This window comes from Prosthecobacter sp. GW821-HT29F12 (assembly GCF_058803405.1).
The window spans coordinates 3,436,880-3,667,565 of record NZ_CM179517.1 but is presented as its reverse complement, the minus strand read 5'-3'; the positions used below and the strand labels follow the sequence as shown (position 1 = coordinate 3,667,565).

The window sequence follows — 230,686 nt, the reverse complement described above, 5'->3', positions numbered from 1 at the left end:
GCGATGGACAGCAGGGAGATGAGAAGGGGACGCATGGCGGCGGATCAGGTTGGAAGGTCGAGTATGCGCGGATTGGATGCCCTGTCTTGCATGAATCTCGATTGCTTGCGGTTCTATCTTGTCCTCGGCATAGGTAATTTGGTAAAAGGGTGGGTAAATTTCTTTTATGAAAATCCGGTTTTTTTTCCTCGCCTTAGCCATGGCATGTTTCGGACAGACCACTCCGCCGGGGGCCGAGGCGGAGAAATATCACCTGATGCTTCTCAAGCGTCCTCAGGCTGGTCTGGTCTATGATCGGTTCTACTCGGCATGGATGGAGACTGGCACGGCGGACTCCCTGGCGGAATTTTTGCGCCAGCGCACCAGCACCACCGCCGATCTGCTCGTGCTGGCAATTTTTCACGACCAGCGTGGCAATGAAGCTGAAGCTCTGAAAGCTTACACTGCGGCCCTGGAGCGCGAGGGGACAAACGCACGGGCTTGGTTCCAACGGGCCAAACTCGAGGCGCGCATGATGAATTTCGAATCGGCCCTGAAATCGCTCACTGCTGCGGAAAAAGGCGGCGCGGATGGAGAACTGGGCCGTGAGATCGGCCAGATGCGCGGGCGCTGGCTGCTGCGCACGGGCAAGCCCGAAGCCGCCTTGCAGGCATGGCGGGATCTGGTGAAAGCTAACGCGGATGACGAAGATCTGGTGGAGGAGGTGGTCGAACTCCAGCTCGACGAAGGCCTCTTCGCTGAGGCGGAGGCGCAGATGCTGGCGTTGATTGCCAGCACCAAAGACCCCTACGCCAAAGCCGTGCGCCAGCTCCGACTGGCCGAAATCCAGCTGCGTGCCACCAAGAAGGACGCCGCTCTCGCCCTCCTGAACTCCACCCTGGCAGACACCGGCCAGGGCACCTGGATCGAAGGTGAAGTGCTCGCCCAAATCGAAACGATGTTTCGTCGAGATGAAAACCTCACCGGGCTGGTCAAGGAGCTGGAAAAGCTGCAGGCCGTCCATCCACAGCGCACCTCTCTGGAGCGGCAGCGCGCACGAGTTTTGGCAGAGCTGGGTGATAAAGACAATGCACTGGCCATCTACGCCGCCCTGTTGCAAAAAACACCGGGCCAGCGGGAGCTGCGCGAGAGCTACCTGGATTTGCTGGCGCGCTTTGAGCAGTTCAAGGAGGCCATCGCGCAAACCAACGTCCTGCTTGAGCAGTCACCCGATGACCGCGAACTCCTCATCCGTTTGGCAACACTGCAAGAGCGTGCAAAGGACAAAGCAGCGGCCAAAACCACGCTGGATAAATTTCTAGCCGCGAAAGACACCGCTGAGTTTGATCACCTCCGCGTGGCACGGCTCTATGAAAGCTGGGAGCGTGGTGACGATGCCGCCCTCACCTACGAGCACATGGTCGCCGCTTTTCCAGAAAGCAGTGCAGCCAAGGAAGCACAGGCCCATTACCTTCACCGCAGTGGCAAACGTGATGCGGCGCTCGCGATCTGGCGTGATCTCGCCAAAAATGGCGATCTTTCCCAGCTGATGGCCGTGGGGCAGGCGCTCATGGCACGCCTTGAGCCTCAGGCAGCTTTGGAAATATTGCAGGCGCGCCAGCCCGAGTTTGCAGGCGATGAGCGTTTCCTCGGGCTGCTGATTAACTCAGCGCTCAGCGCCAAGAAACCCGTGGAGGCCATTCCGTGGGCGCTCTCTCGCGTGCGGGCTGCCACAGACGTCAGCTTTATGGATGATGCACTGCGGCAGGCTGTGACATGTCTGAAGGCAGATGAGCCAAAGTTTGCCGAAACCTTGGCCGCTTTACAAAAGAGCACCCAGACTGTGCAGGAGCGAATCCTGCTGGCCACGCTTCTCGAAGAAAAGCAGGACCACCTGGGCGCGGAGAAAACCCTTCGCGAAATTCCATCGGACCATGCATTGGCAGCGCAGACACGGCTGCTTAAGCTGATGGAATCCCGCCAGGACTGGCTGCGCGCGACGCAGGAGGCGGAAAAACTCATGGCCATGCCCCAGGGCAGAAATTCCACCAACATTCAGCGCCTTGTGGACTTGTCCGAGCGCTCGGGAAAACCAGATCAGGCGCTCAAATGGGTGGCGGAATGGAAGACACTTTCTCCCGGCTCCGCTTCTCCTTGGCTGCGCGAGGCCAAGCTTCTTCAGCTCAGCGGCAAAGGACGCGAAGCTCTGAAGGTGCTTCAGGCCGCCATTCGTAAATTTGAAGACGATGAGTCCGTCGCGGACGCACTGGCCTCCGGCTACATCGAGCAAGGCCAGATGAGCGACGCAGAGCGGGTTTATCTCTCACTGTTTGAAAAGGAGGAAAAGCCGGAGGACAAAATGCGCTGGGTCGGCATCCTCGCGCGTCTGGCCGGCGAGCGCGGCCAGTTGAAGGCCCTCACGGATAAGTTCCTCGAACGGCAGCGCACCAATCGTGCAGATGCGGCACCATGGCTGGCCCTCGCGGAAATCTACCGGGTGGCAGGCAGCACCACGGAGCAGGAGCGTGCGCTGCGCGAGGCCATGCGTCTGCGGCCTGACGATGTCACTCTTGCCATGCAGGTCGCCCATATGGATTTGGAGATGGGCCAGTCGAAGCGCGCCATCGAAGAATTGCAGCGCGTCGCCGGTCGCTCCAAAGGTGGGCGCGTGCAGCAGATGATCGCATCGATCGAAATCGAATTCGGCGATGCAAACACCGGCTACCGCATGCTCTATGAGCTGGCCGGCGGCACGCAGATGGATGCCGATGACGCTATCACCCTGGCCAAAAGCATGACGGCCCATCAGGACTGGAAGCGCGTCATCAGCTTTCTTGAGCCGTTGCTGCGGCGCTTCCCCGAGGACTATCGGCTGGGCTATCTGCAGGCCGTGGCGTTTGAGGAGGAGGGTAAAGCGGACGCTGCCATGTCCCTGTTCATCCGACTCATGGGCCAGTCTCAGGAACTGCCTGCCTTAGCTGCCAAAAGCGCCAGCACTACGATCAAGTATCTGGAAGAAATGGCAAAGCACTACCCCAAGGGATATGCAGACTTGCTGCGTCTCACCAATGGCAGCAGCTATCAGGCTTATAATTATCGCTCGAACTCGATCCGCTTCTCAGGGCAGGGGGCCAGCAAGGCGGTGATGGTTCCCTCCAGCCTGGACGTCCTTCGTTCCATATCAGTGGCTCATGCAGTCACACTCATGAAGGGGGAAGTGGCGCAGAAAAAAGAGGCATGGATTGCTGAGGCCGCAACTGCGGGTGTCTCCGGAGTGCAATACCTCGACGCGCTGGACATAGATCAGTACTATCGCATACGCCAAAGCGCAGATGCCTTGGGAAAATATCCCGATGATGACGTGGTGCTGGCCTATGCCATCAGCAATGGTGAAAACCTCTCTTTTGAGGTCGCTGCGCGTGCATTTGAACGTTTTAAATCCAAATACCCAGATCTAGCCTTTCAGGCCGCCAGAAATGCAGTGATGGCAGACAGTGAAAAAGGCGTCCCTTTGCTCACCGCGGCGGTGGATGCAGTGGAAAAAATGTCGCCGGATGAGATGCGCAGCTCATACGTGGGAAGGTATTATTTGGCACACTTGATTGGGGGTGCTCAGAGCATGGAGCAGCGATCTCCATCTTATTCGCTGCCTGAGTCGCTGAGCCGCCGCATGCTTTCGCTTGTATTGCTTCACCTCGACCATGCCGACCCCAGCATGCCCGCCCGGGTTTACAGCACGGGCGTGCCCAATGCGGCCAACGCCTGCCGTACGCAGAAAGCATGGAAGGAGTTCGTCGCCCTCATGGAGCGCGAGGTGCGGATCTGGACTGAAGATGTTCCCACACGTCAGTCATGGGCGGCTTTCGCCACTCAGTTCAACCGCCGAACCCAGACTCCTGCCGGCGACATGCTCGCCCGCCTGCCTTTTCCGGGTGGGACGACGCTGCCCAATACTCTGGTGCTCTACTTCGGCCGCAGGGACATCTACAATCCGCGTGAGGATGACAAGCTCGAGCCGGAACTGGAGCAGTACGTCGGAGTGAAGCCCTTCATCGATGGCGTCAAGTCTCCGGCGCTGCGTGCCCTGCTGGCCTACAAGGCCGGTGAACGCGAGCGTGTGGAGCGGGAAGTCGCCCAGCTCCTTGCCGCACCGAATCCTTCTGTGGATGACCTCCTGCTCGCGGCCTCATGGTTCAGCATCGAGGACAAGTATGACCGTGTTGCCGAGCTGCTCGTCCGCGCTTCCAGCATGAACATTCCCGCCAGTGTCCGTCCGGCTTTTGACGCCGCCCTGGCGCATGCGGCTTTGAAGCTGAAACCACAGCCAGGCAGCCCACTGCTGGAGCCCGCGCAGATGGCCCTGCGCCGCCTTCGCAGCGCACGCGTGACTTCAGAGCAGAAGGACGAACTGCTCGCCGCTATGAAAAGCCTGCAGATGGGAGATGAGGCCGAGCAGTGGTCCCGCATCGCCATGGTGGCTTCGTCGTCGAGTCAGCGTTCTACCAGCTATGTCAGCAGCACCAGCATCGACACGAAAAAGCTGCTCACGTTGGTCTCCGGCAAGGATGAGGATGCCATCGTGAAGGAGGCCGTCATCCAGCTCAAACGTGCCCTGACGTATGCCAGCAACGGCAATCAAAGCTACGCCGCCAGCCGTGCCAAGGAGATCAAGCGCCTCTTGAGCAAGCCCGGCCTGTTTGAAAAAGTCCAGGCTGTCTTTGATCCCGGGGAAAATGCCACGGTGTCCAAAATGTACGATCAGGCGCAGTTCTTGATCCTCATCGATCACAAGCCCGACGCCATCAAGGTGCTGGAGAAAGTCGTGGAGATGAACCCCAAGCACTTCCAGGCGCGTCTGCACCTTTGCTCGCTGATCGCGGGCGCTGACTCCGCTCGGGCTGTGAAGATGATGAACGATGTCCCTCTTTCCGCCTACCAGCAGAGCGGCATCGGCAGCCTCATCGCCGAAGTCATCAGCCGGGATGACTCCCTGCCGTTTGAGGGCAGGATAAACATCGTCGATGCGCTGGCTGGTATGCTGGAAGCCGCACCGGCTGGGGCGGCGGTCAAAGGCCTGGATTGGATGATCGATCTGCCGGCCATGGTCGCAAACCAGACATATCGGTCTCCTCGTCTGGCGCATCTCTATGCCCGGCCGGGAGCCAGCCACGAGGATGAAGAAGGCTACCTCTCTTCCACATCACCCGAGGCGATGAAACGACGCGAAGTGCATGACCGCATGTGCCAGGCCCTCATGAAGCACCCCGCGCTTGCGGAAGAAGGCTTCCGCCGCTTTGCGTGTTTGACGATCCATGAGGGCAAAAAAATGGATGAACTGGCTGCCACAGCTCGTCGGCTGCTTGAGGCGGCCAGGTCGGCCCCTCGCATCCAGCGCGGCAGCATCACACGCCGCTACGGCTTTTATGAGGAGGTGACCGGCCTCTGGGCCCCCACGCCGGCGGAGTTCCTCATCTGGAAAGGCTGGAAGGAGAATCAGCTGGAACAGGCGCAAAAGGACATCATGCCTCTGGTTGTTGCCGCTCTGGACAGCACGCAGCAGAGCGTTCTGCGCGCGCAGCTGGCCGTATGGTCCTGCCCGCCCGAAGCCTTCGTGCACAATGCCAAAACCTACCTCACCACCGCCAGTCGCGGCGGTTCAAACTACGGGGATGAACCGCATCTGGTATGGCTGGTGGACCGCTGGGTGGAGCGCGGCATCGAAGGCCTGCCGCTGGATGAAATAATCGCTGGCAGCATGAAACAGAACCGTAATTTCAGCGAAGGCTACGCAATCTCCCACTATCTGGGGCTGCGCCAGCAACTGCGCCCCGAAGCCGGCATGGAGCCCTTCTTTGCCCGGATTATTTCCGGAGCCCTCGGCAATGATCAAAGCACCTGGGCCAAGACCATGAAAAGCACCATCGACACACGCTACGGGCGTGGCGGCTCTTATAACAACGCCGCCGCTTATTCGCTGCTGCGGGTCATGGACAGCATGATCCGAAAGCCCGCTACATTTGGCGCCGGATTGCAGATGGCTTCCCTGGTGGGGGCCACGAGCGATCCCAATTGGATGAGCAACAGCAGCTACAGCATGAACGCAGTGATGAAGTCCCCTCAGCATGCTTTTGCAGCACTCGGCACCATGGGCTGGCTGGGAGCTGCCGAGCATGTCAGCCTCCCTGAAGATCCCAACTGCCTGCAGGTGTTGTTCTTCAAAAAGCTGCGGGAAAATCGTGACACCATGCGTGACCTGCGTCCGAAATTTGCAGACATGAAGCAGCGCACCTTTGGGGTGGAGTTCTGTGAGGCCCTCCTGCAGGACGCTCCGGCAGGTCCGCTTTCCGCCATGTTGAAACGCCGTGCTGCGGATGTGGAGAAGATCCCGGTAAAGAGTGGTCCCGCTTTTATGGCCCTCCTCAAGTCGCAGATCATCGCGCTCAACCAGCCTGCCTCTGCGGACCCCGCTCTCGTGAAGGTTCTCGCTCCGTTCCTCGGCGCTGAACAAAAGAAGGCCATGGACGAGATCGATCGCTGGATCGCCACCGAGAGAGTTGAAGACGTGAATGCAACTGCCAGCAGCTATGCGGACAAGCTCAAAGACACTCTGAAAACTCTCATTCCGGGGGATGTCGACAAGGCTCAGAAGCTCTTTCTCCATGGCTGTGAATTGATGGAGGCCCGGGCCTCATCCCAGGCATGGAGCAGCTACGCAGGGGGCAACGGCTGGTTCACACGATCCAATATTCTGGACGAACTCAAGAAAGAGTGGCCCAAGCCGGAAACCATGGCCTTCGTCATGCGCCTCTTTCATGGGGATACCACAGGCAATCTGTCTCCGGACGGCTGGGCGGCCAACAGCGGCTATGGCCAGACCTTGATCGAAATCTGGCGCAACAACGGCGGCAATGCGGCCATGGGACGCGGGGTTGATGCCATGCTCAGCCGTGCAGCAGAGGTCATGCAGGACACGCCTCACACGCTTCTGCCTCTGGCCTTCCATGACTTCTATTTCAAGCTGCCGCAAAGTCAGCGCGTTCCCGCCATGAAGTATGCCGCCAAAATGCCTGCGACCCATCCTCACGCGGCGTTGGGTCGTGAACTCGATTACGCGGGCCGCTTCTTCCTCAGCACGGACAATCAGGCCCGTCAGAATGCCGCCGCCCAAAAAGCCATCGAGGAATTGGGAGGCATGCAGCCCGTGTGGGAGCATCACCGCGCGTTGCTGCGTGCGGACAAAGCCATCCCCCAGGTGCGTCAGGCCCTCGTGCATTTTCTCTCCTACTGGGCGCATGATGACATCGACCCGGAATGCGCGAAGCTGGGCGCCGCCGCCGCACTGGTGTCGATGAAGGAGAAGCGCTGCATCCACGGTTATCAATACGGCTGGATCATGCGCGCCTTCAATCTCCTGCCTGTCGATGCCGCATGGCAGGCCGCCGCGCAGGAGCACTGGGATGCATGGCTGGCTCGTCTCGCCAATGGCGGCATTAGCAAATACCAGCCCTGCGACTGGGTCATCAACAGCATGCTGCGCATGACCGCCCGGGCGAACAACGATGACTGGATGCGCGCCATGCTGCGCCAGCATCACCACACGCTCAGCAACGAGCAGTCCGGCATCGTCAGTCTCATGCTCGGCGGTCAGCCGCAGCTCGCCGCTGAGCATTTCAAGGCCGAGTGGCGCAGCTTCCTGATGGACCCTCAAAAAGAACTGCTCTGGAGCAAAGAGATCATCCAAAACCTGCCTGCCTTCAAAGCCGCCTGTGGCGACCCCGGCCTGGCTTTGCTGGGAGAGATCTACCTTTCCTACATCAAAGATCCCTCCAAGTCCGAACAGGCCGCCATTCAGGGCTTCAAGAATCGCGAAGACCGTTTCAAAGACCTCGCGAAACGCTTCAAGGAAACCAAGTTCACCGATGAAGAAATGCGCAAAGACTGCGTCGAGATCATCTGCAATTTCTACGATGCCGCAGACCTGATCCGCGATGCCGTCGATGAAGTCGCAGCCCAGACCAATATCGAGGCTCTCGCAGCCATGGATCAAACCTGGGAGCACTGGCGCCAGCTCAAGCCCCTGCAGTTCTCCTATGGTTGGAAAGCCGCGCATGGAGATGTGAAGCCCAACATCGCCGCCTATGATCGCGCTTTGGCCGCTCGCTACAGCCAGAGCTACTATCAGCGCTCGGCGGTCAAGGAAACCGGTTGGGGGCCGACATGGGTCGGCGGCTGGTTCTGGTCCCGCGAGTCCGAGGCAGGGCGCACCCCGGACGTCCGCCCCGTCTTGCCTTTCCTGAATTATATCATCACCAAAACCCCCACCGAACTGCGGGAAATGCATGTCGCCGACTGCGTGACGCAGAAATGGCTCATCCACCTCATCCTCAACGAGCCCGCTGCCTTTGACTCATGGCGCAAAGGTCTGAAGGAGGAGGACCGGCGCGATTTCAAAAAGCGCGTTCTGGACCGCTGGGAGATGTGGACCTGCATCCGCCAGTTCTCAGGCACGCAGAAAAAAATGCGCCTCACACCGGAGCAGCGCGCCCAGCTTGTCGTCGCAGTGGCCGGGGATGAATGGTGCGCCGCCATGTATCCCGCCGCTGGCCCTGGCATCCCCAATCTCATCAACGACATCGTGCAAAAAAGCACCGTCTTCAAACCGGACGAATTCGCTCCCGTGGCAGCCCAAATCGCCACCGCACTTCCCCGCATGGGGCGCACCGCCAGCGAGGCCGCAGACCTGCTGGCCGCGAACGGAAAAAACGACGCCGCAGCGCCGCTGTTCGCGCTCGCCTTTGAGCAGGCCCGCAAAGAAAACGAGAAGGACTACGGTCTCGCCGCAGGCTACGCTGTAAAGCAGGCAGAGATTCTTGAGCGCACCGGCAAAAAGCCGGAGGCGCTGCAAGTGCTTAAATCACTCGACGAGAAGCGCTTGGGGGGCGGCGTTAAAAAATCCGTTGAATCCGCCATCACGCGTCTTTCCAAATAGTCCCAAGCAAAGTCTTGTCCCGCACGTCCCTCTCTGGTAAAACCCTCAGCAATTCCGCACGCCATGCCTGCTCACGATCGAATCCTCGCGTTCCTGTCAGCTGTGAAAGCACGTCTAGATCTTGCCTGGCTCGTCCGGGCTTTCTGCGGCTCTCTCCTCGTCATCGGCTCCGCTCTTTGCCTGTGGTGCCTGGTTTGGGTGCTCCGCGGTTACGCTGTGCCCGCCAGCGGTTACATCGCGGCAGCAGTTGCTCTGCCCGTCATGGCTCTGGCCGCCTGGCTCCTCGGTCGTGCCACTCAGCGCAAAGCCGCCCGCATTGCCGATGAGCACTTCGATCTCAAAGACGCCATCAGTTCACATCTGGGTTTCAGTGATGAGCATCGCGAGGGCGAATTCATCGCACTGCAGGCCGAGGCCACTGCCGTGCGCGTGCAGGCACTTTCCCCTCGCAGCATTCCCGTGCAGTGGCCGCGGCGCATGCTCACCATCGCCGGTGTTCTGCTTCTGTCCTGCTTCGTCATGGGCTTCAAAAAAGATTCCCCCATCGTGGTCGAACGCCTCGCACTGGAAACAGAGACCCTGAACAAGAGCGAAGAGATCAACAAGGAGCTCGAAAAGGAAGTCGAGGAACTTCTCAAAACCGCCAGCGATGAGGAGAAGGAACTCCTGCATCCCGACGAATGGCGCAAGTGGGTCAAGGAACTGCGCGAGACCAAAGACCGTAAAGAAGCCATGCGCCAATACGCCGAACTTGAGCGCAAGATCACCGAGGCCGCCCAAAAACTCAGCCAGCGCGACACCGAGCAGCTTCTCGCCAAAGCTGCTCAGGAAATGAAACAGACTGCCGAGCTCAAGCCCATCTCCAAATCTCTCGAAGAACAAAACTACCGCCACGCCGCCGAGCAGCTGCGCCAGATGAAGCTCCAGGCAGATGTCCGTAAACCCGACGAAGCCCAGAAGGAACTCGCCAAACTCAAGTCCGCCTCCCAGCGCATGGCCGCCGCCGCGCGAAACTTCCAGCAGCGCACCGGTCAGCAGGGCAATCAAGGCAAAGGCAATCAGTCCCAGTCCAGCCAGAATCAGAACGCGCAGCAAAGCGGCCAAAACCAGCAGCAGTCCCAAGGCCAGCAGGGCAGCCAGGGGCAGCAGAGCATGGATCAGCAGATGACCGCCCTGGAGCAGTCCGTGCAAAACCTGGAACAACAACTCCAGCAACAGCAGCAGAACCCCAGTCAAAATCAAAGCCAGTGTCAGGCCTGCCAAAACAAAGCCAATCAAGCTTTGCAGAACCTCACGCAGAGCATGTGCCAGTCCTCCGCCAAGCGCGACATGATGAAGAAGCTCCTCTCGCTCGGCCAGTGCACCAGCAAGTGCCAGGGCTTCATGTGCGACAAAGAATGCCAGAGCCTAAGTCAGTGCATCAAACCCGGTGGCAAAAAAGCCGGTTCCGGTTCTGTTGAAAGCCGCCGCGCTGAAAGCGAAGCCACACAGGACAATGGCAACCGCGACCAGCTCACCGGCCAGAAAGGCAGCGGCCCCAGCAACACCAGCATCGAATCCGCCGACAGCGGCAGCGGCCGTGCCACCCGCACCGCAACTCTCCAGGAAAAAGCCTTCCAGCGTCAGGTCGAAAGTTTCATCCAGCGCGAAGACGTGCCCGCCGAAGTCAAAGAAGGCGTCAAAGAATACTTCAAAGGCATCCAGCAGGTCGGCAATGAACAAGCCGCACCGGCCGCGAAGTAAGCAGGTCACGGCTGCTTCAGACATTCACTCGTCATTGGCTCACCACCCACTCACCACACTCTACTCTCATGCCCGAAACTCCCGTTGCTGTTGTTCACTTCAAGGAAACGTTCGAGAAACTCAGAGCTGAAGTTGCCAAATTCATCGTCGGGCAGCAGGACATCATTGAGCAGGTGCTCAGTGCCGTCATCTGCGGTGGCCACGTCCTGCTCGAAGGCGTTCCCGGCCTCGGCAAAACCGCGCTGGTAAACACGCTGGCCAAAGCCCTGCACCTCAAATTCCAGCGCATCCAGTTCACGCCTGACCTTCTCCCCGCAGACATCGTCGGCACTCAAATCCTTGTCGAACGCGGCGGCCAGAAAGTCTTCGAGTTTCAGCAGGGCCCCGTCTTCTGCAACGTGCTGCTCGCCGATGAAATCAATCGCGCCACGCCCAAGACACAGTCCGCCCTCCTCGAAACCATGCAGGAAAAACGCGTCACCGTCGCCGGCACTTCGCACAATCTCGGCTCTCCGTTCTTCGTCCTCGCCACACAAAACCCTATCGAGCAGGACGGCACCTACCCGCTTCCCGAAGCCCAGCTCGACCGCTTCTTCTTCAAACTTTACGTGCCTGTTCCCAGCCACGGTGACTTCATCGAAATCCTCAACCGCACCGGCGGCAAATCCTCGCCAGAAATCAATGCCGTCGCCACCGGCGATGACATCCTGCAAATGGGCCAGGTCGTGCGCGAAGTGCCGGTCGAGGCCAGCGTGCAGGACTACCTCGTCAAGATCGTGCGCGCCACTCATCCCACCGATGTGAACGCAACGGACCGCGTGAAAAAATACGTGCGTCACGGCTCGTCACCCCGCGGTGCCCAGACCATCCTCGCCGCCGCCCGCGTGCGTGCTCTGCTCGATGGCCGCTACCACGTCGCCCGTGAAGACATCGCCAAAGCCGCCACTCCCGCTCTCCGTCATCGCATCCTGCTTTCCTTCGAAGGCGAGGCCGAAGGCGTGAAGACTGACGAAATCATCGCTGACGTGATCGAAAAGGTGAAGGCATGACCCTGACCGATCCAGCCTTCATCCGCCGCCTCGAATCCCTCTACTTGCTCGCACGCAAGATCCTGGGCGGTTCGTTGCAGTCGGATCGTCGCAGCACGAAAAAAGGCGCAGGCATCACCTTTGCCGACTACGCCCAGTATTCCCTCGGCGATGACTATCGCAGCATCGACTGGCGCGTTTACGCCAAGTTCGAGTCACTGCTCATCAAGCTCTTCGAACTGGAGGAAGACGCCACCATCTACCTCCTCATCGATTGCAGCCCTTCAATGGCCTCCAAGCACGAGTACGCCAGGCAGCTCGCCGCCGCTCTGGGTTACATCGCGCTCAACACCCTGGACCGTCTCGCCGTTTACGGCCTCGCAGACCGCCTGCAGCCCTTGTTCGAACCCTCTCGCGGCCGCAATCAAGTCATCCCGCTTTTGCGCTCGCTGGACGCTGCGCAAACCTTCGGCGGCAACACCGATCTCAACGCCTGCGCTCGCGAATTTGAAGCGCGCCACCGCCGCAAAGGCCTCGTCTGCGTCATCTCAGATTTCCTCCTGCCCGGCGGCTACGAGGAAGGCCTCAGCCGCCTGCAATGGCACAAGCACGAAGTCTTCTGCCTCCAAACCCTCGACGACAACGACCTCCGCTGTGAGTGGAAAGGGGACGTGACCCTCGAATGCGTCGAGACAGGTCGCAGCGAACGCGTCACCATCTCCCCGCGCGAGGCCAAACTCTACGAAGACGCCGTGGCCGAATGGAACCTCGGCCTGAAGCAAACCTGCGCCAAACGCGGCCTCGGCTTTCTCTCCACCAACACCGACGTGTCGTTTGAGTCCGTCATCACAGACCTGTTGCGTCGCGGAGGTCTCGTCACATGACCTTCCTTGCTCCGGCATTTCTATGGACCCTGGCGGCCCTCGCACCGCTGGCGGCCATCTATTTCCTCAAAGTACGCCCGCGCAAAAAACCGGTCACCGCCTTCTTTCTCTGGCAGAAGATTTTCACCGAAAAAAAAGCCTCCGCTTTGTTCAAGCGCTTGCGCGATGTCTTCTCCCTCCTCCTCATGGCCCTCGCCTTTGCCGCCATCGCCTTCGCCTTGGCGGAGCCAGATTTCGCCGGAGATGAACGCAAAGACCTCCTCATCGTCGTGGATCATTCCGCTTCCATGTCCGCCAAAGACGGCACCACCACGCGCCTCGAAAAAGCCAGGCAACGCGCCCGCGATCTCATCGCCGGCATGAACGGCACCCAGCGCGCCGCCGTCGCCTCTTTTGCCGAAGTCACGCGCATGCTCGAGCATCCCACTCGTCATCGCAAAGCCCTGCTGGAAGCCGTAAACTCCATCCAGCCCACCGAACTCCCATCCCGCGTTGAAGCCCTTCGCGCTCTGCAACCCGGCGACGAATGGATGAAGGACACTCGCGTCCTGCTCATCACCGACGGCTGCCTCGATGCGCCAGACCGCCTTCCTAACGTCGAAGTCTTGCGCATCACCGACACCGCAAAAAACATCGGCATCGCCCGTGCCGATCTTCGCAGCGTCCCCGGTGGCCCCGCCCGTCTCGGCCTCTTCATCCTGCCCGTCTCCTCCTTCACCGAGCCTGTGAAAACCGACATCACCCTCATGCATGTCGATTCCAACAAGCTGGTAAAAATCATCCCCGTGACCTTGCTTCCCGGTGAAAATCCTGCCATCACACTCACTCTCGATGATGCACCCACCGGCTCCTGGTCGGCCACGCTCGGAATGGAGGATGCTCTGGAGACCGACAACACCGCCTACCTCTACGTGCCACCCCGCCAGCCCGTCCCCGTCGGTGTGTTGGCAGATGATCCCTTCTTCTTCCAAAATGCCGTGAGCGCCTTTGAGCGCAGCGATCAGATGCTCGCCCTCGCAGAAGACACCAAGACCGCTCAGCTCATGCTCAGCAAAGGCAAGGTTCCCGCCGACATCAGCACTGTCGTGTTTCAACCCACCGGCGAATCTTTCGTATGGTCCAAAGTCGGCAACGAAATCGCCGCGCCCGTCCCCAAGGTCCTCGCAAAAGATCATCCACTGCTCCGCTATCTGGATGCCGAAACCATGACCTTCGCCGGTGCCCGCCAGATCACCGCCCCCACCGGCGCAGTCGTGCTCGTCGCTGACGAATCCGGCCCTCCCTTGATCTATCTCATGCGCCAGGGCGCTCAAACCGTCTGCGTCGTGAATCTCGATCCACTCGCCGCTCAGTTCTATCTCAGCGCCTGGTTCCCCGTCCTCATCCACAACGCCGCGGCGCATCTCACCCATCGCGAAGACATGCCGCCCGCCACGCTGCCCACCGGCTCCAGCGCACGCGTCCCCGGTCGCGCCGATCCCACTCCCTACGGCCCCATGTTGACCTCCGGCTTCCACGAAGCCGACTCCTGGACCTTCGCCACCTCCCTCGTCTCACCCGAAGAAAGCCTCCTCAAAAACGACACCCTCAAAGAAAGCGTCAAACCCATCGCCAGCGGCGAAGCCCCCAGCTACTGGCTCCTCGTCCTCGCCCTCGGCGTCCTCGTCGGCGAGTCCATCCTTTACGACAGGAGGAAGGTCGGATGAGCTTCACCACCTTCACCCCACTCCTCTGGCTCCTCCTGCTCCTCGTCGCAGGGTGGGGCTACTGGCGCTCCCTCGTTGACCGCCCCTCAGGCCTGAAGATCACCTCCTTCGCCCTCCGCGTCCTCGGCGTCATCCTCCTCGCTCTCGCCCTGTGCCAGCCGTATGCAGGCGAGGAGACAGACGAGGCACACGTCGTCTTCCTCGTGGACGTCTCTCAATCCGTCGATCTCGAATCCGCCAAAGACGCCCTCAAACAAATCGAGGCCGGCGTGAAAGTCCTGCGTCCTCAAGACACCCACTCCCTCTTCGCTATGGCCAACGGCCTTCGCGACAAGAAGCTCCCCGATTTCACCAAGATGCTCGACGACTGGACCAAGGGCGTCGCAGACGATGCCTTCCGCTCCCACACCCGCCTCGGTGATTCCTTGCTCGCCGCCCGCCTCGCCTTTCCCGCAGGCAAAGCCAAGCGCCTCATCATCTTCAGCGACGGCATCGACACCGAAAACGGCGTGGACGCAGCACTCGAACAACTCCACCATGAAGGCGTGGACGTAAAATTCGCCACCCTCAAAACCTTGAGCGAACCCGAAGCCGCTCTCGTCAGTCTCGAAAGCACTTCACCCTTCGCCTTCCATGGTGAAGTCCTGCGCCTCACCGCGCGTGTCATGGCCAATCAGCCCATGAACACCCGCGTCCGCCTCCTCAACAAAGGCGTCGCCGTGCAGGAGAAAACCGTCGCCCTCAAACCCGGCGTAGATGCCAAGGTCTGGTTCGACACCGAGATGACCACCCCCGGTCCCAGCGTATGGAGCGCCGAGATCATCCCCGAGCGCGATCACTTCCCCATCAACAATCAGGCCACCACCACCATCACCGTCCGTGGCAAGCCCCGCATCCTCGTCATCCATCAGGACGAGAAAAAAATGCGCCCTTTCATCCGCGCACTCAAGGAGCAGGATTTCGATGTCGATCTTCGCGGCAAACGCGGCCTCCCAGAAGGCATGGAAGACATGCTCTCCTTCGATGCCATCGTGCTCGCCAATATGTCCGCCACAGACATGACCCCACGTCAGATGAGCCTCCTTCGCAGTTACGTCTCCGACTTCGGCGGCGGCCTGGTAATGACCGGGAGCGAGAACAGCTTCGGCCTCGGTGGCTACTACAAATCCCCCGTCGAGGAGGTGCTGCCGCTCGTCTCGCGCTTCGAAAAAGAAAAAGAGAAACCCTCGCTCGCCATGGCCCTTGTCATCGACAAAAGCGGCTCCATGTCCGGCCTCCCACTTCAAATGGCCCGCCAGGCCGCCAAGAGCGCCGCCGAGCTCCTCGGCCCCCAGGATCAGATCGCCGTCGTGGCCTTTGATGGCGATGCCCAGATCGTCTGCGAGATGACCCCCGCCTCACAGCAGGGCACCATCCAGGCCGCCATCGACTCCATCGCCGAAGGCGGCGGCACCTTCATGTACACCGGCATGGTCGCCGCCAAGGACATGCTGGACCGCACCACCGCCAAAGTGAAGCACATGATCTGTCTCACCGATGGTCAGACGCAGGAGGCAGATCACATGGGCCTTGTGCAGCAGATGGTGGACAGCGGCATGACCGTCTCCACCGTCGGTCTTGGTGATGGCGCTGCACGTGAACTGCTCGCGCAAATCGCCGAAGCCGGCAAAGGTCGCTACTACGAGAGCAACGATCCCGCGACACTCCCGCAGATCTTCACCAAAGAGACTACGCAGGCCTCCAAAAGTGCCGTGCAGGAAGGCGTCTTCACGCACATCGGCATCACCGAGCATCCCATGCTCGCCGGCTACGAAGCCGAAGGCCTCCCCGTCGTGCTCGGTTACGTCATGACAGAAGCCAAGCCCGCAGCGCAGGTGCTCCTCGGCGCAGAGAACGGCGATCCCCTCCTCGCCGTGGGCCGCTTCGGTCTCGGCATCGGTCTCGCCTACACCGGCGATCTCACCGAAATCTGGGGCGGCGAATGGCTCGCCTGGGACGGCTGCGGCCGCTTCTGGGCCCAGGTCCTGCGCGGCGCTCTTCGCAAGGCAGATGTCGAAGGCATGGAATCCCGCGGCGAAATCCGTGACGGCGCATGGATCATGAAAATCGACCGCCGTGGCGACGATGGCGCTCCCGTTTCCGGCATCCATTGGGCCGCCCAGTCTCTCGATGAAAACGGCAACACCCAGGACGTCACCATCCGCGAAACCGGCCTCGGCCGCTACGAGGCCCGCATCCCCATCGGTACCCGCAAGCACCTCAGCCTCCGCATGCATGACCGCGATCACGACAAGCTCGAGGTAAAACACTACCACGCACCCTATCCCGCCGAATACCGCCTCAATGGCAAGACGCCCGAAAGCCTCGTCTCTCTCGCCAAATACGACACCGCCACCATCACCGCCGGACTCGCGCCCGCCAAACAGTTGCAGCCCGTCGGCCACTGGTTCGCCTGGAGCGCCCTCGGCATGCTGCTTGGCGGCATCCTCCTGCGGCGAATTTGAGTGGAGCACCGCCAAATCGTCGGCATAGGATCACGCTCCCATGAAAATCGTTCTCCTCGACGCCCACACCGCAAATCCTGGCGACCTCTCCTGGCAGCCCCTCGAAGCCATCGCTGCTTGCGAGGTGCATCCACGCACGCCGCTGGATCAAACCATCGCCCGCTGTGCCGGAGCCGAGATCGTCATCACCAACAAAGCCCCTCTCACCCGCGAAATCATCGCCGCGCTGCCAGATTTGAAATACATCGGCGTCACCGCCACCGGCTTCAATGTGGTCGATGTCGTCGCAGCCAAAGAACGCGGCATCGTCGTCACCAATGTCCCCGGCTACAGCACCCCCGCCGTCGCCCAGCACGTCATCGCCCTCATGCTGGAAATGACCAACCACGTCGGCCACGCATCAAAGAGCGTGGAGCAGGGCGGCTGGGTCAAATGCCCCGACTTCTGCTACTACGATCACCCCATCATCGAGCTCTCCGGCCGCACCCTCGGCATCATCGGTTACGGTGAAATCGGCAGCGCCGTCGCGCGCATCGCCGTCGCCTTCGGCATGAAGGTCCTCGCCTCCAAGCGCACCTGGAAAGAGCCCCCTCCCGCTGGTGTCGAAGCCGCAGAAATCGACGACATCTTCCGCCAGTCCGACGTCATCAGCCTCCATTGCCCCCTGACCGATGCCACCAAGCACCTCGTCGGCGAACGCACCCTCAGCCTCATGAAGCCCGAAGCCATGATCATCAACACCGGTCGCGGCCCCCTCGTCGATGAACCCGCCCTCGCCAAAGCCCTCAACGAAGGCCGCATCGCCGGTGCCGGACTCGACGTCCTCTCCGTCGAACCCGCCAAGGCCGACAACCCGCTGCTCACTGCCAAAAACTGCCTCATCACCCCCCACGTCGCCTGGGCCAGCCGCGAATCCCGCGCCCGCCTCATCGACATCACCGCCGCCAACCTGCAAGCCTTCCTCGCAGGCAAGCCAGTGAATGTGGTGAACGGGTAATATTTGGAAGACTCGCTAAAGAGGTCCGGCTTGATCTTCATTCTGGGTGCATACACATACTTCACATGAAAGATGTCGTTCTTCGCCTTCTGTTTCTGGTATTCGGCTTGTTCACTGCAAGCTGTTCTCGCGAACGTGAGATTTCAGGACAAATTTTCGTTGTCACTAAAGATCGTGACAACGTGAAAATGGGGCTGGTAGGGGTTCACGTAGTGACTAAAGCTCAGCTCGAACACATTTGCGTTGAGATATTGAGGGACTACAAGCAGACCCGTCAGGAGTATGAAAAAAGACTGGCTCTAGCCCATGCGGATCTTGATGGGCTGCATCAATTCGAGTCTGCCCTGAATGCGCTCGTGCCGCCTGGCCTCGCCGTGCCAGTGGCAGATCAGTTCAGAGCAGAGATGGAAAGCCGACGCAAGAAGCTGAGGGAGATCGCGGAAACCCAAGTTCCGCGAACTATATTGGATAATAAGGTTCGCCTTTTTGAGAAGCTTCCACCAATCGTCGCCAAGACTGATGCCGATGGTCGCTTCACTCTGAAGGCCGAGGAACAAGTCTGGCTATTGGCGCAGTCAGAGCGTACAGTTGGGAAAGATATAGAGACTTATTTCTGGGCTGATCTTGCCGATCCCGCAACGATGCAGAAGTCAAACGTTGTTCTGCTGTCTAATGATAACCTGATTAAAGAATCAGACGGGCTGGTGAGTTTTCTTTCAGCAGTCTCCGGTGAGTCATCGGCTCCTTTGCCGATGCCAATTATCCAAACAAGCCCAGATCTCACCCAATGGACCAGCGCTGCCATAGAAAAAATCCAGGCAGCCGTAACCGCAGCCAAAATTCGCAAGGAAGCAGATGCCAAGGCGCATGCGATGGCTAAAGAAGCCGACCTGCTGCGGCATATTGCAGAAATAAAACTCGTGGCGGAAAGCTTTGCTGCTACAGCCGAGGCCACTGCCGAAAGGTTAGGACCAGAGGTCATGTCCGCTTTCGAAAAGCGTTTTACTTGGAACGGGTCTGTCATGCGCCGAAGGGGGTTCAAGGATGATCAGATTCACGGTGCTCTCATTCAAGGTGGAACTGTAGTGGCGTGGGGAAACAATATAAATAGCCAGTGCGCTGTCCCATCGGCCTTGAGTGGCGTGGTGGCGATTGCGGCGGGAGATTCTCATAGTGTGGCATTGAAACATGACGGCACGGTGGTTGCATGGGGAAACAACGCTTTTGGAGAAAGTTCTGTGCCAGCGCATTTGAACGGCGTTGTAGCGATTGCGGCAGGCCAACATCACACTGCGGCACTCAAATTGGATGACAAAGTGGTTTCGTGGCCAAGCAACAGCGATGGTAACAACAAAAATCAGGCTGGGCTGAGCGGTGTAGTCATGATTGCGGCTGGTGACACTTGTACTATGCTTCTTAAGCAAGACGGCACTGTGATGGAGTGGGGAACAGATACTGTTGGTCAATGCACCGGGCCTGCGGGATTGAGTGATGTTGTGGCAATTGCCGCAGGAAGTTGGCATAACGTGGCCTTGAAGCAGAACGGCACTGTGGCGGTATGGGGTGGTAATACTTTTGGTCAATGTAAAGTCCCTGTGAACTTGAGCGACGTAGTTGCAGTAGCGGCAGGATGGCTGCATACGGTGGTCTTAAAGCAAAACGGAACGGTATTGGCATGGGGCGATAACAGGGATGGTCAATGTGACGTGCCGTTAGGCTTGAACAATGTGGTGGCAATTGCGGCAGGCAGAAGCCACACTGCGGCATTAAAGAAGGACGGCACAGTCGTGGCATGGGGCGCAAACGATAAAGGTCAATGCACTGTACCAGTAGGATTGAGTGGCGTGGTGGCGATTACGGCAGGCAGTAATCACACCATGGTCTTGAAGCTGGATTAGAAATTCGATCACCGTTACAAAACATTGACTATGAAATCTGAGCCAAAAGAACACCGACTATTTCATTACACTTCACAATTGGAGTATCTCTGTGGCATCCTTGCTCATGGCTTTTGGCCCCGTTACTGCGTTGAGGAGTTCGATTGGCTGCTTGGAGGCTTCACCTGCATGGCATTCCCAATGGTTTGCTTTTGTGACATTCCAATCCCTGCTGCGGGTGCTCACCGTGAACGCTACGGACACTATGCAGTAGCTGTACGTAAAGATCTGGCATCTGTCCATGACATCAATCCCGTGTGGTATATCCGAGAAGAATCTTCAATTAAGCAGCGGGTGGCAGCGCTTTTTGAACATCCGGTACGCACTACGCTCGATAGTATTCCTGTCGCAGTAAAACCAATGCTGCCATTCCTCAAATCTACGATCGGTGTCCAGCCTGATAAACAAGCGATTCGCCCAGGAAGGTTGGAGACTCTTTCATTCGAGGAGGAGCTAGAATGGAGACACACGCCGCTTGAACTCACTCACACCTGGAAATTTGGCTATAACAGAGTGGATGTGAGCGATGCGCATCATGAAGACTCGCGCTGTCATCGTCTCGAAATTGATCACACCGACATTGACTCCATATATGTTCCGACCTTGGCTGAGGTTGAGGTTTTGCTAGCGCAGTTTCCCGCGCTTGATGGGAAAATAACCGCATGGAAAGCTTGAATTTCGAGGCCGTTTAGACTGACGAGCGGCTTCACTCACTCACAGATTCTTGCTGCAATAAAGGCTGCCCAAGCATCAGCCGAAATCGATTCCCAGGATGGAGCTGATTCACTCACTTCCTGTCCGCCTTCCGTTCCTCAAGAGCCATCGGCTCATCATCCACTTATAAGCCGCACCGGCAGCAGCTCGCCAACCGGTGCGGAATCAGTCAATCAAACCTCTGAACTCACAGCGCCGCAATAATCGCCTCGCCAATCTCCTTCGTGTTCACCTTCTTCGTGCCAGGAGCACCGCTGAAGATGTCACCCGTGCGCAAACCACTGTCGATGACCTTCTTCACCGCCGACTCAATGCTCGCCGCCTCAGCTTCCAGCCCGAGAGAGAAGCGCAGCAGCAGCGCCACCGAAAGAATCTGCGCGATCGGATTCGCAATGCCCATGCCTGCAATGTCCGGGGCCGTACCACCGGAAGGCTCAAACAGACCAAAGTAGAGTCCATCACCCTTCGGCTTGCCCAGGCTCGCGCTCGCCAGCATGCCCAGCGAGCCAGCGATCATTGCCATCTCATCACTCAGGATGTCGCCAAACAGGTTTTCCGTCACCAGCACGTCAAAGCTCCGCGGGGCCTTGATCAGCTGCATCGCGGCGTTGTCCACATACAGGTGGGCCAGCGTCACATCCGGATATTCCTTGGCCACTTCCACCATCGTTTCGCGCCACAGCACGGAATTGGTCAGCACGTTGGCCTTGTCCACGCTGGTCACATGCTTGCGGCGCAGTTGCGCCGCTTTGAAGGCCACATGGCCGATCCGCACGATCTCGCTCTTCTTATAAACCATCGTGTCGATCACCTCGATGTCGCCATCTGGCAGCGTCGTGCGGCTCTTCGGCTGGCCAAAGTACATGCCACCGGTCAGTTCACGCACACAAAGCACATCAAATCCACCTTCCACCAAATCCGCGCGGATCGGCGAAGAAGACGTCAGGGCAGGGTAGCAGATCCCAGGGCGCAGGTTGGCAAAGAGACCAAAGTGCTTGCGCAGCGGCAGCAGCGCACCGCGCTCAGGCTGCTCATTCGGCGGCAGCTTCTCCCATTTCGGGCCACCGACAGAGCCAAACAGGATGGCGTCGCTCGCTTCACAGGCAGCGATGGTCTCCGCAGGCAGCGCCTTGCCCACCGCATCAATGGCGGCACCACCGACAAGCTGGTGGTTGTATTCAAAAGAGAGGCTGGAGCGGGCGGCGACGGCGTCGAGGACTTTGAGCGCCTCGGCCATGACTTCAGGGCCGATACCGTCTCCGGGGAGGACTGCGAGTTGATACGTGCGTGACATGGTTGATAGGGAAGGGGGGGCTTTTAGTGGATGCGAATCCCGCCGCTGGCAAGTGGCCTGAAAATACCTGCCGCCAAATTATGGAACCTCGACTACACTTCCTGCCCCCTCTCCTCCACCCTCCCAGCTCCGGCCAACCACCGTCAACAATCGTTAACCACTGTAAACAACCGTAAACTCCCCCGGCAAACCGCAAACTTCCCCATCTTCCCTCAAACTTCCTCTTGCCAAAAAGAGCGTTTATGGTTCCTTCGCGGCCCCACATCCCAGATTATCCCACCGCCTGACAAGTTGTCCGGCCATTCAAACGAACCATGAGCGAAGCAACCACCATCGATTCCACCTCCTTCAAGATCCACGAAAAAGACACCGGCAGCGCCGACGTCCAGGTGGCCCTCTTGACGAAGCGAATCAACGATCTGACGCAGCACCTTGGCACGCATCAGAAAGATCACTCCACACGTCGCGGTCTTCTTCAGATGGTCGCACGTCGTCGCAAGCTGCTTGATTACCTCAAGCTGACCGCCAACGAGCGCTACCAGAAGCTGCTCAAGAGCCTCAGTCTCCGCCGCTAACAGAATTTCACGAGGGGGTGATGTCACGAACATCGCCCCCTTTTTTCTGTTGCAGGCTTCTACACGCATGTCGGCACAGCCGATGTTCATGCTGCATGGTACGCATTGCCGTACCACCGTCGGGCTGAAGCCTGGATGATATTTTCACCCAAACCAAACAAACAACACTAGCCAACCTATGGCCATTCATACACAAAAAATCCAGCTCGGTGCTGGTACCCTCGAAATCGAAACCGGCAAGTTTGCCAAGCTTGCTGACGGCGCCGTTACCGTGCGTCTCGGCGATACCATCGTCCTCGTCACCGCTGTCTCCGCGACGAAAGTCAAAGAAGGCCAGGATTTCTTCCCCCTCTCCGTTGAGTACAAGGAAAAAGCCTCCGCTGCAGGCCGCTTCCCCGGCGGTTACTTCAAGCGCGAAGGCCGCCCTACGGAAAAGGAAATCCTCACCTGCCGTATGACGGACCGCCCATTGCGTCCGCTCTTCCCGAAAGGTTATTACTACGACACCCAGGTCGTCGCCATCCTCCTCAGCGCTGACGGCGAAAACGATCCGGACATCTGCGCCATGAACGGCGCCTCCGCCGCTCTTTGCGTGTCGGACATCCCGTTCGCAGGCCCGGTCGGTGCCGTCCGCATCGGCCGCATCAATGGTGAGTTCGTCGTGAACCCCACCCAGAGCCAGCGCCTCGAAAGCGACCTCGACCTCGTCTACGTCGGCAACAAGACCGAAGTCGTCATGATCGAAGGCGCCGCCAACGAACTCCCAGAAGCCGAGTTCGTCAAAGCCCTCCACTTCGCCCAGGCTGAAGTCGCCAAGCTCGTCGTCGCCCAGGAAGAACTCACCAAGCTCGCCGGTAAGGCCAAGCGCGAAGTTCCTCTCATGCTCGTCAAAGACGAACTCCTCGAAATCGCCTACGCAGTCGCTGGCGATCGCATCGAAGGCGCTCTCTACACCCCTTCCAAAGTGGCTCGCGGCAAAGCCGTCGGCGCTCTCAAGGACGAGGTCGCTGAAGCCATCAAGGCCAAGTTCCCGGAAGCCACCGGCTTCGAAGTCAGCCAGGCCTTCGACTACCTCCAGAAGAAAGCCTTCCGCATCTCCATCCTCGACAAGAAGAACCGTTGCGACGGCCGCGGCATCGATCAGCTCCGCCAGCTTTCCGGCGAAGCCTCCGTGCTTCCCCGCACTCACGGTTCCGCCAGCTTCACCCGTGGTGAAACGATGGCTCTCTCCATCGCCACCCTCGCTCCAGCAGACGAAGCCCAGGAAATGGACACCTACGCAGGTGGCCCGGAATCCAAGCGCTTCATCCTTCACTACAACTTCCCTCCGTTCTCCGTCGGTGAAACCGGCCGCTTCGGTGGTCAGAACCGTCGTGAAATCGGCCACGGTGCCCTCGCAGAGCGCTCCATCGAGCCTGTCATTCCAGCCAAGGAAGTCTTCCCTTACGCCATCCGCGTGAGCAGCGAAGTCATGGAGTCCAACGGCTCCACCTCCATGGCCTCCGTCTGCTCCGGCGTCATGGCCCTCCTCGATGCAGGCGTGCCTCTCAAGCGCCCGGTCGGCGGTATCAGCGTCGGTCTCGTCACCGAGTTCGAAGGCGACAACATGAAGCGCTACCTCACGATGCTCGACATCATCGGCAGCGAAGACCACTTCGGCGACATGGACTTCAAGCTTTGCGGTACCTCCGAAGGCGTCACCGGCTACCAGCTTGACCTCAAGCTCCCCGGCCTCCCTCTGAGCATCCTCGAAGAAGCCATCGTCAAGGCCAAGGAAGGCCGCACCCAGGTTCTCTCCGCCATGGCCCAGGCCATCGCTGAAGTGAAGCCTCTCAGCCCGTATGCCCCGCGCATCGAGATCATCAAGATCAACCCTGACAAGATCGGTGAGCTCATCGGCCCTGGCGGCAAGAACATCAAGGCCATCCAGGCCGAGTCCGGTGCTGAGATTAGCATCGAGGACGACGGCACGGTCTACGTCTATGCCAGCCGCAAGGAAGGCATCGAGCGCGCAGTCGAAATGATCAGCGGCACCTCCCAGGAAATTGAAGTCGGCAAGCTCTACACGGGCCGCGTCGTCAGCACCACAAACTTCGGTGCCTTCATGAACCTCGGTGGCAAGAAGGACGGCCTCATCCACATCAGCGAACTCGCCGACTTCCGCGTCAACAAGACCGAAGACGTCGTCAAGACCGGCGACATCGTCACCGCCAAGTGCATCGGCATCGACGACAAGGGCCGCATCAAGATGAGCCGCAAGGCCGCCATGAAGGAGAAGGACGCCGCCGCCGCCGCTGGCGACGCCGCCCCTGCCGAAGACGTGGGCTAAGCCTCATCCGCCAACAATCAAAACCACGAAGAGGCCGCAGCAATGCGGCCTCTTTTTTGTGCAGTCGTTACGTGGTGCTAACCGACGATGTCGAAGTCTGGCTAGCCTGCCGCGCCGCCTCAGCCGCTGCAGCGGCGGTCACCGAATGGCTGCTCATGCCCTGCTCGGAAACCATCGCAGCGACTCCCGTGCCAAAGCCCTTCATAGGATTGTACCAGAGCTGTTTTCCCGTGGCTGCATCCAGCCCATACATGTAGCCATCCACGGAGACGATCAGCATGCCACCATCCAGCAGCAGGCTCACATAGCTCGTGCCATTGGGGGCCTTCCATTCCCAGATTATCTCGCCGCTCTGACGTTGAAGCGCGGCCACACGACGATTGAATCCCACAAAAACAAGATCAGCGGTGTTCATGATGGCTTGGAGATTAATGGCACCGGCATCAGCTTGTCCAGCCTCCGGCAGCCGAGTGCGAAAACCGCGCCAATTTGGAATCAAAACACCTCCCGGCGATTGTGACGTCACGCTGATCAGCTTCCTCAATGCAGCCTGTCTCAGGGGGCAATGGCTGACGATAAAAGCAGGATTAGTCGAAGGAGTTGCAGCCAGCGCTTCGTTCTGGCAAAACATCCTGCTTCCAATCTGCTCCAACCATGACTTCCCGCCGTTCCTTCATCACCCAGTCCGCGCTCGCCTTCACCGCCCTGTCAGCCAGTCGCGTGCTCGGGGCCAATGACACCATCCGCATCGCTTCCATCGGCCTCGGTGGCCAGGGCTTGGGCAATGCCGGCCGCATGGCCAAGGTCACCGGCGTGGAAATCGCTTACCTCTGCGATCCCGACACGGCAGCTTTGGACAAAGCCAAGAAAGTCTTCCCAAACGCCAAGACCACTCAGGACCTCCGCAAAGTCATGGAGGACAAGAGCATCGATGCCGTCGTCGTCTCCACCGGCAATCACTGGCACGTCCTCGCCTCCATCTGGGCCATGCAGGCAGGCAAGGACGTGTACGTCGAGAAGCCCGTCTCTCACAACATCTGGGAAGGCCGCAAGCTCGTCGAAGCCGCACGCAAGTACAACCGCATCGTGCAGGGCGGCACCCAGCAGCGCAGCGATCCGTTGCAGGAGGAAATCAAAGCCTTCCTCGATGCCGAAACCATGGGGAAGATCAAATACGTGCGCTGCAATCACTACAGCATGCGTGCTTCCATCGGCAAACGTGCAGAGCCGCTCACACCACCCGCCACAGTGGACTATGACATCTGGCTTGGCCCTGCGAAAGATGAGCCCATCTACCGCGAAAAATTCCACTACGACTGGCATTGGAACTGGAACACCGGCAACGGCGAAATGGGCAACTGGGGCCCTCACATCCTCGACGACCTCCGCAATGTCGTCTTCCGTGACAAGGTCGCTCTGCCCAAGCGCGTCATTGCCGGCGGCGGCCGCTTTGCTTGGGATGATGCCGGCGAGACGCCCAACACCCACTTCGCCTACATGGACACCGGCAGCATCCCGGTCATCATCGACTTCCACAATCTCCCCCGCCAAAAAGGCATCAAAGCCCCCGATGTGTACCTGCGCCGCCGCACCGGCGCCTTCCTCATCATCGAATGCGAAGGCGGCTACTACACCGGCAGCCGCGGCGGTGGCACCGCCTTCGACTCTGAAGGCAAAAAGCTCCACATCTTCAAAGGCGACGGCGGCAAAACCCACGCCGCCAATTTCATCGACGCCATCCGCAGCCGTAAGCAGGAGGACCTGAAGGGTGAAGTCGAAAAAATCCACTTCTCCAGCGCCTGGTGCCACCTCGCCAACAACTCCTTCCGCCTCGGCCAGAAGTACAATCGCGAACAAGCCGAGGCTGCCGTGAAAGACTTCCAGCCTTGGAATGATGTCATCGCCGACTTCCACCAGCACCTCATCAAAAACGAACTCGATGCCTCCAAGCTCGACATCAAGATGGGCCCCATGCTCGAAATCGATGTCGCCAAGGAAACCTTCATCGGTGACACCGCCACCCCCGAAGCCCTCGCCCTCCTCACCCGTGAGTATCGCCCAGGCTTCGAAGTCCCGAAGGCCGTGTGATCCTCGGCTGTTTTTGAAGAGCTCTTTGCATACATAGATCTTCTGAAAAGCGCGCCATGACAGTGGCCGCTCCGCTTCACACCAGCACCAAAGGTGCTGCGGAACATAGCCCAGGGGCAGCCGAGCCTCAGCGAGGCGACCCTGGGTTTCCGCCATCAGATCCGGGAAGCAAATCCAGCACTCCGCCGCACTCCACGGCAACCAGCAGCGCTTGCAAGGCACTCCGCTTCACCACAGCAGCGGCCCCAGATGGCCCAGTCCATCCCCACATAAAAAAGAGCGTCAGGAGAAATCCCCTGACGCTCTCGCGTGATTCATGCTGAAGTGACGCTCACTTCGGCACCGCAGGCGCTGCCGGCGGCGTTGATGGAGCGGCAGGAGGCACTGGCGCTGCCGGGACTGCGGGAGCCGCAGGTGCCGGCGTCAGCGCTGCCTTAGCCTTCGCCGCCGCTTCTTCCACGGCCTTCGCTGCTTCAGCAGCTTTCTTTTCCGCAGCCTGTTTGAGGGCTGCGGCTTCTTTTTCTGCGGCCACCTTCAATTCGGCAGCCTTCTTTTCAGCCGCAGCTTTGGCCAGTTCCAAGTCCTTGGCTGCAGCGTCAGCGTTCGATTTGACGGCCTCCTTCACCGCCTCTGCCGCCTTCTTCGTATCCTCGGCGGCTTTGGTTCCTTCCGGGGTCTTTTTGCAGGATGTCATGCTGCCCGCGAGCAGCCCGATCAGTATGAGATGGGTGTGTTTCATAATATGGAAGCACACCGTCTGTGATGCCGCATGCATTACAAGTCGAATGCTGCAAAAGCCTAAATAGGAGCATTAATTCGCATCCAGCGTCAACTCCGTCAGGGCATTCGCTTTGACCTCCACTTCCTTTTCTGCTTTTTTACCACCTTCGCTGCGCACCACCAGCATCTTGCCTGCGGGGATGAAAAGCTTCGCCTCAGCATCATACGAGTAAGTGAGCTTTTTCCGGTTACCTTCGCCATCCTTCGGGCCGTAAATGTCCCAGCTGCCGGGCGTGCTCGAACTGAGTTTCAACGTTCCCGCATTGAGGTTCAGGGCCTTGGTGGCCATCTTGCCCGCCTGCACTTCCACTTCGGCCTGGGCCTTGGCAGCCCCGCGTGTCGCCACCACGAGATATTTGCCGGCGGTGAGGTGGAGTTTAGGCTGCGCATCGTAGCTGTAGCTCGCCTTGGGGCGTTCCCCTTCCGCATTGGCTTCGCCGAACACATCCCAGTTGATTCCCTCAGGCGCAGGGTCCGCTCCTTCGGTCATGACGGCACTCAGGGCCAGTGTGCCGGCATTGATGATGATCGGGATCTCCTTGAGCTTGCCCGCAGTAACTTCAATCTCCTGCTTCGCCTTGGCGCTGCCCCATTCCAGCTGCACCAAGTATTTCCCGGCAGGCAGGCTCACCACGGGCTGCGGATCATAGCTGTATCCAGCCTTGGTCCGGTTTCCTTCGGCATCAGCAGCACCAAAAATCTCCCACGTCACATCTTTGGAAAGCGCATCCGCACCCTCCGTGGTGAGTGCAGAGAGCTTGACCCTTCCAGCCCCCAGCGACACCACCTTTTCCACCGTGGCTCCGGCCTTGATCTCCACCATGACTTTGCCCTTCGCATTGCCCACCGCCACTTCCACCTGGTACTTGCCTGCGGGCAGTGAAAGGGTGGGCTGCGCGTCGTAGCTGTTCGCGATCTTGGGCCGGTTGCCCTCGGCATCGGCTTCGCCAAAAACATCCCAGGCCACATCCTTCGTCAATGCAGTGCCGCCTTCCTCCAGTATGACGGACAGCTTCAATTTGCCGCTGCCAATCAAGACCACAACCTCTTGCGTCTCTCCCGCTTTGACTTCGATCTCTTTTTGTCCCTTGGCGTTGCCATAAGTAGCCACGATCAGGCACGGGCCGGAGGGCAGGGTCATCTTGGGTTGGGCTTCGTAACTGAATCCCAGCTTCTTGCGCTGGCCCTCGGCGTCGGGTGGGGAGAAGAGGTCCCAGCTCACGTCTTTGGCGATGGGCGGCAGGCCTTCGGCGTTGATGGCGCTGAGTTTGAGATTGCCGCTGCCAAGAATGACCTTCACCTCCTGCGGTGTGCCTTCTTTCACAGTCACCTCCACACTGGCGCTGGCGTTGCCGCGCGTGGCGGTCAGCAGGTAGGTGCCCGGAGCCACCTGCAGAAAAGGCTTTGCCTCATAGCTGAAGGAAACCTTGGCGCGATTTCCCTCACTGTCCGCCGGGCCAAAAAGATCCCAGCTCACCTCACGCTCAAACGCCACTCCACCCTCTTTATCATAAGCCACCGCCTTCAATCCGGTCTCGGCAAAGACCACCTCCTTGGTCACCGTTTCACCTTCCTTCACCGACACATCGAGTTCGAGCGACTTCGCCCCCAGCTTCGCGCTCAGGGTGTACTTGCCCGCTTTCGGCAGCTCGGTGCTCCAGTGTCCGCCGCTCCCCGTGGCGATCGCGTTTTCACCGCCGCCCTCCGCAAAGACCTGAAAATTCACGCCTTCGATCAAGGCTCCCCCCGAGGACTTCTTCGCCTCCACCACCAGCGTGGTCACCGGCTTCGCCACCTGCTTCATCGCGGCTTCCAGCGAAGTCTTCAGCGACGCCGCATCCTTGGCCGCAAGGTACATGCCGCCGGTCTTTTTCGCCAGACACTCCAGCCCGGATGACTCACCCGGCTTGAGGTCAAAACCGATCACATGACAGGTGAAGTCGACCCCCAGTCGCTCCAGTTCCTCCGCAGCCATGCAGGGATCTTTGTCACAGGTCTCCACTCCGTCGCTGACTAGGATCACGGACACCTTGGCCTCCTCAAATTTTAAATACTTGGCCGCCTGGATCACCGCCGCTGTCAGGGGCGTCTTGCCTTTCGGCTCCAAACCGGCCACCGCTTTCAAGATCGCTGCCGAGCTCCTCGGCTGTGGCGGCACCAGCAGTTCAATGTCCTCGCAGTCGCCCTTTTTGCGGTGTCCGTAGGCCATCAGCCCCAGCTCCATGTTCGGATCAATCGTGCCCACAATGTCGCTCACCACTTTCTTCGCGATGTCGATCTTCACTCCTCCCGGCACTTGGCCGTACATGCTTCCCGATGCATCAAAGACGATGATCGCCCTCGAGGGAGTCGCCGGTTGCTGCGCCAAAACACCCGAAGTTCCGATGAGCAACGCCCATCCCGTCAACATACTCGTAAGGCAGCGATTCATGCGATGATCTCCTTGGTTTCGTGAAACAGACCCCAAGGAATCGCAGGCCGTTCACAAAATGCCGTCCCAAACTTAAAAAAAAACGGGGGCCTTCGCCGGCTCAAATCAAAGCCTGCAGCTGCTGCAATGCCTCGGCGTTGGCTGCAAAAGCCCCATGCTCCGTCACCAGACCAGTCACCAAGGCCGCTGGCGTCACGTCAAAGCCATCATTGCGCGCCTGAGTTCCAGCCGGGGTGATCAGCACCTCCTCACGCACCCCCGCCGCATTCAATCCGGGCATGTGCGTCACCTCGCGGGCGCTGCGCTGCTCGATGGGGATGTCTCGAATGCCGTCGGTGATCGTCCAGTCAATCGTGCTGACCGGTGTGGCCACGTAAAACGGCACATCATGCGCCTTCGCCGCCAGTGCCTTGAGGTAGGTGCCGATTTTGTTCGCCACATCTCCATGCGCCGTCACACGGTCCGTGCCCACGATCACCACATCCACCAGCCCGCGCTGTAGCAGGTGCCCGGCATTGTTGTCGACGATCAACGTATACGGCACCCCATGCTCTTTAAGTTCAAAGGCCGTCAGCGAGGCTCCCTGTCCACGCGGCCGCGTCTCGCTCACCCACACATGCACATTCATGCCCTCATCATGCGCCTGATAAATGGGAGAGATCGCCGTGCCCCAGTCCACCGTGGCCAGCCAGCCGGCGTTGCAGTGCGTCATCACATTCAGCGGCGCAGAGGCATCGGCCTTCTTCGCTTGAATCGCTCGAAACAATTCCAGCCCATGTTTGCCGATGGCGTGATTCGTCCGCACATCATCTTCACAGATGGCCAGCGCCTCATTCCACGCCGCTTCGGCGCGTTGTTCGATATCAAGCGGTGCCACGACACGCTTCACCCGGTCCAGCGCCCAGCGCAGATTGATCGCCGTGGGCCGCGTGGCATGCAGCACTTCATAGGCCCGTTGCAGCGCCGCATCCGTGGCATCGTCGCGCAGCGCAAAGTACAGGCCAAACGCAGCCGTCGCACCAATCAGCGGCGCACCACGCACCCGCATCACTTGGATGGCCTCGGCCGCATCTTCCATCGTCTGCAGATCACGCCATTCCACCTGGTGCGGCAGAAAGGTTTGATCAATGATGCGCGCGCTGCGTGACGCGTGATCGGCTTCAATGGAGCGGTGCGGCTGTCCGTGAATGTTCATGCAATGGAAATTTCGGCGAAGGAGGTGAGGGCAGGGTGATCATGCTGCGGCACCGGTTTGTTTCCAGGCCGGACCGCGAGCGCCGTGAACATGCCAGCGTTTCGCGCCGCATTCAATTCCTCCACCACATCGCTGATGAAGAGAATCTGCTCCGCCGGCAGGCCGCAATCCGCAGCGATCGCCTCGTAGCTGGCGCTTTCGCGTTTCGACCCTGTCGTGGTGTCGTAATAGCCTGCGAAGTGCGTGGTGAGATCCCCGCGCTTCGTGTGCGCAAAGAAAAGCTTCTGCGCCTGGATGCTGCCGGAGGAGTAGATGCGAATCTCCAGACCCTTCTGGCACCAGCCCGCCAGCGCCAGCGGCACATCATCAAAGATCCGGCTGCGCAGCTCGCCATTGCGAAATCCCTCTTCCCAGATCATGCCCTGCAGCTGCTTCAAACCGGTCACTTTGGCATCCGCTTCCATCAGCCGATGCACCGCCGCCTCCGCCTCGGCAGGTGAAGCAAAGGCTGGCACACCGGCATCACATGCCAGTTGGGCGATCAGCGCCGTCTTCCAGTGCATGATGAGATAAGTTCCCGCATGCTGCCGCGCGTACGGAAACATCACGTCGTGCACAAACGCCAGCGGCGAGACGGTGCCTTCGATGTCCAGCAGGATCAGTTTGCCTCCAAACGTGATCATGCGGCGATGGCCGCAGCCTGCTCAATACGGAAACCTTTGGCGACCATCGGATTGGGCCCGAAGCAAAGCGGCTGATACCCGCTGGCAATCGAATCACCCGTATACAGCGGCGTCCATCCAGCCTTTTCGCGGAAAAGGCGGATCGCACGAATGGTACGGTCGGCACACAGGTCAAACCAGTGCTTAGTGCCCGCAGGAACATTGATGAGATCACCCTCTTCGATCTCGATGGAAAACACCGGGTCCCCATTCTCGGGATTGATGTAGAAAATGCCGTGCCCTTTCACAATGAAGCGCACCTCATCCTCCGCATGGCGGTGCTCCTGGTTAAACTTGTTCAGCATCTCCTGCAGATTGGGCACATCCGGAGTCACGTTCACCACATCCGCCGTGATGTAGCCGCCGCTTTTCTTCAGGGCTTCCACCTCGGGTGCATACGCCGCCAGGATTTCCTCCTGCGTGGCATCGCGGTCGATGCGCCCCGCCACCGGCCAGCGTTCATAATGAATGCCATGGGGCAGAAGAAAACGGCGGATGCTGTCCGCATCGTCGATGACTCGGTCTGCGGAAGGAATGCGGAGGTAGGCCATGGGACAAGTGCTCCTCAAAACGAGCCGAAGAGCAAACGCTTCTGTGTGACGACTTCGAAGAGAAACTCCAGCACCTCGATCTGCCTCCGCGCCGCCGCGAGGTTCTCCCCCCAGGTGTAGAGGCCGTGGCCCGCCATCAGAAAGCCATGGCGCAGCGTGGTCGCAGGATCTTGCAGTCGTGCATCAATCACCGTCGCCAGCGCAGCAATGTCCTGCGTGTTGGGATAAATCTCGATCCACGCCTCACTCTCATGCGTGCCGATTCCCGCGAGTCCCTTCAGCATTTCATAGCCCGCAATCCGCAGCCTCCCGTCCTTCAGAAAATGCTCGCTCAGTACCGTGGCCGCCACCGAATGGGTGTGCAACACCGCGCCCGCGCCGTGTTTCGCCAGCACCGTGTGCAGCAGCGCCTCGGCGGAGGGCTTCGGAAAATCCCCCTCCAACGCCTGCGCATTTTCATCCACCATGACAAACTGGTCGGGCTGCAGTCGTCCTTTGTCGAAACCACTCCCAGTCATCAGCAGCGTCAGCGGTTCACGGTCAGTCACCACGCTGTAATTGCTGCTCGTCCCCAGCGACCATCCGCGATGATGAAAATCCCGCCCGCACTCGATGAGTTCACGGGTCAAAAATTCAATCGTCTCGATGGCGGTAGGCTGAGCTTTTTCAGCGGGCATGATTGAGTGGATGATTCGGACAGTGGCAGACATGTCAAATTCGCTCACGTAGCAGAATCTTCACATCCCACCTTGGGTGTGACGCACGAGCAGCGGCAAAACATCTCGCGGTCATGGAATCGGTGTCCTTGAAGTCGCTTCCGTCCTTTGGGTCCTTCAGAAGCGACACGGCGCTGTCGTTGGCTTTCATCCATAAACCCTGCATCCACCAGGCCGCCTTACTGCACGCTGGACTTCACGAACACCGTTGGTTATTTTTCCCTATGAGCACTCCCACGAATGGCGATCACGATCTGGACATAGCCAAGGTTAACCAGCGCGCGCAGGAGATCGAGAGCAAGCTGCCCAAGCTCAAGAAAGTCTTCGAGCAAACAAAGATCATGCTCAGCATGGTAAAGGATTACTGGGCGGGTTCCTATCGCGAGATCCCTTACTGGGCCATCAGCGCAGTCTCCCTGGCTTTGCTTTACGTGCTCAATCCTGCCGACGTCGTCCCAGACGTCATTGTCGGCGTCGGCTATCTCGACGATGCCACCATCGTCGCCTTCTGTTTGAAACTTGTGCAGCGCGAACTGGAGCGCTACCAAGAATGGCAGGCCGCCCAAGCCAAGGCCGGCAAAGTCGTGGATGTCTAGCAGACTGTCGGACATGGCTCCGCATTGACAGGACTGCGTATGTAGAGAGGCGAGGCTTTTGAAGCGGATCTCAGGGTCGAGAGCAGCGCGGAAGCGTTTTCTCCGCAGGCCGAACTTCACGAACTGGCCTCCTCAAGCATCCGCTTGAGGTGCTCTTAAAGCGTTGAAAATCAGGATGTTTTGCTTCTTAAATGCGAGTAATTACGATAAATGACTAAAGATAAAAGCTGAAAAAATTAGTACACAGGATGTCATGGTCAAAAAAAACGTTTACACAAACAGGTGTTGCGCCTAGTACGTTCGATTGTTGAGATTCAGGCAAAAGTAAGATTCGATCGATTCGTGTCAGTGATGAACCTAGTACTGAGAGCTGTTGAGATTCGATAATAATTCTCGTAAAAAGTATGAAACCAAATACACACCTAAAAATGGTACCTCAAAAGACCATCCTACACTGGGTCGGTAAATCCGACACCCTGCGAAAAATCGTTGGCAGCTCTGTGGCTGCTTTGTTTGCCTTCGGTAGCCTCGCTCCTTTCGTCCAAGCAGGGCAGACTTGGGATGGGGGAAACGCGACAGGCAACTGGGCTGACGCCGCTAACTGGAGCGGGGATGTTCTTCCAAATTTTGGTTCGGGAATCATCTTCGCGGGCACCACTCAGTTGTTAACGAATAACAACACGACAGCGGTTACCACGGGCATCACCTTCGACAACACTGCGGGTGCCTTCACACTGAATGGAAACGCGATCACCAACACGGGCAGCATTATTAACCAGAGCGCCGCCAATGAGACAATCGGCCTGAACGTCACTCTTGGGAACAGCCAGGTTTGGCAGACCACCGCGGCGGGTGCCTTGAACGTGAATGGTACGGTGGCTCTTGGCGCGAATACCCTCACGACCACGGCTGCTGCGGGTTCGATCACCATCGCGGGTGCTGTCAGTGGCGCTGGCGGGTTGATTCAAACCGCCGGCACTTTGGTATTAAATGGCGCCAACAGCTACGCAGGTGCGACCGCCATCAACGGTGGCAAGGTCATTCTGGGAAATGCAACAGCTCTTGGAACTACCGCCGCAGGTACATCTGTGGCAGCAGGTGCCACGCTCGACCTCAATGGCCAGACGATCTCAGAAAACCTCGACATCAACGGCTCCGGCACCGGCGGCGCGGGAGTCTTGGTCAACAACGCGGCAGCCACGGGTGCCACTGTGAATGGCACCGTCAATCTCAGCGGAAACTCCACCATCGGCGTCGCCAATGTGGCCGCCCCGATCACCATTGCCAACACCATCTCTGGTGGTGCCAGCACCCTGACGAAGGTAGGCTCAGGAATCCTCAACTTCACGGGTGCCACTGCAAACACCTACACCGGCCTGACCACCGTCAATGACGGCACCCTCGGCCTCGGCAAAACCGCAGGCGTGAATTCCATCGCAGGCAATCTGACCATTGGTGACTCCGTCGGCGCCGCCAACAGCGCGGTGACCCAGCTCAACGCGGCTGACCAGATCGCCAACACCTCCAATCTGGTCATCAACTCCGATGGTCGCTTCAATCGCAACGGCTTTAACGAGACGATCAACAATCTGACGCTCGCTGCCAACGGAGCCAATGTGGCTGGCGCCGGCACCCTCACGGTTGCGGACATCAGCATGACCGGCGGCTCGATTACCGGCGGCACCACCGTTCTTAATGGTAACATCACCGCCTCCCTCAATGGCGGCACCGCTGCCACCATTGGTGACGTCCTCAGCCTCGCTGCTGGCAACCACAATATCACCGTGAATCCTGGCGCGGTGAGTCCAAATCCGGACCTCAACATCACGGGCCAGATCACCGGCGCAGGTGGATTCACCAAGCTTGGCACCGGCATCGTGCAGACCACCGTTGCCAACAACTACACCGGCCAGGGCATCATCTCCAACGGCATCTTCGTCGTTGCTGCCGGCAACGCCACTCCGTTCGGCGTCGCCAACGCGGCCGCCAATGACACACTCATCAACAGCACAGGCACGGTCCTCCTCCGCAATGGCGCGACCACCGGATCTGAGAACATCACCATCGCCACCAACACTGGCTTCAACAACATGGGGGCCATCGCCACGGAGGCGGGCGGCACGGCAACAATCGGCGGCCAGCTCACCCTGGCTGCAAACTCGACCATGCAGACCAACGGCAACGGTGCCGTCCTGAACGTGGGCGCCGTCAACAAGACCGACTTCACCCTCACCCTCACCCACACGGGCGGCGGCACTGGCACCATCAATATGAATGGTGTCATCTCCGGCAACAACATTGGCTTCAATGACGACCTCGTCGTGAACGGCGTCACCGCCAACCTCAATGCGGCCAACACCTATCTTGGGCCAACGACCATCAACAGCATCAATGCTGGTGATGGAATCTTGAACGCCAACGTGGCCAATGCCCTTCCCACCGCCTTCGGCCGCACAGCGGTCGTCATGGACAGCGCGGGGGCCGGCGGCTCCATCCTCAACATCGGTGGCAGCGCCGGCTTCCCTGCCGGTGCCAGTCAGTCCATTGCCTCTCTTGTCAGCACCCAGGTGTCCTCCAAAGTCACTCTTGGCTCCAACACGCTGACCATCGGTTTTATTACCGGACTCGAGAACGGCACCGACAGCGCCGTCTTCGCAGGTGTGATCAGCGGCGCAGGTGCGCTTACCAAGGATGGCACCAGCCGTCAGATCCTGACGGGTGTGAACACCTACACCGGCTTCACCACCATCAATGGTGGCGTGCTTCAGATCGGCAACGCCAACGTGACCCCCGGTGTCAATTCCGCCCTCGGACCAAACCTCGTGTTTGTGAACGCTGGCAATCTGGACATCAACCTCACCAACGGCGGTGCGATCAACAACACCATCTTCACTGTTGCTGGCACCTCGGTGCGCGGCATCAGCAACGCCGGCATCACCAACACGGTGGCCGGCCCGATCCTTGGCACGGGTGGCTTTGACCAGCTCGGTGCTGGCACGACTGTCCTGACCAATACAAACCTCTACACCGGCCCCACGAATGTGAACGCAGGTGTCTTGCAGATTGGCAACGGCATCGGCGGCTCCATCGCCGCCGCCAGCGCTGTGACTGTGCTCGCAGGAGCCACGCTCAACATCGACCTCTCTGCCAACAGCACCTTTGGCAACAATGTGGCCAATGCAGGAACCATCAACGCCCTGGCCGCGAATATCAATACGGTGAGCGGAATCATCAGCGGTACTGGCGTGTTTAACCAGAATGGCACAGGCCGCACCATCATCACGGGAGCCAACACCTACACTGGCGCCACCACGGTGAACGCCGGCACCCTGCAGATTGGTGATGGCACCACGGCTGGAACATCGATCCTGACCTCCGGCACAGTCACGGTGAACGGCACAGCCACCTTGGCGGTTTTGCTTCCCAATGGAAGCGCGTTCAATAACAACGTGAACCTCAATGCTGGCTCGACCTTCAACACACTGGTTGCTGCTGGCGCAACCAACACCATCGGTGGCAACATCGTGGGCGCTGCAGGCACCAACATCCTCCAGAGCGGCGCGGGCACCGCGATCCTCACGGGCAACAACGCCGGTTTTGCCGGAACAACAACGATCGCGGCTGGCACGCTCCAGCTTGGCCTTGGTGGCGCCGGCGGCACCCTGGGCCTTGGCGCCATCGTCAACAATGGCATCCTCGTCCTCGATGGTGCAACTCAGACTTATGGCAACGTGATCAGTGGCACTGGCTCTCTGGTGAAGCAGCAGGCCGGCACCACCACCACTCTCAGCGGTAACAACACCTACAGTGGTGTCACGACCATTGCGGCAGGCACGGTGATCCTTGGCAACGTGAATGCTCTCGGCACCACGGTGGGCGGCACGTTCGTCGCCGACGGCGCAACCCTGAACCTCAACGGTCTCGCCATCGGTGCGGAATCAGTCCAGCTTGGAAGTGCGGGCGTGGTGGGTGCAACCCTCACCAACACCGCAGGTGCTGCCGCCAGCCTGCAGGGCGCCGTGATCCTTGCCAGCAATGCCATCATCAACACGGTCACTGCTGCGGATGACATCACCCTTTTTGGTGTGGTCAGTGGCAATAACTTCAGCCTCAACAAGACTGGCGCAGGCACCCTCATTCTTTCGGGAGTGAACACCTATGCCGGGGCTACCAACATCACAGGCGGCACCGTCCGGGTTGGCAATGCGTCCGCCTTGGGTTCCGTCGTTGCGGGCACCTTTGTGAACGCCGGCACTTCTTTGGATCTAAACGGCTTCAACATCGGCCTTGAGTCCCTCTCCCTCGCTGGCGCCGGCCCAGGTGATCTCGCAACGGTGGGTGCGCTGCAGAACAGCTCTCTTTCCGCCGCAGTGGCTGACGGTCCGGTGCTTCTCGCTGCCTCTGCTACGATCGGCACGCATGCCGGATCCATCACCCTGAACGGTGTGGTCTCCGGCGCTGTTGGCGCGGACCTCACCAAAGTTGGCGTGGGCACCCTGGTGCTCAACGGTGTTAACACTTATTCAGGCCTCACCAACATCAATGAGGGCATCCTCATCGCGGGCAGCAACAACGCTCTCGGTTCAGTCGTTGGCGGCACAACGGTGGCCAATGGCGCCGCTCTGCAGCTTGCCAATGGCGTCGCCATCGGCGCTGAGGCTCTCTTTATCAATGGTGCTGGAACAGGCGGCGCTCCTGGCGCCCTGACCCAGGCTCTCGGTGGCTCCTCCAGCTTCGCCGGCCTGATCACGGTCCAGACGGCTTCCACCATCAGCACCAACGGCGCAGGCACCCTGACGCTTACCGGTGGTATCGACAAGACCAATGTGATCCTCACCCTCAACGGTGGCGGCACCATCAACATCAACACCGTTGGCATCAGCGGCAATAATGACAACGCCTTCAATGACGACCTCATTGTTGATGCTGCCACGACGGTGAACCTGAACACCGCGAACACCTATGAAGGCCCGACCTTCATCCGCAACGGCTCCACGGTGAACGCCAACGCCGCCAACGCCCTGCCAACGCTCAACGGCCGCACCCGCATCGAAATGGATGCTGGCGTGGGCAACCTGGCTCTTGGAGCCAGCCAGTCCATCGCCTCGCTGAACTCGGTGAACGTGGGTTCCACGGTCAACCTCGGCGCCAACACGCTGACCATCGGCTTTGGCAGCGGCCAGAACACCGATGGCACGGCCGGTGCTAACTTCACCGGCGTCATCAGCGGCGTGGGTGGCAGCATCATCAAGGACGATCTCAGCACGCAGATCTTCTCCGGCAACAACACTTATACCGGAACGACCAGCGTCAACGCAGGCATCCTCATCGCAGGCAGCGCCAACGCCCTTGGTTCTGTCGCTGGTGGCACAACGGTGGCCAATGGCGCCTCCCTCCTGATCGCCAATGGTGTCGCTGTCGGTGCTGAGCCGCTCAACATCAATGGTGCTGGAACAGGCGGCGCTCCTGGTGCCCTGACCCAGGCTGCCGGTGGCTCCTCCAGCTTCGCTGGCCTGATCACGGTCCAGACGGCTTCCACCATCAGCACCAACGGCGCAGGCACCCTGACGCTTACCGGTGGTATCGACAAGACCAATGTGATCCTCACCCTCAACGGTGGCGGCACCATCACCATCAACACCGTTGGCATCAGCGGCAACAATGACAACGCCTTCAATGACGACCTCATTGTTGATGCTGCCACGACGGTGAACCTGAACACTGCGAACACCTATGAAGGCCCGACCTTCATCCGTAACGGCTCCACGGTGAACGCCAACGCCGCCAACGCCCTGCCAACGCTCAACGGCCGCACCCGCATCGAAATGGATGCTGGCGTGGGCAACCTGGCTCTTGGAGCCAGCCAGTCCATCGCCTCGCTGAACTCGGTGAACGCGGGCTCCACGGTCAACCTCGGCGCCAACACGCTGACCATCGGCTTTGGCAGCGGCCAGAACACCGATGGCACGGCCAATGCTAACTTCACCGGCGTCATCAGCGGCGTGGGTGGCAGCATCATCAAGGACGACACCAGCACGCAGATCTTCTCCGGCAACAACACTTATACCGGAACGACCAGCGTCAACGCAGGCATCCTCATCGCAGGCAGCACCAACGCCCTTGGTTCTGTCGCTGGTAGCACAACGGTCGCCAACGGCGCCTCCCTCCTGATCGCCAACGGTATCGCTGTCGGTGCTGAGCCGCTCAACATCAATGGTGCTGGCACAGCTGGCGCTCCTGGTGCTCTGACCCAGGCTCTCAACGGCTCCTCCAGCTTCGCCGGACTGATCACAGTCCAGACGGCTTCCACCATCAGCACCAACGGTGCAGGCACCCTGACGCTTACCGGTGGTATCGACAAGACCAATGTGAACCTCACCCTCAACGGTGGCGGCACCATCACCATCAACACCGCTGGCATCAGCGGCAACAATGACAACCTCTTCAATGACGACCTCATTGTCGATGGCGCCACGACGGTGAACCTCAACGTGGCCAACACCTATGAAGGCCCGACCTTCATCCGCAACGGCTCCACGGTGAACGCCAACGCCGCCAACGCCCTGCCAACGCTCAACGGCCGCACCCGCATCGAAATGGATGCTGGCGTGGGCAACCTGGTTCTTGGAGCCAGCCAGTCCACTGCCTCCATCACCTCCGTCGCGGGCCAGGCTTCCACCATCAATCTGAACGCGAACACGCTGACGATTGGTTTTGGCACCGGTCAGGACACCAATGGCACGGCCAGTGCTAACTTCACCGGCGTCATCAGCGGCACCGGCAGCATCATCAAGGACGAAACCAGCACTCAGGTCGTCTCTGGGATCAATACCTACACGGGTACCACCACCATCAACGGTGGAACGCTGGTGGTGAACGGAACTCACACCAACGCGGGCTCTTACAACATCGGCAACGGTGCCGGCGCTGTTGAAATTCTCGCAGGTGCCACCGTGAACAACGGCGGCCTCAACGGAATCGCACTCGTGGGTGCCAATAGCGTGAATGTTCTGGCTGGTGGTTCCATCAGCGTGGGAGATCCTACGGTTGCAAATGTCGCCTCACGCCTCAGCATCAGCAATCCCGGCAACGTGGCCATCACCATGGCCGCCGGCAGCACCCTGAACGTGGACCTCTTCACCGGTGCCGGCCTCGGCAACAATCAGGGCATCCTTGGCTCCTCCGACCGCCTGAACCTCACTGGCACGCTCGCCTCGGGCGTCAATGGTGGTGTTCTCGTGATTGGCAATCCGCTTGGCCTGACCGGTTTCCGCGGTGGCGACTCTTGGCTGCTGGTTAACATGGCCACTGCAAACGGCCCCGGAAACATCACTGGCACCATCGGTATCAATGCCAATGGCTTCAATGGCCTCAATGATGCCGCCCTTGGCCTCACGCCTACCCAGGTTGGTAATTTCAACCAAGTCTCCGGTGTCTACACCGTGATCGACACGATCACCGGTATCCAGATGTCAAACATCATGGGCCAGTCCGTCCTTTCGGCTGCTGGCAGCATGTTGAGTGACGTCAACGGCCGCCTGTTCTTCCTGCGCGCCGGCTGGGGCGAACGCGGCTATGACGGTAGCCTCAGTGCCTCCATGGAATCAGGCGAAGGAGACAAGGCACCGTCTCTCAGCCCAACGGTCGCCACCGATTCTGATGACTGGAAGGCATTCGTCAATGCGAACTACTCCAATGTCCACGTCTCTGCGCGTGGCCCTCAGCAGGCAGGTTTCAACTCTGACACTTGGACAGGTGGCGTGGGTTTTGAGCGCCAGGTCACCGACAACTTCACCGTTGGCTTCGCCGCCAACTGGCTGGAGTCTTATCAGGACTTCAGCGACGATGTCGGCAAGCTGAGGATGTCCGGCATCGCTCTCAGCGCTTATGGCTCGTATGTGAAGAAGGCATTCTGGGCTGACCTGCTCTACAGCTACGGCAACTTCGACATCGATACCGACCGTAACACAATCGGCTTCGGAGTCGCCAATGGCAATACGAATGCACAGACTCACGCGGTGCAGTTCAACACCGGATGGAACTTCCGTTTCCAGCGCAACACGCTGGTCACTGGGCCGTTCATTGGGGTGGACTACATGCATGCAACGGTTGATGGGTTCAGCGAGTCTAACGGTGGTCTCGCGGCCCTCCGCTACAACTCCCGCAACTATGATTCCCTGATCTCCCGTGTGGGTTGGACGCTCAGCAAGAAGGTTCAGACCGACTTCGCCATGATCACAGGACAGGTTCGCCTGAGCTATGAGCGGCAGAACATCAAGTATGACAATCAGACGAGCGTCAGCTTGATCAACCAGCCGTTCACGCCCAACTCTGCGCAACGGAACCTGGGCCAGGATTACATGGTTGCTGGTGCTGGCCTGAACTTCCAGTTCACTCCTAGGTTCGGCCTCCTGCTGAACTACCAAGGCCAGTTCTTCCGTCAAGCCGTGCAGGCCCACTACATCGGACTCCGCGCTTCATTTAGCTTCTGATCAAGGTTGGTTGAGTTACTCGGGGGGGCAGTGCCGCAAGGCACTGCCTCCTTTTTTATGTTCATTGCCAGCAGTTAAAATGGGATTCCCATGAATCCTGTTGCGGAGCAATTGCTGGAGCTCTAGGCGCGGCGCTGGAAGCAGGAGTCTTTTTACAAGGAGCTCCAATGCAGGTCAACCAGGGCACCCTGCTGGCAGGGCAGTGTACCGAGACGGCGGCGCAGCAGGTGGTCGCTATGATGATCGCCTGTTCGCTGCTGGCCGAGGAGCGTCTGGCCATTGCAGAAGCTTCGCCGGACAAGGCCGTGAGGCAATGCCGGGGCGATGCGCATCAGCTCGGCTCTGTGCCAGGAATACACGGCGACGCTGTTCATGGTGCTGCAGGCTTCGCAGGGGCCTTATGGAGGGAGTTGCTCAAGCCGAACTGGTCAGACGAGTGTGTGTGTCCAGATCGCAGAGGCGGCCCTGCCACCAGACGGTCAAGAATCTGCCAGCGCAAGGTCCGCCGACCCGTGGACAAATGACCACGCATGATGAACCTCTCTTCATCGTTCACCCCCAGACATTTTGCTGTCACGACGAATGCTTGGCGGCATTAGGCGGTGTTTGAAAACCCTCATCGGCCGTATTGAAGCCAGTCGATGACGGCAGCAAACTCGATGAGCGAGAGGAAATGTGCGGCGAGTTTGTCTCGCCGAGTGCTGGCACAAGCCCAGCGCTTCAGACGGCAGAAGTAGTTCTCAATGCGATAGCGCTGTCGGTAAAGTTTACGGCTGACCTTGCGCTGGATTCCACATCTGGCTCTGCGTGGAATGCAATGGGTTGCCCCGAGCAGTTGAAGCTGCTGACGTAGCTTGTCACTGTCGAAGCCTTTGTCGCCAACCACGCACAGCCCTGCAGGGTTTCCCAGCAGCGGCAGAACATGGTGCCCTTCATAGGCCTGTCCTGCGATGAGCAGCAGGTTCACTGCAAGCCCCCGCCCATCAGTAAGGGCCATGATCTTGGTATTGCGGCCTCCTCGCGTTTTGCCCATGGCCTGCTTGTCTGCGCCACCTGCAGGATTTGCAGCACACTGATGAACCACCACATGCGTGCCATCCACAAGCCTGATGCGGTTCCTGGTTTTGCGGGAGACCATGGTGAGCATGCGCTTCCAGAGACCTTCGCGCGCCCACTGCCGATGCCAGCCATAGATGGTGCGCCAAGGACCAAAACATTCGGGCAGGTCACGCCAAGGACCCGCGTTGCGCAGCCGGTAAAACAAGCCTTCAAGAACAAGATCCAGCGACGCTCGCGGACGGCCGCCAATGTTCAAAGCACCATTTTTTTGAGTCGCTTTTTGAGCGGCTCCCACCATGCAAAGCGTTGTGTTTTCATCGGTTTTCTCTCATGCCACAAATGCTTTCCTTGGGCAATCGAGGGTTTTCAAACACCGCCTAGAGCGATTTAAATAATTTCGTATCCGATAAATCCAAGACAGCCTACGCGGCTCTCCCTCTCCCCGCCCCTGATGCACGACGACACCGAATCCTTTTCGTCGGGGGAGAGGGCCGGGGTGAGGGGAATCGCTTTGTATCGTTGAATGGTATGAGCGAATCAGGCTATATAGTATAGCGATTTCCAAAACTGATTTCCGGATAGCGGAGCAAAAGGTGCTGTACAAAACGTGCGGCAGTGCTTTGAGGATGGTTGTTGAGAGCGCAAGAACTCAGACCTGATGTGGACAACGCCACGCTGGAGCAACTCCAGGCGGCGATGGAGGCCGCGCCCAACAAGCGCAGCTATATCAGGCTGGCCGCCATGCGCTGCCTGCTGCGAGGCATGGGCCGTATGGACGTCTGCGAAACCTTCTGCCGCAGCGAGCGCATGGTTCGGCTCTGGATCATCAAATACAACCATGGGGGCATCGACGCGCTCATCAGCAAACCCACGGGAGGCAGAAGACGCAAGATCGCCCTGCAACGGCTCGAAGAGGTGCTGGTGCCCGTGCTCAAAGACCCCGCCCAGGCGGCCATGGAGCACTGGACTGGCGTGAAGGTCCACGGCTGGCTGCTCGGGCGGCTCCAGGCCGAACTGAGCTACAGCACCGTGGTGCGCTATCTCCATGACCTGGACTTTCACCTGCGCGTGCCGCGTCCCTGGCCGCTGCCCCTGCTGGATGAACCCGAGCGTGAGGCGCAGCGCCAGAGCTTCCGCACGCAGATCGCCACACTGGCCGCAGACCCACAGGTCGAGCTTTGGTTCGGTGACGAGTGCGGCGTGGATGGCGATCCCCGGCCAAGACGCCGGTGGGTGCAGCCGGGCAGCAAGCCCAAGGTGCCGCATCTCGGCAAGCATATCCGCCGCAGCGTCGTAGGAGCCGTCTGTCCGCAGAGCGGCGAGTTCTTCAGCCTCATGTTTGATGGCGTCGATGGCGCTGTCTTCCAGTGCTGGCTTGACGAACTGGCGCGCAGCGTGCCAGCGAAACCGGATCTGCGCCGGGTGCTGGTGCTCGACAACGCCTCCTGGCACAAGGTCAAAACGCTCAACTGGCACCACTTCGAAGCGCTGTTCCTGCCGCCTTACAGCCCGGACTTCAACCCTATTGAGCGGCTGTGGCTGCGCCTGAAGGCCGACTTCTTTGCCGACTGGATCGCACGCAGCGGCGCGGAGCTCGAAGACCGTCTCTGCCACGCTCTCAACCACTTCATGTCATCGGCCTCTCAGACCGCCTCCATCTGCTCGATCCGGAAATGAGTTTTGCGATTTGCTATAACTGAATATGCTCTGGATTGAGGCGGTTCCGGAAAAAGCGCCGCAATCCCCCACGCCTTCCAGCACCACAAAAAACCGCCGTGCAGCAGTGCTGCACGGCGGTTCTAATTCAATCAGTTCTGTCAGCCCTGTTTACTTGGCAGGCGTGCCATAGACCTGAACTTCACAGTAGTGGTTCATGTCGTTGCTCGTGTTGCCATTGCTCCAGAGGCGCACATAGCGGGCCTTGATGCCCTTGGCATCAATGACGCGGCCATGGTTGGTTTCCACGTAGGCTGGATCGCTGCCCTTGCCCATCTGGGAGGAGTCGTCGTGGTCGGAGTTCCACAGGGTGGTCACGCCTTTCTTGAACTCAGGATCGTCGGACACCTGCACTTCCACGTCGATGTAGGCCTGGGCCTGCTTGTGGTAGTGCCACATGGCGATCTTGTAGATGTTCGACTCGGCGCCGAGATCGATCTGCACCCACTGTTTGCCGGGCATCAGTTCCACGAAGGAGCCGTCAGCACCGTCGGCGTCGCCGTCGGTCACGAGGCTGAGTTCACCGATGATCGGCGCACTGTCAGAACTGGTGACTGGCTTGCCTTTGGCAAGGTTGGTGGTGCCTTTCGGGACCATGATGGTTTTGACCACCTTGCTGGGGTCGGCCTTCTCAAGGTTCGGCAGTTCAGCAGGCACCGGGGTGCCGATGAACATGGGCTTCGGGAACTCGAGCGCGATCTCGACAAGATCACCAGCAGGAGCTGCTGGGGCGGCTGCTGCTGCGGCTTTCGTTTCTTCTTTCTTGCCGCAGGAGGCAAGGCTAAGGGCGAGCGCGAGGCCCGTCAGGATGTGGAGGGTATTTTTCATGGGGAACTTGGCTGGAGGTTGAGTGAATGTTGAATTTCCGCGGCAGATCACGCCTGGAAGTCTTCGGGCTTGAAGATGTACTTGCCGCCCGCGGCGGTGGCCTCGTAGGCCTTGAGCACCGTGACGCAGGACCGGAAGGCGGCTTCGACGTTGCAGGTCAGGTGCGCGGGGTCTTTGGCCTGCACAGCTTCGATGAAGTTCGCGATATGCGGCGTGTGCGGCTTGACCTTGAGCTTGCGGGCCAGCTCCCATTGGGAGAGGGCCTTGCTCTCGCGCACGTCGGCCACGCTGACGGCACCGTAGGACGGTGGTTTCGGCTTTTCCCAGTCACGGGGATGTTCCCAGAACTTGTTCTTCGCCTTGTCCGCCGCCTTCATGATCGGCGGGTTCTCACCCAGGGCGTATGACTCCCAGTCCTGGCCGGGTTCGGCGTAGAGCTGGTTGCCGTTCGTGTCGAGTTCGGAGATGATCGCCGTGCCACCGATGCCCATGTGCTTTTCATACGCACCTTGGGAACCCGTGGTGGTCAGCACCTGATAGTAGGCGCGCAGGGCACCGGCAGGGGTCTTGAATTCGTAGATGCACATCATGTTGTCAGGCAGTTCGAATTTCGGCCGGCCTTCCGTGCCATCGAAGTAATCCACGCCGCCTGAGGCGATGACCGACACCGGAGTGGACTCATACATCCAGTTGAACATGTCGATCTGATGCGCGCCGAGATCGGAGAGAGGACCACCGCCGTATTTCTTGAAGAAGCGCCAGTTGCGGAACTCCTCAAGGCTGCCGTAGCCGTTCTTCGTCAGCACATCCTGAGGAATCTCGTAGCCCTTCACCGCGCCCTGCGGGGCGCTGCCGGAGACACCGCGGTTCCACTGGGCGTAAGCATGGGTGATGCGGCCCAGCATCTTGCCGGGCTTGATCACGTTGTCGCGCAGGTTGATGTAGCGCGGATTGGAGTGGCGCTGATGGCCGATCTGGAAGATCCCGGGGTTCGCCTTGCCGGCGCGCACCATGTCGCGTGCTCCCTCGATCGTGTTGCTCATCATCTTCTCGCAATACACGTGCTTGCCTTTCTCAAGGCAGAGGCGCGAATACGGGGCGTGCATGAAGTCCGGCGTCGCGATGAAGACGGCCTCAATGGACGGCTCCTTGTCGAGCATCTCGTTGATGTCTTCGTAGATTTTGATCTCGCCTTCCACCTGGTGCTTGTTCTCACCGAGGAAGCCGCCACGCGTCTTCGCGATCGAGAACTTCCAGATGTCACACATGGCCACCCACTGGATGCCAGGAACGTCTTTGGAGGCCACGCGGAGCGCGTTGCCCTGCGCACCGCAGCCGACGAGCGCGCACTTGATCGTGCGGCCTTTTTCGGTCGCTTGCGCGATCGCGCTCTTGCTGGTGGCGAGATAGATTCCGCTGCTCGTCAGAGCACTGGTACGGAGGAAGCCGCGACGGTCCATGAAACGGGACAGTGGCGCTGGGGAAGGGGAGGGAGGCTGGGAATTCATAGGTGCAATCAGGCGTGTGGGTTCACTGCCAATGACGACGTGAAGTCGTGGTTATGCCTTCTTGCGGCCAAGGATGCCGTCGATCGAGAAGGTTTTTGCCTTCGAGGTCACCAGCGCGGCGGCCACGATCAGAATGGAAAGACCGATGTTGCTCACCACTTCCGTGTCATCCGGCAGGGCGGCAAGTCCCAGACCCAGGGAAAGGAAGACCAGACCGGCGGCCAGCAGGCCAAACTCAGTGCAAATGCCAATCGCCACCCAGATGCCGACGGGCACAAGAATGTAGCCGATCGTGGCTGCGAATGCGTCACATGCCCATTGTGGCATGAAGCTGTTGTCCGTCATCAGCTTGGCCAGCGGGCCGGTTTTCTTCGAATAATTGTCCAGACCAAAGCTCACCGTCGGGCCGTTGCCCCAGCGAAACTTGTCAAGACCTGCCATGAACAGGCGCATGCCGACCCAAAGACGGAGCAGAAGATGTGCAAAATCGTAACTGAGGCTGCCGCAGCATTTGGAGGAGGAAGAGTCGGACATGGATAGGGTCTGGGTGGCTGGTTGAAGTGAGGCATTGATTCTGAACCGGGGCCCTTGGAAATCCAGCAAAATTTAGGATGTACATACTTCGCAGACGTGAACGACCACAGTGGGTGGAAAAGCTGGATCGCGCTCCTTTCCGGCAAATGTAACAATTTCAGTGTTGCAGGGGGGGATTCCGTGGCTTCTCGCTCAGCGTGCTTGCCATTCCGAGCATCTCCGCTTAAAAAAGACTGCTTAATTCACTCTTACCGATTCCCATGAGCTCACTCTCGTCTCCCAAACTTCCGGCCCAAGGCATCCTCGAACCTCTTGGTGACGAGGATCGCGACATACTCAGCGGCTACGGCGAATTCCTGCCAGTGCAGCCCGGTCAGCACCTGATTGAGGAAGGCCAGCAGCAAAACAGCCTCTTCTTCGTCGTCTCCGGCAAGTTCCACGCCACCGCCATGCGCGGCGGCCACAAAGTTCTCCTCGGCTCCATCCAAAAAGGTGAAACCATCGGCGAAATCAACCTTCTCGACCCCAATGTCGCCAGCGCCAGCGTGACCGCTGTCGAGTTTTCCCAGGTCTGGCGCATCGACGGCGCCACCCTCGAAAGCTACATCAACGAATACCCGCGTGCCGCCGCCTGGCTGCTCATCGGTGTCGGCCGCACCATTTCTCACCGTCTCCGCGCGGTGAATGAGAAGATCGCCGCCTTCTACAGCGCCTAAGCCATGAAAGTGAGGCGGATTGTTTTGCGCACGATTGAATCGTGCGTTGCAGTCCGCCCTTCACGATGGAAAACTTCCACATGTCCGGCCTGCTGCCCTTTCCTCCTCACACTTGGCTGGAAGCCATCCAGGTCATTTTCCTCCTGTTTGCCGGTCATGCGGTGATGGACTATCCTTTGCAGGGCGAATTCCTCTCCACCTGCAAAAACCGCCACCTGCTCTACAAATTGCAGGATCCCTCCCGCCCGGTGCAGATCTGGCCTTGGTGCATGACTGCCCATTGCCTGATCCATGCCGCCGCCGTCTGGGCCATCACCGGCTGTTTCATTCTCGGCTCCATCGAGTTCGTCCTGCACTGGCTCATTGATTTCGCCAAATGCGAAAACAGAACCACTTTCGTTCAGGATCAGGCGCTGCACTTCATCTGCAAAATCGCCTACGTCGCCGCCGCGATGCTCTACTGAGGTTTCCAGTTCTCCGTTCGCAGTTCACGGTTCCCATGCTAACAACAGGGAACTAAAAACCGAGAACAGCGAAACTTCGTCATGCAGCGCACCGCCATCCTGAACGTCGTCGGCCTCACCACCAGGCTCATCGGCGAGCACACCCCGGCCATTCGCGCCTTCGTTGAGCGCAACCGCTCCACCCTCATCGAGCCCGTCCTCCCCGCCGTCACCTGCACGGCCCAGGCCACCTACCTCACCGGCAGGCTCGCTCGCGACCACGGCGTCGTCGCCAACGGCTGGTATGACCGCGACTACGCCGAGCACCGCTTCTGGAAGCAGCCCGAGCAGCTCATGCAGGGCGAAAAATTGTGGGAGGCCCTCCGCCGCGTCGATCCCCAGTTCACCTGCGCCAAGCTCTTCTGGTGGTTCAACATGTACTCCACCGCGGATATCTCCATCACCCCGCGCCCGCTCTACCCCGCCGATGGCCGCAAAGTCTTCGACATCCACACCCAGCCCATGCCGCTGCGGGACCGCATCAAAAAAGACCTCGGCCCCTTTCCCTTCCGCCACTTCTGGGGCCCCGGCTCCGACATCAAATCCTCCATCTGGATCGCCGAGAGCGCCAAATGGATCGAGGAAAAACACTGGCCCGGCCTCTCCCTCGTTTACCTCCCCCACCTCGACTACAATCTCCAGCGCGTTGGTATCGACATGGAGAAAATCCGTTTCGACCTGCGCCAGATCGACAACGTCGTCGGCGATCTCATCCGCTTCTACGAAACCCGGAACATCAAAGTCGTCCTCCTCTCCGAATACGGCATCACAGACGTCGAGCAGCCCGTCCACCTGAACCGCGTCTTCCGCGAGAAAGGCTGGCTCAATATCAAAGACGAACTCGGCCGCGAAACCCTCGATCTCGGCGGCTCCAAAGCCTTCGCCATCGCCGACCACCAGATCGCCCACATCTACCTCAACGATCCCAGCCTCCTCGCCAGCGTCCGCGCCACCCTCGAAGCCACCCCCGGCGTCGCCCAGGTCCTCGGCAAGATGGAAAAACACCTCGTCGGCCTCAACCACGAGCGCAGCGGCGATCTCATCGCCGTCGCCGACGCCAAAAGCTGGTTCACCTACTACTACTGGCAGGACGACCGCAAAGCCCCCGACTTTGCCCGCTGCGTCGACATCCACCGCAAGTGCGGCTACGACCCCGCCGAGCTCTTCCTCGATCCCGCCATCAAGTGGCCCAAGCTCAAGATCGCCGGCAAGCTTGCCAAAAAAGCCCTCGGCCAGCGCATGCTCATGGACGTCATCCCCCTCGACGCCACCCTCGTCAAAGGCTCCCATGGCCGCATCCCCGAAGACCGCGCCGACTGGCCCGTCCTCATCGGCGACTTCGATCAGCTCCCCCGCACCGGCATCCTCTCCGCCCACGAAGTCTGCAACCACCTCTTCCGCCTCTGCTCCAGCGGCCACGGCTACCCCGGCGTCTCCCGCTAGCTCAAAATCGTCCTCGTCCTCCTACTCGTCCTCGATCCTCCCGCTCCACCGGCACCCCTTGCTTGTGCCTCCCCCAAGCTCTTGGACATTCGTCATTCCGGCTTCGTCATTCGTCATTCTGCCGCCGCCTACCCTCCCGCCGTGATCTGCACCACCTCGATCACATCCCCATCGTTCACTCTCGCCCCATCAATCTCCCTCGGCAGCAGCGCCACCTGATTCTGCTCCACCACCACCGGCTTGCCACCGAGTCCAATGATCTCCAGCAGTGACCTCACCGTCTGCGGTCCATCCAGCTCACGCTTCTCTCCGTTCAAAGTGATCTTCATAACAAAAGTCGTCATTTAAGCCGCCAGGATCGAAGCATCCCAGTCCTTCCACACCGGATCAAGCCCCTGCAGCCGCAGCATCTCCGCCACACTCTGTGGTGATCTCTGATCCGCGATGCCAAACTGCCCTTCGGCACGATTCGACTCCGCCTTCGTCTCCACTTCCACGCGCTTGCCCTTCACCGTCAGGTGCAGGTCATCATTCCCAGCGCCCGTGTAGCCACCCGGCTCCGTATGGCTGCCCGCGCTCATCACCGTGATCCCCAGCGGTGCCAGCGCATCGCGCAGCGGCGCGGACTCACGCGTGCTCAAAATGATCCCCACCTCCGGGAAGATGATGCGGTAGGCGCAGATCGTCTGCACCAGCGCCCAGTCAGGGAAATCCGTCATCGGTGTAAAGCCACCCGCCGCCGGCCGCAGCCGCGGAAACGCCACCGTGAAGCTCGCCTTCCAGCAGTGCTTGTACAAATGCTCCAGATGCGCCGCCAGTCGCAGCGCCTCCAGCCGCCAGTCACTCAGGCCAAACAGCGCGCCAATGCCAATACGGCGAAACCCGCCCGCATAGCCACGCTCCGGACACGCCAGCCGCCAGTCAAAGTCCTTCTTCGGACCCGCCGTGTGCATGTCCTTGTAAATCTCACGGTCGTAGGTCTCCTGATACACCACCAGGCCCTCCGCGCCCGCCTTGACCATGCGCTCATACTCCGGCACCTCCATCGGCCCCACCTCGATGCCGATCGTCGGTACAAACTCACGAATCGCCCGGATGCATTCCTCCAAGTAGCCATCGCTCACAAATTTGGGATGCTCACCCGCCACCAGCAGGATGTTCCGAAAGCCCTGCGCCACCAGATGCTTCGCCTCCGTCACCACCTGCTCGATCGTCAGCGTCACACGCAGGATCGAATTGTTGTCGCGTGAAAATCCGCAGTAGCTGCAGTTGTTCACGCACTCATTCGAAACATACAGCGGCGCAAACAGCCTCATCGTCCGCCCAAAATTCCGCCGCGTGATCATCCGCGACTCCTTCGCCATCGCCTCAATCTGCGCCGGCCCCTTCGGCTCCAGCAGCGCCGCAAACCGCTCCATCAGCGGCGTTTTACGCGCCGGGAGGGCATCAAGCGTGGGAATGAAGGACGTCAGCATGGGTGGGGGGTGGATATAATACGCACCCGCCGCCCCATGCAACGCCGGGAACCACGCCGAAAGCCGAATTCAGCCCCCCCACAGGCGTCGGGGTCTCCCCACCCCGACTTCTCTCACCCCACATACTGCGTCATAAACACCTCATTCCCCTCCGCATCCCGAAACACCCCCAGCAAAATCGGCTCCCCCTCACGCTGCTGCGGCGACTGCAAAATCTTCGCCCCTGCTCCGGCGATCTTCTCTGCCATCACCAGCACGTCTTCATACTGAAAGCTCAGCCCCGTCGGATTCCGCGAGCCATCATGCCCGCCATGCAGCGCGATGATCGCATCCCCAAACCGCAGCTCCGTCCAGAAATCACTCACAAAGATCTCCTCCAGGCCGATCACATCGCGGTAAAACGCCACCGCCCGCTTCATGTCGGCGGCCATCAGCATAAACTTCACTTTCTCGGGTTTCATCGGCGGGAAGATTCGTTGTTGGGTTTCGCTGGGTCTGAGTCGGCCACCTGGCTGTAAAACCGGGCTTTGTCTTGGGCAAAGCCCACCTCAAATCGTTTGCTCAACATCATCATGCCACCCACAGCGATCATCCAGAACAGCCCTCCTCCCAAAATCACCCCCGGGGAAAACCACAGCATCCACGTGTTTTCGATGAACATCTGTGCGGGATCTTGGGCATCGTAATAAACGCCAACCTCATCACCACGCTTAAAATGATCGGACCGCGCCGCCCGCGATGACTGGGCCTTGTGCGCACTTCCCCCCGCATCACGAAACTCCACCACCGGGTAGTAGCTGATCACCTGCTTCGCCTGCGGCGATTCACTCGGGCTCCGCGTGCTCAGGATACCGACCACATCCACAATCACGCCCGTGGTTTTTTCAGAGCCGTAAAGAAACCTTGCCGTGCTGGCGGTCCATATCAGCCCGGCACCTGCAATCAGCGCACCAAAGACAAAAAACCCCCACAGAATTCCCTGCATCGTCCATTTTTCAGGGGCCAGTTCGAACATGAAGGCGATGTTAGTCCCCTCAGTGGGTACGGCAAGTGAAGAACAGCGGGCAAACAATTCGCCGCCTTCCCATTCTCCATTTCCCAGCCCCCTCGCTTGGCGCTTCCGCGTTTCAGGCTACACTCGGCACATGTTAAAAAACATTGTCATTCTCCTGCTCGCCTCGGCGCTGGCGGCTTCGCTCCTACTGCGGCGCGATGTCGGCTCTCACGCGGCACCTTCAGGGACAGCTGACCTTTCACCCTCTCGCCCTGCGCTTCCCCAGGTAAAGCCTCCTGCTGTCCTGCCTTCGCCCCAAGTCCCCACGGTCACACCCACAGAGAAAGGCCCACCTCAAGAAGCCCCCTCCACTCAGCCTCCCTCTCCTCTCAATCCCGTCGCCAAGTTGCTGCAGGAAGCCCGCGCCAATCCCGTGCTCACCGGCACCTCCATCGGCTTCTGCCTCATCGACAGCAAAGGCGCGGTCACCATGGATGAAAACGCCGGCACGGCCCTCATTCCGGCCTCCAGTTTCAAAACCCTCACCACCGCCACCGCTCTGGAAATCCTCGGGCCGGACTTCCACTTCACCACCGAACTCAAATCCACCGCACCCATCCAGGAGGGTGTCATCAAAGGCGATCTCGTCATCGTCGGCGGCGGCGATCCCATGCTGAAGCTCGACGATTTGAAAGCCTGGGCCGCCGATCTCAAACAGCGCGGCCTCGTTCGAATCACCGGCACCATTCGTGTCGATGCCAGCTTCTTCAGCGGCAGCCTCTACGGCGACTTCTGGAATTGGGGCGACATCGGCAACGGCTACGGCAGCGGCGTCGCCGGGCTGAATCTCAACCACAACCGCTACATCCTGATGTTTCAGGCAGGGCCCGAGGTGGGTTCTCCCGCCCAACTGCTCGGCATCAATCTCGAAGTCCCCGGCGCCATCTGGAAGAATGAAGTGACCACCGGCCCTGCCGATTCGGGCGATGGCGTCATGATTCACGGTGGCGAAAACACCACCGCCATCTACCTGCGCGGCACCGTTCCTTTGGGAGCCGCAAAATTCCAAGCCCGCGGTGCCGTGCCAGATCCCGCCCGTTTTGCCGCGCACCACTTCCGCACCGCACTTTTGGACGCCGGCATCCAGGTGGGCAGCCCAGCCACCGGCGCCGGCCCCGCCAAAAAAAGCGGCAGTGGCAATGGCCCTGTCAAAAGCAGTGGCAATGGAGTAGCCACCAGCATCGTCCCAGCCACCGCCAGTCATTCACTGCTCAAACACGACTCCCCGCCTCTGCTCGACATCATCAAAAGCATCCACAAAGTCTCCGACAATCAGGAGACGGAATGCGTCTTCCGCATGCTCGGCTTGAAGGCTGGCAAACCATCCGCTGAAGTGATCCGCGAACACTGGAAAACCCGCGGCCTCGAATTCGCCGGCCTCCGCATGGAAGACGGCAGCGGCCTCTCCCGCGCCGACTTCATTCGTCCCCTCGATCTCGCGCGCCTCCAGTTCCTCGCAGGCACCGGCCCGCAGGGGATCGCATACAAAGCCTCCCTCCTCTCCGAAAACGGCCTCACCTGGAAGATCGGTGCCATGTCCGGCATCCGCACCTACACCGGCTACGCCAAAACCAAATCCGGCGAGGAATACTGCTACGCCCTCATGGTCAATCACTACACCGATGGCAAAACCGTCTCCGAGCTTTGCCGCCTCGTGCTGGACGCGATGATGGGCCTCTAGCTCTCCATGGTTGGGCCATGCCAGCCACTGCTCAGGCAAAACAAAGTAGCCTTGTTCCTGCGGAACAAGGAACGCGCCGCTTCACCCCACCACACACTCATGGCCGTTCGCAAAACGAGCGCGCATGGGGTCTTCGGTTCACATTAGAAAGACAAAGAGGCAAAGACGGCAGAGATGGGATTCATTCTCTGCTCCCTCTGCATCTCTGCCCCTTTGCGGCAAAATCGAACGTCTCATCAACTTCGAAACCGCATGTCGTCGAGAGCTCCATCCGGCCCCGTCGCTCCCTACTTCAGCTCCTGAATCCGCAGATTCCGAAACTTATACGTCTGCCCCTTCTCCCCATGATGCTGAATGGCGATCACCCCGCTCGCATCTTTGTCATCCTCCACATCCGTGGTCAGCACCCCGTTCACGAAAATCTTCAGACTCTTCCCGCGGCACTCGATGCGGTACGTGTTCCAGTCATTGCGTTTGAAGGCATCGCCCGCCCGAGCGCGGAAGGCCGCTTCGCTTTCCTTGTTGCCCTTGATCGGACTCGCAAACCACATGCGCCGCCCTTCATCATACAAGCCGCCGCTCCACTTGCGGTTCGCATCTCCGTCCACTTCCGCCTGATAACCAAAGACCTTGTTCTTCTCCGCATGCGCCCGGAACATGAAGCCGCTGTTCGCCTGGCCCGGAGGCAGCAGAATGTCGCCTTCAAAAATGAAGTCACCGTACGTCTTCTCCGTCACCACAAAGAACTTCTTCTCGCCCGTCAGATGAATCTCCCCGTCCACAATGTCGATCTGGCCCCACTCATACGGGTTCTTCCAGCCCGTCAGCGTCTTGCCGTCAAAGAGTGACACAAAGTCAGCAGCGAAAGCAGGAATCGAGACGGCCAGGGCGAGTACGGCAAGGAGAAGGCGTGGTTTCATGGTGGGCCACGACCAAAGCCATCCTGTCTGGCAAAACAAGAACCTTTGCGTTTTATGTGAGCCGTGCCGAAGCGCGGAGCCATCGGCGCAGGTAGGGCAGACTGTCCCCAGTCCGCCGCCGCCAGAACCCATGCCCTCTTTGGAAGGAATCAGCTTTGTGGGCTTCCAGGTGGAAAACGAATTTCTGCTATCGCCCTGTTGAGACTTGCACAATAGACAGACATCCTTGCCTTGATGGCCAACGGCCTTCCGTCATACAGCGCAGGGGGCCGAGCTTTAGCGAGTGTTCCCCTGGTTCCTGGCATCAGAACCGGGAAGCAAACCTAGCACTCCGCCACACTTCAAGCCTGCCAGCAGCGTCTGCAATAAGCTCCGCCGCAAGTTTGCCGCATTCAGGTGCCGAGTCCACTTCCACAAGGAAGGCTCTTCTTGTCAGTCTATATTGCGCAAGGTGCAATAGACGCACCCTGCTTAACGAAACGCGGGTCAAACCAGTGTCAGCCTAACTGCCACCTTTCAGCTCACCCACCACTTTCGGCACCGCCATTTTGGTGGAGTTGCCAGAGCCGCCGGCCGCGCGGTTGTAACCGCCGCCGAGAGCCTTGTAGGCCTTCACAAACGCATTCAGCTGCTCCTGCTTCAGCTCCACCAGGTCCATCTTGGACTCAAGCGCATCTCGCTGGGTGAAGAGCACTTCGGTATAGTCCGCACGGGCATTGAAGAAGAGCTGGCCGGCGATGCTGATGGAGTCGTTGAGCGCCGCCACCTGCTGGGCCTTGAGATCGTAGCTCTGGCCGTAGTTTTTGATCTGGGCCAGCTGGTTCACCGTCTCGATGTAGGCTTTCAGCACCGTCTGCTGATAGGTGTAGATCGCGCCGATCTGCCGCGCACTCGCGCCGAGGAACGCCGCCTTGATCGCGCTTCGGTTGATCAGCGGAGCCATCACGTTGGCCGCAGCCGCATACATCACAGATGCCGGCGCATTGAACGCCGAGCTCAAGGTGAACGACTGCAGGCCCAGCGCTCCTGAGATGCTCAGAGAAGGGTAGAATCTGGCCGCTGCTGCCTTCACATCCAGTCCGGTGGCCGCCAGTTCCAGCTCTGCCCGGCGAACGTCCGGACGGTTCCTCAGGAGTTGAACAGGCAGTCCGGTGTTGATGCGGCTCAGCATCAGCTGGTCAAAGCCTTCGGACCTGCGTTTGACGGGTTGGGGGTATCGGCCCACCAGATAGTTGAGCTTGTTCTCCGTCACCGTGATCTGCTGCTTGATCTTGAAGAGTCGGCTCTGGTTTTTGAGCACTTCCGCTTCGAAACGGCGCACGGCGAGTTCCGTCACACGTGCGTTTGCCTTCTGCAGTTTCACGGCCTCAAGCGCATTCTTTTGAATCTCAATCGTGCGATTGAGGATGATCAGCTGATTGTCAAACGCCACCAGTTCATAGTAGGTCTGGGCAATCTCTGCCACAATGTTCGTGATCATGAAGTTCCGTCCTTCCTGGGTGCCCAGGTAGCGCAGGATCGCGGCATCACGTTCGTTGCGCAGCTTCCTCCAGATGTCCACTTCCCAGTCAAAGGTCCCTCCGAAGACGAAGTTGGGAGTGTTCGTGGGAATGGCTTTTCCTGCGGCGATCTCGTTTGCGGTGTTGTCCTCCGCAGCTCCGGCTGCCGTGTGGCGACCCACTTTGTCCAGACCTGCTGTGGTGCCTCCTGAGACAAACGGGAGAATAGCACCCTTGCGCGCACGCACTTCAGCCTTCGATGCCTCAATCTCCTGCAGCAGGATGTTCAGTTCCTGATTGTTCTGCAAAGCAGTGCTGATCAGGGAGGTCAGGTTCGGATCCTTGAAGTACTCCCTCCATCCGATCACGCCGGAGTTCTTCGTTCCTGCCGTGTCCGGAAAGTTGGCAGGCAAAGGCGGATCACTCGATGGCAACGGGCCACGATGGAGCACTGAAGAGCACCCCTGCACCAAGACGGTTAGACAAACGAAATTAAATGCTAGGAGTCTGTTCTTCAGGTTTTGCATGTTCATGATGGCCGTGGCCGTACTCTCCAAGTTCACTCAATGGCATGTCATCTTCATCTGGAAGAAGTTTGCCTCGAGCTGAGATCGTGCCGAAGATATAATAAAGTCCCGGAACGACAAGCAGTCCGATAACCGTTCCCAAAAACATCCCGCCCGCCGCCGAGGCACCAATCGTCTTGTTGGCGATGGCCCCCGCACCATGCGCCCTCAGCAGAGGAATCATCCCCGCGATGAAGGCAAAGGAGGTCATCAAAATCGGACGGAAACGCACCTTGGCGCCTTCAATGGCAGCCTCAAGGATGGTCAGCCCCTCGCCGTAACGCTGCTGGGCAAACTCGACGATCAGGATCGCGTTCTTTCCAAGAAGGCCCACAAGCATGATGAGACCCACCTGCGCATAAATGTCATTGCTCAGTCCCATCGCTCTCAGCATTGCAAAGGAACCCATCACCCCGACAGGCAGGGAAAGAATCACCGCCAGCGGCAGTGTGAAACTTTCATACTGTCCGACCAGCACCAGATAAACGAACAGCAGCACGACAACGAAAATGACAACGGCTTCATTGCCCCGCTGCGCTTCGTCGAACGAGAGGCCCGCCCAGGCGATGTCGTAGCCGCGTGGCAGCGATTTCGCCACCTCCTTGATGGCATCGATGGCTTCGCCGCTGCTGAAGCCGTCGGCGGGAGCACCTTGAATGCTCGGGGCCGGATAGGCGTTGTAACGCGTGATTTCGTTCAGCCCCAGTTTGGGAACGAGTGTCATGAAAGCTGAGTAGGGCACCATCTCGCCCTTCTCATTGGCCACATACAAGTCCTGCAGATCCTTCGGCAGCTTGCGGTAATCCGGATGGGCCTGAATATACAGCTTCCAGAACCGGTTGAACAAGATGAAGCCCTGTTCGTAAGTACTGCCCACCATGATGTCGAGATTGTCCATGGCCTTGCCAATGGAGACGCCCTTCTGCATGGCGATCTTGTTGTCGATGACGACCTCCAGCTGGGGATAGTTGGCGCTGAAGAAGGTGAACAAGCCGCGGATTTCTTTGCGCTTGGCCAGCTTCTCCATGAACTCTTCATTCACCTCCTGCAGCTTGTCATAGTCACCGGAGTTGGTTTTGTCCAAAAGACTGAGGGAGAAGCCGCCCGCCGCACCGTAGCCAGGAACCGCCGGCGGCTCGAAGAACTCAATGCGCACGCCCGAGATTTCTTTGCACCGCTCCTTGAGCTCCGCAATGATCTGCGGCGCTGTCAGATGGCGCTCCTCCCAGTTCTCCAGATTGATCAGACAGGTGCCCGAATTCGATCCGCGACCTTCCGTAAGCACTTCATAGCCTGCCAGCGTGGAGACTGATTGAATGCCCTCGATCTCCTTGGCGACTTTCATCAGCTCCCGTGATTTCGCATAGGTTCGCTCCAGAGTCGTGCCCGGAGGGGTCTGGAGAATCGCATAAATCATGCCTTGGTCCTCCGTCGGGATGAATCCGGCGGGCAGTGTCGCGTTGATGAAATAGATCATCGCTGACGCTCCTCCCAGAGCCGCGAATGTCAGCAACCGGCGGTGAACGATCCGCCTCAGCAGGGCGACATACACATTCGTGACCTTGTCGAACCAGTAGTTGAAGATTCCCAGGAGCCACGCAATCGGCCCCCGCGGCTTGTGATGATGATCCGTCTTCTTCAGGATCATCGCACACAGCACCGGCGTCAGCGTCAGCGCCATGACGCCGGAGAGAATAATGGCTGACGCCATGGTGATGGAGAACTGCCGGTAGAAGACCCCGACAGGACCTGACATGAATGTCACAGGTACGAACACCGCTGTCATCACCAGCGTAATGGCGATAACGGCGCCGGCGATTTCGTGGAGCACCATCTGTGTCGCCCTGTAGGGCGATAAAAACGTGCCATGCATCTTGGCATGCACGGCCTCCACCACCACGATGGGGTCGTCCACCACAATGCCGATGGCCAGCACCAGGGCGAAGAGCGTGATCAGGTTGATGTTCACGTCAAACATCTGCATGAGGAAGAAGGCGCCCACCAGGGAGACCGGGACCGCCAGTGTCGGGATGAGCGTGGAACGCCAGTCGCCAAGGAACACAAACACCACCAGCGCCACCAGCACGAAAGCTTCCACCAGCGTGTGCAGCACCTGATGGATGGAGGCGTCCACGAAGCTGGAGACGTCGTAGCTGATTTTATAGTCCATCCCAGGCGGGAATTGCTTCTCCTTGGCCTCTTCCAGCTTGGCCTTGAGCTCCTTGATCACTTCCGCAGCGTTGCTGCCATAACTCTGCTTGATCATGATCGCGGCGGATGGATCCCCGTCGAGGTCGGAATAAAGGTCGTAGAACTCGCTGCCCAGTTCCACTTCGGCCACGTCCTTCAGCTTGAGCAGTTCGCCGTTTTCAGTGGCTCGCAGGATGACATTCCCGTACTGCTCTGCCGTGTTAAATCGTCCTGAATAGACCAGCACATACTCCAGCGCTTGAGACGTTTTGCTGTCCGCTCGTCCTATTCGACCTGGCGAACCGATCATGCTTTGCTCTCGCAGAGCTTTCATCACCTCCTCGCTCGAGACGTTGTAGGCGCGCATGCGGTCTGGCTTCAGCCACACACGCATAGCATACTGACGTGTCCCGAGGATTTTGACGAATCCGACGCCGCGGGTGCGGAACAGTTCCGGGAACAGGTTGATGTACGCGTAGTTGAAGAGAAACTTCATGTCCGCGTTCTTGTCTTTGCTGTAGATGTTCACATACATCAACATGTTCGGCGCCAGGTTCCACACGATGATGCCTTCTCGCACCACCAGCGGCGGCAGTCGGAACGACACCGCATTCACACGGTTCAGCACGTTCACCGTCGCCTGATTGGGGTCGGAGCCCATGTGGAAGAACACCTGGATCACCGCCTCCCCGGAGCTCGCGGCGCTGGACACCATGTACTTCATGTTCTGCACCCCGTTGATCGACTGCTCCAGCGGAATGAGACAGGATTCTTCGAGAACTTTGGCGCTCGCTCCCGGGTAATCGAGCGTCACTGTCACCAGTACGGGCGCTACGTTGGGAAACTGTGAAATCGGCAGTGTTACGATTGAAAGACCACCCAAAAACAGAATGATCAGGGAAATCACGATGGCCAATGCTGGCCTCTTCAGGATATTGGTAAACATGGTCAGTTCTTTTATTCCGCCTTGAGCTTCAAATCTTTGAAGGCTTCTTCTGGTTTGATAAACTTGTACTCTCCTGCCTTCTCGCCGTCCTTGGCCTGCCGCATTCCTTCAAAGATGATCTTGTCTTCAGGCGAAACTCCTGAGCTGATAATGAAAAGGTCCTCCACCTCTTCGACCACGTGCACTCGCTCCTGCTTGATGATGTTGTCCTTTCCGACCACAAACACGTAATGATGGTCTAGGATCTCGAACGTCGATTTCTGTGGCACCAGCAACGCATCCTTGACCATTTTCTTCATGCGGATGTTGCCAGTCTCGCCATGGCGGAGCAGGCGGTCCGGATTCGGAAAATCCGCACGGAACGGAATGGTTCCCGTTTGGTTGTTAAACTCCGCTTCAATGACGTTGACTCTTCCTGGCTGATTGAAGATTTTGCCGTTCGCCATCAGCAGCTCCACTTTCTTTCGCTCGTCCGGTTGCTCTTCAGACATGTAGTCCAGATACTCCGCCTCAGGCACGTTGAAGTAGACCCACATCTCACTGTTGTCGGACAGGGTCGTCAGCAGATCCCCCTCATCCACCAGGCTGCCATTCCGCAGGTGCAGGCGGTCCATCAGCCCCGGAAAGGGGGCATTGATGTTGGTGAAGCCAAGATGCGCTTGGGCTAGGTTCACCACAGCCACCTTTTGCTCCCATTTGGCCTTGGAAATGGCCAGTTCTTTATCAGACACCACCTTGCTGTCGGTCAGCCTCTTGGTGTTTTCGTATTCCACCTTGGCCACTTGAGCCTCGGCCTCGGCGCTGGTCAGTTCTGCCTGGTACACCAGCGGCAGGATCTTGAACATCGGATCGCCCTCCTTGACGAGCTGGCCTTCCTTCACAAAGACGGATTGCAGATAGCCACGCTCCACCGCCCGGAGTTCAATGTTGCGGCAGGAGCGAATCTGACACACGTATTCTCGCGTTACCAGCGTATCCCTCTTGATGGGATTCGTCAGGATCAGCTGCGGCTCCTCTTCTTTCTCCTCGTGCTCAGCCTCCTTGGGGTGGCAGCCGCTAAACAGGAGGCTGGCCGCCAAGCCAGCATAGATAAGTGATTTCCGGGAAGCGAGATGCAGTAATTCCATTCTTGGTCGATACGAAGCCACAGACCCCGGTCTATTCATATACCCTCGACAAGGGGTTTTTGCACCCATCCCCGGCACCACTGGTCGCCGCTGTGTGGAAGGAAGGGCGCCACAAGATAAGACGTAAACGGCCGGTTGGAATGGGTTCATAAATGTTTTAAAATACTGATAAACAATGATGTAACGAGTTATTGGCTCCGGCTTTTTCCAGCGCCGATACTATCCCCCGTTAAGCCCGTCTATAACGGGCGATCTTTCCCCTTAAATCGCTATATTTATGAGCCTCGTTTGATGCCTTGGCCTCATGGCTTGCACGCTCCTTTCAGCGGATCGGCCTCTAGCCTTTGGCCCCCCGCCACACGCCCTCCGTCATCACAATCCTCGGCGCCTCGGGGATCCCTCGCTCATTCTGCTGGTACTGCGTCACCAGCAGATCCACCGCCGCCGCACCCAGAACATCCGCCTGCTGATCGATCCCGGCCACCTCCGCCATGTCCGCCCGCCAGCCCAGCGAGATATGATCCGGTCTGCGCGAGGAGGGCAGGGTGGCCAGCCAGTCTTTCACCAGATGACCTCCATCGATCACCACATCCGGCTTCGCCGTGCGCACCCACTGCAGAAAATCAGTGCGGCTCATCGATTTACGCAGCGCCAGCAGTTCTCCCGGCTTCGCCAGCGGGTGATGCGCCAGAAAACTCGCCGACCACGCTCGAAACATCCGCTCATTGATCGTGCTGCCGCAGTAAAAGCCGATGCGCTTATACCGCTGCTTCTTCAGCATCCGCAGCGCCGTCATCATGCCCAGATAGTGATGGTGATGCACACGGTGCAGCTGCGGCCGCGCATACCCCAGGCCGATCACCACGCTGCTGAATTTCTCCCACGCCATCGACACATGCCCGCGGCTGCGCGACACCAGCGGCGAAAGGATGAACCCCGGAATCCCGCGCGCCTCCAGAATGTCAGACAGCCGCCGCGCCGTCATCCCTCGCGCCGCCAGGTGAAACTCCTCCAGCTGAAAGCCCAGCTTCGCCGCCTGCCGGTGCGCCCCCAGCACCAGTTGCTGCGACCACGACGAACGCTCCATCTCCTGCGAACTCCGCTCCGCCCACACAAAAGCCAGCGTCAGCGGCGCCGCCACACGCCGCGTGCGCCGCATGTGCGTCATCAGCTTCGCGATCTCAGGATCAGGCCGGTAGCCGATCTCCTCCGCCGTCTGCACAATCCTCTCCCTCAAAGCCGCCTCCACATGCTTCCCTCCACGCAAGGCGCGCGAGACCGTCATCTTGGAAATGCCGAGCTTGAGGGCGATGTCGTTCAAAGAAGCGCGTGCCATCCAGCACTCTACACATGCTCACCCATTGAATCCAATGTCGGTGTTGCAGCCGCTGCGTTGCGTCGCTTCACTGCCATGGCCCGCATATTTAACCGGACGTCCGGCCACTCACAAACGTATACCCCGCGAAGAAATCAAAATCATGGAAATCCAACGAAACGGCTCACAACCCTCCGGCAAAGGCCCCGCCGATTGGTTCACTGGCACTGTGCGTATCGATCCACTTTTCCAGCCATCTTCACCCGCACGCGCCGCCGGAGCCTGTGTCACCTTCGAGCCCGGCGCCCGCACCGCATGGCACACGCACCCGCTTGGCCAGACCTTGATCGTCACCTCCGGCTGCGGCCGCGTGCAGCGCCTCGGCGGCCCCATCGCAGAAATCCGTCCCGGGGATGTCGTCTGGTTCCCGCCCGGAGAAAAGCATTGGCACGGCGCCTCGCCCACCACCGCCATGACCCATATCGCCATCCAGGAAAGCCTCGACGGCAAAGTCGTGGACTGGCTCGAACACGTCACCGACGAGCAGTATCAATTCTCTCAACCCAGCTCCTAACTCCCCTCCCGTCATGCCCACCGCCAAAGCCTACTCCGCCTCCAGCGCCACCTCCCCGCTCGCCCACACCAGCATCCCGCGCCGCGACCCCACCGACCGCGACATCGAAATCGAAATCCTCTTCTGCGGCGTCTGCCACTCAGACCTCCATCAGGTCCGCAACGAATGGAGCGCCATCCCCACCACCTACCCCTGCGTCCCCGGCCATGAAATCGTCGGCCGCGTCACCCAGGTCGGCTCCGCCGTGAAGAAACACAAACGCGGCGACATCGTCGGCGTCGGCTGCCTAGTCGACTCCGATCAAACCTGCCCGCAATGTGCGGCCAATCTTGAGCAGTTCTGCCCGCACGGCGTCTTCACCTACAATTCGCCCGACAAACACGGCACCGCCCCCGTCACCTACGGCGGCTACTCCTCCAGCATCGTGGTGGACGAGCACTTCGTCCTCAGCGTCCCCGGAAATCTCAGCCTCGCCGGAGTCGCCCCCTTGCTCTGCGCCGGCATCACCACCTACTCCCCCATGCGTCGCTGGGGCGATCTCAAAGGCAAAAAAGTCGGCGTCATCGGCCTCGGTGGCCTCGGCCACATGGGCGTGAAGTTCTCTCACGCCTTCGGTGCCCACACCGCCGTGCTCAGCACCTCGCCCAAAAAGAAGGACTCCGCCCTCGCCCTCGGTGCGGATGAAGTCATCATCTCCACCGACGCCACCGACATGCAAAAGCACGCCGGCAGCTTCGACTTCATCCTCGACACCGTCTCCGCCGATCACGACATCAACGCCTACCTCAACCTCCTCAAAATCGACGGCACCCTCACCCTCGTCGGCGCACCGGACAAGCCCCTCCCAGTCTCCGCCTTCGGCCTTCTCTTCGGTCGCAAACGCCTCGCCGGATCCCTCATCGGCGGCATCGCCGAAACCCAGGAAATGCTCGACTTCTGCGGCACCCACAACATCACCTCCGACGTCGAAATCATCCCCATCCAGCAGATCAACGAAGCCTACGACCGCCTCCTCAAAAGCGACGTCAAATACCGCTTCTCCATCGACATGGCCTCCCTCAAATCCGAGTAAGTGAAAGTGCGTGGCGTCCTATCAATTCAGGACGCCAAATCAGGCTCTCCCTCTCCCCGCCCCAGGCACACGCCAAAAACGCATCGTTACCTTCGGGGAGAGGGTTGGGGTGAGGGGGCCGACCAAAAGCTCTCGCCAGCATCAAAGCCCCCATTCGTCATTCCTCGTGTTACCGTAACAGAGACTCAATGATTGCATTACGGGCCATTTCCCGTTTAAAACAGCCCTCAACCATGAAATCCGCCCTCCTCGCCACCCTCCTCACCCTCGGCTCCGCCAGCGCTCAGCCGCTCTGGCTCGAAGCCGAATCCTTCTCCACTCCCGGTGGCTGGGTGCTCGACACACAGTTCATCGATGCCATGGGCTCCCCCTACCTCATGGCCCACGGCATGGGCAAGCCCGTCAAAGACGCCTCCACCGAAATTGACCTCCCCGCCGGCACCTACACCCTTTGGGCCCGCACCAAAAACTGGGTCGGCCCCTGGGACGCCAAAGGCGCCCCCGGCCGCTTCGAGATCAGCGTGAACGGCAAAAAGCTCGACCACGAATTCGGCGCCACCGGCAAAGACTGGCAGTGGGAAAAAGCCGTCCCCGTCAAAACCTCCGGCAAAACCACCCTCAGCCTCCACGACCTCACCGGCTTCGATGGCCGCGTGGACGCCATCATCCTCAGCCAAGACGACAGCTTCACCCCGCCCGCAGACCTCGCCGCCACCAACAAGCTCCGTCGCCAGCTCCTCGGCCTCCCCGACAAAGCCCCCGAGACCACTGAGTACGATCTCGTCGTCATCGGCGGCGGCTACTCCGGCATGGGCGCCGCCATCTCCGGCGCACGCCAGGGCCTCAAAGTCGCCTTCGTTCAAAACCGCCCCGTCCTCGGCGGCAACGGCTCCAGCGAAATCCAGGTCTGGGCCATGGGCGGCACCCGCCGCGGCCTCTACCCCCACCTCGGCGAGATCGTCGAAGAATTCGCCGACCGCGCCAGCAACAGCCCCGCCGCCACACCCCAGGAGTTCAACGACAAGCTCAAGGAAGACACCGTCAAGGCCGAAAAGACCATCGACCTCCACCTCAACACCCACGTCTACGGCGTCGAAATGACCGCCGACAAAAAGAACATCCGCAGCGTCATCGGCCTCGACACCAAGACCGGCAAGGAAACCCGCTTCGTCGGCAAGTTCTTCGTCGACTGCACCGGCCACGGCAGCGTCGGCGCACTCGCCGGAGCCGAGTTCATGATGGAAGAAAAAGGCCGCATGGGCATGAGCAACATGTGGGTCATGCAAAACCTCAAGAAGCCCGTCACCTGGCCCGCCACCCCCTGGGCACTTCCCCTCACGCTCGAAGACTTCCCCGAGCCCAAGCCCATGGCTCCCGTCGGCAAAAAGAATGCCGAAAACATGAAAGGCTACGATCTCGGCTACACCCCCGTCCCAGATCCCGAAGACTACGTCCACGGCGAATGGTTCTGGGAAAGCGGCTTCGACAAGCATCCCATCAACGACCTCGAACTCATTCGCGACCACAACTTCCGCGCCGTTTACGGCGCCGTCTCCGCCCTCAAAACCCTCAAGGCAGACAAATACGCCGACTTCGATCTCACCTGGCTCGCCTACATCGGCGGCCCCCGCGAATCCCGCCGCATCGTTGGAGATATGATCCTCAACGGCGAAGACATGGTCAAAGGCATCATCCATCCCGACGGCTGCGTCCCCACCACCTGGGACCAGGACCTGCACTATCCCAAAGAGCAGTACGCCAAAAACTTCCCCGACAATCCCTTCATCAGCCGCGCCGAATTCGGCAAGCACACCGACCGCAAAAACGGCTACCCCGTCCCCTACCGCTGCTTCTACAGCAAAGACATCGGCAATCTCTTCATGGCCGGCCGCACCATCTCCGTCGAGCGCCACGCCCTCGGCTCCACCCGCGTCATGCGCACCTGCGGCATGATGGGCGAAGTCGTCGGCAAAGCCGCCTGGATCTGCGTCCGCCACCACACCTCCCCTCGTGGCGTCTATGAGCAATACCTCGACATCCTCAAAGACCTCATGTCCCAGCCCGGAGCCATGCGCCGAGATGCCCTCGAAGGCTCCCTCTACCTCCCCGCCAACGCCAAAAAACTCCCCGACCTCCCACCTCCCGGCACCTCCGCCGACAGCATCGACCCCAAAAAACTCGAAGGCATCGTCATCGACGACACCGAAGCCGAGCTCACCGGCAAATGGGCCCACGGCGAAGGCCTCAAGCCCTACGTCGGCAAATACTACAGCTACAGCTCCGACCAAACCGCCAGCGCCCGCTTCGCCTTCAGCGTCAAGCAGACCGGCAGCTACGAAGTCCGCATCTACTTCCAGCCCCACGAAAACCGCGCCAAAACCGCCCCCGTCACCCTCCTCACCGCCGACGGCGAAAAGACAGTGACCGTCGATCAAACCAAAGCCCCCAAAGACCCTCAGGGCGCCTACTCCCTCGGCACCTACAAATTCACCGCCGGCGAAGAATCCGCCGTCATCTTCCGCACCGCCAACGCCCACGGCAATGTCCACCTCGACGCCGTTCAAATCCTCCCAGCCAAGTAGCCCAGTTGCGCCGCAACTGGAGTCTGATTCTGAATTCGCGATAATTCGCGGACATTCCTCCCCATTCGCGTTGACTGATCCCAGCCAAGTAGCCCAGTTGCGCCGCAACTGGAGTCTCGACCCCGGAGGGGTCCAAGAAGGTAGCCAGGGGTCAGCTCGCGCAGCGAGCGCCACCCCTGGAAAGCCACATTCCAATCCGGGAAGCAAACCCAGCACTTTCTTCACACGCCGCGCTCACCAGCAGCGTCTGCAACGCTCCACCGCCGCACATCACAGTCTCCCCAAGCCCCACGACTGCCCACTCCAAGGCTTGCACATCAACAGCCACCAAATATCCGCCGTCCTTTCAGTCTCTTCTGTCCTTTCTGTCCTTCCGTGTTGCCGTTGTACTCCATCCTCCACTCAGGCTTGCCCCACCCATTTTTTGCACCCATAATACCCCATGATCGCCACCTATGAATCCATCATGGATGCCGCCCTGCAGCTCACTCCCGGAGATCGTTGCCGGATTGCCGCAGGCCTGTGGGACTCCGTTGGCACACCTCCGCATGAACTTGAAGAAGACGACCTTGAGGCAGTCCTCAATCAACGCGAAGCAGAGCTCGACAAAGACCCCTCTCTGGAAATCAGCCATCAGCAATTCATGGCCCATTTTGCAGCCAGGCGTAAGGCGTGAATCTCTCCTATCACAAGGCCGTTCAGCACGAGGTCGATCAGGCTTGCGCTTGGTATGACGAGCGCAAAGAAAAGCTGGGAGATGAGTTCTTCCAAGAAGTCGAACGAACCTTGGGATTGATCGCCACAACTCCACAGGCATTCCCCCTGGCACCCTTTGGCCGCCGGAAAGCACACTTGAAGCGCTTCCCGTATGCCATCTGCTATCGCATCCTCGCAGATCGAGTGCGCATCCTCACCGTTCGTCACGACAAACGCCACCCCCTTTACGGCGCCCGGCGCAAATAAAGTAGACCAGTTGCGCCGCAACTGGGCATAAGTGATGCGGGCACTCCTGCCTGCAATCCGCCGGAGTCCACGGCTCCCGTTTCATCCCACCGATCCCCGGAGGAGCCGTAGTGAAGCGAAGACAGCCGAAGGCAAATCACAGCCGGTAGCCAGGGGCGAAGCTCGCGCAGCGAGCACCACCCCTGGAAAGCCGCATGCAATCCGGAAAGCAAACCCAGTTTGCCCTTCGTAGCTTTAGCGAAGAATGGGCGCCGTCTTCACACACCGCGCTCACCAGCATGCCTGCCCTTCGTAGCTTTAGCGAAGAATGGGCGTCTGCAACGAACCTCCGCCAGCAAATGGGCCCGCTCTTGCTCATTGTCCCTTGCTGCCAAGTCACTCAGGGGCTGAAATCTGCGTGACAGGCGGCAACTCGGCGCGTGGGAGAAGTGCCGCCTCCACCTCCAGCTCCACCGCCAGCGGTTCAATCGCCTTGAGAAACTCAGGCGGCGGGCAGTAACCATGCGCCTCGATGTAATGAAACACCCCCATTGGCAGCACGAAACGCACCCGCCGGTCCACCTGCGGCACGAAAAGCTCAATCCAAAACTCCCCGTGGAATTTGCCCTTCCCGCAGATCTCGCAGGCATGGTTTCCCATCAGACCATCCATGAAGGCATGATGGTCCGCATAGCGCCGCAGCACCGCCAGATAGCGCGGTTCCAGCTCACCCAGAGCCGGCACCGTGCAGCCCAGCCATCCCACCGAAAGACAGGCCATGTCCTTGTGCATCCATCCGCAGTAAGTCTCCGTGCTGAGGTCTTCGATGTAAGCCATGACGGTGGTTGATCAGTCGCCCAACACCCCGGCCTCAGCAACATCATCCGCATCATCTTCCGCACCACCGGAGCCAGCGGCAACGTCCACTTCGACGCCGCACAACTGCTGCCAGCCACGTAGCCCAGTTGCGCCGCAACTGGAGTCTCGACCCCGGAGGGGATCACAGCCGGTAGCCAGGGTAAGCTCGCGCAACGAGCGCCACCCCTGAAAAACCTAGCGCGCGAATATTCAAACTCACGTGCATCAAGGAGTTTGTTGATAAGGAGCTGAGGTTTACACGAACCTATAAATTTAAACCACAAGCCTCACGGAACTGCCAAGCGGTTATTGTGATGATCCATCCACCATGCCCGAAAACGTGCGGTAACAAATCGAATCGCCCCGGCATTATTGTCAAAAACATCATTTGGAGCAGCATCGCATACCAGTGATATCAATTCAGGCAATGTCCACAATTGCACCCCAATAGTGTTACAGAGACGTTTCCCATCCGCACTCACTCGATAGGTCGTAAGGAGCACCATTTGCACTGGGCTCATCATTTTTATTCCCTGTTCGCGCCACAAACCTGCTTGGCTTCTCTGGATTGTCCACCCGCCAATCAATTCCCGGATGTAGTGCGGCGAAAGTAAGGGGCGCTCAGTTGAACGAGTTTCGGGTGCCTTTGAAGAACCAAGAACAAAAGCATTTTCACCTGGTAAGGCTCTTATTTCTGGAAGGCTACCATGCGCAAATACAGGGTCCAACTCTATAAGAGCGCGCTTTCCTATGAAGTCGATGCCTTGATCACCCGACCCTCGCGTGGCTCGACTACTTACTGCCAATCCGTTCAGGATGGCCGCCCCGACAGCTTCCAAATGATGACCTTGAGTTAAATTAATCAGGGCATTGCGAATCTGGTTATGGCGTGCGATCCGATCAACAAACTGTGCCCCTTTACCCTTTTGACGCAAATAAGGTTGTAATCCTCCGATCTGGTCCACGCCCAATTGGTCCTTATAAACAACAAAACTGGGAAGCGAACATTCTCTATCCAGCATTATTGTTCGTTCTCCGGTGATGTGAGCGACCCATTCGGCTAAGGTTGCTCCAGCAAATCCAGTAGTGACTAAATCAGCTTGCTGGATAGCGTTTAATTGAAAATGAGTTGCTATGAAATCAGTAAGCCTCACAGGTTGCGAGTCTAAGAGAATCGCCCTCGCTGCAGTTTTGAGATTGTTTATTTGATTTGCGGTCGGCATCTCTATCTTTTACGTTTGCCGTCCAATAAGATTATGAGTTTGTCCGCTTGTGACTGTAACTCAATCAACAGATCTTTATTCTGCTTTGCATTGTGCGACAACTCGGACGCAGTTGTTCGCTTCAATGCCCGTATGTATGATTGAAGTCGTTTTACAAAAGCGCCTTCTTTTCGATCTTCAAATAACAGTTCAGCTGTGTCGAATTGCTTGTCTAGCAAAGCTCCTTCGATGTCGTCATCGTCCAACTTGAGCATTTCGCGCAGCTTACGAACAACTGATTCGGCAGACTCAGCAGGTGTTTCTGATTCCTCATTGATAATCGCGCTAATTGGCTTCTGAAGTTTGATAGTCAGATACAAAAAAAATGACTCTTCCGCCTCACGATTCTCGACCCTTTGATCTGCATTAGACCATTCCAGCCATCGCATAATTGAGCCTGCCCGGGCAGCTTCCGCGAAAGCATTGTATGTTACTGAATGGCTTGTTCCGCGCCGTTTCTCAAACTTTCTGTAGTCGCGGTAGAGCGTTTGCGCCTTAAGGTCGCGCCGAACCTCCGAAACGTCTCGACCAAACCGTTCAGCAACCTGTTCAACTGTCCATCCTTCATTGATCAGCCTCCATTGAAACTCATAACGACTTGCTGGCTCCCAACTCTTGGCACCCATCAAGTGGCGCATTCCGATATAGATTTCAGATGCTCGGCGGTATTCTGCAAGGCGTATTTCGTTGCCATCAATTGAAGGGCCTCGCAAGACAAAGCAAGGAAGAGTCTCGAGCGACTGCTTGACTGAAGGAGGAAGGCCACTAGCCTTACGATTGTGCTTGCTAAATATTGTTCTAACGGCTGTTAATCGACGGTTGCCCTCGAGCACAATGTAGTTTTCACCATCCAATGGAGCGACGATCAGTTGTTCGTGCTTCAAAAAACCATTGTACTCAATCGAGCGAACAAGTGAGCTAACATCAAAGAGAGGATTATCTCTCATAAGCCCCTCGACTTTCTCTTGGATACTCGCTTGGCCAATTAAACGTGCAGGAGTATCAAATAAACTCTGGGAACTCTCGAGGAGACGAAGGTTCTGTGGGTCAAGTACGAGTGCATCTGGCGCAATATCTAAGGGGTCGCCTTCTGGAAGTTGAAGCGGCGGCCCGGCTGCCGCGTTCGCTTTTGCGAGCTTCGGTTTCGCTGATTTCGGTTTTGGCATAATTTTGCAGCTAGTTTGAACGGCTACTTTTGGGCGTGCAAGCCTAATGCCTTGCAAAAGCGAGTTGTTTCGTGAGCCAAAGCGAATTGCAATTCATGTCCTCAGTAGGCACATGTAAGAAGCGAAACTGAAGTGAAAATAACAATATTCAAAAGCAAAGCCAAAAAGCTATCGGACGAAAAAACTGTAGGATTGTGGTGTGAAATTAGCCGTAAAACATTGGTTTACAGCTTGGTGTGCAATCGTTTTCCCACCTGAACCAAAAAATCTATTCATTCCTACGCCACCCCTCTCCGCCTGCTAAACAGCCCATACTTCGGGCTGAAAACATACGCGATCACAAAGAACACCCCCAGCACCACAATGATCGTCGCGCTCACGCTCCACCCCAGCGGATACGACAAAAAGAACGCCGCCACCGATCCCACAGCGCCAATAATGCCACCACCCCAAAACAGCGTACGCGCATTGTTCGTCAGCAGATAAACCGTCGCCGCAGGAGCCACCATCAGGCCCACGCTCAGAATGCACCCCACCGCCTGCAGTGATGAAATCAGCACCAGGATCGTCACCGCAAACGTCGCATAGTTTAAGAGCCGCACCGGCACACCCAGGCTCGCCGCAATGTTCGGTTCAAACAGATAGATGAGGAGCGGCCGTTGCAGCGCCGTCAGTGTGATCACCGCAATCGCGCTGATCCCAAACGCGATCCACAAATCCGAATCCGCCATGCCGACAATGCTGCCAAACAGCCACTCATCCAGCTTCTGCCGCATGTCCAAATTCTTCAAAATCAGCACCCCTCCCGCAAACGCCGTCGTGTACAGCACTCCCATCGCCGTGTCCTGATCCAGCCGCGAAGTCCGCGACAAAAAGATCGATCCCAGCCCCACAATCAGCGCCGCAAAAATCGCCCCCGCCAGCGCACTCCACTGCGTCAGCCCGCCGATCAGCACCGCCAGTGCAATCCCCGGCAGCAGCGAATGCGACAACGTCCCAATCTTGAGCGCATCCTTCCGCAGCACCACAAACGCACTCACAAACCCATTGGCAAAACCAATCATCAAACACGCCATCAGCGTGCGCTTGGCGATCGGTTCAGCGAGGAAATCAGTGAAGGTGGACATCGTGTTAGTTGGCGGTGATTTAACCCAGAGTCATCCGTGGCAATTCGCGGACATTCATATCATTCGCATCGGATCTGCTGCCTTGTCTCCCGACGCGGCTGGGCCGCTCGCCCAAAGCCGAAGCGGCGAAGCCGCGGATCGAAACATCAGCGCTCCCAGCAAAGAACTGCGCGCCGCACGGGAGTCCGGGCTGGGAGCGCTGGTTTTTAACCGGCTCTGGGAGCTCCGCCACACGAACACGCGCCGCATTTTCAATCATACCCGCATGCATCAGCACTTCCCTTTGGAGAGGCACCCTTTTGCAGCTTGGTGATGCGCGGCAGAATAATCGGACTGGTTTCAGGAGATTGGCATTCCTTTGCCCACCATTCGTTTGCCAATCAGACCGTTGGCTGATGCCACTCAGCCCCCGAAATCGCATCAGGCCTCGTTCCAGCTTCAAATTCCGGTCTCTGCGGTCTTCGAATCTCTGCGATGCAATGGATTGGTTCAGTCGATTCATAGGCTCAGTCAGTTCGTGGCAGGGCTGAGGCTCACATCCGGTTCGCTGTTGCCATACGCACTCGCAATATTCCCCGGCGTGAACACCTCACCCACCGGCCCAAACGCAATCTGATGTCGGCGAATCAGCAGCACATCATCAAAATTGCCCGTCACCGTTTGCAGATCGTGATGGCTCGCAATCAAGAGCCGCCCCTCAGCCGTCAGCTCTTTAAACAACCGGCTCAGATTCTCCTGCGCCGGCTTGTCCAGACCCGTGAACGGCTCATCCAGCAGCAGCACATGCGCTTCCTGCGCCAGCGCACGGGCAATGAACGCCCGCTGCTGCTGCCCACCCGAAAGCGCGCTGATCTGCCGGTCCTCCAAATCACACAGCTCCATGCTTTTCAGCGCCCGCTCAACGATCTCCGCATCATGCCGCGAATACTGCCGCCACCAGCCCAGGTTCGGATAGCGCCCCATCTCCACCAGACCACGCACCGTGATCGGAAAATTCCAGTCCACATCCCCCCGCTGCGGCAGATACGCGATCTCATGGCTGCTCCGCGTCAACGGTTTGCCACGCCATAAAATCTTGCCCCCGCCACCGGGAATCAGCCCCGCCAGCGACTTCAACAAAGTACTCTTGCCAGCACCATTGGGCCCAATCAGAGCCATGCTCCGACCACACTCCGTCGCAAAGTTGATCTTCTCCAGAGCCCGCACTTCCTGGTACTGCACGCTGAGATCCACCACCTCCAGCCGGTGATGAGGCGTATGCGCGCAACCTCCGCCCCAGCAGACGTGCTCCTTGGTATGGACATGGGGAACGGTGGCGCTCATTTCCATTCAAAGGTAAGTACTTCATCCAAACTCCCCGCCGAAGACCAGCGCGTCTCACTGCGAATCGCAAACCCATCCGGCTCAAACTCCAGCGTGATCGAAGTATCCGGCGTTCCTTTCGCCCACGTCGCGCTCAAAAAAACATCCACACCATCTTTGACCGAGGGCAGGGAGGTCTGCACTTCGATGGGCGATCCTGCAATCTCAGCCATCAATTCCTTGTCAGCAATCTTCACGCTCAGCGTCGTCGGCTTGTGCGCATAACGCAGCCTCAGCAAGGTCTTCACACGCTGCGTCTCCTCAACCTTCACCGCAGCAGTCTTCGTCTGACTCACCGTCCCAGTGAGATGACTCAGCGGCACCGCCAGCACGATGAACGTGAGGGCGAGCAGAAAGATCTGAATGGGCGGAAAACCTCTCATGATATCACCGCCTGTAAAAAAAGCTCCGGTTGGAAATCTCTGCGTTCATCGTGCGCTCTTGAACAACTTCCACATTTTCGCGGCTCTTCTGTGTACGTAGTTCGGGATCGTAGCCCGTTCTGGAGGCCCCGCTTCACCCCAGCTTTGAAACCAGCCAACGCACGTTTTGTAGTGCCGGCTTTAGCCGGAATCTGGAGGTGCTGTGGTGTGAATTTCATAACATGAGTGAGATGCCGGTCTGTCTTCCGTCGCTCGCCGTGCACCTCATTTCACCGGTGTAGCAGCAGGAGCCAGCGCAGCCACAATCGAGCGGACATTGTGAGCCAGCATCGTTTCAAACGTGTGCGCCACCTTGGCCGTGCCATCAGCAATCAGCGGCTCACCAATCTTCACCCCCGTGCTGCGCGCAATCTCCGCCAGCACCTTCGGATTCGCCTGATCTTCAGGAAAGATCGCCTTGATCCCATGCTCACGGATCTCCTCGATCGTCTCCGCCACATGCTTTGATGACGCATCATCACTCCGTCCGATGCCCAGCAGCGAAATCGGCTCAAACCCATACTCCTTGCAGAAATACCCAAAGGCCCCGTGCGCCGTCACCAGCAGCCGATCCTTCTTCCCCACCTTCGCGATCTCCTTCTGCGCCCAGCTCTTGAGCTCTCCGAAACGCTTGCTCGCCGCCTTCGCCCCCGCTGCATACGCGGCCGCATTCGCCGGATCAATCACACTCAGCTCATCCGCCACCACACGCGCCGCCCGCTTCATGTTCTCCGCGCTGTGCCACCAGTGCGGGTCCTCCGACCCGTGGTGATGATGATCATGCTCATCACCATCCTTCTCCGCATGCTCATGATGATGCTCCTCAAACGGGATCGACGGAATCTTGGCCCCAACCTCCACCAGCTTTACTCCAGCGCCCAAGCTGTCGCGCAGCTTGTCCAAAAAGCTCTCCAGCCCTTTGCCAGAAGCCAGCAGCAGCTTCGCCCCGCGCATCTCCGCCAGATCTTTGGGTGCCGGTTCAAAATGATGAACATCCGCCCCCGGCTTCAAAATCTCGACCACCTCCACATTCGCCCCACCCACCTGCTGCGCGAGATCGGCCAAGATGGGATGCAGCGTGGCGACTTTGGTGGCGCCAAAGCAAGGAAGTGCGGCAGCCAGAAAACCAAGGGTGCGGAGAAAAAGCTTCATAAAGAAAAACTAGGATACGAAATTGAAAATACAAATGATTTGCAATTGCAATCAGTTTGCATATAGACCGGGAATCATGCAACACACTTGCACTTTTCCACATCGTCTCCGCCTTGGACTCCTCTTCACCCTTTCCTACGGCGCCCTGATTGCGGAATCCGACACAAAAATCCAGCAGATGTCCACCCCCGACAACCATGTCGAAGACATCCCTCTGGACGAGATGGTCATCACAGCTCCCCTCCAGCGCCCTCTCTTCCAGCAGGCGCAGGCCGCCTCAATCCTGAGCGGCCAGAATCTGACTCTCGCCATCGAACCCAGCCTCGGCCAGACGCTGGCCCGCATGCCCGGCGTCAGCAGTTCCTACTTCGGCCCTGCCTCCAGCCGGCCCATCATTCGTGGTCTCGATGGAGACCGTGTCCGCATTCTGCAAAACGGCCTCAACACCATCGATGCCTCCGCCACCAGCGTGGATCACGCCGTGAGCTTTGACACTTCCAATCTGAAGTCCGTCGAAGTGGTGCGCGGTCCTGCAACTCTTCTCTACGGCTCGAACGCCATTGGTGGTGTCGTCAATTCAATCGATGGCCGCATCGTGGACGAGAAAATCGACGGCACAATTCGTGGTGCCTTGGGCGGACGCTACAGCTCCGTAGATAATGGTTATCTCTCCAGCGTCATGGTCGAAGGCGGTTACAAAGGGCTGGCCTTTCACGTCGAGGCTTTCACACGTGCTGCTGAAGATTTCCGCATTCCCGGCAATGCCCGAACAACCAACGAGCAGACCATCAATCCGCTGCCTCCGGGCGAGACTGAAACACGCAAGATCATGCCCAACAGCAATCTGCGTTCAGAAGGTGTGACCAGCGGTCTGAGCTACATCTGGGACAAAGGTTTCTTCGGCTTCGCCTGGACGGAATTCCACACCAACTACGGCTCTCCTGCCGAGCAGAATGTGGTCATCGACATGCATCAGCAGCGCTTGGATATGCGCGGTGCCTTCTACAAGCCGCTGCCACGCATCAAGGAGATCAACTACAAGATCGCCACCTCCCGCTACCAACACACTGAGTACGACGGCGGCATGCCCTCCACGCTCTTCAAGAACAATGGCTATGACGCTCGTATAGAGGTGAAGCATGAAAAGATCGCCGGGATGGAAGGCGTGGTCGGTTATCAGTCAGACCGCAGCGAGTTCAGCACTTCTGGAAGCGAAGCCTTTCTGCCATCGACGATCACGCAGGCGGATGCCGTGTTTCTCTATGAAGACATCAGCCGGGGGCCGCTGAGCTTCCAGTTTGGCGGACGCTACGACCACATCTCGGTGGAATCTCTCAACAGCGCCGCCTTTGGTCCCGCACTGGCGCGGCGGTTTGACAATCTCAGCAGTTCGGTGGGCATCGTCTTCACTCCGAACGATGAATACGCCGTGGCATTCACCATCAACCGTGCCGAGCGTGCTCCAACGTATCAGGAGCTGTTTGCCAATGGCACGCATGCAGCCACCGGTGCTTTCGAAATCGGCGATCCCAACCTCCAGCAGGAGAAGTCATTGGGCTTTGATCTCAATGTGCGGAAGCGCATCGGCTGGGTCACCGGCAGTGTTGGTGGCTATTACAATCGCTACAGCAACTTCATCGGCCAGTTTCCGACGGGTGTGGTGCATGTGGTCGGAGGTGAGAGCTACAACGAGCTGATTTATCAGGCCACGAATGCTGAATTCATCGGCTCTGAAATGGAGGCCACCTTCCACCTGCTGCATCCCATCACCTCCGAGCCACCCGAGCACCAGAACAACCTGCACCTGCAGCTGCGTGCTGATGTGGTGCGTGCGCGTGACACCAAAACGGGTCTGTCTCTGCCCCGCATTCCACCGTTCCACCTATCCAGCACTTTGAGCATGGAGCGCGGTGCTTTCGGTGCTCGTCTCGAAGGCATCTATGCCGCGCCGCAAAGCCGGCTGGCGATGAATGAAGCCCGGACCAACAGCTACTTTCTGGTCAATCTGACCCTGACCTACCGCATTGTTCAGGGGCCCACCACCCTCGATCTCTATGTCAAAGGCATGAATCTGACCAACGAAGATGCCCGTGAGCACACCTCCGTGCTCAAGGATCGCGTTCCGCTGCCGGGACGCGGTCTCGTGGCGGGTCTTAAGCTGACTTTCTGAGTCGGCGTAAGTAGCCGTCGGGTTAATAAATTATCAAAAATGATACGCTAAACGGTTCTTTTTTCCAAACATGAGATAATTTCCATAGTATTCGGTTGCCGCTAAACCTATATTGAGTATAATTTAGGGTATTCAGTAGACTTTAAAGCCATGGAAGCAACCAACACTCATTCCAAGATGCTAGACACGGGTGCCGTGTTCCAAGCACTCGAAGCACGGCGTGCATGGCGGGAAAATGAGCAGTTGTCCCCCCACTTTTGGGTTCTCGTCAGCGTATTGGGTGACTTGGTGATGGCCATCTTGGCGGCTTATCTGGCTTTCTGGCTTCGGTTCCATACGGTCCTCCGTGAAATCGGAAATTTCGACAGCATGTCGTTTCGTCAGTATGGCGGCCACATGGCGCTTGGAAGCCTGTCGCTCATCCTGGTGCTGGGCTGGCAGGAGATCTATCACAAGAATGTGCTGCTGCGCACCCGCTGGGTGTCGTCCAAGATTGCCAAGGGAGTGCTCGTCTGGACGGCCGGGTTCCTTGCCATCACGCTTGCGCTGAAGCTGGAGCCCAGCATCTCCCGTGTTTATGTGATGCTCAATGGAGCCACCGCGTTGCTGCTTCTTCTGGGCTGGCGCACGCTTTTCATCTCATGCCTGCGCGCTCCGGGCCGCATTGAGGCTTTGCAGCAGCGCACGTTGTTTGTGGGATGGAATGCTGAGGCAGTTTCCTTGTGGAAGACCATGAAGCGGGACCAGACCGGCTCCTTTGACATCATGGGCTGGGTCAGGACTGGCAGTGATGAGGATGGCTGTCCGGTGGACGAAGTCGTGCCATGCCTGGGGGATCTTCACGAAGTCGAGCACCTTGTCAGCACCCACGCCGTGGATATGGTCGTCGTTGCGGATCTGCATGGCCCACGTGAGCAGATGATCAGCCTCGCCAATCTGTGCGAACGTGAAATGATCCAGTTCAAGGTCATTCCTTCATATTTCAGAGTGTTCGTTTCCGGTCTCACCCTCGAAACCATCGCCGGCACTCCGGTGCTGGGAGTCACTCGGCTGCCTTTGGATGACACGCTCAATGTCATGACCAAGCGCATTGTGGATGTTGTGGGCGCCACGATTGGGCTCGTGCTGAGCGCCCCGATCATTGCCTTCTTCAGCGCCGCGGTGTGGCTGGAGTCACGTGGGTCGGTGTTCTATCACCAGCGCCGCTGGGGTTTCAATGGGGTGCCCTTCAGCATCATCAAGATCCGTTCCATGAAGATGAATGCGGAGTCTGCCAAGGGCGCGCAATGGTGCGTCAAAGACGATCCGCGCCGTCTCAAGGTGGGGGCCTTCATGCGCAAGTGGAACATCGATGAACTGCCGCAGTTCTGGAATGTGCTGAAGGGGGAGATGAGCCTCGTCGGCCCGCGGCCGGAGCGCCCTGAGCTCATTGCCGGCTTCAAGCATCAAATTCCTCATTACAATGCGCGCCATCACTCCAAACCCGGCATGACCGGCTGGGCGCAGGTGAATGGTCTCCGGGGCGACACGGATCTCGGTGAGCGCATTCAGTGCGACCTCTGGTATCTTGAAAACTGGAGCCTCTGGCTGGACTTCCAGATCATGCTACTGACCTTCTTCAAGCGTGACAACGCCTATTGAGGATTGAGCGACGATTGCGTGAAAGTGAGCGGCACCAGGTTTCGGCTTGTTCCTCAGTCTTAAGTCTTTAGGTTTCGGCTCAGTCATCGTCCCATGCCGCTCTTCACGGTTTTCACGCCCACCTTCAACCGCGCGCACACTCTTCACCGCGTGTTTGAAAGTTTGCAGGCGCAGACTTGCAGCGATTTTGAGTGGCTGGTGATCGATGATGGCTCCACGGATGACACGCCCGCTTTGATGGCCCGTTACCAAAGCGAAGCCGGCTTTTCCATTCGCTACCTGCGGGAGCCACACCGTGGCGCGCACCATGTGCACAATCTTGCCCTGCGGGAAGCGCGGGGGCAGCTCAGCATCAAGCTCGATTCCGACGACGGCTGCGTGCCAGAGGCACTTGCACGCCTGAAGCATCACTGGGAAAATATTCCTGCTGCCAGGCGTGAATCCTTTTCGGGAGTCACTGGCCTCTGTCGTGATCAAAACGGCCTGCTTGTGGGTTCACGTTTTCCGTCGGACCCTCTGGATTGCTCAGCTGCAGAACTCGAATACCGTCACAAGGTGCGTGGGGAGAAGTGGGGCTTTGTTCGGGTGGATGTGCTCCGCCAGTTTCCCTATCCCGAGGACGTGCCTGGCAACTTCATCCCTGAGTCCTACATCTGGTGCCAGGTGTCAAAGCGGTTTGTGACCCGCCACATCAATGAGGAGCTGCGCATTTATTGGACGGATGCGCCTTCGCTGGTTCATGGTCCCTCCAGTCCACGCACGAATGCCGAGGGGCATCGACTTATGTTCAAGATGGTGCTCGACCTGGAAAGCGGCTGGTTTTTCACCGCGCCGCTGCGGCTGCTGCGGGCAGCAGCGCAATACAGCCGTTTTGCCTTCCTGCGCGGCTTGGGTGTGGCAGAGCAGTTTCGCGGATTGAAATCCTTTGGCGGCCGTCTGCTGTGGCTGTCGGCGCTGCCGGTGGGGTTTGTCCTGTGGAGGCGTGATTGTGTGCGGTTTCCGCAGTCTTGAGGAGCTTAACTGCCGTGTGGTTTTATCCATGCACGGTTTCGCCGCGAATGAAGACCGGAAGCTGTCGTGAGGTGCGCTGCCAGCCAAAGCCGCCAGCCACCAAGGCCTGCAGCGCGTCGGCGAGCTGACGGCCGAATATCTCAGCGTCGGCACGGTAGCAGGAGATGCGTGGGGTGGCGAAGTCGAGCATGGGATCATCCGTGCGGGCAATGAGAGCGATGTCTTGCGGAATACGGATGCCCCTTTTCTGCAACCACGTCAGGGCGAGAAGTGCGTAGGAAGGACGGGCGACGATCAGGGCGTCCACCGAGTTCCGGTGCAGAAAGTTCGTGTCCATGGCGCGTATCAGCCCAGGCACCGAATCTTCATGTCGGATGATGGCAGAGCGCAGGCCTCCGCCGTGCGAGGTGATCGCGGATTGAAATTCGAGCTCGCTTTCCACGTCACCGGGGCGCGAGCCACAGGGCGTGAGCAGAGCGATGTGGCGGCGACCAGCCCGAACGAGAACCCCTACGGCATGACGACAGGCAGCGCCGTGGTCGATATCTACGGACGGCAGGGCGGTGGCAGCCTCGCAGGAGCCTGAGATGACACAGGGAATGCGGTGGCGCGCGAACCATTGATGGGTGCGTGGAGAAGTGTGGACGAGCAGCCATGCATCCGTCGGGTTCTGCGAGACGAGTTTTTCCAGTGCTCTCTCGGGGCGCGTGCTGCCGCAGGCGGCACTGACGTGGGTTTCAATGCGGAGTCCGGCTTTGTCGAGTCTCTGGCGCATGGCCTCAAAGATGCCGGTCTGGAAGGGAAGCCGTGCAGTGTCTAGCTCCGGAAGGAGCATGCAGATGCGTTTTTTCGCTGGTGCTGGAGGTTCGATTTTGGAGGAGTGCGCGATGATGCGCCGCCGCCTGCCGTGGGTGACTTCCACCAGCCCGTCTCTCTCAATCTGCTCCAAGGCCAGCCGGAGCGTTGGCCGGCTGACTCCGACCTGAGCGCAGAGCTCGCGCTCACCTGGCAGGTATTCCTGCCAGACCTGGTCTGCGAGCGCCTGACGCAGCCAGCGGACGGCCTGCACGATGAGGGATGTGGGAGCGCGGAGCGCGGCGGGAGCTTCTGCCGGAGGTTTCATCGAGAGGTAAGACTATTTTACCACTGACTTGATCTTTCGCTCAAGAATCCGCAGTCCATGGTTCGTTTCTGTTCGCAGCACCGACGGCCCATCACTCGTTAAACCGGGGGCCGGATGCGGCGGAAAGTCCTCTCCATTTTAGCTTCATGAATCTTCACTCATTCATTCACTGCTGGTCGCGGCGGCTACTGGTCCTTTCCTTCCTGGCCGGAGTCCTGTTCTCGGCAGAGGGTGCGGACGATGCTGTGGCGATCGGGTCACGACGTGAACTGTTTGTGGACCGCCTGCTGGTGGGAGAGTTGAAAAACACGGTGCTCAAGCTGCATGAGCCGCAGCTCATGCCGCCGGTGCCGCAGCCACGGCCGCATGGAAATTATGCCACGGTGCTGCGGGCGCCGGACAAGTTTCAATTTTACTACCGCGGCGACAAGGATCCCAAGGTGACGTGGAAAAACCAGGGCATCGAAGCTTATCACGATGGTGAGGTGACCCTCTATGCGGAGAGTGTGGACGGCATCCACTGGACGCTGCCGAAGCTGGGGCTGCATGAGCATCCCGCCTTCCCCGAAGGGAATATCATTCTCATGAACGAGTTCATGGTGAATCACAATTTCACGCCGTTCATTGACACGCGGCCCGGGGTGCCTGCGGAGCAGAAGTACAAGGCGCTGGGCGGTCTGGCCTATCAGTCGCATCAGCAGGCGGTGCGTGAGAAGCGTGGCGTCGGCGGCCTGAAAGCTTTTGTTTCACCCGATGGCATCCACTGGAAAAAGCTGCGTGAAGAGCCGGTGATTCCAGAGGCATGGGGCAAATACTTTGATTCGCAGAACTACGCGTTCTGGAGCGAAGCTGAGCAGTGCTACGTTTGTTATTTCCGCCGCTTCATTGGTGGATTGCGCGGCATCGCGCGCACGACCTCGCAGGATTTCATCCACTGGACGCCCTTCGTCGAGATGAAGGCGAATTTGCCGGGCGAGCATCTTTACACGGCATGCACGCAGCCCTACTTCAGGGCACCGCATCTTTATCTGGCCCTGCCCACACGATTCATGGAGAAACGTGGCGCGGCGACGGACATTCTCTTCATGAGCACACGCGGCGGAGAGACCTATGACCGCCTCTTCACACAGAGCCTGATCCGTCCTGGACTGAGCAAGGAGGGCTGGGCGAACCGCGCGAACTACGCAGCGATCGGGATTCATCAGACGGGGGACACGGAGCTGTCGCTGTTCCTCACCAACGGCAGGCGCTATACGCTGCGGCTGGATGGCTTTGTCTCGGTGAACGCTCCGCTGGAAGGCGGCGAGTTCATCACCAAGCCGCTGACCTTTGACGGCAATGAGCTGACGATCAACTATGCGACGAGTGCAGCAGGACAGATGCAGGTGGAAATTCAGGATGCGCAGGGCAAGCCCGTTCCTGGCTTCTCGCTGGCTGAATGTGATCCGATTTACGGTGACCACATCGACCGCGTTGTGACCTGGAAGAAGGAAAGTGATGTGGGCAGACTGAATGACACGGTGATCAAGCTGAGGTTTGTGATTTCCGATGCCGACCTTTTCTCCGTGAAGTTTCAGGAAGCCTCAGGTGCTTCAAACGCTGCTCTGAAAACTGGCGGTTAGGCATGAACATGCCGACTCCTCGCCCCCATGTTGGAAACGTGCCAAACGCGGCAGTTTCACTGAGTGGTATCCACATTATGCGGGAGGCGGTGCTCCATCGATCACTCCAAGTGGAAGGTGTAGCTGACCTGTCTGCCTGCCTTGGTGTGATGGCAGTGGCCTTGGGCGACGATGTATGCTTTTAGCCAAGTCCCATGCACGTCATGCAATTCTTTTCGGCTGCTTAAGCGCCTCGGTCAGAAAATGAATGCCCCGGCACGTGGAAGCGAGAACCGATGTCAGTCTCCGCCTCCCGGTTCGAAAAAACTAAGGCCGCGTCACCTTCACACGCATGAACCGGCTCTGGCCGCCGGTGCCGATGGGGAGGTTGTCGCGAACTCGGAGCGTAGTGCTGGTATCCACCTCGATCGTGGTGCCGGTGGTGGTCCAGCTGGCGGGATTGTTCAGGTCAGTGGTGATTTCCACAGTGTAGGTCACGTCGGTGGCGGCGGGATTGCGGGTGACGGTGAGGCGCAGATTGCCGGTGCTCATGTCCGTGGTGATCGGATGCCGGGAGGGAGTGAAGGGCTCCAGGTTGAGCGCGTACTTCATGAGGTTGGGGATGCCGTCGTGGGCGGGCGTGGCGGAGTCGGCACCGTTGCCGGTGTTGGCGCTGCTGCCGAATTTTGCCAGACGCCAGCTCTCGATGGGTGTGAGCGCGGGGGAGGTGATTTCGATGGTGGACACGCTCAACGCTGGCAGCGTGACCACCCAGTTTGCCAGATCCGCAGGCACCTCGCCCACAAACATGGGCGTGGTGGAGGTGCCCTGCAGGCGGTACACGCGGGCGGTGCCTGAGGCACTGATGCCATTAAATGCCACATCCTGGCTGGTGAAGGAGCGGTTGATGGCGACGATGACGTGGCGGTTTGCGTTCGTGCTGTCCTTGCTGATGTAGGACGAAACCTTGGCGGTGTCGCTGGAGGTGGTGGGGACGCAGACATCGCCGAAGGAGCCGAGGTTGCCGTCGTAGTCGCGGTACATTTTGAAGCCCGCGAGCAGGAAGGGATAGCTGCCGCTCATGGGCCAGAAGCTGGCGGCGTAGATGCCCTTCTGTCCGAAGATGCCGAGGTAGTCGCACTGGGCGATAGTGCCTGCGATGTGGTTGTCGCCGGAGGTGTTGTACTCGGTGATGGCCAGCTTGGTGCCGGGCCAGTCGGCATCGATCTTGTCCTGGATGCGGTTCAGGATGGCCAAGGGCGCGTTCAGGATGTCCCGCGTGATCCAGGAGTCCTCGCGGTAGGTGCTGTCCCACAGGCTGCGAGGATTCTGCACGATGGCGTCGATCTCCGCATTGCTGAGCGTCGTGCCGCGCAGGGCGCCGAGACCCTTGGTGGTGCCGGGCACCACGGCATCGACATACCAGTGCATGTCATACACGTCCACCAGGCGGCGGCCTGCCGTCTGCGAGGCGGCTTTCATCCCGAGCAGGAACTTGTCGGTGAACCACATCGTGGCAGGGAATCCGGGCTCGACCTGCCAGTTGTACATGCCCATGAAGCCGTAGTTCACCGGGCCGAAGATCATGGCGTTCGGCGCCACGTCTTTGATGGCGCTGGTGAGATCGATGGTCTTTTGAATGAAGGTGTCCGAATTCACCGGCGTGGGGGTGATCTCTGGATGGGTGCTGGACCACAGGTCGGGCTCGTTGTCGAGGCTGATGAAGGTGGGGGCCTGGGCATCGCCGTAGATGTCGCCGGTGAACTGACTGCGCAGCGCCCAGATGAACTCGTCCGCATACACATTGGCATCGATGGTGGAGGGTGTGGCGGTAAAGGCGGAGCCTTTGCGATAGATGAAGGATTTGAAGCGCGCGGTGAGGTGATTGGGATCGTTCAGATCCACCGGGCCGCTTTTGTCCGCGGCCACATAGCCGAGCATCGGCACGGTGATGAGCGTGGCCTGGCCATGAGCGCGCAGGTCCGCGACGGGAGCGCGCACGGCCTCGCCGGGCACGGTGCCGCCGCCGAGAAAGTCATCGCTCTGGTAGAAGTAATCGAAGCCTGCATTGGAGGCGTTGTTCTCCCAGTTGTAGGCCGTCCAGCGATTGCCGCCGTAGCGGCCGAAGGTGAGATTGCGCGGCGAGGTGGAGCGCTGCAGCAGGCGATTCCACGTGCCCTGCGAATCATAGCCCAGCACGTCATTGATGCCGTAGATCCATTTGGAAATGGGGCGCGTGTGCGCTGTGTCTGCCGTGATGGTGACCGTGGGCGCGGCGGCTGCGGTGGTGGTGAAACTGGTGCTGGCCGTGGTGCTGAAGCCGAAGGCATCCGTGATTGTCACCGTGACGCTGTACTGCGTGAGCGGCTCGATGAGATCAAGCACAAGGGACTGGCTGCTTTGCCGTGTGCTCAGCGTACGCGTTATCACCTGCCCGCCTGCTTTTTGATAGGTGATCACCGCCGTGCTCGGCCGCTCCGCCGTCCAGGCAATGGTGGCACGACTGCCCGTGATGTCCGTGACCCCGATGGATGAGAGCGTGGGCGGCGTGGTGGGTGCGGGCGGCACGGTGAAGGTGCCGGTGTACACGCCTTGGTTTGGCGCGGCGTTAGTATCCGTGCGGTGACTGGTGGCGATGATGCGGTATTGATACGTCGTGTTGGGCGTGAGCCCCGTGAGCACGGTGCCGTGGGACGTAAGGGGACTCGTGGCGGGGGCAAAGCCGGACCAGCCACTGGGCTCGCATTGGATGGTGGTTGCGTAATTGCCGATGCCGTAGTCCACCTGCGTGATGGCGGATTCATCCGTGGTGAAATTCAGCGTGTACTGCTGGTAGTCTTCGCTGAGGGAATTCGTGGTGAGCGTGATCGCCGGTGGCGTGGTGTCGGGTGCCCAGCCCGCCTTGATATCGGCGAGGCGGAAGTGCGTGGTCACCGCACCGGCATTGTTGTACAGCAGGAAGCCCGCAAAGGCCGGCCACTTCGGCTTCATCTGTTGCAGATCCAGCGTGACGTGGATCCACTGCCCGAACCTCTGCGCGGGCGTCATCTCCAGCCAGCCGGGGATCAAATCGGTGAGGTAGGGCGGATTGTCCGTGAGGCCGCCATCATCGAGATAGGCCATGAAGTTTTCATGCCCCACGGAGTCCGGCTCGAAGTAGATGTCGAACTCGAGGGTGCGGAATTCATTGAGGAATTTCCACTGGCTGTCCCAGCCCAGGCGGCGCTCGGCCAGGCCCACGGCTTCATACAGATTGGTGGGATCAAAGCGCACCTCGATCGCGTGGCCGCTGCGTCCTGGAGCGGTCGCGTTCATGTCCGTGAAGAGCGGACCATTCTGCTCCCAGGCGGAGCGCACCCAGTCGCCCACCAGCGCATTCTGGTAGGCCCACACATAGGTCAGCGTGGGCGGCGCAGGCGGTGTGTAGGTCGGCCCCGGCACGGTGTAGGTGCCCGTGGAAACGCCGCGATTGGGCAGCGCGGCGGGATCGGTGCGGTGATCCATCGCGATGATGCGGTATTGATACGTCGCGCCTGGGATCAAGTAGGGCAGCACGGCGGTGTGCGTGAGGTTTTGGTGCGTGCCCGCGTCAAAGCTGTCCCAGTTGCGCGAGTCATCGGACCAGGTGCGCATGTTGTAATTGCCGATGCCGTATTCAATCGCGCAGATGGTGGGCTCGTCGGTGGTGAAGTTCAGCGTCAGGCTGTGCGCCGTGGCATCATAAGTCGTTGTGCCTGTGGTCAGCACCGGAGCGGTGACATCGTCCGCCCAGCCCAGCTTCACATCGGCCAGCCGGTAATGCGGCGCGCCATTGCCCCAGCTCGCGATCAAGAGGCCCGCGAAGGCCTTCAGTCCCGGCTGCCACTGCGTCAGGTCCAGCGTGATGTGAAACCACTGCCCGTAGCGCTGCCCGCTCGTCATGCCAGCCCAGCCGGGGATGAGATCGATCAATCGCTGGTTGGTGGGCACGTCGTAGTTTCCCGTGGGCCAGAGCAGGATGTCCTCCACGCCCGTGGAATCCGGCTCGAAGTAGATGTCGAACTCGGCGGTGCGCATCTCGTTCATGTACTTCCACTGCTGGTCATTCCCTGGCTTCACATCCTGCAGTCCAAAGGCCCAGTAGGCATTCCCGGGAGCCGGGGTGACCTCGATGGCCGTGCCCGCGCGCCCCGGCGCGGTGCCCGCGAGATTCACATTCACCGGCCCAGCCAAATCCCAGACAAAATGCGACCACGTTCCCTGCAAAGTCCCGTCATACACCGGCAGGTAGTGCGGCTGCGCCGCGCAGGCGGATGAACCCAAAAACAATGGGGCCAGCACCGCCCCCAGCGCCAAACTCAAAACACGAACTATCGAGGAAGACAGCATAAGGACAAAAGACAAAATATGGAATGATCCAAAATGAGTCAACCATGCCGGTGAGACAACCCCGTTGAGGGACATGCCTGCGTTGGCCGATGATGTGCCATTTTGGGCGATGGCGGGGCCATCGCTTCATCATGGGTAGTCCGCAGCTCCTGGAGTGCTTTGTCTGTTTCCAGATGGTACCAAATCCAGCCCGTGGTCAAATGGCGGGCATGATTGAATGCGGTGCCATTCATTTCTCGCGCCTAACCCTGCACGCCGGAGGCTCGCTCTACCATATGCAGGTCGTGCGTTTGCCCATTTTACCGCCGCACCAGTGCGGGTTCGGGATACTCGAAGGTCTTGCCTTCGTAGTTGCGGATGACCACGCGCTGTTCGTCGCGGACGAGGACGTAGTCGGGATTGAGGGGGACTTTGCCGCCGCCGCCGGGGGCGTCGATGACGAATTGGGGGACCGCGTAGCCGGTGGTGTGGCCGCGGAGTTGCTCGATGATGTCGATGCCGTCGGCCACGCTGGTGCGGAGGTGGGAGCTGCCCTGGATCAGATCGCACTGGTACAGGTAGTAGGGGCGGACGCGGCACATGAGGAGCTTGTGGACGAGGCTCTTCATCACTTCGGCGTTGTCGTTCACGCCGCGGAGGAGGACGCTTTGATTGCCGAGGGGGACGCCGTGATTGGCGAGCATGGCGAGGCCGTCGCGCACTTCGGTGGTGAGTTCGCGTGGGTGATTGGTGTGGATGCTCAGCCACAGAGGGTGGTGCTTTTGCAGCATCTTGCAGAGTTCTGGCGTGATGCGCTGAGGCACAAAGATGGGCACGCGGCTGCCGATGCGGATGAATTCGATGTGCTTGATGGCGCGCAGGCGGGTGAGCAGCGCGTCGAGCTTGGCGTCGGAGAAGAGGAGGGGATCGCCGCCGGAGAGCAGCACGTCGCGCACTTCGGTGTGCTTTTCCAGATAGCGGAAGGCGGCTTCGAATTCGGTGTGCAGCTCCTGTTCGCCCACGCCGGAGACGACGCGGCTGCGGGTGCAGTAGCGGCAGTAGCTGGCGCAGCGGTCGGTCACCAGAAACAGCACGCGGTCAGGGTAGCGGTGCACCAGGCCCGGCACGGGCATGTGGCTGTCTTCGCCGCAGGGGTCGCTCATTTCATCGGGGTCTTCCCAGGTCTCTTCGATGCGGGGGATCACCTGCCGGCGGATGGGGCAGCCCGGGTCTTCGGCGTCGATGAGATTGAAATAATGGGGCGTGATGGCCATCGCCAGCTTGTTGCCGGAGAGCAGCACGCCAGCGCGTTCTTCCTCCGTGAGCGTCAGGTGTTCCTCAAGTTGTTTGAGGGTCGTGATCCGATTCTTGAGCTGCCAGGTGGCGCTGTTCCAGTCGGAGGGGGAGATGTTCTTGGCGGACCAATAACCTGGAGCGTAGGAGCGGAACTCCTTTTCAGGCAGCGGTGGGGTGTCGTGCATGTACTGCGGGGATCGGTGGGCGCTGAGGTTAGGCGCGGGTGGGTTGCAATGTCAAACGTCCCCTGCGGGAGTTTGGGTGCATTCCATGCAAATGCCTCGCGGCCTGCGCGCGGCAAGATGCCCGCATAGCATTGATTTTGAGAAGCGGGCAGCTTCCTCCTCACGCCTGATGATCCAGCCCAGGCCGAACTAGTCGAGGTGCGAAACCACGATATAGATACACAGGGCCAGTGCCGTGAGCAGAAAGAGGTGACTGGGATGCAGTTTCATGAATGACTCGTTTCAGGGGCTCCTCATTCTTGGAATTTAAGAGGATGCCTGATGCGGAGCAGCGTGCGTGCCAATGTAAGAAGGCGGCGGCAGGATGGACCAAGGTGAGCGCAAAGGTGTTTGCTGCGCAGCGACTACTCGGCCACACTCGGTGTGATGCCCGACATCGTCCTAGCCACGCTCAACGCCAAATACATTCACAGCTCTTTCGGGCTGCGCTACCTGCTGGCGAACTTGGGAACCTTGCGTGAGCGGGCCTGCATCGCGGAATTTCAGATCAATCAGGCGCCGCTGGAAATCGTGGAGGCGGTGCTGGCGCTGGAGCCGCGCATTGTGGGTTTCGGGGTGTACATCTGGAATGTGGTGGAGACGACGGAGGTGCTGGGGATGCTGCGGCGGTTACGGCCGGAGATCCGGATTGTGCTGGGCGGACCGGAGGTATCGTATGAATGGGACGGCCAACCCATCGTGGCGCTGGCGGATCATGTGATCACCGGCGAGGCGGATCTGAAGTTTGCCGAAGTTTGTGGTGTGCTGCTGGGTGAAGATGCGGCGGCGCAAGCGGCGCTGCCGAAGGTGATGCCTGCCGGACTGCCGACGCTGGAGAAGGTGGTCATGCCCTATGATCTCTACACGGAGTCGGATCTGGCGCATCGCATCCTCTATGTGGAGGCGTCGCGCGGGTGCCCGTTCACCTGTGAGTTCTGCTTGTCCTCGCTGGATGTGCCGGTGCGTGCCTTTGCCATCGATGCGTTTTTGCAGGCGATGCAGGGGCTGCTGGACCGGGGGGCGCTGACGTTTAAATTTGTAGATCGCACCTTCAATCTGCATCTGCCGACGAGCATGGCGATCCTGCGCTTTTTCCTGGACCGCTGGAGGGACGGGATGTTTCTGCATTTTGAGATGGTGCCGGACCGTCTGCCGGAGCAACTGCGCGACATCATCCGCGAGTTTCCTGCAGGCGCGGTGCAGTTTGAGGTGGGCATTCAAACCTTTGATGAGGCGACTTCGAAGAACATCAGCCGGCGGCAGAATCTGACGCGGCTGGAGGACAATCTGCGGTTTTTGCGCGAACAGACCGGCATCCATGTGCATGCCGACCTCATCGTGGGACTGCCGGGAGAGGACGTGGCGAGTTTTGGGCGTGGCTTTGACCGGTTGGTGAAGATGGGGCCGCAGGAGATTCAGGTGGGCATTTTGAAACGGCTGCGTGGTACGCCGATCGTGCGGCATGATGCGGAGTTTGAGATGAAGTACTCGCCGGTGCCTCCTTATGAGATGCTGGAGAACCGGGACATTCCTTTCGTTGAAATGCAGCGCATGCGGCGCTTTGCGCGCTACTGGGATCTGGTGGCGAACAGCGGAAACTTCACCGCGACGCTGGATCTCTTGTGGCAGCAGAATGAGTCGCCCTTTGTCGCCTTCATGGCCTTTGCCGAGAGCTTGTACAAGAAGCTGAAGCGCACCCATCAGATTGCGCTGCCGGTGCTGGCGCAGGCGCTGTTTGATTATCTGACGCAGGAGTGTGGGGTGCCGCGCGAACTCGCTGCCGCGACGATGATGCAGGACTGGAACCGGGTGCCGGGGCGTGAATCGTTACGGCTGAGCGGGGCGAAAGCTGCAGAGAGTGAAGCGCCGAAGCGCAGCACTGCGGGAAGCAGGCAGGCGCGGCATGTGGTGGCGGGGTAGAGCGGGGGGAATGGCCGGCTACTTCTTCAACGCGGCAAGTGCCGCGAGTGATGCCGCCGGCCAGTCGTGACCATAGGAGATGATCTTGCCCTGGCGGTCGATGACCACATAGGTGGGAACGCCACGGATGTCGTAATCGCGCCAGGAGGACGGGTCGTCTCCCTCAGTTGTAATGGGAAAAGTGTAATCGGGGTGCTTGGACAGAAATTCGGTGACTTCCTCAGCCGGGTAGCCGCAATGGGCGATGATTTCCAAGGGCTCATGCTGATGCTCCTGCCAGAAGGCGGCGACCTTCGGCAAGTTGGCCAGACAGGGGCCACACTGGAGGCCCCAGAAGTCGATGATGCGTACTTTGCCGCCTGCTTTGGCGGCGAGAGGTGCCGAGTTAATCCAGGTTTCGACACGCAGGGGCGGTGCCGTTTGGCCGATCAAATTCAGCGGCTCCTTGGGGAGGGAAAAGGGCGGTGATGGATGCTCCGGCAGCCGCAGTTGCAGCGTGGTGGTGCCGGTCTTGACCCGTCTGCCACATTCAAGGTCCTGTCCTTGCGCGTTGCGTGCCGAGGCCGTGACGTGAAACCAGCCTTTGACCAAGCCGGTGAGTTCGAAACGGCCTTGAGCATCGGTGTGGGTCTTGCGGCGGAGCAAGTCTGCAGTGATCTCGGCATCGGCCACGGGCTTGCCGGCATGATCCACTACGGTGCCATTTACTGTGCCGTCGGCATCAGGCATGACCAAGCGTATCTCTTTTGAGGGGACAGTGATGAACTGGTCGATCTCACGACTGAAATCTGCCGTTTCCTGAAACGCGCTGACATACACGCTTCCGGCTACCAGGGGGCCAATTTGGAAAGCGCCATGATCGTCGGTTTTGGTGTTGTTATGCCCACTGGGCTGGTTGTCGCCTGAGTAACGAACATCTGCGCCTTCGACGGGGCGTCCGGAGCTGTCCACCACCGTGCCTGTCACCATGTGTCCGGGCTCTGTCAGCGTGAAGGAAAGCTGCTTCGTCTGGTTCGGGAGCAGTTTCACTTCACGCAGCACTTCACGATTGTACCCGTCAGCGCTGCATGAAATGAACGGCTTCAGTGTTGTCCATAAACGAGGAATCACATAGCGGCCGTCGGCATCGGTGTCGGCTGTCTCCGGAACGAGGTCTGGGATGTCGTCGAAATTGTCCATCAAGCTCACGCGTAAACTCCAATCTGTCCACTGCACGCGCGCGCCTTGGATGGGAAAGCCGCTTTGATCCGTCACGCGGCCTTCGACACGGGCAAAACCGTCGCGTTTGAGCTGGAGGGTTACCGACTGGCCGCGTTTTGCGGGCGTGATTTCTGACATGGATCTGGCACCATCCCAGGCGATGGCGGCGACGCCTTTGGCCTCAGCGGGGACGAGGATCGTGAAGGAACCCTCTTTCGAGGTCTTGACCGGTTCGGGTCGCGACCAGGAGTGTTCGGTGGTGAGCATGACCGAAACGTTTGCGGCTGGAGTTCCGTCAGGACTCAACACATGACCGGTGACCATGTCCGAAGGTTTCACCGGCTGCAGTTTGAATTGAACCGTCTTGCGTTCGCCGCTTTTCACAGTCACCGGGATTTTGAGATGTGATCCGCTGGTGTGGTACTCCTTGGGTGGGACACGTTGCATGCGGTAGTTGACGGTGTGGCTGCCGGCAGGCAGGCGAAAGATGATCGGCTCCTCCACCTTTTTTCCCGTGTCTTCATCGAGGACTTCTCCGGTCACAATGGCGGCGCGCTCAAGGCGGATGTCACCTGCATCGGCCGTTTCTCCTTCTCGCACAGAAATATGTGACTCAGAGCCGATCCACTCGTCGCTGAGCGGTGGGCCGAGGCGGAGCCTGATCTTGTAGCTGGAAGGTGGGATCTGGGTCAGGAGGAAACTGCCGTCAGCTTTCGTCCTGACATCATCGCCATAGGCTGTTTTGTAAGGGCTCGTTTCGAGGATGGAAACCAGCACACCGCCTGCTGGCGCATTGTTGCCATCCACGATGCGTCCGCTCATCGAGCCGGGTTTCGTGAGTGTGATCTTGTGCTCTGCTCCATCGTTCTTTGGCAAGGCGGCTGCATAAATGATATGCTTGTCGTAAGGCTGGGCAAAGCGACTGTCGGCGTGATTGAGGTAGATTGCGGTATCCAACGGCAGGCGGGTGATGACACAGCGCCCGTCCTGATCGGTCGTCGCTTTCCACAGATTGCCAGGGAGCCTGGAGATGTTACCAAATCTAGGGAACTTTTCTCCACGTACGTGCTTGCCGGAAAAGCTGGTGACCCAGACTTCAAGGTTTGCTGCGGGCTGTCCGTCTGGCTGCAGAACCCTGACTTTCGCATCCGCCGAGGGGCCGAGGGTGATTTTAATCGGGGTGGACTGGCCAGATGGGTTGATCAAGTTAACAAGTGCCGTTCCAACTTGCTTGTCCGGTGACACGGCGAGCACCTGTGCGCCTAAAACCTTCCCATCGCCGAGTTGTTCGCACTGGCTGTGAAACCTGCCATGGGCGTCTGTGTGGCCTGAGGCCAGAATCGGATTTTCAATGGCGCGTGGGTTGGTGCATGAAACATAGATTTCCACGTCTGCGGCAGGCGTGCCGTCCGCACGAATTACCTCGCAATCGATCAGAACGGGTTTGGCAGCCTCATCAACGGCAAACAATACCGTGAGAGTCAGGCATAGCATCAGGATACCATAGTAAGTTGTTTTATTCATCTTGCGTCATTACATCAAGAGTCAGAGTCAAATGCAATGCCGGTTATAAGTGAAATATGGGGGCGGCGGGCCAGAATGATGAACAAACAATGGTCAGACGGCGGAAGTGATACTATGGAGTCAAGACACTCTATTGATGATCGCGGGCAACCAGCTCTTTACTCAACTCGACGACTACCCGCGCCTGAAAGTGGTGGGCAGTTTTGAGGAACTGGTCATGACGCCGATGCGTGATGGCATCAACGCCTTGTGCTGGCCGCGTATGCTGCCGGGGGATTTTGGCGAGATCGTGGAGAAGCTGGGGGTGGGGAAGGGGATCACGAGCATCGATGAGGAGCGTCTATTGGCGCTGGAACTGAGCGACGCGGGACGGGTGGCACGCGAGATTTTGCTGCAAGATCAGGAACTGCTGCGCGCCCGCGAGCTGCTGCCAAGCCTCGACTGCATCAACGGCTACGAAAATGAGATCGAGCCCGACCTGCTGCGCACGGATGTGCAGTCCTGGCATGTGGACAGCGCCACTGTGGAGGCGGACACTTATTTGTGCACCTACCTCGGAGCTGCCTCCGAAGGGCTGCGCAATGAGGAGGCGATACGGCGGGTGGATGTGCCTGAAATGCGTGCGGAACTGCGGCAGCTTTATGGCGGAGGTGATGACGTGGGCTTTCGCGAGTTCCTGAACGAAAATTATCTGGATCTGCATTACAAACCGCTGCCGCATGCCCTGCCGTTTTCTTTTGGACTGGGTCCTCTCTGGCGCATCGCCACCTTGTATCCGGAAAGTCCGGTGCCCCCGTGCATTCACCGTGCCCCGGCGACGCTACCCGGACAGCCGCCGCGGCTGCTGCTGATCAGCTGAAGGCTGGACGCAGTATTGCGTCCGGCGTGCAGCGGCGCTAGTCTGGGGGCCAACCAAGCCATGTTAACCCTGCTCCGAGAAATGCTGCACTCGCCAGTGCTGGACATCGTCCAGCGCCTGAAGCATTCCACGGGCATGACGGTGACGGAGCTCTGCACGGCGATGAAGATGAGCTACATGGGGGTGAAGCAGCACTGCGTGGAACTGGAAAAGGCGGGATTTCTGGACACCTGGCGCCGGCCCAAGGCGGCAGGGCGGCCCGAAAAACTGTACCGGCTCACGGCCAAAGCGGACGCTCTTTTCCTGAACTGCGGGCCGCCGCTGACGCTGGATCTGCTGGCAACGGCGGAGAAGGTCTATGGCGAAAGCGCCCCGCCGAAGCTGCTGTACACCTATTTCCAGTCCAAGGGGGAGGCGTGGGGTGCCAAAGTGGCCAAGGCAACGACTCTGGAAGAACGTGCCCGGCTGCTGGCAAAGCTGCGCAGCGCGGATGGATGCATGAGTGTCGTGGAGACGGATGCACAGGGGCGGCTTCTTCTGGTGGAGCATCACCGGCCGCTGCGGGAACTGGCGGCGCGCTACGGCATCGTGGATGAACTGGAGTGTGAATTGATCGAGCGGCTCATGGGCTGCGAGGTGCGTCGTTCGGTGGAAGAAGTGTCGGGTCTGGTACGTGTTACTTTTCACATCAAGACAACAGCGCATTCAGCATGACTTCAGGTAACGCAGGCAGGACAATGGCATGGATCAAGGCAGTGGCAGCAGCAGGCACGTGCCTGCTGGCATCGTGTGGCAGCAGCATCGCTCCGCTGCGGCCCGCCTGGCAGCAGGACCCGAATCTTTTTCATCAGGGCTTTCCTGCTTATCAGGAGCAAATGACGAAGACTCCGCACATGGTCGCACGGATTGTCTATTCCGCGCCGGAGCAGATTGCGCAAATGATGGAACGTCAGGGTGATGTGCCGGATGCGCAGCGCGGATTTGCGCGCATGGGGGATGGCACGGTGGATCTTGCGGTGCAGGACGTGGCTACGGGACAGTGGATTGAATCCTATCTTTGCGGTGGCATTTTGTTTGTGGCGGGACTGCCCCAGCAGGCATACCGCATCGTGTTAAAAAATCGCACGCCGATGCCGCTGCAGATCGGCGTGGGGATCGATGGCAAGGACGCCGAGACAGGTGGTGTGGCATCTCTCGGGCGTGGCAACCTGCGCGTGGAAAAGAGCGGCACACTGGTGATGGATCACACGCCGCGTGGTCCGCTGTTGTTTAAGGCGGTGAGCGGTGATGCGGCCTTGTTTGACACCAGCCCCCAGGGGCGCGTGGGAGTCATTCAACTGGCGGTGTTTCTTGCCTCCGACGCGCCGAGCATCGGGCCGGAAAAACTGCGCGCCAGCCAGATCGCACCTTTTGGACTGTTTCCAATCGGCAGGCCGGAGCAGTATCGTTGAGGTGGTGCGCAGGGAGTTGACAGTTGTTTATCCAGAGCTTGTGGAGTTCGGAGAGCTTGGGTAACTTTGGAAGCTCATGCTTCGTTTTCTGCGCCGTCTTCTGCTGTTTTTGGTCGCCAGTTTTATGCTGGCGGGCGGCGTGTATTTGAACACGACGGCCTTTCATGAGCGCTGGCATGGGTTTGTCACCGGGGAGCTGGCGCAGCATGGGGTGCATCTGAATTTCGAACGCCTGACAGTAAATCCGTTTGGCGGGCTTGTGGCGCGTGGTGTGAAGGTGTTCAATGATGCAAGCAAGCAGCACATCGTGGCGTCCGTGGACCGGTTGAACCTGGATGTTGATTTTGGCAGCCTGATTGAAGGCAGGGTCAAGATTGACGGACTGGAGCTGCTGCATGCAAGCATGGCGCTGCCGGTGGACCCGGAACGGCCCGAACTGACGGTGATCGAGCTGAAGGATCTCAGCGCGCGGGCTTTGCTGGAAGAGCGACAGCTGGACATCCGGCATGCGGAAGGGCTGCTGTCCGACGGGCTGCGCATCTTGATCAGCGGGGTGCTGGAACTGCCGGAGTCCAAATCAGACCAGCCAGGACCCAGTGCGCAGGAGCGGCTGATCGCGATACGCGAGCACCGTGTGCAGATTCAACATGGGCTGGACTGGCTGGCGCGGTTTCGTGCGCCGCATGTGCCCACCCTGAATGTGAAGGTCTCCGGGGCGCTGGACCGCCCTCAGGAACTCAAGGCTGAGCTGCTGTTTCAGGCGGATGGTCTGGAGTTTGAAGATTATGTCTGGAAGGAACTCGTGGCGGAGGCGGAGTATGACGGCGGGTTTGTGGATTTGAAGCGGCTGCATTTGGTGGATCATCTGGGCACGCTGGAGGCGACGGCCACGTGGCGCATCGGTGCGGATCGCCTGCGCTTCCGGCTGACGTCGAGTGCCGACCTGCCGGGGCTGGCACGGGCGTTTTTCAGCAGCGAGCAGCTGCGCGAGGTGGTGTTTTATGAAGCGCCGCAGCTGGCGCTGGAGGGGAACATCTTTTTGAACAAAAAACAGCCCGAGGATTTTCTGCCGGCGGAGGTGACCGGCCGGCTGGACTGCGGGCGGTTTGGCAGTCGCGGGGAGGTTTTCAATTCACTCAGCCTGACACTTGGAGCGAACCCTGAGGGCATCTTTGTGCGTGATGCGCTGCTGAAGCACAAGACCGGCACGCTGGCGCTGGATGTGATGAGGCACCGCAGCCTGGGTTTCCGATACAATCTGGAACTGCGCATGGACCCTACTGTGTTTCTTCCTTTCGTGCTGCTGCCGAAGACTCGTGAAATCATCCAGCGGTTTGCCTTCGATGAGACATCGCAGATCGATGTGCATCTGTCCTGTGCCGGGCCGTCGACCAACATGCGCGAATGTCCCAGTTCAGGCCACGGTGTGCTGCGTCATTTCAGCTACAAGAATGTGGCGTTTGATTCCGCCGAAATGGATCTGGCATTTCTCGGAGACATCCAAAACTATGCGAATGTGCGGGTGCAGCGTCCGGATGGACCGGCGGAGGCGGAGCTGGTGTTTGTGAACGATGATGACAACGAGAAGTGGCTGCGGCTCGTCAATGTGCATACGGTCGCGGACGCGGCGGGCATTGTGCGTGCGTTTGCCCCGAAGGTGGCGGACCAGATCGCGCTCTACCGATTCTCCGCCGGGACGGATGTGACCGCCAACGGCACGATCGGCTACAAGGGGAATCCCCAGTTCAACAACTACAAAGTGGATTTCAAAAACCCGACGGGTGGCGCGCATTACGTGCTGTGGAACGAGGACTATCCGATCAATGCGCCGAATGGAGACATTCACATCATCGGCAGCATGCTGCACTTTGATTTCAACGGCCGCCTTTTTGGGGACACCCTGAATGCCAAAGGCGCGGTGAATCTCACGCCCGGGGTGAGGGGCTATGACGTGGAGGTGAAGGCGGGACGCTTTCCGTATGCTGTGTTTGGCCGCAAGCTGCCGTTTGAGGAGGTGCGGGCGGAGGTGCACAACCGGGAGGGGATTTCCCGGATCGACATCGCGGCAGACGTGCTTGGAGGTGACATGACCTTGAAAGGCAACCTCAACGACAACCGCGAGCCGAACACGTACGATGGTGAGCTGCGCATGAACGCCCTCAGCTTCCAGCGCTTCGCGCAGGTGTACTCTCCGGGGAATGAAAGTGTGGGAGACATCAGCGGCCATTTCAAATTTACCGGGCGCATGAACGACTGGAAGGCGCTGAAGGGCGGTGGTGCGCTGATGATTCTCAATGGCAACCTCCTTGCTCTGCCCGTCCTTGGGCCGCTGACGCCGATCATTGGTGCGTTCCTTCCTTCGCCGATCAAGGGCTACAACGTGGCCAAGAAAGCGGACTGCACTTTTGAAGTGTCGGACGGTTTCATCGTCACTGGAAACATCGAGGCCGAGTCCAGTGCCTTTCGCATTTTCAGCCGCGGCAACGTGGACTTCATCCGCGATGACATCGACTTCAATGCCGAGGTGCGCATGCGAGGCCTGGGCATCCTGCTGTTTCCGGTGACGCAATTGCTGGCCTACAAGGGCTCGGGCACCATTGGTGACACCAAGTGGTCCCCGCGCATCTTTGGCGGTGGCAATAAGGACGAACGAAAACCACCCACTGAAAAAGAGCTGCAGGAAGCGCAGCGCATCGGGGGCAGTCCGGCCCGGCCGAAGGTGCCGCCTTCTCCGCCGAAGCAGCGGCCATTGTTTGGGAATTGATGGGGCTGTTTGAAGGATTTGCTGTCTTCAACGAGCGGACTGTGGCACGGAGGCCGCATGAAAGTAGAACGACTCAAATACGTCATCTGGGCCGCGGACATGAACCGCGCGGTGAATTTTTATGCCGCCGTCTTTGGCGGCACGATCCTCAAGCAGAATGACATCATCAGCGAGGTGTCCATCTGTGACGGCATCATTGGCATCCATGGCGGTGGTGAGGGAAGCCGCACCTGGACCGGGCTCAGCTTTCAGGTGCCGGATGTGATCGAAGGCGCGCAGGAGATTGTCGCCGCTGGTGGTCAGCTCACGCGTGAACCGCAGCCCGAGAATGGCGAGCCGCCGCATCTGGCCATGTGCGTGGACACCGAGGGGAATGAGATCATGCTCACGCGGAAGCGGGCGCATTGATTTTCATGAGGGGTCGAGGTCGGCACCGACGGCTTCGCTCACGTTTCGAAAACCATCCTTTGCCAGCAGCTGGCAAAAACCTTGGTTGATGCGCTTGATGACGCCGGGGCCTTCATAAATGAGGGCGGTGTAGATCTGCACGAGAGATGCGCCGAGGCGGAGTTTGCGGTAGGCGTCCGCTGCGGTGAAGACGCCGCCGGTGCCGATGATGACATGACGCTGGCGATTCATTCGCGTGGCCAGTCCGGCGATGCAGCGGTTGATCAAGTCTTCGACTGGTTTGCCGGACACGGCACCGGGTAACTTTTCCCACGCGTTGCGCGGTGTGGTGAGGCGCAAGGTGGCGGGCTTTCCGGGCGGGAGATTGAAGGAGAAGCCGCGCACGAAATTGAAGGCGTCTGTTTCTGACAGCAGGCGGTCGTGTTCGGCCGGATCGTCGCGTGGGGCGACTTTTAGAAACACGGGGCAGGTGATGTTGAGCGGTTTCAGCAATTGCAGCAGGCGCGTGATGTTGCCGGGCTGGGCAAAGAAGTCTTTCCCACCGGCGGCATTGGGGCAGCTCAGGTTCAGCATGAGATAACCGGCATGGGGATGCACCAGCGAGACGCTGCGCTGGTAGTCGGCGAGGATGGCATCGTCACTGCATGCAGGAGCAACGGGACCGAAGTTGGTTTTGACGATGTTCACGCCGAGCGGTATGCGCATGCGCTGTGCGGCCAGCCGAGGGGCGATGACTTCGGCGCCTTCATTGGGCAGGCCATAGTTGACGATGATGGCCTGATCCTGCGGCAGCCGGAACAGACGTGGCTTTGGATTGCCTTGGGAGGGCTGCGCGGAGATGGAGCCGATCTCGGCGAAAGCGAAGCCGAGATGATCGAGCATGCGCAGCGCGCGCGCGCTTTTGTCCCAGCCGGCGGCGAGGCCGACAGGGTGATCGAACTGCAGCCCTGCGACTTCGCATTGCAGTTCCGGGGCTTTGAACTCCAGGCAGGCCCGGGCGATCTTCGGGATGAAAGGCAATGCTCCTGCAATCCGACAGGCTTCGACTGTCCCATGATGCGCTGTTTCCGCGTCGAGCCTGAAGAGCAGGGGACGAATGAGGGTGGAGTAGAGTGACATGAGGGGGCAAAATGGAGCCGGGCAGAGTAGTCCGAACCACGTGACAATCCAATCTCATCAAGCTCATTGGAAAGCTGCTGACAAGCGCGTGAATTAGTGAATGATCTTTGACGGCAACTACCATGAGTGAAACATCCATCCAAGAAATCATGCAGGCTTACGCCGCCGATGCGGTGGGGTATGCGCGGAGCCAGTTTGGAATCGACTTGGATTACTCCGAGCAGAGCCTGGTCAGCGTTGACAATCTGCTGTCGATGATGACGGCGCAGGGGCTGCTGGCGACAGAAGAGATGTCTGAGGATCGGCAGGATTACATCTGGACTTTGTGCAAGGCGATTGGGGGCTACGTGGGAGAAGTGATCGTAAGGCACATCGGGGCGCAATGGGAGACCGCGGCCAGCGCCGATGGAAGTGAGACGATCAAGCTGAAGGTTGCAAACCGGCTCACGGCCTCCCCACCTGAAAAAGTGTGGAAGCGACTGACCGAGTCTGAGACAGACATGATCATTGGGTACTACCGGGCACTGCAACACATGCTCGGGCTCAAGAAATTTTTGCCACCTGAGCTGGGAGGACTGAGGTGAAAATCTGGCAGTCCGCATCACAACGGAATGAAATATCTTTGAAATACAGCCAGCCTCCCTCGTGAATACTTTTCAGCGTGCTTATCTTGAGCAGAATGGGCTGAGGAAGTACCGCCATGAGGAGTCGCTGGTTTACCGTGAGTGTGAGCGATTGGGGATGGAGGTGGTGCCCTATCTTGCCAAGCAGGTGCAGCGGCGGCAGCTTCCGCTGACCCGGGAATGCTTCATTTGCGGTGACATGGATGCCATGCATGGAGCGATGAAGCATTTGGGCATTGAAGTGCCTGCGCCAAACGACTTTCCGAAATCGTTGGAGCCGTATTTGCATCGTCGAGTCTGGCGGAGTTCTGTCGCGGCGCTGGAATCCGCGCTTGATGGTGGACGCGAAGTTTTTGCCAAGCCTGCTGGTCGTCGAAAGCAGTTTACCGGGCGGGTGTTTCAATCTCCCTCTGATATGTCCTTCCTTTCGAGGGTAAGCCGGCAGGAGCCGCTGTGGTGCTCCGAGATCGTGAACTGGCGGTCGGAGTTTCGCATCTATGTCGTTGGAACAGACATCGTGTCTCAAGACCACTACGCAGGGGATTCTGCGGCAGCGCTGTGCCAGTCCACCATTATCGAAGCCATTCAACAGTTCTCTGCGTCAGGCGAGGCTCCGGCGGCATACGGGATCGACTTCGGTTTGCTCGATACCGGTGAGACAGCCTTGGTGGAAGCGAATGACGGATATGCTCTAGGAGCGTATGCCATTGATGCCAGCAGCTATTCCAGGCTCCTTTTCACTCGCTGGCATCAGCTTGCCCACACCTGAAGACGCCAGCTTACTCCCCAGGCACAAAGAACTCGCGGCGCAGTTTGCTGAAGACGACTTCGGAGGTGCCGAATTTGGGGAGTAGACGGCGGCGGCCGGTGGTGTAGGTGACGTAGACTTCGTCGCGGTAGAGATGCATGAAGGGGGTGTTCACGGCGTTGAAATCGACAATGGAAAAGGCCTTGGTGTAGTTCTGGTAATGGCTGTCGATTTGGACGACATCGCACTTGTTGCGGGTGACGGTAGTGCCGCCCATTGGCACGCTGGGGGCGGTGAACATGGCGACGAGGCCGATGGGCTTGCCGAAGTCACAGAGGGTGGGGCGGCCGATGCCGTAGGTCCATTTAGTGACGGGGGCGTCGAAGTGGAAGAGGTCAGTCTTGGCGGCTTTGCACAGCATGTAGCCGGTTTCGATGACGTTGGAGCGCAGGTGGAGATAGATGTGGGTTTTGTCCTGGGTGATGACGGGTTCGGCGAGGATTTTGACTTCGTTCTTGAGCAGGCGTGGGTCGGGGGTGCCGAGGAGTTCCCAGGTCGCGCCTTGGTCGGCGCTGCGCATGAGGATGTTGGTGAGCAGGCGGGTCTGGCCGTCCTGTGAGTTTTTGATCTGGATGGTGCTGTAAAGCTGGCCGTCGAATTCGACGAAGTCGCAGGCGGTGCTGATGCCTTTGGAAAAGGAGGCGCCGGTGCCAGAGCTGAAGAGGAAGTCGAGATGGCTCTGCAGGGCGGCCTGGGTGAGGTCGATCACCTTATCAGGCTGCTTGGCGATGGTGCAGCGCAGGGGGTGGAGTTCGGACAGCGTGGCGGTGGCGATGTGGTAGTCGCGGTAGAAGGCGCGATAGGCAGAGCCGGGATCGCCTTCCTGGCGGCCGGTGAAGAAGATGCGGAGGGTTTCCTCTCCCAGCGCATGGATCATGGGGGCTGAAACGAAGGTGCCGCCGAGGGTGATAGCGCCGGAGGAATCGCCTGCTTTGGCGATGTCGACCCATTTGGCCGTGGCGGTGGGATTGAGGATGTTAAAAACGGCCATGCGGGCGATCTGCCCGGCCTTGTTTTCATCCGGGGTGGATTCATTGCACTGATAGACGGCGTAGCCGATGCCCTGCACGATGCGCAACCCGGACTGATGGGCGTAAAGCTCCTTCTGGTAGTTGCTGACAATTTGCGCCTTATCGACAAAGGAGCGGGAGGAGACCTGGCCGTCCGGCCGCAGGGTGGGTTCGGCGGCGAAACTGGTGCAAACCAGCGCCACTAGGAGGGGTAAAGGGCGAAAAAACGCGGGCAGCATGGTCTTGAAGTTATCGAGCGGCGTATGGATGTCCAAACGCGTTGCAATTGCCCCTCATTTGGGCCATTCATCACCCCGCCCATGACCCCCAAGATCGACCCCGCCCTGCATCGCGACAAAAAACCGGAATGGATCCGAGTGACGCTGCCGCGTGACCCGAAGTTTTGGAGCACGAAGGGGCTGATCACCGATTTGAAGCTGCACACGGTCTGTGAGGAGGCGCAATGCCCGAACCGCTGGGAATGCTGGAGCCAGGGCTCGGCGACATTCATGATCGCCGGAGACCGCTGCACGCGTGCCTGCGGATTCTGTGCGGTCAAAACGGCCAAGCCTTTTGCGCTGGAAGCCGATGAGCCGCAGCGTGTGGCCGAGGCGACGAAGCGCATGGGATTGAACCACATCGTCATCACCGCCGTGGCGCGTGATGACATGAAGGACGGCGGCGCAGAGCACTTTGCCCGGACCATCGAGGCCGTGCGTGAAGCGGTGCCGACGATTACGATTGAGATTCTTGTGCCTGATTTCAACGGCAAGGACGACGCGCTGGAAGTCGTGATGAAGGCGAAGCCGCACATTTTCAACCACAACCTGGAAACCGTGGAGCGTCTGACGCCGCTGGTGCGCAGTCGTGCGATGTATCACCGCAGCCTGCATGTGCTGAAGCGTGCGAAGGCGATGGCGGAAGAACTCGGCACCAAGTGCGCGACGAAGAGCGGGCTCATGCTTGGCCTGGGCGAGACGGAGACGGAACTGTTTCAGGCGATGGACGACCTGCGCGAGCATGACGTCACCGTGCTGACTTTGGGCCAGTATCTGCGTCCCTCCCCGCAGCATCTGCCGGTGATCGAGTACGTCCATCCGGACACGTTTGAAAACTACAAGCAGATCGCGCTGAAGAAGGGCTTCCGCCACGTGGCGAGTGCGCCGCTGGTGCGGAGCTCGTACCACGCTTCGGATTTCAAGCCTGAGCTGGATCTGGAATAGGCTCGTTTCGAACTCTCGCGGATTATTTGCGGAAGCCGCCAGCCATGCGGTTCCAAAAGTTTGCGAGGGAGACGACGAAGCCAAGGGCCACGATCTCCTGTTCTGAGAACAGGGTTGTCAGTTGCTCATATTCCTGCGCATCGTCATGGACGGTGGCCTTGTGTGTCAGTGCCTCAGCCCAAGCCAGGGCGGCCTGCTCACGTGGAGTGAACAACGGGGAAGTACGCCAATCGGGGAGTTGTTCGAGGCGTGCCTGATCTTCTCCCAAGTGCCTTGCTTCGGCCTGATGAAGTTGAATGCAGTAGGCGCAGTGGTTGATCTGCGAGACGCGGAGTTCGACAAGCGCCCTCAGGTTGGGGACAATGGCGGTTTGGGACAGGTCGCGGGTCAGTTGTCGGAAGCGGGAGGTCAGTTCCGGCTCGATTTGGGAGTAATCAATTCTCATGGGCTGGTTAAAGGGTTCCGGTTTCCAACTGCTGCAGGTAGATGAAGTCGGGCGCTTTGACGCCGGCTTCGGCTCGGATTTGCACAAGCTGGGGGGATTCAAAGAACGTCCTGGCGTCGGCGATGGATGTCCATGCGGAGAAGTGTACGATTTTGTTCGGATCGTCGTGGTAGTTGAGGACCTGATAGGAGCGCTCGCCGGCTGCTTTGCGAATGCCGGCGGCGCGGTCAAAAATGCTTTTCCATGCCGTGTAGTCGGCGACTTCGTGGATGATGAGAACGTGCTGCACTGGGGTGGTGGGTTGAGGTGAGCACACAGTTACAGAGGTGTTGATTCTTGTGGAAATGCTATCAATGCATTAGATTGATGCTCTGAAAGCATGAATCGTCCCTCCATCCATGAGCTTGAATGCTTCGTTGCAGTTGCCGAGGCCTTGAGCTTTTCCAAGGCTGCCGCGAAGCTCAACCTTTCCCAGCCCGCCTTGTCCCGGCAGATTCAGGGGCTGGAGTCCAAGCTGACCGCCCGCTTGCTGGAGCGCAACACGCGGGCTGTTTCATTGACGCATGCAGGGAGGTTGTATCTGGAGGATGCGAAGCAGCTGCTGACCCAGCTTGACCGGGCAACGGAAGTCATCCGCCGCGTGGGGGCCGGAGAACCGCAACGGCTGCGACTCGCCTTTGTGGGGGCCTTGCTGGATGATGGTCTGGTGAGGCTGCTGCAAAAGTTTCGTGCCGAGCGGCCCGACTGTCAGATTCACATGGTTGATATGGCCCCGGCAGAACAACTGACGGCTTTGGTGGGCGGAGAGATCGACGGGGCGTTCATCGGTGCGGCACCTGCCAAAGTTTCCCGGCAGATAGAGACTTTGGTCTGGAAGCGAGAGCCACTGCAGGTGGTGCTGCCGGAGCAGCATGCAATGGCCAAAGGTGCATCGCTGAAACTAGCCCAACTCAAGGCTGAAAGCTGGGTGATGGTTTCTGGGAAGGCCGCGCCGGGTTTTCGAGAGCATGTGGGTGTGCTTTGCAGGCAGGCGAAGTTTCAGCCGAAGGTGGTGCAGGAGTCAGATCGTGTGGCGGCTGTACTGACAATGGTCGCCGCAGGGCAGGGGATCAGTGTCTTGCCGGAGTCTCTGTCACGCTGGCTCGGTGTCGGCGTGGTCTTTAAAAACGTGCGTGAATCGAAAGCGATGCTGACGCACGCCTTTGCATTCAGGCGTGGTGATTCTGGACCTGAGTTGCAGGAGTTTGCCCGGATGCTGGCGGCTCAGAAAGGTTGATGTGGTTTTTGACATGCCATGCGCATGCATTAGGCGGAGACTAATGCAGGGGCGTTTAAAGTGAAAGCGTGTTGCGTGCGCGGCATTTCGCGTTCTCTTCGTACAACCCCAACCCACCACCATGTCCATTCGTCCTCCTGCCGAAGCCTACGAGAAAGTTCCGACTGTCATTTTCCCAGACTCCGCCAAGGCGGCCAAAACGCTGGCGCAGGAAGTGAAGCAGTTGATCGAGACCAAGAACAAGGCGGGCCAGCCTGCTGTGCTGGGCATGGCAACGGGATCAACACCTGTGCCGTTCTATCGCGAGCTGATCCGTCTTCACAAAGAGGAAGGACTGAGCTTCAAAAACGTCATCACTTTCAACCTCGACGAGTATTATGGTCTCAGCGCGGATCATCCTGAGAGCTACTCGAAGTTCATGGCGGAGCAGTTGTTTGACCACATCGACATTCCGAAGGCGAACATCAACCTTCCGAGCGGCACGGTGCCGGGAGACCAGGTCTTCAACCACTGCCGCCAGTATGAGGAGAAGATCCAGGCCTCCGGTGGCATTGATCTGCAGATTCTCGGGATCGGTCGAACAGGCCACATCGGCTTCAACGAACCTGGTTCCAGCCGTGACTCGATGACACGCCGCATCACGCTGGACCGCGTGACGCGCCAGGATGCTGCCAGCGATTTCCGCGGGGAGCAGAACGTGCCGCACTTCGCCATCACCATGGGTGTGGGTACGATTTTGCGGGCGAAAAAGCTGGTGCTGATGGCCTGGGGAGAAAACAAGGCCGTCATGGTGGCCAAGGCCGTCGAAGGGCCGATGACGGAAGTGATTTCGGCCTCCTTCCTGCAGGATCACCCGGATGCGCGGTTCTTCATCGATCACGGTGCTTCCCGTGAACTCACGCGTATCAAGCTGCCATGGCTGGTGGGCCCGGCATCCTGGACACCGCGTGAGACGCGCCGCGCGATGGTGTGGCAGGCCTTCAAGATCAACCGCCCGATTTTGAAGCTCGTGGACGAGCATTACAATGAGAACGGCCTCTCCGATCTGCTTTCCGAGCAGGGGCCGGCTTATCAGCTGAACATCCGCATCTTCAACCAGCTGCAGCACACCATCACCGGCTGGCCCGGCGGCAAGCCCGATGAGGACGACACGTACCGCCCTGAGCGTGCACGGCCGTATCCCAAGCGCTGTCTTGTTTTCAGTCCGGAGCCTCAGGATGCCATCACCGGCATGGGCGGCACGATTGATCGCATGGTGGAACAAGGGCATGATGTGCGCCTGATCTCGCTGACCTCCGGAAGCCTGCGCGTGCCGGACAGTGAGGCGGATAAATTTGCCGAGACATTGCTGGAACTGGCCTCCAATGCGGCCAATCCGGCCACGTGGGCGGCTCAGGTGGCCTATGCGCGGGAGGCGCTGGGCCTGCTGGAAGCGAAGGGCGAGTTCGGCGAGGACCCGCCGCTGCTGCGGCAGCTCAAGGGCCTGATTCTGCGCGGGGAACTGCGCGATGCGGCTCATACGGTGGGTCTGGCCAATGACCGGGTCACCTTTTTGGACCTGCCCTTTTATGAGCACGGTCGTTACCGCCGTTTCAAGAGCACGGATGAGGACCACAAGGCGCTGGTGCGCCTGTTGCAGGAGCACAAACCGCATCAGATTTACGTCACGGGTGACGCAGCCGATCCATCGAGCGTCGCAGGCATCTGCTTCCGCCTGTTGATCGCTGCATTGCAGTCGTGTGCAGGCGAGGAGTTCGCCGGTTCCTGCAGCGTGTGGCTGTATCGGGGCAAGGAGCGTCCGCTGGAGCCGCATGAAATCGACATGGCGATTCCGATGAGCCCCTTGCAAATCGAGCGCAAGGCCAACGCCCTGTCACGTTACGGAGCTCTGTCTTCCCTGGAAAAAGAAGCGCCGGAGACCAATCGCGAAAACGCGCGGCTTTATGATGCACTGGGCCTGGCCGAGTACGAGGCTATTGAGACCTTCCAACGCTGGCGCCGGGTTTAATCCAGTTCTTAACCAGCTACTGCGAGCCTGGCATCGCGGTAGCTGCATTTTCCCAGCCGCCGAAGCTCGTCGCAGTGGGCTTCGATGCGCATGCTCTTCATGCTGGGCTGAAAACCAAGCCGGCGTGTGATGCAGTCATGCAGCAGGGCGGTGTGATCATCCTCAAACTCCACCACTCGATCGCAGTCGAGGCAGATCAGGTGGTTGTGCTGGGGCTTGTCGAGGAAATTGGGGTCGTAGTAGGTCTGGTCACGGCCCAGATCGACTTCGCGCAGGAGACCACACTCTACCAGTAGGGTCAGGGTGCGGTAGACGGTGGCCCGGGAAACGGTGCTGTCGAGTTTGCGCGCCTTCTCCAGCAGCTCCTCGGCTTTGAAGTGGTCATCGGTGGCAAAGGCAGCCTCCACAATGACATCCCGTTGCTTGGTACGGCGCAGTCCCTGGCTGGCCAGATGTTTTTCCAAGCGTTGAGTGATACGTTCGTCCATGTGAGAGGGAGGTTAGCCATGGCAGCGGATCGCGCAAGGCAGGGCTTTTTTGAAGAAGAGGGCGATGAAATGCCGGGTTTTAGGGAAGTTGTGTGAAAAAATGCCGTGTAGGGCTGCGAGCTAAGCTGATGCTTAGTTTGTTATAACAGAGTGAACTAAGCGAAAACAAGGTCGGTGGAGAGATCCCTTATAAAACAGGTACATTTTGCAAAGAAAGCATGCGTGGCGTTCAAATTAATTTAAAATATTTATGGCTTTTATTGTTAATATTGATAAAATTACCCATACTGCCTGATTCCAAGCATGCCTTTACCATTTTCATTCTCAACCCAACGCCAAAGCTCTGAGGCCGAAAGTCCCGCAGAAGCCATAGCAATGGCTATTGCAGAGAAGGTGATGAACCATGCCCCCGGGCATGTCAGCACCGAGCCCCTGCAGGGAGTTCAGGGAAGCACCTTTACGGCCCCCGCGTTGGAAGCCCTGCCGCGAGCAGTTCCTCAATTTCCACGTCAGGCAGCGGTGCATCCAGCCAAGCCGCCTTTCAAACAAGAGCCGGAAGCCGTTCTGCCAGTCGAGATGCAGGTGACAGCCGCAATACCGCCGCCGTCATCCCAGCTGGGAGGTGCCTTGGGCCAAGACTTGCCGGCTCAAATCGATCAGCTGCGCAACGATATCTTTGGCATCGCCATGAACGTGAGCGCCATGAATGACCGGATTGACCGCATGGAGCAGCGGCTTCCACAAGCAGGGCAGTCGGTGCAGGCCGGTATCGTCGCGTTGCGTGGTGAGATTGAAACTTGGTTGGAAAACCACCTCAATGCGGCTGTCGAGCACTGCATGAATCAAATCATCAACCGAGCCAATCCTTCTGCCAACCGTTCCGTCAACTGACCGTCATATACTTGTTATTCGATCTTACACTTTATGAACTCCCTGAGACTCCGTATCCTGTTCCCCCTCTGGCTTTTCGGCTTTTTGCCGGCCATGGGAGCCACCCGAATGATGGGGCAGCCGCTTGAATGGTTCTTCGGCATGACAGGTGTCCTCCTCGGTGGCGGTGTCTTTCTGGCTGCTTATTTGATTTCCGGCTGGCTTCTCAAACCGACGACGGCCGTCATGAAGGGCACCACGGCGGTGCTGCGCGGAGTTCCCCCGGACGCCCAGTCCGCTGAATGGCTGCCGGCCGACTTTTGGAAGCTGCGCTGTGACATCAACATGATCTTTGCCAAGCAGCGCCAGGCACTCAATGCCGCTGAGCAGCATGCCTGCCAGACCGCACAGCGCCTGCTCAATGCCGAGCGCCTGCTGCGTGAGGCCTTCACGGCTCTTCAAGGCCTCTTTGCCGCCAGCGATGAAGGGGTGCTCGTGGTGGATGCCCAGGGCTCCATCATCGCCTCCAACGCCAAGTTGGATGATTTCCTCGGCAAGCCGGTGGAAGAAGTTGCCGGACGGGATTCCACGCGTGTTCTCAATGCGCTGATCGAGCGCTTTGAAGAAAAAGCCGTGATAACCGCCTGGATTGAAAAGACCTCCACCCATCTCGAAGGCCAGGCTGAAACGCCGCCGCTCGTCTCCACGGACAACCGGGTATTCTCCCTGCGCTCCAACCCGATGCGCACGGATGCCGGTGAAGTGATCGGACGCATCTGGATCGTGAAAGACCGCTCCGAAATGCGGGTGCTGGAGAACCAGCTGCGCGAATCGCAGAAGATGGGAACCATTGGGCAGCTTGCCGGTGGCATCGCCCATGATTTCAACAACCTCCTCACGGCCATTCGCGGTAACCTCACCCTCGCCGAACTCACCCCTGCGTCTAACCAGGCCGGAGTGCGTGACAAGCTGCAGAATGCCAACCACGCCACCACGCGTGCGGCGGAACTCGTCAAATCCCTCCTCGGCTATTCACGCCGCAGCACCGGTGTCGCCGTGCGCAAGGCCACCAATCTCAAGCGCCTTCTGGCAGACGTGCAGAACCTCCTCAAGCATAGCGTTGATCCGCGTGTCACCATTCAAATGCGCGGCGGCATGGACGCCTCCTATGCGACTGGAGATGCCACGCAGATCGAGCAGGTCATGCTCAATCTCTGCCTTAATGCCCGCGATTCACTGCCCGCAGACAAAGGCGTGATCGAAATCGCCGTCGAAAACGTCACCCACCGCATGCCGTCGAAATCAGCCGAGAGCAATGAGGCTTCCGACTTCGTCATGCTCGTGGTGCGTGACAATGGCCATGGCATCTCTGAGGAGCACCGTCAGCGCATCTTTGAGCCCTTCTTTACGACCAAGGCTGGCAGCAAGGGCACCGGCCTCGGCCTTTCCACCGCGCAGGACATCGTGCGTGAGCACGGTGGCTGGATCGAGTTCGAAAGCGAAGTGGGCCGTGGCACAGAATTCCGCGTGTTTCTTCCACGACTGCTCAATCCTGAGCAGATTGAGGAGGAGGCACCGATCGACAACGGACCGGCCATCAACGCCCCGATCGGCGGCCAGACCACCATTCTGGTGGTGGACGATGAAGCTCCGGTGCGCTCCATCGCCATGAACATGCTCGGCTTCCTCGGCTACCGCGTCCTGGAGGCCTGTGACGGCCAGCAGGCGCTCGACATCCTCCTGCGCAATCAGGAGAAGGTGGACGCCGTGCTGCTCGACATCTACATGCCCAAGCTTTCCGGCCGTGACACCTTCAAGGAACTGCGTGCTGTCGGCAACGATGTGCCGGTGGTGGTTTGCAGCGGTTTTGTGATCGACCCTGATGAATTTACCATTCTCAGCCAGGGCCGGACACCGCCGGTGGACATCATGCTCAAGCCCTACTCGCTGGACGGTTTGAGCAAGGCACTGGCCAAGGCTGTGCAGAAAAAGCCGGGGGATTCCCCAGTTTTTGAGCTCACCGCCAGCCGCGCACCGCAGCAGGCAGCAATGCTTGTTTCCTGAGCACAAGCGAAATCTGGGGGGGAAGAACTGCCTGCGGGCGGTCATCTTTCCCCTTTTCGATTGCTGCAAAGGCGCTACCATCCGCGCCCCATGATCAAAGTCGGCCTCGTCTCCCTCGGTTGCGCGAAAAATCTTATCGACTCGGAAATCATGATCGGCCACCTCCAGCAGGCTGGCATGGTCATGACACCTGAGCCCGATCTCGCGGATGTACTCATCGTGAACACCTGTTCGTTCATCGACATGGCCAAGAAGGAAAGTGTCGGTGCTGTGCATGACGCCGTGGACCAGCGGGCGGGCTCGAAAAAGCGTGCGCGACAGAAGATCATCGTCGCCGGCTGCCTCTCTCAGCGCTTTTCAACGGAACTGCCGGGCCTCATGCCAGAGGTGGATGCCTTCATTGGACTGGATCAGATCACGCAGGTGGCCCCCATCATCGAGAAGCTCATGGGCACCAAGGATCACGAGCAGGAAAATCTCGTCACCCGCCAGCCGCAGTACATTCCGGATTACGACACGCCGCGCTTCCGTCTCACGCCGCAGCACATGGCCTACATCAAGATTGCTGAAGGCTGCAATCATCCGTGCTCCTTCTGCATCATCCCGCGCATCCGTGGCCGCCACCGCAGCCGGACGCAGGAAAGTATCATCAAAGAAGCGCAGCAGCTCATCGCGAGCGGGGTGAAGGAGATCAATCTGATCTCCCAGGACACCACCTACTTCGGCATGGACAAGTGGACGGAAGAGCGTCCCAAGCCGCGCAGCGGGGTCGATTCCACCAAGGGCGAATCTCTTTCCTCCCTCATCCGCGAGCTCAACAAGATCGAAGGCGATTTCTGGATCCGCCTCCTCTACACGCATCCCGCGCATTGGAGTGACGATCTCATCCAAGCCATTGCCGAGAGCCCCAAAGTGGCGCGTTACATCGACATGCCGCTGCAGCACATCAGCGACCGCATGCTGGGCCTCATGAAGCGTGAGACCGATGGTGCCTATATCCGCGATCTGATCAAGCGCATCCGTGCTGGCATTCCCGGAATCGCCATCCGCACCACGTTCATTGTGGGCTTCCCCGGTGAGACCGAGGCTGACTTCAACGAACTGCTGCAGTTCATTCAGGACACGAAGTTTGAGCGTGCCGGCGTCTTCAACTACTCCCGCGAGGAAGACACCCGTGCTGCGAAGATGGAGGACCAGATCCACCACATGACCCGCAAGGCCCGCTGGAACGAGGCCATGCGCGCCATTCAGCGCAGCATTGAAGGATTCAACACCACGCAGGTGGGCCGCAAGATGCGTGTGCTGGTGGAAGAGCCTGGTGTGGCCCGCAGCGAAATGGACGCGCCTGACATCGACACCACCGTTTTCGTGAGCAAGAAGCTGCCAGTGGGCAGCTTTGCGGACATCACTGTCAAGGAATGGCGCGGCTACGATCTCGTGGCGGCCTAAGCAACCAACGATCACTCAGCGGCCTTGGGCCTGAAACGTTCGGCGACGCGGTCCACACCACCGCGTGGTCCGTTCACTGGCTTGAATCCACCAGCCTCCCAGGTTGTTTTTTCTGGGTAGGGGTAGAGCGGCATGTCGAGGTCGGTTTTGCCATCGATCACGCGCTGGGCGCTGAGGGTGTGAGGAGCTTCGCCTTTTTCGCGCCAGTTCATGACCAGGCCGAGCATGTCGGGCAGTTTGTTGATGCCGGGACCGGGGCCGTGGCTCATGCCGGGAACGATGTAGAATTTGAGGAATGAGGTCGCTTTTTCGAGAGAGCCGAAGTGCTCGATGACACGTTCGTAGTAATCGAGTGAGGCATGGTAGGGCACGCAGGAATCGGCCGAGCCGGAGATCATGATGAGTTTGCCGCCGCGCTTTTCAAAGGGGGAGAGGTCAGGGTTTTCAGCGTTGAGATAGGGGCCGAGTGCTGCGGTGTAGGTGTCGATGTCTTTGCCGAAGTCGAGGCTCTGGAGGTCTTTGTCCTTCCCGAAGACCCACTGGAAAAGATAGAGGTGACCGTGGGCGATTTTGAAGGAACTGCCGAGGGGAATGCCGTCGAAGATGCGTTCGCCGGTGATCGCGTGCGTTGGGCCATCGAAGAGTTTTTTGAGGGCTTTGGCGTGCTTGTCGGTCAGCGTGGGATCTTTTTTTCGCGCCAGTGCGATGACCGCTTCGATGTCTTTTTCGGTGCAGCGCGGGTCGGAGACCAGCTTGCCGGCGGTCTGTGGGAGTTCACGTGCTGCCATGTATTCGTTGCCGGCGGCGATGATGTTTTCCTCCTGCGAAGCGGTGAAGGGGCATTGATGGAAGATCTGCTCGTTCCACAGGAAATAGGCATGCAGCGGAGTGCGGCAGTGGGCGGGGACATTGGCAACGATGCCGTCGTAATCTTCGGGATAGCGCTGGGCTTCCTGAAGCGCTTGCTGGCCTCCGGTGGAGCCGCCGTTGAAGTAGGAATATTCGGGGGAACGACCGTAATAAGCTTTGATGACCTGTTTGGCGGAGACGGTCATGAGGTGGGTGGCACGATAGCCGAAGTCTTTCCAGACATCCGGTTTGCCAATGCCGGAATCCGAGTTCGGGGCGGTGCCCATGTCGGTCGTGGCGACGGCGTAGCCGCGGGCCATGTAGCCCAGCAGGCTTCCGGAACTGATGCGGCCGGCTGCACCGCCGTTGCCAAGGCCGATAAAGCGGTAGTTCCATTTTTCCGCCTCAGGCAGGCAGATTTCCACGTTGATGTTGGAATCCCTGCCCGGAGTGAGGATGAGCTTTACCACCGTGTGTGGCGGCAGGTTTTTGTCTGCAGTGGCGCTGATTTCCTCGGCGAGGACGATTTTCCCAGCGTCGATTGGAAGCTGCTTGAGTGTGGCAAGCCGGTCTGTGTTTTCCGGAGGCGCTGCCAGTGCTGAAATGGAGGCCAATGCCCCGAGAAAAAAGTGTCTGCAAAGCTGCCAGGAAATTCTTGAGGTGGGATGTTTCATAGCTCAGTCACTGAATGATCTGTACGTGTGGAGCTGGATGCGCTCCGATCATGAGCGTGCCGAATCACGGCGTTCCTTGCAACCGCTGAATGAGCTTTCCCGCGAACGAAGCGCGACTCCGAGGAGTCAGCGTCTTCTGGAGGTTCGTTTCCGCGCTTTGGCCTGTGCGCGGAGGGTCTCGTTGATTTCTTCCGGGGTCAGGACGATCGCGTGGCGGATGGTGACTTCCTCCAATTTAGCGACTTCAGCCGGCGGGGCGGACGGCGTTGCTGCTGGCGGATTGAGCGGATTCTTCGGAGGTTCGGTGGCTGCGACGACAGGTGCAGGGGGTGATGGCATTGCCGGGGCAGGAAGCGGAGCTGTATGGGTGGCAATCTCCTTTGGAGGGAGCGCGGGCTGGGAAAGTTTATTATTTTCCGGGGCCGTGAGAATGGCCCGGCGGATGACCGGTTCAGCATCGGGTGCCGGGATGCTGCTCATTGCATTGGCCGATGCCACTAGCTGAGGCTCCGGCTGAGAGGGAGTGACCCTTTTTTCCGCGGGTTGCTTCTCCTCACGTGTGATATTTCCAAGTGAGGGCTGGACTGATGCTTTTGGCTTGAGCTCCACTGACATCGAACTATCCGCTACCACGGGAGGAGTGGGCGATGGTGGGATGGGTGGAGTCTCAACCTCCACCATGGGGGGCTTGTTCACGACGGGCTGGGACGGTGCCGTAAGAGGCGGAATGGTCGCTGGTTTGGGAGCGGTCTCTGCGACCTCCTCCTGCAAGGGGACCGCGACTTGTGGCAGCGAATTCGGCGCCGCAGCAAGCACGCCAGAGCTGGCATCTGGCAAGTCGCCAAAGATCATCCAGGTAAGGGCCCCCAGAAGCATGACCGTGGCAGCCAGGGCCAGCCATGGGAATTTGAATAGGGGAGGAGAGGGACGATGGAAATCGAGTGACTTGAGATCACCACTGACAGGGGCGAGGAGGAGGGTTTTCCTTCCATGATCCACGGGGGTATCGATCTGGTCTTGGTCTTCCGCAAAATCAGAGACGAAACCTGCGCTGGTGACTTCCTGTGAAGCAATCGGGTCCTTGATGGAGTCCATCTCGGCACTGGCTGCGGTCAGGAGGTGGGAGAGCTTTTCCGTGAATTCGGACGGGCAGGGGACGGTGCTGCCGCTCAATACGCACTGCAGGCAGTCATGCAGATAGGCTGCCGCCATTTCAGGCATGCTGGAGGGAAATTCGGCAATCTCGCGCAACTGACCTTCTCCCGTGAGAAGATAGGCCGCCAGACCGATGAAGGCGCGATGACGCTCATCACGGGCGGCGATGCCGCTTGTTTCTTCAACTGGGTTGTATTCCCATGGACTCAGATCGATCAGCCGTGGCTTGCACAGGCTGCGCATCGTTTTGTGCAGGCGGAGTTTCACCACAAATTTTGGCCAGGCTTCCAACCGCTTTTGATGCAGGCGCTCCAGATCGCGGGGGAGGACGGGGCCGTCATAGCCGACACAGAGCTGAATATTGGCCGGATCCAAATCCACGCGCTGAACGCCGGTCTCCGCCGCCTGTTCCAAACCGGCATGGATCTGCCGCAGCAGAGTGATGACTTCTCCGGGATTGAGTGAGCCGCGTTTCGCCATGAGGGCGCTCAGGGACATGCCCGGCTCACGTGCTTCAGAAAGAAAGGCCCAGTCAGGCCCCTTCCAGAGACCTATCATGTGCTGCAGGTTGGTCTGCCTGGCAGGATCTTGGCGCCAGACCTGCGGTGGAAATGCCATGAGGTCGGACTGAGGGGCGATGCGCTCGGGCGGTAGCAGATGCAGGGTGACCGGCTGTTCAGCGGACGTATTGACTGCCGAAATCGTGAAGGGGTGGCAGCCTGAAAGCTCGGGGTTTTGGATCCGGAAACTCGCGCCAAACAGGGTTTTCAGCGGAATTTCTCCCAGCAGCAATGTCTGCAGGTGGGAGACGGGCAGTGTGGAAGGATCTGCCACCAGCAGCAGCTTGGGATTACGCGCCTGCACCAAGGTAACGTAGGAGCAGATCGCCTCGCGAATTTCGTCACGCAGAGACTTTCTCGAAATCGAATGAACTGAGGGGCTTGTCAGGACCGATTTGATGACGAAGCGCAGGCTCGCTGGCAGTTCTGCGATGATGCTGAAGTCATCGGGATTGCCGCCTGGGTAGGTCTGCCCGGTCATGAGCAGAAAGAGCAAACGGCAGGCCTCGTCAACGAATCGCGAGCTGTGCTGGCCAAAGGCCTCGGACCTTGGTTGTGACAGGCCGTAGTCATACAGCCTGAGCTGCAAAAACTCCTCTTCCTGGGTGGCGACCAACACCTGGTCCATGCGTACCGTTGAGAGCAACTGTCCTTGGTCCTCAGCTCTTCCCAAGTCTTGGAGAAGCTGATGCACCAAGGACAGCGATGTCACGGTGGGCAGGGCCCCGCGTCGCTGGACATACTCATGGACGAACTCTCCCTCATTCAGGTCGGTGACGAAATAGGGCAGGCCATCATCAACGCCGACTTCGAGAATCGTCATGAAGGACTGGCCGCGCATGACTGCCGCGCGTTGCAGCAGTTCAAGAGTGCGAAGCTGCAGGCCTTCATCGATCATTTCCGGCTTTATCTCCACTGTGTCCAAGGTTGTCTTGGGCTCGTAAAACCTGTGGAGGAACTTGGATGGACCCCGTGATTTTTGAACCTTCCGGCGTGCACCGGACTTGGATTTGCGTCCTTCCAGCCGTGAGCCAGCCCACTGGCGGCGCGACTGCCAGCTCACGGGTTTGACCCAGCGTCTCATGGTAGGCGGCTGACTTGGGGCAGGAGCCGGAGAGGCTTTGCCGGTGAAAATATGAAGTTCCACCAAGCGGCTGTTTCGCTGATCAAAGGCCAGCATGACCACCTCATCTTGTGCCCGCGGCAACTTGATTGGAGAGCCATGGCGATGCCTTGCCAAGGCGAGGGATCCAAAGAGTTGCGGCCCTTCCATCATAACTCAAACGTGCAGATATGGAGAATTCAGTGAATTGTGTTCCGTAGGGGACATTGTTCTTGAGTATGATCTTTGCGACTCAATGATGCAATGGATATTATATATGATAGATATAAATTTAAAAAGCGAGTTCAGGTATGACTAATATCGTTTTCGAATTAACCCGTGAAGTTCGCCCGAACCTGCTCATGAGTCGTACAATCAGGCTGCTGTGCAGCTTGCTCTCAAGGTGAATCATGGCCATCCTGCCTCATGACACGCACCATTCTTGCGATCGGCGCACATTATGACGACTGTCCTTTTGGCATCCCTGGCACGCTTCTGCGTGCCGTGCAGAAACATCAGCGAGTGGTCATTCTCAGCCTGATCGGTGACTACACGAACTGGCCTCCGGTCAAAGGCCGGGAGCAGGGTCTGCTGGAACTTTCGAAACAGCTCGCAGCGGAGCGTGGCATTGAGATGCGTTTTTTGCCCTACAAGAGCCTGGGCTTCGAGCCGACGCTGGAGACCAAGCGGGCTGTGGCCGACGTGGTGGCAGAGGTGAAGCCGGACACCGCCTTCATGTTGTGGCCACGTGACCGCCATCCTGACCACGAGGCTGCCAGTGCCATCTGCCATGCGGCCTTGTATCAACCGGCGCGCCTGCTCGGGCGCGATGAGGTAAAGACGCCCTCACGCGTGTATTGGTATGACAACGGTCCCGGGCATACGATCGGCTTCGAGCCGGACACCTATGTCGATGTTTCCACCGAATGGCCGGCTGCAAGCGAGTGGCTGGGGAGGCTGATGGCCTACGTGCGCAAGGAAGAGTACGACCCTGCCAAAACGGATGCAGCGATGGAGACGAAGAGCGTGCTTTCCCGGTATCGTGGGCTGGCCTGCGGGGCGAAGTATGCCGAGGCTTTCAAGAGCGTGCGGCCAGTGGTGAATGCGGAATTTTGAAAAACAAAATACCATCCTTTGGATGGTACCCCCGGTAGGATTCGAACCTACGACAAATTGATTAAGAGTCAACTGCTCTACCAACTGAGCTACGGAGGCATGTTTGAAACCAAACAGCGTTGGAAGGGAGGGAGTTTTAATCGTGTCTGGGCTTGGTGCAAGTGAGTTTTATTCTTGAAAGGCAACTTTTGGGTGTTGGCGCACCAACCAGAGGGGCTTAACGCTGGAAACCCGGCATGATTTTGGATGTCTTCCATGCGCGGTCGTGGTATCCCGCCTGCATGCGTGTGCTGGCTTTCATCCTTTTTGCGTCGCTGCAGGCCGTCCTGGCGGCAGATCTTCCCCTGGCAATCACCTTGGCTGGCCAGCCCGGGGCCTACACGATCAAGCGATGGAAGAATGACTGGCCGGGCTGTGAATTTGAGGGTGGCATCGCACAAGGGCGTGTCGCCATCGTCGAACGCGATGCATTGAAATGGCTGCGTGTGAATTTTGCCGTCGGGAAGATTGGTCCTGAAGAAGGTGGTGCGGGTTGGCGGATGCCGTTTGGCCACCATGAGACGGCGGAGCTGAGCTACACGCTGCGCTTCAGCAAGGATTTCGATTTCGTCAAAGGTGGCAAGCTGCCGGGACTGTGCGGTGGTCCGGACAATGTGAGCGGTGGCCGCCGGGCGACAGGGACGAACGGATTCTCAGCTCGTCTGATGTGGCGCAAAGACGGCCGAGGCGAAGCTTACGTGTACCACAAGAATCAAAAGGGTGACTATGGCGACAGCTTTGCCTTTCCTGCCGACTTCCGCTTTCCAACGGAAACACCGGTCAAGGTGAGGATCGCCGTGACGATGAACACCGTGGGCAAACGTGATGGGACTTTGCGTGTGTGGATCGACGACAAGCCGATGGTGGTACGCACCGACATGGAGTGGCGGACGGTGGACAGCTTTGGCGTGGATGGTCTCTACTTTGAAACCTTTCACGGCGGTGGTGATGACTCATGGGCGCCCACACGCGCCTGCTGGGCGGAGTTCGCGGAGATGAAAGTCGGCAAGTAGCGATCTTTCAAACGCCTCCAATTTGAGCATTGACCTCGTTCCTGCAAATCAGGACACTCAGAGCAATCCCAACCCGGAGGTCATCATGAATGAACCGCAATCCCGCCGTGCGTTCCTTGCCGATGTGAGCAAGGGCACCTTGTTAGCCACCCTCGGTCCCGCGCTCGCAGCTGAGTTCGGCATCAGCCATGCTTGTGCGGAGGAAACAAGCGCCGCCTTGAACTTCGGTGACATGGAAGCGCTGGTCTGCTTCATGCAGGAGACGCCGGTGTCGAAGCTGCAGCCTGCGCTTGCCGCGAAACTCAAGGCGGGGGTGTCACTGAAACAGCTGGTGGCCGCAGGGGTGCTGGCCAACGCACGAACTTTCGGCGGTGAGGACTACATCGGCTTTCATACGCTGATGGCATTGCACCCCGCACTGAAGATGGCGGCTTCAATGCCGGACAGGCAGGCAGCGCTGCCGGTGTTCAAGGTTTTGTACCGCAACACCAACCGCATGCAGGAGCACGGCGGGCGTGGCGACGAGGTGCTGCACCCCGTGTCAGCTGGCGACGACAAACCCACGGCGGCAGACCTACATGCCGTGGTGAGGCGCAAGGACACCGCTGGTGCGGAAAAAATCTTTGCCACGATGATGAAGCAAAACGCAGATGACGGTTTCAACGCCCTGCTTGAATGCGTGCAGGACAACCCCGAGGTGCACCGCACGGTGCTGCCGTACCGCGCCTGGGATCTGCTGGATGTCGTGGGCCGCGAGCATGCCACCACGATGCTGCGCATGTCTTTGCGCTACTGCCTGAACTCGGAGAATGCCCGACGCCCCGAATGGGATGAACACAGCAAAGCGCTGTCGAAACTGATGGATGAGTACAAGCTCATGGGAAAGGAGCCGGGTACGAGGTCCATGGAGGACGCCATGGTGGAGAGACTCAGCATGACGATTTTCAGCGGTACACCAGAAGACGCCTCAGGTGCTGTCGCTGCGAGTTTGGCGGAGGGATTTGATCCGCATGAAATCGGTGAGGCGATCTCGCTGGCGGCGAATCAACTGGTGCTGCGGGATCATGGCCGCCCGCCGGAGTGGGAAGCTCCAGGCAAACCGCCTGGCAGCGTGCATGGCGACTCTGTGGGCGTGCATGCAAGCGACTCAGTGCATGCATGGCGTAATCTCTCACAAGTCAGCAAGGGACGGAATGTCTTTGCCTGCCTGATTCTCGGTGCATGGCAGGTGGCGCGTGATCGTGGTGCGGCCACTGGTCAGCACTTTCTCGAATGGGAGCCAATGCCACCGAAGAGATACATCAGTCAGGGCACGGATCAGGGGAAGCTGCTCGCTGAGCTGGATGAAAACATTCGACTGAATCTTCAAGCGCATGCCTCGGGTGTAGTGCATCGCTGTGGAATGCAGGGAATGGACCCTGAGGCTGTGTTCAAGACTTTGCTGCGCTACGCAGTCAGCGAAGATGGCGCGCTGCATGCGGAGAAGTATTTCCAGACAACCTGGGATGAGTTTCACCGTACCCGCCCCGCCTTCCGATGGCGCCAGCTGACGGCACTTGCACGTGTGACGGCTAGTGAGTTTGGCCGTCCGGCACCCGGGCAGGTGGAAGCACGCGAACTGCTGGGGGTGTAAAGAGGGGATTTCAGCCTAGCAGATAAAAAATTACGTGGCGGATGAACGAGTCATCCGCCACGTGCCAATGGGGGGGCTGGCCAGAGAAATCAGAAGAGGCCGAGACGTGTGTTGCTGTTCACATTGAGTGGCAGCCCACGAGTTCCCAAACGAGCGTTCACGCCAGCAGGCCGGGGTGCGGGTCTGGAATGATAATAAGTCTTGTGATTGTGGCCGTAGTAGCTGTTTCCGGGGTAATAAGGACGGGGTGCGGGCGCACGGTGGTAATACCCGGGGCGGGTGGCCACGTAGCCACCAGCATCCACGCAGCTGGACAAGGTCGCCATGAACAAACCAAGAGTGAATAACTGGATGATGTTTTTCATTGGATAGTGGGGTTCTTTCCAATACATCGTTTGAAATTGAATTGTGGTCGTATTTCCGTGCTCACCGGGCCTCGAGCAACTGCACGGCGTCAGCTCCGACGATGCCGTCCGTGTCCTTGGTGCTGATGGTTATGACGGCGCCCTTGTCTGCGGTGAAGGGGAAGACGCCGAGGCTGACGAAGAGCTTGTCGATGGGCGGTGCCTTGCGTTGATTCACGAGCACGGTTTTCGTGCCTTCCGCGTGCTCAATGGTTACAGGCACATTGCTGGCACGGTTGGGTGCAGAGGCATAGGACACGCGCACTTCGTATTTGCCTGTGGCGGGGATTTTCATCCGATAGATGACGCTCTTGGTGCCTTTCTCGGTGTTGGCGTCATGGAGGCTTGAGCCATCGACGGGATTGCCATAGGCGCTGCCGGTCCAGTGTCCGATCTGCTCAGCTTCCTGCTCGCTCATGACAATGCCGGGCAGTTTGGCGGAGCGGATCATGTGGGCGAGTGAGGCGAGTTCGAGCACGGCTTTTTGTTCGAGCAGTTTTTTGCGCAAGGCGGGCACGTCGATGCTTTGCACCGGGGTCTTCGCCTTGATTGCCATGACGGCGGCGAGGCCTGATGCATGGCCCAGCGCCATGTACACGGGCTCCATGCGCAGTGAGCAGTAAGCGATGTGGCTGGCGGAGAGGCAGACGGGTACGAGCAGGTTTTCACACTCGGTGCGTTTGGGCGTCAGGCTGCGATAGGGGATCTGGTAGGGCAGCGCCGGGGTGTCCTGAAAGCTGCCTTCATCACGCACGGTGCCGTCTTCTGCGAGGATGCGCTGGACGATGTGGCAGTCGATCAGGAACGAGCCCATGCCGACGGAGTCGTCTTTGAAGATGTCGGTCTGCAGATCCTTCTGCACCATGACGTATTCGCCGATCATGCGGCGACCTTCGCGCACATAGAGAGCGTAGGGCCAGTGGGCGTTGTCGGCGAATTCGTCTTTGCACAAGCCCCAGGAGTTCGCCTGCTCGCGCAGGTTTTTTGGCACGCGTTCATCATGGCCGAGGAACCACAGCATACCCTGGATGAAGTCGGTGTGGTCCTGCCAGATGCGGGAGCGTGTGGCGGCATCGCCATCGGGGTAGTCGAAGTTTGCGCCGGGATAGTCGGTGGAGAAGAGGCCCTGGGCATTGAGGTCGTATTTGCCATTCGCGACATTGCCGAGATGGAACAAGCGGCCGAAGCGGATGCCGGGGAAGGCCTGGATCAGGCGCAGCAGCAGTTCGTATTTAGCGGGATCGTAACTCGCGGGCTTGGGGAAGGGGACCAGGATGTCTGCGCGCTGCGTAACGCAGATGCGGAAGTTGTAGCTCTGGGTGCTTTTGTCAGCGCTGCCGGGGGCGAGCTTGGGATCTGGGAAGACGCCGTAGATGGGCTTTCCCTGCGCATCGAGACCGGAGATGCTGACCGGTGTGCCGTGGATGTAGCTGGGGGCATTTCTGTCGCCGCCGATGCTGGGGCAATCGCTCTCCATGACTTCGATGGTGCGCGGACGAATTGGCATCGGGTGATAGCCTGCGAGTGGCTCGCCAAACTGGGCGGTGCTTTCACGTCCGACGATGTAACTGACCTTGGCAGCGGCCATGAGATCGCCTTCATAGCTGGCGTCGATGAACTCTTTGCCTTGGTAGGTGGTGCCGTCGGCGGTGGTCAGGCTGGTAATACGTGCGCCTTCTTTGGTGATGGATTTGAGCGACTGCGCAGTGACCACTTTAACGCCTGCACTTTTGAGCATGTTCTGGAAGGCGGCCATGTTCGCGCTCGGCTCGGCATACCACATCGGGGTGCCCGGTTTCGCAGCAGCGGCGAGGGCGAAAAACTCGCGTGGGAAACCGCCGATGGTCTCCTCCTTGCCGACGTCAGAGCGGCAGAGGCCGCCGGTGACCATGCCGCCAATCCACTTGGTGGGCTCGATGACGACTACTGACGCACCTTCACGTGCGGCCATGATGCCGGCGCTCAGTCCTGCGGGAGTGCCGCCGTAAACGACGAGGTCAAAATCTGCGGCAGCGAGAGGCGAGGCGAGACCAAGAAGGAGGAGCAGGCGGTGAAAAAGCATGAGGCGAAAAAAGAGCAGGCGGCAACGCCATGCATCTCTTTTCGCCTCGTCTTTTCAATCGGTGTGCTTACTGCTTGGCAAAGGCCTCGTAGGCTTCGGCAACCTTGCCTTCCTTCTCGTCACCTTTGTGGAAGAGGAAGAGATGGCGCAGGAGGGTGTATTCGCCCTTCTTCAGTTCATAGGCTCCGTCAGGGGCGTCTTTGTCGAGCGACTTGGTGCCGAAGGGATTGGCGGTGAAGAGGCCGTAGGTGCGGACATGCCATGGGGTGGGAAAGCGGAAGCTGGAGGGATGATTCAGCATGGCGACGCCGAGCTTTTCTCCGCCAACGATGCCGTAGTAATCGCACCATTTGGCGCGTTTGCCCCAAGCTGCAGCATCGGTGAGGCCTTCGCTGTTGATGATGTGGCCGCTGCCTTTTTTGTTCTTTTCGATTTCAACGGCCATCTCCGTGGGGACGCGGATGCTGAGGCCGGCGTCTTTTTTGTCTTCAAATTTGGCGGTGCCTTCGGTGGCGAGCAGGATCTGCTTCATTTCGATGCTGCGGGAGCCTTCGTCAGCGCGGAAGATCATGGTGCGCTCTTCTTCGAGGTATTTTTTTCCCGCGGGATCAAGGTAGTCGATGATGGAGACGAGCACGGCGGAGTCAGGTTTGGCCTCCAAGGTTTTGAACTCGCGGTGTTTTTCGCTGCCAAGGTGGGTGGTGCGCTCAGCACTCTTGGGTGAGTCGCCGAAGGTGAGCCGTTCGGCCCAGGACTCCACGCCATTGATGCCCTCGCTGCCAAAGCAGATGCCGCGATGGTGCGGGTGGTCATGCTGCTCGCCTTCGATGGTCTTCATCGGGTAGTTGCGCGTCATCTGTTTGCCTGTCGGGCCGAAGACCGGGGCGAGGTAGGGCTTGTTGGCCTGATCGACGATGTATTCAGCGAAGACCTGTCCATCGACTTTGACGATGGCACCGCCAGAGGCAGTTTTTTCGACGGTGAATTGGGCGGCGCTCGCCATGGAGGCGAGCAGAAGGGATGCAGCGAGGAGCAATTTCATGGGTGAGGCAGTGAACGTTGGTGAGATTGAAATGCTTTCGGCTGAGATCAATCCCAGCCGTGGAAGAATTGGAGCGCAGTCTGGCTCGTGTCGGTGGCGACTTTCTCGACGGCTTCTCCGCGGAGGGCGGCGATGGCGCGAGCGGTGTCTGCCACGTAGGCGGCTTCGCAGCGTTTGCCGCGATGGGGAACCGGAGCGAGGTAGGGCGCATCGGTCTCGATCATGTAGCTGCCCGCAGGCACGAGGCGTGCGGTCTCGGCGATGACGCCGGCATTTTTGAAACTGACGATGCCGGTGAACGAGATGAGGTGACCGCGCTCCAGCAGCGGCTGAGCCTGCTCGAGGGTGCCGGTGTAGCAGTGGAACACACCGCGAAGGCGGTCGCTGAAGGGCAGCACGAGCGCGGTGAGATCTTCCCAGCTTTCGCGATTGTGCAGGATCACGTTGAGTTTCAGCTCTGCCGCGAGTTCGAGCTGTGCGGTGAGCACGCGGGCCTGATGCGCTTTCCATTCATCGAGGGTGAAGCCCTCCGGCGCTGAATGAAAATAATCGAGTCCGATTTCGCCGATGGCGCAGACTTTGGGGTGTCTGGCGAGTTCACGCAGTTCGTTGATCCAACTTTCTCCGATGACCGAATCCGCATCGCAAGGATGTATGCCCACCGCCACACGCACATCCGGCTCGTGTTCGGCGATAGCGAGGAGCTTGCGGGCGTTTTCGAGATCCGTGGCCGGAGCCACCATTCGTGTGACGCCGGCTGCGCGTGCGCGTTCCAGCACGGCGGGCAGATCGCCGTCGAATTGTTTGCTGCCGAGGTGGGTGTGCGTGTCAAAAAACATGCCCTGCGCCTTCGCATCTGGGAACCAGGTGTCAAGCGTGACGAATTAGTCCTTTCCTCGTGCGCCCTGTTCATGATAAATCATACGCATGTCTTTTCGCCGGTTGCTTTTGGTTTTGCCATGCCTGCCAGCGCTTCTAGGTGCTGCGCCGGCGGATTATTTTGGCATTCACGTGATCGATGAACAAACGGGGCGCGGGGTGCCGCTGATCACGCTGAAGACGACAAATCACATCGCATTGACGACGGACAGCGCGGGTTGGATCGCTTTTGAGGAGCCGGGGCTGATGAAACGCGCAGTTTACTTCAATGTTGAAGGGCCCGGGTATGTGATGCCGAAGGATGGGTTTGGTTTTGTTGGTTTGCGGCTAACTCCCGTGGGAGGAAAATCCGTGGAGGTGAAGGTGCTGCGCACCAACATCGCGGAGCGTATGTGCCGACTGACGGGGCAGGGGATCTACCGTGACAGCACCTTGCTGGGGCATGAGGCGCCTCTGCCGAGCCCCAATCTGTTCGCGGATGTCATGGGGCAGGATTCGGTGCAGGTGGTGCCTTGGAAGGGGCGCTATTTTTGGATTTTTGGAGACACAAATCGCCCCAACTATCCGCTGGGCAATTACCACTCCACGGCGGCGTGGAGCGATGCGCCGGACAAGGGCGGGCTGGATCCGGAGCATGGCATCCACTTTGAATACATCACGGATGAAAACGGTGCGGTGGCCAAGATGCTGCCGATGGAGGAACCCGGCGCGGTGTGGCTCTTTGGCATGCACACGGTCATGGATGCCGCGAACAAGGAGCATCTCATGGCGCATTTCTCACGCTGGCGTGATCTGGGCAAACGGCTGGAGCATGGCCTGGCTGAACTGGATGAATACACCGGGCGTTTTCAGCGCACCACGGTGCTGGGGGATGAATTTGACTGGCAGCACCCGCAGGGCAATGCCGTGCGGACCAAAGGAGAGAATGGTGACTGGATTTACTTCTCCACGCCCTTCTGCCGGACCCGGGTGAAGGCGAGCTATGATTCCGTGCTAAACACCTCTGCTTATGAGTCCCTGGCATGGTCGGCGGAGCAGGGAGACTACGTCTGGCAGCAGGCGCAGAAACCGACGACGCAGAAAGACGAGGCAATCCTCATTGCCGCGAAGAAGATGCCCGAGGAAAAGGCGCGCATGCAGGTGGTGGACGCCCAAACAGGCAAGCCGGTGCATCTGCATGCAGGCAGCGTGCATTGGAACAAACACCGCGAACGCTGGATCATGATCGCGGTGCAGGAAGGTGGCGCGGAATCTTACCTTGGGGAGGTGTGGTACGTGGAGGCGAAGCAGATAGAAGGCCCCTGGCGCAAGGCGGTGAAGATCGCCACGCATCCAAAGTACAGTTTTTACAATCCAAGCCATCATGCGTTTTTTGACCAGCAGGACGGACGCCTGATCTATTTCCAAGGCACCTATGCGGAAACGTTTTCAGGTAATCCCATCGCCACGCCACGGTATGACTACAACCAGATCATGTATCGGCTTGATCTGGATGATGAGCGGTTGAAGGCGGCGCGGGTGGAGTAGCGCGGGTAATTCTGCCAACCGGGCGAGGGCAGTCGCGCGCTATCAAGGGATTCGTTCTCCGTGGATTTTCACCCCGACTTCACCGCGGGTGCATACTCCATCGAAAGTATTGTCATCGGTCAGTCTGATTTCCCAGTCCCATGTGTGAACGAGGAGATACTTGCCGCCTTTGTAGCTGAAATTGCCCGTGTCTTTCCAATAGTTGTAGGTGTAGTCCTTGTTGAAGGTCATTTCCATTTTGAGGTCGTTGCTTTGCTTGATGTTCCATTTGCCAACGATCTTGAGCGGGCCTGCCGGGAGTGGCTTGAGACGATCCTGCCTGGCTTTGACAATTTGAGCATCCTCAAGCCGGCCTTCTTTTGTCAACCGTATCACCAATGGGTCCAACAACTTGGAATAAGCATCTTTCAATGGCTGCAGCTTGCGAGTTTTCTCCTGAGACAGTTTCCCCGCCGCTGTGCGATAAGCGGAACGCAGTTTTTTCAAGCCATCCTGAGTGCCTGCATCATCCGTCGAAGGCACGGACTTCGTGGCGGCGATGGATTCAATTTCAGCCTTGTAGGCAAGTGCCTCATCCAGCTTCCCTGTCTTCTGGGCTGAAGCACGCGAGTTCTCAAGGGTCGCCAAATATTTTGCGTTCAAATCAGCCATCGCATTTTCATAAGGCTGAATGACCTGTGCTTTTGATTTCGAATCATAATCCGCCTGCAAGGGGGCTAATTCCGCCACCACTTTTTCCTGAACATCTTGAGCATGAATGTCAGCGAGTGCAGGCATGGATGACAAGAAAAGGATGAGTGCACGAATTGTTTTCATAAGGGTTAGGCTGGATATTTAGGCTTTTCGGTCACTCAGTTTGCTAGCTAAAGCATGGGTTGCGAGGGTTTTAACGCCTGCAAGCATGCGTCATTTCGAAAAGCGCCCATGAACACGCGCGGGGGGGGATGGTTTGATGCAGGTCAGCGCGTGACGAAAAAGGCACAACGCCAGGGCTTCACGCCGCGCTTTGATTCGGCATGCATGGTGGCATGGAATCACTGCAACGCATGGATTGGCTGGCCTTCGTGGGCAGGAGCTTTCTTGGTGTGCTGTCGTGGCTGGGGCAGATCGCCGCTTTGATGGGCGAGCTGATGATCGGATTGAGGAGCGGCAGGTGGAGGCTGAAGCTGGTGGCGCATCAAGTGATGGCGATGGGTTACGGATCGCAGCTCGTCGTGGTGGTGACGGGGGCTTTCACCGGTGCGGTGTTTGCCTTTCAGTCCTATGCGAAGTTCAAGGAGTTCGGCATTGAATCGACCGTGGGTGCCATTGTCTCGGTGGCGCTCTGTCGTGAACTGGGGCCGGTGCTGACGGGCTTGATGGTGTCTGGGCGTGTGGGTGCTGCGATGGCGGCTGACATCGGGACGATGAAAGTGACCGAGCAGATTGATGCTTTGCGCGTCATGGGCGTGCACCCGGTGGATTATCTCGTGCTGCCGCGCTTTCTGGCGATGTGTGTTTCCATGCCGCTGCTGGTGGCGGAAAGCATCGCCTTCGGTTTGATGGCGTCTTATGTGCTCATCGTTTATGGCTTTGATGTGCCGGGCGGCTGGTTCTGGCAGCACACCGTGGATCACACGGAGGCGCTGGATGTGGGAATAGGCATGTTCAAGGGGCTGATGTTTGGCATCATCATCACGCTGATCAGCTGCCATCAAGGACTCATGGCGGAGAACGGTGCCGTCGGTGTGGGGCTCGGTACCACACGTGCGGTGGTGTATTCTTCGCTGACGATGTTGGTGTCGAATTTCTTTCTGACCATCGCGCTGAATTATGTGTCGCCCATGGGCACGGCATCGTGAGGCGGGGAAGAGCGGCCGAATCTCCATGCTTGCTCTTTTTGGCCCGGCCCGATAGCCTGCGCTGAAATTCAACCAAATAAGCACCGCCATGTCCGCCTATCTTGCAGAACTCCTCGGTACAATGATTCTGGTCTTCCTCGGCGATGGCGTCGTGGCGAATGTGCTCCTGAAGCAAACGAAGGGAAACAACGGGGGCTGGATTGTCATCACAGCAGGCTGGGGGCTTGCGGTGGCAATTGCAGTTTACTGCACGAATGCCATCAGCGGCGCGCATCTCAATCCCGCCGTGACGCTGGGTTTGGCCTCCATCGGCAAATTCGGATGGGGATTGGTGCCGGGCTACATCGCGGCGCAGGTGGCGGGCGGATTTCTCGGTGGCGTACTAGTCTATCTGACCTATCTGCCGCACTGGCCTGTCACGCCTTCGGCAGGTGACAAACTGGGGGTCTTCAGCACCGGCCCGGCCATCCGGCATAATGTGAGTAATCTGATCTGCGAGGCTCTGGGGACCGCCATGCTGATGTTTGGTCTTCTTGCGATTTTGTCCCCTGCCAATCTGGTGCCCAATTCAGGCTGGGACAAAGGATTCGCTCCCGCGATCGTCGGGATGCTTGTGGGGGCGATTGGCCTGTCTCTCGGTGGCCCCACCGGCTACGCCATCAATCCTGCGCGCGACTTGGGCCCACGCCTTGCGCATTTCTTCCTGCCGATCCCTGGCAAGGGCAGCTCCGATTGGAGCTATGCGTGGATTCCAGTCGTGGGCCCAATCATTGGCGGGATTGCCGGGGCGCTGGTTTACAATGCGCTGTGGGCGGCTGTGTGATGGCTTCCAAGGGGGCTTGCGCAGTCAGTCGGATCGTCTACTTTCATATTAACATGTCGGAGGATGCAAAATGACCCCGGAGCAATTCGCAGCCCAGATGCGTCAAGCACGCTTGAAGTCGCCCTTGAAAACACGCGCCGAGGCGCTGAAGCAATTTGCCGAGGTGGAGGTTTATTTGCAACGACACGCCTTGCAGCCGAAATCGAAGCCCTCCGACGCTGGGCCGAAAGAAGTGGAAGGTTTTGCCATTTCGAAGAGCTGAGCAGGCCATCAGATGCTTTTGGCTACGAGCATGAGGTGTGGTTTCCAAAAACTGGAAGTGAGAACCCGCGTGTCTTAAAGGCAACCTATGACAATTCTTTCGGAGTCATGCCTGATGGCACAGAAGCAACGCCATCAGGCTACCTTGATCGCCTGAGGCTTCAGAACGAAGTTTTTGGCGATGATATTGAACTCGAAGGAATCGTTGAGCCCAGCTTTGCATTGATTCGGATTGTCACTTCGCAGCAGGCGATCCAAGGACGCCCGGCCGAGATGGAGGAAATTGAGATGTTTTTCAGCCAGCACGGATTTCAGCGCTTTGTTTGGCGAGGGAAAAGCGCCTGGTTCCGAGAGGTTGACCGAGTGATCTGTGCAGACACGCACGGCGGTAACATTCTAGTGACCCATGATGGTGACATGGCCGCAATTGATGTTCCGGTCATGCTGGCTCCCGCTGATTTCAAGCTGGCTGTCGCGTGAAAACGAACTCCAGGGCGAATCACTTGGGCGTGTGAGGCACGAGCACATCCGGTGATTCATTCGACTGCCGCGCACGCTTGGCCATTTCGCGGGCAAACTGCTCCTGGGAGCGGCGTGCTTTGGCGGCGGTGACGTGGATCAGCTGCCAGGTGCCATCGGCCTTGAGAATGCGGCCGCGGGCAGTGTCAGCGAAGTGGACTTCGAGGATGTGCTGCAGGCGTTTGCGCGCCTCACGGTCTTCAACAGGGGTGAGGAGCTCGACGCGCTTGGAAAGATTGCGGTTCATGAAGTCCGCGCTGGCGATGAAGACGGCCGGCTTGCCGCCCTGGCGGAACCAGAAGATGCGGGCGTGTTCCAAATAGCGGTCGATGATGCTGACGACGCTGATGTTTTCACTGATGCCCTTGATGCCCGGGCGCAGGCAGCAGATGCCGCGCACGTTGAGGCGGATCTTCACGCCGGCCTGGGATGCCTCGTAGAGCGCCGCGATCATCTGGCGGTCTTCGAGCGCGTTCATCTTGAGCATGATCTCGGCGGCTTCGCCCTGGCGGGCGCGTTCGGTCTCACTGCGAATCATGGAGACCAGGCGCTCGCGCAGGCCATAGGGGGCCATGCTGAGCTTGCTGAAATGCACGAAGCGTGAGCGGCCGGTGACGGTGTTGAAAAACGCGGAGGCATCAGCTCCAAAATCAGCCCGGCAGGTGAGCAGGCTGATGTCGGTGTACAGCTTGGAGGTGGCCTCGTTGTAGTTGCCAGTGCCGAAGTGCATGTAGCGCGTCATGTGGCCGGATTCGCGGCGCATGACGAGGCAGACCTTGGCGTGCGTCTTTAAACCGGCGACACCGTAGATGATCTGCGCGCCTGCATTGATGAGGTCTGCGGCACGTTCGAGATTGCGGGCTTCATCGAAACGCGCTTTCAGCTCCACCAGCACGGTGACGTGCTTGCCGGCCTGCGCGGCGCGGATGAGCGCGGAGATGATGCGGCTGTTCTTGGCGGTGCGGTAGAGGATCTGTTTGATCGCGATGACGTTCGGATCAGCCGCGGCTTCTTCCACCAGTGCGAGGACGGGTTCGAAGCTCTCATAGGGATGATGCAGCAGGATATCCCCGCGTTTGATCGCATCAAAGATGCTTTCGCCGGGTGTGATGGCGGTGCTGGGGAGGCTGTCCCAGGGCTCGACCTTGAGCTCTTCGAAGCCGGAGATGCTGGCGATCTGAAAGTAGGCGCGCAGATCGAGCTCGCCGGGGATGTCATAAATCTGCGCGGTGCGTGCGCCGCAGAGATCGCGGATGATGCGGGTGTGCTCGCGCGAGGCACCGGACTCGATTTCGATGCGGATGGCGGGGCTCTTCAGACGCTTTTCGAGCACCTGTTCCATTTCGCTGGCGAGGTCGAAGGCGCTCTCGTCATCGACGGAGATGTCCGTGTTGCGACTGACGCGGAAGCGTGCGGGAGCGGAGACTTTCTCCGCAGGGAAAAACTCACCGATGAACAGTGCGACGACATCTTCGAGGTTAACATAGAGGTACTGGCCGCCCTCAGGATCAGGCACCAGAACATGGCGTGGCAGATTGGCAGGAAGCGGCAGGAGCACATGGCGCTTTTCCGAGTGACCATTGTCGCCGCCGGTCACGGTGCAGAGCATGATGATGTTCAGCGCCGGTATGGCTGCACGTGCGCTGGTGTCATCCACCACCACAGGCGAGAGCACCGGGAAGATGTGCTCGTCAAAGTACTCATGCAGCACCGTGCGCTGTGCGGGTGTGAGATCGGTGTTCAAGAGGCGCCGGATGCCCTTCTCCTTCATCATGGGCACGAGCTGCTGCTGGAGGATGTCATACTGACGTGCCACAAAGGCGGCGGCCTGCTGGTGCACCTGCTCCCATTGCTGGGTGGGGGTGAGGCCGGCGTTGTCGCGCACGCGCAGGCCCTGCTCACGCAGAAACTGCAGGGCGCCGATGCGGACCATGAAGAATTCATCAAGGTTTGACGCGGTGATGGCGAGAAACTTGACGCGTTCGAGCACGGGCAGATCGATGCGCGCCACCTCATCAAGGACACGAGAATTGAAGGCGAGCCAGCTCAGCTCGCGGTTGATGAAGTGATCCTCGGTCAGGCGCAGCGGCGGCGGCGCGGTTGATAAATCAGGATTTGGCGAGGATGATGTCATAACCGTAAATTTCGCGGAAGAGATCGCATTTCATATCAATGGCGATCTGTTCGACTGTGGTGTCATCCGCCCCCTGGGTCAGCACGTTGAGCCGGGTGCCTTCGGGGCGGAGCTGGATGGATTTGATGCGCTGCGCGTGACTGCGATCCAGGGCGTCTGCAAGGCGCAGCAGCGCGGCGAGCTTGAGCACGATCATGCGCTCTTCGCGTGAGAGGTCGGAGAAGTGCGCGTGATTCGGCTCAGGATTGTAGCGGCGATGATAGCGGGCCAGCAGGGCGACCATCACGCGGTCATGCGAACTGAGTCCAAAGATCTCAGTGTGCATGAGGATGTAGAGGCTGTGCTTATGATGCTCACGCGGACTGATGAACATGCCGACCTCATGCAGCGTGGCGGCGATGCGGAGAACGAGCTCGTATTTGGCGTCCAAGCCGTGCAGATGCTGCAGCTCACGGAAGAGCTGGCGGGAGAAATTGGCGACGTGGTCGGCGTGTTTTCGATCAGTTTTGTAGCGCAGGCCGATCTCGCAGGCTGCCTGCATGACTTCTTCCTGGAAAATGGCGGTGCGCGAGCCGGAGGTCATCAGATCCAGCATGAGTTCGAGCTGGAAGTCCCCTTCAGGCACCCAGAGCGAATCATCGCCAAAACGACGGGCGAGCGCGAGGTTCGTCTGCAGCGCGGGAATGATGCCTTCACCGCCGGTGTAGTGCACGTGGAGCTCGCGCACGAGTTCGTCGGGATTGAGTCGTGCCAGTTTGTCGGTGAGGCGCGCGAGATCATTCTCCAGCACGCGATGGGCGCCGTGGCGCGCCTTGCCAAGCCGGGGGGCAACACTTTGAATCTCCGCACCGATGGCGACGTGGTGGTCGATTTTCACGTCGGAATAATCCTGCGCGAGGTGATCCACGACGCCGCGGATGTGCTCCTCCAGATGCACCATCTGCTGGCGGGCCTCATCATCCGGTGTGGCGATGGCTTCGCGGGCGCGGAAGATGCCGAGGCGGTAGTTGCTGTAGGCGGCGAGGCGGCCCTGCTGGAAATAGATCGCACGCGTATTGCCGGGGCCGATGTGGGAGACAAAGGTGTTCCCCTTGGCGAGCAGCGGATTCTTCAGCAGCATTCGCTGGGCGATCTGATAGACGAGGCGCGTCATGTTGCCGTCATCGATGAGACTTGGGGCGACGCCGCTGTGAACCTGGAGACGGTTCAGGAAAATCTCGTGATTGACGGCCTCCGCGAGAATGTTGGAGGTGAAGAGCCGCAACTGCGAAGACGGGATGCCATACTCGCGCATCGTCTGAAGATAGTCGCGGAGGATGGCGGCTGCTTGATCGACGGTGTTGCGAGAGATGCTGCGGGCGCGGAAAATGTCACGCGCGACGGGCAGCGGGCGGTCCAGGCTTTCGATGCTGATGAACTGGCCCTTGTCATCCTTCCGGCCGATGACGAGCGAAACCGAAGCCGCACCCACATAAATGACGGCATGTTCTGGCGGCGGATTGAGCGTGACAGGTGGGGTCGCGTCACTCATGGGATGAATACGTGGTGAAGCATTCTTCAGATGTTATTTTCCGGTGCTCCGCATCCATGCCACTGCGCCAGCGGCCACGGCCTGGCCGCCAAGTTTGGCGAGTGAGTATTTGATCCCGCGGGCAAGTTCCGGGATGGCGTAGTGTTCGACCTCTTCCTTGAGCAGGTTCATGTAGAGGTCCGGCAATTCTTCGACCAAACCGCCACCGAGCGTGATGCGGTCTGGGGCCAGCAGGTTGACCACCGCGGCAACACCCATGCCGAGATAGCGAATGGAGTTGCGGAACATGATCATGGCCGCGTCTTCGCCGCTGCGGAAGGCATTGGCGAGAGCTTTGCTGCGGATGTTGCGGAGAGCGCCCTGGGTTTTTTTATCGAGATCGGCAAGCTGACCGCGATAGCAGGCCAGCCCGGCCTGCGAGGCGAGCGCGAGACGGCTGGTGAGGTCTTCGAGTGTCACGGTGCCAAACACCGGGCTGCCGATGTGGGTTCCTGGCAGCAGCAGATTTCCCAGCTCCATGGCGGAGATGGCGCGTCCCATGACCAGTTGGCCGTTGTAGACAAATCCCGCTCCGACGCCCGTGCCGGGAAACACGCCCAGCAGCGAACGCGCGCCTTTGCCTGCGCCGAGCACGTACTCACCATAGGTTCCAGCATCGACATCATTCAGCACCGCGACGGGGCATTTGAACTGGGTTTGCAGCAGCTTGCGCAGCGCCATGTTGGTCCAGCCCAGGTTGGGCGCGAAAAGGAGGATGCCTTTGTCTGGATTCACCAGACCGGGGCAGCCGATGCCGATGCCCTGCAGGCCCTTGGGATCCACGCCAGCCTCGGCGATGGCTTCATGAATGGCTTTGACGATTTTGTTGCGACCCTTGGCGGCGCCATCGGAGCCGTTGGTGGATTTGCGCGCAGAGCCCAGCACGGTGTAGTTGGCATCGAGAACCGAAGCCATCATCTTCGTGCCGCCGAGATCAAAGCCGATCCAGAAGGGGACATTGCGGAGCTTTTTGGACGTCTTCTGAGACGGCTTCTTGGGCGCGGATTTGGTTTTCGCTTTTTTTGCGGGCATGGCGTGGGAAAGACAGCCCCAAGACACACGGGCTTTCGGATGCAGCAAGTGACAATGTGAACGTGAGCCCTCTTACTTGGACCAATGCCTTGCAGCAAAGTTCAGGTACTGCGTCCAGTCGAAATCCGTCACGTCATGTTTGCCGGTGCGGATGTGGTAGCCGATGAAATCGCCGACAGGGGTGTCGATGGCGGGCTGTGCATCCACGACGACGCCCTTTTTGCCGAAGAGGGCGTAAACCGGACTGGCAAACTTGCCGGAGAGGAACTCGCCTTTTTGATCGGCCCAGTGGTCTTCGGCGGCGCTGGCGATGTAGATCGGGCGTGGGGCCGCGAGGGCGATGAGCATGTGCATGTCCACGGGACAAGCGGCAGCGTTTCCGGCATAGTTTTTGTAATTCGGCGTGAACCAGTGTGGGAAGGCTTTGGTGATGATGGCGGTGGTTTCGCCGAAATCGCGCCGCATGAGGGCGGCACCGCCTTCACCGGAATCATTGGAGATGACGATGCCGAAGCGGGTGTCCTGTGCGCCAGCCCAGAGGGAGGTTTTGCCCAGGCGTGAGTGACCGATGACGGCGAGATGCTTGCCGTCGATCTGCGGATCCGTCTGCAGGTAGTCGGCGATGCGGCTGAGCCCCCATGACCAAGCTCCGATGGCACCCCATTCACCATCCTTCCAGATAGTGTTCGCCCCGTCCTTGCTGACGGCGGCGCGGAGGCCTTCCTTCCAGCCGTCGGCGTGGTCGGGTTCGATGTCGCCGTAGTAGGCAGTGGCCACAGCGAATCCGCGTTTGAGGATCATTTCGAGCGGCCAGCGGCTGCTTTCGGTGCCACGGGTGGCCTCAGTGGCGCGATGATCGACGATGTTCTTCTCCTTGCTCTCGCGCATCCAGCGGGTGCTGAGCGGGACGTCGGTTTCGGTGCTGACGGCATGGTTGCCGCCGAAGCTGAGGCCGACGAAGCATGGCGCAGCCTTGGTGGCATTGGGCGTGTAGAGCATCACATCCATGCCTGGCCATGCGGGACGGCTGGGCAGCGAGATGTGAATGAATTTGCGTGTGGCCAGGCCGCCTAGCGCGTCCGTTTTCGTCGCGGTGACTTCGAATTTGGGCTCACCGATGTCGGCGGGTGTTTTGCCATAGACGTGATCTTCGAAGAGTTTGAAAATCTCGGGTCGGCGCTTTTGAGTCCAGTCATCGACGGTGGTAAGCTTCAAATCAGGCAGCGGATCAGTGCCGACTTTGGCTTCGTCGTAGTTCACCCCGGGGCGCGGGGTTTGAGCCAGGGCGGAGGCGGTGAGCAGGAGAAAGAGGGAGGTGCGCATGGTTGGAGAAGACTGAACGAGGCGGGAGGGCCGAATTGTTCGTGCCTTTGCTGATCAGGCGATGTTTGATCGGCGCCATTATATGAACGACTTTTCCGTGCCACCTCCGCTGCCTGCATCGAAGCCTGTGATGTCCCCACGCCATTCACGGCTGGGAGCCATGGTGGCAGTGTGCGTGATCTTCGCCTGCGTGCTTTTTGTGGTGCGGAAGCAGTCGGCGAACAGGGCGGATGGTGGAGCTGAGGTGCATCCGAACCGCATGCTGGAGCTAATGGCGCGTTACATCGTGGGGGTGCAGGGGCTGATGGGAGGGGACAATGCCCTGGGGGAATGGCAGTCAAACTTTGACGATCAATTGATGCAGAATGTGGTCAAGGTTTCCCGTGGAAAGGCAGACGAACTGCGAGTGTTGATCGTGGAAGGCTGCGTGACCCATGCCTGGCCTGCGAAAGAGAAGTTTGATGCGCTGGCAGCCCAAGATGCCGATCTGCAGGCGGATGTGGCAACGCTGGAGCGCATGAAAACGATGAACGGTGAGGTGCAGGAGGATGGCTGGACAAAATTCCGGAGGCGGCATGGCTGGATCGCAGAGCTGGCCCGTGCGCAGACAGGGAATGATGAGGCAAGGCGGGCCGTGACTCAGCAAGGCATGAAGACGGCGGTGGCTTTGATTGGCTTCAGCCTGCTGGGAATGTGCTTGGCGGTGGGTGGTCTGGTGGTGTTGATCTTGGGCATCGCACGCTGGCGGAGCGGGAAGATTTGTCTAACCCTGGCACCGCGCAGCCGGGTGGAGGGAGGAGTGCTGCTGGAGGGGTTTGCCATTTTTCTAGTGCTGTTTGTTTTTCCACCCTGGCTGCTCCGGGTGCTGTCAGTGCCTTTGCCGGGCTGGGCTGCGTATGGGCCTGCCTTGATCGCCCTGTTCATCGGCATGACGTGGCCGCTGCTGCGCGGCATGCAACGTTCTCATTGGCGTGAGGCGCTGGGGCTGCATCGAGGACAGGGATTGTGGAAAGAGCTGGGGGCGGGAGTGCTGGTCTGGCTGGCATCACTGCCGCTGCTGGTGGTGGGGATGATCGCGGCGTCATGGATCATGAAACTCACGGGCGAGTTTCCATCGCATCCGATTGTGGAGGTTTTTGCGGGCAATGGATGGGCGAAATTCGGCGCAATCCTGCTGGCGGTGGTGTGGGCGCCGATTTCAGAGGAAATCACGTTTCGCGGGATGCTGTTTCCCGGATTGTCCGCATGGCTGCGCTGGCTGCTGGGTGCGGTGCTGGGCGCATTCGTGTTTGCGGTGGTTCATCCGCAGGGCTGGGCAGGTGTACCTGCGATCATGGTGCTGGCGTGCTCTTTCTCTTTTCTCCGCCTGTGGCGGCAGAGCTTGATCGCGCCAATGACTGCTCACGCGCTGAACAACGGGATCATGTGCGTGGTGATGCTGCTGCTGTGGTGAGAAGCGGGCACAAAAAAACCGGGCTGATTGCTCAGCCCGGTTTGGGTTAACAGGAACTTGTCCTGCCGTGATTAATGTTCGTAGCCGGATTCGCCGTGTTCGGCGAGGTCGAGGCCCGTGCTTTCCACTTCAGGCTCAGGGCGAAGGCCGACAACGATCTTCACGATGATGGTGATGACCAGGGTGGCGGCGACGCTCCAGCCAATGGTAAGGGCGACGGCCTTGAGCTGGTTCATGAGCAGACCTTCCTTGAGGCCGGCAACGATGGAGTTGGCCTTCTCATCAGCAAACACGCCGGTGAGGATGGCTCCCATCGTGCCACCGACGCCGTGAACACCAAAGGTGTCGAGGGCATCGTCATAGCCGAGGATGTTCTTCAGGTAAGCAACTGCAAGGAACGGAACGATACCGGCAGCCACACCCATGATCATGGCGGAGTTGGCGGTGACGAAGCCTGCAGCAGGAGTGATGACCACCAGACCTGCAACGATGCCGGAGCAGAAGCCAAGGACGGAAGGCTTGCCTTTGAGGATCCATTCAGTGACAGCCCAGACGAAACCAGCAGTGGCTGCAGCGAGCGTGGTGGTCATGAAGGCATTGGAGGCAATGCCGTCAGCACCGAGAGCGGAACCGGCGTTGAAACCATACCAGCCCACCCAGAGCATGCCGGTGCCGATCGCGCAGAGCACCATGCTGTGAGGTGCCATGGGCTCCTTGCCGTAACCTTTGCGCTTGCCAAGGATGAGGCAAAGAACAAGAGCGCTCCAGCCGGAGGTCATGTGAACGACCGTGCCACCTGCGAAGTCGATCGCCTTGATGGCGGCGTTAGGATTGAGAGGACCGCACATCAGGCCCGTCGTGCTCCACACCATGTGGGCGAAGGGGAAATAGACGGCGAACATCCAGAGGGTGACGAAAACCAGCACTGCGATGAACTTCATGCGTTCGGCGATGGCGCCGATGATCAGAGCAGGCGTGATGATGGCGAAGCTGAGCTGGAACATGGCCCACATGGCGTCTGAAATCCACCAGTAGCCGGCACCCGAAGCGTAAGGGGAGACGCCTTCGAGCATCTTATACGACAGATCTCCAATGTAGGCGTTGCCCGCACCGAAGGAGAGGCTGTAACCACATGCCCACCACAGAATGGTCACCAGACCTGCGATGCCCATGCACTGGGCGATGACGGAGAGGACATTCTTCTTGCGGACGAGGCCGCCGTAGAACAGCGCGAGACCGGGGAGGGTCATGAAAATAACCAGCGCAGTGCTGGTCATCTGCCAGGCGTTGTGACCTGGGCCAGGGCCTGCGATGTTGGACTTCCACACTGTGTCACCATCTTTGCCGGCCTGACCATTGGTCACATATTTTTCCAAGTCGAAAATACGTTGCTCAATGGTTGCGGCGGCAGGCTCGGCGGCGGCGGCAGGAGCAGCTGCTGGGGCCGGAGCCGGTGCGGGAACTGCCGCAGGAGGGGCAGCCGGGGCGGGAGCGGCAGCGGGTGCCGGTGCAGCAGTCTGACCTCGGGCGTCGCCGGGGTTGATTGCGAGTGTGGTGAGGGCAACTACCGCAGCAATTGCCATGCTGCGCCAGATTCGAGTGTGGTTGAGTTTCAGCATAAGTCAGTGGGTGGAATTTAGCTCCGATCCAAGCTCAAGCATGGCGCGTGCCAACTTCGCTTTTGTTTTTTTGAACCCCTTGCGTCAAAACAACCGCGCACTCATGCATCGACTCCGGCAGATGGGCACAAAAAAGCGGGTGGAGGACCACCCGCTTTTGAAAACGAACCAGTTATTTCAAGCTCCGCTTACTTGGCGAAAGGGCTGAGGACGATTTTTTTGAAATCATCCGCCAGCTTGGCGATGGCATCCTTGGGTCCGGTGAGTTTCACAAAGATGTTCGACTCTCCGGCTGGAACAATGGCGGCGATGAGGCTGTAGTTCTCACGCGGTGTTTTGGCACCCATGGGAGGGCCGTCATTGTAGGTGCCGGTGGCTGTCACAAGGGTGATCTTCTTGCCTCCGGCGTCGAGTTCCTCACGCTTGGACTCAGGGGTGCCCTGAAACTGCCCCAGCCAGCGTTTGACGTTGGCCTCAGTATCACCACCACCGCCGGGGCCCGGGAAGCTGTAAAACACGGCTTCCACAGGCTTCTCGGCGCCGTCCACTTTGGCAGACAGCGTGCCTGCACGGAACATGCCGGTGCTTTGGATTTCAGCCCAAGGCGTGGCGAACTTGAAAGTGAGCCCGTTGACTTCGAGCTTGCCCTCCTCGCCACGAACGACGGAAGTGAGCGAGATCAAGGCGATGAACGTGGGGATGAGGAGGAATTTCATGGTGGTGCTTTGAGTGGAGTCTGAGTGGCTTGATTACTTGGTGACGTGCATCACACCGCGCATCAGCAGCCAGTGGCCGGGGAAGGTGCACATGTAGGGATAGTCACCGGCTTCCGCAGGGGCGGTGAACTCGATGGTTTCGCTCATGTTGGGCATGACGAGCTTGGTGTTGACCACAATGTCAGGCTTGGCGGCATCCGGGATATAGCTCTTGGCCATGCCCTGGGGATCGGCCAGCATGGCGTTTGCCAGGGCGCCGACGGCGTCAAGCTTGCCGGGTTTGAGCAAAAGGAAATTGTGCGGCTGCGGGGCGATGCTGCCGGTGTTGTTGAGAGTGAGCTTCACCTTCTGCCCCGCTTTGACGCTGAGCTCGGTCTTGTCATAGCCCAGCGGATTCTTGGCGTCCGGCTTGAGTTCGATGGTGGCGACGCTGGCATCCTGGGCAAAGCCGGAGAGTGCGAAGGTTGCGATGGAAAGGATTAGGAGGCGGGTGTTCTTCATGTTTTTTAAGGGGGATTGGCGGGGAAAGCTTAATCGGGCTGTGTCTAGGCGGAATTTCAACTACTTTCGTGGCAGTTGCGTCCAGTATGCTACTGTCTGGCACGAAAGTTTCTTCCCGCCTCCGGCGTAATCACAATGTATATGAACGAGTTTCGCGAAACCTCCCTCGCCGCCCATTCGCTCAGCCGCCGCCAAGTTTTGCGGGGGCTGGGTTCGATGATTTCACTGCCGCTGCTGGAATCATTCGGTGCGCGTGCGTTTGCGGCGACCAAACCGGCGGCCAAGCCCATTCGTGCCGCATGGATGTACATTCCCAATGGTGTGAATGTGGAGCAATGGATGCCCACGGGAGAAGGTGCGAATTATGTGCTTTCGCCTTCGCTGAAACAGATCGAGCAGCATCGCAATGATTTCATGGTGGTCTCGGGGCTGATGCAGGATTTCGCCCGCAGCCATGGCAATGGCGGCGGTGACCATGCGCGTGCGACGGCCACATTCCTCACGGGCTGCATGCCGAAGAAAACCGCGGGTGCAGACATTCATCTCGGCATCTCGGTGGATCAGATCGCAGCGCAAAAGATCGGCCATCTCACACGACTGCCCTCCTTGGAGCTGAGCACGGATGGGCAGCGCAGCTCGGGCAAGTGTGATTCCGGCTACTCCTGCGCCTACCAGTTCAATCTGGCATGGAAGAACGAGACCATGCCGATGGCTCCTGAAATGGACCCACGTCTGGTGTTTGAGCGCATGTTTGGCCTCGGTGCCACAGCAGGCAAAGGGCCGGAAGCGGCGCGCGCGAAACGGATGCAGAAAAGCATTCTCGACACCGTTCTCGACGAAGCAAAAAGCCTGCAGGGCAAGGTGGATGCGGGAGACCGCCGCAAACTCGACGAATATTTTTCGTCCGTGCGCGATATTGAGCTGCGCATCGAGCGGGCGGAGAAGTTTTCCGCACAGATGCCCGATGTGAAAATCCCTGAGGGCATCCCGGATTCCTACGAGGAGCACATCCGCACCATGTTTGACCTGATGGTCCTCGCCTTCCAGACCGACACGACGCGTCTTTCGACGTTCATGCTCGCGCATGACGGAAGCAATCGCAGCTTCCCTGAACTGGGCGTGCCGGACGCGCATCATTCGCTGTCCCATCATCAGAGCGATCCGCAGAAGCTGGCCAAGATTGCGAAGATCGACCAGTTCTATCTGCGTCAGTTCGGCTACTTCCTCGACAAGATGAAATCGGTGAAGGAAGGGGACAGCACGCTGCTGGACAATTCGATGATCGTTTTCGGCGGCGGCATTGGCGATGGCAACCGCCATAATCACGACAATCTGCCGATCCTGCTGGCTGGCCGTGCCGGTGGCACTCTGACACCGGGCAAGCGCATGGTGCTCCCGGGTGAAACACCGATGACGAACCTTTACCTCTCGCTGCTGGACCGTCTCGGCGTGCCTGCAGAGAAGGTGGGAGACAGCACGGGCAAGCTGGAAGTCAGCTAAGTCGAGGGCCTGCGCCCTTTTTCACTTCAGCGCCCGCCGGGGATGAGTGGCCGCTTGATCGTGTCTGGCAGGCCAGGCGTGGACTTGCGAATGCCTGGAGGTGGCATGTTGTTGGAAGATGGGGCGATGGATTTGCCACGGCTGCCATTTTTAGAAATGCCAGGAGGCAGCTCGTCCACTCCGGCGGTTTTCGGCGGCGCTGGACTGGCTTTGGGCACCATTGGCAGGGAATACCAGTGCATCTGCGGGACTGCACTGAGTTCCACCCACTGCTGCGAGCCAAGTTTTTTCCATTCCAACTCTACCACGGCCCACACATGGGTTTCCCACGGCATGCGGACGCGCAATTCCTGGGCAAGGGCGGAATCTTTGTCGAGGAATACGGATGCCTGGAAGGAATTGGGCGGGGCAGGGCTGACACGGAAGGCGTCTTTACGATCCACGTTCGGCACGCCGTCTTCGAAGAAGTGATGGCGGATGATGCCGACATGAAAGCAAGCCTTGCCGGGCATGTAGGTCTGGAAGAATTTTTCCAGCATGCGGTCCTTGAATTCCACAAAGGCGACCCAGTCCACTTTGAAGCCGTCTTCTTTCTCCTCCAGCATGACTGGAACTGAAAACTCCCAGATTTTGTTTTCCAGGCTCAAGATGCAGTGCTTGCCGGAACCGAGTTCGGGGTTGGGGTCCATGCGCACAAACTGAATGCGGTCCACCAAGATGGGGCCGTCAGGCGCATGCGCGTAATAGCGCTCCATGTGGGGTTTCATCATGTCGGCACCGAGCGTGTATTTGAGGCGTTCTTCGAGGGATTTTGCCTGGAGGAATTTTTTGAGTGCTTCCACGGCAGGCTGGGCGGCAGCCGGTACGTCGTCTTCCTCAATGGTGTGGGATTGTGCCAGGCTGGAGGGTGTGGAGGCCGGGGCACCGGGCGACTCCGCATTCATGACAGGTTTGGCGGGCACTTCGAGAAGGGTGCCTGCTGCAGGCGGAGGGGCTGGTGTGGCGGCCATGGGTGCGGTGCCTGTTGCCGACGGGGGGCTGGGTACAACGGCTGTGGCGGTCTTTTCATCCGCTGCAACAGATGCCACTTTTCCAGGCGTGGGTTCTTGAGGATCAAAGCCGACCGTGATTGATGTCGGCTTGGCCTTGGCATCGGAAGAAGTGGAAGGAAGAGGAGCAGGCTTTTCCGCTGTCGTGTTGTTATTGGAAAGCTTGGACGATGTGCCGGGATCTGGACTGGGGATGGGTGGTGTCGGGATGCCGGGCTCGTCCTTGGAGGTCTCTTCAGCCACATCATGCCCGGTCAGGCTGGGGATCAGGCCAGGGAAGTAATCCTTCAAGAGGAATCCGACGAGCGCGAGAAATCCGAGAAGGAAGATGGCCGCGAACGCGAGCCGGATGAAATTGGTTCCGCGTGGGGCCCTCAGGCTGGCAATGCTCCTGCCTGATGGAACGGGTGCCATGTGTGGCGCGGAAGCTGGTTCATGACCAAGGGGGCCACCCAGACTGAGCGAGGGACCACCTGCAGAATGGAGATGCTGTGTGACTGGGGAGATGGGTGCGGGGGAAACATCTCTGCCGAGGAGTGACGAGCCTTGCAGGTTGCTGAGCATTCCTGGCATTCCACCAGGGCCACCCAGCGGCCCCATGTTCGGCAAGGCTGGTGAGCCTGGAATGAAGCGTGACTGATTGGGCAGTCCATTTCCCGAGAGCGCCGCAGGCACATCGAGCGAAGCTAAATTCGGCATTGATGCTGGTGATGCCGGAGGCGAAGACCACGGCGTCTGGCCGGCAGGAACATTCAACGTAGTGCTGAGGGGGGGCTGGCCCGGAGCACGCTTTGGAGGCAGTCCGGTGTTGAGATTCAGTCCTGCGTTAAGACCAGAGGCAGGCATGCCTGTGGCTGGCATTTCTCCCATCAAGGGGGATTGCGGCGCTGGAGGCCAAGTAGGTGGGGGGGGCGGGGCCTGCGCTGCCATAGGGGCAGGGGACCAATGTGGCACTGGTGCCTCTGCGGGCGCAGGCGTGGGTGAAGTGACCGTTTGTCCGCAACTCGGGCACGGACCCGTGACGCCTGCCATTTGAGCAGGTACCGTCAGGATCGTGTGGCAGAAGCCACATTGAAACTGGATCGTGTCCGGATTCATTGGATTAAATGATTATGGTCAATTTCACTAATTATCATTCAAGGATTGGTTTTGACAAATTGAAGTTGGGAAAGTGTCTGGGATATTGAAGCTTGGGAGCTGTTGAAAATCAGGCATATCGGATCATGCCGCCGCCGCCGCCGGTAAAAGCGCCTCCTAGTCGAGGGGCCGTTTCAGGTTCAGCAAGCATCCAGACGCGGCGTTGCTTTCTAAGCTGTAGACGGTGCAAAAATCGACGGCAGACGATGACGCTGAGACCGAGGAGCAGCAGACTGCCAGACATCCAAATGAGTACTGTGGTGAGGCCCTGGGTACTTGGAGGAGCCGCGGGAGCTTTTAATTGGGAGCTGAATTCAGCCAGGGCCTGGTCTTTGTGAGTCTTGCCAGCAGGGTCAGGGGCCAGAGCTTTTTGCAGCCAGAACAGCCGTGTCGAAAGGTGGATGGTGTAGCGACGCAGCTGATCGTGAACATTGCTGGTTTGAAGGGATTCTTTCAGGCATGCCTGAATCGTTTCGCTGAGAAACTCCGTGGAGATCTGGTTGTGGATGGACCTGCTCACAAACAAACGGGTCCGCCAAGGTTCTCCCAAGGGGTAGACCACCAGGCAGGCATCTGATTGCAGCAGGCTGCCGGAGGCGAATTTCTCCAGGTCAACGCCTTCGGGAAGCTTTTGATCATGTCCAATCACCAAAACATACAACTTGATGCGCGCATCCTGGGCATGGAATCCAAGAAGGCGCAGCATGTCATGATTCTGGATCTCCGGAACAAGCTGGTCAGGGTCGATGAGATATTCTTTGGGCAGGCTCTGAGCGCATGCGGCAAGAAATTCATGGGGCACATCTTTGAGGGAAGCGAGCGGCGTAGGCAGTTCCACCGCGCTGGCCGGGCCTTGCGTTGGCAGACCAAGAATGGCTTCGGGGAGAAAGAGCCGCATGTCTTCGGCCTGCAGGCGAGGGGAGAGTTCGCTGTCGCGGTTGTTGAAAAAATGATCCAGCCGGGGACCGCTGGACAAGGGGGTATGGATGAGTTCGTTGATATCAGAGACGGACTCGCCACTCTTAGGCGGCAGAACTCCAGGGCTGTTGCCGCCAGGCAGACTTTCGCGGAATTTCTTAAGCTCCTGCTCACTCCAGCGCGGCAGTGGCAATGAGTGCTCTTCAGCTTTCTCGACAGGCGGGCCATCATCGGCGGACGCATTTCCAACAAAGCAAAGCAGCGTGAGCAGCAGTACTAAGGGAAGATTTTTGGCGCTGGGAGCTGCGGCAGCCATTGCGTCATGAAATGGCTTGATCATGTCTTGGGGCGGGTAGATCAGCCAGAGGCCGTGAGGTGGGCCGATGCCCACTCCTCAAAGGCTGCAGGCCAATGTCAGAAACGGAGTCTGCCATTCCCGCTGCCTCGGGCTGCCATTGCATCGGGCGGGCGTGTTTTCGCAACACTTCGCCCGCGTGAATGCACGAGGCTTCAATGGCCATCCCGAAAGCACCTTTGCTCAGATGGCTGCCGGCGGTTTGCATCATGCGGTTGATGATTTTCGGGCTGAAACATTTTTCGATGGCATATCCCAAGGTGATGCAGGCGGTTTGCGCTGCGGGATCCACGACCAGCACCATTCCAAAATCATTGCGACGGCTGACGGAGTGTGTGTTGAACGCTCCTTGATTGAGCAGCCAGAAGCCCAGCTCTGCGACGCTCAAGTTATTGGGCAGTGTGCCTAAGTAGACGGCAAAAAAGGCTTGGGGGAAGCTGCGTTCAAAATCGTCCAGAATGATCTCGAGGCGCCGGGTGTCTTCCAGTCGCAGACAGTGGGCCGCATCGGTGATCCGCTCCAACCTAACCCATTGATTTCCAAGGTAACTATGAAGTAATGTCGCTGAAAATCCGCAAGCAGAGCAGGTGCTCTGCTCTGAGCGGACGCTTGCTTGGCAGCGCGGACATTTCATTGTTATAGAATATATGGAATATACAACTAATCAAGTTCTATTTCGTCACCGATGACACAGAAAAAATGTTTACACCGGGTGGCCTTTGTGGTGTAACTATAAGTTGATTCAACAATTTAAAAACGAACGCTGATTTTCTCCGGCTTTCATACTCCGAATTCAACGCTCAATTTTCCATCAACTGATCATGAAGCTCGCCTCTACCATTGTCATTCTCGGCAGTCTGCTGACTGCCGGTTCCATTCATGCCAAATGGTCGCGAATTCCGATCATCAAGGAAAAGCCAATCAACACGATCAGCGGTCCTGGAAGCAATGCATCGCTCGACAGCTCGTCTGGCATTGGTCGTGCAGATTCCATTCTTTCCAGTGACATCACTGCGTCATCGACGGTCTCCGCCGGGAAAAGCTTTCTGCTGATCAACCTCGGCAAACCGGTGTTGATTTCATCCTCTTCATTTGTGAACGACGGCATTGAAGGGCGCGCAACGCTCTCTGCAAGTGCTGACAAAAACGGCTGGGCGGTTCTCGAAGAGAAGGTCTTTTCTGCAGCTGATCGCACGGTGGAATTTAAATTCGCCGGGATGCAGGCCAAGTATGTCAAACTTGAACTGGCTCTCTCCAAAGGGGGGATCATCCGCAACCTTCAGTTTTTTGGTGCTGCGACCGACAAAGGTTACGCCGTCAAGCAGTCTGCTGATGGCAAGGGTGGCAAGCCAGCGGATCTGATCAACGGTCTGGGTGGTGCTCGCGTCGTTTACGCAGCTCCGAGACCTGCCAACGGTCTCGACACCGCCATCACCTACAACAAGTTCGCCTTCCCCGAGTCCGATGAAAAGTATCGTACCATCATCTATGACTTCGGCCAGCTGCGCATTCTGAATGAATTCGCCTCCGTTCACTCGCCTCGTCCAGTGCGCTTCGAAGTGTTCGCCTTCGACAATCTCCCCGAAAAAGAAGACTGGCGCGGTCGCATGGCCTTTGACCCAAGTGATTTTGGCAACATTGCTCCAGTGGCGGTGGCCGAGGACACCCGCGGCACAGGAACGCTGAAGGCCAAGCCTGCCAAGGCAGTCAAGACACGCTATCTGGCACTGCGCTGGGAGCCTGAGTTCAACCCGCCGGATTTCCAATGCACTGGTTCCGCTGAAGGTAACGTCATTAACATCGTTACGACCAACACGGTCATCATCACCAATGCTGATGGCTCCAAAACGGTGGTGACTGTGACCGTTGGAGATGCCCATGGTGCAGGTGCTTCCACAAGCGAAATCACTCCTGAAAATGCCGGTCAGATGGTGGCTCAGGGCGAAGCCAAGAGCGGTGACACGACCACAGTCACGACCGCGACTTATGCGCCAGGAGTGGATCCCTCTGCTCCAGGCGCGACGCCTGTCAGCACGACTACGACTACAGGCACCTCAACGGTGACCGTGACAACTCAATCGAATGGTACGGTTGTGACTACCAGCACTTCCACGACTACGGACTCTTCCGGAAATACAACCACCACGACCATCACCGAGAGCAAGGATTCAAACGGTAACACTACTACGACGGTGAACCAGTCCACGACCGACCCCAACGGGAACACCACCACCACCGCCGATAATACCAACACTGGATCGGGCGGAAACAACAGCCAGACGAGTACCACAGGTACCAACGGCGATGGCAACCTCGCTGGTGGCAGTTCTCCATCACCTAGTGGCAACGGCTCAATGAACGCCAACGTGACCAACACGATTTCGACGGCTGCCACCTCGCCTTAATCGATTCGTGATTCATCTCGATCCCGCACTGGTGATGCCGGTGCGGGATTTTTTATGCCTCGGAGCTGCCTGATGAAGATGCCTTGAGAAGCTCTCAGCTTCCTGCCACGCACTTCGGGCATAGGCCGTAGAACTCCAGCTCGTGGTAGAGCCTCTGAAAGCCGGATTCTTTCTCGATCTGCTTCTCCAAGGCTTCTACGGGGCACGCGATGTCCAGCCGCTGGATGCGGCCGCATTGGGTGCAGATAAGGTAGTCGTCATGATGACCGGGTTGCAGGAGGGTGTAATACGCGCTGCGGTCATGGAGGCCCAGCCGCCGGATGAGCCCCAGTTCCTCCAGCTTGACCAGCACCCGGTAAACCGTGGCCTTGTCTGCACCGCTGGTGAGATCAGGTGACTCTGCAATGTCCGCCAGTGAAAGTGGCTGGTGGGAGTGAACGAGGATGGAAAGGACGTTCTCCAGAGCCTTGGTGCGCCGCAGGCCGGCTTCACGTGCACGTTCCATCATCGTGGCCGCCAGTTCACGTGCAGAATCAGCGTCATGATGCTGACAGGTGGCGGAATGGTGGTGGTGGAGCATCGCTTTCGGGGTGGCGGATTTCAGTGCGCTGACATGGCCTGCTTTTTCTGCTGAAACAACCATTCATGCAGATCGGCACGAGGATATACGATGCCCGTGATGCCGTGGCCGGCCCCTTCCAGTTCCGTGTAATTCATTCGTTCGCCACCCGCCTGCTTCACGGCGGCTACAATGGCGCGTGAACGATCGACGGGCACCATGTCATCTTTGTCGCCATGGAAGACCCAGAAGGGGATGGGTTTTAAAATCTCCGCGTTTTTGACATCGCCCCCGCCGCAGAGCGGGACGCAGGCAGCAAAGACCCCCGGATACTTCGCCGCGATGCTGAAGGTGCCAAAACCGCCCATGGAGGAGCCGGTGAGATAAAGACGGTCTGCGTCGATAGGGAGGTGTTCGGTAAGATCGGCGATGAGCGCGAGCAGGTTGTCCGCCACTTGGTTTTTCCAGCCGATGTCGGCGGAGGGGCATTGCGGGGCCAGGAGAAAGCAAGGCTGCTTGGCCAAGTTCTCATCATTGGTCCAGATTTTCGGTGCACCTCCGAGTTGCGATTCGTTGTCGGTGCCGCTCTGGCCGGAGCCATGCAGCCAAATGACCAATGGGTAGCGTTTGGTGCCATCTAGTGAGGGGCTGCCCCAAAGCTGGTAGTTCAGGCCCTGCTTGGAAACGCCTTTCACAAACTGCCCGGTGACCTTCTCGGCGTAAGCCCCCTCCTTCAGGCCTGCATCACGGCGCTTTTCGCGCAGCAGGCTGCGGATGTACTCCTGATCTTCCTTGGAGAGCTTGTCCATCGCCAGCCGGTACTGGTTGAAGTCCGTGCTGCGGCGGATTTTGACCTCCTTGTCGGAGAACTCGACAAGGTTGCCCATGAACTTCGATTTGCCATCGCTGGAAGTCCATTGCCGAGGCGGGTCAGCAGCCTGCGCCCCGGTGAGCAGCAGACCGAGGGTGAGAAAGCGAAGGAACACGTTCATGCCACATGCTAAGCCGCACGCATCTGTGACGGCAAGCACTTTGCATGGCGGGCGGCACCTCAGGGCGTGATACGTGCTCCGGCCTTCTTCATCTCCTCGACGAGCTTTTTGGAGGCATCGTCGATGGCATTTCCGTCGATGAAAATCTGGCAGTACGGCGCCCATTCACGCGGGCCCTCGTTGTCCTTTTTCCACATGCGGTGCAGGGGCGTGAGGTCGGTGATCTGGTTGTTTTCGAGAAAGAGGAACTGCAGCTCCGTCAGCGGCTCCAGCGGCGAGATGTCCTTCACCCCATTGCCTTTGAGTGAGAGCATGGAAAGCCATTTCATGCCGCCGATGCCGGCGATGTTGCTCACCTGATTGCCTTCGAGATACAGCGTCCACACCTTGGGCAGCTTGAACAACGCCGTGGCGTCTTTGATCTGGTTGTTCGCGAGGTAGAGGGAAGTCAGGGACTGAATGCCGCCGAGCGCGGAGACGTCCGTCACCTTGTTGCCAGTGAGCTCGATGTATTGCAGCGCCTTGCACTCGGCCAGCGGCGTGATGTCGCTGATCTGGTTGTTGGAGACATCGAGGAACTGCAGGCGCTCCAGACCTTTGATCGGCGCGAGGTTGGTGATCTGGTTTTCCGGCAGAGTCAGAGATGCCAGGGACTTGCATTTTTCCAGGCCGGTCAGGTCCTTGATGCCTGCCTTCTTGCCTTCAATGATGGAGACGGTCGCCACATCTTCCGCAGTGATCACTTCCTGATTGTCGCGCTTCGCGAACACCTGCTTTCTCACGGCGGCTTCGAGCGCCTTGTCTGGGAAAATGGCCACCGGCTTGGGTGCCGGTGGCTTGGCAGCGGCGGGAGCAGGTGTGGTTGGAGGAGCAGCGGGCTTTGCGGGAGGCGCTGCGGGTTTGGCCGGAGGTGTGGCAGGCTTGGCGGGGGCGGGAGTGGTTGCAACCGGGGGCGGTGCAGGCTTCGCAGGGGCTGCCGCAGGTTTGGTTTCGGGCTTGGCCGGGGGAGTGGCTGCCGCAGGCTTGGGCTCCACCTTGGCTGGAGCTGCGGGTGCAGGCTTCGTCTCTGCCTTGGGGGCCGCCGCCGGTGGGGCGGGTGCCGGTGCTGGCTTGGTGTCTTGAGCGTGAAGACTGAGGGCGAACAGCGCGGGGAGGACGAGTCGAAGTTTCATGGCTGGGGAGATGTTAAGGCCATGATACGTAGAACGCAGGTTGCATGTTCAGCAAAAATCGCCTCTCTCTTGCTGTCATGGTTAACGTTATTGTCATCCTTGAGATCGATCCGGTGAAGATCGATGAGTTCCTTGCTGTCATCCTTGAAAACGCCGCCGCTTCGCGTTTGGAGCCGGGCTGCCTTCGCTTTGAAGTCAGCCGGGACAATGAGCAGTCCAATCTCTTCGCGCTGAGCGAAAGCTACGTGGATCAGGCCGCCTTTGATCTGCACTACACCACCCCGCATGTGGCCAAATGGCGTGCCAATGGGCCGGGCTTTGTGCTCAAGCGCTGGGCCGTCAAAGGCCCGGTCTATTAAGCTCCTGGCTGCGGGAACAGCCTTGCTGAGGCAGATTCGAAGTCACAGATGGCGCGCAAGAGGCTAGCAGTGCGCGATGAAACGCCTTGTTATTCTTTTCGGTCTTTGCCTGGGTCTGGTATCGTTGGCCGCGTGTGCGCACAAGACTGATCCTGAGCATCCTTTTGAAGCGGTGGCCGGTTACGAGTACTTCATGCAGTACGTCAAACCGGTGCTCGAAACCCACTGCCTGGCCTGTCATCGCGGCAGCCATCCTCCCGCCGGACTGACATTGGTCCAGCGCAGCGGTCTTTATGCCCTGCGGAGATATGGACGTGCGTTTGTCGTCCCTGGAGATCCCAATGCCAGCAGGCTGCTTACGGCTGTGGCAGAGGGCGGCAATCACCCAGGCTTGTACCATGGCGGCCCCATGCTCGCCGGGTCGGAAGTGGACATCCTGTATGAATGGATCGAGGACGGCGCGTACTGGCCGGACAACCCAGCGGGCTTTCTGCAGCCACGCGTGGTCATTCCGCGCCAGAAGGGGCTGCTTGAGCGCTGATGTTTACTTACTTGATGCCGATCACCATTGAGTCCGGGCCCACCAGGTGCTCCACACGGCAGTTTGTAAAGCCGGCTTCCTGCATCCAGCCGATGCAGTCCGCGCCGGTGTAGTCAAACCCGCCCGGTGTCTCGATGAGCATGTTCAGGCTCATGAGGAGGCCAAAGGCATTCTCTTTGCGCGCATCGTCGATGATCGAGTCATACACCACCACGGCACCGCCGGCGGGCAGCGCGGCGTAGGCCTTTTGCAGCAGCATGCGCTTCGTTGCCAGATCCCAGTCATGCAGGATGTGACCAAAGAGCAGCACGTCCGCCTTGGGAAGTTCATCGGTGAAGAAACTGCCGCCTGCAAAGCGCACGCGGGCATCCAGTTCGTTGGAGGCGATGTACTCCTCGAAGATGGGGCCTACTTCAGGCAGATCAAAGCCGATGCCTTGCAGATGCGGCTGCGCGAGAGTGATCTGCGTCACCAGATCTCCCTGTGCGGTGCCGATGTCCGCACAGCTTCGATACTCACCCCATGGAAACTTCTGCGCGATGGCCATGTTGGCTCCGCGGCTCACGCCTGACATGGCACGCAAAAATTCGCGCAGCTTGGCCGGATCGGCATAGAGCGCGGTGAAGGGATCATGCCCGCCTTTGGATTCGTTTTGAGGTTCACCGGTGCGGACCGCTGTCGTCAGGCTGCCCCAGAACGGATAGAGACGATGATTGGCCATCTCTAAAATGCCGCCGATGTAGGAGGGCTTGGACTTGTCCAGAAACAGTTCGGTCTCTGGTGTGTTGCGGTAGATGCCATCGCCGTCCCGATGGAGGAAACCTAGCGCCACCAATGCATCCAGAAAATCACGCGCTCCACGCGGATGCAGTCCGAGCCGTCCTTGCAGCGTGGCCAGATCTCCCGGGTGTTTTGCGAGTTCGGTGAAGATTTCCATCTCCACTGCGCTGAGCAGTGTCTTGGAGTTCCAGAAGGCGAGGCCGGTGTGCAGGATGTGATCAGGAGTCGGGTGCATGGGGGGGATGAGTTTTGTCCGATTGTGGCAGAAGGAGTCCAATCGTCATCAAAGATTTTGCCGGGAGCACGGCTGCTCGTTGGCTTTACAAAATGGCGGCAATTTATTCATCGCGTTTGTTGATGTGGCTCCTATCATCGGCCTCATGAAATCGCTCTTGGTTGTCCTTGGTGTTGCTGCTGTCATCGTACTGACCGTCATGGCCGGCTACAACGGTCTTGTTTCCGGTAATCAGGCCGTCGAAGGGCAGTGGGCCCAGGTGCAGAACGTGTATCAGCGGCGCGCTGATCTGATCCCGAATTTGGTGAAGACTGTGGAAGGCGCGGCGAATTTCGAGAAAAGCACGCTCACGGAAATCACCGAGGCTCGCGCATCCGTCGGCAAGGTGCAGGTGAACACCGCCCCGACCGATCCGGCGCAGTTTGAAGCCTTCGAAAAGGCTCAGGGCGCCCTTGGTGGAGCACTGAGCCGGTTGCTCGTGGTGGCGGAGCGTTATCCCGACCTCAAGGCGAATGCGGGCTTCCTTGCCCTGCAATCGCAGTTGGAAGGCACGGAGAACCGCATCGCGGTTGAGCGCGGGCGCTTCAACGAAGTGGTGCAGAGTTACAACACGAAGATCAAGAGCATCCCTGCTGTGTTTTACGCAGCGGCGCTCGGCTTCAAGGAGCGGCCCTACTTCCAGGCGAAACCAGGTTCTGAGGAGCCGCCCAAAGTGGATTTTAATTTCGGTGGCAGCGCTGCCCCCAAACAGCCGTGAACAGACTGGCCTCATCCTGGCTCGGCACGCTGCGGCTCGCGTCCGCCATGCTGTTGCTTGCCGTCACCGCTGTGGCGGCCGCTGAACAGCTGCCGGAAAAGCCCGCGCGATTCTTCAATGATGCCGCGGGCGTCGTGGACCATGGCGTGGCCGATCAGTTGAACGAGCGTCTGGCCCAGTATGAGCGTGAAAGCTCAAATCAACTGCTCGTGGACATCTATTCCCGCATGCTCACTGATTCGAGCCTGGAGGACTACTGCACGCGTGTTTTTGAGAAATGGGGAGTGGGTCGTGCTGATCGTGACAATGGCGCGGTGCTGTTCGTCTTCATTGAAGATCACAAGATGCGCATTCAGACCGGCTACGGCCTGGAAGCCAGCCTGACGGATGCGGAGTGTTTTCGCATCATCGAAGGCATGAAGCCTTTTTTACGTAAACAAGATTACACCGGCGGTGCCAGCTTCGCGGTGGCCGCAATGATCGAGGCGACGAAGGGCGAATACCAAGGCACTGGCAAAACCTTGGCGGAGTCCCATGGCAATCCACAGGTGTGGGTGCTGGTCCTTTTCCTGACGTTCATTCTGTTCGCCATCGGCCTTAATCTTTATTTTCGAATTCGCGGTGACCAACTCTATGACGCGAAGGGGCGGCGTCATGTGCAGGGTGGTCAACCCTGGTACAATTGGAACTGGAGCAGCAGCGGCAGCTGGAGCAGTGGTGGTGGAGGATGGAGTAGCGGAAGCGGTGGCGGAGGAAGCAGCGGCGGCTCCTCATTTTCCGGGGGTGGCGGCAGCACCGGCGGAGGCGGCGCCAGCGGAGGATGGTAACCATGAACGCGAACCAATTCATCGCCACGATTGCAGATCACCAGGTGATCCAGGCGATCCAATCTGCGGAAGCGCAAACCAGCGGAGAACTGCGTGTTTTTGTGACGGACAAAGTCGTTGAAGACCCGATTGCGGAGGCATGGAAAACCTTCGCGCGTCTGAATATGCAAAACACAAAGCAACGAAACGCCGTTCTCATCTTCGTGGGACCCAAGGCACGCAAGTTTGCCATTGTGGCGGATGAGGGCATCCATCACTTCTGCAAAGAGGCGTTCTGGAACCATCTCGCGCATCAGTTGTCCGAAGGCTTTAAAGCGGGTGATTACACCAGCTCGCTCGTGCGTCTGATTGAGGACATTGGTCGTGCGCTAGCGACGCATTTCCCCCGTTTGGGAAACGATGTGAACGAACTGCCGAACGAAGTGCTGCGGGATTGAGGCAGGTTATTTAACCTCAAGTCCGGCTTTCATTTCATCTACGAGCGGCTGGAGGAGGCTGAGCAAAGGAGCCAGTGCATCGGTCAGTTCGCTTTCGGCTGCATCCCAGCCCAGACAAAGGGAGGCACCCTGCACCTGCAGCTCAAGGCCGCGATGGTAATGCAGGCCGTCGCAGGCGCGCACGCCGGGATTCAGCGGGATTTTAAGTGCGTTGAAAGTGTCTTCAATTTGAGTGGCGAGAGCCTCCGGCAGATCAAGCTGATGCCAGACGGTGATCGGCAGCTCCGGCATGTCATGGGTGTAAAAAATCATACGCTGATCACTGTCTCCCAGCCTGGCAAACACATGAAAGCGGCGCCCCTCCTCGCTTTCAGCGAAGCACTCGCTGTAAATAAAAAGTGCGGTATGGGGAATGGAGGGAGGAGTCATTGGAACGAGTGTGAGGCAGCCAGGCAGTGATGCAACCGGAACCCCAACTCATCAGGGCATGAGCCAAGGTCTATTTCCCCACTGCGCGCTTCAGCGCATGCTGCGCTTTGTTGAAATCAGTCACGGCCATGACGCGGCTTTGGCGCGCACGGGTCAGCTCTTCGCGTGCGAGGAGGTATTCGAGAACGACGCCCACTTGGCTAGCCTGGCGTTCCTTGGCCAGCTTGGTCATCTCCTCGGCGGCGGCCACGGCTTCGTCGTTGATCTTGATCTGGTCATTCGCTGACTGCGCACGCGTGGCGGCTTCGACGACTTCGCGACCGACGGCGGCTTTAACCTGGCTGGTTTGCAGCGAGGCGCTTTCTTCACGCGCATCTGCGAGCTTTTGACGCTGACGGTCAAACAAACCGCCAGGGCCGATCTTCCAACCAAGGCCGAGGTAGTAGTCCTGTTGGCTGCCAAAGTTGCCCCATTGATTGCCTACATTGGGGCCACCGCCCAGTCCGCCTGTGGTGTAGCCTGCCTGCACGCTCGGGATCAAGGGGGCGACACGAGCGCGGTCTTTTTCAGCATCCATCGAACTGTGGATGGCCTGCGCGGCATGAATCTCAGGCCGGTGCTGCTGCGCGAGCGAGATCATGGTGGCGACGCCTTTGCCAGACATCATCCTCACCGGAACGAGATCCGACTTCGCGGGACGTAGCACGGCGTCCGGAGTGAGGCGGAGGATTTCAGCGAGGCGAGCGACGGCGAGATCGCGCTGCTCTTCGCCCTGACGAATCGCCAGCTTGGCGCGGCTGATCTGCGATTTGACGCGCAGCAGGTCGGCGCGGAAGGCGGTGCCTGCGGTGACAGCGCCATCAAGCTGTTTGCCGTAGTCTTCCGTGAGCTGCAGGTCGTCTTCAATGATGGTGAGCATGGCCTCGGCGGCGAGCAGGTCATAGTAGCGCTCTACTGATTGAGTCACGATGTCGATGCGTGCCTTTTCCGCGAGGTGCTCGGCGGCGAGAGCGCGCTGTTTGGCGGCGAGTGCGGAATAGTAGATGTCACCGGGAGACCAGTCGATCATGGCACCGGTGCCGACATTGTACTGCTGCTTGTTCGCGTTGAAGACATTACCGGCAATGTCCTGCAAGCGTCCTTCATGGCCGCGATACCCAGCGCCGAGACTCAAGGTGGGCCAGAAACGCTGCCAGGCTTGCTTGGATTCTGCGATGGCTTCATCGTGCTTGACGCGTGCGAGCTGAATCTCGTCGTTGTTGGCACCCGCGAGACGCATGACGGTGCGGAGATCGACGAAGGCGGGGTCGGCGGCGTTGGCCTGCGTCGTGAGGAGAAAAAGCGGAACGATAGACCTCATGAAAAACCAAGAATGCAGTGCATTGCGAAAGAGAACGTATCCCGCGCCCAGTGCGAGTAGGGCTCCAAAGGATGCGAATGCGTAAGTCACAGGCTCTAGAGCCACGCTTTCCCAAAAGGTAGGAATGGGGCTGGCGGAACCAATGCCAATCAGAATACCTGGGTGATGTGAAGAATAAGACTGGTAGCTGATGATCCAGGCTGAGGCAGTGGCCAGTAACAATAGCGATGCCCTATTTCGTTTCTTTAGCTGTGAAAGGTGTTGGTCCTCTGACATAATACTTGGGCTTTCGTGGTTCAGGGCGTCTTGATGCTTACCGGCTGCTTGTCGGTGAGCAGCGTGGTGCCGGGCAGCAGGATCACGTCGTCTGCTTTGAGATCAGGAATCTCGACATTCGTGCCGTCATTGAAGCCGGGCTTCACGGCGGTCTTCATGGCTTTGCCATCGACGTGCTTGAAGACAAAGGCGTTGGTCTTTTCCATGACGAGTCCGGCGACTGGGATGAGAGTGGCCTTGTCGTGTTTATCGACGGCAATTTTGGCCATGGCATACATGCCGGGGCGGAGTTTGAGCTCGGTGTTTTTGAGGTCGGCTTCAGCGAGCATGGTGCGGGTGGCGGGATCGAGCGCGTAGGCGATGCGGGAGATGCTGGCTTCGACGGGCGTGGGGCCGCTGGCATCGATCTGGGCTTTCACGGGTTTGCCGACGGCGACGAGCCCGGCTTCCATTTCGGTGACGGGGATCTGGAGGCGTAGTGTGCTGGCATCGACGATCTCGACGACCTTGCTGGTGTGGGCGTTCACCAGCGCTCCGACATCCACGTGCCTCGCGGTGATGATGCCATCGAACGGGGCTTTGATTTCCGCGAAAGCGAGCATGGTGGTGATGCGGTCCATGCCAGCTTTGGCGATGGCCAGCTTGGCCTCCGCATCTTCAACCGACTGCGGCAGCACGATGTCAGGTGATTTGGCGCGGGCTTCATGCATGCGCTTGGATTCCAGGCTGGCCGCAGCGACTTCGGCTTTGCTCTTGGCGAGGTCCGCCTGGAGTTCCGGCACTTCGAGTTTGGCGATCACCTGACCGGCTTTGACGGCATCGCCTTTGTCCACGCTGATGGTGGCGATGTAGCCGGTGACTTTCGCGTAAAGCACGGCCTGCTGAAAGGGAGCGAGCGTGGCGGGCAAGGCGACCCAGCGATGGATGGTGCCGGTGGTCGGCTTGGCGACAGGCAGTTCCACGGCCAGAGCGGTGGAAGTGAAAAAGAGAAGGATCAGGAAGCGCATGGAAAAAGGGGAATGGGTGTGGAGATCACGCGGGGTCGGTGGGTTCCAAAGTGGCGGTTTTGGCCGTCTTGCTCGCGAGCAGTGCATACACAGCAGGCAGCACGAGCAGCGTCGCCACGGTGGCGAGGGTGAGGCCGCCGATGGTGGCGATGGCAAGCGGGCTGGTCTGTGAGCGGGCGAGGGCCATGGGGATCATGCCGGCGATCATGGCGAGGGTGGTCATGAGGATGGGGCGCAGACGCGTGGTGGCGCTTTCCAGCGCGGAGTCGCGTTTGCTCAAACCGGTGAGTTGGGCGCGATGGGCGAAGGTGACGAGCAGGATGGCATTGGCCACAGCGACACCGACGGACATGATGGCGCCCATGAAACTTTGCAGGTTCAAGGTGGTGCCTGTGAGCATGAGGGCGAGCACCACACCGAGCAGCGCTGCGGGAATGGTGGTGAGCACCATGAGGGCAAGGCGCACGCTTTGGAAATTGGCGACGAGGAGCAGGAAGATCGTCACGATGGCGATGAGCAGGCCCGTCTGCAGGCCGCTTTGGAGTTCCTTGAGCGGCGGCACCTGACCGCGCAGCGTGACGCTGACACCGGCGGGGGCAGGATTGGCCGCGATGATTTTTTCGACCTGCTTGGCGATGACGCCGAGCGGCTGGTCATGAAGATTCGCGGTGATGGAAACGGTGCGGGCCATGTTGTAGCGGTCGTACTGGCCGATGACGCTGCCTTCACTGATCTTGGCGATGTTGCGCAGCGGGACCGGTGGTCTGTTCTGCGCAGTGACAGGCAGGTTGCGCAGGTCTTCGAGGCCTTTCATCAGCGTCTGCGGCACCTGGACCTGCAGCGAATAGCTCACGCCGGTCTTGGTGTCGGCCCAGAAGTTCGGCACGGTGAAGCGGCTGCTGGCGGTCGCGGCCACGAGGCTGCGGGTGGCATCGCTCATCTTCACACCGAGCAGGCCGGCGCGTTCGCGGTCGATCTGCACATCGACGCTGGGATAGTCGAGGGTCTGGCTGAATTGCACATCCCGCAGGTCCTTGAGTTCAGCGAGTTTGGTTTTAAGCACTTCCGCATGCGCACGGCTGGCGGCGAAATCCTTGCCGCTGACGGCCACTTCGATGGGCGTGGGTGAACCGAGGGCCATGACGCGCGAAACGATGTCCGCAGGCTCAAAGGAGAACTGCACCTGCGGAAACTCGGCGGCGAGTCGTGCGCGGAGTTTTTCGCGCAGAGGGGAGATGGCCACACCGCTGCCGTCTTTGAGCTGGATTTGCAGGATGGCTTCTTCAGGGCCGCTGTTCCACTGATGGATGAGATTGACGGGATAGTTCGGCGCATGCACGCCGACGAGGCCCATGCTGATGGAGACTTTGTCTGGACCCGTTTCCTCACCGATGATCGCCAGCGTGCGCAGGGCGATCTGCTCGGTGGTTTCGAGGCGTGTGGCGGTGGGGGCGCGCAGGCGGAGCTGAAGCTGGCCGGCGTCGATCTGCGGGAAGATCTCGGTGCCGATGAAGGGAAGCAGGATGCTGATGGCGAAGATGACGCCGCCGAGGTAGGCGGGAACGAGGATGTGACGCGTGGCGAGCGAGGGAAGAAAAATCCAGCGCAGTGCGGATTCGCCCGCGGGTTTGGCTTTCGCCTCGGTGCGTGGTTTGGAGTGCCACCAGATGTTCAGGATCGGCACGAGCGTGCTTGAGAGCAGATACGAAGCGATCATGCTGAAGCCCACGGCGAGGGACAACGGCAGGAAGAGTGCTTTGGCGGCACCCGTCATGAAGAAGCTCGGCACGAAGACGGCGAGAACGCAGAGCATGGAAAGCGAGCGCGGGCCGATGGTTTCTTCTGACGCATCCAAAACAAGGCGGGCAAGCGAACGGCCTCCTCCCTGTTTCAGGTGGCGATGGATGTTTTCGATTTCCACGGTGGCTTCATCCACCAAAATACCGACGGCGAGTGCGAGGCCGCCCAAGGTCATGAGATTGATCGTGTAACCGCCGATCCACAGCGCGAGCACCGCTGCTGCGATGGCGAGGGGAATGTTCAGGATGACGATGAAGGCGCTGCGCAGATCGCGCAGGAAGATGAGCACCATGAGGCCGGTGAGCGCGGCACCGAGGATGCCTTCTTTGACGAGATCGCGGATGGCGCGGATGATCCAGGGGCTTTGATCAAACTCAAAGGTGACGTTGATGTCCTCAGGACAGGCCGCTTTGAACTTGGGCAGGTTTTGTTTCACCAGTTCGACGACGCTCAAAGTGGAGGCATCACTGCGTTTGGTGACGGGCATGTACACGGTGCGCTTGCCGTTCACCATCGCGATGCTGTACATCATGTCGCTGCCGTCGCTGACTTCGCCGATGTCGCGCACATAGACCGCGCCCTGCTCGGTGACCTTGACCGGCACGGCGGCGAGATCCTGGATGTTTTTGACGATCGCGTTCGTGGGAACGATGGGGAAGCTGTTGGGCAGCGCGAGATTGCCACTGGGGCTGATGGTGTTGGCCGCAGTCATCGCCGCCACGATGTCATCGGGCGAGAGGCCGTAGGCGCGGAGACGGTCCGGCTTCACATTGATCAAAATGGTACGCGCACTACCGCCAAACGGTGGTGGTGCAGAAACACCGGGCAGCGTGGCAAAAAGCGGTCGCACCATGTTGAGCGCAGCATCCTGCATCTGGCCCACGGTGCGGTTGGGATTCTCCGTGGAGAAGACGAGATTGCCCACTGGGACGCTGCCTGCATCAAAGCGCGTGACGAAAGCCCCCGGAGTGCCCAGCGGCATGAAGGAACGCGCGCGGTTCACATACGCGATCGTTTCAGAGAGCGCGGCAGACATGTCGGTGCCGGGATGAAACTGCAGCTTCATGATGGAAGCGCCCTGGATGTTCTTGGACTCCACGTGCTCGATGCCGGCGATGTAGAGGAAGTGGTACTCGTAGTAGTAGGTCAGGTAGCCTTCCATCTGCAGCGGGTCCATGCCGCCGTAGGGCTGCGCAACGTAGATGGTCGGAATGCCAAGCGTGGGGAAGACATCGCGCGCCATCTTTTCCTTCGCCTGCCACGCACCGAGCAGAATCGCCACGACGATGACGATGACGGTCCATGGATGGCGGAGGGCGAAGCGGGGAAGGGACATGCGGGAGAAATGACGAATGGCTGAAAGGGGGCTGGTAACTGACCGGGAGGTCAGGTTCTATCAAGCAACAACACTCACCAGACTAGCCAGTTATTGCACTCGGTGGCAATCCCATAGGCTGGTTTTGTCAGGAACAATTCGCACGATCCGTCTTGCAGCTACGGCGTGAACGCAGGATGTTTAAAGTATGGACCAATCTGAAAATCATCGCGCGCATCGCATCGGCTGGCTGCGTGCCGCAGTTCTCGGGGCCAATGACGGCATTGTTTCCACGGCGAGTTTGATTGTGGGTGTGGCGGCGGCGGAGTCGAGCCAGAGCAATGTGCTGGTCGCGGGCATCGCAGGATTGGTCGCCGGGGAGATGTCGATGGCAGCGGGTGAGTATGTGTCTGTCAGCTCCCAGTCTGATACAGAACAGGCCGACATCGCGCGAGAGCGTCAGGAACTGGCCGAAGATGGCGAGAATGAACACGCCGAACTGGCGGCGATCTATGTGAGCCGTGGGCTTGAGCCAGAACTGGCCAAACAAGTGGCGGTCCAGTTGATGAAGAAGGATGCGCTGGGCGCGCATGCCCGCGATGAGCTGGGCATTTCTGACACGCTGATCGCACGGCCGGTACAGGCAGCGGTTGCCTCGGCGGCTTCCTTTGCCGTGGGCGCCGCGCTGCCGTTGCTCCTCGTCGTGGTGGTGCCTGCATCCGTTCTTTTGTGGACGGTGTCGCTCAGCTCGCTGTTGTTCCTGGCCTTGCTGGGGGCTCTGGCGGCTCGTGCGGGTGGTTCGCCCGTTTTGAAGTCCGTCTGGCGTGTCACGTTCTGGGGAGCTTTGGCGATGGGGCTGACGGCGGGCGTGGGTGCGCTGTTTGGTGCAGTGGTTTAAGTGACTGACGTTTTGCTCAAGCGAAAGCGAGTTGTTTGACGAGACCGATGAGCGCGCAGGCACCGATGACGGGCATGAGGCCGACCTTGAAGCGCTGCATGGCGACGAAGGCGGCAATGGCAAACACGGCGATGAAGGCATCAAAGCCGCCGCTGGCAGGCCACAGCGCGTGGGTGGTGAACTTTACGCCGAGATTGAGAATGACACCGACGACAGCGGCAGTGATGGCCGTGAGCGCGGCGCTGAGGCGCGGCTGCTCGCCGAGTTTTTCGATGTGAGGAGCACCGAGAAAGATGAAGAGGAAGCAGGGAATGAAGGTGACCCAGGTAGTGATGAGCGCGCCGACCGTGGCTCCGGCAAGCGGCGTCATGTCACCCGGATGCTGCCAGCCACCGACGAAGCCGACGAACTGCAGCACCATGATGAGAGGGCCGGGTGTGGTCTCGGCGAGTGCGAGGCCGCTCATCATCTGCGGATGCGAAAGCCAGCCGTGGATTTCCACCGTCTGCTGCGCGACATAAGGCAGTACCGCATACGCACCACCAAAAGTGACGAGCGCGGCCTTGCTGAAGAACAAGCCTTGCTGTGCCTGCGTGCTGCTCCAGCCAAGCCACCCAGCGATGGCGAAGACGGGCAGCCACCAGAGTGTGAGGCACAAGGCGGTGATGGTGAAGGTGCGCGTCCAGGTGGCCTTGGGCGCTGGCTGCAAAGTGATGGATGCAACATCGTCTTTGGCGGCACCGTGTCCTTTGCCAGCGGGGAACTGTTTCGGCAGCAAACGATTGCCTACGTACCCGAGCAAGGCGGCACCGAGCACGATGAGGACGAAGGAGATCTGGAAGAAGTAGATGGCCACAAAACTCAGCGCGGCGACGAACCACAGCGCGGGGCTTTTGAGCGCCTTTTTGCCAATGCGCAGCACTGCCTCTGCCACGACGGCGATGACTGCAGCGAGCAGGCCGTGGAAGATGGCTGCGAGCCAAGGCAGATGCCCGCCCGCCATGTAGAGCCAGCTCAAGCCGAAGAGAATGAAGACGGACGGCAGCACAAACAAGGCTCCTGCTGCGATGCCACCCTTCGCGCCATGCAAACGCCATCCGAGGTAAGTCGCCAGTTGCTGCGCCTCGGGTCCGGGCAGCAGCATGCAGAAATTCAGCGCGTGCAGGAAGTGGGCGTCACTGATCCAGCGGCGCTTGTCGACGAGCTCCTTGTGCATGATGGCGATCTGCCCGGCAGGACCGCCGAAGCTGATGCAGCCGAGCTTGAACCAGTAGCGCAGGGCCTGGCCAAAGGTGGGCATGGAAAGAAGTGTTTCATCGCTGCTCATCAGCGCCTCCATGCCTGAGGTCGCTGTCATGATCAACCAAGGAAGATTTGCCTCAGGCAGCAGCGGGGGGCATTTTCAGCGTGACCGCTTCATCCGTCAGAGCAGGACGTTGTTTTCGGGTTGCAGTTTCGGGGGCAGCTTCTCTTCGCCAAGGATCTCGCGGACATCGATCTCGATGTTGCGGCAGATGGTGGAGATGGGAGTGTCGTTGATGGCGTTGTCGAATGGGTTTTCGCTGAACTCGCCGGTCTGCTCCATGGTGTAAAAGACCCAGGAGATGAGGACCGAGAAGGGAATGGTCAGCCAGACACCGGGCCCGCCCACAACGGCACTGAGATCCTTCAGCAGGCCAAAGGGGAGCAGCAGGATGAAGATGTGCACAAAGATATGGCTGGAGATGCTGTACTGGCGGAAGAGCGGGGTCGTCTTGATGCGTTCGCATCCACCCTGAAGATTGTGGAACTCAGTGACGAGGCGCATGAGTTCGATGTGCTCGAAGGCATCGAGCACGCCCTCGCGCTTCAGCCTGGCAAGGTGTTCGGCATGCACCTTGAGGAGCATGCAGGCGGGATTGTTGAGGCTCTTGAGGTGGTCGAAGTAAACCATCTTGTCGTGCTCCCCGAGGATGCGCTCGAGGCCTTTCTCAAACTCCTCAAGCTCGCGGCGCTCTCCGGCGAAGGTCTTGTGGAGGTTCTGCTTGCTGGTGGCCCAGGGGATGGTGCGGCGCAGCTGCAGGCGGAGGATGTTGATGAAGGCGAGGTGGCGGTAGGCGGCCTCGCGCACTTCCTCAGAGGCGGCGGGAAGACTGGCCTTCAGGTGGGCGACGAAGCTGCGGGAGGCATTGGTGATGCCACCCCACAGGCGGCGTGCCTCCCACAGGCGGTCAAAGGCCTGGTTGTTCTTGAAGCCGACAAAGAACGCCACGGCGGTGCCGATGGTGCCGATGGGCAGAAAGGGAATGGCGATCCAGCGCATTCCCGCGAAACGATAGAGGACAACCGCCAAAGTGCTGATGAACAGGGACTCGATGAAATTTCGACGTGCGAAGTGCCAGAGCAGGATCAAACGGAAGTCTTTGCCGACGTACATGGTGTGCTGATGCGATTTGGGAAGTGATGCTGAGGGCTGCCAGTTCAAAGCACTCTGCATGCCATGCAGGGCCTTTGTAAATGATGGGGTCTATACGATGGCGGACGCGTGCTGCGCGATCAGTTTTTTGCGTCATTCACGTTGTCGGAGATGGCATGGTGCAGCACATCCACCTTTCCGAAGGATGGCAGGATGACGCGGTTGATGAGCTTGAGGGCCACGTTGGAGTCAGGGCAGGGGATTTTTCGCAGTGCTCGGCTTGAATGCGCCAGCCGCTGTCCTGCGATCCGGCAGGGCAGGGAGTGTGCGCGCGCTGTGCGGCTGGAAGCTGCTCCAGACGCAGAAATACGATTCGTCCCGCCTGCAGGCGCAGGGGGATCTGCATGAGATTCATGAAATGAAAAAGAAAAAGGCCGCGATTGACCATACCAGTGCGCCGTCCGTGCGTGGTGCATCGCGGAAAGAGACGCGGACGACGGTGCAGGGTGGACTGCGCGGGCGTGATGAGATCAACTCAACATCGCAGATGCTGGCGGCTTGTTGCGCCGCGCATGTCCAGATGGATTCAGACGGCCTTCGTTATGAGGCCGTCAGCGCTGCAAGAAAACTGGTCTGCGCGGTGAACATGGTGCGATGTGTAATCGCAATACACCTTTTGGCAAGCCTGCAGTACGGTGGATTGGCTTCGCCCGTCTCCCCAAGCCTCGGCTCTCCTGTCCGTCGGCCAGCGGCGCCTTCAGCATGTTTGTGCACGCATGATCTTAAATCGACCTCCAGCAGCACAAAGCTGTCGCTGCGGTGCTGCATTTGGATTTGTAGACTGCCTGCTGAAGCGGAGCGCTGGCCGACGGACAAGAGTGTCAATAGTGTTCGGCACAGGGTTTGAGGTGGAGTGATGTGACAAAAACGTTGCTGTACGTTTGGGCGAAGGGTGGCATGAAGTTGCTGATGGCTGCAGCCCGAGTCCCAGCCCCCAAGATTGAAGCCGCCCAGCTGCGGCACTGGAAGCTCATCGAGCAGTTCCAGCGTGTGCTCGACGAGGTCAGCCCGCTGCATCAGCCCCACCGCAGCGAGCACGACCCGCGGCGCACCCTCCACCAGCGCGATTACTTCTCGCTGTTTTTGCTCGGCCTGTTCAACCCGGTCATCACCTCCATGCGCGGGCTCTGCCAGGCCAGCAGGCTGCAGCGCACGCAACGCTCCCTGGGCACCCTGCCCGCAAGCCTGGGCAGCTTCTCGGAGGCGCAGAGCCTCTTTGATGCGCGGCTGCTCCAGGCCGTGCTGGAGCGCCTGGTGGCGGACCTTCCCCCGCAGCCCGGTCCCGGCGGCGTGGACCTCGCCGCGCTGCGCGTGGTCGACAGCACCTTGTGGTATGTGCTCCCGCGCATGGACTGGGCCACCTGGCGCAGCCAGTACAAGGACCAGCGCGCCGTGCGCCTGCACATCAAATACCGCCTGGCCGACGGCCTGCCTGCCGGCGGCCTGCCCTCCAACGGGGTTTTGTGCGAGCGCAAAGCCCTGCGCCAGCAGCTCAAGGCCGGGGAGTTCTACATCGGCGACCGCAACTACGGCATGAACTACCGCTACCTCGAGGAGCTCGAGAGCGCCGGGTGCGGCTTTCTCATGCGCCTGCGCCAGAACCATGTCAAGGTGGAGACGCTCCAGGAGCTGCCGCTAAGCCAGCGCGACATTGAGGCCGGCGTCTGCCGGGATGAGCGCGTCATGCTCGGGGAGAGGGCCCTGTGCAGGCGCGGCCCGTTCCGCCTGGTGGTCGTCGACCGGCCGGACATGGAGGAGCCCGTATGGCTGGTGAGCAATCAAACGGCAGAACAGCTCAGCGCCGGGGAGCTCGCCGGACTCTACCGGCAGCGCTGGGAGGTGGAGGGATTTTTCCGCTGGCTCAAATGCCTGCTGCCCTGCCGGCACTGGTTTGCGGAGAGCGAAAACGGCGTGGCCATCCAGATCTATGCCGCGCTGATCTGCGCGGTGCTGCTGACGCGCAGGCTGGGACGGCGGCCGAGCAAACGCATGCTGGAGATGCTGGCCTTTCATCAGATGCAGACGGCCAGCGAGGAGGAGCTTGCCGAGGCGCTGCGGCTTGAGGTGCAGCGCGCCACCCGGGTGCGCAAGCCGCGGCATGGCACGCTGAGCAACTGGAAACCCGCATAGCAAAGGGCAGTGCAGGCGCGCGCGCGCGCCAGGGCTGCGCGTGCCCGGATGCCACGATGTCGCCCACCTCCCACTCCCTGGCCCTTTCACCGCCGCCTCAATTCAAAAATGCTTGGCTCCATTCACCCCTCTATAGCAGACCGCGTGCCGAACAGTACTGACAAGAGTGTCCATCGTACTTCCGGAGCGGCCTTCGCTGGTTACCTCAAATAGATGAACTCATTGCTCATCATCAGCGCCTGGCAGAGCAGCGCCCAGGCCTCCTGCTCGCGCTTCGTGGAGTCCTGCTGGGTGGAATTGAGCGAGGCATCGGCGGCGGTGAGATAGTTCTCAGCACGGCGCAGATCTTCGGCGGTGGCTTCACGGGCAAAGGCGAGGCGATAGGCGGCGCGGAGGCGGGCCTCCTTGTCGGCGGAGAGTTTGAACAGGCGGGTGGCGAAGCTCTTTGCAGCGTCGGTGGCGAGGTCGCTGTTCATGAGCAGCAGCGCCTGCGGGGAAACGACGGAACTGTAACGCAGGCCGGTGCTGGTGGAGGGATCCGGATAGTCGAACTGCTGGAAGAGATCGTAGAGATTGTTGCGGATGATTGGCATGTAGAGCGCACGCCGCGTGCTGCCGTAGGAAGTAAAGTCCTTGGAGGTGTGATTGAAGACGAATTCACGATTGCGACGCGGGATGGTCTTGCCGCCGATGGTGGTGTCGAGACTGCCTGCGACCTCCAGGAGGGCATCGCGAATTTCTTCGGCTTCGAGACGGCGCACGGGGAAGTGGTGCAGCAGGAGGTCTTCGGGATCAGCCGCGTAACCTTGTGCTGAAGTGGCGGAGCTTTGCTGATACGTGCGCGAACTCATGATGAGACGGTGCATGTCCTTGAGGCTCCAGCCGTTGCTGGTGAACCAGTGGGCCAGCCAGTCAAGCAATGCAGGATGCGTGGGCTGCTGGCCAAGGAGGCCGAAGTTGTCCGTGGTGGGGACGATGCCCTGACGGAAATGCCAGGACCAGATGCGGTTGGCGATGACGCGTGAAGTGAGCGGGTGCTCAGGGCTCGCGAGCCAGCGGGCAAGTTCAAGACGGCCGCTTTGATTGGCGGGGAACTGCGGCTTGGTGGTGAGTGATGCCTGGGCGACCTGGATGAAGCCGCGTTGCACGGGCTTGCCGAGCGCGAGGTGGCTGCCGCGAATGTGGATGGGCAGCTCTTTGATGATCTTCGGTGCTTCGGCCACGGCGAGCGTGGTGGGCAGATCCGGAAGGTTGCTCTCCGTGGTCATCATCGTGTCCTTCAGCGAGCGCACCTTTTCAGCCACGTCCTTGGGGAAGAGAATCATGGGCTCGGGTGGCAGTGCGAGGAAGCCTGCGGGGGCATCCAAGGCGGCACGTGCCTGATGCAGAAGCGAATCCTCGGCTGCGTCTTTGGGTTCTGCTTTGGCCTCCGCCTTGGGCTTCGCTTTCGGAGCAGGATTGATCTTTTCTGCGGCTGCGAAGATGGCGGTGTAGTAGCCACGCAGAGACTGGACATCGCCCGTCTTGTTGAGCGCGTCCTGCCAGGGCTTGAAGAATGGAAGTGTTTCGTTGGCGGCGAGATAAACGCGGCAGTTGAGCAGGATATGCGGGCGCAGGCCGAGCGGTTCGGCCACCGGGCGCACCTGGCTGAGAGTGGGAGCCTCAGGCAGTTTGGCGGCGGCCATCAGGTAATCCACTGCGTGTTCACGCACCTCTTTGCGCAGGGCGGTGATGGCGGCGCTTTCGGCTTTGGAAACGGCGGCCCTTTGATCCTTGAGGATGCGTTCGGAAGATTTGACGGCGGCAAAGTCATCGAGCGAGCCCACGGGCGCTTCATACGCCGTGCTCAGCGCGCCGATGCGGTCCACGCTGAAGCTTTGCGTGCTCTTGAAGATGGCGGCGAGTGAGTAGTAGTCAGCGGTCGGGACGGGGTCGAACTTGTGATCATGACAGCGTGCGCAGCCAAGGGTGAGGCCCATGAAGGCGCGGCCCATGACATCGATCTGCTCATCGATGACGTCCATGGTGAGCTTCTCCTTGTCCGGTTCGGCGAGGACTTTGGCACCGAGATTGAGAAAGGCGGTGGCGGTGACGTGCTCGTGGCGCTCGGAGAGGTCTTTCGATTCGAGCAGATCTCCGGCGATCTGTTCGGTGAGAAATTGATCGAAGGGTTTGTCGGCGTTGATCGCCTTCACCACATAATCGCGGTAACGCCATGCGGTGCCGAGCGCGATGTTTTCATCGAGACCGTTGGAGTCCGAGTAGCGTGCCACGTCCAGCCAGTGGCGACCCCATTTTTCACCGTATTGCGGAGAGCGCAGCAGGCGGTCCACCACCTTGGCAAAGGAGTCGGGGGCGTTGTCAGCGAGGAAGGCGTCCACTTCCTGTGGAGTGGGAGGCAGGCCGGTGAGATCGAAGGTGGCGCGGCGGATCAGCGTGCGTTTGTCAGCAGGAGCCGCGAGCTTGAGTCCTTTTTCAGCGAGTTTTTCGCTGATAAAAGCGTCGATGGGATTGGAGGCCTCCGCTTTGGGGACGGGCGGCGCCACAATCGGGCGGAAGGCCCAGTGCTTGGCACCCTCCTTGAGATCAATCACACGTGGCGCGCCGTGTTTGGCGGTGGCGACGGCCTCACGCGGGTCTGGCGCACCCATTTTCACCCACTCTTCCAGCGTCTTCACTTCCGCCGCAGGCATGGCGCCTTTGGGCGGCATCTGCAGGTCCTGGTTTTGATAGCGGATGGACTCGATGATGTGGCTCTTGTCGGGATTGCCCGCGACGAGGGCCGGGCCGTTGTCGCCGCCTTTGAGAATGGCGTCGCGGGAATCGATGAAGAGGCCGCCCTTGCCCTTGCCGGACTCGACGGAATGGCACTCGTAGCAGCGCTTGATGAGGATGGGGCGGACGTTCTTTTCAAAGAAAGCGATTTTCGCGTCATCCGCGGGCGCGGACACCGCGGCGCTGCCGAGGGGCAGCGTCAAAAGCAGGGCGATGGAGAAAGCGGCCTTCATGAGACAGCAAAAGTACGGCCAGAAAACAGCACTTCTTGCCGTGGGATTGACTTCGTCTAGCTTGCGGAATGTCTCCTGTCCTCCAAACCCTGGCCGACCTCGTCCGCATCAACAGCATCAACAGCTCCTATGAGGGCGGTCCCGGAGAGGCGGCGGCGGCGGCCTACGTGCGGCGTTTTTTTGAGGAGCGCGGCATGGAAGTGTGGGAGCAGGAGGTGTTTCCGGGGCGCAACAACGTGATCGCACGCGTGCCGGGGCGCGACCCCTCGCGGCGCATCGTCTTCGAGGCGCACATGGACACAGTTTCCATCAAAGGCATGACAATTGACCCCTTTGATCCGGTGGTGCGCGATGGGAAGCTTTATGGTCGCGGCTCGGTGGATGACAAGGCGGGGCTCGCGGCGATGATGCACGCGGTGGCGGACATTCACGCCAGCGGCGAAGCACCGCCCTGCGAGGTGTGGCTGGCGGCGGTGGTGGACGAGGAGTTTTCGTTTCGAGGCGTGGTCAAACTTTGCGACGGGCTCAAAGCTGATGCCGCTGTGGTGGCTGAGCCGACGGAGTTCAAATGCGTGATCGCGAGCAAGGGCGTGCTGCGCTGGCGCATCCGCACGAAAGGAAAAGCGGCTCACAGCTCGAAGCCGCATCTGGGCATCAATGCCATCACGGCGATGTCGCGCATCGTGCTGGCCTTGAATGAGGACCATGAGCGCATGCAGCAGACCCAGCATCCGCTGCTCGGCCCGGGCACCTGCAACGTGGGCGTGATCCATGGCGGTGTGCAGGTGAACTTCGTGCCGGATGAAGCGGTGATCGAGATCGACCGTCGTCTCCTCCCCGGTGAAGAAGTGCCGGACGTGCTGGCGCATTATCAGGTGCTGCTGGATTCGCTGATGAAGCGGCACCCGGACGTGCTGGCGGAAATGGAAACACCGATGCTGCAGGACTGGGCCTTTCAGACCGACGCCCAAGCTCCGCTCGTGCAACTCGCGCAAACCTTGCTCGGCGAGATGGAGCGCGACAATGGCGTCAGCGGCGTCCCCTTCGGCAGTGATGCCAGCAAGTTCTCACGCATGGGCATTCCCACGATCCTGTTTGGCCCCGGCAGCATCGATCAGGCTCACGCCGCGGTGGAATACGTCGAGTGCGCTGAGGTGGAAAAGGCGCTGGCATTTTACACACAAATCGCACGGCGGTTTGTGTGAGGCGACGGGTGGAAGTTGACGGTTGTTGTCGGAGCGGTGCTCAGGTCGTAGGTTGGGGTGTGTTTGGCGCGCTGCGGCAGGCAGCATCCTGAGGCGCCTTCGCCAAACCGCCCGACTCTGGAAGTGGTCGAGTTATGGGTGGCTGCCGCACGCTCACAGACGGGCGGGCTGTCGCCACACCCATCGTACACCCTATGCCATTATCGCGGTTGTTTGAAACCCAAACTCACGAAAATGACTTCCGCAAATGGCTCGGCAGGATGTTCAGCGCTTCGCGGTATTTCGCGACGGTGCGGCGCGCGACCTTGATGCCCTGACCGTCCAGCAGCTTGGCGAGCTTGTCGTCGCTGAGGGGCTTGTGCTTGGGCTCGTTCTTGATGAGTTCGGCGATGGCGTTTTTGACGCTGGTGTTGCTCAAGTCATCGCCTGATTCTGTCTTCACGCCGTGGGAGAAGAAGAACTTCATGTCAAACACGCCATGCGGGGTGGCGATGTACTTGCCGGCGATGGCGCGGCTGACGGTGGTCTCGTGCACGCCGACTTCATCGGCCACGGTGGCCATGTTGAGGGGTCGCAGGAAGTTGGTGCCCTTCTCCAGGAACTCGCGCTGATACTTGAGGATCTGCGTGGCGATGCGGTGGATCGTCTGCTGGCGCTGATGGATGGAGCGGATGAGGAACTTGCCGCTGCGGATCTTGTCGCGCACGTAGTTGCGCACCTCGCCGTTGTTGCCGGGCGCGCTGAGCAGGTCCTTGTAGGTGTTGCTGATGCGCAGGTGCGGCAGGTCGTCATTGGTCATGACGGCCACCCATTCACGGCCCTGGCGCTCCACGACGACATCCGGCGTGACGTAGTTGTTGGAGGAGACAGCAAAGCGCTGTGCCGGGCGCGGGTCCAGCGTGCTGATGAAATCCGCCGCGCGTGAGATCTGCTCCAGCGGCACGCCGAGTTTGCGGGCGAGGATGGGGTAGCGCTTGTTGGCGAGATCATCGATGTATTGATCGACCAGCCGCCAGGCGAGGCTCTGCTTTTTGCCAAGGCGTTCCAGCTGCACCAGCAGGCATTCGCGCAGATCTTCCGATCCGACGCCTACGGGATCGAAGCTCTGCAGCAGCTTTTTGGCGGTGATCAGAGTGTCGATGGGAATGCCGTGGTTCAGGCTCAGGTCATCGATGCGCGTGTTGAGAAAGCCGCGGTCATCCAAATTGCCAATGAGGAACTCCACCTGAGGGGCGAGGCTGGCTTTGGCGTCCGAGGTGTGAAGCTGGGAAAGCAGATGCTCCTGCAGCGTGGTGGGTGCCACGATGGAGTCCATGAGGAACTGCCAGCGCTCCTGGTCATCGCTGCGGCGGGTGGCGGTCTGCTGGCGGCTCTGCTGCCAGTACTCGCGCCACTCGTCATCCATCTGTGTCAGGGCGTCGATGTCACTGTCATCCACGCTGCGATCATCCGGATCATCGGGAATGGCGTCCTGGATGGAAGTTTCCGGCGCTTCGAGTTCGAGTACCGGATTGATTTCGACCTCCTGCTGGATGATCTGGCGTAGCTCCAAAGTGGGAGCCTGCAAGATCTGCAAGCTCTGCTGCATCTGCGGCCCGATGGCGAGCTTTTGGGTCTGTAACTGCTGGAGTCCGTGGTCGGCCATGAATGGTTGTAGGACAGCCAAGCGCCATCCTACCCTTTAAGCAAGCATTCTTCAGGCCAGCACAGCGTTTATTTTCGAATTCGTCAAAAGAATTGCGGCTGGCATAAAAGCAGAAAGCCCAATTGCGGCGGGCTTTCCCAGTTTATCGGGAACCTTCTGGGGCGGGAAGTGCGGGCTGGAAAGCCTCAAGGCACCTCAAAAACCTTCTGCGTGGTGGGGTCCAGCGCCAGGGAGCCGCTTTCGAGCCCGGTGATGTCGAGCTCTTTGTAAGGCGGGTAAGGGCTGATCACACGGCCGGGCTTCGCGGTTTTCTTGCCCTTCAAGAACGACCCAGAAGATCCGCTGTTGGAAGTGGTGGTGGGAAATTCCTTGGGGGTGGATTCGGAGCGACGCGTGGTAGGCGCAGATGTCGGCGGAGGGGCGTCAGGCTTCGGCTCCTTCTTGGGTGTCACCGTGGCAGGTTTGCTTGTCGTCCTGGGGGATGGCGGAGAGTCATCCACCTTCGGCGGAGTGTATTTGCGCGTGGTGCTGGGGGAGGGAGTCTTGCTCTGTGGAGCTGGAGCAGAAGGCGTGCTTTTGCTGCGGCTCGTGTTTGGTTGCACTGGAGCCTGAGCGGTCGGCTGCTGCTGGGGTTGCTGCTGCGGCGGGTAGTTGTAGCGCGGCTGTCCCTGAGGCTGCTGTTGCGGCTGCTGCTGGGGATATTGATAGCCAGGCTGTGGCTGGGTGTAGCCCGAACCGGGAAGGGGATATCCCTGTGGAGACTGCTGCGGGTACGTAGGAACGGCCTGCGGGCGCGGGGTGGAGTCCAGGCTGTAGCCGCCGTTCTGACCGTAGCCCTGCGGCGGGTAGTCGTAGCCGGTGGGATCTTTTCCATAGAAAAGACGGCGTGCCATTTCGCTCATGCGCTGGCCAAACTTCGGCAGAAACTGCAGCGGGCTTTCATACTGCGGTTGGGGCTGCTGCTGTGGATAGCCGTAGCCTTGAGGTGCCTGCTGGTAGCCCTGCGGCGCTTGCTGATAGCCCGGAGGAGGGCTGTACTGCTGCGGATAACCACCCTGCTGAGGATAACCCTGCTGCTGCGGATAATAGCGCTGCTGAGCCTGCGCCATGCCCGTGGAAGCAGAGAGGATGGTGAAACACCAGCCCAGCCCAATGGAACTGATCAGCCCCCTGCGAGTGGTTTGAGAATTCATAATCGTTAATAGTTCTTAAATTCCTGGGAACTTCAAGCCGCAATTTCCGGCTCTCCGCCTCAGGAATGAGGTCACAACTGGATAGACGAATGCGGCTGAAGTTTGTTCAGCCGCATTGCCATTTCTTCGAATCTGTCGTGAACTTCGGCCTTATGAAGCCAGACGGGCGTCGATGTCTTTGTCCAGCCAGGCCCACATGCTGGCGAGGCCTTCGGTGACTTTGGCCTTGGCGGCGGTAAGTTCGTCGGCGCTGAGGCTCTGACCTGCGGCGGGCACGCTGCGGCCAAACATGTAGTATTTGATCTTCGGCTCGGTGCCGGAGGGGCGCACGGCAAAGCTGCGGCCATCGGCAAGGTCTACAAAGAGCATCTTCTCCTTCAGCACCACATCGCCTTCTTCATCGGTGATCTCGTCCTTGCGGAAATCGCGCACCTTGATGACGGCGGAGCCATCCACTTCCTTCGGCGGATTGCTGCCGTAGCTGTCGGCCAGCTTGGCGATCTGCGCGGCACCACTGGCGCCTTCGAAGACCTTGCTCTCGTTGCGCTCCAGGAAGTAGCCCACTTCACAGTACACCTGATCCAGCAGCCCCACCACGGTGAGGCCCAGGCTGGCGGCGTAGGCGGCGAGCTCGGCAAACATGACCACGGCGCCGTTGCCGTCTTTGTCGCGGCTGAAGTCATCGCCCATGTAGCCGTAGCTTTCTTCACCACCGAAGACGAGGAACTTGCTGTGCTTGAGGCGTGCGTTGCGGCTCTCCACGTTGTTGAGGTCGCGGTAGCGGCTCTGAATGTCGGCTGGCAGAGCGGCTTCGTATTTGGAAAGCTTGGCGCTGATCCATTTGAAACCGGTGAGCGTGTTGACGCAGTTGATGCCAAATTTCGCGGCGATCGCGTCCTGCAGCGGGCTGGTGACGAAGGTCTTCAGCAGCACGGCGTGGCTCTTGTTTTCAGGAGTGAGGATGCCGAGGTCAAACATCGTCTTGGTGCGGTACCAGGCCATGAGGGAGCCGACCTGATTGCCGGTGAGCAGCACCATTTCGCCAGCGGCATTGCGCACGCCCACGCCCATGCGGTCGCAGTCGGGGTCCGTGCCGATGATGATGTCCGCTCCTTCTTTGTTGGCCAAGTCGACGGCCATCTGCAAGGCGGAGGCGTTTTCTGGATTCGGGGACTTCACGGTGGGGAAGCGGCCGTCACGCACGTCCTGCTCGGGCACGGTGAGGAAATTGAAGCCGAGCTTTTTCAGCAGCACGGGCACCAGCACGCCGCCGGCGCCATGGAGTGCGGTGAAGACGATTTTGAGCTTCTTCGCTTCTTCCTTCTGCAGCAGCTCGGGCTGCAGCATCATGGTTTCCACGCGGGCCAGATACTTCTGGTCCATGTCATCGGCCAGGGTGGTGAGTTTGCCGCGTTCGGCCTCGGGCAGCGCGGTGTATTCCTCACCCTTGATGGCGTTCACTTCCTTGATGATGCCGGTGGCGTGGGGCTCCACGATACCGGCGCCGTCGTTGAAATTCACCTTGTAGCCGTTGTCATGCGCCGGGTTGTGGGAGGCGGTGATCATCACGCCTGCATCCGCACGTAGCTGGCGCACGGCGAAGGACATTTCCGGCGTGGCGCGGCAGTAGTCGAAGAGGTACACATTCGCCCCGTGATCCATCGCGATCTTGGCGCAGAACTTCGCGAATTCCGCCGAGAAGTGGCGGGTGTCATGCGCAAAGACGAGGCTCGGCTTGCCGCTGAGCTTGGCGTTGGCGCGGAAGTTTTTCAGGTAGGTCACCAGGCCGCGGGTGGCGCGGCTGACGTTGTAGAAGTTCATCGCGTTCGTGCCCACGCAGGGGTGCTCCGGGCGCTGGTCTTCGGGGGCGCTGCCACGCTCCGCCTTGGTGACGATCTTGCCCACCGTACGGCCCCGCAGACCGCCGGTGCCAAATTTAAGCGCCTGGAAGAAGCGGTCGTTCAGCTCCGCCCACTGGCCTGCCGTGGCGAGTTCTTCGATGCTGGCGCGATAAAGCGGGTTGTCGCTGGCGGCGAGGAGGGCACGAATGTTGTCGTAGCTGGCGGCGAGGAGTTGCCCGGAAGAGGCGGCGGCTTGGAGTTGATCGGCAAGGGACATATGAAATATCAATTTGAACCAGTGATTTAAGGAATCAAACGGCAAAGCGCTCAGCGAGTAATGAGGGATGCTTTACAAACGGGGGCGCAGAATTGCACTCGCCAAAAGGAATGCCGCTCTTTAATATCGCCCTCGTTCCCTGCCAGACACACCGCAAACACTCATCTTTTATACGATCATGGGCCTGATGGATTACCTCAAAGGACAGTTCTTGGAAATCATCCAATGGACGGACGACTCACGCGACACGCTCTCCTGGCGCTTTCCGGACGAGGACAAGGAAATCAAGCGCGGCGCGCAGCTCATCGTGCGCGAATCGCAGGTGGCGCAGTTCGTCTATCTCGGCCAATACGGCGACACCTTCGGACCCGGCAAGCACACCCTGAGCACGGAGAACATCCCGATCCTTTCCACCCTCAAGGGCTGGAAGTACGGCTTTGAGTCCCCCTTCAAGGCGGACGTTTATTACGTCACCACCCGCCTTTTCACCGGCAACAAGTGGGGCACCAGCAACCCCATCATGATGCGGGATGCGGACTTCGGCATCGTGCGCGTGCGCGCCTTTGGCACCTTCGATTTCAGGATCACCGAGCCCAAGCTCTTCCTCAAGGAAGTCGCCGGTACGGACAATCACTTCCGCCTGGATGAATTCGCCGACACCATGCGCAGCCGCATCGTCAGCGTGTTCACGGACGCGCTCGCCACCGCCAAGGTGCCCGTGCTCGATCTCGCCACTCGCTACTCCGAGCTTGGCGAAGCCCTGCTGCCCATCATCAACCCCACCACGCAGGGCAAGTACGGCATCGAGATCACCAGCTTCATCCTCGAAAACGCCAGCGTCCCGCCGGAAGTCGAGGCCGCCATCGACAAGCGCAGCAGCATGGGCGCGATCGGCAACCTCAACGACTACGTGAAATTCCAGATGGCCGAAGGCATGGCCAAAGGCGGCGCCGGTCCGGCCGGAGCCGCTGCTGAACTCGCGATGGGTTTTGGCATGGCGCAGAACATGATGGCCCAGGGCGCCTTCAACATGAACCCCGCCGCCGCCGGTGCCGCAGCCCCGGCTGCCGCTGTTGTTCCAGCAGCCGCACCTTCCGTCGATATCCTCACCCCCGCCCAGGTGGCCCAGACCCTAGGCGTCACCGAGGCCGATGTCCTCTCCAGCATCGAAGGCGGCCAGATCAAGGCCAAGAAGATCGGCACGCAGTACCGGATTACCAAAGCTGCGCTGGATGAGTTTCTCGCGCAGTGATGGGGGCGGAAAGCTGACTTGGTGCGGTGTTTTGCACAGTGCCTGTTTCTCAGGAACAGGACCATTTTGTGGTGCGGCATCTCCAATGGGAACATTGGCAGATGAGGCACATAGGCCGGTTGCCATGCCTCTTTTTTCGGTTGCCCATGGCAACCGCGAAAACTGCAACGTATTGCCACCGCCTGCCTGCAGTTGGCATTCACTTGCGCTTTCTTGCACAGCCTTCTGGCCCACGGTTTCCAGTTTCCCACCCTAAGTTCTGGGGGTTGGAAACTGGCAACCAGCCGTGTTTCCTACCAGCGGAAACGATCGCGCAAGGTGGGCTCAGGCTGATGATGGGACAGACCCAGCAGGCATCCGAGCGTGAGGCCGAGGGCGAAGGCACCGAGGACGACCGGGATGGGATTCTCACGTACATACTGCTTGGACTGCACCAAGGTGTCCTCCGCGCGGACGGCGGCGGTGTGGTAGAGGTCTTCGGCGCGGACGGCGGCGGTTTTGTAGAGGTCTTTGGCAGCCTGGGTTGCATCCTTGGCGGCAGCCTGGGTGGCGGCGATGCCGCGCTGTGCAGCGTCCTTGGCAGCCTGCGTGGCGTGATCGGCCAGGTCTTTGGCGGCTTGGGGCAGTTGGTCGAAGGGAGGGGGGCTGGTGTTCATGAGTCGTGTGGGTTGGTTTGTAGGGTTGTCATCCCAAGCTACGCAGTGGGGTGAGTCCGTGCCATGGGGTGAATGCCTCCCCTTGGCTGTCACTGGCAGGATCGCCTCCGGGCATGGAAAAAGCCGTACCAATCGGTGCCCCGAAGGGCCGAGGTACGGCTGATTCATGCATGAGGCTGCGCCGGGACTCAGTCAGACACGCTCCTCTTTTTGGCCTTGCTCCGTGGGGCTGAGCGTCTCCAGGCAGGTCTTGCCTTGGCCGGTGAGCGCGGTGCCGCAGGGTTGGTAGGGAACCGCTGTGCGGGTCCGTGATTCCGGGTCTATGGCGTCGCAGGCTTTCAAAAAGGTGCGCCGTCCCCCGGCAGTGAATGGCAGCAAGGCTGAGGCGCCGGTTGCCAGTTTCCAACCCCCAGAACTTAGGGTGGGAAACTGGAAACCGAGGGACAGAAGACTGGGAAAGAAAGTGCAGGTGAATGCAAACGGCAGGCAGGCGGTGGCAATGCGGTGCAGTTTGGGCGGTTGCCATGGGCAACCGAAAAAAAAGGCATGGCAACCAGCTTGGCGGTCAGGATGCGGACTTTTCCACACGCTCACAGACTGGCGGGATTGTCACCACGCCCATCCTACTTTTCACCTCACCACGGCGCAGTCTGATTCAGCTGCAGCGGCGCGTTGCGGATGAGGAAGAAGCCGTGGAAGGGCTGCACATTGGTGGCAGGGGCTGGCGTGGTCTGCGGCATCCAGGCGGGCGGAGTGGTGGTGCCGTCGAGGTAGTAGCCGGTGTAGCTGCTGGCGTCTGGCGTGGTGTCGCCATCCCAGAGGCGGAAGCGGTCGGCGGCATCCGGAGTGAGGCCGGAGGTGAGTCCATTGACCGGAACAGGCGTGACCACGGGCCAGCCGGGTGCGACGAGCTGGGTGCCGGCGACGAGCGGAGTGACGTAGTTCGTCAGGCGCACTTCGCCGGTGAACATGAGGACGTTGCCAGCACCGCGTACCTGCACCATGGCGGCTTCGTGCGCAGCGAAGGGGCGGGCGTTCATGCTGAGAACGTCGCTGAGCCAGTAGCCGTTGCTGTTGGTGAGGGTGGTGTAGTTGCTGGCGGCAGGGTCGAAGAACAGCACGCGGTCCTCGCTGCTGAAGGCGGTGGATGGGAGCAGTTCACCGAGGGTGTGGTGCTGGCGGACGCTGATGCGCGCATTGGCAAGACCGGCATAAGACTGGCTGGTATTTTGCAGCACGACGGTGTTGCCGGAGCTGCTGGCGGAATCGATGTCGAAGCGCTGTCCGGCCAGCGGGCCGTCCAGGGCTTCGAGGTAGAACGAGCCGGAAGGCAGGGTGATGATTGCCTGCAGCATGACTTCATTGGCGCTCACAGCGGCGACGCGGCCGGTGAAGAAGGCGGCATTGAGCAGCGGCATGCTGAAGGTGCGTGAGCCGGGGGCAAAGGACTGGCGGCTCCAGCCCTGGATACCGGAGGTGACGGTGGCTTCAGCGACGCCGTCGCGGTTCGCATCGAGATCGACCTTGAGGCGGATGTAGCCGGCGTCGAGGCCCTTGAAGACGAGCAGTTTTTCGAGGTTCGAATACGAGCGTGTGAGCGTGCCGTCTGCGTTGATGGTGGTGGTGGCTGCCATCGTGAGCTTCTTCCAGGCGCTGGCATTTCCGGCCTTGCTGAGATCGGTCAGTGTTTCGAGGCTGATGATGAGGTCGTCATGCGTGGCGGTGGGCACCGTCAGCAGGGCGATGAGCGTGCCGGTGGTGGCGTCATGCGTGAGGGCAAAGCGGTTCGGCTGCAGCGGGTTGGCGGGATCGGTGCCCAGAGCGTATTCGAGGAGGTTGGCAATGCCGTCTTCGTCAGGATCTGCGGTGGCGCCGCCGATGTCGCTGCCCTGGCTCCAGGTGGCGAATGTGCTCGCTCCTGGAAGGACGCTGGCGGTGAAGCCGCCGGTGATGATGTAGCGGCGGATGGCCGTGCTGGCTGCGAAGCCGGTGCCGGCAGGAGCGACAATGCCGAGGTCGCGGGTGAGATCCACGCTGGCGTCGGTGGCGTCATCGGTGGATCCTTCCGCACCGGATTCGGCGGCACCCACAGGGCAGAAGCCGGGGCGCAGGGTGAAGAGGCCGGTGCTGGCGCCATTGACGGCGGGGCTGTTGTTGAAGATGAGATCCTGACCCACGTCGTCATCGCCCTCGATCACGGAGGACATCGGGAAGAGACCTTCCAGCGGTGAACCGGTGGTGAACTGTGACGCAGGAATGTGCAGGAAGTAGCTGCCTGGATTCAGGCCTTCGAGGTAGTAGCGGCCTTTGCAGCTGCAGCCCGAGCTTCCCACGCTCACCGGATCATCCACGCCTGGAGTCGCGCCCTGGGCATAGAGTTCGACGTAGATGTTGCCAAGGCTTTCACCTTCATTGCGGACGCCGTCGCCATTGATGTCGAGGAAGATGAAATTGCCCACTGCCACGCTGGACCACAGGCCGAAGTCCACGGTCAAATTGGTGTCGGCATCCGTGTCGCCATCGGTGATGGATTCGGCGCCGCCGGAAAGATTGATGACCGGGCTGAAGAGAGCCGTGCCGGAGCCGCCGGGCTGCGCTCCGTCATTGTTGTTGTCGACGTTGTTGTCCGCGATGGCGGCCGTGCCGCCGGTGAAGAGGTAATCCACAGGAGGCGTGACCTTGACGTAGTAATTGCCGGCGGGCAGGGAGCTGAAGAGGTACGCACCGCTGGAGGTGGTGGTGAAGTCACTGCCCACCTGCACGTCCGCTGCGGTGCTGCTGCCGCCGATGGCATTGTCATCGCCGGTGGTGAAGAGCTGGACGGTGGCTCCGGCCACGCCGGGCTCGCCGCTGTCCTTGAGGCCGTTGTTGTTGGAGTCTTCAAAGACGAGATTGCCAATGGAGAGTGTGAGCACCTGCAGGGTGATGTTGAAGGACTGGGCACAGGCGTTGGCATCCGTGACACGGATGGTGACGGGGAAGGAACCCTTTGCGGTGGGGGTGCCGCTGAGCATGCCCGAGGAGGAGATGAGGACGCCGCCTGGCAGATCCCCGCTCTGCAGAGCATAGGTGTAGGGTCCGGTGCCGCCGGATGCGGTGAGCGTCTGCGAGTAGGAGGCACCGAGATAGGCAACCGGCAGAGTGGCGGTGGTGGGGGAAAGATTCAGGGTCGGGCAGACCGGGGCGAGCGTGTAAGTAGCCGTGCCGGAGCAGCCGTCAGAAGCCGTCGCCTTGATGGTGAAGGCGGTGGAGGAAACGCTGGTGGTGGTGCCGCTGATCGTGCCGCTGCTGCTCAGCGTCATGCCGGAAGGCAGCGTGCCGCTGGCCAGGGTGAAGGTGTAAGGAGTCAGACCGCCTGAAGGGGTGATGCTCTGCGAGTAGGCAACGCCGACCACTGGCGTGGCCAGCGTGGCTGGCGACTGGTTGATGACGGGGCAGATCTTCAGCGCGACCACCGAGCTGCCCTGGCAGCCGTTGGCATCCGTGGTGCGGATGGTGACGTTGACGCCGGTGCCATTGGAGGTGGTGGGCGTGCCGCTGATGATTCCGCTGCTGGCATTGAGCGTGAGGCCCGCTGGCAATGTGCCGCTGGTGACCGTCCATGCTGTATACGGAGCGATGCCGCCATTGCCGGTGAGCGTTTGGGTGTAGGCGGTTCCGACCGTGCCAGGAGTGAGAGTGGCAGGCGTGACCGTGATGGTAGGACATGCCGGCGTGATGGTATAGCTCGTGCTGCCGGTGCAGTTGTTGGTATCCGTGGCGCGCACGGTGAAGCTGGCCGCCGTGGTGCTGGTGGGAGTGCCGGAAATGACGCCCGAGGTGGTGTTCAGGCTGAGGCCCGCAGGCAGGCTGCCGCTGCTGATGGAGTAGGTCATGGTGCCCACGCCGCCGCTGGAGGTGACGGTCTGCGAGTAGGCGCTGTTGACCATGCCATTGGGCAGCGTGGCGGGGCTGACTGTGATGGTCGGGCAGGCGGGGGTCAGCGAGTAGTTGCGTGTGCCGGTGCAGCCATTCGCATCAGTGGCGGTAATGGTGAAGCTGGCTGTGGCTGTGCTCGTTGGCGTGCCTGCCAGCGTGCCTGAAGAGCTGAGCGTCAGGCCGGCTGGTAGGCTGCCGCTGGAAACCGTGTACACATACGGAGTCACACCACCGGAAGCCGTGATGGTTTGCGAGTAACTGGTGCCCGCGGTGCTGGCTGCCAGGGTGGTGGGATTGATGGAGATGACCGGGCAGACTTTAATAGAGATTACGGCGCTGACCTGACAGCCGCGTGCATCGGTGGTGCGCACAGTCACACTGGTGGCGGCACCCGTGGAGGCCGTCGGAGTGCCGGAGATGATGCCGGTGTTCACATTGAGCGTGAGACCTGCGGGCAGCGTGCCGCTGGTGACCGTCCATGCCGCATACGGCGCCGTGCCACCGCTGCCGGTGAGCGTCTGAGAATAGTTGGAGCCCACCGTGCCGGTAACCGCTGTCAGCGGCGCGATGGCCATCGTGGGACAGACTGGCGTGATGGTGTAGCTCTGCGTGCCGGTGCAGCCATTGGCGTCCGTGGCTTTGAGCGTGAAGGTGGCGGGGTTCGGGCTGTCCGGCATACCGCTCAGGGTGCCTGCGGAGCTCAGCGTGGCCCAGGTGGGCAGCGTGCCGCTGGCGACCGTGAAGGTGTAGGTGCTGGCGCCGCCCGTGGCGGTGAAGGTCTGCGAGTAGGCGGTGCTCACCGTCGGCGTCGCTGGCGTGGTGGGAGACAGCGTGATGACTGGGCAGACCTGCACCGTGATCGCCTGCGTGCCCTGGCAGCCATTGGCATCCGTGGTGCGGATGGAGACACTCACGCCTGCTGCATTGGAGGTGGTGGGCGTGCCGCTGATGACACCGGTGCTGGTATTGAGCGTGAGTCCCGCAGGCAGCGAGCCGCTGCTGACCGTCCATGTGCTGTAGGGCGCGGTGCCGCCGGAAGCGATGAGAGTCTGTGAGTAGGCGCTGCCCACCGTGGCCTGCGTGGCGGTGGTCGGCGTGATGCTGATCGTCGGGCAGTTCGGTGCCAGCGTGTAGCTCGCCGTGCCGGTGCAGCCGTTCGCATCCGTGGCGCGCACACTGAAGGTGGCGGAGGTGCCGTTGGTGGGCGTTCCGGTGATCACCCCGGCGGTGCTCATGGAAGCCCAGGCCGGCAGTGCTCCGCTGGCAATCGTGTAGTTGTAAGAGGCGGTGCCGCCCGAGGCGCTGAGAGACTGAGAGTAAGCGACGCCAATGACAGGAGTGGTCAGTGTTGCGGGTGAAAGCGTGATGACCGGGCACACCTGCAGCGTGATGGCGCGCGTGCCCTGGCAGCCATTGGCATCATTCACACGCACCGTGATCGTGGTTGCCGGGCTCGCGGAAGCCGTTGGCGTGCCGCTGACGACGCCGGTGCTGGCATTGAGAGTGAGCCCGGCAGGCAGTGTGCCGGAAGTGACCGTCCAGGCGCTGTAAGGCGCGGTGCCTCCGGTGGCGGTCAGCGTCTGCGAGTAGGCCGTGCCCACCGTGCCCTGCGCCAGTGCCGCAGGCGTGATGGTGACCGTCGGGCAAACCGGAGTGATCGTGTAGCTCAGCGTGCCGCTGCAGCCGTTGGCATCCGTGGCACGCACGGTGAAGGTGGCTGCCGTGGTGCTCGTGGGGGTTCCGCTCAGGACGCCGGAAGGACTCAGCGTGGCCCAGGCTGGCAGCGTGCCGCTGGCAAGAGAGAAGGTGTAAGCCGCAGCACCACCGGACCCGGCGAGTGTCTGCGAGTAGGCGGTGCCGACGGTTGGTGTGGGGAGCGTGGCCGGTGTGAGAGTGATGACCGGGCAGATGATCAGATTGATAATGCGTGTGCCCGAGCAGCCATTCGCATCCGTGGCGCGGAAGGTGAGGCTGACGCCGCCAGCATTGCTGGTCGATGGCGTGCCGGAGATAAGGCCGGTGTTGGCATTGAGCGTCAGCCCCGAAGGCAGGGTGCCACTGCTCACCGCAAAGGTGTAGCCTGCCGTGCCACCGCTGGCGCTGAGCGTCTGTGAATACGACGTGCCCACGGTGCCGCTGGGCAGCGTGCTCGGATTGACCGTGATCGTGGGGCACACTGGCGTGAGGGTGTAGTTTCTGGTGCCGGTGCAACCATAAGAATCCGTGGCGACGATGCTGAAGGTGGCCGCGCTGCTGCTGGTAGGAGTGCCGGAGAGCACACCCGCGCTGCTCAGGGTGAGACCTGCTGGCAGCGCGCCGCTGCCGACGGCATAAGTGTAAGGCGCCAGACCACCCGAGGCCGTGACCGTCTGCGTGTAGGCCGTGCCCACCGTCGGTGTGGTGAGTGTGGAGGGGGAAACCGCGATCGGCAGACAGGTGATGGTGACGAGATAATCTTCCACCTCACCCATGCCGCTGGCACCGACGGAGGTCGGGCTCTGCGTGCTGGTGAGACGGAAGCGCGCGCCGCGCTGGCCGGGAACCGCATCGACGGGCACGATGAAGTTCACCGTCTGCGTCACACCGTTCGTGCCCGTGGCGATGCTCGTGTTCGTGGCGATCTGTTCGCCTGCATCGGTGAAGGAGCCGTTGTTGTTGAAGTCGATCCACGCATTGAGATAACCCGCCGCACCGCTGTTGTTCGTCACCACCACGGTGGCGCTGCCGGCGGTGCCAGGAGTCTGGCTCGGCACGGTCACGCCGTCTTCGTCATCGCTGCCGGTGGTGTCATCTCCCGTGGCGGTGGAATTGAGCGTCGAGACATATTCAGTGTCCGCCAGCGCACCCATGCGCAGATTGGAGCTGGCAAGGCTTGAAGCATTCGCCACGCCGTTCCAGTCGCCGAAATCCGTCGTCGGCACGGCGATGGTGGTCACGTAATCTTCGACTTCACCGGTTCCCGCGATGCCGGTGACGCCGGGGGATGAGACATCCGTCAGGCGCACTCGCACTCCCACGTTCGAGCCCGTCACCGCACCTGCCGGCACGGTGATGTTGAGGTTCTGCGTGCTGTTGCTGGCGCCGGTGGCGACGCTGACATCGGAGGCGATCTGTTCGCCTGCATCGGCGAAGGAGCCGTTGTTATTGTAGTCGATCCACACGTTGAGGAAGGCGGCGGAGCCGGTGCTGTTCGTCACGATCACCGGGATGGTGGCCGGAGCGCCTGCCGTCAGGGTGGGCAGGGTCACGCCGTCTTCATCATCCACGCCGGTGCTGTCGTCACCCGTGGCGGAGACATTGCGCGTGGAGACATATTCCGTGTCCACCAGCGCACCGAGGCGGAGCGTGTTGTTGGCGGTGGATGCTGCATCGCTGATGCCGCTCCAGTCGCCGTAGTCAAGCGGCGGGCTGATGATGGAAACGACGTAGTCTTCCACTTCGCCGCTTCCTGCAGCACCGCCGGAGCCGGGGGAAGAAACAGAGGTCAGGCGGAAGCGCGCACCCAGATTGGTTCCCGTCACCGCATTGGCCGGCACGGTGATGCTGAGGTTCTGCGTGCTGCCGCTGGTGCCGGTGGCGATGCTGACATTGGTGGCGACCTGCTCTCCCGCGTCGGTGAGCACACCGTTGTTGTTGTAGTCGATCCACGCGTTGAGGAAGGTGGCGGAGCCCGTGTTGTTCGTCACGACCACCGGAATGGTGGCCGGTGCTCCTGCGGTCAGGGACGGCATCGTCACACCGTCTTCATCATCCAGGCCGGTGGTGTCGTCACCCGTGGCCGTGAGGTTGTTGTTCGGGGCAAATTCGGTGTCCGTCAGAGCTCCCAGGCGCAGGTTGGAGTTCATCGTGCTCGAGGCACTGGTGAAGGTGGTGAAGTCGCCAAAGTCCGTCGTCGGTGCGGCGATGCTGGCCACATAGTCTTCCACTTCGCCATTGCCGCCACCCGTGCCCGTGGAGCCCGGACTGCTGGTGGAGGTGAGGCGGAAACGCACGCCCAGATTGGTGCCGGTGACAGCCGCCGCAGGAACCGTGATGCTTTGACTGATGATTGAATTGTTCAGTCCGGTCGCGACGCTCACATTGTTGGCGAACTGTTCACCTGCATCGGCGAAGGACCCGTTGTTGTTGAAGTCAGCCCAGGCGTTCAGGAATGTCGTCGAGCCCGTGGTGTTGGTCACGGTGACAGGGATCGAGTACGTCCCGCCTGCGGTCATGGCAGGCAGCGCCACACCGTCTTCATCAGCCAGATTGGTGGTGTCATCACCGGTGGCGGTCGCGTTTTTCGTGGCGCTGAATTCCGCATCGATCAGCGCACCAAGACGCAGGGAGGTGATGACCGTGTTGGAGGCATCGGCAGCGCCGCTCCAGTCACCAAAGTCCGTCGTGGGGCCGACGATGCTGGTGACATAATCTTCCACTTCGCCGGTGCCTGCCGTGCCGGTGGCCCCGGGGTTGGCGACTGACGTCAGTCTGACGCGCACCCCCACAGGCGTGCCTGCGACGGCGTTGACGGGCACCGTGAAGTTGATGGTTTTGCTGGCGTTGGAGGTGCCGGTGACGATGAGGGTGTTCGTGGCGATCTGCTCACCCGAGTCGGTGAGCGAACCGTTGTTGTTGTAGTCGATCCAGGCGTTGAGATAGGCGGATGAGCCGCTGCTGTTCGTCACCTTCGCGGTGATGCTGGCCGCCAGACCTGCGGTGAGAGTGGGGATGGTCACACCGTCTTCATCATCGCTGCCAGTGGTGTCGTCGCCCGTGGCGGCGGTGTTCTTGGTGGCGTCGTATTCTGCATCGATCAGCGTGCCGATTTTCAGCCTGCTGTTGGCCGTGCTGGCGGCGGTGCCGATGCCGCTGAAGTCACCAAAGTCGAGCGTCGGTGCGGCGATGTTGACGACATAGTCTTCGATTTCGCCGACAGCGGCGTTCGCGCCGGTCGGTCCGGGAGAGGTCGGGGCGGAAAGACGGAAGCGTGCGCCCACATTCGTTCCCGTCACAGCAGTAATAGGCACGGTCACATTGATGGTGAACGTCGAGTCATCGCTGCCGGTCGGGATGTTGATGTTGGTGGCAATCTGCTCGCCGGAATCCGTCAGGACGCCGTTGTTGTTGAAGTCGATCCACGCATTGAGGTAGCCGAGCGCGCCGGTGCTGTTGGTCGCCACGACGGGGATCGTCAGCACCTGGCCCGCGGTCATGGACGGCAGCGTCACGCCGTCTTCGTCAGCCAGATTGGTGGTGTCGTCACCAGTGGCGGTGGTGTTCTTGGTGGGAGAATACTCGGCATCGATCAGCGATCCCATGCGCAGGCTGGGGCTCACGCCTTGGGAGGCATCCGCAAAGCCGCTGAAGTCGCCAAAGTCCGTGGTCGGCGCGGTGATGGTGACCACGTAGTCCTCGATTTCACCCGTGCCCACGCTGCCGGAGGTGGCGGGCGATGAAGCCGAGGTGAGCATCACACGTGCGCCGAGAGGCACGCCGGTCAGTGAGGTGGCCGGGATTGTGATGCTGCCGCCGATCGCGCTGTTGCTCGTGCCCGTGGCGATGGCCCCGTTGACTGCGATCTGTTCACCCGGGTCCGTCAACACGCCATTGCCATTGAAATCAATCCAGGCATTCAGATACGCCGTGGCGCCCGTCGTGTTCGTGACCACGGCTGAAATGGTGGCCGGAGCACCGGCGATCATGGTTGGGAAAGTGATGCTGTCTTCATCGTCGCTGCCGGTGATGTCGTCTCCCGTGGCAGTGGCATTGGTGGTGGCCACGTATTCCGTGTCCGTCAGCGCACCCAGGCGCAGATTGCTATTCGTGGTGCTGCTCACGATGCTGAAGAGCGAATAGTCGCCGAAGTCAGTCGTCGGCTGGGCGATGTTGACCACGTAGTCTTCCACTTCACCCACGCCGCCTGCACCGGTGGAGCCCGGTGAGATGTCGTTGGAAATACGTGCGCGCATGCCCAGGTTGGTGCCGGTGACAGCGCTGGCGGGCACGGTGACGCTGATGTTGATGGTGCTGTTCGTGGTGCCCGTCGCCACGGGAGTGTTTGTGGCGATCTGCTCTCCCACGTCGGTGAAGACGCCGTTGTTGTTGTAGTCGATCCAGGCGTTCAGATAAGCGGCGGCCCCGGTGTTGTTGCTGGCGACGACTGGGATCGTGGCCGGCGCACCGGCAATCATGGACGGCAGTGTGACTCCGTCTTCATCATCCACACCATTCAGGTCGTCACCCGTGGCCGTGGCGTCGGTGGTGGCGGCGTATTCCGTGTCAACAAGCGTGCCGAGGCGCAGATTCGTGCTCGCGGTGTTGGAGACGCTTGGCGCGCCGCTGTAATCACCGAAGTCTGTGAGCGGCGCGAGGATGACGACCGCGTGGTCTTCCACTTCACCGATGCCGACGCCGCCGGTGGAGCCCGGGGTTTGCACATTGGTCAGGCGGAAGCGTGTGCCGATGAGCGAGGCGGCGGTGACGGCATTGGCCGGCACGGTGAAATTCAGGGTGACCGTGCCTCCGCTGGTTCCCGTGATGATGTTGACATTGGTGGCGATCTGCTCGCCCGCATCCGTGACGACGCCGTTGTTGTTGTAGTCGATCCAGGCGTTCAGGTATGCCGTGGAGCCCGTCAGGTTCGTCACGGTGACGGGCAGCGTCATGGGCTGGCCCGCGGTCATGGATGGGAAGCTCACGCCGTCTTCGTCATCGCTGCCGGTGGTGTCATCACCCTGCGCGCTGGCGTTTTTGGTGGCGCTGCCTTCAAGGTCCTGCAGCGCGCCCAGCTTGAGATTGGTGCTGCCCGTGCTGTAGGCGTCCGCGAAGAGTGAGAAGTCGCCGTAGTCCGTCGTGGGCACAACGATCGTAGCGACGTTGTCTTCCACTTCGCCGTTGCCACTGGCGCCTGTCGGGCCGGGCGACGAGATGGAAGTCAGGCGCACACGCACCCCTGCGCTGCCCAGCACGGCGCTGGCCGGAGCGGTGAAGGAAATGGTGCGGTTGGAGTTTGAGACGCCGTTGCCGATCAGGGTGTTGGTGGCGATCTGCTCACCCGCATCGGTAAGAGAGCCATTTTGATTGAAGTCGATCCACGCGTTGAGGTAGGCCGTGGCACCGCTGGTGTTGGTCACGTTGACCGTGATTGACCCGGCCCCGCCCTGCGTGATGCTGGCGGGCAGCGTCACACCGTCTTCGTCATCGCTGCCGGTGGTGTCATCACCGGTCGCCGTGCTGTTGGTGGTGGCGGCGGCTTCCACATCGGTGAGGGCCCCGAGGCGCAGCGTGGCGTTCATGCGGCTGCTGGCGTTGCCGAACAGGCTGTAGTCACTGTAATCCGAGTCAGGCGCAGGCGTGACGGTGTAGGCCAGCGCGCCGCTGCAGCCGTTCGCATCCGTGGCGGTCACGGTGAAGTTAGCGGCCGTGGTGCTCGTAGGGGTTCCAGACAGAACCCCTGCAGTGCTGAGCGTGAGGCCTGCAGGCAGAGTGCCGCTGCTCACGGCATAGCTGTAAGGTGATGTGCCGCCGGATGCAGTGAGGGTTTGTGAATACGCGGTGTTGATCGTGCCATTTGTCAGGGTCGCTGGCGTGAGCGCGATCACCGGGCAGATTTGCATCGCTACGGCCTGGGAGCCTGTGCAGCCGTTCGCATCGGTGACACGGAATGTGACGCTCGTGCCCGCGCCATTTGAGGTCGTTGGCGTGCCGCTGATCACACCTGTGCTGGCATTCAGTGCCAGTCCTGCGGGCAGTGTGCCGCTGGTGATCGCCCATGATCCATACGGGGCCAGGCCACCGCTGGCGCTCAGGGTTTGTGAGTAGGCCGTACCCATGGTGGCGCGCGTCGCTGTCGCGGGTGTGACCGCGATGAGCGGACAGGAGGGAGCGAGGGTGTATGACCGTGAGCCGGGGCAGCCGTTGGCGTCCGTGGCCGTGATTGTGAAGGTGAATGAAGCGGTGCTGGTGGCAGTGCCGCTCAGGATGCCCGCGCTGCTCAGGCTCAGGCCGGTCGGCAGTGTCCCGCTGCTCACGGTGTAAGTGTAGGCCGTCGCACCGCCAGAAGCCGTGATGGTTTGCGAATAGGGGCTGTTCACCGTGGCTGCAGTGAGCGTGGCCGGATTCACCGTGACCACCGGGCAGATTTTCAGCGTGACCACCTGTGAACCCTGGCATCCGTTGGCATCCGTGGCGCGCACCGTGAAGGATGCGCCAGAACCGTTGCCGGCCGTGGGGGTGCCGCTGATGACGCCGGTGGTGGCATTGAGCGTGAGCCCGGCAGGCAGTGTGCCGCTGGTCACTGTCCATGAGCCATATGGGGCGGCACCACCGCTCGCGGTGAGTGACTGGGAGAAGGCGGTGCCGACAGTGCCGGTGGTGAGAGTGGTCGGCGTGATGGCGATCGCCGGGCAGGTCATCACCACCGCATAAGTCTTGGTTCCCACGCAGCCGTTGGCGTCCGTGGCGCTGAGGGTGAAGTTGAAGGTGCCGGCGAAGTTCGGCGTGCCGCTGAGGATGCCTGTGGTGGCATTCAGCGTCACACCCGAAGGCAGAGTGCCTGAATTGAGCGCATAGGTGTAAGGTGCCGTCCCGCCTGAAGCCGTGACGGTCTGTGAATACGCAGCGCTGAGGGTGCCGTTGGCCAGCGATGCCGGAGCCAGCGCCACGGTCGGACATGTCGGAGTGATCAGATAGTCTTCGACTTCACCATTCGGCGCGATGCCAAAGGCTCCCGGAGACACCGCCGTGGTCAAACGCACGCGCAGGCCGATCTGCGCCAGCACCGCCGTGCCTGGCACGGTGCCAGTCACATTGACGCTCTGCTGCGTTGCGCTGGAACTTACCGACGCAGCGCTGAGGGCTTCGGACGGATCCAGGAAGTCGCCGTCGTTGTTCCAGTCGATGAAGGCATAGACACTGGCGCTGCTCCCCGTGTTGTTGAACACGGAGACAGGGATGGTGAAGCTTTGACCGCGGGAGAATACGGGCAGTGAGGCGATGGCGTCTTCATCATCGGTGCCGCTCAGGTCGTCACCCGTGGATGTGGCATCAGGCTGACCGTCTGACTCGATGTCGAGCGTGGCGCCGAGACGCAGATTGGTGTCACGATAGTGCGACGGACCACTGTCGTTGTTGGCCGTCTGGTAATTGGCTGTACCGGTGCCGATGCCGGTGTCGGGAAGATCACCCCAGTCACGGTTCCCGGCGATGACGAAGGTGAACTGCTTGGTGGCGGTGGTGGTGGCGGCCACGGTGGGAATGAACTGCACATCATCGATGGCCATGCCGTCCAGGCCATACGAAAACACCATGCTGGAGGTCTGCGGTACGAAGGGCATGTCAAACGTGGCCCAGTTGTCATAGTTCGCGGCGTTCGGGGCCGGGAAGTTCACATTCGCCGGACCAAACAGGCTGGCGGCGGAGGCGTTGTAGCCGGCGATCCACAGCGCATTGCTGTAGAACGGCGGCTGGGCTTCCGTGGTGCTCGGATTGGCAAACGCGCCGCGCATCGCATAGCGCACCCGCAGCGTGTAAGGACGTCCCACGGTGAAACCGCTGACTGACTGCGAGGCCCAGCTGTCCACAAACGGGGAGGCGAGGTACTGCAGGCCGGCTGGCGTTTGACCCAGCAGCGAGTTGTTGGCGTTGCTGTCGTTGATGCCGTAGATCTGCGCCGCCGTCGTTGTGCCGGAGAGGGCGCTGTTGCCGAGCGTCCAGCCGGTCACGCTGGTGCGTGGCGTGAAGGTGATGGCGCTCCACGCATCCGTCTCCACGGAACCATTCGTCACAGTGACGCTGGCCGGGGTGACGAGGGCGTCATCCACCGCGAAGGTGACGACGTAGGTGCCCGGGGAGGTCGGTGTGCCGGAGACCACGCCCGTGCTGCTGTTGATCGACAGACCCGTCGGCAGCGCCCCGGAGCTGACACGCCAGTTTTGATAAGGGCTGCCGCCGCCGGTGGCTGCCAGCGTCGTGGAGGTGTAGGCCGTGCCTTCCGTGCCATTCGGCAGTGAAGCTGTCGTGATGCTCATGGCCGTGGTCACGCTGATCTGGATCGTGGTGAAGCCCTGGCAGCCGCGGGCGTCGGTGGCGCGCACGGTGACGGCGCTGGTGCCCGTGGTGGAGGTGGTGCCGGAGATGACACCGGCGCTGCTCAGGCTCAGACCTGAGGGCAGCGTGCCCTGGGTGATCGCATACGAGTAAGGAGCTGTGCCACCCGCGGCGCTTAAACTGGAGCTGTAGGCCACGCCCGAACTGACCGCCGGAACGGTGAGCGGTGAGATGCCGATGGCGGGGCAGGGGCGCAGACCAAAGTCTATGGTGTATTCATCACTGCCGAGATTGGAGGCACCGGGCTCGGTGGCCGTGGCGAGTGTGAACGGCATGCTGTAAACCGCAGCGCCCACACCCGCGACGACTGCATCTGCGCTGCTGACGAACGAGCCGGCGGTTTGCACGCCGTTGCTGTCGTTGTCGATGCCGTTGTCGAGGAGCACCGAAGTGGAACTGGCCAGCGGGAAGTCGAGGTTGAGGCTGTAGGTGGTCGTGCCGGTGCCGTACTTGCTGGTGAACACGGATTTGTTCGGCGGTGTGATCTTGAGGTAGTAGACTCCGGTGGGCAGCGAGGTGAACTGATAAGCACCGGCCCAGTCCGTGACTGCCGTCAGGGTGGAGAAACCAGAGGCGATGGTGCCGAAGCTGCCCGCCGTCAGCATGCCGCCGGAGCTGAGCACGGAAGCACTGCCGTTGGTCACGGCTTGGTCATCGGCCGAGTTCACGCGTCCGTCCGCACCGGCGCTCCAGATTTCCACCGGCACATTGGGAATGCCGCGTTCATTGGAATCTTTGAGCCCGTTGTTGTTCTCATCAAGGAAGACAAGATTCCCCACGCTCATGCCGCCCGAACCGACGCTGATGGTGTAGCTCTGCGTGGCGAAGCAGCCGTTGGCATCCGTGGCTTTGGCGGTGAAGACGTAGGCGCCGCTGGCGCTGGTCACCGTGCCGCTGACGACTCCTGCGCTGCTAAGGGTGAGGCCGCCTGGAAGTGCGCCCGTGGCGATCGTCCAAGTATAAGGTGAAGTGCCGTTGCTGGAGCTCAGCGTTTGGTTGTAGCTGGCATACTGCGACGTTGCAGGCAGAGTCCCTGGAGTGATGGTGAGAGTGGGGCAGGCGCCCGTGACGATGTAATCTTCCACTTCACCATTGGCGGTGGTTCCGGTGGACGTCAGCGTGGTGGCGGTGGCAAGACGGAAGCGCGCTCCAAAGGTGCCGAGGACCGCCGTGCCGGGTGTGGTGCCGGTGAGGTTGACAGTCTGCTGGCTTGCTGAAGTGCTGACCGCCACGGCGGTGAGCGTTTCACCCGCGTCGGCAAAATCGCCGTCGTTGTTCCAGTCGATGAAGCCGAAGATGCGCGCGGTGCTTCCGCTGTTGTTGAAGACCGAGACCGGAATGGTGTAGGCCTGGCCGCGGTTGAACACCGGCATGCTGGTGATGCCGTCTTCATCCGCTCCATCACCCGTGGCCGTGGTGTTTGGCTGGCCGTCGCCTTCCGCATCCACGGTGGCACCGAGGCGCAGCGTGGTGGCGGTGGCGGTATGGGAGGGGCCGCTGTCGCTGCTGAGTGTCTGATAGTTGCCCGCGCCGGTGCCGGTGCCTGTGTCTGGCAGATCGCCGAAGTCGAGCGAGAAGGCATTCACGGTGATGGCATAATCTTCCACTTCACCGCGCAGGGAGGAACTGCCGCTGAAGCTGGGAGCCGTGGCACCTTCCGTGGCGATGATGCGCAGGTATTTGACGCCGCCGGTCGTGCCTGCTGGCGGATTCAGCGTGGCCGTGACGGTGTTGGCTCCAGCGACGAGGCTGGACGTGCTGAGCGTCACACTTTCATTCGTGTCGAGCACATCGTTGTCGCCGTTCCAGTCCGCAAACACGGCGATCTTGCCTGCCGAGATCGGGCTGGTCAGTGTGACCGGGATGGTCAGTGTGCCGCTGCTTCCTGTCAGCAGTGTCGGCATGACGAGGTCTTCGTCATCGGTGCCGGTGGTGTCGTCCGCCGTGGCGCTGCCGGAAACGGGATTGCTGGTTTCCACATCCGTGGCGTTGGTGCCGATCTTGATCAGCGTGCTGGCGACGCGGGATGCGGACGCAAAGCTCGGGTAGTCACCGAAGTCCACGGTGGAGGCGTTGACTACGACGAGGTAGTCTTCCACCTCACCCGTGCCGACGACGCCGTTGGATGCCGGAATCGTGGTGCTGGCGAGGCGCACACGCAGTCCGAGGTTGGCCCCGATCACCGCGGTGCTGGGCACGGTGAAGTTGAAATTGAAAGCCCCGTTGCTGGTGCCGTTCGGCACGCTGATCTCAGCGCCAAGTTCTTCATCGGCGGTCAAGTTGCCGTCGTTGTTCCAGTCGATCCATGCCTTCAGGAAACCGGCGGAGCCGAAGGAGTTGGTCGCGTTGACGGTGAGCGTGGCGGGGACGTTCTGCGTCAGCGTGGGCAGGGTGGGCACGCCGTCATCGTCCGCACCATCACCCGTGGCGGTGCTGTTAGGCTGGCCGTTGCCTTCGGCATCCACCGTGGCGCCGAGGCGCAGATTGCTGTTGGCGGTATGCGCTGGTCCGTTGTCGTTGGAGAGGGTCTGATAGTTGCCTGCAGAGGTGCCGATGATGGTGTCGGGCAGATCGCCATAGTCCAGCGTCGGGGCGGTGACATTGATCGCGTAATCTTCGACTTCACCCTTCAGGGCTGAGGTGCCGCTGAAGGCTGGCGCGGCGGTGCCTTCGACCGCAATGATGCGGATGAATTTGATGCCAGTGCTGGTGCCGGCGGGAGGACTGAAGGTGGCGGTGACAGTGTTGTTGCCGCCGATGAGTCCCGAACTGGTGAGGGTGACGGTTTCATTGGCGTCCAGCGTGTCGCCGTCGCCGTTCCAATCCGCCCAGACTCCAATGCGACCGAGTGTGACATTGCCGCTGAGTGTCGCCGGAATGTTCACGTTCAGATCACCGCCGGAAACCACGGAGGGAATCACCAGGTCTTCATCATCGGTGCCGGTGGTGTCATCCGCAGTCGCGGATCCGGTGGCAGGATTCACCGGGTCTGCATCGGTGGCGTTGGTGCCAATCTTGATTTCAGAGCTTGCGATTTGAGAGGCGGCGGCAAAAGCGGGGTTGTCGCCAAAATCAGTCACAGGCACATTCGTGGTGATCGACAGCGCACGGGTGCCGGGGCAGCTGTTGGCGTCCTGGGACTGAACGGTGAAGTTCGCTGTGCCGGCGGCGGTGGGGGTGCCGCTGATGATGCCGTCGGTGGAAAGTGTCACTCCAGCAGGCAGGGCACCGCTGGCGATGGTGTAAGTGTAGGCGGAAGTGCCCCCGGATGAGGTCAGTGTCTGGCTGTAGGGCGCACCCTGGATAGCCCCAGGCAGGGTGGTCTGGGTCACTGCAATCGTCGGGCACACCGGAGTGAGGGTGTAGCTGAGAGTTCCGGTGCAGCCGTTGGTGTCCGTTGCTCTCACTGTGAAGGTGGCAGCCGCGGCGCTTGTGGGGGTGCCGCTGATCACACCGACACTGGAAAGCGAGAGTCCGGCGGGCAGCGTGCCAGATGACAAGGCATATGTGTAGGAGGAGGAGCCACCGCTGGCAGAGATGGTGGCGCTGTAGGCCAGACCCACCGTGCCGTTGGAGAGTGTGGCTGGCGTGACTGTGATGGCTGGGCACGATATGGTCGTGGTGTAGTCTTCGGCTTCACCAATCCCGCTCGCACCAATGGTTCCCGGTCCGCTGGTGGAAGTCAGGCGTACCCGCACGCCTGTGGTGCCGAGGCTGGCTGCAGCAGGCACGTTGAAGTTCACGGTCAGGTTGGAGCCCGATGTGCCGGTGGAGACGGCGGTGTTTGTGGCAATCTGCTCGCCTGAGTCGGTGAGCACACCGTTGCGGTTGAAGTCGATCCAGGCATTGAGATAAGCCGTGGCGCCCGAGGTGTTGGTGACATTGACAGTGAGGGCGCTGGAGGTTCCTCGCACGATGCTGGCGGGGACGGTGACACCGTCTTCATCATCAAGACCGGTCAGGTCGTCACCAGTCGCGGTGCTGTCTGCGGTCAGAACACTCTCCGAATCCACCCGTGCGCCAAGGGTCAGCGCGCTGCTTGCAGCACTGCCTGCGGACAGGAAACCCGAATAGTCACCCAAATCGAAGGGCACGCCGTTGTCGAAAGCAGAGCCGTTGATCAGCGAACCACCTGTCAGGGTGACATCTCTGGCATAGACGGACCCTGTGACGATGGAACCGCCCGTGAGAGTGGTGGCCGTGCCCGACTGTACCGCGAGGAAGGTTCCTGAATAGGCCGCTGAGCCTCCGGTCAGGTTCAAGGCTTTGGCACCTGGAAGCAGGTTCACGATGACGTGCTGAGGCAGCACGCCTCCGGACAAGATCATGCCGCTGCTGCCGGTGAAGGTGAACTCCGTCGTCACATTGATGAAGAAATAGTCGTTCGGACCGCCCTGCAGTGTGAGCATGCTGCCGCCGGAGAGCTTGAGGCTGGTCAGGTTGATGACATTGTGAGTCCCATTGGAGCTGATGGTGAAGGGGGCAGTCATGGCCCCGAAGGTCTGGGTGGCGGTCATGGCGGCCACGGTGGTGGAAAGTGTGTATGCCTGCGAACGCTGGGTGCTCAGATCAGTCAACACGGGAACGATGGTGGTGCCTCCGGTCCCCGGAAGCGTGTCAGCATTGCCGAAGGAGCCCGTTTGGGGCGGATGAATCATGACGAAATTGGCCAGACCGCCATCTGAGATGTTCAGTGTCACTCCTGAGGCTATGCCTGTTCCGCCAAAGACGCCGCTGGACGAATTGGACATGGAGAAGGTGCCGTCAGTGACGAACAGGCCAAACTGGCCGATATCGGGATCATACAAGGAGGAATAACCCTTGATGGTGAGCGTGTGGTCTTCCACTTCACCGTTGCCGGTTGTCCCGACCGAACCTGGGCTGCTGGTGGAAGTCAAACGCACTCGCACTCCCACGGTGCCTGGTGCCACGGTGCTCGGCACGGTGAAGTTGATCGTTTTGTTGGTGTTCGATGTGCCCGTTACAATCAGAGTATTGGAGGCAATCTGCTCACCGGAGTCGGTGAGCACGCCGTTGTTGTTATAATCAACCCAGGCGTTCAAGAAAGCCGTGGCGCCAGTGGTGTTGGTGACATTGACGGTGATGCTGTTGGAAGCCCCCTGCAAAATGAAGGCAGGCAGAGTCACCCCATCCTCATCATCCAGGCCTGCGAGATCGTCACCTGTGGCACTGGCATTGGCGTTGGCGGAGTATTCCGCGTCCGTCAGGGAACCAATCAACAAGTTGGCCACTAGATTGCTGCCAGCGGAGCCAAACGAGGCATTGTCGCCGTAATCCACCGCAGTCAGCAATCCGAAGTCGATCGTGTCTTCCAAACTGTCACCGCCCGTGCCGAGATTGCCCGGCTCCGCACCCTGCGTCAGGGTTACGATCGGGCTGTAAACGGCCGTCGCGCGGCCACCCGGCTGCGAGCCATTGTTGTCTCCATCGACTCCGTTGTCGCCAGCAGCAGTGCTGCTGACCACGGAGTACAGTGTCGGCGGTGTCACCGTGACAAAGTATTTTCCGGCCGTCAGTCCGACGAAACTGTAGGCACCCGTGCCATCCGTGATGGTGGTGGCCGCCAGCGTGTCTGCTGCTGTGCCTGATCCCCCGATCGCGTTGTCAGTACCGGGAGTCCAAAGCTGCACAGTCACTCCGCCGATGCCGCTTTCACCACTGTCCTGCAGCCCGTTGTTGTTGACGTCGTTCCAGACCAGATCACCGATGCTCAATGTCTTGGAGATGCCCAGGGTGGCATTGACAATGCCAGAGGTGCCGACGGTGACAGACAGCTTGCCATCGACCGTGCCGTCACTGCCCGCGCCGGAGCCGAGGAACTCACCGGCATTGAGCCAGCCGGTGGGAAGATCTGCCGCCGGTGCGGTGGAGCCCAGGCTCCCATAAGAGGTGCTCAAGACAACTTTGTAGGAGGTGTTGGCTGTGGCGCCGCCTAGGATGAAAGTGCCGTCGCTCTTCACGGGGAAGGAGTCCACGAGGTTGCCAGAGGCATCCACCAACATGGCGTAAATCTGGCCGCTGGCATTGGTGCCCGTGCCGCTGATGATGCCGTCTGCAAGGCCGTTGGGATCATAGTACACAATACCTTTCACCCCCAGCGAAGTCACCGAAGAGGAGATGCCTTCAGACAAGTCCGTGTAGGAGGCGGTGGGCAGCGGCCCCACTTTCACCGCTTTGGGCGAGGTGGTGTCATAATTGTCGATGCGGTAAATGTTAGTGCCGGTGGAGCCCAGGGCATAAAGCCGGGACACACCACCCACCCCGGCAATCTGCACGGAACTGTTGCTGGAGTAGGGGATCTGAGAGTCCACGCTCGCCGTGGTGGCTGCCGGACCCGAGGCATTCATGCCGTTGTCGATGAACTGGTTGAACAATGTGTTGGCGTTGCTGATCACCGTGGAGGTCACCAGCAGGCCATCCTGCGGACGAATGACGAAGTCCCCCCCATTGAAGGTCTGGGAGAGATGGAAAAAGTTGGTGTAATCATTGAAGGCGGGACTGTTCAGGCCCAGGCCCGCCGAGTTCAGATGCCACACCGCCACGTTGTTGCTGAGCTGGCCCCCGGCATAGTATTCACCATTGTAAAAGGCCGCACGGGGGAAGGCGCCGGCGCTGGCCGAGCCCGAGACGGGGCTGCCCGTGTTGAAGGGGACATTTGTGCGTGACGAACCCGTGACCAGCTGGGAGCTCCAGGTCTTGCTGACGTTGTCGTAGGCCGCCGTGTACAAATTGAAGTTGTAGCCGCTGGAACCCGTGGACGTGGCTGCCCAGTAAAACCGCCGGTTGAGCCAGTCCAGCGCCAGACCGTTGATCATCGCATCCGTGGAGCTGGTGTTAAAGCCTGTGGATGCCGTGTTGAGATCCAGAATGCCCGGGGTCACGGACACAGTCGGCGCGGCGGAGTTCGGATTGTAAACCGAGATCTCATCCAGGTAGAAGTGGCCGCTGACGTTGCGGATCGTGTAGAAGTAGTCCCGGAAGTTCGAAGAGGGAGCCACGATGGACGTGGTGTAGTCTTCCACTTCACCATACCCGCTCGCACCGGTGGATCCCGGGCTCGCCACCGAGGTCAGGCGGAAACGTGCGCCCACCGTGCCGACGGTGGCGGTGTTCGGCACATCAAAGTAGAAAGTTTGGTAGTCCCCGGTGGTGCCATCATCCACCACGATATCCGCGATCACCTGCTCCCCTGCATCAGTCACCACACCATTGTTGTTGAAGTCCACCCATCCATTCAGGTAAGCCGGCGCACCGGTCGTGTTGTTGAGTTTGACGGTCACCGCCACACCCGCCTGCCCCTGCACAAGAATGGCCTGCAGGGTCACACCGTCTTCGTCATTGAAGTTGGTGATGTCATCGCCCGTGGCCGCCAGATTGGTGACCGCGGTGATTTCCGTGTCCTCCAGGTCGCCGATGCCCAGGGCGCTTGAGTTGTAGCTGCTGGCATCTGCAAAGCGTGAGAAGTCGCCATGATCGGACGGGGGCTGGACGGTGATGTTGTAATCCTCCACCTCGCCTGTTCCCGAAATTCCGGTGTCACCGGGCGTGGCGATGGAGCTCAATCTGAAACGCGCCCCGATGGCTCCGGTGGCTGCCGCGCTTGGCACCGTGAAGGTGTAGCTGCGGTTGCTGCCGCTGGTGCCGGTGGTCACGACATCATTGACGATGATTTGCTCGCCCACGTCGGTGAGAAGCCCGTTGTTGTTGAAGTCGATCCAGCCATTGAGGAAAGCGTCCGCCCCGCTGGTGTTCGTGAGGTTGACGGTCACGCTCACACCGGACTGTCCTTGAATGACGGTGGCAGGCAGCGTCACACCGTCTTCGTCATCACTGCCGTTGGTGTCATCGCCGGTGGCTGCTGCATTGCCGAGTCCGGAGCTTTCACTGTCCACCAGCGCGCCCATCCTTACCGAGGTCGAAGTGGTGCTGCCGGCGATGCCAAACGAAGAATCGTCCCCGAAGTCCGAAGGCGGCAGGATGTTGGCCACATAGTCTTCCACCTCTCCGTTGCCGCTGGCTCCGGTGGAGCCCGGGCTGCTGGTGGAAGTCAGTCGCACTCGCACACCCACGTTCCCGGCGTTGGCGCCGCTCGGCACCGTGAAGTTGAGGGTTCTGTTGCTGTTCGATGTGCCGGTCGCGATCAAGCTGTTGGCCACAATCTGCTCGCCGGAATCGGTGAGCACGCCGTTGTTGTTGTAGTCGATCCAGGCGTTCAGATAAGCCGTCGCACCCGTGGTGTTCGTGGTGTTCACCGTTATGGAGCTGGCAACCCCCTGAACCAGATAAGCAGGGACGGTGACTCCGTCTTCATCCGCGAGATCGGTGGTGTCATCCCCCTGGGCGTTGACGTCCGTGGTGGCCGAGGTTTCGGCGTCCGTCAGCGCGCCGAGCCTCAAAGTCGAAAGCACCGTGCTGCTGGCGTTGCCAAAGCTCGAATAGTCACCGTAGTCCGTGGGGGATGCCGGTGTCATGGTGTAGGCGCGGTTGGAGGAGCAGCCGTTGGCATCGGTCACAGCAATGGTAAACGAGGCCGCCGTGGTCGCAGTGGGCCTGCCGGAGATGATCCCGGTGCCCGTGTCCAGAGTCAGGCCGGCCGGCAATGTCCCGGTGATGACCGCATATGAATACGGCTGCATGCCGCCCGCCACACTGAAGGTCTGGCTGTAGGCGGAGTTCACCATGCTGGAGGCGAGAGTGGTCGGGCTCAGGGTGATCGCAGAACAAGTCGACACTGTGTAAGCCTGGGTCACGCTGTAGCCACTGTTGTCAGTGGCGCGGAGCGTGAAATTGGAGATCGCTGCACTGTTTGGCGTGCCGCTGATCAATCCACTGGTGGCATTCAATGCGAGTCCCCCTGGCAGAGAACCGCTGTCTACGCTCCAGGCGTATGTGGGTGATGAACGCACGACACTGAGACCGTCGGAGGCCCCGATAAGCTTGAATGAAGAACTGAATGACGTCAGCGTGCCGGGGGCCGCAAACAGCTCAATGGCCTCACCTCCAGCCTGTTCGAAGAAAACGAGCTCAATCACGTGGGTTCCCGCCGACAGAGTCACCGTGCCGAATTTGTCCGTGGTCGCGTGCAGCGTATCGTCGGTAATGACAGCCGTTCCGTCGATCTTGACTCGGGCACCGTCGTCAGAGTTTGTGGCGAAGGTCCAGGCACCCGCTGTCGGGATGGTGATGACGCCCGTGGCTTTCAGGGCAAAATTGTCACCGGGCCCTGCCGGGAAGTCGCTGTCTGTGAAGTGGCCTCCAGTGGAACCGCTGCTGCTGAATGAGATCGTTGATGCAGAGCCCGTCCAGTTGCTGCTGCGGTTCGTGCCGGCCAGCACGGCATCCGCTGCTGCCAGTGTTCCGATCGTGGTCGAGGAGAACGCCTGCTGTACGTCAAACCCGGACTCCTTGGCGCTCATTGTCTGCGAGTAAGCCGTGCCGACCGTCGGCGGAGGCAGCGGGGAGGGGGTGATGAATCTGTAGTTGTAAACCTGCAGCAGCATGGCGGCCGAGCCATTGCAGCCGGAGGCATCCGTTGCAGTGAAGGTGAGGTTTGTACCTGCCTCGTTGGCCGTCGTGGGTGCGCCGGAAATCACGCCGGTGGATGTATTTAAGGCCAGGCCCGCAGGCAAAGTCCCGGAGGTCACCGCCCAGGAGTAGCTGCCATTTCCCCCGCTGGCCCCCAGCGTCAGTGAGTAGGGCCTGCCCACCGCTCCATCTGGCAGGGAGGAAGTGCTGAGCGTGATGCTCGGGCAGGCCAGCGTCGTGACGTAATCCTCCACCTCACCGTTGCCTTTGAGACCGGTGGGGCCGGGCGTGCTGGTGGAGGTCAGTCGCACACGCACCCCTGCGGTGCCGATCGAGGCAGTGGCAGGCACGGTGAAGTTCACCGTTCTGTTCGAGTTCGAGGTGCCCGTGGCGATCACGGTGTTGGATGCGATCTGTTCGCCGGAATCGGTGAGCACTCCGTTCCGATTGTAGTCGATCCATGCATTGAGGTACACCGTGGCACCGCTGGTGTTGGTGACGTTGACGATGAGGCTGCCGGTGGTTCCCGTCACAATGCTTGCAGGTACGGTCACGCCGTCTTCGTCATCGCTGCCCGTGGTGTCATCACCTGTGGCGGTGGAGTTAGCGGTGATGGCCGTTTCGCTGTCGGTCGTGGCACCGATTTTGATGCTGCTGACCGTGGTGCTGCTGGCACTGGTAAAAACGGAGTAGTCACTGAAGTCGGTCGCCGCATTGGCTGTCGTCGCTGCGGCAAGCAAAACGCAGCACATTGAAACGAGGAGACGTGTCGCTTTCAGGCGACACGTCAGACCGGAGAATCGTGATGCGTTTTCCCTCATGGGGTGGCTTTAGAGCAGGGACGGGCGGGTCATGCGGCGGGCGCGGCGAGTCAGATGGGCGGCTGCTGCGGCGAGCAGCAGAAATGCCGAGCCGGGCTCTGGCACCACGGCTGTTTGCAGGCTGAACACGCCTGGGGTCGTGGAATACGTTCCAGGTCCCTGCACGCCGTTGGCCCCGCCAATGATGGCGCTGTTCGCATCGGTCAGCTGCCAGCCGTAAGAATTGCTGCCTGATGGATCTGGAATGACCCAGTTATCGGCCTGATCTCCCACGGGCGAGCCGTCGGTTACCAGCGCCCACTCGCTGCCCGGCACAATGGATTTGGAATTGTAGGCCCAGAGATAAACCGTATCCCCCACGGTGAAGAGATCGGCAGGACTGGCATCAGGTGAATTCGAGGAGCCATCCGGGTTGAAGTCGAAGCCCCCTAAAAAATACTGCCCGACCGGAATCGGCTCCGGATTCCAGCCATTCGCATCCGGATTATACGCGCGATCAAGCACATGCCAGTTGGCCTGCCATTGATCGACGTTCTGATACGTGGGGGTGAAACCGCCCGTAAAAGTCCCTACCTCAAACGAATAAGTGGCATCCAGAGCGTTGCCTGCACTGTCGAAAAGATTGTCGTTAAAGCTGCTGTTCCAATAGACCGAGCTGGCCTGGGCACCGTGGGTCCACGCCAGCGCCACAGCGAGGCAGAGGAGTCTGGGTAGTGTGGAGGTCTTTTTCATCGGGGGTTTTGGGCTGTTGGCGGCGGGGGAAATCGGAGAAACGAGTGCGTCGGGAAGCTTCGGGATAAGGGATGTAATTGAGTTTTAGGTCCTTACATATCACACATATTATAATTATAATAACAACAATGCCAGCAAACAAGTCTGAATTCAGATTTATTTGGAAATCTTGACTGTTTGGGTTTGCCGCTAGTCATGCGCCGCTATGGGAAGGGGCATCTGCTGGCACCCACGTCCCCGCGAGGCTCTTTGGGGCGTATGCCCCGGTGCCTTTGTTCAGCGGTCCCACGCCTGTTCTACCCTTAAGTGCAGAATCTCATGGCGCTGGCCCATGTCGCGGCTAATGGAGCCGATGAAGTTGGAACAAGGCCAGATTTGGAAGCAGGGAGAGAATTACATCCGCATTGTGGAGTGGGCGCGTCTGTCCATCGAGTATAAGGTGATGAAAGACCCCATCTCCAAGCTGGGAACGCTGCACAAAGTCACGAAGAAGGAATTCTGCCGCCTGCTCAAAGGGGCCGTGCTGCTGAAGCCGGACGATCTGCCTTCCGCAGAGGCGCCAGCCGAGGACGAGGACGAGGAAGAATTCTCCGCCGAGCTTGAAAAGGCCATCAGCCAGAGCATTGCAGCGGACCTCCGCTGCATCCTCGATGAAGCCAATGACGGTGATAGCGATTCGGTGCTCGAAGCTCACGCCCGCCTCAAGGACGCTGTCAGCACCACCGATCTCCCATTGCTGCTGGATGCGCTGAAGTCGCCTGACAATAATTTCTGGTCCCGGGAACTCATCGGCGAACTGGTGGCGAAAACGGGCGGTTCTGACTGTCTGGCAGATCTGCTCGAAGCTCTTGCCGCAGGTGTTGCCGAAGGCCATGACAACGATGGCCTGCAGAGCAGCCTCATCATGCTGGCCGAGGGCGAGCCGGAAAAATGCCGTCGGAAGCTGAGCGAACTGCTGGCCGGGCCAAATTTTAAAAATCAAGAGGCTGCCGAGTGGCTCCTGACATTCATCCCATAACCGTCACACCGTCTCAAAGAACAGCGTAAACTCGTGCCGGTTGTAGGTCAGGTGCGTCTGCGCAAACAAACGCAGACCCGCAGCCTTGGACATCGCAACGATGAGACGGAACAGCTCGTTGGGCTCATCCAGTGAATCCACACGCGGCACTTTGAGCGTGAATACAACAAGCCCCCCCGGCTTGAGAAACCGTGACAGCCGGATCACCTGCTCGATGGATTCCTCCGGCGGCCCGTTCATGTCGCACAGCAGCGCGTCATAGGCCGTTCCTGCCTTCGGCTGAAAGGCGGCCACGTCCTCCAGGAAAAACTTCAGCCCGGGCCGGCCATCGAGCCGTTTGTCCAGCGGCGCACGATCAATCGCCGTCACCCGCTGGTTGCGCGCTAGCAGTTCCGACGTCATGCCACCGGGACAGGCCCCCAGCTCAATCCAGTGCGCACCCTCCTTCATCGGCGGCCGGTACAGCAGCAAATAATGCAGCGCCTCGGCGATCTTGGCGCCCGCACGGCTGATCGTGTCCGGTGCATCCTGGTCGATGTATTTGCTGCCGCCGGCGTAGAGCCCGTTCGAGGCACGCGGACTCTGCATGCCGCAAAACAAGCCCTCTTTTCCCACGAGACAAAACAGGGTCTCCGCCGTCGGGTCCTGCTCCTCCACCGTCGCAGCAGCCAGCTTGGGAAACAGTTGCAGCACCCTCCCGCGTAGGTTCGATGCCAGACCTTTATAATACTTGTCCGGAGACGTGGGCTGCAGCGTGCCGATGAAAATCCCCTGCGGTTTGCGTTCGCCAAACTTCTTCAGCAGCGTCTGCGCCGCCTTCTCGATGAAGCCGTCCATTTTCTGCGCATTGCACGGCCAGGTGTGGTCCATCGGCAGATTCCAGCGCGCAAACTTGGCGGCTTCAGACTGGCGGATCGCCGCCGGTGTCGCTGTCTTGATGAGATAATAATCCTGCCCCAGCCGTGTGCTCGATACCGCTCCCATTTGCTTCAGCACAGTGTCGGCGATCCCCCCGAAAATTTCGGGGATGCGCACCAGCCAGGGGCGGGGAGCTGGAGGAGTGGCGGTCGTTTCGCTGTCGGTCATGTCCTCCTGCACTCGCGCCACATTGTCCTGTCTGCAAGCAGAGGAGTGCGGCAGGCTGCGCTCAATCACCGCCTTCGGTGCGGCGTGTCACCCATTCCACCGCAGCACGCACCAGTTCGGGGGCCGTGTGGATGCCGAGCTTCGTTTTGATATGGGACCTATGGGCCTCAACGGTCTTGACGCTGAGCCGCAGATCATGGGCGATCATGCTCGTGCCTCTGCCTTGCCCGAGGAGTTCGAAAATCTCCAGCTCCCGGTCGCTGAGCTTCTCCACAGAGCTTTTGCTGTTGCTCTCCCGGCCCGTCACAAAACTGTTCAGCATCAGCAGGTTTGCCGCAGCGCTGAGATACAATTCGCCACTGAGCACATGCCGGATGGCCGCCACCACCTGGTCCGGCGGGGCCTGCTTCATCAGGTAGCCCCGCGCTCCGGCGCGCAGCGCCCGTTCGGCGTAGAGAGATTCATCGTGCATCGACAGGACCAGCACCGGCAGGTGGGGTTTGAGCACCTTGAGAGATTTCACCAGCTCGATGCCATTGATGTCCTTCAGGGAAATGTCAGCGATCACAAGGTCGAACTCATGGCGCTCCACCAGTCCCAGGGCTTCCGTAGCTGTCTCGGCCTCGCCACAGATGATGATGTCATCCTCATGATCGAGAAGCATCGCGATGCCTTTGCGGAAAATGGGATGATCATCCACGATGAGAATGCGGTGCCGGCAAACTTCCAAAGGAACGGGGTGCTTGGAAGGAGAGGCTTTCATCCGGGGTTCAAAGAAGGAGATTGGATGGATGCCGGCGGTGACTGCTGCCCGACAGCAATCATTGGCAGCACGCAGGATACCCGCGTCCCGTGGTTCTTGCGTCTGCCGATGCTGAAATCCGCCCCGATCACATCCGCACGGTACTTCATCAGGCGCACTCCCATGCCATCGCCCACATGAATGACCTCCGGCATGCCGCACCCGTCATCTGCCACGCTCAAGGAAAGAAGATTATGCCGCAGCCTCAGGCTCAGGGTGATCGAGCGCGCCCCCGAATGCTTCAGCGCATTGGTCACCGCCTCCTGGGCGATGCGATATAAATGCAGCGCCACACTGTTGTCCGTGATGGGGATCATGCGCTCGCAGCGCAGCCGGCATGAGATGCTGCCGTTGCTGCGCGCCGCCAGTTCATGCAGGGCGGAGACCAGGCCTTCGGCATCCATGACCACGGGGTGCAGTCCTTTGGCTATGTCGCGTGAGGCCTCCACGGATTGATGGATCAAAGCCGCCAGCCGTGCGGCCTCCGCCGCCGGCCCCGCGAGATCCTGCGCCTCCAGGGTTTTCGTCAGAGACCGCGCCATCAAGGCCAGCCCGGAGAGCGACTGGCACAGCCCGTCGTGCAGATCCTGTCCCAGCCGGCGCTGCTCCTGTTCGGAGATGTCGATCAGCGCGTTTTCCAGCCTGTTCCGTTCCTCGATCTGCGCCGTCAGTTTCTCATTGGCGGACACCAGCTCCGCCGTGCGTTCTGCCACACGCTGCTCCAGCTCCTTCTTCGTCTGCCGTTGTTCGGTGATGTCCGTGGCCACACCCAGCACCTTGTCGCAAACCCCGGCCTCGTTGAACAGAGGCACCTTCCCCGTGCTGAACCAGCGCACCTGCCCGTCTGCCTGGGTGATTTCTTCCTCAGGAATCTGCAGGGCCTTGCCACTCGACATGACGTCGTGGTCGATTTGCTGAAAATGCGCGATTTGCTCCGGCGTGCGGTTGAAGTCAGCGTCGGTCTTTCCCGCAAGCTTCTCCGCCGTGGTGCCGCAGCTGCGTGCGAGTGCGGCGTTGCCCAGCAAAAATTTCCCCTGACTGTCCTTCACAAAGATCATGCTCGGGGTCGCGTCGATCACCTGGCGCAGAAAGACGCGCTCGCGGTGCAGTTCATCCTCGATCAGGCGGAAATTCCTTTCGCTCTCACTCAGCACTTCGTTGCGCGCTTCGAGCTGCGTGCGGGTTGGTTTCGTCTTCGGCATTTTTTGTGGTCGCGGATCGGCGGGTTTGCCATCGTTCCGCGTGCTGGCACGTGGCGTTGTCGGTGTTCCCGGTTGAGTCTCGCGTGTGCGGGGCACAGCCCTGCTCCGGCGTTTTGCCTGGGCGGGGCCATCCGGCTCGGACTGCCTTGAGGAGGAACGAGGCATGGGGGCAGCCTACTGACTCAGGATTCCGTCTTCAATCTGAATCGTACGGTGCAGGGGCGCTGTATTGGAAGCATGGCTGCTGCTGGGCAGGTGTATTTCCAGCAGGCGTTCCAACCGCTCAGTCTCCTGGCCTTCCTCCATCAGCATGGTCCAGTGCCGTTCGCATCCGCACCAGCGGCAGCAGATTTGCAGTCGTGCCCCGGGTTTGGCATGGGTGCTGATCTTGATCCCGTGCTGCAATGACCAGTGCAGGATTTGCTCCGCCCTCACAGTGCCCAGGCCGGAGATGCTCAGCCGGCCCTGCGCATAGCAGATGCCACGCGGGGCCGCCAGGCAGGTGAACAACGCCAGCCAGCCCATCGAGACAATAAACCAGCCGGACAGCAGGCCGCACAGCCAGCGCTCGGGGGAAACGTACTCACCGCCTGCGGCCCGCCACCCCAGCACGATCAAAACCATGCAGGTCACCAATGCGGAGGCATGGTTGAACTTTTCATGCAGGAGGCGCGTCAGATGTTCATAACGCGCCCGGTGGTAGAGCAGCGGCTCCTCAATCCAGAGGCTGGTCTCGTCGCTGCGCAGCATGGCCGCCGGAGGTTTCAGCATGGGCCTGGGCGGAGCCTGAAGCGGGGCGGCATCCTGCTTCAGCAGACCAGACCGGGAGGTGCTGGAAAACGTAACTCCGGCCAGAAGCCGGGTTGCTGGTAGGGATTTGTTCATGCCGGCCTCCCGCCATCCTAGGCACGCCTTATTCGTTGATACCGCAGTGGTGCCAGTGATGGGCGGACCGGGAGACCAGGCGCACGCTTCCGGTCAGCCTCAAGACCTTTTGGGCCAGTTCAGAACTCGAAATTCTGCCGCTTTCCCGCGGACGTTGCGTGACTGACGTGTCCCCGGTGCGCGTAGCCGTGGCCAGGTCTGGGCGGGCAGGCTCCACCGCCATTTCCTCGATTGTGTAAGTTGCGTTCATGACCATCCTTTCGTTGAGAGTGAGAATTCATTGTCCATGGTATAGCAGGAGATGGCTTCCATCTCCTGCTCCCAAAATTCCTCCAGCCGCTCGGATTCGGCGGGAACAAAGGCCGGCCCCTGGGCGGCATAAATGGACATCAATTCTTTTTCTGCATTCAGCCAGTGCTCGGGTCGCAGATGTGAGCAGCCCTCTTTCTTCCAATGCTTGAAGGCAAGCAGGGCGATTTCTTTGTCGGAGGGATGTGAGCCTTGACTGGAGGTCTCGCTTGATGGGGTGTACACAGGGGCATTCATGGCTTTGAGGGGTAAACGTGAATGAAATGCAAACTGGCGGGTGGCTCCGGCCATTCTGACCATTTCTAAATTCCCCGCAATCGGCTGCGCCCTGCTCGTGGCATCGGGGAAACCCTCAATCATCTGTCATGGCCCAAGGTTGTCCCTTTTGGCAGGCTTGCAGTGGCCTCAAATTTCAACTGCAGGTTTCTTTAATCGGCAGGTTTCTTTAATCCTTTGCGAATCGCATTCCCTTTCTACTCTCCGCGCCCCGCATGTCCGTCAAACTTCGTCTCAATACCGCCACCGCCACCAAAGTCGTCCTCGCCAAGATCGGCAATCCTCTGCGTGAGGAGCCGCTGCAAACCTCCAAGGAGGTTTTTCAGATCGCCGAGGGGGATCAGGAAGCTCTTACCGCACTGTTCCTGAAGCCTTTCAAGGCCTGCATCGCCCACCGCTTCACCCACCATGCCTCGCTCAAGCAGCATGAGGTGAACAATTGCGCCAAAGCCATCTTCGAAGACGAGGATCAGCTGCTGGCCAAGGGCGTTGAGATCGCCCAGCGCCTCTACGCCAAGTCCAATCATCCCAACATCAAGGCCGGCGATCTTTGCATCTCCCTGCTCAAGGAAATCCACATCGAGGGCGAGCTCGTCAACGGCCTCTGCATCCTGAAGAGCGACAGCGTCGTGCCCTTCCTCACCATCACCCCGCGCAACGGTGACCTCCAGCTCAGCACCGAGCACGGCATCAATCCCGACAAGATCGACAAAGGGTGCCTCATCCTCAATTTCTGGGAGGAGAAAGGCTACTACGTCCTCACCTTCGACCGCAGCGGTGGCGACACCCGCTTCTGGGTGCGCGAATTCCTCGGCGTGGAGGCCGTGCCTGACGCCGCCTTCCTGACCAACGCCTACGCCAAGATGGCCGTGTCCTTCCTCGAAGAGCAGCAGCCTGCCAATGACGACACGCCGCCCTGGGAAACCGCCACCGCCGCCAAGGACGCCCTCGAGTACTTCGAAGACCGCGAAAATTTCGACCTCGAAGAGTTCGGTCAAACCGTCCTCAAAAACCCCGACGTCATCGCCAAGTTCGACGAACACCGCGCCCGCATGGAGGAAGAGCAAGGCCAGCCGCTGGAGACCAACTTCGAGATTTCCAAGAAGGACCTCACCAAGGCCAAAAAACGCATCGCCGCCGTCCTCAAGCTCGACACCGGCGTCGAAATCCACTTCAAGCCCGGCAAGAGCGAAAACGACCCTCAGCTTGAGCGTGGTTTCGACGACGACAAGGGCATGAAGTACGTGAAGGTGTTTTATAACAAGGACGTCAGCGCGGGCTAGGCCGCTTCAATGATGGATCCCAAGTCCGACCCCACTTCCCCGCAGCGCCTTTGGAAAATGGGGCGCGTCGTGCTCCAGCGTGAAACCGCGCACCGCGGTGGTAAGACCGTCATTGTGATCAAGGACTTCGCCACGCACCTGCCGCTTTCCGTCATCGAAACGATCGCCAAACGCGTGCGCGCCGCCTGCGGCTGTGGCGGCACGGTGCGTGACAAACGCATCGAGATTCAAGGCGATCAAGCCGCCAAGGTCAGAGCAGTGCTGGAAGCCGAAGGCTTTGAAGTGCGTGGGGTGAAGTGATCACCGCCCTAAGTGCACCCGTGTGTCATACTCAAAGCAGACCTGGCCTGACTCCTGATAAACGTCAAAGATGCGGCGCAGTTCGGCGATCATCTCGTCATGGCGTGGCTGGCCCTCAGCCGGTGCATAAGAACTGGAAAGCAGGCGCCCCTTGAGTCCTTCGAAATCAAAGCGCTGCTCATAGGCAAAGGTGTGCGTGGCATAGTCAACGCGGAAGAATGCACTGAGCGCCGCCGTGGTGACGTTTTCGTGACGAACCTTCGTGTAGTCCGTGCCGAAAGTGATGAGCAGTTGTTCGAACGCTTGCAGGAAAGGCGTGGAGTCGAGTCTGCGCTCATTCCAGATGAGCATGACGTAGCCGCCCGGTTTGAGGATGCGGGTGAACTCCGAGCGGGTCTCCGGCGTGTTGAACCAATGAAAAGCCTGCGCTGCGACGATGAAGTCCACACTGTGCTCCGCCAGCGTGGTGGCCTGCGCACTGGCGCTCACACTGTGGAAATTGGGAAAATGCGCAAGCAGTCGCTCAGCGGCCTCACGCATCTCGCGATTCGGCTCCACGGCATAAACGGCATTGCCAGCGCGCAAAAAGAGCTCTGCAGAAATGCCGGTGCCCGAACCCACATCGGCGATCACGTGTTGAGGTATAAGTCCTGTCTCACGTTGCAGCAGCGGAATGATTTCCGGCGGGTAGCTCGGACGGTAGCGCACGTAGTTCTCCACACGGTCGGAGAAGCGCTGTTCGGGTGTGGATGACGGGGGGTGCATAAGGCCATAATGCCGGAGGTGGGGCGGGAAAACAAGTTGCCAGCACCCTCGCGACTGCTACCGCTGAACTTATCCCACTATGATCGTCGCTCCTAAAATTCGCGGATTCATCTGCACCACCGCACATCCGACCGGCTGTGCCAAACACATCGCTGACCAGATCGCCGTCGTTAAGTCGCGCGGCCCCATCGCCAATGGCCCGAAGAAGGTGCTGGTTGTGGGCTCCTCAACCGGTTACGGCCTGTCCTCGCGCATTGCGGCGGCCTTTGGCTCGGGTGCGGCCACCATGGGCGTGTTTTTTGAAAAACCGGGTGAGGCTGAGCGCTGTGGCACCGCAGGCTGGTACAACTCTGCCGCGTTTGAAAACGAAGCTAAGGCTGCCGGTTTGTATGCCCGCTCCTTCAATGGTGACGCCTTCTCCGATGCGATGAAGACCACGGTCATCGAAGCCATCAAGGCGGATCTCGGGCAGGTGGACTGCGTCATTTACAGCCTCGCCTCACCACGCCGCACGCATCCGAAAACCGGCGAAGTTTTCAAATCCGTGCTCAAGCCGATCGGCTCTGCTTCCTACACCAACAAAAACCTCAACACCGGCAACGGCGTGGTCAATGAAGTGACCATCGACCCGGCGAATGAAGACGAGATCGCTCAGACCGTGGCCGTCATGGGCGGTGAAGACTGGGAGATGTGGATCGACGCGCTGCAAAGCGCCGGCGTGCTCGCCGAAGGCGTGCAGACCGTGGCTTACAGCTACATCGGGCCGGAAGTGACCTGGCCGATTTACAAGAACGGCACCATCGGTCGTGCGAAGGAAGATCTGGAGCGCGTGCAGCGCGTGCTGGACGGCAAGCTGGCCCCGCTCAAAGGCAAGGCCTGGGTTTCGGTGAACAAGGCGCTCGTCACGCAGGCTAGCTCCGCGATTCCCGTGGTACCGCTGTACATCTCGCTGCTCTACAAGGCGATGAAGGCCGAAGGCACGCATGAGGATTGCATCGAGCAGATGGACCGCCTCTTCCGCGAGCGCCTCTACAATGGCAATCCGCAGCCGGATGAAGCCGGACGCATCCGCGTGGACGACTGGGAAATGAAGCCTGCACTGCAGGAGCTTGTGGGCAAACGCTGGGCCGAGGTGAACACCGAGAACCTCGCGGAGCTGGGAGATTTCGAAGGCTACCAGACCAGTTTCCTGCGCCTCTTCGGCTTTGGTCTGGAAGGCGTGGACTACAATGCCGAGGTGGACGTCAGCATTGGCGTGCCATCACTGGCGTAAAACATTCCCATGGAATCGAACCGGCTTGAAGCTTTCAGTGATGGCGTGCTGGCCATCATCATCACCATCATGGTGCTGGAGTTGAAGGTGCCGCATGGCGCCGATCTGGAAGCGCTCAAGCCGCTGCTGCCGGTGTTTCTCAGCTACGTGCTGAGTTTCATCTATGTGGGCATTTATTGGAACAACCACCACCATCTGCTGAAGGCCTGCCGCAAGGTCACGGGCCCCATCATGTGGGCGAATCTGCATCTGCTCTTCTGGCTCTCGCTGTTTCCCTTTGCCACAGGATGGATGGGGGAAAACCACATCGCTGCGCTGCCGACAGCGCTGTATGGCGGGGTGCTGCTCTGTGCTGCCATCGCCTACTTCATTTTGCAAAACTGCATCCTGAAGAATGAAGGCAGCAACTCGAAACTCGCCATAGCATTGGGAAACGATTACAAAGGCAAGCTGTCGCCTTTGTTCTACCTCGCGGCCATTCCAGCCGCGTTTTACCACTCGTGGATTTCCGCCTGCCTTTACGTTTGCGTGGCTCTCATGTGGCTGATCCCCGACCGCCGCATTGAACGTGCGGTGGCCGAGGATGGTGCAGCGTGATTGTCTGAATCAGCCGCCTTTTGCCAGATCCAGAAACACGATGCTCGAAGGATTGCCAACGGCGGCGTAGTGGCCGGTGAAGTTTAAGGCACCGGTTTTGCGATCGACGCGGAACACCGCGACGTTGTCGCCGCGCTGGTTGAGGCTGTAGAAGAACTCGCCGGTGGGGTCGAAGTTGAAGCTGCGCGGGTAGTCGCCGTGGGTCCACTCCTCGGTGACGAAGGTGAGGGTGCCGTCTTTGCCGACGGCAAAAATGCCGATGCTGTCGTGCAGACGATTGCCGGCATAGACGAAGCGGCCATCGGCAGAGACGAGGATCTCGGAGCAGAAGTTGCTGCCGGCAAATCCGGGTGGCAGGCTTGAGATCGTCTGGCGTGAGGTGAGGCGGCCTTTCTCAGGGTCGTAATCAAGCAGCACGATGTTGGAGCCCTCCTCCTGCAGGGAGTAGAGCCAGCGGTTGTTGGGATGAAAGGCAAAGTGGCGTGGGCCATCTCCCGGAGGAAAGGTGACATGGGGAGGATCGTTCGGCGTGAGCGTGCCTTTTTGGTCGTCAAACTTCCACACGAGGATTTGATCCAGGCCGAGATCCACAGACAGCACAAAGCGCCCTGAAGCATCAGACGCGATCATGTGCGAATGCGTTCCATCATGGCCGCTGAAGGCGAAGCTGCCGGGAGGTGCATTCGTAGCTTTCTTCGGCCCGATGGTTCCGGCATCCTGCTTGAAGTCCGTGGCTTCACCCAGACTACCATCAGGCTTGATTGGAAGCACGGACATCGAGCCACCAAAGTAATTCGCCACCAGCAGAAAGCGTCCGGAGGGATGAAGGCTCACATAGGTGGGTCCTTTGCCGCCGGAACTGACGGTGTTCATCAGCGTCAGCTGACCGTCCTTGGGATTGATGGCAAAGGCGCTGACGGAGCCTGCTTCGTTGTCACCCTGATGGTCGGTTTCATTCGTTGAATACATGACTGTCCTGGCGGCATTGAAGGTGAGGCAGTTGGGACTCACGCCAGTTTTGTACAGACCGCAGGGTGTCATGGCACCGGTGCTGCGGTTCACTTCAAAGATATGGATGCCCTGGCCGTTTCCCGGTGGCAGATCCACCTGGGTGGCCTTCATGTTTTGCAGCGGTGAAGTGAAGGTGCCGACGTAGGCGATCAGGGGTGCCTGATCTTTGGCCTGAACGGAGAGAGCCGCACCGGCGGTGAGTGCGGTGCTCAGAAAGGAACGGCGTGAAATGGATTGGAGGTGGGATTGCATGAGAAATGGGAATTACTTGAGGACCGGCAGAATCACACGTGAGGCATGTGTGGCATCATGCCAGATGGTGTTGATGGCAGGCACACCGGGTTCGGTGATGAAATGGCTGATGGGGGCGCCGGTCTGCGGATTCGGCTCATAATAGGGGGCACCAGTGCTGGCGATGGTGATGCGGATGCGGTGGCCTTTGTTGAAGATGATGCTGGTCCAGCCGATGTCCCAGGAGAGCTTGGCGACCTCACCCGGCACGAGCAGCTTCTGATGATCAAAGCCCTCGCGATAGCGTGCGCGCAACGGGTAGTCCACGAGCAGGATGGAGCGGCCATCGGGATATACATCGGTCACGCGCAGGAAGAAGTCGGTGTCCTTGGCGGTGGATGACACGAAGACTTCGGCCTTGATGCGTCCGGTGACTTCGAGCGGCTTGGTCAGCACCTCACTGGTCCAGGTGCGCACTTCGGCCTGTTCTTCAAAGGCTCGCGCATCCTTGGCACCGGGAAAGCCAGCGTAAGGCAGGCTCATGGGATGCGCAGGATCGCTGAGATACGAGGTGCTGGCTTTCTCATTCGAGGGTTTCGCGGCGGCGAGTTTGCCGTCGGATTGCAGGAACCAGTCGGCGGCCTTGCTGGCAGGCGGGAAGTCTTTTTCCTCACGCCACACATTGCCGGGAGCGCCTTCTTCACCGACGGCGCCCATCACGTAGTATTTCACGGTGGTATCCTTTTCGACGCCGTTGTTTTCGCCTTTGAGGTAATGATTGAACCACTTCGTCATGTGCGCATAGACATCGAACATGGCGTTCTCGGGGAAGAGAAGGTCGCCGATCTTGTTCGACTTTGGATAGCCGCCATGCAGCCATGGGCCGATGATGAGCTGTTGCTGGCCGCGTGAATTGGGGCCGCCATGCTGATTGCGCCCGATGAAGCTGGCCACGCTGCCCTGGCACATGAAATCAAACCAGCTGCCGATGGTGAAGCAGGGGTAGTTCATCTTGCCGAAATGCAGGGAGGCGTCTTCGTCCTTCCAGAAATCGTCATAGTCGGGGTGCTGGTCCCATTCACGCAGCATGGCTTCGTTGTCCTTGATGTCGCGTGCCACAGAGCCGCCCTTGATGAAGCGCTGCGGCTTGGTAGCACCGCCGATGCGGTAGCCTTCCTGATAGAGGCTCAGGCCCGTGTCGGTCATGTACTGCGCCACGAGATGCGGCGGTTGGGTGACGGCGAGGTAGTTCTGGGCATAACCCGCCTGCGAGCCGCCATAGGTGCCGATTTTGCCGGTGCACCAAGGTTGGGCGGCCAGCCACTCACACACGTCATAGCCATCGCGCAGCGGCCCCCATTGCAGGCCACGGTAGCCACGATAAACGCCTTCGCTCTCATGGGTGCCGCGGTAATTTACGAGAGCGATTACAAAGCCGCCTTCCGCGAACTTGGCGGCAGCCTTGCGCGATCCGGCGCTGCTGATGTCTGCATAGCGCTGCTCAAAGATGGCGGGAAATTTGCCCTCGCCCGGCGGGAAGAACACATAGGCCGAGAGGCGCTTGCCATCGCGCATCGGGATCATGAGATGCTCTTCACGGACGGGGCCGAAATCGAGCTTGGCGGGAGTGGCGGCGTGCAGGGAGACACAGGCGGCGAAGAATAGGAGAACGTGGCGCATTGGATCTCTACGGCATGAACGGGCGGCACGTTTCATGCACCTGCGTGGACAGGAGATGAATGAACACTGGCGCACACGAGCATTGGATAGGCTGAAGGCCTAGCTTGCAGGCATGAAATGAGCAGGACACCCCATTGCATGCACGCCCACGGGCCACATGTTAGGCGTTCAGACGAGGAACAAAGAACACGATGAGCGCGCTGAGCTTGGACCTTCAATCAAAACACGACGTTGAACCCGCGTCAGTGAACCTGGGCGTTGTCGTCTCGGTGAGGGGGAGCGTGGTGGACGTGCGGTTCGAGCACCATCTGCCGCAGATTCATTCGGTGCTGCATGCGGGTGGCAAGGAAGAGATCATCATTGAAGTGCTGATGCAGCGGGACGCACGGCATGTGCGCGGCATCGCCCTGACGCCGACGCAGGGGCTGGCGCGCGGCATGGAGGTGAAAGATACGGGAGGGCCGCTGAAGGCACCGGTGGGCAAAGGCCTGCTGTCGCGCATGTTCGATGTGTTTGGCAATGTGATCGACCGCCAGGCCCCCCTGGCCGATGTGCAGTGGCGTTCAGTGCATCGTGCACCGCCTACGCTGGCACGGCGCTCCACGAAGTCCGAAATTTTTGAGACCGGGATCAAGGTGATCGATGTGCTGGTGCCGCTGGAGCGCGGCGGCAAGGCGGGGCTCTTTGGCGGAGCAGGTGTGGGCAAGACGGTGCTGCTCACCGAAATGATCCACAACATGGTCGGTCATCAGGAAGGCGTGAGCATCTTCTGCGGCATCGGCGAACGCTGCCGTGAAGGCGAGGAGCTCTACCGCGACATGAAGGACGCCGGCGTGCTGCCCAACATGGTGATGGTGTTCGGGCAGATGAACGAGCCGCCGGGCAGCCGCTTCCGCGTGGGCCATGCGGCGCTGACGATGGCCGAGTATTTCCGTGATGACGAGCACAGGGATGTACTGTTGCTCATGGACAACATTTTTCGCTTCATCCAGGCCGGCATGGAGGTGTCCGGTCTGATGGGCCAGATGCCTTCGCGTCTTGGTTACCAGCCCACCATGGGCACGGAGCTGTCGGGACTGGAGGAGCGCATCGCGAATACGGACACGGGTGCCATCACATCAATCCAAGCCGTTTACGTGCCTGCGGATGACTTTACCGATCCGGCGGCGGTGCATACCTTCTCGCATCTTTCCGCATCCGTCGTGCTTTCGCGCAAGCGAGCCAGCGAAGGGCTGTTTCCGGCCATCGACCCATTGCAGTCGAGTTCCAAGATGGCCACGCCCGGCATCGTGGGAGAGCGGCACTACCAGCTCGCGCAGGAGATCCGCCGCACGCTCGCTCAGTACGCAGATCTGAAAGACATCATCGCGATGCTGGGCCTGGAGCAGCTCTCCCCGGAAGATCGCAATGTGGTGGCGCGTGCGCGTCGGCTGGAGCGTTTCCTGACGCAGCCGTTTTTCACAACCGAGCAGTTCACCGGCCACACGGGCAGGCTTGTAAGCCTGGCAGATGCGCTGGACGGTTGTGAGCGCATCTTGAATGACGAGTTCAAAGAGTACCCTGAGAGCGCGCTCTACATGATTGGCTCGATCGATGAGGCAAAAGAGAAGCTCAAAACTCAGCCGGAGGCGAAGCCCGAGCACGCCGCATGAATCTGAAAGTCCTGCTGCCATTCCAGATTTTCGCCGACAAAAGCGGCGTGAAGCGCATCGTTGCCGAAACTCGGGAGGGATCGTTTGGGCTGCTCCCGCTGCGGCAGGACTGCGTCACGGCGTTGTCGCCGGGCATCCTGGTTTATGAGACGGAGGCAGAGGGTGAAGTTTATCTGGCCGTGGATGAGGGGGTGCTGGTGAAGACCGGGCCTGACGTGCTGGTGTCTGTGCGCCGTGCGATGTCAGGGAAAGATCTGGGGCGGCTGCGCGATTCGGTGGAGCAGGAGTTTTTGGAACTGGATGAAGATGAGCGCAACGCCCGCTCCGTCATGGCGAAATTAGAAACGGGATTCCTGCGGCGTTTTGCCAATTTCAAGCATGCGTGAGAAACCTCCAGTGGCCGACGCCAAGGGCGAACCTACGCTGGCCGAGCAGGTCGGAGCGAAGGCAACGCGGAAGCTCAAGGCACGGCGCCATTCCATCTCGCCGGTATGGTTTGGCCTGGGCATGATGGGCCTCGTAGGCTGGTCGGTGGTGGTGCCAACATTGCTGGGCGCAGCGCTCGGGAGGTGGCTGGACAAACATTACCCAGGCCCGCATTCATGGACACTGGCGCTGCTGGTGGCCGGACTGGTGCTCGGATGTGTGAACGCCTGGCACTGGATCGACAAGGAAGACAAGGCCATGGGAGAGGAGCAGAAGAAAAAGGAGGAAGAAGACAATGAGCAATGACCCATTTCCCATGATGCTGAGCTTTGCCGCCGGACTGATTCTTGGCGCGATCTTTTTTGGCGGCCTGTGGTGGACGATTCGCAAAGGCCTGGGCTCGCCACGGCCCGCCTTGCTGTTTCTAGGCAGCGCGGTGCTGCGCATGAGCGTGGTCGTGGCTGGATTCTATCTTGTCTCCAATGGTCAATGGCAGCGCCTTCTGGCCTGCCTCATGGGTTTCATCATCGCGCGTCTGGCCGTGACCTGGCTGACGCGCAACCAACAGAAGGAGAAGCGTCATGCGTCTGAGTCCTGATGAAATGATTTTCTGGCAGCACGGCTGGTTCAAGCTGAACGGCACCATTGTGTTCACCTGGGGCATCATGCTGCTGCTGGCGGTGGGGGCGAAGCTCATCACGCGCAATCTGACCACGGAGCATGAGCGCTCGCGCTGGCAGAATCTGCTGGAGATCATCGTCACGGCCATGCAGCAGCAGATCAAGGACGTGGGGCTGCGGCAGCCGGAGAAGTTCATTGGCTTTCTCGGCACCTTGTTCCTGTTCGTGGCCACCGCCGCTCTGTGCACGGTCATTCCCGGCTATGAGCCACCCACGGGATCGCTTTCCACCACGGCGGCGCTGGCGGTGTGCGTGCTGATTGCGGTGCCGATGTATGGCATCGCGGATCAAGGGGTGGGCGGCTATCTGAAATCGTATCTGGAGCCCACGTTCATCATGCTGCCGTTTAATCTCATCAGCGAGGTCTCGCGCACACTGGCGCTCGCCGTCCGGTTGTTCGGCAACATGATGAGCGGCGCGATGATCCTGGCCATCCTGCTGACGATCACCCCCTTCCTCTTTCCCATTCTGATGATCCTGCTGGGCCTGCTCACGGGCATGGTGCAGGCCTACATTTTCAGCATTCTCGCCGCCGTGTACATCGCCGCGGCGATGCGCACTCACGAAACCAAGGAACCCGTCAAAACCTAACTACTCAAACACCATGGATGACACCACTCTCATCGCCATCGCCTCCATCATCACTGCGGGGCTCACCACCAGCTTCGGCTGCATGGGTCCGGCCTTTGCCGAAGGCAAGGCCGTGTCCACCGCGCTCACCTCGCTGGCTCAGCAGCCGGACGCCTCCGCCACCATCACGCGCACCTTGTTCGTGGGGCTGGCCATGATCGAGTCCACGGCCATCTACTGCTTTGTGGTTTCGATGATCCTGATCTTCGCCAATCCGTTCTGGAATCATTTCATCACGCAAACCGTCGCCAAGTAACGCCATGCTCATAGACTGGTTCACCGTCGGTGCGCAGGCACTGAACTTCCTCATCCTGGTATGGCTGATGAAGCGCTATTTGTATCAGCCCGTGCTCCAGGCGATTGATGCGCGTGAGAAGCGCATCGCCGCGCAGATCGCCGATGCCACCGCCCGTGAGGCGGCGGCGACGCAGGAGAAGGAGGAATTCCAGCGCAAGAATGCGGAGTTTGACAAGCAGCGCGCCGGCATGCTGGGCAAGGTGGCTGATGAAGCGAAAGCCGAACGTCAGCGATTGATCGAGGAGGCGCGCAAGGCGGCTGATGCGCTCAGCGCGAGGCGGGACGAACTGCTCCGCAGCGATGCCAAAAACCTGCATGCGTCGATTGTCCGCCGGACCCAGGAGGAGGTGTTTGCCATCGCCAGAAAGACGCTGACGGATCTTGCCGGAGCGAACCTGGAAGAGCGCATGGCGGCGGTGTTTGCCAGCCGATTGCAGGCGATGGATGAAAAGGAGCGGGGCAGGCTGGCCGAGGCTCTGAAGAACTCCGCCGAACCCGCGCTCATTCGCAGCGCATTTGAACTGCCCCCCGAACAGCGCGGCGTTCTGCGGCAGGCCATCAATGTCACTTTCTCAGCCGACATTCCTCTGCGGTTTGAAACGGCCCCGGACATTGTGAGCGGCATCGAGCTCAGCGCTGGAGGTCAGAAAGTCACATGGAGCATTGCCAACTATCTGAGCAGCCTGGAGCAGGGCGTCGATGAACTTCTGGCCAAGCCTGCGGCACCTGACCAAATCCCGGCATGAATGCAGCGCCTGAAGCATTAAGCGGCGCGTTTGACCGCCTGTTCGCGAGCCTGAACCATGCGCGCGAGTCTCTGGCTCCGCAGCTACTGCTGCATGAGGTTGGAACCATCACCAATGTCTCGACGGGCATCGCCAAAGTTTCGGGGCTTCCCGGTGTGGGGTTTGACGAACTGCTCGAATTTCCCGGCGGCATCTTCGGCATCGCCTTCAATCTGGATGAGGATGAAATCGGAGTGGTGCTGCTTGGTGACTATGCGGAACTGCAGGCGGGCGATGAAGTCAGGCGAACTGGACGTGTGATGGATGTGGGTGTTGGCGAGGGACTTCTCGGGCGTGTCATTGATCCGCTCGGCCGGCCGCTGGACGGACTGGGTGCGATCACCTGCAGCGCACGCCTTCCCATCGAACGTGCGGCGGTGCCCATCATGGAGCGCTCCCCGGTCACGGTGCCGCTGCAGACCGGGCTCAAGGTGGTCGATGCGCTCATTCCCATCGGGCGCGGTCAGCGTGAGCTCATCATGGGAGACCGCCAGACGGGCAAGACGGCCATCGCGCTGGACACCATCCTCAATCAGCGCGGCAAAGACGTGCTGTGTGTTTACTGCGCCATCGGGCAGCGTGCTTCCGCCGTGGCGAAGGGCGTTGCGGTTCTGCGCGAGAAGGGGGCGCTGGAATACACCGTCGTCGTCGTGACCGAGGGCAACGATCCCTCGGGGCTTGCCTTCATCGCACCCTACGCCGCCACGAGCATCGCTGAGCATTTCATGGAGCAGGGGCGGGATGTACTGATCGTTTATGACGATCTCACCCAGCATGCCCGTGCTTATCGCGAGCTCTCGCTGCTGCTGCGCCGGCCTCCGGGACGCGAGGCTTTTCCCGGTGACATCTTCTACATCCACTCGCGCCTGCTCGAACGCGCCACCCATCTGTGCGAAGAGCGCGGCGGTGGTTCGCTCACGGCGCTGCCGATCATCGAGACCGAGGCGCAAAACATCTCCGCCTACATTCCGACCAATTTGATCTCGATTACCGACGGGCAGATCTACCTTTCGCCATCGTTGTTCGAGCTCGGCGTACTGCCCGCAGTGGATGTGGGAAAATCCGTGTCCCGCGTGGGTGGCAAGGCCCAGCGCGCCACCTACCGCGGCGTGGCGGGGGATCTGAAGCTCGCCTACGCGCAGTTTGAAGAACTCGAAACCTTCGCGCGCTTTGGCGCACGGCTGGATGCAGAGACGCGCAAGACCATCGAGCACGGCCGGCGCATTCGGGCGTGTTTGAAGCAGGCCGAGTGCTCGCCGGTGCCTGTGCCCGCGCAGATCGCCGTTCTGCTGGCTCTCACCGCCGGTCTCTTTGATCCGGTGGCGCTGGAAAAAATGACCGAGGCCCAGCTCTCCGTACAGGCCGCTGCGGCAAGCATTCCGGTCGAGATCACCGCCCAGTTTGAATCCGACCAAAAGCTCCGTGATGAAGATCGTGAGACGATCCTTGGCATCGCCCGTCAGGCGCTGAAGTCTTTCCTGGCTGAAGAGAAACCTAAAGACGCGGACAAAGCATGAGCGACACCATCGCCAGTCTGAAGCGCCAGATCAGCAGCGCGGGTGATCTTCAGTCCGTCGTTCGCACGATGAAGGCGCTGGCGGCATCGAGCATCGGCCAGTACGAGCAGTCGGTGCATGCGCTGGCGGATTACTGGCGCACGGTTGAGCTGGGGCTGAGTGTCTGCCTGCGCCAGGGCGAGCGCTCTGCTGAGTGCCAGCCTTCGAACAACAGCGGCGTGATCGGTGCCATCGTGTTCGGTTCGGATCAGGGGCTGGTGGGGCAGTTCAACGACATCATCGCCGACTATGCGATCAAGACGCTCGCAGCACTTCCTGGCAAGCCGCAGGTCTGGGCGGTGGGTGAGCGTGTTCATGCCCGGCTTGCGGACGCAGGGCTCACGATGGCGGGGCGATTTGCCGTGCCCAATTCGGTCAAAGCCATCACGCCGCTTGTCGCACAGCTTCAGATCCAGAGTGAAACGCAGCGCGCCAAAGATGGCTGTGATCAGGTGTACCTCTTTCACAATCGTCCGCAAACCGGCTCGCTCTATGAACCTGTGAGCCAGCGCCTGCTGCCGCTGGATGAGATCTGGCAGAAGGAACTGACGCAGGTGCGCTGGCCCACCAAGATCCTGCCAGAGGTGCTCAATGAGCTTCCCACGACGCTGCGTTCCCTGATCCGTGAATACCTGTTCATCTCGCTCTTCCGCGCCTGCGCCGAATCCCTGGCCAGTGAAAACGCCAGCCGCCTGGCCGCGATGCAGCGTGCTGAAAAGAACATCGACGACCTGATGGACCACCTTCATGGCAGCTATCACCGTCTGCGCCAGAGCTCGATTGATGAGGAGTTGTTTGATGTGGTCTCTGGCTACGAAGCTTTGGCGAAAGACGGCAGAAACGGGCATGCCATCGTTTCCGTTTGAGCGTTACCGGTCCTAACTCGCGCCGATGCCGCGAATGACGGCGGGCAGGGTCTGGGCCAGGATTTTCAGATCGAGCCAGAAGGACCAGTTGTCGATGTACTTGAGATCCAGTGCGACCCATTCCTCGAAGTTCTTGATGCCGTTGCGGCCGGTGACCTGCCACAGGCAGGTCAGACCGGGCTTCACGCTGAGCCGGCGGCGCTGCGCGTGCTTTTCGATGCGCTGAATTTCATAGACGGGCAGGGGACGCGGGCCGACGAGGCTCATCTCTCCGCGCAGGACGTTGATGAGCTGGGGCAGTTCATCAATGCTGGTGCGGCGCAGCCAGCGCCCAAAGGCGAAGATGCGCGGATCGTTGGTGATCTTGAAGACGGGGCCGTCCATCTCATTGTGTGCCTCCAGTTCCTGGCGCTGAGCTTCTGCGCCCTGGTGCATGGTGCGGAACTTCCACATGATGAAGGGCTTGCCGTAGTGGCCGGCGCGTTCCTGCTTGAAGAAGACCGGGCCACGCGAGCCAAAGCGAATGCCAATGACGGCCACGAGCCACATGGGCAGTGAGAGCAGGAGCAGTATCAATGCGCCAACGCGATCAACGATGGATTTGAACAGCAGTTCCCAGGAGGCCTGCGGTGTGGAATGAAACACCAGCATGAGGCGTCCGCCGAGAACGTCGAAGGTAGGGCGAGCGATGGCGGTCTGGAAGAAGTCTGCGGCGATCCAGGCTTCCACGCCTTCGGTTTCACAGGCCTGCACCGCTTCCTCGATCTTGCTGAAATGCACATGCTGCGCGGCGAAGAGCACACGGCTGATGGAATGCTCATGCAGTGCGGCGACAAGATCTGAAATCGGGCTTTGCATGATGTCGATCTGGCCCACGACTTCGATCTCGGCGCGCTGCTCGGTGGTCATGTTGGCCAGGAAGGCTGCCAGATCGTTCTGGGCACCGGCGATGATGACGCGCTCGCGGCCCTTGCCCGAAGCCATCTGCCTGCGCAGGATTTCACGCTGCCAGGCCTCGCGCAGCAGCAAGGAGAGCGCACCGAGAGCCACGGAGAAAACGACCACGGCACGGCTTTCGACCGACCATTTGAAGAAGACGATGCAAAAGGCGATGCTCATGCCGATGACAGCAAGCGCCTCCGCGAGCTGGCGGATCGATCGCCCGGGTGTCTTGTTGTAAATGTTGGAGTAAAACCCGCGTGCCTCCAGCACGATGGGCGTGAACGGGGCCACGACTGCAATCACCCAGTAGAACTTTTCCATGGGCGGAATCTCAACGGCATCGGGAAAGAAGACCGGCACCAGATCTGCACGCAGGAAATGCCCAAACCAAAGGCAGAACGCCAGGAGCGCGCTGTCGAGCAGTTCGGTGAGCTGCAAATTGATTTCTTGCTTCCGGCCCAGCATAATGACGAGTAAGATACTGAATCTTATTCAGAATTATTAAAATTATACTCCGCCTAGCCAATGGCTCAACTTGTTTCCTCTAAAAACCTGCTTTTCTCCTCCCGTCCTCTTGCCGTTGGGGTTGTGGCGGATTCTGCTGCCCTTGAGCACTTTATCTCCCTGGATGCGGCCTCCCGCGCGAACCTTTGTGACGTGGCTGAGCTGCGGCTGGACCAGCTGCAGATACCTGCGGCGGATCTGCGTGCCAAGCTGGCTGGCAACACCCTGCCGCTGCTGCTGACGGCCCGGCATCCGGCGGAAGGCGGGCAGGGGCCTGAAGACCCGGCAGCCCGTGCGGCGATGATCGAGCCGCTGCTGGATCTCGCCACGTTGATCGACATTGAACTGCGCAGCGCGGCGCAGATGCAGGGCACGATCCAGAAAGCGCGTGCCGCAGGCGTGCCGGTGGTGGGTTCATTCCATGACTTTCAGGCCACCCCGGCGGAGGAGGTGCTGCGCGGCGCGGTGAATTTCGCCCAGCAGGCGGGACTGGATGCCGTGAAGATCGCCACCTACCTGAACACGCAGGGGGATCTGGCGAGCCTCATGAAGCTGGCCGGCGAGACGCACCGGCTGCGGCTTTCCGTCATGGGCATGGGGCCTTGGGGGCGTGTTTCGCGTCTGGTGCTGGCTAAATGTGGCAGCCTGCTGAATTACGGCTTTATTGGTGCTTCGAATGCTCCTGGCCAGTGGCCCGTCGCCCGCCTGAAAGAACTCCTCTCTGAACTCTGAAATGATCCCCCCTCGTCAGTCTCCCCCCTTCCGCCGCGCCCTGCTGGCCAGTCTTCTTTGCGTTTCCATCTCCGGCTGCGGTGATCCCAAGCGTGAGCAGCAGCTGCAATGGAGGGAGGAGGAGATCGAGGCGAAAGCCGCGGCCATCGCCAAGCGCGAGCAGGATTTTGCTGGAGAGAAGCAGATGATCGCGCAGGCTAAGGCGGACATCGCCGCGCGTGAGGCGGCGGTGGCACAGCTGAAGAAGAAGCTGGAGACTCAGCTCGCCGATGAGATCGAGAAAACGAAGAAGGTGCGCCGTGAGATTGAGATCAAAAATCTGCGGGGTTCCATTCCCCAGATCACCGCCGGGCGCTGCATCGTCATTGATCCTGAGAATGATGATGTGCTGTTTGAAAAGAGCCCGGACCTGCGTGGGGCCATCGCCAGCACGACGAAAATCATGACCGGCCTGCTCGTGGTGGAAGCGGGAGACCTCGACAAAGTGGTCACCATTGAACTGGCGGACACCCAGTGTGCTCCGGTGCGCATCGGCCTCAAGGTGGGGGAGCAATACACCCGCCGCATGCTGCTGACCGCCATGCTGGTGAAGAGCTCCAACGACATCGCGCAGGCGCTGGCGCGTGACAATGCCGGCAGCGTGGCCGCCTTTGCGGAAAAAATGGACGCACGTGCGCAGGCGCTCGGCCTGAAGAACACGCACTTCGTCAATCCGCACGGTCTGCCGTCACTCACGGATGAAGATCCCTACTCCACGGCGCGTGATCTGGCGATGATCGCCAAGGCGGCGGACAAGCTGCCGGACATCCGAGCGATCGTGAAGCTGCAGAGTTTCAAGTTTACCAAGCCTGATGGTAAGGTCATCGAACTGGCCAACACCAACCGAGTGCTGCGCACCGCCAGCTACTGCGATGGCATGAAAACCGGCTACACCGAGGCTGCGGGCTACTGCCTGGTGGCCACCGGCGAGCGCAACGGCCGCCGCCGCATCGTGGTCATCCTCAACGACAGCCACGAAGGCGTCTGGCGTGACGCACAGGCGCTGCTCGACTGGGCATTGAAGGCGTGAAATAACATTCGCGGCTTGCGAGTTTCATGGCTTCCCGGCATCATCGCCGCCACTGACCATGAAACTCCGCACCCTCCTGCTCGCCTCCCTGTGTATCGCCGCCACCAGCTTTGCTGAAACGGCCAAGAATCTCGCCATCGACCCCAAGCCGCGTGATGCGGGCTGGATGAAACGGCACGAAAGCTTCAACGCCATTTCCAAAAAGGGCGAGGCGCAGCTGGTGTTTCTGGGCGACTCGATCACCCAAGGCTGGGAAAAAAATGGCAAGGATGTCTGGGTCAAAACGTGGGAACCGCTCAAGGCGGCGAATTTCGGCATCGGCGGTGACCGCACCGAGCATGTGATCTGGCGTCTGCAGAACGGCAACTTTGACGGCATCAAGCCGAAGCTTGTGGTGCTCATGATCGGCACCAACAACACGGGGCATCAAGGCCGCCCGGCTGCCGAGCATGGCGGTGTGGCGTACGCCAGCAGCGCCGAACAGACCGCCGAGGGCGTGAAGATGATCCTCGACATCCTGAACAAGAAACTGCCGGAGACGAAGGTGCTGCTGCTGGGCATCTTTCCACGAGGTGCCACCAAGGAGGATGCGATGCGCAAGCAGAACGTGGCCACCAACAACCTCATCTCCGGCTTCGCCGACAACAAACGCGTCTTCTACATGGACATCGGCAACACGTTCCTGAAGCCCGATGGCACCCTGCCGAAGGAAATCATGCCCGACCTGCTTCATCTCAGCGCTCAAGGGTATCAGATGTGGGCCGACGCCATCGAAGGCAAGGTCAAGGAGCTCATGAAGTAGCTCGGAGCAAGGCAGTCAGTTTCATCACCATCCAAGCATGAAAACCATTCTCATTCCTCTTCTGCTCGGCGCGACGGCGTCGTTTGCGCAGCTGGCCGATCAAGCAACGCCGGCTGACAAGGTCAAGATCGCCAAAGGCTTCAAGGTGGAGCTGCTGTATTCCGTGCCGAAGGCGCAGGAGGGCTCCTGGGTCTCCATGACTCAGGACGACAAAGGCCGCATGATTTGCAGCGACCAGTATGGCGCGCTTTACCGCATCACACCACCGGCGCTGAATGGCAGCCCGGGTGAGACGAAGGTGGAAAAGCTCAGCATCGACTTCGGTCACTGCCAGGGCCTGCTGTATCATGCGGGTGCGCTCTATGGGGTGGTGAATGATGAAGCGTATCAGGGGCGCGGTCTCTACCGCTGCAAGGACACCAATGGTGATGATCAATTCGACACTGTGGAGCTGCTGCGCTCCTTCCCAGGCAAGGCTGGTGAGCATGGGCCGCATGGCGTGATCGCTTCCCAAGATGGCAAGAGCCTGTATGTGATGTGTGGCAACCAGACTCCTGAGCCGAGCTGTGAGACGAGCCTTGTCCCCCGTCATTGGTCGGAGGATCAGCTTTACCCGATGCTGCTGGGCCGTGGCTTCATGCGCGATGTGCTGGCCCCCGGCGGCTGGCTGGCGCACACCGATCTGGACGGCAAGAAGTGGGAGCTGGTGAACACCGGCACGCGCAACACCTACGACATCGCCATGAACCGCAATGGGGACATCTTTGGCTTTGACGCGGACATGGAGTGGGACACCGGCATGCCGTGGTACCGCCCCACCCGCGTGTGCTTCATGCAGAGCGGCGGCGAGTTCGGCTGGCGCACCTGCAGCAAGAAGTGGCCCGCGCGCTGGGAGGACAGCCTGCCTGCCGTGGTGGACATTGGCCCCGGCTCACCCACGGGCGTGGCCTTTGGCTACGGCGCGAAGTTCCCGGCGAAGTATCAGGATGCGCTCTTCATCTGCGACTGGAGCTATGGCAAAATGTATGCCGTGCATCTTTCACCGAACGGCGGTGGTTATACTGGCGTGACCGAGGAGTTCATGAGCGCCTCGCCGCTGCCACTGACGGACATTGAAGTTTCGAAGAAAGATGGCGCGATGTATGTGAGCGTCGGCGGGCGCAAGGTGCAGTCGGGACTGTATCGGGTGACTTACACGGGAGCGGATTCCGTGCAGCCATCCCCGCAGCCTGAAGTAAAGCCGCTGGCACGACGCACACTGGAAACCTTTCATGGCAGGCAAGATCCCAAAGCGGTTGATGCGGCATGGCCTTATCTCGGAGATGCTGACCGCCAAACACGCTTTGCAGCCCGCATCGCGCTGGAGCATCAGCCTATCGCGTCTTGGAAGGACAAGGCGCTCAATGAGACAAATCCCCGCGCTGCCTTGACGGCGCTGATGGGCCTCATCCGCAGCAGCGGTGGTGACAAAGCGCTGCAGCAGCCGGTGCTGGCTGCTCTGAACAAGATCGACTTCAAGGCGCTCAAAGGCCTGGATCGTGGCACACTGTTCCGCGATTACATGCTCGCTTTCACCCGCATGGGCGAGCCGGATGCGGCAACGAAGGAGACGCTGATCAAGCATCTTGCCCCACTGTTTCCCACGAATGATCCGGCCTTGAACCGTGACCTTTGCGAGGTGCTGGTCTATCTGGGAGACGCCAGCGTCGTCGCGAAGGCTGAGCCGTGGGTCAATGGCTCGCCGACACAGGAGGAGCAGATCGACTACGCCCGCATCCTGCGCTTTGCGAAGGCCGGCTGGACGAAGGAACTGCGCGCTGACTATTTCAGCTGGTTCCTGCGCGCTGCGAACTACAAAGGTGGGGCATCGTTTGATCTCTTCATCGGCGAGATCAAGCAGAACGCGCTGTCCACCATGACGGAGGAAGAAAAGCTGGCGATCAAGGATGTGCTGGATGCCAAGCCAGAGGCCAAAGCACCATCCTTCACAGCAAAGCCGATGCAGTTCGTCAAAGCCTGGACACTCGATGAACTTAGCAAGTCGCTGGGGGTTGGGCTGGAGGGCAACCGTAACTTTGCCAATGGCCGCAACATGTTCGGCGCCGCCACCTGCTTCGCCTGCCACCGCTTTAACAACGAAGGTGGGGCCGTGGGTCCTGATCTGACCAGTGTGGCCGGCAAGTACAGCCCGCGTGATTTGCTGGAGCATATCCTGGAGCCCAGCAAGGAGATCAGCGATCAGTATGGCAGCACCGTCTTCACGCTTCAGGACGGCAGCACGGTCATAGGTCGCATCGCCAACATGAAGGAGAACATCATGATGGTTTGCACTAACATGATGGACCCTAATAACTTCACCAATGTCGATGCCCGCAAAGTTGTGAAAACGGAAGAGAGCAAGATCAGCATGATGCCTCCCGGACTGCTCTTCATGCTCAAGGAGGACGATATTTTAGACCTCATGGCCTATCTGCTTAGTAAAGGGAATCCAGAGGATCCCATGTTTGTTAAATAAATATTTACTTAAGTGGCGCCTTCGAAAACAATGGCCCCAGTCCTTACGGACTGGGGCCTTCTTATTACGGTGTTATCTGTGGATAGGTAACTTACTTGGCCTTCTTTTCAGCAGTAGCAGGCGTTTCGCCTTTCTGCTTGGCCCAGCGCTTGCGCTGAGCATCAGCGATTTTCTTGCGAGCAGCAGCGGACATGACGCGCTTCTTTTTGGCTGGCTTCTCACCTGCGGGTGTTGGTGCAGCGGAGGACTTGGAGGAGCCGCCAAGGAGCTGTGCCAGCTCCTGCTGGAAGCCTTCGATTTTTTCTTGAAGTGCAGCGGCGCGGCGAAGTTGGGAGGAGGATAGGATCATTTGTTTTATTTATCAGGGTACAATTTCTTGTTTATGAAAAAGTTAGCCTAAAGTCAAGCGGCGAACTCTAAGTCTATTCCCTGATTTGAAGTTAAAGAGCCTTATCGTAAATGCTCTGGAATACCACGGTGGCATTTGGGTCTATGATAGTTATGCCGTTTTGGTCAAAACGGGCTGTAACTGTCGCTCCTTTGCCTTCCTGCATGTATTTCCAGTTAAGATCCCGGACACGCGCCGCTGCATCTACCATGGCGCAGGTAATGCGGGCGTCTTCAGCGGTCGGATAGAGTCCGGCTACATCGTCCCGGGATTCTTTGGCAAACTTGACTCGGCAGACGGCGACCAAGCCTACAGTCAAACTATCCACTCCGTAACCTATGTAGCCTTTGGTGCCGTCGGGGCGGGTTACTTCGCGGGTAAAGTGGTTGTTGCTCGTGCGTGAGCCTCCGCCCTGATTCCACCAGCGAAAACCACGGTACTGCTGGTCGCTTTCGACTTTGCCGTCAGCACCGACGATTTCGTGACCCTGGTTCACCGGACCTTCGAAATCGGCGGGAGTCACCCAGTTGTTATGGAAGTTGATCGACATGCCGTTGTCGAAATCCACACGCACCTGCACGGCGTCGAAGGCATTGATGCCATCGCGGATCAGGCGCTTCTTCTGGCCCACAGCGGTCAGGGAAACCGGCTTGCTGTGGTAGTAGCTCCAGATCAGGTCTGTCCAATGGGGGCCGACGTAACTGAAGGGGTCGCTGCTTTCCACCCATTTGAAGGTGCTGGTGCTGACTTCGAGCGGTTCTTCAAGATAGGCGGTGCCATAGAGCGGCGCGCCGATGCGGTTCTGAATGTCATCGCGGATGCGCAGGTGGTCGGGGTCGTAGCGCTTGTGCATGTCCACGGCGACGATGAGGTTCCTGGCCTTGGCCGCTGCGATGATCTCGTCCGACTCCTGAATGGAGAGGCACATGGGCTTCTCGGTCAAGACGTGCACCCCTTTGGCCAGCGCGGCGAGAATGGGCTGCGTGTGCAGATGATCCGGGGTGGCCACGGCCATCACATCAAGATCAGGAAAGGCGGCCAGGATGTCATCCCAGGGGGCGTCACCGTGGAAGGCGCGCGGCTCGTGGCCGGTGAGGTCTTTGAAGGCCGCTGCGGCTTTGAGCGCGGACTTTTCGCTGCGGGTGGCGACGGCGACGAGGTCAAATTTGACTCCGGCGAGTTCGCGCGAGTATTTGTCGAGGCCGACACGGGCCAGCTGTCCGGCGATGCCGAAGCGCTGCAAGTCCGCGTAAGCACGCGCGTGAACATCTCCGCCGAACATGCCGGCGCCAACGAGGGCGATCTTGATGGTGGATTCCATGGTGGCTCATGGAACGCGAAGTCAGGCGGCATGCAAGAGGTCAAGCTGATACCGGTATGCCGGGTTCTCATGTTTTGGTGAGCCTGCGCTAAAAGAAGAAGGAATGCGGCTGCAGCCGCGCCAGGAGGGCACAAAAAAACGCGGGAGTCTTGCGACTCCCGCGTTGGATGGTTTCTCGTTGAGAGACGCCTGCTTATTCAGCAGCGGCGGCTTTCTTCTTCGGAGCGGCCTTCTTCTTGGCAGGAGCCTTTTTGGCTGGTGCTGCTTCTTCGGCCACAGGCTCGGCTGCGACTTCAGGCTCAGGGGCCG

At 59.7% G+C, this 230,686-nt stretch carries 165 protein-coding genes and 1 tRNA gene (2 of these 166 cut by a window edge); 80 read left to right on the top strand and 86 right to left on the bottom strand.

What is annotated here, in order from left to right:
- Positions 1–35, bottom strand: the beginning of a protein-coding gene (locus tag AC3RLQ_RS15110; protein WP_493038449.1) for a ThuA domain-containing protein. It extends 766 nt beyond the left edge of the window; 35 of the gene's 801 nt are visible here — the first part of the coding sequence; it begins with the start codon at positions 33–35; the stop codon falls past the left edge of the window.
- A gap of 164 nt (positions 36–199) precedes the next feature.
- Here AC3RLQ_RS15110 and AC3RLQ_RS15105 point away from each other — a divergent pair, with 164 nt between their 5' ends.
- The 9 genes from AC3RLQ_RS15105 (at position 200) to AC3RLQ_RS15065 (ending at position 20,442) form a co-directional block, all read left to right on the top strand.
- On the top strand, positions 200–8,968 hold the full coding sequence (locus AC3RLQ_RS15105) for a tetratricopeptide repeat protein (RefSeq protein WP_493038447.1): 8,769 nt from the start codon (positions 200–202) through the stop codon (positions 8,966–8,968).
- A 102-nt stretch (positions 8,969–9,070) separates the two neighbouring features.
- Positions 9,071–10,711: a hypothetical protein gene (locus AC3RLQ_RS15100; protein WP_493038445.1), complete on the top strand. Its 1,641-nt coding sequence runs from the start codon at positions 9,071–9,073 to the stop codon at positions 10,709–10,711.
- 68 nt (positions 10,712–10,779) lie between these two features.
- Complete coding sequence (locus tag AC3RLQ_RS15095) at positions 10,780–11,760, top strand: AAA family ATPase (RefSeq protein ID WP_493038443.1); 981 nt, start codon at positions 10,780–10,782, stop codon at positions 11,758–11,760.
- A complete protein-coding gene (locus tag AC3RLQ_RS15090; RefSeq protein ID WP_493038441.1) occupies positions 11,757–12,623 on the top strand; it encodes a DUF58 domain-containing protein in 867 nt (288 codons plus the stop codon). The genes AC3RLQ_RS15095 and AC3RLQ_RS15090 overlap by 4 nt, the downstream gene beginning before the upstream one ends.
- Complete coding sequence (locus AC3RLQ_RS15085) at positions 12,620–14,329, top strand: vWA domain-containing protein (RefSeq protein WP_493038439.1); 1,710 nt, start codon at positions 12,620–12,622, stop codon at positions 14,327–14,329. The genes AC3RLQ_RS15090 and AC3RLQ_RS15085 overlap by 4 nt, the downstream gene beginning before the upstream one ends.
- Entirely contained in the window at positions 14,326–16,833 is a 2,508-nt protein-coding gene (locus tag AC3RLQ_RS15080; protein WP_493038437.1) for a VWA domain-containing protein, read from the top strand. The genes AC3RLQ_RS15085 and AC3RLQ_RS15080 overlap by 4 nt, the downstream gene beginning before the upstream one ends.
- Before the next feature lie 40 nt (positions 16,834–16,873).
- Positions 16,874–17,830 (top strand): D-2-hydroxyacid dehydrogenase, encoded by a 957-nt coding sequence (locus tag AC3RLQ_RS15075; protein WP_493038435.1) that lies wholly within the window; start codon positions 16,874–16,876, stop codon positions 17,828–17,830.
- Between the two features lie 65 nt (positions 17,831–17,895).
- Positions 17,896–19,728 carry an RCC1-like domain-containing protein gene (locus tag AC3RLQ_RS15070; protein ID WP_493038433.1) on the top strand — a complete coding sequence of 611 codons (1,833 nt, stop codon included), beginning with the start codon at positions 17,896–17,898 and terminating at the stop codon, positions 19,726–19,728.
- Positions 19,729–19,758: 30 nt separating this feature from the next.
- Entirely contained in the window at positions 19,759–20,442 is a 684-nt protein-coding gene (locus tag AC3RLQ_RS15065) for an abortive infection system antitoxin AbiGi family protein (RefSeq protein ID WP_493038431.1), read from the top strand.
- Positions 20,443–20,668: 226 nt separating this feature from the next.
- On the opposite strand, the gene leuB is transcribed toward AC3RLQ_RS15065, so the two are convergent.
- Positions 20,669–21,775 (bottom strand): 3-isopropylmalate dehydrogenase, encoded by a 1,107-nt coding sequence (gene leuB, locus AC3RLQ_RS15060; protein WP_493038429.1) that lies wholly within the window; start codon positions 21,773–21,775, stop codon positions 20,669–20,671.
- A gap of 314 nt (positions 21,776–22,089) precedes the next feature.
- Here leuB and rpsO point away from each other — a divergent pair, with 314 nt between their 5' ends.
- Together rpsO and AC3RLQ_RS15050 are read left to right on the top strand one after the other, a co-directional pair.
- Positions 22,090–22,350 carry a 30S ribosomal protein S15 gene (gene rpsO, locus AC3RLQ_RS15055; RefSeq protein ID WP_397382009.1) on the top strand — a complete coding sequence of 87 codons (261 nt, stop codon included), beginning with the start codon at positions 22,090–22,092 and terminating at the stop codon, positions 22,348–22,350.
- 178 nt (positions 22,351–22,528) lie between these two features.
- On the top strand, positions 22,529–24,679 hold the full coding sequence (locus AC3RLQ_RS15050; RefSeq protein ID WP_493038427.1) for a polyribonucleotide nucleotidyltransferase: 2,151 nt from the start codon (positions 22,529–22,531) through the stop codon (positions 24,677–24,679).
- A 67-nt stretch (positions 24,680–24,746) separates the two neighbouring features.
- Here AC3RLQ_RS15050 and AC3RLQ_RS15045 read toward each other — a convergent pair whose 3' ends face one another.
- Complete coding sequence (locus AC3RLQ_RS15045) at positions 24,747–25,094, bottom strand: outer membrane protein assembly factor BamB family protein (protein ID WP_493038425.1); 348 nt, start codon at positions 25,092–25,094, stop codon at positions 24,747–24,749.
- A gap of 239 nt (positions 25,095–25,333) precedes the next feature.
- Between AC3RLQ_RS15045 and AC3RLQ_RS15040 the strand changes: the two genes are divergently transcribed.
- Positions 25,334–26,767: a Gfo/Idh/MocA family protein gene (locus tag AC3RLQ_RS15040; RefSeq protein ID WP_493038423.1), complete on the top strand. Its 1,434-nt coding sequence runs from the start codon at positions 25,334–25,336 to the stop codon at positions 26,765–26,767.
- A gap of 331 nt (positions 26,768–27,098) precedes the next feature.
- On the opposite strand, the gene AC3RLQ_RS15035 is transcribed toward AC3RLQ_RS15040, so the two are convergent.
- From AC3RLQ_RS15035 to mtnB, 6 genes are all read right to left on the bottom strand, one after another.
- A complete protein-coding gene (locus tag AC3RLQ_RS15035; protein ID WP_493038421.1) occupies positions 27,099–27,506 on the bottom strand; it encodes a hypothetical protein in 408 nt (135 codons plus the stop codon).
- A 72-nt stretch (positions 27,507–27,578) separates the two neighbouring features.
- Positions 27,579–29,957, bottom strand: a complete 2,379-nt coding sequence (locus tag AC3RLQ_RS15030; RefSeq protein ID WP_493038419.1) for a vWA domain-containing protein — start codon at positions 29,955–29,957, stop codon at positions 27,579–27,581.
- A gap of 121 nt (positions 29,958–30,078) precedes the next feature.
- Positions 30,079–31,173, bottom strand: coding sequence for an S-methyl-5-thioribose-1-phosphate isomerase (mtnA, locus tag AC3RLQ_RS15025; RefSeq protein WP_493038417.1), 1,095 nt, complete (start codon positions 31,171–31,173; stop codon positions 30,079–30,081).
- Entirely contained in the window at positions 31,170–31,856 is a 687-nt protein-coding gene (mtnC, locus tag AC3RLQ_RS15020; RefSeq protein WP_493038415.1) for an acireductone synthase, read from the bottom strand. The genes mtnA and mtnC overlap by 4 nt, the downstream gene beginning before the upstream one ends.
- Positions 31,853–32,446 carry a 1,2-dihydroxy-3-keto-5-methylthiopentene dioxygenase gene (locus AC3RLQ_RS15015; protein WP_493038413.1) on the bottom strand — a complete coding sequence of 198 codons (594 nt, stop codon included), beginning with the start codon at positions 32,444–32,446 and terminating at the stop codon, positions 31,853–31,855. The genes mtnC and AC3RLQ_RS15015 overlap by 4 nt, the downstream gene beginning before the upstream one ends.
- Positions 32,447–32,460: 14 nt before the next feature.
- The gene (gene mtnB / locus AC3RLQ_RS15010; protein ID WP_493038411.1) at positions 32,461–33,123 is read right to left on the bottom strand and encodes a methylthioribulose 1-phosphate dehydratase; all 663 of its coding nucleotides are present in this window, start codon (positions 33,121–33,123) and stop codon (positions 32,461–32,463) included.
- 263 nt (positions 33,124–33,386) lie between these two features.
- Here mtnB and AC3RLQ_RS15005 point away from each other — a divergent pair, with 263 nt between their 5' ends.
- Both AC3RLQ_RS15005 and AC3RLQ_RS15000 read left to right on the top strand, forming a co-directional pair.
- Entirely contained in the window at positions 33,387–33,758 is a 372-nt protein-coding gene (locus tag AC3RLQ_RS15005; protein WP_493038409.1) for a YkvA family protein, read from the top strand.
- Between the two features lie 428 nt (positions 33,759–34,186).
- Entirely contained in the window at positions 34,187–42,250 is an 8,064-nt protein-coding gene (locus AC3RLQ_RS15000; RefSeq protein ID WP_493038407.1) for an autotransporter-associated beta strand repeat-containing protein, read from the top strand.
- A 152-nt stretch (positions 42,251–42,402) separates the two neighbouring features.
- Here the strand turns inward: AC3RLQ_RS15000 and AC3RLQ_RS14995 are convergent, their stop codons facing one another.
- Entirely contained in the window at positions 42,403–42,624 is a 222-nt protein-coding gene (locus AC3RLQ_RS14995) for a hypothetical protein (protein ID WP_493038405.1), read from the bottom strand.
- A 242-nt stretch (positions 42,625–42,866) separates the two neighbouring features.
- A complete protein-coding gene (locus tag AC3RLQ_RS14990; protein WP_493031932.1) occupies positions 42,867–43,607 on the bottom strand; it encodes an IS5 family transposase in 741 nt (246 codons plus the stop codon).
- Between the two features lie 362 nt (positions 43,608–43,969).
- Here AC3RLQ_RS14990 and AC3RLQ_RS14985 point away from each other — a divergent pair, with 362 nt between their 5' ends.
- The gene (locus AC3RLQ_RS14985) at positions 43,970–44,986 is read left to right on the top strand and encodes an IS630 family transposase (RefSeq protein ID WP_493038403.1); all 1,017 of its coding nucleotides are present in this window, start codon (positions 43,970–43,972) and stop codon (positions 44,984–44,986) included.
- Between the two features lie 150 nt (positions 44,987–45,136).
- Here AC3RLQ_RS14985 and AC3RLQ_RS14980 read toward each other — a convergent pair whose 3' ends face one another.
- The 3 genes from AC3RLQ_RS14980 to AC3RLQ_RS14970 form a co-directional block, all read right to left on the bottom strand.
- The gene (locus tag AC3RLQ_RS14980; RefSeq protein ID WP_493038401.1) at positions 45,137–45,853 is read right to left on the bottom strand and encodes a discoidin domain-containing protein; all 717 of its coding nucleotides are present in this window, start codon (positions 45,851–45,853) and stop codon (positions 45,137–45,139) included.
- A gap of 47 nt (positions 45,854–45,900) precedes the next feature.
- A complete protein-coding gene (locus AC3RLQ_RS14975) occupies positions 45,901–47,313 on the bottom strand; it encodes a Gfo/Idh/MocA family protein (RefSeq protein WP_487680278.1) in 1,413 nt (470 codons plus the stop codon).
- 99 nt (positions 47,314–47,412) lie between these two features.
- Positions 47,413–47,895: a hypothetical protein gene (locus tag AC3RLQ_RS14970; protein WP_493038399.1), complete on the bottom strand. Its 483-nt coding sequence runs from the start codon at positions 47,893–47,895 to the stop codon at positions 47,413–47,415.
- Positions 47,896–48,155: 260 nt separating this feature from the next.
- On the opposite strand from AC3RLQ_RS14970, the gene AC3RLQ_RS14965 reads away from it, so the two are divergent.
- From AC3RLQ_RS14965 to AC3RLQ_RS14955, 3 genes are all read left to right on the top strand, one after another.
- Positions 48,156–48,611, top strand: coding sequence for a Crp/Fnr family transcriptional regulator (locus tag AC3RLQ_RS14965; protein WP_395731908.1), 456 nt, complete (start codon positions 48,156–48,158; stop codon positions 48,609–48,611).
- A 41-nt stretch (positions 48,612–48,652) separates the two neighbouring features.
- Positions 48,653–49,075 (top strand): DUF3307 domain-containing protein, encoded by a 423-nt coding sequence (locus tag AC3RLQ_RS14960; protein ID WP_493038396.1) that lies wholly within the window; start codon positions 48,653–48,655, stop codon positions 49,073–49,075.
- 81 nt (positions 49,076–49,156) lie between these two features.
- Positions 49,157–50,557, top strand: coding sequence for an alkaline phosphatase family protein (locus AC3RLQ_RS14955; protein WP_493038394.1), 1,401 nt, complete (start codon positions 49,157–49,159; stop codon positions 50,555–50,557).
- Between the two features lie 128 nt (positions 50,558–50,685).
- On the opposite strand, the gene thiS is transcribed toward AC3RLQ_RS14955, so the two are convergent.
- The 4 genes from thiS to AC3RLQ_RS14935 all read right to left on the bottom strand — a co-directional run bounded on the left by thiS (position 50,686) and on the right by AC3RLQ_RS14935 (position 53,047).
- Entirely contained in the window at positions 50,686–50,886 is a 201-nt protein-coding gene (gene thiS, locus AC3RLQ_RS14950; RefSeq protein ID WP_493038392.1) for a sulfur carrier protein ThiS, read from the bottom strand.
- A 15-nt stretch (positions 50,887–50,901) separates the two neighbouring features.
- Positions 50,902–52,032 (bottom strand): 2-iminoacetate synthase ThiH, encoded by a 1,131-nt coding sequence (gene thiH, locus AC3RLQ_RS14945; protein ID WP_493038390.1) that lies wholly within the window; start codon positions 52,030–52,032, stop codon positions 50,902–50,904.
- A 113-nt stretch (positions 52,033–52,145) separates the two neighbouring features.
- A complete protein-coding gene (locus AC3RLQ_RS14940; protein WP_294396656.1) occupies positions 52,146–52,493 on the bottom strand; it encodes a VOC family protein in 348 nt (115 codons plus the stop codon).
- On the bottom strand, positions 52,490–53,047 hold the full coding sequence (locus AC3RLQ_RS14935) for a DUF3592 domain-containing protein (RefSeq protein ID WP_493038388.1): 558 nt from the start codon (positions 53,045–53,047) through the stop codon (positions 52,490–52,492). Before AC3RLQ_RS14935 ends, AC3RLQ_RS14940 begins: the two co-directional genes overlap by 4 nt.
- Positions 53,048–53,177: 130 nt before the next feature.
- Between AC3RLQ_RS14935 and dacB the strand changes: the two genes are divergently transcribed.
- Positions 53,178–54,767 (top strand): D-alanyl-D-alanine carboxypeptidase/D-alanyl-D-alanine endopeptidase, encoded by a 1,590-nt coding sequence (gene dacB / locus AC3RLQ_RS14930; protein ID WP_493038386.1) that lies wholly within the window; start codon positions 53,178–53,180, stop codon positions 54,765–54,767.
- A 287-nt stretch (positions 54,768–55,054) separates the two neighbouring features.
- On the opposite strand, the gene AC3RLQ_RS14925 is transcribed toward dacB, so the two are convergent.
- The 5 genes from AC3RLQ_RS14925 to AC3RLQ_RS14905 all read right to left on the bottom strand — a co-directional run bounded on the left by AC3RLQ_RS14925 (position 55,055) and on the right by AC3RLQ_RS14905 (position 63,351).
- The gene (locus AC3RLQ_RS14925) at positions 55,055–55,687 is read right to left on the bottom strand and encodes a 3-keto-disaccharide hydrolase (protein WP_493038384.1); all 633 of its coding nucleotides are present in this window, start codon (positions 55,685–55,687) and stop codon (positions 55,055–55,057) included.
- A gap of 502 nt (positions 55,688–56,189) precedes the next feature.
- Entirely contained in the window at positions 56,190–57,599 is a 1,410-nt protein-coding gene (locus AC3RLQ_RS14920; protein WP_493038382.1) for a TolC family protein, read from the bottom strand.
- Positions 57,600–57,678: 79 nt separating this feature from the next.
- Positions 57,679–60,888 carry an efflux RND transporter permease subunit gene (locus tag AC3RLQ_RS14915; protein ID WP_493038380.1) on the bottom strand — a complete coding sequence of 1,070 codons (3,210 nt, stop codon included), beginning with the start codon at positions 60,886–60,888 and terminating at the stop codon, positions 57,679–57,681.
- Positions 60,889–60,899: 11 nt separating this feature from the next.
- A complete protein-coding gene (locus AC3RLQ_RS14910; RefSeq protein ID WP_493038378.1) occupies positions 60,900–62,165 on the bottom strand; it encodes an efflux RND transporter periplasmic adaptor subunit in 1,266 nt (421 codons plus the stop codon).
- A gap of 187 nt (positions 62,166–62,352) precedes the next feature.
- The gene (locus AC3RLQ_RS14905) at positions 62,353–63,351 is read right to left on the bottom strand and encodes a LacI family DNA-binding transcriptional regulator (RefSeq protein WP_493038376.1); all 999 of its coding nucleotides are present in this window, start codon (positions 63,349–63,351) and stop codon (positions 62,353–62,355) included.
- Positions 63,352–63,493: 142 nt separating this feature from the next.
- Here AC3RLQ_RS14905 and AC3RLQ_RS14900 point away from each other — a divergent pair, with 142 nt between their 5' ends.
- The 5 genes from AC3RLQ_RS14900 (at position 63,494) to AC3RLQ_RS14880 (ending at position 68,521) form a co-directional block, all read left to right on the top strand.
- On the top strand, positions 63,494–63,904 hold the full coding sequence (locus AC3RLQ_RS14900; protein WP_493038373.1) for a (R)-mandelonitrile lyase: 411 nt from the start codon (positions 63,494–63,496) through the stop codon (positions 63,902–63,904).
- A gap of 13 nt (positions 63,905–63,917) precedes the next feature.
- Positions 63,918–64,976 carry an NAD(P)-dependent alcohol dehydrogenase gene (locus tag AC3RLQ_RS14895; protein ID WP_493038371.1) on the top strand — a complete coding sequence of 353 codons (1,059 nt, stop codon included), beginning with the start codon at positions 63,918–63,920 and terminating at the stop codon, positions 64,974–64,976.
- Positions 64,977–65,209: 233 nt separating this feature from the next.
- Complete coding sequence (locus AC3RLQ_RS14890) at positions 65,210–67,558, top strand: FAD-dependent oxidoreductase (RefSeq protein WP_493038369.1); 2,349 nt, start codon at positions 65,210–65,212, stop codon at positions 67,556–67,558.
- Positions 67,559–68,000: 442 nt separating this feature from the next.
- Positions 68,001–68,234 (top strand): hypothetical protein, encoded by a 234-nt coding sequence (locus tag AC3RLQ_RS14885; RefSeq protein WP_493038367.1) that lies wholly within the window; start codon positions 68,001–68,003, stop codon positions 68,232–68,234.
- A complete protein-coding gene (locus tag AC3RLQ_RS14880; RefSeq protein ID WP_493038365.1) occupies positions 68,231–68,521 on the top strand; it encodes a type II toxin-antitoxin system RelE/ParE family toxin in 291 nt (96 codons plus the stop codon). The genes AC3RLQ_RS14885 and AC3RLQ_RS14880 overlap by 4 nt, the downstream gene beginning before the upstream one ends.
- Before the next feature lie 375 nt (positions 68,522–68,896).
- Here the strand turns inward: AC3RLQ_RS14880 and AC3RLQ_RS14875 are convergent, their stop codons facing one another.
- From AC3RLQ_RS14875 to AC3RLQ_RS14845, 7 genes are all read right to left on the bottom strand, one after another.
- A complete protein-coding gene (locus AC3RLQ_RS14875) occupies positions 68,897–69,337 on the bottom strand; it encodes a DUF7919 family protein (RefSeq protein WP_493038363.1) in 441 nt (146 codons plus the stop codon).
- A gap of 308 nt (positions 69,338–69,645) precedes the next feature.
- Positions 69,646–70,581 (bottom strand): hypothetical protein, encoded by a 936-nt coding sequence (locus AC3RLQ_RS14870; RefSeq protein ID WP_493038361.1) that lies wholly within the window; start codon positions 70,579–70,581, stop codon positions 69,646–69,648.
- Positions 70,582–70,583: 2 nt separating this feature from the next.
- Positions 70,584–71,786 carry a hypothetical protein gene (locus tag AC3RLQ_RS14865; protein WP_493038359.1) on the bottom strand — a complete coding sequence of 401 codons (1,203 nt, stop codon included), beginning with the start codon at positions 71,784–71,786 and terminating at the stop codon, positions 70,584–70,586.
- Positions 71,787–72,064: 278 nt separating this feature from the next.
- Positions 72,065–72,913: a metal ABC transporter permease gene (locus AC3RLQ_RS14860; protein WP_493038357.1), complete on the bottom strand. Its 849-nt coding sequence runs from the start codon at positions 72,911–72,913 to the stop codon at positions 72,065–72,067.
- 510 nt (positions 72,914–73,423) lie between these two features.
- A complete protein-coding gene (locus AC3RLQ_RS14855; protein ID WP_493038355.1) occupies positions 73,424–74,236 on the bottom strand; it encodes a metal ABC transporter ATP-binding protein in 813 nt (270 codons plus the stop codon).
- On the bottom strand, positions 74,233–74,658 hold the full coding sequence (locus AC3RLQ_RS14850; RefSeq protein WP_493038352.1) for a hypothetical protein: 426 nt from the start codon (positions 74,656–74,658) through the stop codon (positions 74,233–74,235). The genes AC3RLQ_RS14855 and AC3RLQ_RS14850 overlap by 4 nt, the downstream gene beginning before the upstream one ends.
- Before the next feature lie 264 nt (positions 74,659–74,922).
- Positions 74,923–75,849: a metal ABC transporter substrate-binding protein gene (locus AC3RLQ_RS14845; RefSeq protein WP_493038350.1), complete on the bottom strand. Its 927-nt coding sequence runs from the start codon at positions 75,847–75,849 to the stop codon at positions 74,923–74,925.
- 76 nt (positions 75,850–75,925) lie between these two features.
- Here AC3RLQ_RS14845 and AC3RLQ_RS14840 point away from each other — a divergent pair, with 76 nt between their 5' ends.
- The 3 genes from AC3RLQ_RS14840 (at position 75,926) to AC3RLQ_RS14830 (ending at position 80,671) form a co-directional block, all read left to right on the top strand.
- Complete coding sequence (locus tag AC3RLQ_RS14840) at positions 75,926–78,019, top strand: TonB-dependent receptor (protein ID WP_493038348.1); 2,094 nt, start codon at positions 75,926–75,928, stop codon at positions 78,017–78,019.
- Between the two features lie 150 nt (positions 78,020–78,169).
- Positions 78,170–79,660, top strand: coding sequence for an exopolysaccharide biosynthesis polyprenyl glycosylphosphotransferase (locus AC3RLQ_RS14835; protein WP_493038346.1), 1,491 nt, complete (start codon positions 78,170–78,172; stop codon positions 79,658–79,660).
- Positions 79,661–79,753: 93 nt separating this feature from the next.
- Positions 79,754–80,671, top strand: coding sequence for a glycosyltransferase family 2 protein (locus AC3RLQ_RS14830; RefSeq protein ID WP_493038344.1), 918 nt, complete (start codon positions 79,754–79,756; stop codon positions 80,669–80,671).
- 22 nt (positions 80,672–80,693) lie between these two features.
- On the opposite strand, the gene AC3RLQ_RS14825 is transcribed toward AC3RLQ_RS14830, so the two are convergent.
- Positions 80,694–81,794 (bottom strand): substrate-binding domain-containing protein, encoded by a 1,101-nt coding sequence (locus tag AC3RLQ_RS14825; RefSeq protein WP_493038342.1) that lies wholly within the window; start codon positions 81,792–81,794, stop codon positions 80,694–80,696.
- A gap of 146 nt (positions 81,795–81,940) precedes the next feature.
- Between AC3RLQ_RS14825 and AC3RLQ_RS14820 the strand changes: the two genes are divergently transcribed.
- Complete coding sequence (locus AC3RLQ_RS14820; protein ID WP_493038340.1) at positions 81,941–83,416, top strand: hypothetical protein; 1,476 nt, start codon at positions 81,941–81,943, stop codon at positions 83,414–83,416.
- A gap of 306 nt (positions 83,417–83,722) precedes the next feature.
- Here AC3RLQ_RS14820 and AC3RLQ_RS14815 read toward each other — a convergent pair whose 3' ends face one another.
- Together AC3RLQ_RS14815 and AC3RLQ_RS14810 are read right to left on the bottom strand one after the other, a co-directional pair.
- Positions 83,723–87,763 carry a glycoside hydrolase family 44 protein gene (locus tag AC3RLQ_RS14815; protein WP_493038338.1) on the bottom strand — a complete coding sequence of 1,347 codons (4,041 nt, stop codon included), beginning with the start codon at positions 87,761–87,763 and terminating at the stop codon, positions 83,723–83,725.
- Between the two features lie 299 nt (positions 87,764–88,062).
- Positions 88,063–89,223 (bottom strand): KamA family radical SAM protein, encoded by a 1,161-nt coding sequence (locus tag AC3RLQ_RS14810; protein WP_493038336.1) that lies wholly within the window; start codon positions 89,221–89,223, stop codon positions 88,063–88,065.
- Between the two features lie 426 nt (positions 89,224–89,649).
- Here AC3RLQ_RS14810 and AC3RLQ_RS14805 point away from each other — a divergent pair, with 426 nt between their 5' ends.
- Positions 89,650–91,182, top strand: coding sequence for a B12-binding domain-containing radical SAM protein (locus AC3RLQ_RS14805; protein ID WP_493038334.1), 1,533 nt, complete (start codon positions 89,650–89,652; stop codon positions 91,180–91,182).
- A gap of 18 nt (positions 91,183–91,200) precedes the next feature.
- Here AC3RLQ_RS14805 and AC3RLQ_RS14800 read toward each other — a convergent pair whose 3' ends face one another.
- Entirely contained in the window at positions 91,201–93,906 is a 2,706-nt protein-coding gene (locus AC3RLQ_RS14800; RefSeq protein WP_493038332.1) for a carboxypeptidase regulatory-like domain-containing protein, read from the bottom strand.
- A 136-nt stretch (positions 93,907–94,042) separates the two neighbouring features.
- Here AC3RLQ_RS14800 and AC3RLQ_RS14795 point away from each other — a divergent pair, with 136 nt between their 5' ends.
- The 5 genes from AC3RLQ_RS14795 (at position 94,043) to AC3RLQ_RS14775 (ending at position 99,388) form a co-directional block, all read left to right on the top strand.
- Positions 94,043–94,765 carry a DUF1826 domain-containing protein gene (locus tag AC3RLQ_RS14795; protein WP_493038330.1) on the top strand — a complete coding sequence of 241 codons (723 nt, stop codon included), beginning with the start codon at positions 94,043–94,045 and terminating at the stop codon, positions 94,763–94,765.
- Positions 94,766–94,825: 60 nt separating this feature from the next.
- Positions 94,826–95,479: a helix-turn-helix transcriptional regulator gene (locus AC3RLQ_RS14790; RefSeq protein WP_493038329.1), complete on the top strand. Its 654-nt coding sequence runs from the start codon at positions 94,826–94,828 to the stop codon at positions 95,477–95,479.
- A 23-nt stretch (positions 95,480–95,502) separates the two neighbouring features.
- A complete protein-coding gene (locus AC3RLQ_RS14785) occupies positions 95,503–96,216 on the top strand; it encodes a hypothetical protein (RefSeq protein ID WP_493038327.1) in 714 nt (237 codons plus the stop codon).
- A gap of 76 nt (positions 96,217–96,292) precedes the next feature.
- On the top strand, positions 96,293–98,980 hold the full coding sequence (locus tag AC3RLQ_RS14780; protein WP_493038325.1) for a hypothetical protein: 2,688 nt from the start codon (positions 96,293–96,295) through the stop codon (positions 98,978–98,980).
- A gap of 57 nt (positions 98,981–99,037) precedes the next feature.
- Positions 99,038–99,388 carry a VOC family protein gene (locus AC3RLQ_RS14775; protein ID WP_493038323.1) on the top strand — a complete coding sequence of 117 codons (351 nt, stop codon included), beginning with the start codon at positions 99,038–99,040 and terminating at the stop codon, positions 99,386–99,388.
- A 3-nt stretch (positions 99,389–99,391) separates the two neighbouring features.
- On the opposite strand, the gene AC3RLQ_RS14770 is transcribed toward AC3RLQ_RS14775, so the two are convergent.
- On the bottom strand, positions 99,392–100,507 hold the full coding sequence (locus tag AC3RLQ_RS14770) for a quinone-dependent dihydroorotate dehydrogenase (protein ID WP_493038321.1): 1,116 nt from the start codon (positions 100,505–100,507) through the stop codon (positions 99,392–99,394).
- A 122-nt stretch (positions 100,508–100,629) separates the two neighbouring features.
- Here AC3RLQ_RS14770 and AC3RLQ_RS14765 point away from each other — a divergent pair, with 122 nt between their 5' ends.
- Both AC3RLQ_RS14765 and AC3RLQ_RS14760 read left to right on the top strand, forming a co-directional pair.
- Positions 100,630–101,091: a hypothetical protein gene (locus AC3RLQ_RS14765; protein ID WP_493038319.1), complete on the top strand. Its 462-nt coding sequence runs from the start codon at positions 100,630–100,632 to the stop codon at positions 101,089–101,091.
- A 61-nt stretch (positions 101,092–101,152) separates the two neighbouring features.
- The gene (locus AC3RLQ_RS14760) at positions 101,153–101,899 is read left to right on the top strand and encodes an ATP-grasp domain-containing protein (protein ID WP_493038317.1); all 747 of its coding nucleotides are present in this window, start codon (positions 101,153–101,155) and stop codon (positions 101,897–101,899) included.
- Positions 101,900–101,909: 10 nt separating this feature from the next.
- Here AC3RLQ_RS14760 and AC3RLQ_RS14755 read toward each other — a convergent pair whose 3' ends face one another.
- On the bottom strand, positions 101,910–103,187 hold the full coding sequence (locus tag AC3RLQ_RS14755; RefSeq protein WP_493038315.1) for a hypothetical protein: 1,278 nt from the start codon (positions 103,185–103,187) through the stop codon (positions 101,910–101,912).
- Positions 103,188–103,268: 81 nt separating this feature from the next.
- Between AC3RLQ_RS14755 and lipA the strand changes: the two genes are divergently transcribed.
- Positions 103,269–104,171, top strand: a complete 903-nt coding sequence (lipA, locus tag AC3RLQ_RS14750; protein WP_397381680.1) for a lipoyl synthase — start codon at positions 103,269–103,271, stop codon at positions 104,169–104,171.
- Positions 104,172–104,193: 22 nt separating this feature from the next.
- Here the strand turns inward: lipA and AC3RLQ_RS14745 are convergent, their stop codons facing one another.
- Both AC3RLQ_RS14745 and AC3RLQ_RS14740 read right to left on the bottom strand, forming a co-directional pair.
- Entirely contained in the window at positions 104,194–104,616 is a 423-nt protein-coding gene (locus AC3RLQ_RS14745; RefSeq protein ID WP_493038313.1) for a carboxymuconolactone decarboxylase family protein, read from the bottom strand.
- Between the two features lie 7 nt (positions 104,617–104,623).
- A complete protein-coding gene (locus AC3RLQ_RS14740) occupies positions 104,624–104,905 on the bottom strand; it encodes an antibiotic biosynthesis monooxygenase (RefSeq protein WP_493038311.1) in 282 nt (93 codons plus the stop codon).
- 90 nt (positions 104,906–104,995) lie between these two features.
- Between AC3RLQ_RS14740 and AC3RLQ_RS14735 the strand changes: the two genes are divergently transcribed.
- Both AC3RLQ_RS14735 and nagB read left to right on the top strand, forming a co-directional pair.
- Positions 104,996–105,892, top strand: coding sequence for a LysR family transcriptional regulator (locus AC3RLQ_RS14735; RefSeq protein ID WP_493038309.1), 897 nt, complete (start codon positions 104,996–104,998; stop codon positions 105,890–105,892).
- A gap of 121 nt (positions 105,893–106,013) precedes the next feature.
- Positions 106,014–107,900: a glucosamine-6-phosphate deaminase gene (gene nagB, locus AC3RLQ_RS14730; RefSeq protein WP_493038308.1), complete on the top strand. Its 1,887-nt coding sequence runs from the start codon at positions 106,014–106,016 to the stop codon at positions 107,898–107,900.
- Between the two features lie 8 nt (positions 107,901–107,908).
- On the opposite strand, the gene AC3RLQ_RS14725 is transcribed toward nagB, so the two are convergent.
- A complete protein-coding gene (locus AC3RLQ_RS14725) occupies positions 107,909–108,388 on the bottom strand; it encodes a Fur family transcriptional regulator (RefSeq protein WP_422323096.1) in 480 nt (159 codons plus the stop codon).
- A 303-nt stretch (positions 108,389–108,691) separates the two neighbouring features.
- Here AC3RLQ_RS14725 and AC3RLQ_RS14720 point away from each other — a divergent pair, with 303 nt between their 5' ends.
- The 3 genes from AC3RLQ_RS14720 to rimO all read left to right on the top strand — a co-directional run bounded on the left by AC3RLQ_RS14720 (position 108,692) and on the right by rimO (position 112,771).
- Positions 108,692–109,279 (top strand): hypothetical protein, encoded by a 588-nt coding sequence (locus AC3RLQ_RS14720; RefSeq protein ID WP_493038307.1) that lies wholly within the window; start codon positions 108,692–108,694, stop codon positions 109,277–109,279.
- Positions 109,280–109,372: 93 nt separating this feature from the next.
- Complete coding sequence (locus AC3RLQ_RS14715; protein ID WP_493038306.1) at positions 109,373–111,322, top strand: hybrid sensor histidine kinase/response regulator; 1,950 nt, start codon at positions 109,373–109,375, stop codon at positions 111,320–111,322.
- 90 nt (positions 111,323–111,412) lie between these two features.
- Positions 111,413–112,771 carry a 30S ribosomal protein S12 methylthiotransferase RimO gene (rimO, locus tag AC3RLQ_RS14710; RefSeq protein ID WP_493038304.1) on the top strand — a complete coding sequence of 453 codons (1,359 nt, stop codon included), beginning with the start codon at positions 111,413–111,415 and terminating at the stop codon, positions 112,769–112,771.
- 11 nt (positions 112,772–112,782) lie between these two features.
- On the opposite strand, the gene AC3RLQ_RS14705 is transcribed toward rimO, so the two are convergent.
- Together AC3RLQ_RS14705 and AC3RLQ_RS14700 are read right to left on the bottom strand one after the other, a co-directional pair.
- On the bottom strand, positions 112,783–114,234 hold the full coding sequence (locus AC3RLQ_RS14705; RefSeq protein ID WP_493038302.1) for a tannase/feruloyl esterase family alpha/beta hydrolase: 1,452 nt from the start codon (positions 114,232–114,234) through the stop codon (positions 112,783–112,785).
- 186 nt (positions 114,235–114,420) lie between these two features.
- On the bottom strand, positions 114,421–117,093 hold the full coding sequence (locus AC3RLQ_RS14700) for a protein kinase family protein (protein ID WP_493038301.1): 2,673 nt from the start codon (positions 117,091–117,093) through the stop codon (positions 114,421–114,423).
- A 444-nt stretch (positions 117,094–117,537) separates the two neighbouring features.
- On the opposite strand from AC3RLQ_RS14700, the gene AC3RLQ_RS14695 reads away from it, so the two are divergent.
- Positions 117,538–118,227 (top strand): PIG-L deacetylase family protein, encoded by a 690-nt coding sequence (locus AC3RLQ_RS14695; protein WP_493038300.1) that lies wholly within the window; start codon positions 117,538–117,540, stop codon positions 118,225–118,227.
- 23 nt (positions 118,228–118,250) lie between these two features.
- Here AC3RLQ_RS14695 and AC3RLQ_RS14690 read toward each other — a convergent pair.
- A tRNA-Lys gene (locus tag AC3RLQ_RS14690) sits at positions 118,251–118,326 on the bottom strand.
- 137 nt (positions 118,327–118,463) lie between these two features.
- Here AC3RLQ_RS14690 and AC3RLQ_RS14685 point away from each other — a divergent pair.
- Positions 118,464–119,279, top strand: coding sequence for a polysaccharide lyase (locus tag AC3RLQ_RS14685; protein WP_493038298.1), 816 nt, complete (start codon positions 118,464–118,466; stop codon positions 119,277–119,279).
- A gap of 22 nt (positions 119,280–119,301) precedes the next feature.
- Positions 119,302–120,912 (top strand): hypothetical protein, encoded by a 1,611-nt coding sequence (locus AC3RLQ_RS14680; protein ID WP_493038296.1) that lies wholly within the window; start codon positions 119,302–119,304, stop codon positions 120,910–120,912.
- Between the two features lie 89 nt (positions 120,913–121,001).
- Here the strand turns inward: AC3RLQ_RS14680 and AC3RLQ_RS14675 are convergent, their stop codons facing one another.
- From AC3RLQ_RS14675 to AC3RLQ_RS14660, 4 genes are all read right to left on the bottom strand, one after another.
- Entirely contained in the window at positions 121,002–121,277 is a 276-nt protein-coding gene (locus tag AC3RLQ_RS14675) for a hypothetical protein (RefSeq protein ID WP_493038295.1), read from the bottom strand.
- A 61-nt stretch (positions 121,278–121,338) separates the two neighbouring features.
- Positions 121,339–123,378 (bottom strand): FAD-dependent oxidoreductase, encoded by a 2,040-nt coding sequence (locus AC3RLQ_RS14670; RefSeq protein WP_493038294.1) that lies wholly within the window; start codon positions 123,376–123,378, stop codon positions 121,339–121,341.
- A 67-nt stretch (positions 123,379–123,445) separates the two neighbouring features.
- Positions 123,446–124,420: a DUF6807 domain-containing protein gene (locus AC3RLQ_RS14665; protein WP_493038292.1), complete on the bottom strand. Its 975-nt coding sequence runs from the start codon at positions 124,418–124,420 to the stop codon at positions 123,446–123,448.
- Positions 124,421–124,467: 47 nt separating this feature from the next.
- A complete protein-coding gene (locus tag AC3RLQ_RS14660) occupies positions 124,468–125,259 on the bottom strand; it encodes a TatD family hydrolase (RefSeq protein WP_493038291.1) in 792 nt (263 codons plus the stop codon).
- An 88-nt stretch (positions 125,260–125,347) separates the two neighbouring features.
- Here AC3RLQ_RS14660 and AC3RLQ_RS14655 point away from each other — a divergent pair, with 88 nt between their 5' ends.
- Positions 125,348–126,826: a hypothetical protein gene (locus AC3RLQ_RS14655; RefSeq protein WP_493038289.1), complete on the top strand. Its 1,479-nt coding sequence runs from the start codon at positions 125,348–125,350 to the stop codon at positions 126,824–126,826.
- 42 nt (positions 126,827–126,868) lie between these two features.
- Here the strand turns inward: AC3RLQ_RS14655 and AC3RLQ_RS14650 are convergent, their stop codons facing one another.
- Complete coding sequence (locus AC3RLQ_RS14650; RefSeq protein ID WP_493038287.1) at positions 126,869–127,603, bottom strand: hypothetical protein; 735 nt, start codon at positions 127,601–127,603, stop codon at positions 126,869–126,871.
- A 251-nt stretch (positions 127,604–127,854) separates the two neighbouring features.
- Between AC3RLQ_RS14650 and AC3RLQ_RS14645 the strand changes: the two genes are divergently transcribed.
- The 3 genes from AC3RLQ_RS14645 to AC3RLQ_RS14635 all read left to right on the top strand — a co-directional run bounded on the left by AC3RLQ_RS14645 (position 127,855) and on the right by AC3RLQ_RS14635 (position 130,231).
- Positions 127,855–128,667: an MlaE family ABC transporter permease gene (locus AC3RLQ_RS14645; RefSeq protein WP_493038285.1), complete on the top strand. Its 813-nt coding sequence runs from the start codon at positions 127,855–127,857 to the stop codon at positions 128,665–128,667.
- 88 nt (positions 128,668–128,755) lie between these two features.
- The gene (locus tag AC3RLQ_RS14640) at positions 128,756–129,490 is read left to right on the top strand and encodes an MIP/aquaporin family protein (RefSeq protein WP_493038283.1); all 735 of its coding nucleotides are present in this window, start codon (positions 128,756–128,758) and stop codon (positions 129,488–129,490) included.
- A gap of 63 nt (positions 129,491–129,553) precedes the next feature.
- Entirely contained in the window at positions 129,554–130,231 is a 678-nt protein-coding gene (locus AC3RLQ_RS14635; RefSeq protein WP_493038281.1) for a putative polyvalent protein kinase domain-containing protein, read from the top strand.
- Between the two features lie 19 nt (positions 130,232–130,250).
- Here the strand turns inward: AC3RLQ_RS14635 and ppk1 are convergent, their stop codons facing one another.
- The 4 genes from ppk1 to AC3RLQ_RS14615 all read right to left on the bottom strand — a co-directional run bounded on the left by ppk1 (position 130,251) and on the right by AC3RLQ_RS14615 (position 136,329).
- On the bottom strand, positions 130,251–132,404 hold the full coding sequence (gene ppk1 / locus AC3RLQ_RS14630; protein WP_493038279.1) for a polyphosphate kinase 1: 2,154 nt from the start codon (positions 132,402–132,404) through the stop codon (positions 130,251–130,253).
- Positions 132,379–133,935 carry a hypothetical protein gene (locus AC3RLQ_RS14625; RefSeq protein ID WP_487680389.1) on the bottom strand — a complete coding sequence of 519 codons (1,557 nt, stop codon included), beginning with the start codon at positions 133,933–133,935 and terminating at the stop codon, positions 132,379–132,381. The genes ppk1 and AC3RLQ_RS14625 overlap by 26 nt, the downstream gene beginning before the upstream one ends.
- Before the next feature lie 33 nt (positions 133,936–133,968).
- Positions 133,969–135,006 carry an ROK family protein gene (locus tag AC3RLQ_RS14620; protein WP_493038276.1) on the bottom strand — a complete coding sequence of 346 codons (1,038 nt, stop codon included), beginning with the start codon at positions 135,004–135,006 and terminating at the stop codon, positions 133,969–133,971.
- 72 nt (positions 135,007–135,078) lie between these two features.
- Positions 135,079–136,329 carry a glucuronyl esterase domain-containing protein gene (locus AC3RLQ_RS14615; RefSeq protein WP_493038274.1) on the bottom strand — a complete coding sequence of 417 codons (1,251 nt, stop codon included), beginning with the start codon at positions 136,327–136,329 and terminating at the stop codon, positions 135,079–135,081.
- A gap of 82 nt (positions 136,330–136,411) precedes the next feature.
- On the opposite strand from AC3RLQ_RS14615, the gene AC3RLQ_RS14610 reads away from it, so the two are divergent.
- A complete protein-coding gene (locus AC3RLQ_RS14610; RefSeq protein WP_493038272.1) occupies positions 136,412–137,782 on the top strand; it encodes a CPBP family intramembrane glutamic endopeptidase in 1,371 nt (456 codons plus the stop codon).
- Between the two features lie 71 nt (positions 137,783–137,853).
- Here AC3RLQ_RS14610 and AC3RLQ_RS14605 read toward each other — a convergent pair whose 3' ends face one another.
- The 3 genes from AC3RLQ_RS14605 to AC3RLQ_RS14595 all read right to left on the bottom strand — a co-directional run bounded on the left by AC3RLQ_RS14605 (position 137,854) and on the right by AC3RLQ_RS14595 (position 140,618).
- Positions 137,854–139,401, bottom strand: a complete 1,548-nt coding sequence (locus AC3RLQ_RS14605) for an ammonium transporter (protein WP_493038270.1) — start codon at positions 139,399–139,401, stop codon at positions 137,854–137,856.
- A gap of 188 nt (positions 139,402–139,589) precedes the next feature.
- Complete coding sequence (locus AC3RLQ_RS14600; RefSeq protein WP_493038268.1) at positions 139,590–140,117, bottom strand: hypothetical protein; 528 nt, start codon at positions 140,115–140,117, stop codon at positions 139,590–139,592.
- A 33-nt stretch (positions 140,118–140,150) separates the two neighbouring features.
- On the bottom strand, positions 140,151–140,618 hold the full coding sequence (locus AC3RLQ_RS14595; protein ID WP_493038266.1) for a plastocyanin/azurin family copper-binding protein: 468 nt from the start codon (positions 140,616–140,618) through the stop codon (positions 140,151–140,153).
- A gap of 141 nt (positions 140,619–140,759) precedes the next feature.
- Here AC3RLQ_RS14595 and AC3RLQ_RS14590 point away from each other — a divergent pair, with 141 nt between their 5' ends.
- Complete coding sequence (locus AC3RLQ_RS14590) at positions 140,760–142,118, top strand: DUF1552 domain-containing protein (RefSeq protein ID WP_493038264.1); 1,359 nt, start codon at positions 140,760–140,762, stop codon at positions 142,116–142,118.
- 26 nt (positions 142,119–142,144) lie between these two features.
- Here AC3RLQ_RS14590 and AC3RLQ_RS14585 read toward each other — a convergent pair whose 3' ends face one another.
- From AC3RLQ_RS14585 to AC3RLQ_RS14575, 3 genes are all read right to left on the bottom strand, one after another.
- A complete protein-coding gene (locus tag AC3RLQ_RS14585; RefSeq protein WP_493038262.1) occupies positions 142,145–143,581 on the bottom strand; it encodes a hypothetical protein in 1,437 nt (478 codons plus the stop codon).
- Between the two features lie 793 nt (positions 143,582–144,374).
- The gene (locus AC3RLQ_RS14580) at positions 144,375–145,562 is read right to left on the bottom strand and encodes a hypothetical protein (RefSeq protein WP_493038260.1); all 1,188 of its coding nucleotides are present in this window, start codon (positions 145,560–145,562) and stop codon (positions 144,375–144,377) included.
- On the bottom strand, positions 145,543–146,100 hold the full coding sequence (locus AC3RLQ_RS14575; RefSeq protein WP_493038258.1) for a TPM domain-containing protein: 558 nt from the start codon (positions 146,098–146,100) through the stop codon (positions 145,543–145,545). The genes AC3RLQ_RS14580 and AC3RLQ_RS14575 overlap by 20 nt, the downstream gene beginning before the upstream one ends.
- A 298-nt stretch (positions 146,101–146,398) precedes the next feature.
- Between AC3RLQ_RS14575 and AC3RLQ_RS14570 the strand changes: the two genes are divergently transcribed.
- Positions 146,399–147,982, top strand: coding sequence for a hypothetical protein (locus tag AC3RLQ_RS14570; protein ID WP_493038256.1), 1,584 nt, complete (start codon positions 146,399–146,401; stop codon positions 147,980–147,982).
- Between the two features lie 94 nt (positions 147,983–148,076).
- Here the strand turns inward: AC3RLQ_RS14570 and AC3RLQ_RS14565 are convergent, their stop codons facing one another.
- From AC3RLQ_RS14565 to AC3RLQ_RS14555, 3 genes are read right to left on the bottom strand one after another with little or no spacing between them, the layout of a single operon-like run.
- A complete protein-coding gene (locus tag AC3RLQ_RS14565; protein ID WP_493038255.1) occupies positions 148,077–148,562 on the bottom strand; it encodes a Fur family transcriptional regulator in 486 nt (161 codons plus the stop codon).
- Between the two features lie 20 nt (positions 148,563–148,582).
- On the bottom strand, positions 148,583–149,533 hold the full coding sequence (locus tag AC3RLQ_RS14560) for a carboxylesterase family protein (RefSeq protein WP_493038254.1): 951 nt from the start codon (positions 149,531–149,533) through the stop codon (positions 148,583–148,585).
- Between the two features lie 59 nt (positions 149,534–149,592).
- Positions 149,593–150,705, bottom strand: coding sequence for a leucine-rich repeat domain-containing protein (locus AC3RLQ_RS14555; protein ID WP_493038251.1), 1,113 nt, complete (start codon positions 150,703–150,705; stop codon positions 149,593–149,595).
- 77 nt (positions 150,706–150,782) lie between these two features.
- Here AC3RLQ_RS14555 and AC3RLQ_RS14550 point away from each other — a divergent pair, with 77 nt between their 5' ends.
- Both AC3RLQ_RS14550 and AC3RLQ_RS14545 read left to right on the top strand, forming a co-directional pair.
- Positions 150,783–151,064, top strand: coding sequence for a putative quinol monooxygenase (locus AC3RLQ_RS14550; RefSeq protein ID WP_493038249.1), 282 nt, complete (start codon positions 150,783–150,785; stop codon positions 151,062–151,064).
- Positions 151,065–151,140: 76 nt separating this feature from the next.
- Positions 151,141–151,605 (top strand): c-type cytochrome domain-containing protein, encoded by a 465-nt coding sequence (locus AC3RLQ_RS14545; RefSeq protein WP_493038247.1) that lies wholly within the window; start codon positions 151,141–151,143, stop codon positions 151,603–151,605.
- Positions 151,606–151,612: 7 nt separating this feature from the next.
- On the opposite strand, the gene AC3RLQ_RS14540 is transcribed toward AC3RLQ_RS14545, so the two are convergent.
- Positions 151,613–152,620 carry a methyltransferase gene (locus tag AC3RLQ_RS14540; protein ID WP_493038245.1) on the bottom strand — a complete coding sequence of 336 codons (1,008 nt, stop codon included), beginning with the start codon at positions 152,618–152,620 and terminating at the stop codon, positions 151,613–151,615.
- A 145-nt stretch (positions 152,621–152,765) separates the two neighbouring features.
- Here AC3RLQ_RS14540 and AC3RLQ_RS14535 point away from each other — a divergent pair, with 145 nt between their 5' ends.
- Genes AC3RLQ_RS14535 through AC3RLQ_RS14525 form a run of 3 tightly spaced genes read left to right on the top strand, consistent with a single transcriptional unit; the run spans position 152,766 to position 154,641 of the window.
- On the top strand, positions 152,766–153,377 hold the full coding sequence (locus AC3RLQ_RS14535; RefSeq protein ID WP_493038243.1) for a LemA family protein: 612 nt from the start codon (positions 152,766–152,768) through the stop codon (positions 153,375–153,377).
- Entirely contained in the window at positions 153,374–154,204 is an 831-nt protein-coding gene (locus AC3RLQ_RS14530; RefSeq protein WP_493038241.1) for a TPM domain-containing protein, read from the top strand. The genes AC3RLQ_RS14535 and AC3RLQ_RS14530 overlap by 4 nt, the downstream gene beginning before the upstream one ends.
- A gap of 2 nt (positions 154,205–154,206) precedes the next feature.
- The gene (locus AC3RLQ_RS14525; protein ID WP_493038239.1) at positions 154,207–154,641 is read left to right on the top strand and encodes a TPM domain-containing protein; all 435 of its coding nucleotides are present in this window, start codon (positions 154,207–154,209) and stop codon (positions 154,639–154,641) included.
- A 6-nt stretch (positions 154,642–154,647) separates the two neighbouring features.
- Here the strand turns inward: AC3RLQ_RS14525 and AC3RLQ_RS14520 are convergent, their stop codons facing one another.
- From AC3RLQ_RS14520 to AC3RLQ_RS14505, 4 genes are all read right to left on the bottom strand, one after another.
- Positions 154,648–155,070, bottom strand: coding sequence for a hypothetical protein (locus tag AC3RLQ_RS14520; protein ID WP_493038237.1), 423 nt, complete (start codon positions 155,068–155,070; stop codon positions 154,648–154,650).
- A gap of 70 nt (positions 155,071–155,140) precedes the next feature.
- Positions 155,141–156,430, bottom strand: a complete 1,290-nt coding sequence (locus AC3RLQ_RS14515; RefSeq protein ID WP_493038235.1) for a TolC family protein — start codon at positions 156,428–156,430, stop codon at positions 155,141–155,143.
- 296 nt (positions 156,431–156,726) lie between these two features.
- Positions 156,727–157,713, bottom strand: a complete 987-nt coding sequence (locus AC3RLQ_RS14510) for an efflux RND transporter periplasmic adaptor subunit (RefSeq protein WP_493038233.1) — start codon at positions 157,711–157,713, stop codon at positions 156,727–156,729.
- Between the two features lie 25 nt (positions 157,714–157,738).
- Positions 157,739–160,849, bottom strand: a complete 3,111-nt coding sequence (locus AC3RLQ_RS14505; protein ID WP_493038231.1) for an efflux RND transporter permease subunit — start codon at positions 160,847–160,849, stop codon at positions 157,739–157,741.
- A 187-nt stretch (positions 160,850–161,036) separates the two neighbouring features.
- On the opposite strand from AC3RLQ_RS14505, the gene AC3RLQ_RS14500 reads away from it, so the two are divergent.
- On the top strand, positions 161,037–161,726 hold the full coding sequence (locus AC3RLQ_RS14500) for a VIT1/CCC1 transporter family protein (protein WP_493038229.1): 690 nt from the start codon (positions 161,037–161,039) through the stop codon (positions 161,724–161,726).
- A 16-nt stretch (positions 161,727–161,742) separates the two neighbouring features.
- Here AC3RLQ_RS14500 and chrA read toward each other — a convergent pair whose 3' ends face one another.
- Together chrA and AC3RLQ_RS14490 are read right to left on the bottom strand one after the other, a co-directional pair.
- Entirely contained in the window at positions 161,743–163,083 is a 1,341-nt protein-coding gene (chrA, locus tag AC3RLQ_RS14495) for a chromate efflux transporter (protein ID WP_493038227.1), read from the bottom strand.
- A 66-nt stretch (positions 163,084–163,149) separates the two neighbouring features.
- The gene (locus AC3RLQ_RS14490; protein ID WP_493038225.1) at positions 163,150–164,142 is read right to left on the bottom strand and encodes a bestrophin family protein; all 993 of its coding nucleotides are present in this window, start codon (positions 164,140–164,142) and stop codon (positions 163,150–163,152) included.
- 304 nt (positions 164,143–164,446) lie between these two features.
- Between AC3RLQ_RS14490 and AC3RLQ_RS14485 the strand changes: the two genes are divergently transcribed.
- Together AC3RLQ_RS14485 and AC3RLQ_RS14480 are read left to right on the top strand one after the other, a co-directional pair.
- Positions 164,447–165,028 (top strand): hypothetical protein, encoded by a 582-nt coding sequence (locus tag AC3RLQ_RS14485; protein WP_493038223.1) that lies wholly within the window; start codon positions 164,447–164,449, stop codon positions 165,026–165,028.
- A 62-nt stretch (positions 165,029–165,090) separates the two neighbouring features.
- The gene (locus AC3RLQ_RS14480) at positions 165,091–166,311 is read left to right on the top strand and encodes an IS4 family transposase (protein ID WP_493031625.1); all 1,221 of its coding nucleotides are present in this window, start codon (positions 165,091–165,093) and stop codon (positions 166,309–166,311) included.
- Positions 166,312–166,511: 200 nt separating this feature from the next.
- Here the strand turns inward: AC3RLQ_RS14480 and AC3RLQ_RS14475 are convergent, their stop codons facing one another.
- On the bottom strand, positions 166,512–169,319 hold the full coding sequence (locus AC3RLQ_RS14475) for a PSD1 and planctomycete cytochrome C domain-containing protein (RefSeq protein WP_493038221.1): 2,808 nt from the start codon (positions 169,317–169,319) through the stop codon (positions 166,512–166,514).
- 68 nt (positions 169,320–169,387) lie between these two features.
- Between AC3RLQ_RS14475 and AC3RLQ_RS14470 the strand changes: the two genes are divergently transcribed.
- Positions 169,388–170,524: a M20 family metallopeptidase gene (locus AC3RLQ_RS14470; RefSeq protein WP_493038219.1), complete on the top strand. Its 1,137-nt coding sequence runs from the start codon at positions 169,388–169,390 to the stop codon at positions 170,522–170,524.
- Positions 170,525–170,750: 226 nt separating this feature from the next.
- Here the strand turns inward: AC3RLQ_RS14470 and rpoN are convergent, their stop codons facing one another.
- The 3 genes from rpoN to AC3RLQ_RS14455 all read right to left on the bottom strand — a co-directional run bounded on the left by rpoN (position 170,751) and on the right by AC3RLQ_RS14455 (position 175,480).
- Positions 170,751–172,169: an RNA polymerase factor sigma-54 gene (gene rpoN / locus AC3RLQ_RS14465; protein ID WP_461524047.1), complete on the bottom strand. Its 1,419-nt coding sequence runs from the start codon at positions 172,167–172,169 to the stop codon at positions 170,751–170,753.
- Between the two features lie 185 nt (positions 172,170–172,354).
- The gene (locus tag AC3RLQ_RS14460; RefSeq protein ID WP_493038217.1) at positions 172,355–173,362 is read right to left on the bottom strand and encodes a hypothetical protein; all 1,008 of its coding nucleotides are present in this window, start codon (positions 173,360–173,362) and stop codon (positions 172,355–172,357) included.
- A gap of 150 nt (positions 173,363–173,512) precedes the next feature.
- Positions 173,513–175,480 (bottom strand): phospho-sugar mutase, encoded by a 1,968-nt coding sequence (locus tag AC3RLQ_RS14455; protein ID WP_493038215.1) that lies wholly within the window; start codon positions 175,478–175,480, stop codon positions 173,513–173,515.
- Between the two features lie 178 nt (positions 175,481–175,658).
- Here AC3RLQ_RS14455 and AC3RLQ_RS14450 point away from each other — a divergent pair, with 178 nt between their 5' ends.
- The gene (locus AC3RLQ_RS14450; RefSeq protein ID WP_493038213.1) at positions 175,659–176,732 is read left to right on the top strand and encodes an SPFH domain-containing protein; all 1,074 of its coding nucleotides are present in this window, start codon (positions 175,659–175,661) and stop codon (positions 176,730–176,732) included.
- 293 nt (positions 176,733–177,025) lie between these two features.
- Here the strand turns inward: AC3RLQ_RS14450 and AC3RLQ_RS14445 are convergent, their stop codons facing one another.
- The 3 genes from AC3RLQ_RS14445 to AC3RLQ_RS14435 all read right to left on the bottom strand — a co-directional run bounded on the left by AC3RLQ_RS14445 (position 177,026) and on the right by AC3RLQ_RS14435 (position 202,494).
- Positions 177,026–177,388 (bottom strand): hypothetical protein, encoded by a 363-nt coding sequence (locus AC3RLQ_RS14445; RefSeq protein WP_461524043.1) that lies wholly within the window; start codon positions 177,386–177,388, stop codon positions 177,026–177,028.
- 635 nt (positions 177,389–178,023) lie between these two features.
- Positions 178,024–201,762: a putative Ig domain-containing protein gene (locus tag AC3RLQ_RS14440; protein ID WP_493038211.1), complete on the bottom strand. Its 23,739-nt coding sequence runs from the start codon at positions 201,760–201,762 to the stop codon at positions 178,024–178,026.
- Positions 201,763–201,771: 9 nt separating this feature from the next.
- Positions 201,772–202,494, bottom strand: a complete 723-nt coding sequence (locus tag AC3RLQ_RS14435) for a PEP-CTERM sorting domain-containing protein (protein ID WP_493038209.1) — start codon at positions 202,492–202,494, stop codon at positions 201,772–201,774.
- Between the two features lie 352 nt (positions 202,495–202,846).
- Between AC3RLQ_RS14435 and AC3RLQ_RS14430 the strand changes: the two genes are divergently transcribed.
- Entirely contained in the window at positions 202,847–203,512 is a 666-nt protein-coding gene (locus AC3RLQ_RS14430; RefSeq protein WP_493038207.1) for a hypothetical protein, read from the top strand.
- Positions 203,513–203,515: 3 nt separating this feature from the next.
- On the opposite strand, the gene AC3RLQ_RS14425 is transcribed toward AC3RLQ_RS14430, so the two are convergent.
- From AC3RLQ_RS14425 to AC3RLQ_RS14405, 5 genes are all read right to left on the bottom strand, one after another.
- Positions 203,516–204,598, bottom strand: coding sequence for an SAM-dependent methyltransferase (locus AC3RLQ_RS14425; protein WP_493038205.1), 1,083 nt, complete (start codon positions 204,596–204,598; stop codon positions 203,516–203,518).
- A 61-nt stretch (positions 204,599–204,659) separates the two neighbouring features.
- Positions 204,660–205,361, bottom strand: coding sequence for a response regulator transcription factor (locus AC3RLQ_RS14420; RefSeq protein WP_493038203.1), 702 nt, complete (start codon positions 205,359–205,361; stop codon positions 204,660–204,662).
- On the bottom strand, positions 205,358–206,767 hold the full coding sequence (locus AC3RLQ_RS14415; protein ID WP_493038201.1) for a PAS domain-containing sensor histidine kinase: 1,410 nt from the start codon (positions 206,765–206,767) through the stop codon (positions 205,358–205,360). Before AC3RLQ_RS14415 ends, AC3RLQ_RS14420 begins: the two co-directional genes overlap by 4 nt.
- 9 nt (positions 206,768–206,776) lie before the next feature.
- On the bottom strand, positions 206,777–207,487 hold the full coding sequence (locus tag AC3RLQ_RS14410) for a hypothetical protein (protein WP_493038199.1): 711 nt from the start codon (positions 207,485–207,487) through the stop codon (positions 206,777–206,779).
- A 246-nt stretch (positions 207,488–207,733) separates the two neighbouring features.
- On the bottom strand, positions 207,734–208,087 hold the full coding sequence (locus AC3RLQ_RS14405) for a DUF2934 domain-containing protein (protein WP_493038197.1): 354 nt from the start codon (positions 208,085–208,087) through the stop codon (positions 207,734–207,736).
- A gap of 200 nt (positions 208,088–208,287) precedes the next feature.
- Between AC3RLQ_RS14405 and AC3RLQ_RS14400 the strand changes: the two genes are divergently transcribed.
- Positions 208,288–209,355 carry a nucleoid-associated protein gene (locus AC3RLQ_RS14400; protein ID WP_493038195.1) on the top strand — a complete coding sequence of 356 codons (1,068 nt, stop codon included), beginning with the start codon at positions 208,288–208,290 and terminating at the stop codon, positions 209,353–209,355.
- Between the two features lie 9 nt (positions 209,356–209,364).
- Positions 209,365–209,655, top strand: a complete 291-nt coding sequence (locus AC3RLQ_RS14395; RefSeq protein WP_493038193.1) for a translation initiation factor — start codon at positions 209,365–209,367, stop codon at positions 209,653–209,655.
- Here AC3RLQ_RS14395 and AC3RLQ_RS14390 read toward each other — a convergent pair whose 3' ends face one another.
- Complete coding sequence (locus AC3RLQ_RS14390) at positions 209,656–210,420, bottom strand: class I SAM-dependent methyltransferase (RefSeq protein ID WP_493038191.1); 765 nt, start codon at positions 210,418–210,420, stop codon at positions 209,656–209,658.
- 79 nt (positions 210,421–210,499) lie between these two features.
- Between AC3RLQ_RS14390 and fabV the strand changes: the two genes are divergently transcribed.
- Complete coding sequence (gene fabV, locus AC3RLQ_RS14385) at positions 210,500–211,693, top strand: enoyl-ACP reductase FabV (protein WP_461524030.1); 1,194 nt, start codon at positions 210,500–210,502, stop codon at positions 211,691–211,693.
- Between the two features lie 9 nt (positions 211,694–211,702).
- On the top strand, positions 211,703–212,290 hold the full coding sequence (locus tag AC3RLQ_RS14380; RefSeq protein ID WP_422315551.1) for a TMEM175 family protein: 588 nt from the start codon (positions 211,703–211,705) through the stop codon (positions 212,288–212,290).
- Positions 212,291–212,299: 9 nt separating this feature from the next.
- Here the strand turns inward: AC3RLQ_RS14380 and AC3RLQ_RS14375 are convergent, their stop codons facing one another.
- Together AC3RLQ_RS14375 and AC3RLQ_RS14370 are read right to left on the bottom strand one after the other, a co-directional pair.
- Entirely contained in the window at positions 212,300–213,553 is a 1,254-nt protein-coding gene (locus tag AC3RLQ_RS14375; RefSeq protein ID WP_493038188.1) for a lactonase family protein, read from the bottom strand.
- Between the two features lie 12 nt (positions 213,554–213,565).
- The gene (locus tag AC3RLQ_RS14370; protein WP_493038186.1) at positions 213,566–215,212 is read right to left on the bottom strand and encodes a CocE/NonD family hydrolase; all 1,647 of its coding nucleotides are present in this window, start codon (positions 215,210–215,212) and stop codon (positions 213,566–213,568) included.
- Between the two features lie 191 nt (positions 215,213–215,403).
- Here AC3RLQ_RS14370 and atpD point away from each other — a divergent pair, with 191 nt between their 5' ends.
- From atpD to AC3RLQ_RS14325, 9 genes are read left to right on the top strand one after another with little or no spacing between them, the layout of a single operon-like run.
- On the top strand, positions 215,404–216,864 hold the full coding sequence (atpD, locus tag AC3RLQ_RS14365; RefSeq protein WP_493038184.1) for a F0F1 ATP synthase subunit beta: 1,461 nt from the start codon (positions 215,404–215,406) through the stop codon (positions 216,862–216,864).
- Positions 216,861–217,250, top strand: coding sequence for a F0F1 ATP synthase subunit epsilon (locus tag AC3RLQ_RS14360; protein ID WP_493038182.1), 390 nt, complete (start codon positions 216,861–216,863; stop codon positions 217,248–217,250). The genes atpD and AC3RLQ_RS14360 overlap by 4 nt, the downstream gene beginning before the upstream one ends.
- Positions 217,243–217,596 (top strand): AtpZ/AtpI family protein, encoded by a 354-nt coding sequence (locus AC3RLQ_RS14355; protein ID WP_493038180.1) that lies wholly within the window; start codon positions 217,243–217,245, stop codon positions 217,594–217,596. Before AC3RLQ_RS14360 ends, AC3RLQ_RS14355 begins: the two co-directional genes overlap by 8 nt.
- 10 nt (positions 217,597–217,606) lie before the next feature.
- Positions 217,607–217,888 (top strand): N-ATPase subunit AtpR, encoded by a 282-nt coding sequence (locus AC3RLQ_RS14350; RefSeq protein WP_493038178.1) that lies wholly within the window; start codon positions 217,607–217,609, stop codon positions 217,886–217,888.
- Positions 217,872–218,561: a F0F1 ATP synthase subunit A gene (locus tag AC3RLQ_RS14345; RefSeq protein WP_493038176.1), complete on the top strand. Its 690-nt coding sequence runs from the start codon at positions 217,872–217,874 to the stop codon at positions 218,559–218,561. The genes AC3RLQ_RS14350 and AC3RLQ_RS14345 overlap by 17 nt, the downstream gene beginning before the upstream one ends.
- A gap of 13 nt (positions 218,562–218,574) precedes the next feature.
- Positions 218,575–218,856 (top strand): F0F1 ATP synthase subunit C, encoded by a 282-nt coding sequence (locus AC3RLQ_RS14340; protein WP_493038174.1) that lies wholly within the window; start codon positions 218,575–218,577, stop codon positions 218,854–218,856.
- Between the two features lie 4 nt (positions 218,857–218,860).
- Entirely contained in the window at positions 218,861–219,643 is a 783-nt protein-coding gene (locus tag AC3RLQ_RS14335) for a F0F1 ATP synthase subunit B family protein (protein WP_493038172.1), read from the top strand.
- Positions 219,640–221,199, top strand: coding sequence for an alternate F1F0 ATPase, F1 subunit alpha (locus tag AC3RLQ_RS14330; protein ID WP_493038170.1), 1,560 nt, complete (start codon positions 219,640–219,642; stop codon positions 221,197–221,199). The genes AC3RLQ_RS14335 and AC3RLQ_RS14330 overlap by 4 nt, the downstream gene beginning before the upstream one ends.
- A complete protein-coding gene (locus tag AC3RLQ_RS14325; protein WP_493038168.1) occupies positions 221,196–222,104 on the top strand; it encodes a F0F1 ATP synthase subunit gamma in 909 nt (302 codons plus the stop codon). The genes AC3RLQ_RS14330 and AC3RLQ_RS14325 overlap by 4 nt, the downstream gene beginning before the upstream one ends.
- A 12-nt stretch (positions 222,105–222,116) precedes the next feature.
- Here AC3RLQ_RS14325 and AC3RLQ_RS14320 read toward each other — a convergent pair whose 3' ends face one another.
- Positions 222,117–223,511 carry a sugar transferase gene (locus tag AC3RLQ_RS14320; protein WP_493038166.1) on the bottom strand — a complete coding sequence of 465 codons (1,395 nt, stop codon included), beginning with the start codon at positions 223,509–223,511 and terminating at the stop codon, positions 222,117–222,119.
- Between the two features lie 60 nt (positions 223,512–223,571).
- Here AC3RLQ_RS14320 and AC3RLQ_RS14315 point away from each other — a divergent pair, with 60 nt between their 5' ends.
- From AC3RLQ_RS14315 to AC3RLQ_RS14300, 4 genes are read left to right on the top strand one after another with little or no spacing between them, the layout of a single operon-like run.
- Positions 223,572–224,282 carry a type I 3-dehydroquinate dehydratase gene (locus tag AC3RLQ_RS14315; RefSeq protein ID WP_493038164.1) on the top strand — a complete coding sequence of 237 codons (711 nt, stop codon included), beginning with the start codon at positions 223,572–223,574 and terminating at the stop codon, positions 224,280–224,282.
- Between the two features lies 1 nt (position 224,283).
- On the top strand, positions 224,284–225,351 hold the full coding sequence (locus AC3RLQ_RS14310) for a D-alanyl-D-alanine carboxypeptidase family protein (protein ID WP_493038161.1): 1,068 nt from the start codon (positions 224,284–224,286) through the stop codon (positions 225,349–225,351).
- 58 nt (positions 225,352–225,409) lie between these two features.
- Positions 225,410–226,153 carry a platelet-activating factor acetylhydrolase IB subunit gene (locus AC3RLQ_RS14305; RefSeq protein WP_493038159.1) on the top strand — a complete coding sequence of 248 codons (744 nt, stop codon included), beginning with the start codon at positions 225,410–225,412 and terminating at the stop codon, positions 226,151–226,153.
- 37 nt (positions 226,154–226,190) lie between these two features.
- Positions 226,191–228,668: a c-type cytochrome gene (locus AC3RLQ_RS14300; protein WP_493038157.1), complete on the top strand. Its 2,478-nt coding sequence runs from the start codon at positions 226,191–226,193 to the stop codon at positions 228,666–228,668.
- A 91-nt stretch (positions 228,669–228,759) separates the two neighbouring features.
- Here AC3RLQ_RS14300 and AC3RLQ_RS14295 read toward each other — a convergent pair whose 3' ends face one another.
- The 3 genes from AC3RLQ_RS14295 to rplQ form a co-directional block, all read right to left on the bottom strand.
- On the bottom strand, positions 228,760–229,017 hold the full coding sequence (locus AC3RLQ_RS14295; protein WP_493038154.1) for a hypothetical protein: 258 nt from the start codon (positions 229,015–229,017) through the stop codon (positions 228,760–228,762).
- Positions 229,018–229,108: 91 nt separating this feature from the next.
- Positions 229,109–230,377 (bottom strand): Gfo/Idh/MocA family protein, encoded by a 1,269-nt coding sequence (locus tag AC3RLQ_RS14290; protein WP_493038152.1) that lies wholly within the window; start codon positions 230,375–230,377, stop codon positions 229,109–229,111.
- 193 nt (positions 230,378–230,570) lie between these two features.
- Positions 230,571–230,686 carry the 3' end of a 50S ribosomal protein L17 gene (gene rplQ / locus AC3RLQ_RS14285; protein ID WP_493038150.1) on the bottom strand. The gene runs 373 nt beyond the window's last position, so 116 of the gene's 489 nt are visible here — the last part of the coding sequence; the start codon falls outside the window, past its right edge — the gene reads right to left on this strand; the stop codon is at positions 230,571–230,573.

What these genes read in the sequence shown, in the direction of transcription:
- AC3RLQ_RS15105 (WP_493038447.1), top strand. Translation starts at nt 200, where the DNA reads ATGGCATGTTTCGGACAGACCACTCCGCCGGGGGCCGAGGCGGAGAAA.
- AC3RLQ_RS15095 (WP_493038443.1), top strand. Translation starts at nt 10,780, where the DNA reads ATGCCCGAAACTCCCGTTGCTGTTGTTCACTTCAAGGAAACGTTCGAG.
- AC3RLQ_RS15090 (WP_493038441.1), top strand. Translation starts at nt 11,757, where the DNA reads ATGACCCTGACCGATCCAGCCTTCATCCGCCGCCTCGAATCCCTCTAC.
- AC3RLQ_RS15085 (WP_493038439.1), top strand. Translation starts at nt 12,620, where the DNA reads ATGACCTTCCTTGCTCCGGCATTTCTATGGACCCTGGCGGCCCTCGCA.
- AC3RLQ_RS15080 (WP_493038437.1), top strand. Translation starts at nt 14,326, where the DNA reads ATGAGCTTCACCACCTTCACCCCACTCCTCTGGCTCCTCCTGCTCCTC.
- AC3RLQ_RS15075 (WP_493038435.1), top strand. Translation starts at nt 16,874, where the DNA reads ATGAAAATCGTTCTCCTCGACGCCCACACCGCAAATCCTGGCGACCTC.
- AC3RLQ_RS15070 (WP_493038433.1), top strand. Translation starts at nt 17,896, where the DNA reads ATGAAAGATGTCGTTCTTCGCCTTCTGTTTCTGGTATTCGGCTTGTTC.
- AC3RLQ_RS15065 (WP_493038431.1), top strand. Translation starts at nt 19,759, where the DNA reads ATGAAATCTGAGCCAAAAGAACACCGACTATTTCATTACACTTCACAA.
- leuB (WP_493038429.1), bottom strand. Translation starts at nt 21,775, where the DNA reads ATGTCACGCACGTATCAACTCGCAGTCCTCCCCGGAGACGGTATCGGC.
- rpsO (WP_397382009.1), top strand. Translation starts at nt 22,090, where the DNA reads ATGAGCGAAGCAACCACCATCGATTCCACCTCCTTCAAGATCCACGAA.
- AC3RLQ_RS15050 (WP_493038427.1), top strand. Translation starts at nt 22,529, where the DNA reads ATGGCCATTCATACACAAAAAATCCAGCTCGGTGCTGGTACCCTCGAA.
- AC3RLQ_RS15045 (WP_493038425.1), bottom strand. Translation starts at nt 25,094, where the DNA reads ATGAACACCGCTGATCTTGTTTTTGTGGGATTCAATCGTCGTGTGGCC.
- AC3RLQ_RS15040 (WP_493038423.1), top strand. Translation starts at nt 25,334, where the DNA reads ATGACTTCCCGCCGTTCCTTCATCACCCAGTCCGCGCTCGCCTTCACC.
- AC3RLQ_RS15035 (WP_493038421.1), bottom strand. Translation starts at nt 27,506, where the DNA reads ATGAAACACACCCATCTCATACTGATCGGGCTGCTCGCGGGCAGCATG.
- AC3RLQ_RS15030 (WP_493038419.1), bottom strand. Translation starts at nt 29,957, where the DNA reads ATGTTGACGGGATGGGCGTTGCTCATCGGAACTTCGGGTGTTTTGGCG.
- mtnA (WP_493038417.1), bottom strand. Translation starts at nt 31,173, where the DNA reads ATGAACATTCACGGACAGCCGCACCGCTCCATTGAAGCCGATCACGCG.
- mtnC (WP_493038415.1), bottom strand. Translation starts at nt 31,856, where the DNA reads ATGATCACGTTTGGAGGCAAACTGATCCTGCTGGACATCGAAGGCACC.
- AC3RLQ_RS15015 (WP_493038413.1), bottom strand. Translation starts at nt 32,446, where the DNA reads ATGGCCTACCTCCGCATTCCTTCCGCAGACCGAGTCATCGACGATGCG.
- mtnB (WP_493038411.1), bottom strand. Translation starts at nt 33,123, where the DNA reads ATGCCCGCTGAAAAAGCTCAGCCTACCGCCATCGAGACGATTGAATTT.
- AC3RLQ_RS15005 (WP_493038409.1), top strand. Translation starts at nt 33,387, where the DNA reads ATGAGCACTCCCACGAATGGCGATCACGATCTGGACATAGCCAAGGTT.
- AC3RLQ_RS15000 (WP_493038407.1), top strand. Translation starts at nt 34,187, where the DNA reads ATGGTACCTCAAAAGACCATCCTACACTGGGTCGGTAAATCCGACACC.
- AC3RLQ_RS14995 (WP_493038405.1), bottom strand. Translation starts at nt 42,624, where the DNA reads ATGAACAGCGTCGCCGTGTATTCCTGGCACAGAGCCGAGCTGATGCGC.
- AC3RLQ_RS14990 (WP_493031932.1), bottom strand. Translation starts at nt 43,607, where the DNA reads ATGGTGGGAGCCGCTCAAAAAGCGACTCAAAAAAATGGTGCTTTGAAC.
- AC3RLQ_RS14980 (WP_493038401.1), bottom strand. Translation starts at nt 45,853, where the DNA reads ATGAAAAATACCCTCCACATCCTGACGGGCCTCGCGCTCGCCCTTAGC.
- AC3RLQ_RS14975 (WP_487680278.1), bottom strand. Translation starts at nt 47,313, where the DNA reads ATGGACCGTCGCGGCTTCCTCCGTACCAGTGCTCTGACGAGCAGCGGA.
- AC3RLQ_RS14970 (WP_493038399.1), bottom strand. Translation starts at nt 47,895, where the DNA reads ATGTCCGACTCTTCCTCCTCCAAATGCTGCGGCAGCCTCAGTTACGAT.
- AC3RLQ_RS14965 (WP_395731908.1), top strand. Translation starts at nt 48,156, where the DNA reads ATGAGCTCACTCTCGTCTCCCAAACTTCCGGCCCAAGGCATCCTCGAA.
- AC3RLQ_RS14955 (WP_493038394.1), top strand. Translation starts at nt 49,157, where the DNA reads ATGCAGCGCACCGCCATCCTGAACGTCGTCGGCCTCACCACCAGGCTC.
- thiS (WP_493038392.1), bottom strand. Translation starts at nt 50,886, where the DNA reads ATGAAGATCACTTTGAACGGAGAGAAGCGTGAGCTGGATGGACCGCAG.
- thiH (WP_493038390.1), bottom strand. Translation starts at nt 52,032, where the DNA reads ATGCTGACGTCCTTCATTCCCACGCTTGATGCCCTCCCGGCGCGTAAA.
- AC3RLQ_RS14940 (WP_294396656.1), bottom strand. Translation starts at nt 52,493, where the DNA reads ATGAAACCCGAGAAAGTGAAGTTTATGCTGATGGCCGCCGACATGAAG.
- AC3RLQ_RS14935 (WP_493038388.1), bottom strand. Translation starts at nt 53,047, where the DNA reads ATGTTCGAACTGGCCCCTGAAAAATGGACGATGCAGGGAATTCTGTGG.
- dacB (WP_493038386.1), top strand. Translation starts at nt 53,178, where the DNA reads ATGTTAAAAAACATTGTCATTCTCCTGCTCGCCTCGGCGCTGGCGGCT.
- AC3RLQ_RS14925 (WP_493038384.1), bottom strand. Translation starts at nt 55,687, where the DNA reads ATGAAACCACGCCTTCTCCTTGCCGTACTCGCCCTGGCCGTCTCGATT.
- AC3RLQ_RS14915 (WP_493038380.1), bottom strand. Translation starts at nt 60,888, where the DNA reads ATGTTTACCAATATCCTGAAGAGGCCAGCATTGGCCATCGTGATTTCC.
- AC3RLQ_RS14910 (WP_493038378.1), bottom strand. Translation starts at nt 62,165, where the DNA reads ATGAACCCATTCCAACCGGCCGTTTACGTCTTATCTTGTGGCGCCCTT.
- AC3RLQ_RS14905 (WP_493038376.1), bottom strand. Translation starts at nt 63,351, where the DNA reads ATGGCACGCGCTTCTTTGAACGACATCGCCCTCAAGCTCGGCATTTCC.
- AC3RLQ_RS14900 (WP_493038373.1), top strand. Translation starts at nt 63,494, where the DNA reads ATGGAAATCCAACGAAACGGCTCACAACCCTCCGGCAAAGGCCCCGCC.
- AC3RLQ_RS14895 (WP_493038371.1), top strand. Translation starts at nt 63,918, where the DNA reads ATGCCCACCGCCAAAGCCTACTCCGCCTCCAGCGCCACCTCCCCGCTC.
- AC3RLQ_RS14890 (WP_493038369.1), top strand. Translation starts at nt 65,210, where the DNA reads ATGAAATCCGCCCTCCTCGCCACCCTCCTCACCCTCGGCTCCGCCAGC.
- AC3RLQ_RS14885 (WP_493038367.1), top strand. Translation starts at nt 68,001, where the DNA reads ATGATCGCCACCTATGAATCCATCATGGATGCCGCCCTGCAGCTCACT.
- AC3RLQ_RS14875 (WP_493038363.1), bottom strand. Translation starts at nt 69,337, where the DNA reads ATGGCTTACATCGAAGACCTCAGCACGGAGACTTACTGCGGATGGATG.
- AC3RLQ_RS14870 (WP_493038361.1), bottom strand. Translation starts at nt 70,581, where the DNA reads ATGCCGACCGCAAATCAAATAAACAATCTCAAAACTGCAGCGAGGGCG.
- AC3RLQ_RS14865 (WP_493038359.1), bottom strand. Translation starts at nt 71,786, where the DNA reads ATGCCAAAACCGAAATCAGCGAAACCGAAGCTCGCAAAAGCGAACGCG.
- AC3RLQ_RS14860 (WP_493038357.1), bottom strand. Translation starts at nt 72,913, where the DNA reads ATGTCCACCTTCACTGATTTCCTCGCTGAACCGATCGCCAAGCGCACG.
- AC3RLQ_RS14855 (WP_493038355.1), bottom strand. Translation starts at nt 74,236, where the DNA reads ATGAGCGCCACCGTTCCCCATGTCCATACCAAGGAGCACGTCTGCTGG.
- AC3RLQ_RS14850 (WP_493038352.1), bottom strand. Translation starts at nt 74,658, where the DNA reads ATGAGAGGTTTTCCGCCCATTCAGATCTTTCTGCTCGCCCTCACGTTC.
- AC3RLQ_RS14845 (WP_493038350.1), bottom strand. Translation starts at nt 75,849, where the DNA reads ATGAAGCTTTTTCTCCGCACCCTTGGTTTTCTGGCTGCCGCACTTCCT.
- AC3RLQ_RS14840 (WP_493038348.1), top strand. Translation starts at nt 75,926, where the DNA reads ATGCAACACACTTGCACTTTTCCACATCGTCTCCGCCTTGGACTCCTC.
- AC3RLQ_RS14835 (WP_493038346.1), top strand. Translation starts at nt 78,170, where the DNA reads ATGGAAGCAACCAACACTCATTCCAAGATGCTAGACACGGGTGCCGTG.
- AC3RLQ_RS14830 (WP_493038344.1), top strand. Translation starts at nt 79,754, where the DNA reads ATGCCGCTCTTCACGGTTTTCACGCCCACCTTCAACCGCGCGCACACT.
- AC3RLQ_RS14825 (WP_493038342.1), bottom strand. Translation starts at nt 81,794, where the DNA reads ATGAAACCTCCGGCAGAAGCTCCCGCCGCGCTCCGCGCTCCCACATCC.
- AC3RLQ_RS14820 (WP_493038340.1), top strand. Translation starts at nt 81,941, where the DNA reads ATGAATCTTCACTCATTCATTCACTGCTGGTCGCGGCGGCTACTGGTC.
- AC3RLQ_RS14815 (WP_493038338.1), bottom strand. Translation starts at nt 87,763, where the DNA reads ATGCTGTCTTCCTCGATAGTTCGTGTTTTGAGTTTGGCGCTGGGGGCG.
- AC3RLQ_RS14810 (WP_493038336.1), bottom strand. Translation starts at nt 89,223, where the DNA reads ATGCACGACACCCCACCGCTGCCTGAAAAGGAGTTCCGCTCCTACGCT.
- AC3RLQ_RS14805 (WP_493038334.1), top strand. Translation starts at nt 89,650, where the DNA reads ATGCCCGACATCGTCCTAGCCACGCTCAACGCCAAATACATTCACAGC.
- AC3RLQ_RS14800 (WP_493038332.1), bottom strand. Translation starts at nt 93,906, where the DNA reads ATGAATAAAACAACTTACTATGGTATCCTGATGCTATGCCTGACTCTC.
- AC3RLQ_RS14795 (WP_493038330.1), top strand. Translation starts at nt 94,043, where the DNA reads ATGATCGCGGGCAACCAGCTCTTTACTCAACTCGACGACTACCCGCGC.
- AC3RLQ_RS14790 (WP_493038329.1), top strand. Translation starts at nt 94,826, where the DNA reads ATGTTAACCCTGCTCCGAGAAATGCTGCACTCGCCAGTGCTGGACATC.
- AC3RLQ_RS14785 (WP_493038327.1), top strand. Translation starts at nt 95,503, where the DNA reads ATGGCATGGATCAAGGCAGTGGCAGCAGCAGGCACGTGCCTGCTGGCA.
- AC3RLQ_RS14780 (WP_493038325.1), top strand. Translation starts at nt 96,293, where the DNA reads ATGCTTCGTTTTCTGCGCCGTCTTCTGCTGTTTTTGGTCGCCAGTTTT.
- AC3RLQ_RS14775 (WP_493038323.1), top strand. Translation starts at nt 99,038, where the DNA reads ATGAAAGTAGAACGACTCAAATACGTCATCTGGGCCGCGGACATGAAC.
- AC3RLQ_RS14770 (WP_493038321.1), bottom strand. Translation starts at nt 100,507, where the DNA reads ATGTCACTCTACTCCACCCTCATTCGTCCCCTGCTCTTCAGGCTCGAC.
- AC3RLQ_RS14765 (WP_493038319.1), top strand. Translation starts at nt 100,630, where the DNA reads ATGAGTGAAACATCCATCCAAGAAATCATGCAGGCTTACGCCGCCGAT.
- AC3RLQ_RS14755 (WP_493038315.1), bottom strand. Translation starts at nt 103,187, where the DNA reads ATGCTGCCCGCGTTTTTTCGCCCTTTACCCCTCCTAGTGGCGCTGGTT.
- lipA (WP_397381680.1), top strand. Translation starts at nt 103,269, where the DNA reads ATGACCCCCAAGATCGACCCCGCCCTGCATCGCGACAAAAAACCGGAA.
- AC3RLQ_RS14745 (WP_493038313.1), bottom strand. Translation starts at nt 104,616, where the DNA reads ATGAGAATTGATTACTCCCAAATCGAGCCGGAACTGACCTCCCGCTTC.
- AC3RLQ_RS14735 (WP_493038309.1), top strand. Translation starts at nt 104,996, where the DNA reads ATGAATCGTCCCTCCATCCATGAGCTTGAATGCTTCGTTGCAGTTGCC.
- nagB (WP_493038308.1), top strand. Translation starts at nt 106,014, where the DNA reads ATGTCCATTCGTCCTCCTGCCGAAGCCTACGAGAAAGTTCCGACTGTC.
- AC3RLQ_RS14725 (WP_422323096.1), bottom strand. Translation starts at nt 108,388, where the DNA reads ATGGACGAACGTATCACTCAACGCTTGGAAAAACATCTGGCCAGCCAG.
- AC3RLQ_RS14720 (WP_493038307.1), top strand. Translation starts at nt 108,692, where the DNA reads ATGCCTTTACCATTTTCATTCTCAACCCAACGCCAAAGCTCTGAGGCC.
- AC3RLQ_RS14715 (WP_493038306.1), top strand. Translation starts at nt 109,373, where the DNA reads ATGGGAGCCACCCGAATGATGGGGCAGCCGCTTGAATGGTTCTTCGGC.
- rimO (WP_493038304.1), top strand. Translation starts at nt 111,413, where the DNA reads ATGATCAAAGTCGGCCTCGTCTCCCTCGGTTGCGCGAAAAATCTTATC.
- AC3RLQ_RS14700 (WP_493038301.1), bottom strand. Translation starts at nt 117,093, where the DNA reads ATGAGACGCTGGGTCAAACCCGTGAGCTGGCAGTCGCGCCGCCAGTGG.
- AC3RLQ_RS14695 (WP_493038300.1), top strand. Translation starts at nt 117,538, where the DNA reads ATGACACGCACCATTCTTGCGATCGGCGCACATTATGACGACTGTCCT.
- AC3RLQ_RS14685 (WP_493038298.1), top strand. Translation starts at nt 118,464, where the DNA reads ATGATTTTGGATGTCTTCCATGCGCGGTCGTGGTATCCCGCCTGCATG.
- AC3RLQ_RS14675 (WP_493038295.1), bottom strand. Translation starts at nt 121,277, where the DNA reads ATGAAAAACATCATCCAGTTATTCACTCTTGGTTTGTTCATGGCGACC.
- AC3RLQ_RS14670 (WP_493038294.1), bottom strand. Translation starts at nt 123,378, where the DNA reads ATGCTTTTTCACCGCCTGCTCCTCCTTCTTGGTCTCGCCTCGCCTCTC.
- AC3RLQ_RS14665 (WP_493038292.1), bottom strand. Translation starts at nt 124,420, where the DNA reads ATGAAATTGCTCCTCGCTGCATCCCTTCTGCTCGCCTCCATGGCGAGC.
- AC3RLQ_RS14660 (WP_493038291.1), bottom strand. Translation starts at nt 125,259, where the DNA reads ATGTTTTTTGACACGCACACCCACCTCGGCAGCAAACAATTCGACGGC.
- AC3RLQ_RS14655 (WP_493038289.1), top strand. Translation starts at nt 125,348, where the DNA reads ATGTCTTTTCGCCGGTTGCTTTTGGTTTTGCCATGCCTGCCAGCGCTT.
- AC3RLQ_RS14650 (WP_493038287.1), bottom strand. Translation starts at nt 127,603, where the DNA reads ATGCCTGCACTCGCTGACATTCATGCTCAAGATGTTCAGGAAAAAGTG.
- AC3RLQ_RS14645 (WP_493038285.1), top strand. Translation starts at nt 127,855, where the DNA reads ATGGAATCACTGCAACGCATGGATTGGCTGGCCTTCGTGGGCAGGAGC.
- AC3RLQ_RS14640 (WP_493038283.1), top strand. Translation starts at nt 128,756, where the DNA reads ATGTCCGCCTATCTTGCAGAACTCCTCGGTACAATGATTCTGGTCTTC.
- AC3RLQ_RS14635 (WP_493038281.1), top strand. Translation starts at nt 129,554, where the DNA reads ATGCAAAATGACCCCGGAGCAATTCGCAGCCCAGATGCGTCAAGCACG.
- ppk1 (WP_493038279.1), bottom strand. Translation starts at nt 132,404, where the DNA reads ATGACATCATCCTCGCCAAATCCTGATTTATCAACCGCGCCGCCGCCG.
- AC3RLQ_RS14625 (WP_487680389.1), bottom strand. Translation starts at nt 133,935, where the DNA reads ATGAGTGACGCGACCCCACCTGTCACGCTCAATCCGCCGCCAGAACAT.
- AC3RLQ_RS14620 (WP_493038276.1), bottom strand. Translation starts at nt 135,006, where the DNA reads ATGCCCGCAAAAAAAGCGAAAACCAAATCCGCGCCCAAGAAGCCGTCT.
- AC3RLQ_RS14615 (WP_493038274.1), bottom strand. Translation starts at nt 136,329, where the DNA reads ATGCGCACCTCCCTCTTTCTCCTGCTCACCGCCTCCGCCCTGGCTCAA.
- AC3RLQ_RS14610 (WP_493038272.1), top strand. Translation starts at nt 136,412, where the DNA reads ATGAACGACTTTTCCGTGCCACCTCCGCTGCCTGCATCGAAGCCTGTG.
- AC3RLQ_RS14605 (WP_493038270.1), bottom strand. Translation starts at nt 139,401, where the DNA reads ATGCTGAAACTCAACCACACTCGAATCTGGCGCAGCATGGCAATTGCT.
- AC3RLQ_RS14600 (WP_493038268.1), bottom strand. Translation starts at nt 140,117, where the DNA reads ATGAAATTCCTCCTCATCCCCACGTTCATCGCCTTGATCTCGCTCACT.
- AC3RLQ_RS14595 (WP_493038266.1), bottom strand. Translation starts at nt 140,618, where the DNA reads ATGAAGAACACCCGCCTCCTAATCCTTTCCATCGCAACCTTCGCACTC.
- AC3RLQ_RS14590 (WP_493038264.1), top strand. Translation starts at nt 140,760, where the DNA reads ATGAACGAGTTTCGCGAAACCTCCCTCGCCGCCCATTCGCTCAGCCGC.
- AC3RLQ_RS14585 (WP_493038262.1), bottom strand. Translation starts at nt 143,581, where the DNA reads ATGGCACCCGTTCCATCAGGCAGGAGCATTGCCAGCCTGAGGGCCCCA.
- AC3RLQ_RS14580 (WP_493038260.1), bottom strand. Translation starts at nt 145,562, where the DNA reads ATGATCAAGCCATTTCATGACGCAATGGCTGCCGCAGCTCCCAGCGCC.
- AC3RLQ_RS14570 (WP_493038256.1), top strand. Translation starts at nt 146,399, where the DNA reads ATGAAGCTCGCCTCTACCATTGTCATTCTCGGCAGTCTGCTGACTGCC.
- AC3RLQ_RS14565 (WP_493038255.1), bottom strand. Translation starts at nt 148,562, where the DNA reads ATGCTCCACCACCACCATTCCGCCACCTGTCAGCATCATGACGCTGAT.
- AC3RLQ_RS14560 (WP_493038254.1), bottom strand. Translation starts at nt 149,533, where the DNA reads ATGAACGTGTTCCTTCGCTTTCTCACCCTCGGTCTGCTGCTCACCGGG.
- AC3RLQ_RS14555 (WP_493038251.1), bottom strand. Translation starts at nt 150,705, where the DNA reads ATGAAACTTCGACTCGTCCTCCCCGCGCTGTTCGCCCTCAGTCTTCAC.
- AC3RLQ_RS14550 (WP_493038249.1), top strand. Translation starts at nt 150,783, where the DNA reads ATGGTTAACGTTATTGTCATCCTTGAGATCGATCCGGTGAAGATCGAT.
- AC3RLQ_RS14545 (WP_493038247.1), top strand. Translation starts at nt 151,141, where the DNA reads ATGAAACGCCTTGTTATTCTTTTCGGTCTTTGCCTGGGTCTGGTATCG.
- AC3RLQ_RS14540 (WP_493038245.1), bottom strand. Translation starts at nt 152,620, where the DNA reads ATGCACCCGACTCCTGATCACATCCTGCACACCGGCCTCGCCTTCTGG.
- AC3RLQ_RS14535 (WP_493038243.1), top strand. Translation starts at nt 152,766, where the DNA reads ATGAAATCGCTCTTGGTTGTCCTTGGTGTTGCTGCTGTCATCGTACTG.
- AC3RLQ_RS14525 (WP_493038239.1), top strand. Translation starts at nt 154,207, where the DNA reads ATGAACGCGAACCAATTCATCGCCACGATTGCAGATCACCAGGTGATC.
- AC3RLQ_RS14520 (WP_493038237.1), bottom strand. Translation starts at nt 155,070, where the DNA reads ATGACTCCTCCCTCCATTCCCCATACCGCACTTTTTATTTACAGCGAG.
- AC3RLQ_RS14515 (WP_493038235.1), bottom strand. Translation starts at nt 156,430, where the DNA reads ATGAGGTCTATCGTTCCGCTTTTTCTCCTCACGACGCAGGCCAACGCC.
- AC3RLQ_RS14510 (WP_493038233.1), bottom strand. Translation starts at nt 157,713, where the DNA reads ATGCGCTTCCTGATCCTTCTCTTTTTCACTTCCACCGCTCTGGCCGTG.
- AC3RLQ_RS14505 (WP_493038231.1), bottom strand. Translation starts at nt 160,849, where the DNA reads ATGTCCCTTCCCCGCTTCGCCCTCCGCCATCCATGGACCGTCATCGTC.
- AC3RLQ_RS14500 (WP_493038229.1), top strand. Translation starts at nt 161,037, where the DNA reads ATGGACCAATCTGAAAATCATCGCGCGCATCGCATCGGCTGGCTGCGT.
- chrA (WP_493038227.1), bottom strand. Translation starts at nt 163,083, where the DNA reads ATGACAGCGACCTCAGGCATGGAGGCGCTGATGAGCAGCGATGAAACA.
- AC3RLQ_RS14490 (WP_493038225.1), bottom strand. Translation starts at nt 164,142, where the DNA reads ATGTACGTCGGCAAAGACTTCCGTTTGATCCTGCTCTGGCACTTCGCA.
- AC3RLQ_RS14480 (WP_493031625.1), top strand. Translation starts at nt 165,091, where the DNA reads ATGGCTGCAGCCCGAGTCCCAGCCCCCAAGATTGAAGCCGCCCAGCTG.
- AC3RLQ_RS14475 (WP_493038221.1), bottom strand. Translation starts at nt 169,319, where the DNA reads ATGAAGGCCGCTTTCTCCATCGCCCTGCTTTTGACGCTGCCCCTCGGC.
- AC3RLQ_RS14470 (WP_493038219.1), top strand. Translation starts at nt 169,388, where the DNA reads ATGTCTCCTGTCCTCCAAACCCTGGCCGACCTCGTCCGCATCAACAGC.
- rpoN (WP_461524047.1), bottom strand. Translation starts at nt 172,169, where the DNA reads ATGGCCGACCACGGACTCCAGCAGTTACAGACCCAAAAGCTCGCCATC.
- AC3RLQ_RS14460 (WP_493038217.1), bottom strand. Translation starts at nt 173,362, where the DNA reads ATGAATTCTCAAACCACTCGCAGGGGGCTGATCAGTTCCATTGGGCTG.
- AC3RLQ_RS14455 (WP_493038215.1), bottom strand. Translation starts at nt 175,480, where the DNA reads ATGTCCCTTGCCGATCAACTCCAAGCCGCCGCCTCTTCCGGGCAACTC.
- AC3RLQ_RS14450 (WP_493038213.1), top strand. Translation starts at nt 175,659, where the DNA reads ATGGGCCTGATGGATTACCTCAAAGGACAGTTCTTGGAAATCATCCAA.
- AC3RLQ_RS14445 (WP_461524043.1), bottom strand. Translation starts at nt 177,388, where the DNA reads ATGAACACCAGCCCCCCTCCCTTCGACCAACTGCCCCAAGCCGCCAAA.
- AC3RLQ_RS14440 (WP_493038211.1), bottom strand. Translation starts at nt 201,762, where the DNA reads ATGAGGGAAAACGCATCACGATTCTCCGGTCTGACGTGTCGCCTGAAA.
- AC3RLQ_RS14435 (WP_493038209.1), bottom strand. Translation starts at nt 202,494, where the DNA reads ATGAAAAAGACCTCCACACTACCCAGACTCCTCTGCCTCGCTGTGGCG.
- AC3RLQ_RS14430 (WP_493038207.1), top strand. Translation starts at nt 202,847, where the DNA reads ATGAAGTTGGAACAAGGCCAGATTTGGAAGCAGGGAGAGAATTACATC.
- AC3RLQ_RS14425 (WP_493038205.1), bottom strand. Translation starts at nt 204,598, where the DNA reads ATGACCGACAGCGAAACGACCGCCACTCCTCCAGCTCCCCGCCCCTGG.
- AC3RLQ_RS14420 (WP_493038203.1), bottom strand. Translation starts at nt 205,361, where the DNA reads ATGAAAGCCTCTCCTTCCAAGCACCCCGTTCCTTTGGAAGTTTGCCGG.
- AC3RLQ_RS14415 (WP_493038201.1), bottom strand. Translation starts at nt 206,767, where the DNA reads ATGCCTCGTTCCTCCTCAAGGCAGTCCGAGCCGGATGGCCCCGCCCAG.
- AC3RLQ_RS14410 (WP_493038199.1), bottom strand. Translation starts at nt 207,487, where the DNA reads ATGAACAAATCCCTACCAGCAACCCGGCTTCTGGCCGGAGTTACGTTT.
- AC3RLQ_RS14405 (WP_493038197.1), bottom strand. Translation starts at nt 208,087, where the DNA reads ATGGCCGGAGCCACCCGCCAGTTTGCATTTCATTCACGTTTACCCCTC.
- AC3RLQ_RS14400 (WP_493038195.1), top strand. Translation starts at nt 208,288, where the DNA reads ATGTCCGTCAAACTTCGTCTCAATACCGCCACCGCCACCAAAGTCGTC.
- AC3RLQ_RS14395 (WP_493038193.1), top strand. Translation starts at nt 209,365, where the DNA reads ATGATGGATCCCAAGTCCGACCCCACTTCCCCGCAGCGCCTTTGGAAA.
- AC3RLQ_RS14390 (WP_493038191.1), bottom strand. Translation starts at nt 210,420, where the DNA reads ATGCACCCCCCGTCATCCACACCCGAACAGCGCTTCTCCGACCGTGTG.
- fabV (WP_461524030.1), top strand. Translation starts at nt 210,500, where the DNA reads ATGATCGTCGCTCCTAAAATTCGCGGATTCATCTGCACCACCGCACAT.
- AC3RLQ_RS14380 (WP_422315551.1), top strand. Translation starts at nt 211,703, where the DNA reads ATGGAATCGAACCGGCTTGAAGCTTTCAGTGATGGCGTGCTGGCCATC.
- AC3RLQ_RS14375 (WP_493038188.1), bottom strand. Translation starts at nt 213,553, where the DNA reads ATGCAATCCCACCTCCAATCCATTTCACGCCGTTCCTTTCTGAGCACC.
- AC3RLQ_RS14370 (WP_493038186.1), bottom strand. Translation starts at nt 215,212, where the DNA reads ATGCGCCACGTTCTCCTATTCTTCGCCGCCTGTGTCTCCCTGCACGCC.
- atpD (WP_493038184.1), top strand. Translation starts at nt 215,404, where the DNA reads ATGAGCGCGCTGAGCTTGGACCTTCAATCAAAACACGACGTTGAACCC.
- AC3RLQ_RS14360 (WP_493038182.1), top strand. Translation starts at nt 216,861, where the DNA reads ATGAATCTGAAAGTCCTGCTGCCATTCCAGATTTTCGCCGACAAAAGC.
- AC3RLQ_RS14355 (WP_493038180.1), top strand. Translation starts at nt 217,243, where the DNA reads ATGCGTGAGAAACCTCCAGTGGCCGACGCCAAGGGCGAACCTACGCTG.
- AC3RLQ_RS14350 (WP_493038178.1), top strand. Translation starts at nt 217,607, where the DNA reads ATGATGCTGAGCTTTGCCGCCGGACTGATTCTTGGCGCGATCTTTTTT.
- AC3RLQ_RS14345 (WP_493038176.1), top strand. Translation starts at nt 217,872, where the DNA reads ATGCGTCTGAGTCCTGATGAAATGATTTTCTGGCAGCACGGCTGGTTC.
- AC3RLQ_RS14340 (WP_493038174.1), top strand. Translation starts at nt 218,575, where the DNA reads ATGGATGACACCACTCTCATCGCCATCGCCTCCATCATCACTGCGGGG.
- AC3RLQ_RS14335 (WP_493038172.1), top strand. Translation starts at nt 218,861, where the DNA reads ATGCTCATAGACTGGTTCACCGTCGGTGCGCAGGCACTGAACTTCCTC.
- AC3RLQ_RS14330 (WP_493038170.1), top strand. Translation starts at nt 219,640, where the DNA reads ATGAATGCAGCGCCTGAAGCATTAAGCGGCGCGTTTGACCGCCTGTTC.
- AC3RLQ_RS14325 (WP_493038168.1), top strand. Translation starts at nt 221,196, where the DNA reads ATGAGCGACACCATCGCCAGTCTGAAGCGCCAGATCAGCAGCGCGGGT.
- AC3RLQ_RS14320 (WP_493038166.1), bottom strand. Translation starts at nt 223,511, where the DNA reads ATGCTGGGCCGGAAGCAAGAAATCAATTTGCAGCTCACCGAACTGCTC.
- AC3RLQ_RS14315 (WP_493038164.1), top strand. Translation starts at nt 223,572, where the DNA reads ATGGCTCAACTTGTTTCCTCTAAAAACCTGCTTTTCTCCTCCCGTCCT.
- AC3RLQ_RS14310 (WP_493038161.1), top strand. Translation starts at nt 224,284, where the DNA reads ATGATCCCCCCTCGTCAGTCTCCCCCCTTCCGCCGCGCCCTGCTGGCC.
- AC3RLQ_RS14305 (WP_493038159.1), top strand. Translation starts at nt 225,410, where the DNA reads ATGAAACTCCGCACCCTCCTGCTCGCCTCCCTGTGTATCGCCGCCACC.
- AC3RLQ_RS14300 (WP_493038157.1), top strand. Translation starts at nt 226,191, where the DNA reads ATGAAAACCATTCTCATTCCTCTTCTGCTCGGCGCGACGGCGTCGTTT.
- AC3RLQ_RS14295 (WP_493038154.1), bottom strand. Translation starts at nt 229,017, where the DNA reads ATGATCCTATCCTCCTCCCAACTTCGCCGCGCCGCTGCACTTCAAGAA.
- AC3RLQ_RS14290 (WP_493038152.1), bottom strand. Translation starts at nt 230,377, where the DNA reads ATGGAATCCACCATCAAGATCGCCCTCGTTGGCGCCGGCATGTTCGGC.